We start from the raw sequence: 186,883 nt of genomic DNA, 5'->3' as shown, positions 1-186,883 counted from the left end.
TCGTTTTGTATATAGTTAAAGCCAACTGAAATGATGGTAACTCTGTCTTGGAAAATCACAATAAAGAGGTAATCGGAACGGCTCTTCTTTTTGAGCTTTTTAAAGCTGCATACGTCTGAAACGGTACAAAAACCATTTGCAATTTTGGCTTTTGACCCAAATGCACTAGGGCCTGTTGAAGGGTATACGGTTTTAGCGTTTATGATATTCGAAGACCTCTTTCAATTTAATTCTACAGATTTTCCATAAGATCGCCAAGTGACTATAGTTCCCTTTACTAAAGGAACAAATTAAATATCACGTTAACTTTAAATGGATTTTTAATAGCGATATTCCAGGGTTTGCCATTTGATTGCTTCCTTCAAGTATTCATATCTCTGGGTCTATTTATCATTGTGGCTTGTATTGGTTTTTAATCATCAATGTTTTACAACGATCATCCCATAACTTTATCCAAGTGTACCGAAGCCAATTTTCATTCCTGTTAGCTTTAAAAATATAGTATTGTTTATACTGTGTAAATTCTATGTTTTTATAGCTAACTTTTTCGACGCCATTAATATGGCGCTTCGTTTTCTCAATACCCAGGAATATGAAACTAGACTTAACGATATTGTTAACGGTAAAAATATTTTGTTTATAAATAACTAGTAACAGTCTGCTATTAGTTGTCCTCTATTTTTGAATTCGGTCAGGGATTCAAAATTATTATTTTTCAAGATACTTTCTAATTCGCGTTCTACGTCTAATTGCATTGCAACGGAACCGCATAACATTATAATTCCTCCGTTTACAAGGTGATTTATAAAATAATCCGCGTCTCTCCGTATCAGATCCATTACATACATCTTATTTATTTGCCTTGAAAATGCAAAATGAAATCCTTTCAGGTGATGTTTTTGCATTTCAGCCACGGCTATATTTTTATAATACGCAGTTAAATTTGTTTCTCTCCTGAAACCGTTATATAGCTGATAGTTATATTTTTTATTTCCTTGGGTGAACATCCCTAAAAATGGTGCTATCCCTGTTCCGTTAGAAATCATTATTACCGACTTGTTTTCAGGTAAGTGAAAGCTGGTATTCCTTACAACACTTGCTTTAAAATTGTCTCCAATATTTAAGTTGTTCAAAAAATTAGAGCCAATACCATATTCATGTAACTTAATGACCAACTGTATATTATTATTAACTCGGCCAATAGAGTACAGTCGTTCAGTACTGTCATCTAACGGATATATAGCGAGCAAATCACCCGATGTAAAACGTAAAAAGTTTGACCCTTTAAGCGTTAGTATAAAAGTACTTTCGTTATCTGATTTCTTATCTATAACCGTAAAGTTTTTAAGTGTAGTCGGTTTTTTATCGTAAATAGCAGGGGTAGGAGCTAAGGGAATGTTATTTTCCTCAGACCATTTCTTTACCCAATTAGTAAATTCAATCAGCGATTTATTGTTTACTGTGTGTAGTGGCGACTGCTTAGCCCATTTTTTATTTTTTAGCTTATCGTGTACTTTTTTCGCATAACCACAATAATCAGGGTAGTTAGTGGAGCCAAATCCGACAACCGATGCTTTAATTATGTTTGGCTGTTCAATATTGTTTAGTAGCTGTAGTAGTCTGTTTGCATTGGCAGGAGCATCGCCGAGCCCGTGTGTTGCAGTAAAAATTACAATGTGAGTTGCATTGTCGTATTTTTGGTAATTATTGGCGTATGAAAGATGCGATTTATCACCGGCAGAAAGTAATTGTTTATGTATAGCATCGGCAAATCGCAGGGTACCGCCGTTTTCAGATCCTACAAGTAATATAATAGAACTATCCTGGACAGTATATTTATTTTTTATTTTTACAGCTCGACGCTTTAGCGTAATTGCAAATCCGGAGTATATAAAAAACAGGATGCTGAAGCACGAGCATAATAGGATTACTGCCCAAATTATGCCACTACGTCCGGTATGCAACTCTAAGCTCAAATCTGCAAAGACTGTAGTGGCTCTATAGGGGAAATTACTTAAAACAGTACCATTAAATTGGTTTACAACCAGTTCACGGTCTTTTAGCTTAATTGTGTAATACTCATCAGGGTCGTCTGTAAACGGAAATTCTATTTTTGTAACATCAGCAAGCAATATGTTTTGAAAAGCCGGCATTTTTGCCAAATCAAGCCTTTTGTTTTCTATATGCTGTACTGGTATTTTATGTTGTATTTTTTCTTCGCCGAAAAAATGAAACCTATCCAAAGAAAGGTAAGTGCCTGTAAATGATAATATAAATATAGGTAAGAGTGCAAGCCTGCCGCCAGATACATGGTAGCGCGACAAAAAACTTTCATCACTTATTTTAGCGAAAAACCGTTTAAAACTTTTTTGTCTTTTTAATACTAATGCAGCTCCCGAAATAGTAATTAGCAACAGTAAAAACGCATTAATGCCTACAAATATGCGCCCTGTTTCGTGTAAAAATAATGATCGATGAAATGACGTAACCCATTTAATGACAGCACTCTCTTTATGTGGTGTTCCCAATATTTTTCCTGTAAGCGGATCTACATAGGCATTAACATCATTATCATTGGCGTCCATACCCTGTAATGTAACAAAGCCATTATGGTCTACGCTTATTTCGCTGATTTCAGAATATTTTTGTCGCAAAACGGGAAGGCTTTGCGACAAGGTAATTTCATTGAATTGCGCTACGCGATACGGTTCGGTCTTATGAGCTATGGTATCAGCCGCTAAAATAATACCTGTAACTGATGCCAATATAAGAAACAGGCTAGAGCATAAAGCGAGCAAAAGATGGGCGTAGCGCCATACAGATAAGGTCATTAACCGGGCGTTTTTGCTATTATTCTACTTTACTGAGTTTTACAAACTTTATGTAACCTTTCCCTTCGGTTTTTTGAGAAAGTCCATCTGTAGTTAGAGGAATTTCAGCGTCTGTAGTATAATATTTCTGGTCTTCTACAGCACTCTCAAAACGTATTTTGTATCCTTTATTTACTTTGCTTTCGTCCAGCTCCAGCGTAGTAACACTACGATCGCCACCGTTAGCTGATGCTCCTGTAACAGCACTGATGTTTTCAGGCATTTTAATCTGCGATTTGTGCCATTCTTTTAGGCTTTTGTACCACTTCCTGTCGTCGCCCATTACGTAAAGGGTTTTTTCATATTGACCTTTTGGGTTAATTAATGATACTACTATATAAGCACCTTCGCCGCTATAGCTGTTCATTTGGAGCATGCATTTGTATTTTGCCGACTGTGCCGATGCAGTCATAGAGGCTAGCCCGATTGCCAGTACTGCTATTATGTTTTTAAAAAGTGATTTCATTATTTTAAAAATTCTATTGATATGTTATTCTTTTTTAAATACTCGTTTTCGTTGGCCAAATCATATGCTGTTTCGTCTAAGTCTGTTTTTACGGCTTTATTAGCTCCCGCTTCTAATAAATACTTTAACACAGTATCGTTTTTAGCTGTTAGCGCGGCCCTGTGTAGCGCTGTAAGCCCAGCAGCATTTTTTGCATTGATGTCAATTTTTATGCCATCAAGTTTTTTAAACAGTGCTAACTCATTTTTCGCTGCTGCAAGATGTAATAATGTGCTACCGTCTTTTTGTGGGATACTAACATTAAAACCTTTAGCCTTTAGAAGGTTGAGCTTGCTGTCAAAATCATCCTGCTCGTTGCTTTTGCCTTTCGGAGCTCTTTCGGGCCTGTACGATTCTATCAAATAATAGGCAAGGTTGTTACCGCTTTTATCGGTGATATTTATATTCGCGCCACTGTCTATTAACAACGCCGCAATTTCTGTACTGCCGAATGCTATGGCATTTGTCAACGCCGACTGCCCTTTGCTGTTTACAGCATTTATATCTTTAACTTTAGGCAAAAGCAATTTCAATGTTTGCAAATCTTTAGCACCCGCTGCAATAATAAATGGAGTATTGCCGTCTAGGTTTGGCTGATTTACTTCTGCACCTTTTTCCAGGAAATACGTAATTATTTCAGATTGGTTTGGCTTCCTAACCAGGTAATGTAATACATTGTACCCCTCTTTAGAAGTAAATGCTGGCTTAAGTTTTTGCTCTTCAACCAAAAATCGGTACACCTCTATAGTATTGCTGCTGCGGCGTGCCCCTTGTGCGGCAATGATAAGTGCGTTTCCGGTAGCGTTAGAACCTTTTGCTAAAAAAGATTTTAAGTTATACATGTTTCCTGTGCGGGCGGCGTAATCAAATACCGTGGCTCCGTTGTTATCGGTGTCTTTTACACTTAAGCCTTTGCTCACAAGATAGTTTGTAACTTTAAGTTCCTTATCGTTTGGTGCGCAAAGCATTAGCAGCGTAGCGCCGTTAGCATATTTTTTCTTTGGTGCAATACCTGCTTTAAAAAAGCTTTCAAAGACCTGGATATTTGCGAGCCCATTTGATGCTGCAAAAGCCAAGGGGCTGTTACCGTGGCTATCTTCAAGGTTAATGTCATATCCTTTATGTATTAGAAAGTCAACAAGTTCACTATTTCCTTTATAGGCTGCCCAGTGCAGGTACGTACGCCCGTCATGGGTGATTTTATTAACACCATTACCTTGCTGTTCCAGTAAAAATTTTATTGTGGAAAGCGGTGCATCGTTATTAATTGCAAGCACGGTAGGGTCAAAGGCATTCGGATTTAATTCTGAAGGGTTAGCACCCTTAGCTATCTCAGACTGTACAGCAGTAATATCCGGTGACTTTTTCCAAAAGTCGGCGTTTAAAAGTGTGTTGTTTTGTTGTGCGTTAGCAAAGAATGCCGCTAACAGCAGAGCCGTAAAAAATGTTTTTTTCATGGTAAAGTATTTGGGTCCGGGTTGACGTAAACCATGCTGTAAAAATACGTACACAATAGCAAACACGCTGCAAAGTGTAGGTAATACAGGAATTTATTGCGGTAAACGCAGACAGCGCAAATATACAACCAAATAATTTATTTAGAATTATTATAAATAATATTTTTTCAATTTATTTTATGAAGCATATAGTAAACTGCGTGCGGTTTTCAGTGCCATTGTAGCTAAGATAACCGCCGTGGCCTTCTATAATATTTTTAGAAAGTGTAAGCCCAATGCCGCTGCCTTGTTTCCTTGTAGTAAAGAACGGTAAGAAAATCTTGTCTTCAATTTCTTTATCTATACCGTGGCCTGAATCAGATATGGTAATAAACAGCCGGTCGTTTTTTTCTGCTGAGCTTATTATTATCTCTTTTTCAATAGTTTGTTCAGTGGCATAAAGGCTATTGGTAAGCAGGTTTATAAATAGTTGTTCTATTTGCAGCTCATCGGCCATTACGGTCATATCACCCTTTACGTTATTAATTATTGTAATATCTTTTTCTTTGAAAACAGGCTGCATCAGCTTCAGTGCCTGCGCAATCAGCAGTGTAAGGTTTACAGGCTTCTTTTCAGGAGAGGGTAGCATAGCCAGCTTGCGGTAGCTGTCTATAAAATTCTGCAGGTGGTTACTGCGCTGAATCATAGTGCCTACACTTTGCCTTATGTCTGCAATATCTTCTGTGGAGAGTTGCGGCTGCTGTACCAGTTCATCAAGGTTTTGCGAAAGCGAACGTATAGGCGTAACCGAATTCATAAGTTCATGCGAAATTACTTTCATAAGGTTTATCCATGCATCTTTTTCGCGTTTTGCCACCACATTTTGTATGGAATCAAGCAATATGGTATAGTACACTTTTCCAAAGGTTACAGACCTTGCACTTTGGAACATAAAGGCCTGGCTTTCGCCATCGGGTGTTTTTATTTGTACCGAAGTACGTATGTCCTGAAAACCACGGTTTTCTACCAGGTTAAATAATGCCGGCAGGTGTTTTTCCATGTATTTCCACCGTGTAACCGATGGTACTTCAAAATAGCGCTTAAAGTAATCATTTATAAAAAACACTTCCCATTCGTTGTTATTTTGGTACAATATAATAGCAGCTGATTCCATACTGTTTAGTATGGACCGGTAAATGATATCCTGCGTTTCTTTTTCATGACGCCTATCTTTAAGAACATCGTAAAGTTTTACCAGGTTCGCGTAACCCGAATGTTTTTCAGAAGCGCCAAAGTTGGATGAAAAGTCGTTGTTTAAAATCGCGGTTATGGTTTTGTCGTAAAACGAAAAATAGGATTTAATGTGGCTAAAAAGTTCTAGTAAAAGCACCAAAACTAATAATCCGCAAAAAAAAGCAGTGTAATATAATGCCTTACTAAGACAAAATACACCGGCTGTAGCTACGCCTAGTGTAGCCAAAAGCCGAAACAATAAGTAGGTGTAAAAGGAAGGTGACTTCATGCCGTTTATTCTTTACCAATTTCGTATTTATCCATGCGACGGTACAGTGCCGCACGCGACAGCCCCAATTCATCTGCAGCGCGGCTCACATTATAGTGATGTTTTTGCAGCGCACGCACAATAGTGTTTTTCTCAATATCACTTAGGGGCGCATCGCTGGTAGTGGCGGTTTCAGTTATGGTTTCTAAATCAAGATCGGCCAGCGTTATGGTGTTTCCTTCGCATAATATTACAGCACGTTCAATACGATTTTCCATTTCTCGGATGTTACCGCTCCAGCTGTGCCTTTGCAGCATGGGTTTTACATCATCGGCAAACTGTAATGGTGGGTAACCGTATTTGTCGCCCATTTTTTCCAGTAAAAACTCTGCCAGCGGAATAAGGTCTTCCTTGCGCTCACGCAGTGGCGGAAGCGTTATAGACATGGTGTTAATACGGTAGTAAAGGTCTTCCCTAAAATTTTTAGCGTTAACTTCCTGTTTTAAGTCCAGGTTGGTAGCCGTAATAATCCGCGCGTTTACAGGGCGTGGTTTCCCTTCTCCCAGCCGTGTAACCTGTCGGTTTTGTATTACCTGTAGCAGCTTAGATTGCAGGTGTAGCGGCACATTTCCAATTTCGTCTAAAAAAAGGGTGCCACCTTCGGCAAGCTCAAAGCGGCCCGGGGTATCGGTTTTGGCATCGGTAAAGGCGCCTTTTGCGTACCCAAATAGTTCGCTTTCAAAAATATTTTCGTTTAAAGCGCCCAGGTCTACGTGTACAAACGGTTTTGCCGCGCGGTTACTGTGCGTGTGTATATAGTGCGCCAGTACATACTTACCTGTACCATTTTCGCCCAGTATCAGTACGTTAGCGTCGGTATTAGCTACTTTACCGGCCAGGTTATACGCCTTTGTTATTGCCGCTGATTCTCCGGTAAAAAAGCGTTCGGTGTTATTATCTCTCTCTGATTTTTTCCGTGTTTTCCTGCTTTCGGCTACAGCCGATTTTACTACCTCAAGTAGTTTATCATTATCCCAGGGTTTCAGGAGGTAGTCATAAGCTCCCAGCTTAAGCCCTTCTACGGCAGTTTCTACCTTACCAAACGCTGTCATAAGTATAACAAGTGTGTTAGGAGACAGCGTTTTAATTTCCCTTAGCATATAAATGCCTTCGCGTCCGTCTTCAAAACCTATGCGGTAGTTCATGTCCAGCAAAACCACGTCAATTTCGTTTTCGGCTAATAAAGTAATGGCTTTTTTAGGTTCTGCAAGGGTATAAATATGCTCAAAATGTTTTTTAAGCGCCATTTTAGAAGCAAAAAGTATGTCTTCCTGATCGTCTATTATTAATATGGAAGCCTGTGTCTTTTTCATGAACTGTTCGGTATCGGACAAAAGTGTCCGATATCGGACACTTACGGAAAATTGGTAATTATTTATAGTTGTGAAAAACAGTGTTTTATAAATTTTAAATGCATGGCACAATATTGTTATTATGTATGCCAAACAAAACGATAATGGACACTGTTGTTACCCGTAAAAGTAAAAAAAATAAATACCTGCTGATAGCTGTACCTGCTTTTTTAGCATTGGGCTTTGCAGGATATACTGTAGCTACAAAAGAACGAAGCCTGAATGTAAAGGCATCTGAAATTAGTATAAAAACGGTAGAGACGGCCTACTTTGAAGATTTTATTGTATTTCAGGCTACCGTAGAGCCTATGCGCTCTACATTATTAAACGTTGTTGAAGGAGGTTCTATACAAGAGATATTTGCGTCAAACGGAGATATGGTTACAAAAGGCCAACCTCTCGCAAGGCTGTACAACCCCAATAGCGAACTTAATTACATGACACAGGAAACTTCTATTATAGAACAGATAAACAACCTGAATAAGGCTAGGCTGGACCTAAGCAACCAGGAACTTAGCATGTCTAAAGACCTGATAGCCATAGAGCACGATTATCAGGATGCTAAAAATCTGTACGATCTGAATGAAAAATTGTACAAGCAGGAAATACTGAGCAAAAACGAGTGGGAAAAAACCCAGGAAAATTTCAGGTTTCAAAAAGAGCGCAAAAAAATAATACAGCAAACCATGCAGCGCGAAAAGGCTGCTAACCGCCAGCAGTCGGCCCAAATGGCGCAGTCACTCGCTGTTATGCAAAAGAGCCTTGATATACTTAGGAATAACAAGAAAAACTTTTTGGTTACCGCACCACTTACCGGAAGGTTAACCTCTTTTGAGCCTGTACTGGGTAAAAATTATACCACGGGCGAAAGCATTGGTAAAATAGATGTTATGCAGGGGTACAAACTTGTAGCCGAAATAGATGAGTTTTACCTGCCACGCGTAGCTGCGAACCAAAAGGGTAAAATAGATTATAAAGGCGAGGAGCTAAATGTGGTGGTAACAAAGGTAATCCCTGAGGTTAAAAAAGGGCGCTTTATTGCAGAGCTGAATTTTGTGACAGATAAACCCATTAACATAGAGCAGGGACTGAGTTTTGGCGTAAGGCTTATGCTTAGCGAAAAAGCTAAAACTACGGTAATTCCGCGCGGCAGTTTTGATGATGTTACCGGAGGTAAATGGATTTTTGTAGTAAACGGAAATAAAGCAGTTAGGAAAGAAATTACGCTGGGCCGCGAAAATCCGGTATACAATGAAGTGCTTTCCGGACTTAAGGCGGGCGAGAAGGTAATTACCAGTAATTATAATGATTACAAAGAGGTTAAAGTTTTGAACATTGAATAATAACTAAATACATACAATTATGATACGAACAGTTTTAGCCGGCATATTATTGGTTTTCGGATGCCTTACTTTACAGGCGCAGCAATCATTAGTGTTAAACGTTAAAGGTACTTTTTTTGAGGATTCGGTTTCAGGTTATGAGGGTTGGAGCAACAGTAATGGAGACAATTTTACCAAAGCCAATTACAGGTATTACAACGGAGTTACCTACATTCTAATGAAACCAGAGCAGGACATGAGCGTAACATTTACTTGTGAGGCAGCGGTGAAAAAGGGTACACTGGATGTAATTTTTTTAGCAGGCGAAACACCGGCTGAAGAACTTAGCTTTGATGCCAATGCTACCAAAACAGCAGTAATCACGCTAAAAAAAGGCGAAACCTACAAAGTAATGTTTAAAGGTAACGAAACAAAAGGATCTTATAAATGCAGTTGGGTTACTACTCCAATTTAAAAAAGGAGCTCAATCATCATCAAATCAAATCACAAAACAAAACACAATCAAAACCAATTTATGAAAAAGTTAATCATATTTTTTTGTATCGCTTTAACATTTTCGCTACAGGCGCAAGAATGTAATTGTACCGAAAATTTTAAATGGGTAAAAAAGACATTTGAAGAAAATGATGCCGGTTTTTCTCTTGTAATAAGCAAGAAAGGGAATTCTGAATATGAACGCCTGAATAAAGAAACATTAGCACAAATAGCCGATATTACTGATAAGGACAAATGTGCTGAATCAATAGTTAGCTGGTTAAAGTTTTTTAGAAAAGCACATTTTTCGTTTAATGTTAACGAAAATGAAACTACAGCAAGTCAAGGTGAAGCTCCAAAATTAGCTGTGCGAAATGACTGGGAAAAATTTGCCATAACAGATAAGCAGTTAGAAAAGTATATGGCAAAGATTGATGGTACTACGCCTGAAGGTATCTGGACTATGGCGCCATATACCGTCGCTATAGTTAAGAAAGAAACCGGTTACGTAGGATTTATTGTTGATGGTGGTGGTACACCATGGCAAAAAAAACAAATAAAGTTAAGATTTTCTATTAATGAAAAGACTAACGTTTATAAAGGGGTAATTTATTTGCGAAATTATTTTGATTATAAATTTGATAAGGCAGAATTAATAGGATATAACCACTTGCTACTGGATAAAGGATTTTTATTAACTCGGAAAGATATTAAGAAACAGGATTCAGAGGTGCTAAATAAATATCTGAACCTAATTAGTACTAATGGTGCTGCTTTAAAAAAATATTCGGAAACAACAATGTATATGCGTATACCATCTTTTGAAAGCAACCAAAAAGAAATAATAGACAGTATAATTGATGCTAATAAAGGAGCCCTAACCGCTACTAAAAACCTAATCATTGATTTAAGAGGTAACGGCGGCGGAAGCGATTCCAGCTACAACAATATTATACCCTTACTATATACCAATCCCATACGTATTATTCCTACGGAGTTTTTGTCTACACCCTTAAATAATAGAAGATATGAAGAGTGGCTTAAAGAGGAAGGACTTTTAGAACAGGACAAGAAAGTAATAACAGAGCGGCTTAAAAAACTGAATGATAACCTGGGAAAATTTGTAGGAATGTATGATGATAAGGTTTTTGTGCAACGGGAAGACACCATATACCGCTATCCGGAAAATGTGGCAATTCTTATAAACGGTAGTAACGGAAGTACTGCAGAGCAGTTTTTACTGGCGGCAAAGCAAAGCCGCAAGGTTAAGCTTTATGGTACTACTACTATGGGGGTGCTGGATATATCTAATATGTATTTTGTAAACTCGCCAGACGGTAACTTTGAATTGGGCTACTGCCTTAGTAAAAGCAGGCGCATCCCCGATATGGCCATAGATGATAAAGGCATACAGCCAGACTTTTATATGGACGCTGATATTCCACAATATGATTGGATAGATTTTGCAGAAAAAATAATGAATAATCAATAACTAAAAAATACCATGATTCAGATAAACAACCTTTCAAAAGTATTCCGTACAGAAGATGTAGAAACTAAAGCCTTAAACGATGTGTCAATACACGTACAACAAGGCGAGTTTGTAACCATAATGGGCGCTTCGGGTTGCGGAAAAAGTACGCTCTTAAACATAGTGGGGCTTTTAGACCCGGCAAGTGGCGGCAGTTATAAATTGCTGGGTACCGAAATTAACGGGCTTAATGAGGCGGCCTGCTCCAAAATAAGGAAGGAAAACATAGGGTTTGTTTTTCAAAACTTTAACCTGATTGACGAGCTTTCTGTTTATGATAATATAGAACTCCCTCTGATTTATAATAAAGTACCTGCGGGCGAACGCAAAAAAAAGGTAGAGGCCATAGCTGAAAGGCTTGCCATATCGCACAGGCTTAAGCATTATCCGCAGCAGCTTTCGGGTGGGCAGCAGCAAAGGGTGGCGGTAGCCCGGGCGCTGGTAAACGATCCTAAAATTATACTTGCCGATGAGCCTACCGGTAATCTGGACAGCCGTAACGGTAATGAGGTTATGGAACTGCTTACAGACCTGCATGCAAACGGCGCTACAATACTTATGGTAACCCACTCTGAGCACGATGCGTCGTTTTCGCAGCGCACCATAATTATGAAAGACGGTATGGTACTGAGCGAAAGGCAAAATACACGTAAGGTAGATATACTTGTAAACAGTTAGGCAGTTTCTACTGTATTTATCATCAATCAAATATAAAATCAACAGATAGATTTCATCATGCTAAAGAACTGGATAAAAATATTTACCTACCAGGTACGCCATAATTTGTTTTTTACGGTGCTTAATACCCTGGGTTTAAGCTTGGGCATATCAGGGCTGATTTTTGCCATGCTGTACTGGAACGACGAGCAGTCGTACAACCGCTGGAACCCGGAAAAAGACAAAGTGTACCAGGTGCTAAACGACATGGGGCCAGATATGATTTGGTCTACTAACGTATATCCGCTGGCACGTTTTCTGGACAAAATGCCTGAGATAGACGAGTACGTTTACCTAAACACATGGTACTATGATGAAATAGTATCTTACGGCGTAAAGAAGGAGAAAATTAAGATACTGGACAGCCAGAAGAATTTCTTCTCTTTTTTTCCTTTCGAATTTGTTTCAGGGAATATAGCAAATGCCTTACCCGACAGTGGTAGTATAGCCATAAGTGAGGACGTAGCCCAGCGCCTTTTCGGTACTGTAGATGCTGTAGGTAAAGAGGTACGCTACAGCGGCAGGAAACTGGTGGTGCGTGGTGTATACAAAATACCGGGTAACTCGTCGTTTAAACCGCAGGCGGTTACAAACCTCATCTATGAAACCCGTCTTAAAGAAAATCAGGATTCGTGGGGCAACTTTAATTTCGGTTTATTACTGAAACTAAAGAATCCGGATGATGCAGAGAACGTAAAAAAGAAAATAGAGCAGGTTTTTTTAGACAACCGTACCAAAAAATACGCCAAAGACGAGGGCTTGTCGCTGGAAGATTATATTAAAAAGAATGGTACACAAAAGGTTATTTTAGAGTCTTTAGCCACTACACGTTTACATTCTATAACTGCAGACAGCTATCCTGAAGGGCGTGGCAACTACCGTTTCCTGCTTATAATGATGGGATTATCTGTACTTATACTGGTGCTTTCTATTGTTAACTATGTTAACCTTGCCACGGCCAACGCCATTAAGCGTGCTAAGGAAGTGGGCGTACGTAAAGTACTGGGTGCCGCTAAGGGTAATATTGTGGCGCAATTTATATTTGAAACAGCCGTAATTACATTTAGCGCGTTGCTGCTTTCGCTTGTTATTGTAGAACTGGCATTACCGTACTATAACTCGTTCCTTAATAAAAATCTTAGCATGGCAAACATGGCTTTTTACTGGCAGTTACTACTAATATTTTTAATTGTAATTGCAGTAGCAGGCGTATTCCCGGCGGTATATCTGTCTAATTTTGAAACCCTAAAAGTGCTTAGGGGGAACTTTAGCCGCAGCAAAAGTGGTGTTTGGGTAAGAAATGCCATGCTTGTATTACAATTTGCCATTGCAGCATTTTTTGTAATAGGTTCTTATATAATTTACCAGCAGGTGTACTACATGACTACCAAAGACCTTGGCCTAAATGGCGACCAGGTTATAGCTATTAACTACCGTAAAGCAGATAGCCCGGACGCCAAGGTAATATTTAGCCGATACGAGGCGGTAAAACAACAACTTCAGAAAATAAAAGGTGTAGAAGCGGTATCGGGTGCCGCATTTAAGTTAGGCGACGGTGCTTCGAGCAGCTCCAGTTTTAACTATAACAATAAAAACGTACAGGGGCAGAATATGGCAGTGGATTTTGAATTCCTGGACATGATGGGCATAAAGCTTGCCCGGGGCAGGAAACTCAGCGAAAAATCGGCTATAGATACGGTTGAAACCATGATGGTTAACCAAACGGCCGCCCGGATGATGGGTGAAAAAAATCCGGTAGGTAAGGTTGTAAACTGGAATGATAAAAAACTGAGGATTGTAGGGGTAACATCTGATTTTCATATGTATGGGCCTCAGGCACAGATTCCGCCCATGTCGTTCTTTCATTTTAAAACAGTCGACTGGATGTCTTATAATATGAATACGGTGTATGTAAAAGTTTCATCTGAAAATATGGAGCAAACCATTGCCGATATAGAAAAGTTCTGGAATACGAAGGTAGATACCGAATACCCGTTTGAGTATGATTTTGTAAATAAAGTCTTTGCCCGCACCTATCAGGATATTGTAAGCCAACGTAACCTTTTTGCGCTTCTTAACCTTGTGGTAATTTCAATAGCTATATTCGGACTGTTTGCCCTGGCATCGTTTAGCATACAAAGGCGTATGAAAGAAATCGCCATACGCAAAACCCTGGGTGCCGATACCTCATCGTTACTATCTGCTCTTTCGCGCCAGTATGTGGTGTTTTGTACTATAGGCTTTATAATCGCCGTATTCCCCGCATGGTACCTGCTGGACAAATGGCTGCAGGACTTTGCCTTCCGTATAGATATTTCGGTGTGGCCTTTTATAGTAGGTTTTGTATTGCTTATGTTGCTTACGCTGTGTGTGGTACTGCTTCGCGCTTACGCTGCAACCCGTGTACACATTGTAAAATATCTTAAGTACGAATAAAAAAACACACCATCATGATAAAAAACTGGATAAAAATATACCTGCAGCAGGTTCGGCAAAATGTGTTTTACAGCGTGCTGAATGTCCTTGGGCTGGCTATAGGTGTGGCGGGGCTTATATTCGCCATACTATATTGGAACGATGAACACGCTTACGATGCATGGAATCCTCATAAAGACAACACGTTGTTTGTTGTAACAGACCTTGGCGAGGGCAGGGTATGGGGGTCTACTGCATCGCCGGTAGGTAAAGCCATTGAAACAGAGATTCCCGAAATTACGTCGTACTGCTATGTAAATACGTGGTATAATGACGATATACTTGAGGCCGATGGTACTAAAGTACATTGTACCAAAATAGCCGATGCACAGCCTAATTTTTTCAGCTTTTTTCCGCATCCGTTCGTTAAAGGCAATCCCGCTACAGCGCTTAGGCCAAATACCATAACACTTAGCGAAGCTACAGCAGTAAAGCTTTTTGGCAGTACAGATAGTGCTATGGGCAAGTCGCTTAAATATGGAGGTAACAATTTTACTGTAACAGGGGTATACCACATACAGGGCAAGTCTGCCTTTATGCCCGATGCAGTAACAAGCATTATAGAAGCAAAACTTAAAGAAACCGAGCACCAGTGGGGGTATTTTACCTTCGGGATGTACGTACGTGTTAAGAACCCTGACGATGCTGCTTTAGTGGCTAAGAAAATAGAGAATTTATATTATAAGAATACCACGTTGCTGTTTGCCAAAAATGCAGGTATAACCCCTGAGGATTACGTTAAACGTTTTGGCACAGCAAAGATTTCAGTAGTATCGGTAGCAGATTTAAGGCTAAACACCATTACACAGGATGTGCCGGAGCAGAGTGGCAATTATAAGTTCTTGATTATAATGGTGGGTTTATCTGTGCTTATAATGGTTATGTCAGTGGCTAACTATATTAACCTCGCTACCGCTAATGCCATTAAGCGTGCCAAAGAAGTGGGCGTGCGTAAAGTACTGGGTGCCTCTACCCAAAATATTATTGCGCAGTTTATAGCCGAAACGGTTTTTACACTGTTTATAAGCGTGTTATTAGCACTGGTTATAGTAGAATTGTCTTTGCCGTATTACAATGCTTTTTTAAACAAATCATTAGAGTTAAACAGTGCAGTATTTTATGTGCAGTTGATTATAATATTTGTTATAGTAGTAATTACCGCGGGTATTTTCCCTGCGCTTTATGTATCTAAATTTAATACTATTTCGGTACTGAAAGGTAATTTTATAAGGGGTAAAAAAGGAACCTGGCTGCGTAATGCCATGCTCGTAGGGCAATTTGCCATAGCGTCGTTTTTTACCATAGGTGCTTACGTAGTGTATAGCCAGGTAAATTATATGCTTAGCAAGGATACAGGCTTTAAAGCCGACCAGATTGTGCAGATTTACTACCGTAACCCATACGATTTTAAACAAGAAGGATTCCGTGAAAAGCTGGAGCAAAAGTACAGCCACGTAAAAGAGCAGTTGTTACAAATTAAAGGTGTGCAAACCGTGGGCGTAAGTACTATGAGTATAGGGGGTGGCAACAGTTTTGAAACGGCCTACAACTACAACCAGATAATGATGCCTTTACAAAATATGGCGGTAGACTACGGCGTGCTAAATATGCTGAACGTAAAGATGAAAACAGGCCGCCTTTTCTCTGAAAAACTGGCATCTGACTCAGTAAACACGGTTATCTTAAATGAAACTGCTGCCGCCATGATGAAAGAGAAAAATCCGCTGGGCAAATCCATACGCTGGGATCAGGGGAAGTATCTTAAAGTGATAGGCGTGGTAAAGGATTTTCATGTAGACGGTCCGCAGCGCAAAATAGCACCTATGGCGTTTACCTATTACAAAACGCTCCCGGGAATGTTGCAAAACGCGCACTCAATTTATATAAAAGTTGCTCCGGAAGATATGCAGGAAGCCTTGGCGTCTATAGAAGCCCTTTGGAAAGAAGACGTAGACCCTGATTTTGACTTAAGCTACGATTTTGTAGACAAAAACTACGCGCGTACTTTTAAACAATATGTATTGCAGCGTAATTTATTTACTCTGTTAAATGCGGTGGTAATGATAATTGCATTATTTGGTTTATTTGCACTCGCATCATTTAGCATACAGCGCCGCATGAAGGAAATAGCCATAAGGAAGACGCTGGGTGCCAGTACCGGTAAACTGTTACGCGAAATTTCCTGGCACTATGTACTGTATTGCACCATAGGTTTTGTGCTGTCGGTATTTCCGGCATGGCTACTGCTACAGCAATGGCTGCAGGACTTTGCCTACCGTATCAGCGTCAGCTTTATTCCGTTTATTACAGGGTTTGTAGCTTTGTTAATCCTAACGCTGTTTGTAGTGCTGGGCAGGGCGTATAATGCCACCCGTGTACCTGTTGTAAAGTATCTTAAATACGAATAATTGGCGTTTTTTATTTTTTTATAAGTATCCGCCTGCCGTTTTACATAGTTTAGGCAGGCGGTTCTCTATCAACTTTATTTTTACATGTCATGAAAATTATAAAAGCGTTGCTGGTGCTATTGTTGTTGTTGAGCCTTAAGGTAGTGCACGGACAAAAGGTGCTTACCCTTAAAGAATGCGTGGCTACCGGCCTTAAGAGTTCGGCTAATTACCAGCTAAAGCAACTTGAAGTGTTAAGTGCCGAAGTAGTACACCGCAGCCCGGCTTTAGAGTACCTGCCCACTGTAAATTTTACAGGTAACCACACCTACAATATAGGCTCTGTTATAGACCCTTCTACAAACAACCGTGTTTCCAGTAAAATACTAAGCGACAACTTTAGCATAAATGCCGGCATAACCTTACTCGACCTGAATACGTTTACCACGGCAAGACGAAATAAAATAGCGGTGCTTAAAGCTACTGCAGATAAAGATGCTATTGCTGCGGAGTATACACAGTCTGTAATAGACCAGTATATAACGGCATTGTATAGCCAGGAGTTGCTAAAAATTCAGGTAAACCAGTTTAATAATGCCACTTTTAACCTGGATTGGGTTACTAAGGAAGTAACTACAGGTAAGCGCCCTAAAAGCGATTTGTACGATATGCAAACAAGCTACAGCCAGGAAGAAAATACAATGCTGCAAACCCGCCAGCAGTTGTATAACCAAAAGCTTACGTTGCTACATCTTATGAACCAAAGCGATATGAACCCAGATGATTTTGTACTGGCTGCCGAGGTATATACGGCTCCGGCAGAACCTTTAACAGTAGACCAAATTTATGCCAAAGCACTTACAAATGCTCCTGCTTTAAAGGCAGCCGGGTACTCTGAGAGCGTAGCTAAAAAAGAAATCAGTATGCAGCGTAACCTGGCCCTGCCCACGCTTTCTGCATATTATAGCTATTCATCATTTTACTACCAGCCATTAAACCAGCCGGGTAATCCATCGGTAAACCCGTTTTGGAAACAGCTAAATGATAATAAAAACCACTATGTGGGGCTACAACTTGCTGTGCCGTTGTTTAACGGATTAAAAACGTCTAACAAAGTACAGCAGGCTAAAGTTAACCTTGAAAAGAGCAGAGTAGCTTACGAACAGGAAAAACTAAAACTAAAGCAGGCCATAGAGCAGGAAGATGCACGTCGCTTACAGGGGGTGGAACTTGCCGACAAAATGGAGGTAACACGGGGTTTTGCCGAAAAGTCGTTTACCACAACGCAGTCTAAATTCAGCAGTGGTATTGTAGATGCAATAACCTTTACAGCTTCTAAAAACCAGCTGCTTATGGCAGAGTACAACTTGCTAAAAGCACGTATAACGGCCGCCCATGCCAATATAAAACTCCAGTATTTGCAGCTGTACCAACTATAGATTATTTCACACTTTATTTCTGATACTAATGCGAAAGGCACGCCGTTTTTCGGCGTGCCTTTTATTTTGCCCCTTATGAGCGTGCGCCTGGAAGAATGGCATTAATCTAACCCGCAATTTTTTTCTGCTACGGCTGCCCAAATTATAATAACTTTGCTAAATCTTATACCATAATATACTTTCCTTGCAACATATACTTATAATAGACGACGAAGAAAAACTGCGCACACTTACGGCACGCATTATTCGCCTGGAGGGCTTTGAGGTTACCGAGGCAGGCGATTGCCGTACCGGGATTAAAAAACTGGAACAACAGGAATTTAGTGTGGTGCTGTGTGACGTAAAACTACCGGATGGTAACGGCGTGGATCTTACTAAAATCATTAAGGAAAAAGCTCCCTATGCTGAGGTAATTCTTTTAACGGCTTATGGTAACATACCCGATGGTGTACAGGCAATAAAAAATGGTGCTTTTGATTACATAGTTAAAGGCGACGATAATAATAAAATTATTCCGCTTATACACAGAGCTATAGAAAAGGCTACACTTAGTAAGCAAGTGGCGCACTTAGAGTCGCGCCTGGAAAAAAAGTATTCGTTTGATGGTATTATAGGAAACTCTAAAGCTATAAAGGAAGCCATATTGCTGGCAGAGCGCGTAGCAGCTACCGATGCTACCGTATTGCTTACCGGCGAAACCGGTACGGGCAAGGAGGTGTTTGCAAACGCCATTCACCAAAATAGCACCCGTAAGAGCAAAGGCTTTGTAGCCATTAACTGCGCTGCTTTTAGCCATGATTTGCTGGAGAGTGAAATGTTCGGGCACGTGGCAGGGGCATTTACCGGAGCTATGAAAGATAAAAAAGGCTTGTTTGAGGAGGCTAATGGCGGTACCATTTTTTTAGATGAGTTGGGAGAAATGGCGCTCGACCTTCAGGCCAAGCTACTACGTGTTCTCGAATCAGGTGAATTTATAAAAGTAGGCGAAAGTAAGGTTACTAAGGTAGATGTAAGGATAGTGGCCGCTACAAACCGGGATTTACTCAGCGAAATTGAGGCTGGAAAATTCAGGCAGGATTTATATTACAGGCTTTCTATTTTCCAAATAAAATTACCATCACTGCGTGAGCGTGTAGCCGACATTGATTTGCTTGCCAATTTTTTTATAAAATCGTTTAATGCTAAAACAGGCAGGCAGTTAAAAGGCATGCAGCCTGATTATTTACAGGCGCTAAAACTTCATACGTGGCCGGGTAACATACGCGAGCTTAAAAATGTTATAGAGCGTAGTGTAATACTTGAAACGTCTGATATGCTGACTGTAAACACGCTGCCCTTTGATATAGTAAACGAAGCCACAGCCGCTACAGGTAATAACCAAGACAAAACCTTGTCAGCATTTTCATTAGCCGCTTCAGAAAAAGTGCAGATACAAAAAGTGCTTAATTATACTAATGGTAATAAGGCTGAAGCAGCTCGCTTACTGGGTATTGGCATAGCCACTTTATACCGAAAGATAGAAGAATACAAAATAGCATAATCTAAACATACAGGCGTTTTATTAAAAACCCTATCATTTTGATAAGGATATCCCTTTCAAAATGATAGGGTTTTTGTTTTGGCATAGCTCATAGTTTTAGATTATGTAGCTGTTTTTCAATTAGTTGTTTTTAGTTTTTAAAAACAGGCATTCATTTTGGCATTAAGGTATTCGAAAACAAATACTTTCAAAATGAAAAATCATGTAAAAACAGTCACCACAAAGGCTGTACAATTTGCAGAACTTACCAAGAGCTTTATACGAAGCGGTCAGGTAAGCCGGGCTAAAAAATGCCTGGACATGGCCGAATTGCTGTTTAAAAACGGCAACGCCGAAACCCGAAATGCCATAGGCGGCATTTACGTGTACTCGGTATCTACCTTTATGGAAATAAGAAACTGTACTGTATCTAAGCTTTTTCCTCCTTCGCTTAAAAGAGAATATGTAGCGCAGATAAACGCCTCGGGTGTTTAATGCAAATAATTTTCCAACCCTTTAATCTTTAACTTTTTTAATAAAGAATCATGACTGCACTTTTTATAATAGCCCTTTTGGTATTTGCCTATATGTGCTATGTACTTGTAAAACCAGAAAAATTTTAATCCATGAACAGCGAAATTATAGGAATTGTTGTAATGTACGCGCTGGTCTTGTTACTGGCACTACCGCTGGGCAGGTACATTGGAAAAATATTTAATTATGAACCTACCTGGGCCGATAAAATTTTTAACCCCATAGATAGGTTGTTCTTTAAACTTGGAGGTATAAACGATAAGGTAGAAATGACATGGAAACAGCACCTTAGCGCTATGCTAGTCATTAACCTTGTGTGGTTTATCCTTTCTATGTTTGTGTTGCTAAATATGGATTGGCTGCCGCTAAATCCTGACGGGAACCCGGCAATGAGTATGGACCTGGCGTTTAATACCACCGTAAGCTTTATTACTAACACAAACCTGCAACATTATAGCGGTGAAAGCGGACTAAGTTACTTAGGCCAACTTACCCTTATGCTGTGGCAGTTTATTAGTGCTGCGTGCGGTATGGCGGTTTGTGCCGTGGTGTTTATGGCCATGAAAGAGAAAACATCTGCCACACTGGGTAACTTTTACAGCTTTTTTGTACGGTCGGCTACAAGGGTGTTGTTACCTATATGTGTTGTTATAGCTACCATATTAGTATTTAACGGTACCCCGATGACTTTTGAAGGGAAAGACCACATTACTACAGTAGAGGGCAAAACACAAGATGTAAGCCGTGGCCCGGTAGCAGCCTTTGTAGCTATAAAACAACTGGGTACAAATGGTGGCGGTTTCTACGGCCCTAACAGTGCCAACCCTATGGAAAACCCTAACTATATTACTAACCTTGTAGAAAACCTTAGTATTGTGCTTATTCCTGTTGCGCTAATCTTTGCGCTGGGGCACGTACTTAAACGCAGGAAACTCGCCTGGACCATTTACGGAGTTATGACCATTGGTTTCCTGCTGCTGCTTATACCTACCATAATGGGCGAAACAGGTGGTAACCCAGCCATTGGCAAAATGGGTATTGCGCAGCACACAGGCAGTATGGAAGGTAAAGAAGTACGTTTTGGCGCGGTAGCTTCGGCTAACTGGGCTACATATACCACCTGTTCCAGTAACGGGTCTGTTAATGCCATGCACGACAGCTTTACGCCGCTTGGTGGTGCTACCACATTACTGGGTATGATGGTAAACTGCTTTTACGGTGGTATAGGAGTAGGTTTCCTTAACTTTTACATCTTTATTATACTGGCAGTGTTTATAAGTGGCCTTATGGTGGGGCGTACCCCGGAATTTTTGGGCAAAAAAATTGAGGCTAAGGAAATGAAAATAGCCATGATGGTTGCGTTGCTGCATCCGCTGCTTATACTGGCAGGTACCGCTATGGCAAGTTACCTGTACTCAGGCAATCCTGAGGCGTATGCCGGCTGGCTGGCTAACCCGGGTTACCACGGCTTTAGCGAAATGTTGTATGAGTTTACCTCATCATCGGCTAACAACGGTAGTGGTTTTGAAGGCCTGGGCGATAATACCCCGTTCTGGAACATAGCTACCGGTATTGTTATGCTGCTGGCACGTTACCTGCCCATTATAGGGCCTGTAGCCATAGCCGGTATACTGGCAGCTAAAAAGTATGTGCCGGAAAGTGCCGGTACACTTAAAACAGACACCTCAACTTTTGGATTTATGGTATTTGCCGTGATTTTTATTGTGGCAGCGCTGTCTTTCTTCCCTACGCTAACGCTGGGGCCTATAGCTGAGTATTTTTCATTATACCACTAATTTTCAACAACAATGAAAAGTCAAAATACAAGCCTGTTCCAAAAAGAACTTGTGCAACAGGCATTGAAACAATCGTTTATTAAACTAAATCCCGCGTCGCTCATTAAAAACCCCGTAATGTTTACGGTTGAGGTAGGTACTGCCATAATGCTGTTTGTATGCATTTGGGTACTTATGGGCGAAAACAGCCAGGGTAGCTTTGCGTACAATTTTACGGTATTTATAATACTGCTGTTTACGCTGCTGTTTGCCAACTTTGCGGAAGCCATAGCAGAAGCCCGCGGTAAGGCGCAGGCCGATAGCCTGCGCAAGACCCGCGAGGAAACTCCGGCTAAAAAAGTAGAGCCTGTGGGCGAAATGTATGTGGATGAGATACAGGTAGTGCCGTCGTCTACGCTAAAAAAAGGCGATGTATTTATTTGCGAAGCGGGAGACATAATACCTACCGATGGCGAAATCATAGAAGGGCTTGCCACAATAGACGAAAGTGCCATAACAGGCGAAAGTGCACCGGTAATACGCGAGGCAGGAGGCGATAAAAGTTCGGTTACGGGCGGTACAAAAGTACTTTCAGACAAAATAAAAGTACAGGTAACCACTAATGCAGGCGAAAGCTTCCTGGATAAAATGATAGCCCTTGTAGAAGGAGCCAGCCGCCAAAAAACGCCAAACGAAATAGCACTTACTATTCTGCTTGCAGGATTTACTCTGGTGTTTATCATTGTTTGTGTTACGCTAAAGCCGTTTGCTGACTATGCTAACATTCCTATTACCATTGCAGCGTTTATATCATTATTTGTGTGCCTTATACCTACTACCATAGGCGGTTTGTTATCGGCCATTGGTATAGCCGGTATGGACAGGGCACTGCGTGCCAACGTTATTACCAAATCAGGTAAGGCAGTAGAAACAGCAGGGGATATAGATGTATTGTTGCTGGATAAAACAGGTACCATAACCATAGGTAACCGTAAAGCTACACATTTCCACCCCGTAAGCGGAATAGATGAAAAAACCTTTGTAAAAGCAGCCGTACTCAGTTCTATGAGTGATGATACCCCTGAAGGTAAATCCATAATAGAGCTGGCAGGTGTAGAGGTAAATGCGTTTAAGGTAGAAAGCCCACGTTTTATAAAATTTACAGCCGAAACACGTAGCTCAGGTATTGATTTTGGAGATGTGCGCATTCGCAAAGGAGCGTTTGATGCCATAAGGAACCTTGTTGAAAAAGCGGGTAATCCATTTCCGGATGAGGTAACTGAGGTGGTTAAAAAAGTTTCGGGTAATGGTGGTACGCCACTGGTAGTTTCCCAAAACGAAAAAGTACTCGGGGTAATAGAGCTTCAGGATATTATAAAAACAGGTATAGCCGAACGTTTTGACCGCCTGCGTAAAATGGGTGTAAAAACAGTAATGGTTACCGGCGATAATCCTCTTACGGCCAAATTTATTGCCGAAAAGGCAGGCGTAGATGATTTTATTGCCGAAGCTAAACCCGAAGATAAAATGAACTACATTAAGGCAGAGCAGCAACGCGGTAAGCTGGTAGCCATGATGGGCGATGGTACTAACGACGCGCCCGCACTTGCCCAGGCCGATGTGGGAGTAGCCATGAACAGTGGTACACAGGCAGCAAAAGAGGCCGGTAACATGGTAGACCTTGATAACGACCCTACTAAGTTGATTGAAATTGTGGAGATAGGTAAGCAGCTGCTTATGACCCGTGGTACGCTTACAACATTTAGTATAGCTAATGATGTAGCTAAATACTTTGCCATTATCCCGGCGTTGTTTATTACCGCCATACCGGCACTGCAAGGGCTTAATATTATGAAACTGCACAGCCCAGAAAGCGCCATACTATCTGCTGTAATATTTAACGCTATCATTATCCCGATATTGATTCCGCTGGCGCTGAAAGGCGTAACGTATAAACCTATAGGGGCATCGGCACTGCTAAGGCGTAACCTGTTTATCTATGGCTTAGGTGGTGTTATAGTACCCTTTATAGGCATCAAGATTATAGACGTATTGGTTTCGGTATTCTTTTAATAAATTTCTACAAAAATGAGAACATATATAATTCCCGCTATACGCTTAACCCTGTTTTGTGCCCTCTTTTTCTCGGGTGTTTATACCGTAGGTATTTGGGGCGTGGCACAGTTAGCACCTAATAAGGGTAATGGCTTTATAACCGAAGCTAATGGTAAACGCTACCATACTAATGTGGCACAGGCTTTTACACAGGATAAATACTTTTGGCCGCGCCCAAGTGCGGTAGACTATAATGCAGCAGGTTCGGGTGGTAGCAACAAAGGGCCTTCTAACCCGGAATACCTGGCAACAGTACAAAGCCGAATTGATACCTTTTTATTAAAAAATCCGGGCGTGGACAAAAAAGAAGTCCCTGCCGAACTGGTTACAGCCAGCGGCTCTGGCCTCGACCCGGATATTTCTCCGGAAGCGGCTACGGTACAGGTAACCCGTGTGGCAAAAGCCCGTAAACTTAGCGCGGCCGCTGTGACTAAAGTCATAAACGATGTTACCGAAAAACCGTTACTTGGCTGCATGGGCCCTGCAAAAGTGAACGTATTAAAACTTAATTTAGCAATAGACAACCTACAATAAATGAAAACCTTTTTAACCATTGCTGCACTTATAGCAACAGGCAGTGCAGCAATAGCACAAAACGACAGCATTAAAGTATTACCACAGCCCGAAGTAGCCGGACTTAAACTTAGTGCTTACATAGAAACTTACTACGCATACGATTTTAATGAACCCGTAAACAACACCCGCCCGGCGTTTTTTTATTCGCATAACAGGCATAATGAGGTAGCCTTAAATCTTGGCTTTATAAAAGCCGCTTACGATAACGGACAGGTAAGGGCTAATCTTGCGCTTATGGCAGGTACTTATGCAAATGCAAACCTGTCTGCTGAACCCGGTGTAATGAAAAATGTATACGAGGCCAATGCAGGGGTTAAAGTAAGTAAAACGGCAAATTTGTGGTTAGACGCAGGTATATTCGGCTCGCACATAGGGTTTGAAAGTGCCGTGGGTAAAGACTGCTGGAACCTTACACGCAGTATGCTGGCCGATAACTCGCCTTACTATGAAAGTGGTGCTAAGCTAAGTTATACATCGCCATCGGGCAGATGGTTTTTAAGTGGCCTTGTGCTAAACGGATGGCAGCGTATACAAAGGCCAGACGGAAACAAAAGCCTGTCTGTAGGGCATCAGCTTACGTACAAACCTTCAGATAAGGTAACGCTAAACAGCAGTTCGTTTGTGGGTAATACGTTTCCTAACGAGGACAAGCGTATGCGTTACTTCCATAATTTTTACGGCATATTTCAGCTTACGGATAAATGGGGCCTTATTACCGGATTTGATATAGGTGCAGAACAAAAGGCAAAAGGCAGCGAAAGTTACAGCTGTTGGTATTCGCCGGTGGTTATAGCGCGCTATTCGGTAAACAGTAAAATAAATCTTAGTGCAAGGGGCGAATATTATGCCGATAAATACGGGGTTATAATCCCCACAGGTACACCTAACGGGTTTAAAACTATGGGCTACTCGGTAAATTTTGACTACAACATGTACAGCAATGTAGTATGGAGGGTAGAGGCACGTACGCTTAACAGTAAGGACGATATTTTTGTAAATAATCCCAATCTCAGGGCAACAGATACATTTGTAACTACGGCACTGGCAATTTCATTCTAATGGAAGAAAGAGATACAAATGCGCAACATTTCCTGGATTTAATTCAGAGGTCGCGTAGGGGTAAGTTTAAGGTCTACATCGGCATGAGTGCCGGTGTAGGCAAAACCTACCGTATGCTGCAGGAAGCGCACACCCTGCTCAGGAATGGTATCGATATAAAAATAGGCTATATAGAAACGCACAACCGTAAAGAAACCCACGAATTGCTGGACGGGCTTCCGGTAGTGCCGCGCAGGTCTATTTTCTACAAAGGAAAATATCTGGACGAAATGGATGTACAGGCTATTATTAACCTGCGGCCCGAAGTGGTGGTGGTAGATGAGCTTGCGCATACTAACATAGAGGGCAGCCGTAACGAAAAACGTTGGCAGGACGTTATGGAAATTCTTGATGCAGGGATAAATGTTATAAGCGCGGTAAACATTCAGCATATAGAAAGCCTTAACGATGATGTAAGGGATATTACCGGCATTGAAGTAAAAGAGCGCATACCCGATAGCGTACTAAAAGCGGCCGATGAGGTGGTAAATATAGACCTTACCGCAGACGAGCTTATAACTCGCCTTAAAGAAGGCAAAATTTACACCCAGGATAAAATACCCTATGCGTTGTCTAACTTTTTTAAGTCAGAGCACATACTAAGGCTGCGTGAACTGGCCCTTAAAGAAGTAGCCAGCCAGGTAGAGCGTAAGGTAGAAACCGAGGTTACGGGCTATACAGGCAGGCAGGAGCGCTTTATGGCCTGTATAAGCAGTAATCCTGTAACGGCTAAAAAGGTAATACGCAAAACGGCAAGGCTTGCCAATTACTACCACAGCAAGTGGTTTTTGCTGTATGTAGAAACCCCTGCCGAAGCCCCCGATAAAATAGCGCTTAACAAGCAACGCCTGCTTATAAATAATTATAAACTTGCCATGGAGCTGGGAGCAGAAATTGTTAAGGTAGAAAGCGCCGGTATAGCTTCGGCTATTATGGCCACTGCCGAAGCCCGCAAGGTTACTACCATTTGCATCGGTAAGCCGCACATAAACTTATTTAAAGTAATTTTGTCTACCAATGTGTTTAAGTCGCTGCTTAATAAACTTTCCAGCAGCGATATTGACCTCGTAATACTTTCTTAGAAAATGAAAATAAGAACCAAACTGCAGCTGGCACTGGGCACGTTGTTTTTGCTCATAGCCATACTATCGGCTTTTGCCATAAGGCAGGTAAACCTACTGGCACAGGATACCAAGAACATCCTGGTGGCAAATTACCAGTCGCTTGATTACAGCCGTAACATGCTTAAAGCCATAGATGCAGATACGCTTTCAGCAAACAACCTGAGCCAGTTTAAGCTGTACCTTAACAAGCAGCTTGCTAACATAACCGAGGTAGGAGAGAAGGAGTTTACTACAGAGCTGCAACAACAATATATATCGTTAGAGAAAAATCCGGAAGACAAAACGGTTTTAAGGAGCATCAGGGCATCTTTAAACGGTGTTATGAAACTTAATATGGATGCCATACAGCGCAAGAGCGCCGTAGCCGAGAAAACAGCAGACAGCTCTGTATTGTGGCTTACATTTACGGCTGCACTGTGTATAAGCCTTGGGTTTTTACTGTTTATTAACCTGCCTACAGCCATTGCCGCACCCATAAAAAAGCTGACCGACAGTATCCGCCAGATTGCCGAAAAAAACTATTCGCAGCGCGTGTACATAGAGGGGCATGATGAGTTTGCCACCATGGCCAGTACCTTTAACTCTATGGCACAGAAACTGGAAGAATACTCTGCCAGCGACCTTGCAAAATTAATGACGGAGAAGAAAAGGGTAGAAACACTTATAGATAATATGGCAGACCCTGTGATAGGCCTGGATGAGAAACACCATATACTATTTATAAACGAAGAAGCGCTTAAAATCACTGCGCTTAAAAAGGAAAATATTATTGGTAAAAATATAAGCGAAGTAGCGCTTACTAACGACCTTATAAGGGATTTAAGCAGGGAAGCCGTACTGGGAGATGTAAAGCCAAGGGAAGTCTTAAAAATATTCTCTGAGGGTAAAGAAGGCTATTTTGAAAAAAACATTGTACCCATACAAATTGTACCTACCGGCGAAAGCCAGCAAAAAAAGATAGGTTCGGTAGTAATACTGCGAAACATCACCGCCCACAAAGAGCTTGATGAAGCCAAGACCAACTTTATTGCTACGGTATCGCATGAGTTTAAAACGCCCATTGCCAGCATGAAAATGAGTCTTCAACTTTTAGAAAACGAAAGGATAGGCGTTTTAAACGATGAACAGAAAAACCTTATAACAGGCATTAAAGACGATGCCGAGCGTTTACTGCGTACTACAGGCGAACTGCTGGACATAAGCCAGGTAGAGGCAGGCAAATGGCAAATTAAAAATGAGCCTTGCAGCCTTGCAGGCCTGGTAGAGGAAGCATTACAGGCCAATCGCCAAACGGCTAACAACAAAGGTTTGCTGCTTGAAGCTAATATTCCGCAGGAGTTGCCACTGGTAACGGCTGATAAGGATAAGATGGTTTGGGTGATTTCTAACCTTATTTCTAACGCCATTCGCTATTCTTACGAAAACAGCAGTATTAAGCTGGATGTTAGCGCCGCTAATGACAAGGTAATTTTAAAAGTTGCCGATTCTGGTGTGGGTATTCCTGAAAATTACCTTAACCGTATTTTTGATAGGTATTTTAAAGTACCCGGCAGCATTAAGGGCGGTACAGGCCTGGGTCTTGCCATAAGCAGGGAGTTTATCCAGGCTATGGGTGGCAGTATAACGGTACAGAGCAAAGTAGGTGGCGGCACAGTGTTTAGCATAACCCTGAATGCGGTAAAAGATAACAAGTAACCTAAACAGAGCGAGTTTTTGTTATTTTTGTTGCGGTAAAATCCTTTGTAAGCATGACACAGAAAATCCTGGTAGTGGAAGACGACGCCCGTGTTTCAGAACTTCTTGTAAGGGGATTAACAGAGCATGGATTTGAGGTAACAGCCGTTGCCGATGGCATTGAAGCCATAAGCACCTTTGCCGCGCAACGTTTTAATCTTGTAATAACCGATGTTATTTTACCGGGATTAAGCGGGCTCGATATTTGCCGCCAGTTCAGGCGTATTAACCCCGAAGCTCCTATAATCATGCTCACTGCGCTGGGCAATACAGACGATAAGCTTGACGGCTTTGATGCAGGAGCCGATGATTATATGGTAAAGCCCTTTGAGTTACGGGAGCTAATGGCGCGTATACGGGCTTTACTAAAGCGTTCAGGTGCTACTACTATACCTGCCTCAAATGTGCTTTCCTACGCCGACCTTAAAGTTAATGTTGCTACTAAAGAGGTAATACGTGCAGGCAATGCCATAAACCTAACCCCTAAGGAATTTAAGCTGCTGGAGTACCTGTTAAAGCATCCTGAAAAAGTACTTTCGCGGGCAGAAATTGCCGAGAATGTATGGGATACCCATTTTGATACGGGTACTAACTTTATTGATGTTTACATTAACTATCTCCGCAAGAAGATAGATAAGGATTTTGCCGTTAAACTAATCCACACCAAACCGGGAATGGGTTTTATGCTTCGTGAAGAACTATGAAAATACGTACCCGACTCAGCCTGCTTTATCTTGCCCTTACAGCTGCTGTGCTGTTAGGTTTCGCTTTTATCATTTATATCTCCGCAAAAAATGACCGTGAAAAGGAGTTCTACACACGCCTGGAACGGGAGGCTGTAACCAAGGCGAACCTGTATTTTGATGCGAAGGTAGATGCTAAAACACTTCAGGATATTTATAAAAATAACAGGCTTACTATCAATGAAGTAGAGGTGGCTATTTTTAGCGAAGATTTAAAACTGCTTTACCATGACTCTAAAGAAATAGATGCTGTAAAAGAAACCCGGGCTATGCTTACCAAAATACGCGATAAGGGCCATATTAACTTTACGCAAAACGGCTGGCAGGTAACCGGTATTCTACACAACTACAAGGGCAAAAACTACATTATTACCGCTATTGCTTATGATAAATACGGTTATAAAAAACTCGACAGCCTTTTTAAAACCAGTGTTTTGGTATTCTTTATCACATTGCCGCTGTTGTACTTTTTGGCGTTGTATTTCTCTAAAAAAGCACTGGAACCCATAACCGACATTACAGAGAAAGCCAACCTTATTTCGGGGTCTAACTTACACCTTAGGCTCGATGTTACAGAGGGGAAAGATGAGCTTAACACGCTTTCGCAAACCTTTAATATTATGCTTACGCGCCTTGAGAATTCATTTGATTCGCAAAAGCAATTTATTTCGAATATTTCGCATGAAATCCGTACACCGCTGGCAGCCATAATCACCGAGTTGGAACTTGCCGACCGTAATGACAAAACCGTTGACGAATATAGGGGGGCGGTTAAAAACGCCCTTAAAGATGCATCACGCCTTGTAAAATTGTCTAACAGCCTTTTAGATTTGGCTAAGGCAAGTTATGATCCTTCCGAAATTTCTATGAGGCCCGTGCGTGCAGACGAGTTGCTTTTAGATGCCCTGCATATTGTGCAGGTGGCTAATAAAGGCTATGAGGCAGAAATAAACTTCGATGGATTTTCAGACAGCGACAGCCAGGTTACAGTTAACGGCAACGAATACCTGCTGCGTGTAGCATTTATGAATATCATAGAAAATGCCTGCAAATTTAGTACAGACAAGCGCTGCCGGATTACCATTTCGTTTAATGAAAATGCGCTTATAATTACTTTTTCTGATAACGGCATAGGTATAGAGCAAACAGATATAGACAACCTTTTTACCCCGTTTTACAGGGGTAAAAACAAAAAGTTTGCTGAGGGTAACGGCATAGGCCTGTCGCTTACCCGCAGGATTGTTATCCTTCACAACGGCACTATAAGCGTAACGTCGGTGGTGGGTAAAGGTTCAGAATTTGTAATTACGCTACCGCATCTTTAAAATTCTAATGGTTTTCTAATTTTTTTCTAATCGGTCTCTAACCGCCTTAAACGCTACTACTCCCGAACTTTGCATGGTTAATTTACATTAAACATGTGTAGCGTTTTAAAATCATCTTTCATTTACTTTTTACTACTGGCGGTTACAGGGGTATCTGCGCAGTCTGTAAAAACGTTGTCTTTGCAGGACGCGCTTAAAACCGCGCGCGGTAACAACCTGCAGCTTAAAGCCGCGAAATTTAATATTAACATAGCTGAGGCTGATGTGGTTACGGCATCGCTGCGCCCTAACCTGCAGCTGAATAACCAGTCATTGCAAATGATGGCAAGCGACCATTATAAGGCAAACACGCAGTGGTATAACCCGGCAAATCGCCAGGTGTGGTGGCAGCTTACAAAAACGCTTCAGATAGCGGGGCAGCGCGCCAACAAAATTGATTTTGCACAAAAAAATACCGACGTAAACAAAGCGGGCTATGCCGAAACAGAGCGCGCCATGTTTGCCGATGTAGCTACAAAATGGCTGGAGGTGTGGAATGCGCAGCGCAACCTTAAAATGATTAACTACGCCCGCCAAAACGTAGACAGTGTGGTTATTATAAATAAGGTCCGCCTTAAGAACCAGGTTGTAACCGAAACTGATTTTTACCGCACCCAGCTATTGTCTAAACAATATACGCTGCAATACACTACTGCAAAGCAGGAGCTTAACAATAAATTGAAAGAGCTTATGCTTGCCTTAGGTACTACAGACAGCATCAGTGTAAAAAATGATGAGGTTTTTCCGCCTGCGGTTACACAGAGCTTTAAGGAACTGCTGGATCAGGCCAGTAGGGAGCGTACCGATTTAAAACTGGCGGTTTCTCAAATGGCTGCGTCTGAGAGTAACATAAAACTACAAAAGTCTATGGCTATACCACAGCCACAGGCCGGACTTATATACAACCCGCAGAATACGGTGCCTTACGCGGGTATATATGTAACCATAGACCTGCCGTTTTTTGACCGTAATCAAGGCGAGATTAAAAAATCACAATATTTAAGACAACAGGCAGAACAGCAGTATACCGCGGTTCAGCAACAGGTAAATACTGAATTATCTACAGCATACAACAGTTACCGCACGCAGCAGCAAAATATAGAAGGTTATAAGGCTGTGCTGAAACAGTCGTCGGATATTTTGTCTAACGTAAAGTATGCTTATCTGAAAGGCGGTACTACCGTAATAGATTTTCTTGAAGCCCAGCGCAGCTGGCTCGATGTACAGCAGCAGTATAACGATGCGTTGTATCTATACCACCAAAGCTACATTCAGCTTTTATATTCTACAGGTTTAATTAATAACATGGCCCAATAATACATGAAATCACTAATTGTAAACACAACCCTTTGCCTTGTGCTGCTTACTTCTTGTAAACACGAAGAAAAGAAGCCGCTAGAGGCGTACATAGCTCCCGTTGTTACTAACAACGGCACTGATATTACTTTTAAAGATACTACAGAAATGCGCGGCTTTACAACCGAAAAGCTATTGGCCGGCGGTTTATCGGCAACGGTTACGGCACCGGCAAAGGTAGCTGCTACCGTATTGCCTTCAGATACGGGCGCTGCGCAAAACATTATCCTTTTTGACGATACAGAACTTGCAGCCAATTATACCCAGCTTTTACAGCATCAGGCCAACATAAAGCAGGAAACCGCTGTAAACATAAAACAAAAAGAAATTGAGTACCAAAGAACCCAGGATCTTAAACTACACGGTGCCGCTACCGGACAGGATGTGCTAAATGCTAAATCGTCGCTTTCTATGGAGCAGACCAATCTTGCCAATGAAAAGTCGGCACTTATAGAACACGAAACTAAGCTTAAAGCCGCCGGTTTCGATATGTCGGTACTAAAGAAGGCGCAGTCTGGCGTAGCGTACATCATTTGCGATGTAGCAGAAAACCAGGTGGGCAATGTAAAACCCGGTGCTACCTGCACGCTTACGTTTAACTCTTTTCCGGGGGAAACATTTAACGGGAAAATAGACGGCATTGCCGATGCGGTAGATAACGCTACCCGCATGATTAAAGTAAGGATTAAGATAGCCAACACGGATTTCAGGTTTAAGGCGGGTATGTTTGCCAATGTATCTTTTAGTATAAAGGAAAACAACACCATGAGCGTAAATAAGTTTTCGCTTATTACTGTGCAGGGCAAGAGTTACGTATTTGTAAAAAAATCGCCTGCCGTGTTTGAGCGCAGGGCGGTAGTAACATCGGTACAAATAGGCGACAGGGTAACTGTATTAAGCGGACTTAGCAGTGGCGATGAAGTGGCTACGGGAGGCGTAATGCAGCTTAAGGGACTTAGTTTCGGATATTAATACAAAGTGAAACTATGTTACAGGCACAAATTTTTATAGACAAAGACGAGCTAAAGGGCACAGTGCCGCTTTACAAGTTTATTACCCGATTGCTTTTAGAACAGGGCATAGCAGGTGCTACCACTTTTGAAGGATATAGTGGCTACGGGCGGCATCAGCGGCTAAAAATGCCCACGCAGGAATTTTCGTTTGACGAGGTTCCGCTACTCATTGTGTTTATAGATGAGGAAGAAAAGGTAACAAAAGCATTAACAGAATTAAGAAAACATTACAGGGGTGGTTTTATAGTAACCCATCCTGTAGAACAATGGTAAGGCCATGATAAAGAATCTGCTTATATTTTCATTAAAAAACCGCTGGCTGGTTGTTGCCATAAGTATAGTGCTTATGGGAACCGGGTATTATTGTTTTACCCAGTTAAAAATTGAAGCCTACCCGGATATAGCCGATACTAACGTAATTGTGGTGTCTCAGTACCAGGGGCGTGCCGCCGAAGAGGTGGAACAACAGGTAACAGTACCCATAGAACGAGCATTACAAAATACGCCAAACGTACTGGACAGAAGAAGCCGTACCATATTTGGACTTTCGGTAGTACAACTTACGTTTAAAGACGGTACAGACGATTATTTTGCACGCCAGCAGGTAATGGAACGCCTTGCCACGGTAGAACTGCCCGATGGCGTTTCGCCGGAGCTTGCACCGCTATCTACAGCCGTAGGCGAAATTTTGCGCTATGTGGTAGAGGCTCCACCTACGTTTTCGCCTACACAGCTGCGCGATTTGCAGGACTGGGTAATAAAGCCTTACCTGCTGCAAACACCGGGGATTGCAGATATTACTACCTTCGGAGGGCCGTTAAAGCAATTCCACATTCTTACCGCACCCGAAAAATTAAGGAAATACGGACTTACCATAGCCGATATAGAAAGGGCTGTAGGCAGTAACAACCTAAACTCGGGCGGTAACGTACTTTCGCGCGGGGGGCAGGGTTTTGCCGTGCGTGGGCTGGGTGCCATTAAAAGCGAGGACGACATTGAGAACATTGTACTGAAATCAGATAACGGCGTACCGGTATTTATACACGATGTGGCCAGTGTGGAAATAGCACCACCACCGCCAAGCGGGGTTTTGGGCTATACCGTTACGCAGGAAAAAGTGAATGAAAACAATGGGGTAGAAGGTATTGTACTGCTACGCCGTTATGAAAACCCGAGCGAAGTGCTTAAAGCCCTTAAGCAGCGCATGGAAGAGTTACAGGCTAATGAGCTCCCGGCAGGTGTGCGGTTAAGGCCGTTGTACGACAGGAGTTTTCTTATAGACCACTCGTTAGAAACTGTAGGTAAAACCCTTTTTGAAGGGATAAGCATTGTAATCATCATCCTTATATTTTTCCTGGGCAGCTTCAGGAGCGCGCTGGTGGTAGCACTTACCATTCCGTTTTCGTTGCTGTTTGCGTTTATACTTATGCGCCTTACGGGCATACCGGCTAACCTGCTTTCGCTAGGTGCCATAGACTTTGGTATTATAGTAGATGGCGCCTGCGTTATGGTAGAGCACCTTATACGGAAATACCGAAACGCAACGCCCGAGGAGAAAGAGGAAGGGATCATACGCATAACGCTATCTGCAGCGCAGGAAGTAGGCCGCGAGATCTTCTTCTCGGTTACCATTATCATATTGGCATATATGCCTATCTTGTTAATGACCAGGGTAGAAGGGAAACTGTTTTCACCTATGGCTTTAACACTGTCTTTTGCGGTTATCGGTTCTATGCTGGCAGCGCTAACGCTAATACCGGTGTTGATTTCATTTGTGTACAATAAGGCGGTAAACGGTACGGGCAAGCCACTGAAAGAGCATAAAAACTTTGTCTTAGACCGTGTAGACCGCGGATACGACAGGGTGGTAAATTTCCTTTTAAACAACGCCTCTAAAGCGGTTATCACAGGGTTTATCATTGTATTGGTACTCATAGGTTTTGGGGCAAAACTGGGTAGTGAATTTTTGCCGGAGCTCGATGAAGGGTCTATCTTCCTGAGGGGGAACTTTGCTGCCGGTATTACCATTCAGGAAAATGCCAAATACGCGCCTAAAATCCGAAAGATAATAGCAGGGTATCCGCAGATTGCCTTTGTAATTACACAAACAGGAAGAAATGACGATGGAACAGACCCGTTCCCTACAAACCGTAACGAAATCCTGGTGGGGCTTAAAGACTATAAACTTTGGAGCGATACCATTTCTAAAAAAGACCTTGTTACACAAATAAAAGCCGACTTGTCGCGTGAGTTGCCAAGCGTTCGTTTTACCTCTGGGCAACCTATTATAGACCAGGTTATGGAAATTGTAACCGGTAGTGCGGCAGACCTTGCCGTGTCTGTAGTGGGAGATGACCTTAAACTTATGCGTACAAAAGCCGACTCTATAGCTGCCATTGTAACCAAAATGAAGGGTAGCGAAGGGGTAAACATAGAGCAGGAGGGTACACAGGAGCAGCTTGCCATAAAAATAAACCGCGAAGCAGCCGCCCGTTACGGTATTAATGTTTCGGATATTATGAATATGATTGAAGCCGCCATAGGTGGAAAAAATATTTCGGTACTTTATGATGGTACTAAGCGCTATGATATAGTAGTGCGCTACCTGCCACAGTACCGCGATAATATAGACGAAATAAAGAAGCTACTGGTACCATCGGCTACCGGGGCGCTGATAAGTATGGATGAGCTGGCACAAATTGAATTTGTAGAGGGTCAAACCAATATTTACCGCTATAACAATAAGCGTATGGTTACCGTGCGTACTAACATTCGCGGCGAAGACCAGGTGAGTTTTGTAAAAGAGCTGCAAAGCAAAATTGACAAACAGATTAAACTTCCGCAAGGGTATAAAATAGTATACGGTGGCCAGTACGAAAACCTGGAGCGCGCGGGTAAGCAGCTTACCTTTACCATTCCGCTTACGCTTATTGTGGTATTTGTGTTCCTGTTTATGCTATACAAAGATTATAAGTATACGCTTATTACCACCAGTTGTATATTGTTTGCCCTGGCGGGCGGTATTATAGCATTGCTTATACGCGGGTATTACTTTAACGTATCGGCAGGTGTGGGCTTCGTGTCTATATTTGGTATTTCGGTTATGGCCGGGGTACTGCTGGTATCGGCCTTAAACCGCGCTACAGATAATGGTAACTTTAGCCTGCAAACCATAAAGGCGGTATCTAAGGAACAATTAAGGGCACTCATGTCTATTTTATTCCTAGCCATACTTGGGCTTATACCGGCGGCAACCTCTAAGGGTATTGGGTCTGACGTGCAACGCCCGTTAGCTACGGTAATCATTGGCGGGCTTACCAGTACGTTACTGTTTGCACCGCTTATTATACCACCGCTGTACTGGTGGGCCAATAAAAAGAGTAAGCTGAAGGCTGCCACAGCACCTGACGAGCAGTTGTAACCAAATAACTATATTAAACAAGAAAAAGCCACGCATTGCGTGGCTTTTTTAATTGAACTAACCCAAATGTAATGAAAAACTATGATACTGATTTTAATTACTTTTTAATGAATTTGATGTTTTGCACCGCGTTACCGTTGGCAACTTTAGCCACATAAACACCATTTGTTAGCGCTGAAATATCAATACCCGCGCTTATGTTAGAAATTCCGTTTGCATTTAGCACAACTTTACCGGTAACATCAGTAATCATTATACTGATATTATCGTTATCTACGCCCTTGAAGAACAGTTTGTCTGAAGCCGGGTTAGGGAAGGCCACAATCTGCGCTTTATTAGCTGTCTGTGTGTTGTTTATGGCTGTGGCCACTACGGTAGTAAACTCGGTTCCATCATAAGCAATCTGTAGTTCTTTACCCGCTGCAGGTGCTATTTGCCCTGTGGCAACGTAGCCGTTAATGATAGCTGTAAAGTCTACCCCGGTGCGCCTTACCCTAAGTGTACCATTATCAATAACAATTTTACCGTTAGCATGTATTGCTAAGTTAGGGCTGGCAAGGTCAAGGTGGTTTACGGTTACCGTACCTTCGTTAAGGTTCATTTGCCCTACTACAGTACCTAATGTGCCAGTGTTTGCAGGAGTATCTAGATATAAATCGCCTACAATGAACCCTTGCCCGGTATTAACCGTACCACCGTTTACATTAATAGTTCCGTTTGGCCCTATAACGGTGTTCCAGTATGCTTCAGATGTACCACCTGCATTTACGTTAAGTACACCTGTAGGGTAAAAATCGCGGGTACCCACCTCTACCTGATAGCCACCGCTTATAAGCCCGCCATCGTTAACGTTAACGGTTCCGTTTCCATTTTGCAATACGCCTATAAAAATTCCCTGCCAGTTGGTTTCGTGCAGGCTGCGCATGGTACCGCCGTTAATGTTTACCGTTCCGCTGCCTTCGCGACCCACGCGGATAATATTACGGCAAATGAACGAAGCACCACTGTTAATGGTAACATTGCCGTTTAGCCAGTCGTTAAAATAAAGCTGAAAATCAGCATTTACAGTAAGGTTTCCTCCCAGGTTATCGTAAATGCCCGGCTGCCAGTCTATCCATTGACCTATAACAGGTGATTGACCCTGTGTGTTTGTACGCACAATTTTAAAAGCAGAGTTGTCAAACACTACGGGGCCGTCTGAACTGGTCCAGTTAGAGGTGTTGTAAAACTGGTTGCTGGCAGAACCCGACCAGGTGTACGTTTGACCGTAGGCATTAGCTCCGTACATAAAACTCGCCATTGCTGCAACAATGACCATTTTACCTAAGCGTAGTTTTTGTTTCATAAGAATTTTTTGGATTGTTTAATAAATGTTGTTTTTACACTTATCAAATATAAAACAAAAAATGATTATTTATCAAAAAAGAGTTAAATTTTTTTTTAAACCAAAATAATATATCGTTAGAGTGCCGTAAATGTGTAATTGTGTTTTAATGTGTATAGCTTGTAAAATATGTGGATTGTAGTATTTTCAAGGCCTTTTAAAGCACAATGTTTTCAGTCAAATTGAAGACACATATAATAGTAGCTAATAAGCTAAATTATAAATAGGGGCTACAGGAATTAATAGGCTATAATAATTTACCCCAGTTTTTTAATAGTAAAAAGCTCGTTATGATCTTCCACCTTTGGATACATACGCACGGAAAAATTTTCGTTGAACGCCTGCCTGTAGCGTACATTACGTTCTTTATCTTTTTCGGTTAATGTCATGGTATTAAATAAGATAAATCCATTTACATTAAGCATATCATTTACCCGCTGTATAAAGAAATCCTCAAACAAAAAATTGGGCATTACCGTGTCCTTAAAAATGTCTATAATAATAAGGTCGTACTTTTCAGTGCATTTAAGCACGTATTCAAAAGCGTCGGTTATAATCACGTTGCAGTTTTCTACTTTGTCTAATCCAAAATACGTATTGGCCAAAGCTATAACCTTAGGGTCAATTTCTACCCCGGTAATAGTGCCCTTAAAGCCGATGTCATCGGCAAGGGTTTTAATTACGCTACCGCCCGCTACGCCCAGTACCAGTACATTGTGAAAGCCACGTATGCGTTCAAAACCAATGTACTGAAGCCCTTTGCGTAATATGCGCTGCAGGCTGCCGTAAGAGTAATTGGTATTTTTACTGTCCAGCACCAGCTTACCGTTATTAAGGGTAACTTCAAGCCGCTGGCTTATAGCTGAATGTCTTTTTAAAATATTTACCGGGATAAAATAGCTCAGTATTTTTCTAAGCATGGTTGTTATAGCGTTAGGGCGCAAATATACATTTTTGATTTTTCTTACACCATACCTTTAAAGCAACAGGTTTACTATGCTTTTGATATTGATTTTGTGAGGAAGTAGCCCACTATACCGAAGATAATAGCCATAGTCATTGGGAAAAACCATTCGCTTAGTTGTGGGTTTTGGGTATCAGCAACGGCAATAGTGCTGTATGCTATAACAGCAAACAATACTACAACGCCCAGTTTAAGCCAACGTATCATACGGGTGGCAATGGTGTACTGGCGTAAGGCATTTTCTGGAGTTATTTGTACAGCAAAATTATACAAGTGCGGGAAACGATTGAGCAGGGTTAAACCTACATACAGCACTGTTGAAATGGCTGGTAGCCCAAATATAGAAGTTTTGTCTCCGAAACCATCGGCCTTCCCACTAGCGCCAAAATGTGTGGGGATGACTTTCGGAAGGGTTTTGTACGAAAGTAAAATGCAACACCAAAAAAGTGACAGTGTTACCCAGCCTGCAATTTCTACAGCTTTGTCAGTAGGGGTAAGGGTGGGTTGTAATTTTGGCCTGTAGGGTTTCATACGCTATTTATATACTACTAAAATTAAGATAAAGAGCAACACAAATACTAAAAATACCAGCTTAGTGGTTAGCGGCAGCGGACTATCTGTGTGTGTAACAGCTTTACGCTCAGGTGACAGAGGTTGTTCGGGTTGTTTTTCCAAGGCGGCTAATTTTGCACTGAAACCGCTGTAATGTACGGCCAGTTTTTGCAGCTTTTCGTACACCTTTTCTTTTGTGTCGGCATTTAGGAAAATACAGCATGTAAGGACTTCATCTACAATTAGATTGTTTGTGGTGATATCCCGTTCTGCAAGCAGGTGCGTAATGTTATCGTCAGACAGCAGATTGAAAATTATAGTATATAACTCCCCCTGTTTTACGTGCCCACCATTAGTAAGCACACGGTTTTTAATGGCTTTTATTTGTAACAGGTACTGTATAGGCGATGGCTTTCCCGATGTGTTGCCCCTGCCACGGTACGTGCTTTTTACCCCACGCGAATAGTCGTATTCGTTTCGGGCTGCGGGGTCGTTTAGTATCACATAGGCCTCGGCTATGAGCTTAAAATGCTCCTCACTTTTTTTGTTGCCCTGGTTCTTATCCGGATGATGCTGTAGTGCCAGCTGCCTGTAGGCTTTCTTTATATCGGCCTGCGGGCAATCATGGGCTACGCCTAGTATTTTATAGTAGTCTTTCATCCGTGTTTAAAGTGGATGCAAGTTAGGGATTATTTAATTTATTTTGTAATTGGTAAAATATTATAGTTGCTGAAGTAATATGTATTTTATTTTCGGGTATTTCAGTATTTACATATTGAAGCGGTGAAAATAGTTTTATGAATTTTAATTTTTGGTCTACTTATTTTTGTTCGGAAGGATTAGATAATTTCAAGCGTTTTGTAACATATTCTCCTAATATGTTTTCAACAATATTTTCATCGGGTAGATTTCTCCAGTCTTCATAAATAGAGTCATCAAATTTTTCATCACCATTTTTATTTGAATTGAGAAAAACTTTATCTTCCAAGAATATTTCCTTTGCTAATAATGTTTCATCTCCTGTGATATTTCTTAACAATTCTTGAACAGCTTTGAACAATTCAAACGCAATTTGTCTTTGGACATCTTTTCCCTCGTGTACTAATTTATTTCGAGCTTTTCTGGAATTATAAAGCCGTGAAAGAACTATTTCTGATATAACTTTATTTTGAAACAATATTTCCTGCTTAACTGCCATACTCCATGTACGACTATCATCTTTTAGAGATTTTTTACGACCGTTAATTTCGTCTTTGGGATGATTATTATAGTTACTTAGAAAATCATTATGCCACAAATAGTCAATTAGTTGTTCTGAAATAATCCAAAGATTTGATAATACCAAGTCCCAATTTCTATACCTTATTTCTGTAATCCCGTTGTTTAAAAATTTAGGTGTTAAATTTGGAATCTTTTTTAAAATTGAATTTCCGTTCTCAATCATTTGATTTAGTAAGTTGATTTTTAGTACTCTGGGTCCTGACAAATAAATACTGTCAATATTATTGACCATACCAGCCCGAATTTTTGAGTGTAATTGGGATGGCGCACTGCTTCCAAATTCGGTAACGTAAATTCCCCAGCGATTATGTAATATCCCAGATACAACGTCTCTGCTGTCGATTCCTTCTACATAAAACCCACTAAAAATTAATTTAGAAAATAGGCTATTAAAGAATTTAACAGCTTCCTCTTTTTTATAATACTTGCCATTTCGCGCGATTGCGATTGCTCCATCATAACATACTAACGCATCTAGTTCATTATTATCTGTTTTTATTTTACAGACTATGCGCATCAAATTGCCAACGTTATAGCTTACGCTATTTATTTCTTTTAAGGGTACTTCCCAAGGTTTTTCATCATCAGGAATAACAAAAGTATAAGGGTGTATGTATGATACCCAACATAAATTTTTTGAAAAGTCATTTTCCATTTTATTAGCTAAACAAGATTAAATCGTAAATCATTTTTTAATAAAGGGGAATTGTCGTCTTTTCAAATGTATAAAATATTTCCTCAAAAATTTCTACAGCCTTAACCCGTAACATTTCACTCCGCAAAATTACAACAACAACTGCTGTCAGAGTACTGAACGCATTTGTTCAGTAAAATCTAATGTGAGTGAAGCTGCCAACAACTAACAACCAGCAACTAAAAACCTGAATGTTGTACTGAAGTGCTTCTGTCAGTAAATGCCTGTGGAAAATGTGGAAGAATAATGCCTGCTTTCAAAAGTTGTTGTTTTTTAAAGCATTGAATATTATTGATTTATGATTTTTGGCTTTTAAAGAAAATAGATGTTTTTCTGAAAATTTTTTCCGAAAAGCGGAATATCTCGCTGTTGATAACTTTATTTAAAGAAATGCCTTACAAAATATCGCATCGAACTTTGTAAGGCATTTTTTAATTTATAAAAGCGACTCTGTAACCCTGAATTTTTAAAATAGGGCTACTTTACAGTTTACTCTTTAAATATTCTCCGGTAACCGATTTTGGATTTTTCGCCACTTCCTCAGGCGTGCCAAAAGCAATCAGGTGACCGCCGTTTTCGCCACCCTCAGGGCCTATGTCTACAATGTAATCGGCGCACTTAATCAGGTCCAGGTTGTGCTCTATTACAATGATTGAGTGGCCTTTATCTATTAGGGCATCAAAACTTGCCAATAGCTTTTTAATGTCATGGAAGTGTAGCCCGGTGGTAGGCTCGTCAAACACAAACAGTGCCTTTTCTTTAGTGGCACCTTTAACCAGGAACGATGCCAGCTTAATACGCTGCGCCTCGCCACCCGAAAGAGTAGAGGAGCTCTGCCCCAGCTGTACATACCCAAGTCCCACATCCTGAAGGGGTTGCAGCTTGGTCATTATCTTGGTTTGCTTGTGCTCGCCAAAAAATGCCACCGAATCATCTATGGTCATTTTAAGCACATCGTCTATGTTCTTATCCTGGAAAGTAATTTCAAGGATTTCTTTCTTAAAACGCTTACCGCCACAGGTTTCGCACACCAGGTGCACGTCTGCCATAAACTGCATTTCTATGGTTACCTCGCCGTCACCCTTACAGGTTTCGCAGCGGCCTCCATCTACGTTAAACGAAAAGTGCTTACTCTGGTAACCGCGTGCCTGTGCCAGTTTTTGCTTGGCAAATAAATCCCTAATATCGTCATAGGCTTTAATGTAAGTAACTGGATTAGAGCGCGATGATCTTCCTATAGGGTTTTGGTCTACGTATTCTATGTGCCTTATTTGTTTGTAGCTGCCACGCAGTTCAGTAAACTGTCCGGCTTTTTCGCCCACACCTTCAAGCTCTTTTTGCAAGGCTGGGAACAATATCTTTTTAACCAGTGTGCTCTTGCCACTTCCTGATACTCCGGTGATTACCGTAAGGCAATCCAGCGGGAAGGTAACATCTATGTTTTTCAGGTTGTTTTCGCGGGCACCTATCACATCAATATGGTTCTTAAACTTCCGGCGCTTTTTAGGTACCGAAATTTCAAGTTCGCCATTCAGGTATTTCGCTGTAAGTGATTCACTTTTAAGTATTTCGTCGTACGTGCCCTGGGCTACAAGTTCGCCACCGTAGCTACCTGCTTCAGGGCCTATGTCAATGATCATGTCGGCCATTTTCATAATGTCCTCGTCATGCTCCACTACGATAACCGTATTACCCAGGTCGCGAAGGCCTTCCAGTACTTTTATAAGGCGTTCTGTATCTTTTGGGTGTAGCCCTATTGATGGCTCGTCTAATATGTACATACTACCTACCAGGCTGCTGCCCAACGATGTAGCCAGGTTTATCCTTTGGCTCTCCCCACCCGAAAGCGTGTTCGAACGGCGGTTTAGGGTAAGGTAATCCAGCCCAACTTCCTGCAAAAAGCGCAGGCGGTTATTAATCTCTATAAGCAGCCTGCTGGCTACTTTAGTGTCATATTCATTAAGTTCCAGCTTGTTAAAGAACTCAACCAGATTTTTAATCGGCTGATCTACAAGGTCTGTTATGGTACTGCCGCCTACTTTTACGTAATTAGCTTCCGGGCGCAGGCGTTTGCCTTTACACTCCGGGCATTTGGTTTTACCGCGATAGCGGCTCAGCATCACGCGGTTCTGTATTTTGTAGTTGTTAGCCTCCAGCTCGGCAAAAAAGTCGTTTAGCCCGGTAAAGTAGCTGTTACCTTTCCAAATCAGTTGGCGGTCTTTTTCACTCAGCTGAAAATAAGGCTTATGTACCGGGAAATCAAACTTATGGCTGTTATTAACCAGCTGGTCGCGGTACCAGCCCATGCTTTCGCCCCTCCACGGGAAGATAGCATTTTCATATACCGAAAGCGCTGTATTTGGCACTACAAGCTCCTCATCGATACCGATGATGCTACCATAACCCTCGCAGGCAGGACAGGCACCATAAGGATTGTTAAAACTAAACAGGTGCACGTTTGGCTCTACAAAAACTACTCCATCTAACTCAAAGTTATTGCTGAAAGGCAGGCGGTTACCCGTGCTAACCTCTTGCAGGTAAGCTTCTCCCTTACCTTCGTAAAACGCGGTTTGAATAGCATCGGCAAGTCGGTTGTAAAATTCCTCCTCGTGCTTAACCACAATACGGTCTACTACAAGCAGTACCTCTTTGTTAGTCAGGTTGGTATCGGCAAGTTCATCAAGTCGAATTGTTTCTCCATCGGCTAAAATACGTGCAAAACCCTGCTGCAACAGTACCCCGAGTTTTTCCTCTATCGTCCGGCCCTTTTCGGTATGCACCGGGGCAAGCAGTAGCCAGCGCGTATTTTCCTCAAAGCCCTTTACTTCGTTAATCACATCGGTCACCGTGTGTTTTTTAACCTCACGCCCCGAAACGGGTGAGTACGTGCGGCCCACGCGGGCAAACAGCAGTTTAAGGTAATCGTATATTTCGGTACTGGTACCCACGGTACTGCGGGCATTGGTAGTATTTACTTTTTGCTCTATGGCTATGGCGGGAGCTATACCCTTAATGTACTCTACCTTCGGTTTATCTAAACGACCCAGGAACTGACGTGCGTAAGACGACAGGCTTTCTACATAACGGCGCTGGCCTTCAGCATACAGCGTATCAAAAGCCAGGCTCGACTTACCCGAACCCGAAAGCCCTGTAACCACCACCAGCTTATTACGCGGAATGGCTACATCTATGTTCTTAAGGTTGTGCAGCCCTGCACCTTTTATAAGTATGTTTTTCTTTGGTTCTAACTTCGAAAAATCAGTCTTTATCATAGTAGAAAAGTAATGTGCAAAGATACGGGTTTTAGGGGAGAATTTTGTTAAGATAAATAGAACACTGACGGCACTGATTTTAGCGGAAGGGCGCGAATTTTTGAAACAGACTTTAAGAATAAAAAGCCTCAAATGAGGCTTAATGTTATTTTTTATTTTGAGGATTATTGGGTTTTGGTGGGGGGGTAGAAGTATATTTGAAGTCAGGAATGTGACCTTTATTTAAACCTTCGGGTAAACTTCTACTGTTTTCATTTCCGGATCTTTGGCCATCATTAATTTGCCTAGGTTGATTTTTATTAGACATAATAAAGAAATATTTGATTTACATTAATTCGACTCCATAATGATTTCTAAAGAAAATTATATTCAGACTAGTGGCTTTTTTTTCAATATCAGTTTGTTTACTTACATCAAATACTATATCGTCACTAAACCTTAATATTTCGTTTCCTTCTTTTTTTATTTCATAATATCTATTCTCTGCGTCTTCCTCATCTATATTATCATTTTGCATTTTATCCCAAAGCTTTTCACACTCAATATTTAAATTTTCAATTTTTAAGGACTTTGCTCCCAGTTCCTTTACGTATTTGTTGTAAGGAAAAAAAGGCTTAACAGCGTTAATTAATTGAGAAAGAGCGATTATAGATGCCCATATCCAATCTAATTCATTCCATAATGCCCACGCTGCAATACTTGAAGATGAAGCTATTGCTAAAAATACATTTGTGTTTCTTTCCCATTTTTGATATTTACAATAAAGCAATTCAATTACGTACCCTTTGTACTTGTAATTTATAAATGTGTTCCAAAAACGTTCTCTCATGTTTGACTAATATTAGCTAATGTAATAAATAAATAAATATTTACTTTAGTTCTTTATTTATTAGCAACATTATCATGAACGATACTCCCCTCATAAACACCCATATAACCCTTGAGCGCATGCCCGGCAAAGGCGGGTGGACTTACGCGCGTATACCGGGTATAGAAAATAGTAAAGACGGCGCACCTTTTGGTATGGTACGCGTTAAGGGTACCATAGATGATTACGAGCTGGATAGCTGCAGCATTATGCCTATGGGCAACGGCTCTCACTTTTTGCCGGTTAATGCGGTTGTAAGGAAGCAGATTAAAAAGGAAGAGGGCGATACGGTTCACCTTATATTGTATAAAGATGATGAGCCGTATAGAGTACCTGCCGAGTTACAGCAAAGGCTGGAGGAGGAAGGTGTTTACCAGAAGTTTGTAAAATACAAGCCATGGGAGCAGCGTATGTGCGCCAAGTGGATATATGCAGCCAAACGCCCTGAAACTGTGAACGAGCGTATTATAAAGACTATCTTCAGGTTAAGGAGGAACGAAAAAATTGTGTAAGAAAATTATTGAAAAACCTCTAAATATATAGCGTTTTCGGGCTAAACATTGTTACTTACTCTGCCTGTTAACAAAAATTATTGCGCAGAAATTGTTAAAATTCATCTTCTTTATTGTATTTTAAGATTTAATTATATTATATTTGGCATATCATTAATTCATTATTAACATCGCCTATAGCTTAAAAAACTACTTTTTAGAAAAACCCGAAAAGGTTCCAAAGACCAAGAATTTAAAAGAACGCTAAAAAGTATCGCTATGGCTAATGTTGTAATCCCTGACGCAGTTCTGGTAAAAAATTATATCGGTGGAGACGAGAGTGCTCTTTCGGTTTTAATTAACAGACACCAATCTAAAATTTACGGATTTATTTACTCTAAAGTATCAGACAGGGACGTATCAGATGATATTTTCCAGGACACTTTTATTAAGGTTATAAAAACCTTAAAGAGCAATTCTTATAACGAGGAAGGCAAGTTTTTACCGTGGGTAATGCGTATAGCGCACAACCTTATTGTAGATCATTTCCGCCGTAACAAGAAGATGCCTATGCAGCGCGATACCGATGAGTATTCTGTATTCTCATACATGACCGATAACAGCCCTAATGTAGAGCACCGTATTATTACAGACCAGGTAGAAAACGACCTGCAACGTATAATAGAGGAACTGCCTGCAGACCAGCGCGAAGTACTGGTTATGCGTATGTACCAGGATCTTAGCTTTAAGGAAATAGCCGACCTTACAGGGGTTAGCATAAACACTGCCCTTGGCCGTATGCGCTACGCGCTTATGAACCTGCGTAAGGTGATTGAAAAAAATAATATTATTTTGACTAATTAGGCAATATAGGGTGTAGTTTTGCGTTATTATGTTGTAAAGGATAACCTAAAACACCTTAGCATGGCAAAACTCTACTCTAAAATTAAACCGGCATCTGAAGAAGTTATGCTGCCTAAAAAAGAAACCATAGATTTTTTACTGAACTATTCTAAGGCACTTACGTATGTAAAGACTGAGAATGGTACTTTTGAAAATATTGCTAATTAATTTTCCTGAGCCTCACGCTAATTCTTTTTGCGTGAGGCTTTTTTGTTGTATTCATCCAGCACTGATTTACGGCCTATAGTAGCAGTAATTATATCTTTTTCCATGTTCCAGCCACGTGCCGGGCTGTACTCGCGCCCGTACCATATAATCTGCAGGTGAAGGTCGTTCCAGCGCTCTTTAGGGAAAAGCTTTTTAGCATCTTTCTCGGTTTGTACCACGTTTTTTCCATCGCTTAGTCCCCAGCGGTACATAAGGCGGTGTATGTGCGTATCTACAGGAAACGCCGGTACACCAAACGCCTGGCTCATAACTACACTAGCCGTTTTATGGCCTACGCCGGGTAAAGCTTCCAGTTCCTCAAAAGTTTGCGGTACTTCGCCGTTGTGTTTTTCAAGTAAAATTTCGCTTAGCCCATGTATGGCCTTTGCCTTAGCAGGTGACAGCCCCACCGGTTTTATGATTTCCCTAATCTCATCTATATCCAGCTTTACCATCATTTTGGGGTTATCTGCCCGTTCAAAAAGCAACGGCGTAATCAGGTTAACGCGTACATCGGTGCTTTGTGCGCTCATAAGTACAGCTAAAAGCAGGGTATAGGGGTCTTTATGATCCAGCGGAATAGGGATGCTTGGGTACAGTTCGTCCAGCGTTTTAATTACAAATGCGGCTTTTTGGCTTTTTGTCATTTTTGGTACTCAGATTTTTTAGCAAATATACCCTAAACCATACAATCCTTTGCAAAGTTAACCCGCGATAACGAAAGTAAACAGCTGTTAATTTTGAGTATTTGTACAGGATGTGTGCAGATATTGGGTAAATTTGGGTTACACTAAAATCAAATAAAAACTACATGACAACATTACAAAAAGGAGATAAAGCACCGGAATTTTCGGGTGTAGACCAAAATGGTAAAACACATACTCTTGCAGATTATAAAGGAAAAAAGCTTGTGGTGTTTTTTTACCCGAAAGCCGATACGCCGGGGTGTACCGCCGAGGCATGTGATTTAAGGGATAATCATCAACGATTTGAAGCACAAGGATACTCGCTTCTTGGTGTAAGTGCAGACCCTGTAAGAAAACAGGCGAAATTTGCCGAAAAATACAGCCTGCCGTTTCCGCTATTGGCAGACGAAGACCATTCGGTTTTAAATGCGTTTGGCGTATGGGGTCCAAAGAAATTTATGGGGCGCACTTTTGATGGTATTCACCGTACCACATTTGTTATCAATGAAGAGGGAGTTATTGATGAAGTTATTACCGATGTAAAAACAAAAGCGCACGCCGCTCAGATTTTAAAATAAGCTAAACCAAAAAAAAGTAAGGTTCCTAAAAATGTATAATCATTTTAGGAACCTTTATATTTTTAAAACGTTGTTATTAAATATTATTACAAGGATTTAATTAGCACGTTTTATTTTAACTACATGGTACTTAACCCGAAATTTGAACCCCAATTAACGTACCTACACCATAGGTAACAGCGGCAGCGGCAAGCCCAAATACAACCTGGCGTAAGCCCGATTTTAAAATACTTTTTCCTGTAAATAGCGTTATGGCAGCACCTATGCCAAACAAACCTACCACACTGCTTGCCACACTTAGTAAGATAGCGTTTTCTCCTTTTAAAAATATAAAAGGGTACAGCGGAATTATAGCACCAATAGAAAATAACATAAAAGAGGCTATAGCAGCTTCCCATGCCGAGCCGCCCAATTCTTCTTTGTTAATGCCTAATTCTTCGGTTACTAAAGCGTTTAGCGCATCTTCTTTGTTTTCAAAAGCTTTTGCGGAAAGCGCTTTAGCCTCATCGGGTGCCATGCCTTTCGCCTCGTAAATCAGGGTAAGCTCACGCTGTTCTTCCTCGGGCGAATTTTCCAGCTCTTCGGTTTCCAGTTCTATTTGCCGTTGGTTAAGCTCCCGCGAACTTTGTACAGAAAGCCATTCGCCCAGTGCCATACTTATAGATCCTGCCAGTAACCCGGCAATACCTGTAAGTAGAATGGTGGTGTTGTTTACAGCGGCACCGGCTACACCCATTACAAGGCTCATGTTACTTACCAGCCCATCATTAGCACCAAGTACAGCTGCCCTTAGCGCATTTCCTCCTACCGATTTGTGCCTGCTTTCAAAACTTGCCAGTAATCCGCCCGAAACGTTTAGGTTAGGGTTTTTATTTACCGCTTCTATAATCCGCAGGTGGTTGTGCTCAAAACCGTTTGGTTTTTCGCCCTGCGCCAGCTTATTTTTTACGGCGTTTTCGGCAAACTGGCGTTCAATGTTGCTAAGATTTGCAATGATAGAACTGTAGCCAAATAACTTCCCGGCTTTTAATTGTATCCTTGCCCTAAATGAAGCCGGGGGCAAAGTAGCCCCCGGTATTATGGTCTGTAATTTTTGTAAAATGGCGTGGGCATGCCCATGTTCTATTTTGGCCAGGCTAAGCAGTACGGCTTTTAAAGTGGCATCATCCTGAACATTGGCTATGCTTTCATACAAAAACGCGGTATCAACTTCGTTTTGCAACTGGGCTTTAAGCTTTTTTATATCCATACACTTTACTTAAATTACGTTAGTTCTTCTTTTTCTTCTTATCGTCCATTACAAATTTTACTGCAAACGACACTATGTCAGAGTGTAACCCGTCGCTGCGATCGTAGTGGTTATAGCGCACATCAATGTTTTTTATGCCAAGGCTCCAGATGTGCATAGTCGTAAAAATATCAGTATATGTAAAGCCCGCGCCATACTGGCTGGCGTTAAACTTAGACAAGTCGTAGTCTGATGTATAATACGTTTCTGAACTAAGATGTTTTTCAAAAGGAGCAAAATACTTAGACGCCGTTTGCGTATAATACCTGTACATAGGGTATACGGTAAAACGGTCGTTAAGTTTAACTGGCAGCTCTATGTTTGCCGTGTGGGCCGTAATACCCCAGTCATCTGTATAATAGCGGTAATAGCTGCGTATAACAAGGTTTTGGTTTACGTAGTAATTAAGCCTTGCACCAATAGGCAGCTTAAAACGTGTTCCCGGCAGCCTTTCAATATCATCGGCAAGGCGGAACTGGCTGATGTAGTAGTCGGCTTTGTCAGCAAAGTAAATCCTTTGGTAAGGTGTAGAAAGCAGCCCCTGTTGTTGCAGTACATCTAAAAATAACGAAAACTGCATACGCTTATTTACTACCTGGCTAAAGCTAAGCGATAACGAAAACGAGTTACGGTTTTTGTTAGAGTGAAATTTAAATTTCTCAGGGTTGTAGCCTGTGGCTAGGTTACCTAAAGCATCGGTGATGGTAAAATCTCCATAGAAACCGCCAAATGTGCTGTTCCCGTTATCTTTCCACTGCTGAAGTTCTTTAGGGTAAATAGGCATCCATTGGTCTAGGTAGGCGTTACCCGAAATGGTAAGCTCGGTATTTTTATCGTTAAATAACCTTGTATAGCCTCCGCCAAAACCCAGCGAATGATAATCGTATTCGGTTGAACCGGAAATATGTGCATTCCAAATGGTGTTTCTGTCGTCTGAGCTGTGGCTATAGGTTAATACCAGTGCCGTTAGCTGGTCAGACGCGGAAGCACCCGAACTTGCCTGCCACGGGCTTGGGTTTTTAGAGTCGAAAGGGTTAATGTTACCCGATGAAGCTGATGAATACGCCGAAACGCCTAAATCTGCTGTTAGCACATCATCGTCGTTTAGCGGCATAGATACTATAATGGTAGGGGTAACGTCAGTCAGCTTTTCGGTACCCTGCCCTCCTTCTACGGCAGAGTGTACACCATCCTGCTTATAGTAGCTAAACAGGAAATCTACCTCGGTAGCATCGAGCACGCGTTTTTTATAAGAAACTTCGGTACTGTCCTGTTCCTGCGCGTACGCTCCAAGGGCACCAAAAAATCCGGTGAGTAGTATAAAAACTTTTTTCATTTGTGTTGTTATTGTCCTGTTTTATGGATTAGTTACAGCCGCAACCGCCACCTGTTTTTCCGCCATTGGCACCGGCAGCTGCTTCCCTGTATACCTGGAAATTAGTTTCAAAACGCTCAGAAGAACGCGCCGAAAGCTTCATGTCAGGGTCGTTTATGTTTTGTTTCTGGTATTCCTTTACGCTGTTGCAGGATTGCAGCAACAACATACCTATTGCTATATATATCAGTTTTTTCATAACTTAAATTTCTCTATATCAATGTTTTTAGAGGCGTGTATGCCTCCTTTATCGTCTACTATAATACAGCCTATACCGTGCATTTGGTTTACAAGGTTAAGCCCCACATCTACACCCAGTACAAAAATGCCTGTAGCAAGTGCATCGGCCACTTCTGTAGTTTTGGCAAATACAGAAACACTAACCACACCCGAAGCTGGGTAACCTGTACGCGGATCTATTATATGCGAGTATCTCTTGCCATTAAATGTAACGTATTTTTCATAGCTGCCCGATGTTTCTACCGCGCTGTCTTCTAACGGGAAAAGCGCGAATACCTTACTTTTGTTCACTGGGTTTACAATCCCTACTTTCCATTGTTCGCCGTTAGCCTGGCGGCCCCAGGCAAAGATGTCTCCCGATACGTTTACAAGCCCTGCTTTACAGCCTTTACTGTACAGCAGCTCTTTTATTTTATCGGCTATATACCCTTGGCCTATACCGCCAAGTCCCAGTTTCATGCCTTTTTCGGGCAGGTAAATGGTTTTGTTTGCAGGGTCTACCACAATTTTTTTGTACCCTATACGCGCCACTGATTTTTTTATGGCTTCAGCCGATGGCATCTCTTTCATGCTGCCGTCAAACTTCCATATTTTATCCATGGATGCGTAGCTAATATCAAAAGCACCATCTGTAACGGCACTTATTTTTAAGGCACGCTCTACAAGACCTAAAAGTTCGTCTGAAACCTTAACCGGCTGTATGCCTGCATTTTTATTAATCTCTGAAACCTGAGTGGTAGGAATCCAGTCTGAAATAATATTTTCTATGCGCTTTACTTCGCCTATAGCCATGTCTATGTACGCATTTGCCTCGGTAGTGTCTTTAGCAACAACCGTCATTTCAAATGGGCTCGCCAGTAAAAACAACTTGCGTTTATGCTGTACCTGTGCCGTGACAGACAGGCTGATGATAAGCGCTAAAACCGTTAGTATATGCCTCATTTACTTGGTTTCAAATGAATGCAGGTGTGTTATGTAATCAGCAGGGGCAAGGTTTTTAAATCCTGTTTTACCCAAAACTTTTCCGTTTTGGTCTAATACCACGACCAATGGAAAATTACCCTCACGGTTATATTTTTCCGCTAATGCATCGTTTTGTTTTTGCTGTTCGGCAGGCAGGGCGTGTTCCTTCTTTTTAGGGAAATCGGCGCGAAGCAGCACCCATTTGTTTGCAGCTTCGGCTTTAAACTCTTCGGATTGCCAAATGGTTTTGTCCAGTTTTATACACGGGCCGCACCAGTCGGATCCTGAAAATACAAGGATTATTGTTTTGTTTTCTTTTGCGGCAGTGGCTTTTGCCTCTGCAAGGCTGTTGGTCCAGTTTTGGGCAAAAGTTACTGACGTCATAGCCAGTAGAAGCCCCAGGAATAAGCGTTTCATGTTGTTAATTGCTATTACTTTGTTACTACTAAGGTAACGCTTTTTTGGTAACGAAACTTGTTTTCGTTAGCGTATTTTAAGCGAACCTTAAGGAAGGCTAAAGCACCAGTTCGCGGAACAGTTGCGCAGCTTTTTCTTCCGGGTCAGGGCAAAGCCCTGGGTGCGGCCTTGAGGTTTGTATTACAGAGCTACGTACCGCCGTTAACCACCTGAAGCGTTCGGCAATTTCCATTTGCGCTATGGGGCCCGCAGTACGGCTTCCATGCGCTATATTCTCAAACGAATCGATGTTTTTTTGTAACTGTTCAATATCAGTTTCTTTACATATAGACAGTACTTTAGCTGAGTTAATGTGATGTAGTACTTTAATAAATTTTTTCCGTTTGCAAAACAGTATTATACCCACGTTTACAAACTCTTCGCGTTCTACCCTTGGTACTACGCGAATCACTGCATACTCATATAAGTGCCTGTCTTGCATGCTGTGCCTGTTTTATAAAAATGTCAGAATTTTCTAATCGCGTAACCAGGAAGTCAAAGTACACATCGCGTATTTCGTCTGGAGTTAACTCCATGCCTTCCCACTGCAGCCATTCGTCGGGCAGCAGGTTAACAATACTACGTAGTGAATCAGTAGTAAGTAGCGCTTTAAACTCAGCATCAACCTCAGCAAGTTTAGCCGCCTGCGGCAATAGCACATGGTCTTTTATCAACGAAAAAGGTACTACAGCATGCCCTTTAGGGTCTGTAAACGAGTGGTGAAAGTAGAAAGACGCGCCGTGGTCTATGAGCCATAAGTCCTTATGCCAAATAAGCATATTGGTATTCCTAAACGTACGGTCTACATTGGTTATGTAAGCATCCAGCCACACAATTTGCGATGCCAGCTTTTCATCTACCACCGTTACTACCGGATCGTAGTTAATGGCACCACTAAGGTAGTGCAGGGCCAGGTTTAACCCTTCGCTAAATTGTAACAGGTCTTGTATTTCTTCGTCGGCTTCGGTGCGGCCAAAAGCTTCATCGAGGTTCGCAAATACTAACTCAGGCACCGGCAATCCAAGTGTGCGGGCTATTTCACCACCCAGTAGTTCGGCGATCAATGCCTTGGTTCCGTGCCCGGCGCCTTTAAACTTTAGTACATATTTAAATTCGTCGTCTGCCTCAGCCAGCGCGGGGAGCGATCCGCCTTCCCGAAGCGGCGTTATATAGCGCGTAACGGTAACCGTACGCAGGGTTTTATTTTCTTTCATGGATTAAATTTCCTCAAGTTCACTTTTTGTTATCTGCCTGACTTTTTTGCGTTCGACTTTTCTTCTGTTCGATTTTTCTTTAGCCTCATAGTTGTTACGGTCACTTTTAAAGTGCATGCTATCATAAGCAAGTTTTGAACCTGATTTTACCATAACGCCGTTCCAAATACAATTATCGTAATCACAGGAATGCTTAGAGTACACCCCAAAGTTTCTGTGTTTAATACCCTTTGACAAAAGTATTTTTTGCTGGTTTATTTTTAAATCTTCCCATAATTGTTGTTTATCTGCTACTGTTATATCCTGTCCTAATATAGAAATAGCTACGTAGGTCGCAGGGTCTTTTAGTTGCAGAAATTCGAACGCTCTTTTAAAGTAAGTGTGCGCAAAATTTCGGACTTCTATTTTTTCAGTAAGGCTTAAATTTTCGTTCTCTAAAACCGACCTATAAAGGCCGAGAGTGTTAAAGTCTGTATATTTTTTATTATGCTCTATATAAAAGAAATATTCCTTTACGGTCAGAGTATTAAATTGTCTTCCGATTTCCATGCTGGTTTTGCGATTGGTGATATATCATTACAAATTTACAAAATTTATAAACCGCTTTACGTACGCTTTCCTTTTGGTTTGCTACATAAAACTGCAAATGCTATCTTTGGTAAAAATATTATTTTGACAAAAATACTCCTGCTATCAGACACCCATAGCCATATAGACGATACCATAATGAAATACGTGTGCCAAGCCGATGAAGTGTGGCACGCGGGAGATATTGGCGACTTGGCTGTAACAGATACCATAAAAAAAGAAAAACCGCTTAGGGCGGTGTATGGTAATATAGACGACGCTAAGGCACGGCTGGAGTTTCCGTTAAACAACCGCTTTACGTGCGAAGGGGTTGATGTATGGATAACACATATAGGCGGTTACCCCGGGAAATACAATCAGGCAATCCGTACCGAAATTCAGCAGAATCCACCCAAGATTTTTATATGTGGACACTCGCATATCCTTAAGGTAATGCCCGACCCTAAACTTGGGCTTATCCACATGAATCCGGGTGCTGCCGGTGTACACGGGTTTCACCAGGTGCGTACCATGTTGCGTTTTGAAATTGATGGCGATAAAATTCAAAACCTTGAAGTTATAGAAATAGGAAAACGGGGTTAAAACTTTAACCCCGCTGTAATGTTTATCTGGCCTAATTTGTTGTAAAAATCTTTGTACTGCGCTGCCGTATTGGTATGCACACGGGTTAAGCTATATAACCCGCCTATAAACACTTTAACGTGTTCATCCAACTCATAATCGACATCAAAACCGCCACCAAAAACTACACCGCTTTGCCTGCCTTTGCTGTCGCCAAACACATTAAATGGGCCACCACCTAGGTTCACATCCTGGCTGCCGAATGATAATTGCGGATTTATAGTGAGCTTACTTATTACAGGGATTTTATAGCTCACTTCGGCATATACCGAACTCATTTTAGTGTTATCTGCCGTAGTGCTAAGCGATTTGTCTGTAATGTTAAACTGAAGGTACTTAATCCCGCCGTTTAGCTGAAAATTTCTGTAATCTACAAACGTAAAGGCAAAACCTAAACCATAATCTCCCTTGTTTGCCTTGGCTAATACATTATTACCTATCCCATGAGGGTAAACGTAGTATATTTTAAAATACTGCCTTTGCGGTTTAATGGAATCGTTTTTAGTTTGCTGGGCATATATACCGCTGCTTAGCAATACTATAGTAAGTAAAAGTATGTTTTTCATTTATTGTATGGTGTAGGTTAGGTTTTGGTTTTCTACAGGTATTTGTACTTCGTGTGGCGTTTCGTTGGCATCCAGGTATTTTAGTGTAATGATTTGATTCTTCAATACAGTAAAATCAGCACTCCTGTCGTAATAATAGTACTTGTATGGTAGTGTAGTGAACACCTGGTCGCCGCTATAAATATTAAAATCCAGGTCGATACTGTTGCGCATAACCGTACCTATGGCGTTAAGTTTTGTTACACTTGCAGGGGCATTAATGTGTAGTGTTACCAACTTATTAGCATCGGCAGGGCACAGCTTTACAGTACCCATATTATAGCTGTAATCGGTAAACTTTCCTGTATCTATATTGTGGTACGTAACCCATGAATATCCTATCGGGTTATAATTAAAATCAGGCATGTTTACATACACCTTAGGGATTGCATCTTTACCCTTTGGTACTATAACCGTAAAATGCCCCGCAGCATCGGTGTGGTCAAAACCGGTATTTTCTTCTATAGAACTGTTATAGTAATTAACCGTTACCGGAATATTTGCCATGGGAGTTCCATTTTCATTGGTAACGGTTCCTGTAAGTACATTTTTTGTACTCCCGTCGTAATCCAGCCCGCAAGAAACCATTAAGACAGAAGCAGCGGCGGTAAAAAGTAAGGATTTTAGCATATAAATGTTGTTTGGAATTTACGTTTTAGATGACAACCGTCATTAAAGGTTGCGTGGGTTATTAATAAATTTGCATACACACAATTAATCAATCGTTTATGAAAATTACACTTTTTTCTGCAAAGCCTTATGACAGGCAGTATTTCGACAGATTTAATAACAGCCAGGATATAGAGATAGAGTATTACGAAACCCACCTGGGGCCGCATATAGCAAACGTGGTGGAGGATACCTACGCAGTGTGTGCATTTGTAAACGATAAACTAAGCGCTCCTGTACTGCAAACCCTTGCGGAACGGGGTGTAAAAGTAATTGCACTGCGCTGTGCGGGTTTTAATAACGTAGACCTTGAAGCTGCGAGCAGATTAGGGCTGCGCGTGTGCAGGGTACCGGCATATTCGCCTGAGGCAGTGGCAGAGCATACAGTGGCTATGCTGCTTACCCTTAACCGTAAAACGCACAAGGCTTACAACCGGGTGCGCGAACAGAATTTTTCGCTTAACGGTTTATTGGGATTTAATCTGCACGGTAAAACCATAGGCGTGGTGGGTACGGGTAAAATAGGTAAGGCGTTCTGTAAAATAATGCTTGGATTTGGTTGCAAGGTTATTGCTTACGATATTTATGAAGATGCCGATTTAAAACAAGCGGGGGTAAACTACCTGCCACTGAAGGAGGTTTTGGCTACGGCCGATGTATTGTCGCTGCACTGCCCGCTTACACCCGAAAACCACTATATGATTAACGGGGAATCTATTCGTAAAATGAAGAAAGGCGTGGTAATTATTAATACCAGCAGGGGAGGGCTTATTTGTACCACAGAAATTATAGAGGCACTAAAGGAAAAACACGTGGGCGCGCTGGGTATAGATGTTTACGAACAGGAAGAAAAGCTATTTTTCAGGGATTTGTCTGAAAATATTATAGACGACGATAACATACAGCGTTTAATGAGTTTCCCAAATGTTTTGGTTACAGCGCACCAGGCGTTTTTTACCGATGAGGCAATGCGCCAGATTGCCGAAGTAACGCTAAATAGTATTACCGGGTTTTATACCGCGAATGAACCTGCTAATGAAATGATTTTGATTTAATTATCGATTGTATAAAGCAATTCGGCGACACCTCTTTGCTGCTAGTCTAAAATTAAATGGAATGGCGGCGAATCAACATACATTTGCTTTGTAATCAGCAATATACTACAATTTGCTGCGTAGGATAATAAAGTAAAGTATTTTCATAATTGGTTTTGATTGGTTTTTTGAAGAGTCCCGTAGCCAACTAGCGGGGCTTTTCTTTTTTAGAGCTGTAAGTAAGCTATTTATAAAATATTTTATAAATTTGTATATACAAATATTGTAACTACAAATTTTATTTGATTACTCATGTCACTACATACTTTTTATAATTTTACAAGCGATCTTAAAACAACGTCAGAGAAAATGCCCGTGCTTTTTATTGGCCATGGCTCTCCTATGAACGGCATTCAGGACAATCAGTTCAGCCAAACCTGGTCGCAGCTTGGTAAAGAAATAACAAGGCCAACTGCCGTACTGGTTATATCAGCACATTGGCTTACACATGGCACGCACGTTACCGCCATGGAGCACCCGCGTACCATACATGATTTTGGTGGGTTTCCTCAAGAGCTGTTTAATGTACAGTACCCTGCGCCGGGGAGTCCGCAGCTGGCTGAGGAAGTATCTCAAATTATTACGTCTGCCCCGGTAGGGTTCGATGAACACGAGTGGGGGTTGGATCATGGTACGTGGACGGTGGTACGCCACATGTACCCCGATGCCGACATCCCGGTGCTGCAACTTAGCATTGACTATAACAAGTCGCCTCAGTATCACTACGATTTGGCAAAACAACTGGCATCATTAAGGAAAAAAGGAGTACTGATTATTGGCAGCGGAAACATGATACATAACCTGAGGATGGTAGACTGGCAGAGGCTTAACGAACCCAATTACGGCTTCGACTGGGCGGTAGAGCTTAACCAGGTTTTTAAACAAAAAATAGGCGGCCATAACCACGCAGACCTGATAGCCTACAATAATCTGGGTGCTGCGGCAAAGCTTGCTATACCTACACCAGATCATTATTACCCGCTACTGTACACATTAGGCTTGCAGGAAAGCAAAGATGATATACGGTTTTTTAACGATGAGCTGGTGGGAGGATCCTTAAACATGACCGGGGTTAAAATAGGCTAGCCGTTTATCTATAACATCACGGATAAGAAGTTTGTTATCGGACGTTTGGAGTTGTTTACCGATGCATTGTATGGGTTCGTCTAAAATTGTAAAAGCAGCCGCTAAACCGTGCTACATTTGTATCAATAAAAGGGAACATAAATGGTTTCCGCACAGAAAAGGAATAAAGTTTTTTCATAATTGGTTTTTGATTGGTTTTGTGAAAATTCCCGCACAGTGAGGGCGGGAATTTTCTTTTTATGCCAAAGCCTGTGGCTAAATTGCGTTTTTGGGTTATTGTTTGTACTTTCACGCCGCCAATAACAACCAGTTTATGCTTATAAAAGTTTACGGCAGTGCCGTTTTTGGGGTAGAGGCCACTACCATTACCGTTGAAGTTAATATAGATAAGGGCGTAGGCTACCATTTGGTAGGCCTTCCTGATAATGCCGTTAAGGAAAGCAGCTACAGAATAGCGGCTGCCTTAAAAAATAACGGCTATCAGCTACCGGTAAAAAAAATAACCATAAACATGGCACCTGCCGATTTGCGTAAAGAGGGTTCTTCTTACGACCTTACGCTTGCTGTGGGTATCCTTGCAGCTTCAGGGCAAATTAAATCCGAAGAAGTACACAAATATATTATTATGGGGGAGTTATCGTTAGACGGCTCACTTCAGCCCATAAAGGGTGTATTGCCCATTGCCATTAAGGCAAAGGAGGAAGGTTTTAAGGGCTTTTTCCTGCCGAAGCAAAACGTGAAAGAAGCTGCCATTGTTAGCGGTATAGACGTATACGGCCTTGATAACGTAAGCGAGATTATCGACTTTTTTGAAGGACGCGGCACGCTGGAACCTACGGTTATAAATACCCGCGAGGAGTTTTATAAAACGCTTGATTTCCCGGAATTTGATTTTGCCGACGTAAAAGGGCAGGAGAGTATTAAACGCTGCATGGAAATTGCAGCCGCAGGGGGGCATAACATTATTCTCATAGGGCCTCCGGGGGCAGGTAAAACCATGCTGGCAAAGCGTTTGCCCAGTATATTACCCCCTATGACACTACGTGAAGCTTTAGAAACAACTAAAATACACAGCGTAGCGGGTAAAATAAAGAACGTGGGGCTTATGAACCAGCGTCCGTTCCGTAGCCCGCACCATTCTGCGAGTAGTGTTTCGCTTGTGGGCGGGGGCAGTTTTCCGCAGCCTGGGGAGATAAGCCTGGCGCACAACGGCGTTTTATTTTTGGATGAGTTGCCCGAATTTAAACGGGAAGTCCTGGAAGTGATGCGCCAGCCGCTGGAAGACCGTGAAGTTACCATTAGCAGGGCACGTTTTACCATTACCTATCCGTCGAGCTTTATGCTTGTAGCGAGTATGAATCCGAGCCCGGGTGGTTATTTTAACGACCCTGACGCCCCGGTTAGTTCATCGCAACATGAAATGCAACGCTATTTAAGTAAAATATCAGGTCCGCTCTTAGACAGGATAGACATACATATAGAGGTTACACCCGTACCTTTTGAAAAACTTACCGATACCCGTAAGGCGGAAAGCAGCGCCGAGATACGAAAAAGGGTTACACGCGCCCGTGAAATCCAGACCCAGCGCTTTGAAGAATACGAAAATGTGCACTACAATGCGCAGATGGGTACACGCCTTATAAGGGAATATTGTGTGCTGGATGATGTGTCATTGCAGTTGCTTAAAACAGCTATGGAACGGCTGAACCTTTCGGCACGTGCATACGACAGGATATTAAAAGTAGCGCGCACTATAGCCGACCTGGAAGCTAGCGAAGGCGTAGCATCGCACCACATAGCCGAAGCCATACAATACCGAAGCCTTGACAGGGATGGGTGGTTAGGCTAATGTTTCGTTATCGTTTACGGTAGTTTCGTTTAGCGGAGGTTGTTTTAAAAACGATTGGAACAACATGGCAAACAGTATGGTTAGCACTGCGCCCAGCACGTTTAGGTACAGGTAGCTTATCCATTGGGTAAAATATACAATAACTACAAGTGTCTGGCTTAATATGGCTGCGGCAAACACTGCGTGCCCTTTTATGTATTTTATGTAGAAGGCTATAAGGAAAATGCCCAGCACAGTACCGTAAAATATAGAACCAATAATATTTACAAGCTGTATAAGGTTTTCAAAAAGTGTACCTACACAGGCAAATAGTATAGCCACAACACCCCAGAATATGGTAAACAACCGTGTGGCATTTACATAGTGCTTTTCTGATTTTTCGCCTGTTACATTCCGTTTATAAATATCTATGGTAGTGGTAGATGCCAGCGCATTTAACCCCGATGCCGATGATGACATGGCTGCAGAGAATATCACCGCTAGCAAAAGGCCTATTAAACCTTGCGGCAGGAAGTTCAGGATAAAGTACAGGAAAACATAATCTTTATCGTTAGTCTCTGCCTTTGCGTCTACTTTATTTATAAGTTCTCTGGCCTGTTCGCGAAGGTCTTTTTCCTGGTTGTTAAGGGCAACCATACGGTTGTGGAGTTCCTTATTATCATAATCCTGATAAAGCTGGTTTACGTACAGCATGCTGATTTCTTCCTTTTCGCGGGCCACAACTTTCAACTCTTTTTCAAGACCATGATATTGGTCTTTATAAGGCGAGTTTTGTACCGTTTTCGTGTTATTAGGGTTAAAGTGTAGTGGAGCTTCGTGAAACTGGAAAAACACAAAAACCATAACCCCTATAAGCAGGATGAAAAACTGCATGGGCACTTTAAGTATACCGTTCATTATAAGCCCCATTTGGCTTTCCTTTATAGATTTACCTGAGAGATAACGCTGTACCTGGCTTTGGTCTGTACCAAAATAGGAAAGTGCCAAAAAGAAACCACCGGCAAGCCCGCTCCATATAGTGTAGCGCTTGTCCGGGTCAAAGGAGAAATCCACTGCATCCAGCTTATCATTTGCGCCGGCTATATGCAGTGCATTGCTAAAGCTTAGTTCCTTAGGTAAATAGCTCATGATGATAAAAAACGTAGCCAGCATCCCCGTCATTATTACAAAAGCTTGCTGTTTTTGTGTTATGTTTACGGCACGGGTACCTCCCGAAACGGTATATACAACTACAAGTACGCCTATCATTATATTCATTAAGTTGAGGCTCCACCCCAATAAAGAAGACAGTATTATTGCAGGTGCATATATGGTAATCCCCGTACCCAGGCCGCGCTGTACTAAAAACAGTGCAGCAGCAAGCGAACGTGTTTTTACGTCAAACCGCTGTTCTAAGAACTCGTAAGCGGTATATACTTTTAGCTTATGGTAAATGGGTATAAACGTAACGCATATTACAATCATGGCCAGTGGCAGGCCGAAGTAAAACTGTACAAACCCCAGGCCGTCATGGTAGGCCTGCCCGGGAGTTGAAAGAAACGTAATGGCGCTGGCCTGTGTAGCCATAACCGAAAGCCCCACGGTCCACCAAGGGGTTTGGTTGCTGCCCAGAATATATTCGTCCACGTTTTTGCTGCCACGCGTTTTTATGGCTCCATAAGCCACAATAAACAGCAGCGTAACGGTAAGCACTATCCAGTCTAATAACTGCATACTACGAGTAAATTTGCATCAAAAAATAAAACAACACTATGTACAGGATGTTGAGCAACAGCACAAGTGTGTAGCTCTTTTTCCAGGATGTTGGGTTATCTTTCATGTATATTGTTTTAATACTATCTATATCTCTGTATAAGACTCCTGATGGAGCCTTTTGTTACACTATTTTCCGGCGGCAATAAGGTTTGCCATAATGCGGTATGCCCCGGGAACACCTTCGGGCAACTGCCTGAAAAAACTTAAGCCAGTGTAAATATAATATCCTTTTCCGTACTTAGCTACCAGTAGCCCTCCTTTTTGGTCGGGCTCGCCGGCATCGTGTGCGGAAATCAGTGGTGTAAATTCGGGCGCCCACTCGTCAGGATAATATAAACCCTGCTCCTGAACCCAACCTTTAAAGTCGTTTTCAGTTATTTTATTAGGGTAGTTCAGCAGCCTGTTGGCCGGGTCTAAGAAGGTTACCTTAGCATTTTCATCGGTAACCCTGTCGCGCGAAATCCTTAAATGGTAAGGTGCCGGTTCTTTAACGGTAAGTGTACCTGTAGTATTGTACATTGTAATCATAGTGCCGCCATTGTTTACATATTGCAATAGTGCATCTTGTTTAAATTTAAGCACTTCCAGCGTATTGTACGCGCGTATTCCCATAATTACGGCATCAAAATCCTGAAGCCTTTCCGGAGATATGTCTGTCGCTTTAAGGCGGGTAACTTCATAACCCATTTGTTGCAGGCTTTCAGGGATGTTATCTCCGGCACCGGTTACATAAGCAATGTTAGAGCCCTTTGTGCGTACATCGGCACGGGTAAATTTAGCCTTAGACGGCAATAGCACCTGCTGCGTATTAATGTGCGGATAGTTTATAATGATCTGCTCGCGGTCAAAATCTTTACCATTTATTGTAGCAATAGCTCTTGCCGACGATTCTGTGGCAAAGGCCGGAGGGGCAACTTCAAAATCAACTACCATTTCGCCGCCTTTCTTTTTCAGGCTAAAAGGTATGCTTTCCGGTGAAACCACCCAACCTTCAGGCAGGTCAAGCCTTAGCTTTCCTTCGCAGTTATCACGACCGGCCTTTATATTTACGCTAATGGTATGGCTACGGCTGCTGCTAAACAGGTGTACCTTGCTTACAAACCGGGTAGTAACATCGGGTACAACATCCAGTGGCTGATATACTTCGCCCTGTACAGGGTCGTTATATTTGTATATAATCTCTCTTTCAAAAGGGATCGAAACCCCTTCAATCACTACATTAAATGTAGCTTTAAGCTGCCTTATGATATCTGCTACGCCTATCTTGTGCAGGTCATTAACCGTATACATTCCGCTGGTTCCTGCTTCTTCCAGCCAGTACGGAGAGGTGTAGGCCAGGGTAGAAGGCAGTGCTACTTCAAGCGTACCGTTTTGCCCTTGGTTGTTGTGAAGCGATTCGTTTTCAGGAGTAAGGCTATTGGCAGCATTTACTGCAACAGACTCAAGGTTCATGGCCTCAGCCGAACGGTTAATCGCTTCCCAGCGTACTCTTAATACACTCCCGGGCGTAGCCGACTGGTTTTCGGCAATAGCTTCCAAATATAGTCCGGCACAATTAGCAATTATATCTTTTAACTCGTTCAGCTTTATTTTCTTCCAGTATTCGCTATCGTCCAGTGCGTTAATATGCGTATACAATTTTACTAAAGCAGGTAACGAGGCAGACGGGTTTTTAAAGTCATAGCTTTTTAGAATGAGTGTCAGGCTTTCGCCAATGTGCTTTCCGCCTACAACACGGTTCCATGAAGTATCTATTCCTTCAAACAAGTTTTGCTTATTTTTTAAAACATCGCCGCGGGTTAGTTCCAGGTATTCCATGTCATCACCGCGCTCGCCTGTAGAGCCAAATCCCTGCGACTTGTGCCTGCTGCGGCTCAGTGCTGCAATTTCCTGGTTTGATTTTCCTAGTAAATTGTAATATGTTCCTGTAGAAAGGTTTATATACTTTGACTTATCCGTTTTGTTGAACTCCTCTTTGCTGCCAAAAAACCAGTACGACACGTTAAGCAGCACGCGTTTTGGTTGCCAGCTTTGCGCGAATTGCAGTTGTTTTGGTTCAAAATCTTCATTACAGGCAAGGTCATACGCCTCCTGTGTTAGCATGGCGCTACTGGTGTGGTGGCCGTGGGTACTGCCAGGCGTACGGTGGTCAAAACGGGTAACAATAACATCGGGCCTGAAGTTTCGTATTACCCAAACCATATCGTGCAGCACAGCTTCTTTATCCCATATACGAAGCGTTTCATCGGGTAGTTTAGAGTAGCCAAAATCATTAGCACGGCTAAAAAACTGCTCCCCGCCATCTATTTTGCGTGCTTCTATAAGTTCCTGCGTGCGTATAACGCCCAGCAGCTCCCTCAGTTCTGTACCAATGAGGTTTTGTCCGCCATCGCCACGGGTTAAAGAAAGGTAGCCGGTACGGGCATGGGTAGTATTAGCCAGATAAGAAATCAGGCGTGTATTTTCATCATCGGGGTGTGCAGCAATATATAAGGCAGAGCCCAGAAAGTTCAGCTTTTCCAACTTGTGGTATATTTCTGCCGATGTAGGCTTTGCCGGCTGCGCGTGTACTACTGCTGCAAACAACAGAGCCACCCAAACGGTTTTGGCCAATGGTATTTTAATCATAGAATTCTTTTTCTTCATGTTTTACCGGTACAATACTTACGCCTTTTTGCAGCAGCAAACTATTAGGATAGGTGATTATTTCGCCCTCCTTTGTACGCAGTATGGTGTGAAACGCCTTTATATCTTCAATTTGCCCTTCTACAGGAAAGTCTTTATCGTGTATGCGAATGGTATGCCCTATGCGGAACGGGAATGTAAAGAACATTATTATACCCGATGTAATATTACTCAGGATGCTCCACTGTGCAAAGAATGCCACGCCTATAACGGTTAATGTAGCCCCAAGGAAATTAAATATTTCCTTAGACTCTACACCCCAAATGGCTATGGTACCAACAAAAAATAACAGAATAATTACATAATCTATATATTTGGAAATTAAGTTAGTACGCACCTCTGATAAATGCGCTGCTTTAGCGTAGCGGTGTGTAAGATTCTTAATAACCACATTAAGTAATATAAAAATTACCAGTAGTATACCGGTATTAAAAATTTCGTTTCCGTGGCTAAAAGACTCTATTAATTTCATCTGCTAAAATGTGCAAAGGTGTTGATACACTTTATCTACCGGAAGCCCCACTACATTAGCATAAGAACCCTCTATACGGGCAATAGCTACCAAGCCTATCCACTCCTGTATGCCGTAAGAACCGGCCTTGTCGTAAGGTTGATATTTATTAAGGTAGTAGGTGATTTCGTCGTCAGACAATGGATTAAACGTAACACGTGTTACCTCAAAAAATGTTTCTGATTTGGCACTACTTCTAAGGCATACCGATGTAATTACCTCATGGGTTTTACCCGCAAGTGACTTAAGCATAGCAAAGGCATCATTGTAATCTTTTGGCTTGCCAAGTGCTTTATTTTCGTGCCAAACAATGGTATCGCTGGTTATTATAATTTCGTTATCGGCAGGGGTAAAGGCGTTAGCTTTTAATTCGGCCAGGTAGTTTGTGATTTCCTCTGCCTTTAATGTATCAGGGTAAATTTCCTCTACATCTTTAAGGCGTATCTCAAAATCAACATCCAGTTCGCGCATAAACTGCTGCCTGCGCGGGGATCCCGAAGCCAGTACGAGTTTATATCTTTTCAGTTTATTGTTTAACATGATTGATATTATAAGTTAATACGGCGCTAAAAAACGCAACAAATAGTAATACCAGCTTTACTACCCCGGCAATATGAGTAAAATCTTTAGCTGACTTGGCCTGTAACAGCCTTATAATGCTGTATGCCAGTAAGCCTACTATAAATACTACGCCGTAAGCCAATGCGTAAATAAGCTGTAGCAAATACTTATCTGCGTAGTATACAAAAAGCACTACAGGAATAGCCGTGAGCCCTATGGCTATTTTAGCGCTGCGTTCGCGGCCTATCAATATAGGCAGGGTGTTAACGCCCGAGTTGTAATCAGCGTCTGTAGTAGCAATATCATTAATTATGCCAAGTGCCAATGCTACAAAAAAGGTAAATACGCTATAATCTATAAACAAAGTAAAGAGCATAGATACCATTGGTTTAGCATCTTCCGGCACTATGCCTAAAATAGGAAATAACTGAAATAAGCCCACCGTGATTACCGGTAAAGCTGTAAGCACAGCTGTAATAATATTATTAGCCACGAGCATCTCTTTAAGGCTGGTAGCGTAAAAGTACATGGTAGCCGCTGCAAAAACATACAGGCCTGTAAGCAACATGGGTTTCCCGAGGCTGTTTGCCAAATAATAAACAATGCCAATACCTATAATATTCAGCGCGAAGTAAATGTTATAACCTTTACTTTCGGTTATCTCTGGGTTGGCGTCTTTCCCAAACCCAAATACATTATTCATAAAAAATCCGCCTGCGGCAACAAGTACCGTAGCCAATACCAGAAGAAGGTATTCAGCCAGGTTGAGCGCCTGTAAGGCTCCGGGTTGCTGATCTAAAAAGCCTACCTTTAAAGTAAGCATACCTACAACAAGTAGTAAAAGGTCGCGTATATTAAAGTATTTTATCAGTTTCATACAATATTTATGGGGTATAAACTTTTATAGTTTTCGTCTGAATTTAAGGTTAAAGCATTAATCGTACTTCGCATTAAAATGCTCCATCCACTTGCCCTGTACTTTCATAACCTGTTCTATAACATCGCGCACGCAGCCTGTACCACCATTTTTATGCGAAATATAGCGGCTGATTCCCTTAATCTCTGGTGCTGCATCCTGCGGGCAGGTGGGCAGGCCTACCAGCTTCATTACATGATAGTCGGGTATATCATCGCCCATGTACAATACCTGTTCCGGGTTTATACCGTAAATGTCTGTATATTCTTTAAAGGTTTCCACTTTGTCTGGCACACCAAGGTGAATGTCTGTTATACCAAGGTTACGCAGGCGTATACGCACGCCCTCGTTACTTCCACCCGAAATAATACATACATTGTAGCCTTGCTCTACGGCTGCCTTCATGGCATAGCCATCGCGTATGTTCATGTTTCTAAGCATTTCGCCGTTTGGTGCCACGTGTATAGTTCCGTCTGTAAGTACGCCGTCCACATCAAAAACAAATGTGGTAATATCATTCATCAGCTCTTTATAGCTTTTGCTCATGGGTATGTTGTATAGATTGGGTTAATAAGGTGTAAATCTGTTTCATGCGCGCGTCGTGTATAAAATCAAGATGGCGCTGTATGGTTTTTTCGTCATTTCGCACCGCAGGGCCTGTTTGCGCAGCAGATGGGCTAAGCGTTTTTATTTTATCAGCCGTTTCCTGTATCAGCGGTTTTAGTATATCAAACGGAATCGCATTTTCATTACACACCGTTTCGCCTATGCCGTAAAGGTGGTTTACAAAATTACAGGCGAAAACAGCCGCTACGTGCAGTGCCTGCCGTTGGGCAGTACTAATATCATATACTTTTTCGGATAGTGCGTAGGCAAGGGTTTGCAGCAGTTGCATATCCTTTTGCTGTTCGGTTTCCAGGCAGATTGGTATTTCTTTAAAGTTTACCGGTTTTGCAGCTGAGAAGGTTTGTAGCGGATAAAAAACGCCTTTACGGTTAGCATCACCCAATGCTTCCATTCCCGTACTGCCTGAGGTATGCACTACCAGTTTTCCCGTAAAAGGCAGCCTTGCTGCAAGTGAACCAATGGCATCATCTGTAACGCTGATAATGTATACATCTGCTTGAGCAATAAGGGTAATGTCACCGGTTATTTGCTCTAAAGGCAACAGGTGCTGTAGTTTTTCGGGATGGCGTGCATAAGCCTGCGCTAAGTGCACATCTTTGGCACCCAAAAATGCTTTTATGAGATGCTGGGCCACATTACCCGAACCTAAAATAACTACTGAAACCATGGCGGCTAAATTAAAAAAATAAAACGGCCTGTGAAACCCCCGGAGGCTACTGCTTTGCCGTTTACGCAGATATGGTTACCTTTGCAGCCTAATACCAATATTACAGGATGAAAAAATCTACCAAGGCATTGCTGTTCAATTTTTTATGCTTTGCACCAATATACATACTTGCTTATTTTGCTATAAAAAGTTTTACTAACCTTACCGGCTACTGGATTCCGGTAACCAGTTTTGTAGTTACCACGATACTTGCACCTCGTTTTCAGGCGGGCAGGATACATGGCGAAGACAAGTTGTTTATGCGTTGGCTTTTTATAAAAGGGGTAAAGGAGATAAAATAATTAACGGGGTCCCAGCTTTACATAGCCCACCTGCCAGGCATCTTCTTCTGCAGGTTGCGCTAACGGCGTTATTTGTATGGCGTAGCGTTGCTTTATGTGGTCTGCAAACAGGTCATCTACCTTGTGCATATCGTCTACATCGAGTTGGTGTTTATCATCTATATGAGATTCCGCGCCCTTAAAGCCGTATTGTTTATAGAAAGCCGTCTGTTTTGCTTTTTTTACCGCTTCGCCCATAGTTTCGGCTACTACAAGTATCTTAAAATGGTATTCTTCGGGGTCTTTAGGCAGGTATCCGCCCAGGTTAATAAAGAACAATTTTAGTTTTTGGGCTGCCAAAGAATTTTTTTCTACAATTTTTATTTCGAAATTTTCTACTACCGTTACCGCACGGTAAGAGTCTATATGCAACTGGCCTCCATTGGGCCAAAACGCATACATATCTTCTTTTAAGTCTTTGATTTTATAGCTTGTGCCGAAAAAAACATCGTGTTGCTCTATAGTGCGACCGGGTGGGGTAGCACCCAATATTGCCATGTATAGCGTGGGATTTTGTGTGCTCATTAAACAAAGTTACTACAAAGTTTTTTTGTAAATTTTCTATAAATAAAATTTTTGGCTTGCTTTTTGGAATATCTTAGTCAGGACGATAAATAAATCAATAAAAAACATTAAATACTTTACATTATGAAAAAGATACTTTTACTATTTGCTTCTGTAGGATTACTTACCCTGAGCAGCTGTACCGTAGAAGATAACAGCAACCAACCGGATAACGATACGATAGCCGAAGTGTTTGCCGTAACAGGTGTTAACTTTATTCCTGATTCTCAAGGTAATACAAGCATTACTGTGCCACTAAACCCGGTTATTTATAACAGCGACATGGTACTGGTGTACCGTAATGCAGGATACAACGGTTCTAACCCAATATGGGAACCCATACCTACAAGCTACAACCTTGCCGAAGGTTCGTTACAATATTACTTTGATTTCTCTGTAAGCGAAGTGGTAATTTACCTGTATACTGACTTTAACCCTTCTTTACGCCCTGACTTTACAAGAAACCAAACCTTTAGGGTAGTGGTAGTACCGGGGTATTTAAGTAATAAAAGTTCAAAGGCTTTAGACACATCAGACTATAATGCGGTAATAGCTAAATACGGCATTAAAGAATCTGACATAAAACAGGTTAAACTGTAATTTTATAAACGATCATCTATTTCTGTAAAAAAGGGCCTTCTGTAAAGAAAGCCCTTTTTGCATTTGTAGTTGTGTGTTTGTTAAGTAATTTTATCCTCTTGTAAGCCAACCGCTTTTACCGGCAGTAGCTATGGCATAGGGTGTTATCCAGAACAGGCTAAAGGTGTAAAAGAGGCTGTAGGTATAGGCGTATAAAGATTCTCTAAGGCTATAGCGTTTTGCATAGAAAAATACAGGGAAACTGGAGTATACAAATATGCCTAAAAGCGTAGAGGCCAAAAACAACAGCGGCTGTGTAACCACTACAAACAGCATAAGCAATAAGAACGGAAATGCCAGCAACATAGTAAGCAACTGGTTTATAAACAACAGCCGGGTACCTGACTTTGAATGTTTCCTGAAATCTGTAAAAATAAACCCGGCTGTTTTTATACTCTCCCGTACGTTACTGCGACCCCAACGGATAAACATTTTGTACAAGCCTTTATATTGTTCGGGTACATTAGTAAGTACGTAAGCATTTCTCTGAAAGTTTATGCTATACCCTTGTTTCATTATCATGTTTGTCATGGCGCGGTCTTCGCCAATGTCAGACCGCTTGCCCATAAAGGTTTGGTTAATCTATTCGGGCAGGCAGGCAAAAACAGCTTCGCGACGGTATGCAGCCAGTGCGCCGGGTGTGCAAAATACAGAGCCCAGCGCTCCTTCAGCCGAACGTATAAACTCAAAACTCAGTACAAAACTTACGTTAAGCATTTTTGGTATTATGCCGCCGTTAGCATTTAGCACACGCACATTCCCTGCTACGGCACCGCAGTTTTTATCTACTGCCATAGGGCTTACCAGATTACGCAGTGTATCAGGCTCCACTACCGAATCGCTGTCTACGGTTACAAACACTTCACCGTTACCATTATTAAAGCCATAATAAAGCGCATGGCGTTTACCCATATTTTTAGGTTGCTGGTGTATGGTTACCCTGTTGCCCAGTTCATGCTTGGCTTTTAAAATCCATTGCCAGGTATCGTCTTTGCTGCCATCGTCTATGGCTATAAGTTGTAGCTTATGTTCGGGATAGTCACTTTTTACAAGGCTCAGTAGTGTGTGGTACACCAGCGGACCTTCATTGTATGCCGGAACTATTACGGTACAGGTAGGAAGTGCATCGTCTGTTACCCTTTTTACAGGGCGATATTTAAAGTACAAGATAAGGTTGTACACAAAGAATAACCCTTTCACCGCCAAAAATGCAATGCTTATAGCTATAATGGCAAAGCCCCAGGCGGTACTCATCCTTTGTTGATGTAGAATATCAAACTCAGGTTGCAGCAGGTACACCAAATACGTTCCGCCCAGCATTAAAGCAAAGGTGGCTACCAGTACTAAGGTGCCCACAATTTCAATTTTCCTTTTTTGTACAGCGGCTTGTTTGGGAGGTTGCGGGCTCCCGTCTTTAACTACTGTGAGGGGTGCAGGAACTTCCGGCTCACGGGCTATGGTAAGGTTATTATTATAAGCGGTTTGGTTTTGGGTAGTTATTGTTTTCATACGGTTTTGATTTTCCGCAGATTATAAAACAATAGCTATGCCTTAAATAAAAACTATTGAAAAACAGCTGTTTAAGTTGTTTAACGTTTTGCATTGGTGGGGAATACTGTAGAAAAATGCCACGGTTTCCACAAAAAAAAATGATTATTGTACCGTAAGCCTTAACCCTAAAAATACCCTGCGGCCCTGTAGTGAGGCATAGTTATATGCCGTGTCAAAGGTGTATCCATTAGGGTTATTTACAGGATCGTTTATATGCTGGTTAAATGGGTCTTGCGGACGCATAAGTGCATATTTTGGCACAAAGCCAAATATGTTTTTTATGCCGCCGTAAAGCTCTAAACCGTAGGGTAGTTTTTTTGTAGCCTGCATATTAGCGATGCAGTACCAAGGCGAATATTCCGGACGGTAGTCGTTTGGTAAAATGGGTAAACGCATAGGGCCGTACCAGTTACCGGTAACATCTATGGTATAATTATTTGGGAACGAATAACTGGCTACAAAATTTCCACTCCATTTTGGGGCGTGTAGCTGTTGTATGCGGCTGTTGTTTTCCATCCGGTACACATCTGTATAGGAAATCCCCGAGGTGAGTTTTAGGGGGAAATTAAACATAAGCTCCACGTTAGAAGAAACCCCTCTGGATACCGCATAACCATTAAGATTACTGTAAATGATTTTAGTAGGGTCGGTATCAAAATCGCCAACAATTTTGTTGGTAAAATAAGAATAGAATCCCGTAACGTCAAGGTTTAGTACAAACGGTTTTGCAGGCCATTTCCACACATAGTTAAGGTTGCTATTCAGGGAGCGTTCGGGTTTAAGGTTGCCCTCAATAACCACCTGGCGGGCACCGCTTAGTGCTGCATGGTCTTCGGTAAATAAATTTACTACCCTAAATCCGCTGCCAAAACTTGCCCTCAGCGTATTACGCACATCAGGTGAAAATTTATACGCCACTCTGGGCGAGTGTATGCCTCCATGATGTTTATCATAATCAAAACGATAACCGCCTAAAAGCGTGTGTTTACCGTTAACCTCCCATTCGTCTTGTACAAACAGTCCGGGTAGTGGCGACTTTTGTGGGGCATTTGTTCCATCGGTTTTTGCAGTGCCGGGCGTGTTATCGTCATAATATGTGTAGCGCATTGCTGCGCCTGCCAATAGCGTGTGATTAGCGGTCAGCTTCTTATCCCAATAGGTTTGCACAAAACCGACCTGCTGGGTAGCCATATAAGGCGTTGTACCGTAATATGAATCCTGGTTGTGCCAGTTATAGGAGAATTGTGTAAATATCTTTTCGGTAACCGGAAGCTGGTACATGCCTATTAGTTCGGCACGCTTGGTATATATGCTTTCTCCGTACACAATATCGCTGCCGCGGTAACGCTTGTTCCATTGTAGTTCGCCGCCCCATCGGTTTTCATACACGTAGCGTGCGCCAATGCTTGCCAGGCGGTTTTCCTTACGTTCCAAACTCCATTTGTTGAATATTGAAACCCTGTTTTGTTGGGTAACATCGGTAAAGTTATCGTGGTTTTTATCGGCTTTGTGGCTGTAGTTAAAATAATTAACGCCTAATAGCGAAGTAGCTTTCCCTGCCTTAAAACGGCTTGCGGCATCCATACTGATTTCGCCCCAGCTGGTCATAAAATAGTCTGCGCTAAACAGGGGTGCCTTGCCGGGAGTTTTTGTTATTACGTTAATAAGCCCACCCATAGCTTCAGATCCGTATAAGGAAGATGCAGGGCCTTTAACTACTTCTATGCGCTCTACTATACTATTAGGTATGCCACTTAAGCCGTACACTGTGCTTAGGGCGCTTACAATGGGCATGCCATCTATAAGTATCATGGTGTAAGGACCTTCCATACCGTTTATATGAATGTCTCCGGTATTACACACGTTACAGTTTAGCTGTGGCATTACTCCGTTTATCATGCCTACGGCTTCAAATAGGCTGGGGGTGGGGTTTTTCCTGAAAAGCTTAGGTGTTATAATTTCTACCGGAATAGGACTTGCCGACCTTGTAGTTTCTTTCATGGTGCCGGTAACCACAACTTCGTCCAGCGCGGTTTCGTCTGGTGTAAGCGTTATGTTTAAAACGGTACCACCCTTTACAGCAATTTTTTTTGAATAGGGCTTGTAACCTGTATAGTATACACTTACAGTGTAAGTGCCGTCTGATAGTTGAATATCATAATATCCGCTGTTATCTGAAGCTATGGTTGCGTTGCCGGGATTAATGACTATAGTGGCAGCGGGTAATAGTGTAGTCGCATCTTTTATCGTTCCATGCAGTTTACTTTGTGCGAAGCAAGAGTTTACAAATAATATAAGATATATATACGTCTTCATCTAAATTTAATTTAATCAAAATTATAAAATAAATTTAGACAAAACTAAAAATATATTTTAAAATATTAAAAAGCCCTGTATTTTTGGTACAGGGCTTTGCTTGTCAAAAAGAAAAAATACACACTTTGTTTGTCAAAGCATTAAACCAGAAATGAATGCTAAGTGTTGATAAAAATATACATTTAACATTGTTCTGCCAATGCCTGAGTAATAAATTTACTAGTGCATTTTTATTTTTATAAAAAATTTTGTTAAAATTTACTAATCCACTATTTACAGTAAAATATGGGGTAGTATTTATATGTTTTTTGAAAATAAATCAAAAAATAACTACTCCTATTGTAAACGAAAACGTTTTAAATTACCTTTTTTTATTCATCTGGATTGGTTTGCAGCATTTTTTTAAGCGAAGAAACGGTAGCTACAGGGTCTTCGGCCTTAAATACATAGTTGCCCGCTACCAGTACATCTGCCCCTGCTGACACCAGTTGTATGGCATTTTTATCGCTTACACCACCATCTATTTCTATAAGAGTTGAGGCACCGTTTCTAACAATAATTTCTTTTAGCTTGCGTATTTTATCATACGTACGCTCTATAAACTGCTGTCCGCCAAAGCCTGGGTTAACACTCATAAGGCAAACCAGGTCAGTATCGTTAATAATATCTTCCAGCAATTCTACATTAGTATGCGGGTTTAGCGCTATGCCTGCCTTCATGCCTTCTGCTTTTATTGCCTGTAGTGTGCGGTGAAGGTGCGTGCAGGTTTCGTAGTGAACGGTAAGGTTGTTAGCACCCAATTGCGCAAAAGTTTTAATGTACGGATCTGGGTTTACAATCATAAGGTGTACATCAATAGTTTTTTTGGCGTGGCGGGTTATGGCCTCTACTACCGGTATGCCAAACGAAAGATTAGGTACAAAAACGCCATCCATAATATCTACGTGAAACCAGTCGGCCTCACTGTTGTTTATCATTTCAATGTCGCGTTGCAGGTTAGCAAAGTCGGCAGAAAGTACCGATGGTGCTATAAGTGTGTTTTTCATGAGTTGAAGAAGTGTTGTTTTTCAGCTGCAAAGATAAAATTTTAGTTCGGAATTAAACTTTTAGTTGTTACTACGGTCTAAAAATGCAGTTTGATGAATTTAATTCATCCGTTTTAGAATTTCCTTAACAGCAGTATAGCTACACTTTAAAGTAGCTTTGCGAAGATTATACCTACCTTATTATATGAAAATAAAATATTTAGTATACGCATTACTAATTGCCGGGCTTGGCGCGCTTATTTATTACAGGATTTCAGAAAATAAAAAAGCCGGTGAAGAAGGCAAAGGCGGCGGACCCGGCGACAAAAAGCCTGTGGCGGTAAATGCCATTGTGGTAAACCCCGAAGATTTTTCGAATACCATATCGCTTTCGGGCTCTATAGATGCTAACGAGCAGGTACAGCTTACCAGCGAAGTATCTGGTATTGCCGAGAAAATATTTTTTACCGAAGGCGCTACGGTAAAGCAAGGCCAGGTATTGGTTAAGATAAACGACATAGAGCTACGCGCTCAGGCAAACGAAGCTGCTACCAAGCAAAAGCTGGCCGCAGAAAATGAACGCCGTGCCCGCCTGTTGTTACAAAAAGAAGCCATAAGCCAGGAAGAGTACGACATAGCCAGCGCCGACTTTAAAACCGCTCAGGCGCAAACGCAGCTTATTACGGCTCAAATTGCCAAAACAAGTATCCGGGCGCCTTTTAGTGGCATAATAGGTTTACGAAACATATCGCCCGGTACGTATGTAACCCCACAAACTATTATAACCACCCTTGTAAACAGCAGCAATGTAAAAATTACGTTTTCGGTTCCCGAAAAGTATGCGTCGCAAATAAAACTTGGCACCACTGTTACGTTTACACTTGCCGGAGGTTCCGGAAAATATTCGGCTAAAGTATATGCTACCGAGCCGGCCGTAGATGTTTCAACGCGTACGCTAAGGGTTCGAGCAGTAGCTGATAATGCTAATGGCAAACTTATTCCGGGCACATTTGCCGATGTATTATTGCCATTAGACAAAACTGCCAATGCCTACATGATACCTACAGAGGCCGTAGTGCCGGTGCAGGGTGGTAAAAAAGTATATGTGTACCGAAACGGAAAAGCCGACGAGATAAAGATAACCGCAGGTACACGCACCGCTACAGACGTAGTTGTGCTCGATGGTTTAAAGGCGGGCGATACCGTTATTACATCCGGTGTATTAGCGCTTAAAAAAGATGCGCCTGTAAAAGTTACCATAACACCTAAAAAGCAGTAAGTATGAGCCTGAGCACACTAAGTATAAAGCGCCCCGTACTTACCATTGTAATGAATGTAGCCATTATTATCTTTGGGTTTATAGGCTATATGTTTTTGGGCGTGCGCGAATTCCCCAGTATAGACCCAGCGCAGATTAACGTACGTACCAGCTACACGGGAGCCAATGCCGATATTATAGAATCACAGATTACAGAGCCGCTGGAAAAGGCAATTAACCAGATTGATGGTATACGTAATATTTCGTCCAGCAGCAACCAGGGTTCCAGCAACATTACGGTAGAGTTTGAGTTGGAAAAAAACCTGGAAGAAGCCGCTAACGACGTGCGCGATAAAGTATCTCAGGCTACAAGCAGCCTCCCTCAGGATATAGATGCACCCCCGGTGGTGAGTAAGGCTGACTCTGATAGTGAGCCTATTATAACCATGACGGTGCAGAGCGCAACGCGCAGCCCGCTGGATTTAAGTGACTATGCCGAGAACGTTATTGCCGAAAGGCTCCAAACCATACCGGGTGTAAGTACTGTGCAGATATGGGGGCAAAAGAGGTACTCTATGCGCCTGTGGATAGATCCTGTAAAACTGAATTCTTATGGTGTAACGGTGAGCGATGTGCGCACTGCCCTTACCAGCCAAAATGTGGAGCTGCCTACGGGCAAGCTTACCGGTGCCAATACAGAACTTACGGTAAAAACACAGGGAAACCTGGCTACTGCTGAGCAGTTTAACAACATTATTGTAAAGTCTGATGGCGATAAGATTGTAAAACTTAGCGATGTAGGCCGTGCAGAACTTGGCCCCGAAAACGTGGAGACCAAAATGACAGGTAACGGTCAGCAGCTGGTAGGTTTGGCTATAATTCCGCAGCCGGGGACTAATTATATAGATATAGCAAACGACTTTTATAAGCAATACGACCAGCTTAAAAAAGAACTCCCTGCAGATCTTACCTTAAACATAGCATTGGATAATACGGTGTTTATAAAACGCTCTGTACTGGAGGTTGCCGAAACACTGGGTATTTCCATAATCCTGGTTACACTTATTATTTACCTGTTTTTTAGGGACTGGGCCATAGCATTGAGGCCATTGCTGGACATTCCGGTGTCGCTTATTGCTACGTTTTTTATAATGTACATCTTTGGTTTTTCCATCAATGTACTTACGCTGCTGGCCATAGTACTGGCAACGGGGCTGGTGGTAGACGATGGTATTGTGGTAACCGAAAACATCTTTAAAAAGGTAGAGGAGGGCATGACCCCTATAGAGGCCGCACTTAAGGGGGCTAACGAGATTTTCTTTGCAGTTATTTCTATTTCTATAACGCTTGCAGCGGTATTCCTGCCGGTAATCTTCCTGCAAGGGTTTGTAGGCAGGCTGTTCCGGGAGTTTGGGGTGGTTATTGCAGCGGCGGTTTTGGTGTCGGCATTTGTGTCGCTTACGCTTACACCCATGCTTAACGCCTATCTTATTAAAGGGGTGCATAAAAAGTCGAAGTTTTATGACTTTACCGAACCCTATTTTGAAAAAATGAACAAGGGTTACGCGGGTATGCTTACCGGGTTTATGCGTTACAAGTGGCTAAGTTTCCCCATCCTGGGGCTTTGTATCGGGCTTATTATTTTGTTTTATACTAATCTGCAAAAAGAAACTGCCCCGTATGACGACCGCAGCTATGTGGGTATGAATATCACGGGCCCCGAAGGTGCATCATACGAATATATGGATCGTTTTATGCAGGAAATGAACCGCCTTATAAACGACTCCATACCCGAAAAACAAGTAGCGTTGCTTATAACGTCGCCGGGTTTTGGTAGCGGCGCGGTAAACAGCGGCCGTGTGCGTATTGCACTTAAAGATGCCGAAGACCGGAAGCGTAGCCAAAAGGAAATTGCCCAAGACCTTACCAAGTGGACAAAACGTTATAACGATGCTAAGGTAGCAGTGCAGCAACAGCCTACCATTGCGGTTAACAGGCGTGGAGGTTTCCCTATACAATACATTATACAGGCGCCAAACTTTGAAAAGCTACGCGAGAAGATTCCGCAGTTTATGGATGAAGTTAATAACGACCCCACATTTGCCGCCAGCGATGTAAACCTTAAATTTAACAAGCCCGAAATCAATGTAACCATAGACCGCGAAAAGGCGCTGAGCCTTGGCGTGTCATTGCTGGATGTGGCTCAAACGCTACAGCTTTCGCTCAGCGGGCAGCGTTTTGGTTATTTTATGATGAATGGTAAGCAGTACCAGGTCATAGGCCAGTTTGACCAGGCCGATCGTGAAAAACCGCTAGATCTTACTTCGATATTTGTGAAAAATACCGCAGGCCAACTTATTCAGCTGGATAACCTTGTAAAAGTAGACGAAGAAAGTAGCCCACCACAGCTGTACCATAACAACCGTTACATGAGTGCCACGGTTTCGGCAGGATTAGCACCCGGAAAAAGTATAAGTGATGGTATAGAGGCCATGGACCGCATAAAAGCAAAGGTGCTGGACGAAACCTTTACCACAGACCTGGGCGGCGAATCGCGCGATTTTATAGAGAGTAGTTCTAACACGCTTTTTGCGTTTGGGTTAGCATTGCTGCTTATTTATCTGATACTTGCCGGGCAGTTTGAAAGTTTCCTGGATCCGTTTATCATTATCTTAACCGTGCCTATGGCAGTTGCCGGAGCCTTGTTTTCGCTATGGCTGTTTGGGCAAACCTGGAATATCTTTAGCCAGATTGGTACCATTATGCTTATAGGCCTTGTAACCAAAAACGGTATCCTTATAGTAGAGTTTGCTAATCAACTCAGGGAAGAAGGGAAAGACAAGTACGAAGCCATAATGGAATCGGCAGAGAGCCGCCTTCGCCCTATACTTATGACCAGTTTAGCCATTGCGCTGGGTGCGTTACCTATTGCGCTTTCGCTGGGTGCGGCAGCTACCAGCCGTATAGGTATGGGGGTTGTTATTGTGGGAGGAACCGTGTTTTCATTGTTGCTTACCCTCTTTGTAATACCTGCTATTTACTTTATGTGGTCTAAACCGCGCAAGCACAGGCCCGAATTTGATAACATTAAAGACTTGTAATTTATGCGCTTGTATATATATGCCCTGTTAATGTTGTTTTCGCTAAATGCTGCAGCGCAGCCACTGCTTACAGTGGAAGATGCCGTAGCCGAAGCGCTAAAAAATAACTATGATATTAAGCTTGCAGACAATAACCTGAAAATAGATCAGCAAAATGTAAGCCTTGCCAATGCGGGTTTGCTTCCTAATTTATACGGGTCGCTGAGCCAGAACAATAGCATACAAAACAGTACTCAGGTGCGTACCGATGGCACCCAGCAGCAGCTGAATAACGCAAAGAACAACAGCCTGAGTTACGGTGTAAACCTTGGGTGGACCATATTTGACGGGTTTACCATGTTTGCAAAATACGATCAGCTAAAGACACTGCAACGCCAAGGCGAAACAGAACTGAAATTTGCCATTACCACCACTGTGGCTGATGTTATGGAAACGTATTACACCTTAGTACAGCAACAACAAATGCTGAAAGCACTTGATACCGCTGTGGTAATCAGTAAGCAGCGCGTAACTACGGCAAAAAACAGATTTAGTATAGGCAAAGCATCTAAACTGGAGGTACTTAACGTAGAAGTAGACCTTAATACAGACCAGACCAATTATCTTAAACAATTACAGGAGTTTAAAAATACTAAAACGCTGCTTAACCAGCTGCTGGCACGCGACCTTACAGCCGATTTTAAAGTATCTGACGAGGTGCCCACCGATGATAAGCTTGACCTGCCCACGCTTATGGATATGGCTTCAAAACAAAACCCCCAAATTCAATTGGCGCTTATAAATAAAAGAGTGGCAGAACTTAACCTTAAACAGGTAAAAGGCGCCCGGTATCCGCAGGTGGGGGTAACCACCGGTTATATTTTCTCAGAAAGTGAGTCGAGCCTGGGGTTTGCGCGGAGTAATAAAGGAAATGGTTTTAGTTATGGCCTTACGGCGCGTATAAATTTATTTAACGGCTTTTTGCAAAACCGTAACGAGAAAATAGCGCGCTTACAAATCCAAAACACCCAGGTACTTATAGAGCAGCAAACGCAGGAAATAAATACCCAGTTGCTTACTGCTTTCCAAACGTATTTAACCAATCTTGATTTAGTAAAGCTAGAGGCCAGCAATGTGCGCATAGCCGAGCAAAACCTGGATATTACCATGGAAAAATATCGGATAGGTACCATTACCACGCTGGAGGTGCGTACGGCCCAACTGAATTATGTTAATGCCCTTACGCGCAGTAGCACGGCAAAGCTTAATGCCAAGCTGTCTGAGGTTGGGCTCAATGAACTTGCCGGTAACCTAAAGCTTTAGTGCTTTATAAACACGTATTATTATAAACACAAAACAGCCTGGTATTTATAAATGCCGGGCTGTTTTGTTTTATGCAAATGTTGCTAAATTGTGGATGTAAGTAATGGGCATAAAAAAACTCCGGTAATCAGCCGGAGTTCAATCATCAATCAAAAAACGAACAGTTATTGAACTGTTGGTACTTTTATATTTAAAAAATATATGTTTTAAGCCTTTTCGGGCTGCAAAATACAAATTATATTCCTAAAATAAAAACGCTAATGCGGTTTTTCTGTTTGAAGCAATATTAGCCCAAATAGGTTTTTAGTATTTTGCTGCGCGAGGTATGTTTTAACCTCCTGATAGCCTTTTCCTTAATTTGGCGTACACGCTCACGGGTAAGGTCAAAAGTTTCTCCTATTTCCTCAAGAGTCATAGGATGTTGGTCGCCAAGGCCAAAGTATAGCCTTACAACGTCTGCCTCACGAGGAGTAAGGGTTTCCAGTGCTCGCTCAATTTCGGTACGAAGCGATTCGTGGATAAGTTCCCTGTCCGGGTTTGGCGATTCGCCTGAGCGAAGTACGTCGTATAGGTTAGAATCTTCACCCTCTACAAGCGGAGCATCCATTGACAGGTGGCGGCCGCTGTTCTTCATGCTCTCTTTAACGTCGTTAACGGTCATGTCAAGCTCTTTGGCAATTTCCTCAGCACTTGGGGCACGCTCGTTACTCTGCTCCAGCAGGGCATACATTTTATTAATCTTATTAATAGAACCAATCTTGTTAAGCGGAAGCCTTACAATACGTGATTGTTCGGCAAGTGCTTGTAGTATAGACTGGCGAATCCACCATACGGCATAAGAAATGAATTTAAAACCACGGGTTTCATCAAAACGCTGTGCCGCTTTTATAAGGCCAAGGTTACCTTCATTAATAAGGTCGGGTAGGGTAAGACCCTGGTTTTGGTATTGTTTTGCAACCGATACCACAAAACGTAGGTTAGCTTTAGTCAGTTTTTCAAGTGCGCGCTGGTCACCTGCTTTAATGCGCTGTGCCAGTTCTACCTCCTCATCCGCTGTAATCAGGTCTACTTTACCAATCTCCTGGAGGTATTTGTCTAATGAAGCAGTTTCCCTGTTGGTAACCTGCTTTGTAATTTTTAACTGTCTCATGTATAAAACTCCTGAGTTAATTAATCTGTTCCATAGTTATACGTAAAGAGCAGCAAAAATGTTACAAGGTTGGGATTTTTTTTTATAAAAAAAATCCGGCTAAGTGTATTAGCCGGATTTTCAGGTAAGTTGGTCACTATATCTTACATAAGTTTGTTCATTAGTCTAGGGAGTGGTTTTCCTTTTGCCTCATACACTGCTTTTAACCAAACGGGAAACAACAGCGGTATAACTACAAAAGTAAACTTGTTAAACGCCCATGCTTTACCAAAGTCGAAATGCAAAAAATGCATAACGCCACGTGTAAGGCCACAAGCGGGGCACTCCAGCCCTGCAAGTGTTTTAGACAGGCACACGCTCTCGCCGTGGTCAAAAAAATCAACCGGTAGCAGCACTAGTGCCAGCGGAGCAAGTATGGTTACCCAAATGCGCGTGTAATAAACAACCTTCTTTATCACCTTAATTTAATTAAAGTGTAGATGAATAGCTTCCGTTTTTAGGTTCTAGGTCACCAATAATGATCCTTACGAAATCAATAAGTGCCCATACGCCACAACCACCAAGAGTAAGCAGCTGTACGATACCTTGCCAAGTGTACCCAAGGTAAAAACGGTGGATACCAAGTGCACCTACAAAGAAACAAAGTAATAGTGCAACCAGCTGGCTTTTGCCGCTGGCGGCAACAGCAGGAGAAGAAAGCTCTTCGTGAGATTCTTCAACAACAGTTACATTGTTAGTAGTTGTCCTTTGTACAGGAAATGATGCGTACGTAGCCGATACTGAAATAAACAGTAGGGCGATCAATGAAAATAACAATTTTAATTTCATATAAATTGATTTATGTTTGTACCAAAAATATAAATTTTACATTATGAAAACCAAACTTGCCGCTCTTTTTTTTATGATTTCGTTAACTTTTTACGCGCAGGAGAAGTATGAATACATGGGTGCGGTAAAGTTAAATGGTGATATTAAGACTGTTATATCGTACAGATTGGTTTTTTCAGAAAATAATGGAATTGTAAAAGGTTATTCTGTTACGGATCTTTCCGGGCCTCATGAAACCAAAAATGCCATATCAGGAACCTATAGCAGCAAAACAAAGGAGTTTAGCTTTAAGGAAGAAGATATCATTTACACAAAGTCTACCATTAGCGATGATATGTTTTGTTTTGTAAACTTTACCGGTAAAGTAAAACTGGTAAACGAAAACAGTATTATGGAGGGTAATTTTAAAGGCCTTTTTAAAAACCATCAAAAGTGTATAGATGGTACCCTTACACTGGTAGGTTCGGCAAGGATTTATAAATTGGTTAATAAGGTAAATAAGAAAATTCAAAAGTCTAAAAAAGTTAATGAAGCTGACAAGAAAAAGTTTAATCCCGTTAATATACTTGATAGCCTTAAAGTTAACAACCTTACCCGATCTCAAAACCTAAATGTGTTTAGTAAGAGCGGTAATGTAAAGCTGGAGCTTTGGGACAATGGTAAAGAAGATGGAGACCTTGTAACGCTTTACCTGGATGGGGTAGTACTTATAAAGAACTACAAGGTTACTAATGAGAAGAAAATATTTAACCTTACCGTAAAAAACACGAGTACTTTAAAAATTACTGCCATAACAGAGGGTACAGTAAGCCCTAATACCGCAGTGATGAAGATAGATGCAGATGACAGGGTTATAGAAGTGTACACTAACCTAAAAAAAGATGAAGACGCGTATATTACATTAATAAAGAGTAAACAGTAGTGTTACTTTATAACTGGCATGAAATTTAAGTCCAGCATTTGCTTATGTTAAATATCTTAGTAAACCAAATGCTTGATAATTAAAACCAAATGCTTGATAATTAAAACCAAATGAAAAAAATACCGTACTTGCTTATACTGTTCAGGCTATTGCTGGGGCCGTTAATGATTTATTTAACCTATAAATACGGTAGCCACTTGCGTATATTACTTGCTGTATTATTGCTGTTGGGTATATTATCTGATATATTTGATGGTATAATTGCCCGAAAACAGGGAGTTTCTACAACCTTTATGCGAAGGCTGGACAGCCAGATAGACGTGGTCTTTTGGCTTTGTGCCGGCTGGTGTTGCTGGCTACTTAACCCCGAAATAATTTTACAAAACCGCTATGCTACCATTACACTTTTTGTAATGGAAGGGCTAACGTACGCGTTCAGTTTTACTAAATTCGGGAAGGAAACCTGCACACATGCATTGCTCAGTAAATTATGGGGCATAACGCTGTTTGCCGCTTTTATCTCTGTACTGGGTTTTGGTTATGCCGGTATACCCTTTGCGCTTGCAGTAATATTTGGTATTATATCTCACATAGACGTTTATCTTATAATTGCATTTTTGCCGCAATGGACACATGATGTACCCAGTGCTTGGCACGCATGGCAAATAAGGCAGGGTAAGCCCATTAAAAGAAATAAGCTGTTTAATGGTTGATGAAAAAGGGTTGTTTACATGTAAACAACCCTTTTTGTTACTTAAGTATATGCTGGCTAAGCACCTGGTACACCTCATTAATGTTATTGTCTTTGCCAAACTGTTTTTTTACCGGCATGGCTTCACCGCGCACCCATATTTTTAGTTCGGCATCAAAATCAAGCAGGCCGGCACTCTCTTTACTAAACTTGGTAATGCTGCCGTAGGGTATGGTTAAAAAGTCTACCTTGCTACCCGTAAGGCCTTGTTTATCTACGAGTATAAGGCGCTTGTTTGTAAATACAAACATATCCCGTACTATTTTGTAGCCCTTTTCTATGTATTCCCCATCTACCAGTATTGGCTTGTATTCTTCGTTAAGTTTTTCAAGGTTTACCTCGCTGGCATTGCCCATAAGGGCGTTAAATATTCCCATACTTTATTGGTTTTATGTTGTTTTTATTTTGGCAAATTACTAATATAAATAACACTACGCGATATTGTTTATAATAATTTTAAGAATGTTAGTTGCTGTACGGATCCATAATTCCTTTCGGATAATATTGTTGCTGGTAAAAAAACTGCGCGGGATTTATCCTTGCTTTTATACTGTTAGAGTAAAATTCTTTCTTCTTGAATTCAGGTGTAAGCTTTATTCTTATTTCAGTTTCCATACTGCCATCAAAAACCGGCATTGAAAATTCCCAATGCTCATTTACAGGCAATGTTAGGGAATGATAGCTATTACCGCACCAGCTACGCGGTAAAAAAGTAATATCTTTCCATTTGCCGTCTGTATCCTTTGCCTGGATTATCATTGTAAGCTTACTATCCATGGCGTCAAAAGCGATATTTTTAGAGGTAGTATTCGCTACATATACAGTAATCCCTTCGTAGGAATTTAGAAAAGTTGTTTTAGCGGTAGTACTTATAACCACATTAAGTTTATTTTTAGCAAATTGGCCTTTCTTATTCTTTTTAGGAATATTGTCAGAAGTAGCCCAGCCGTTTGATTTTTTGGTAGTAACATCATACGCGCTAAAAATTCCGCGTAGCATAAAATCAATGTTTAGTGGGCGGATAGATGTTCCGCCCGATTCTTGCCAAACAATTTTACCTGATTCATTTATATAAGCTAATCTATCATTTACCTTTACGGCAAATATTTCATCTTTAAAGCCTTCTGTATCAATTTGTTCAAATATAGGATTGGTTTTCTCCTTAGTCTTCAGGTTTATAAATCCAAAAAGTTCTTTATCTTCTTTATCCTGAGAATAGAACAGCAGATGCCCCATTATAGGCTCTTCTAATGATTCTACATCTTCTTCTGTCCTTAAAATTTCATTTCCTGATTTGTCTAATACACGCCATCCTTTATCTGCCTGTACTAAATTGTAATCATCTTTTAATGCCAGTTTTGCTTCGTCATTATCAGAAACTATTTCTTTAAAATTACGGTCAAAAATTTTGTATTCACCCCCATGTAATTCTACTGTCGCCCGGCCATTTGTAAATGGATAAGCCTTTGTAAAGGTAGTATCACTATAAACCAGTTTTCCGGCTTTGTCTATATAACCATAATATGTGGTGTTAAAATCGTTCTCGTTACCTTTAGCCTTTTGTAATTCTACAACGGCATATCCCTCACTAAATCCTGTATTTTCATAGAAAAAAAGGTTGTATTTTGTTGTAAATAAAAGTTTTCCCGAAAGGTCTATGGCTCCGTACGTATCGTTGTTTATTTGTACGCACGCCACGTCATCCTTATAGTTATCTATTAATTTATACGTGTTTTCGGGTACCAGAATGTTCCCTCTTAAATCGGTTACATACGTTTCTTTATTTCCATCTCTGTCAAAGTTTGTAGCTATACAATTATCTTTATAGGGGATACTTAAAAAGTATTTGCTGTACAATACCTGTTTCCCTGTCTTTTTATCAAATACGTATGTTTCGTTTTTATCCGTATACGCAAATAAATAGTCTGGTTGTATGGCGCAGCGCAGTACATTCCCTTTAAAATTAATTTTGCCTGAGAGATCAATCAAAGCACTATTATTAGCAGTTTTCCCAATTACATAAGTTTCTAAACCGGTTTGAATAACAGGATAGGTAGGTTTTAGCACATACTTACCTTTAGTATTTATTATACCATATAAACCATTTTCCCGAACTGCAGCATATTCGCCAAAGAAATCTGTTCCATTGTTATATTTCGGCTGTATTATTATCTTACCGCTATTATCTATATAGCCAGTTTTGTTATTAGCAACGATACGATATAGATGGTTTTGTGCAAACGACACGCAAACACCGATAAGTAACAACAGGAGGGTGGTAAGTTTTTTCATAATAAAAAGGATTTATGAAGTACCAACGTGAATTATGAAAAATTTATTTTAACAAACACTGCAAAATTACATCAACCTATAATCCACAGTACTGAAGGCAGTTCTTCAGTAGATTGTAAACCAGTATACATGGCCTGTGGAATATTAAACGCACATTGTCAATTAAAGCATTTCTGATTTTCAAACATTTAATAATTTCTACGTGATTTAAAAACAAAAAAAATCCGCAATTTTTTTTACCAATTGCGGAATATCTTTTTAGTGCTAAGTAGTATATACGAAATATCTTACTGGGTTTGTAGAATGTACTCGTTGTATTTTTTCCCTACTGAGAATGTTTTTTCTGTGAGCATAAAAAGTACCAATGGTATAAAACTGTATTCAAAATACCCGAAGATATACAACAGGTAAGAAACCAGCAGGAACAGCCTTCCGTACTCCAAATAGTAAATCCATTTACGCTGCTCCAGCAATGCGCCGCAATTAATAAGAGTTACAAATATAAACGATGTTGTAAACACCTTATCTTCAATGCGAAGGCTATTAAAACATAACGTAAACCAGGTTAGCATACCTACCGCAACTGCAATCTGGAATGCCAGATAACCCTTAAATTTCAATGGTTTACGTTCGTGGCGTTCATCTTGCAGGAAGCGTTTTTCAAGCTCAGGGCGTATGTCCTGATCCATGTAAGCAGGGCTGCCAAACACAGCTTTTAGTTTGTTTTTTAAGTTGTTAGCCCTCCGGTAGCTTTCAGCAATTTCAAAATAATAATGAAAGTGCTGCCATAAAAAACTGTAACTTTTTAGAGGGTGGGTAAGCCCGTATTTGGGCTGCTCTTCTTCCGCCTGAAATGTGCCAAACATTTTATCCCAAAAAACAAAAATATCGCCGTAGTTTTTATCGAGGTATTTCTCGTCGCTGGCATGGTGCACGCCATGTAACGAAGGTGTAATAAACATGTATTCAAGCCATTTGATGCGGCCAATGATTTGGGTATGGGTAAAAAACGAATATCCCCCGTGGATGAGCAGCATGGTTATTACCATAGCGGGATGAAACCCTGCCAGCGGCAACAGGCACCAAAAAGCGGTACGTACAATGGCTTGCAACGTGGTTATGCGGGCTGCTGCGGTAAAGTTAAACTCCTCACTTTGATGGTGTACTATGTGTGCTGCCCAAAATATATTTACCTCATGCCCAAGCCTATGGTACCAGTACCATACAAAATCAGTAGCGAGTATAAGCGCAACCCAAACGTACCATTCGTTAGGAATGTTAAATAGTGCATAGTGCTCATAAACAAAGTAATACAAACCATAAAACGTACCCGATATAAACAGGTTTAGCAGCCGTTCGGCTATGCCTATGGTTACATTGCTTACAGAGCTTTCGTACTTAAAAAGTTCGGGGCGCTTTTGCTTTTGTGCTGCCTTGTATTCTAAAAATACAAACAGGAAAAATGCAGGCATAGCAAATGCCAAGTAATTATAATGTTCCATAAGTGTGTGCGTGTGGTTCTGAACGCAAAAATATAAAACTCTACAAAAACGGTAGACTATTTAGCTAAAAAAATCAGCCCGAAGGCTGATTAAGATGTTTCATTATTCTGCAGTATCCTCTTTATCAGGCTTTATAGGATAATTTCCAAACTGCGTAGACAATTTCCAAATTTTGTAGGGCTTGTAAGAAAAACGGTTGCTCAGTGCAATCATGGTTACCGTGTCATTCTTTAATGTTACGTAACTGGTAGTGTTTCCGTGCCACCATCCGTTATGGTAAAACAGCTTTTCGCCGGTTTCCCATTCGTGCATGCGTATGCCCAGACCATAATTGCGTTCGCCCTTATGCTCGTAGCTGTAACCCTGAAAAACCTGCTTTAAAAGCTTGGGGCTCAGGAACTTTTTAGAGTATGTAGCGAGGTCAAATTTCAGCATGTCGCGTGGCGTAGAGTAGATGTTCTTGTCGCCATAAACATTGTCCAGAAAATCCCATCCGTATAACACCCCATTACCTTTATATGAAAGTGCTGCGGTAGATTTATCTTTTTCGTAATCAAATACATAGGTGTGTGTCATGCCCAGCGGATCAAATACCACTTCTTTCATTACCTGGCGGTAATTTTTGTGCGTTATCTTCTCTATAATAAGTGCCAGCATTACATAGTTAGTATTGCAGTAGCCAAATTTTTTATCAGGCTTAAAATACAACGGAAACTTGTGCTGTGCCATAAGGTTAAGCACATCCTGATTGTTCATCATATGGCGGTCCCATATTGCCCTGTCATCGGCAAAATAGGCATAGTTAGGCAGGCCACTTCGGTGGTTTAGCAGCATCTTTACTGATATATCAGCATACGGAAATTCTGGTAGTATGCTGCTCACTTTGGCATTAATATCAAGCTTTCCTAAATCTATTAACTTAAGCGCTACCGCAGCGGTAAGCACCTTGCTTACAGAGGCTAAGTGCAGTGGGGTATCAGCTGTAATGGCTGTTTTTTTACTTATGTTAGCATAGCCACCATACTTTTCAAACAGTATTTCGCCGTTTTTGGCTATCAGCAGTCCTCCACTTAGTTCATCTTTGGGCCAAATCTTATTATAATACTGTTGTATTACATAATGCTTGTCGTCTTTGTAGGCCTGAGACAGTTTACCAAATTTTATTTTCGGCGGCGTTATATGCAGCACCGTATCCGGCTTATCATCATCAAGGTTTTCTGCAAGCGTTTTGCCTTCCTGCTTACAAGATGTAAGCAAAACAGCTAATATATAGGGAGTATATCTTAAAAATTTCATGTTTTTCGAAAAAGGGTCGAACCGCAAATATAGCTAAACGGGATAATTTGTTGTATCACCCCTCTAGGTGTTTTAACAACAAATTTTTTAAAAATATTGTGTAATTAATATAACTTTTTGATAAGCAGCGGCTTTCCTTAATGATATTATTTTATTGCGCGTAAAAAATAAAAATTGACTAATTTTACGGGTAAATTTTAAACCAAATGGACAAAATTAACTGGCAAACAGTAAAAGAATACGAAGATATAACGTATAAAAAATACAATGGCGTGGCGCGTATAGCCTTTAACAGGCCCGATGTACGCAACGCATTCCGCCCAAAGACCACCTCTGAACTTTATGATGCATTTTATGACGCCCAGGAAGATACATCTATAGGTGTAGTGCTGCTTTCTGCCGAGGGACCATCAAGCAAAGACGGTGTATACGCGTTTTGTAGCGGAGGCGACCAAAAGGCACGCGGACGCCAGGGCTATGTAGGCGAAGATGGTTACCACAGGCTTAATATACTTGAGGTACAGCGTCTTATCCGTTTTATGCCAAAGGTGGTTATTGCCGTAGTTCCGGGCTGGGCAGTAGGCGGGGGGCACAGCCTTCACGTAGTGTGCGACCTTACTCTGGCCAGTAAAGAACATGCTATATTTAAACAAACCGATGCAGACGTAACCAGCTTTGATGGCGGGTACGGTTCGGCCTATCTTGCTAAAATGGTGGGGCAGAAGCGCGCACGCGAAATATTTTTCCTTGGAAGAAACTACAGTGCTCAGGAGGCGTATGAAATGGGTATGGTTAATGCTGTTATACCGCACGATGAGCTTGAAGATACCGCCTACCAGTGGGCACAGGAAATACTTGATAAATCGCCTACGGCTATTAAGATGCTTAAGTTTGCTTTTAACCTTACCGATGACGGTATGGTAGGCCAGCAGGTGTTTGCCGGCGAGGCTACGCGCCTTACTTACATGACAGACGAGGCGAAAGAAGGACGTGATGCTTTTCTTGAAAAGAGGAAGCCTAACTTCCGTGATATTAAGTGGATACCATAAAGCCTTAGTACGTTTGTAGTTTGTGTTTTGCTGTATAAGGGAAAGCACAAACTACAGGCTTTAAACTACAAATATAGATGACTGAATTCTCTAATAACACCATAGACACCCTTCAACTACCGCAATACCAAGATGCTGAACTTAACCCCATACACCCGCTTTATATGAAGGTGGTTTGGGCAAATCTTGGCTTAACCTTCGGGGCTATTGCAGTGGCTGCAGGTGCCCTTTTTTATTTTGTAGAAGAGCTTACACAATACTGGGGCTATGCTACAATAACCTATGCGGTATTGCTTGTGGTATCTATGCTGGTAAAACTGATTAATTACCGTAACAAAGGCTACGCTTTTAGGGAGCACGATGTTATTTACCGCAGCGGAGCTGTAAGTGTTACCACTACCATAATTCCTTACAACCGTATACAACACGTTGCCGAACACGAAGGCGTGGTTTCGCGCTGGCTGGGGCTTTCCAGCATAGGGGTGTTTACCGCAGGCGGCACAGGCAGCGATATTGTAATCCCGGGACTGGAGAAGGTACATGCGGCGGCTGTAAAGCAACTTATTGCCGACAAGATTGACAAAAGCACCGGAGATAAACAAGAGGTTGACGACTTGTACACACGTGCCGTTACTGCAGCCGGAGATGATAACACAGACAACCATGCCGATGAAGCATGATTTTAATACACCACAGCGTCAGTCGCTTATAGGTATTGTTGTGCTCGCGGCCGACTCACTCCAGTCTAATGTGCGGGCGCTATTTCCATTATTTATTGTAGCGGTTTTTAATGGAGAAAAGAAAGGGTTTTTACTTGTTCTTGCCGGGCTGCTTCTTGTGGGGGGCATTATTATAGGCTATTTACAATATCTTAATTTTACGTTTTATATTGATGAGGCCACAGGCGAGTTTGTGGTTAAAAAAGGTATTTTGAGTAAAACCCGTATTGCCATACCATTAAACCGCATACAGCAGGTTAATATTAATCAAAACCTGTTGCAACGTATTTTAAAAGTACATGGGCTGGAAGTAGACACCGCCGGAAGTGGAAAAACGGAGGTTAAAATTAAGGCGATGAGCCACACCCAGGCTATAGCCCTTGAAGAACGTCTGCTTAATTATAAGGCGCAACAATATCATGATGCTACAGACGAAACATATATGGCAAAAAAACAAGCCCGTCCGTTTATACGCATTAGTTTTTTAAGCCTTCTAAAAACAGGGATTACCAGTAATTATATAAGGAGTATTGGCCTTATACTGGCGTTCTTTATATCTACATGGCAGCATTTAGATGACTTCCTTACCTTTAGCCATACTGATTCTTCATTTTTAGACGAATACGTTAGTATGGATTTCCTGCTGCGGTCTATAGCCACCATAACGGTTTTTATACTGTTCCTTATGCTGGCGGTAAATCTTGGGCGCACCATTTTAAAGTTTTTCGACTTTAAGGTAACCAAAGAAGATGGCACGCTATTACTATCGCATGGATTAATCAATACACGTAACACTATTATAAAACCGCAACGTGTACAGATACTTACGGTTGGGCGTAATTACTTCCAGAAAAAATTTGACATAACAGATCTCAGGATCAGGCAGGCATCAGATCTTGAGGCAACCAAAGATCGTCTTAAAATGATGATGGAAATACCGGGACTAAGCACATCGGAAAAAGACGCATTACTCCGGTTTATATATTCTGAAATGCCGGAACGTGGGTTTGAAGTGCTGCCTAATATAAGGAAAGCCATTTTTGAGGTATTTAAGTTTATACTGCTTCCTTTTGCCATATTTTACACCTATACTTTTTTTGTTCCTGAGGCTAAAGAAGCGTTAATTTTCACACCTGTTTATGTGCTGTTTGCAGGTATACTTATTTACTTTGCATACAGAAACAGCAGGCTCTACATTTCGCCGGAATTTATCATCCGTCAGCGTGGTGCCTGGGATGTAGATAACGATATTTTAGAGCCGCACAAAATCCAGTCCGTTAAACTACAGCAGTTTTTTTGGCAAAAGTGGAGCGATGTAGGTACGGTTCGTCTTTACACCGCGGGTGGTCAGGTAAACTTTGGTGTCGCGCGTTTTAGCCAGTTACAAAAACTTGTCAATTACTGGTTGTACCAGGTAGAGTCGGGCAATAAAAACTGGATGTGATTTAATAAGATTTATTGATTCGGTTTTTTTTCGACCAATCACATTCAAAATTTATAATTTATAATTTAAAATAAACACAGAAGATGTCTAATGCAAAAGCGTGGCTTGAGGCCGCACGATTAAGGACACTGCCGTTATCGGTTTCAGGTATATTAGTAGGTAGTTTTTATGCCATGTCTCAGGGGCATAAAAACTGGGGAATCTTGGCATTAGCTTTGGTTACAACGCTAGGGCTGCAAGTACTTTCTAACTTTGCTAACGACTATGGTGATGGCGTTAAAGGTACAGATAATGAGCATCGTGTGGGGCCACAGCGCGCCATTCAAAAAGGTGCCATTACGGTATCTGCCATGAAAAAAGGTATTATACTCACTTCCGTACTTACCATGGTGGCAGCCATTTTGCTTATTTATGTATCATTTGGCAAAGAAAATTTTGGGTATTCTGTATTTTTCTTTGTGCTGGGGCTCGCCGCCGTAGGTGCAGCCATAAAGTACACCGTGGGCGGAAATGCCTATGGCTATAAAGGCCTGGGCGACTTATTTGTGTTCATTTTCTTTGGGCTTGTAAGCGTTATAGGCTGTTACTTTTTATTTGCCAAATCACTGGACGAGTTGGTAATACTTCCAGCTATATCGGTTGGCTTACTGAGTGTGGCGGTACTAAACCTTAATAATATGCGTGACCAAAGGAGTGACGCCATGAGTGGTAAAAACACGCTGGTTGTAAAAATGGGCCCTGTTGTGGCTAAAAAATACCATTATCTTGTTATTGGGATGGCACTTGTACTTACGCTTATTTTTGCTGTTGCAAATGATTTCAGGCCAGTGCAGTATATCTTCCTTATAGCATACATACCATTGTTACTTCATATAAAAACGGTCGTTAAAAATACCCAGCCCCGCGATTTAGACCCGGAGCTGAAAAAGGTAGCGCTTAGTACGTTTTTACTTTCGGCACTGCTTTGTATTGCCATGCAACTTTAAGTAGTGCTTATTTTTAAACGGTGAATTTTACATTCGTTTAGTAAAAATCATAATCTAGTCGAATTACAACATAACACTAAATACACACATTATGAAAATTACATTTTACGGACACGCCAGCCTGGGCATAGAGACCAATGGCAAGCATATTATTGTAGATCCATTTATAACCGCTAATGAGCTTGCGTCGCACATAGATATTAATACGCTTAAAGCCGACTATATTTTGCTTACCCACGCGCACGGCGACCACGTACTGGATGTAGAGGCTATTGCCCAAAACACTGGCGCCACAATAGTTTCTAACGCTGAAATTGCTACGTATTACGGTAAAAAAGGCTTTACTACACACCCTATGAATCACGGTGGCAGCTGGAAATTTGATTTTGGTACAGTAAAGTATGTAAACGCGATTCACTCGAGCCAGTTCCCTGATGGAACTGATGGGGGTAACCCAGGCGGATTTGTTATTGAGGCCGATAAAAACATTTATATTGCCGGCGATACAGCCCTTACGTATGACATGAAACTGATACCGCTGCGTACAAAGTTAGATTTGGCAATTTTCCCTATTGGTTCTAACTTTACCATGGATGCTGAGGATGCTGTAATTGCTGCAGATTTTGTAGCATGTAATAACGTACTGGGCTATCACTTCGATACGTTTGGTTATATAAAAATAGACCATGAAGCAGCCAAAAAGCTGTTTACCGATAAAGGTAAAAACCTAACGTTGCTGGAGATAGGCGCATCGTTAGATATTTAATCTATAAAAAGCCACAGATTTGCCATTCGTATTAAAGCAACTATCGTGCTGACGCGTGTAAATCTGTGGCTTTATTATTTCTGTAAATTTTTATCGCTTACACTTATGACCGCATCGTATCACAAATATATACTGGATTTTAAACGCCCAAGCGGCACATCGCGCGGGGTAATGACTACAAAAGAAACGTGGTTTATTATCCTTGAGGAAAACGGACGTAAAGGTATAGGAGAGTGCGGTATACTGCGTGGCCTTAGCATAGATGATACGCCAGATTATGAAGACAAACTACAGTGGGCATGCGCAAACATACACTTGGGCGAAGCCACGCTTTGGGAAGCGTTAAAGAGCTATCCTTCCATACAGTTCGGGCTTCAAACGGCTTTCCGTTCGCTTGCTGCCGAAAATCCTTTTGAGATATTTCCTTCTGATTTTACAGCAGGAAATGCAAACATCAACATCAACGGCCTGGTGTGGATGGGAGAGGAGGCTTTTATGAAGGAGCAGATTGAAGAAAAACTGGCAACCGGGTTTAATTGCATCAAGCTGAAAATAGGCGCCATAGACTTTGAAAAGGAGCTAAGCCTGTTGCAGTTTATCCGCAGTAATTTTACCGCTGAACAAATAGAAATCCGTGTAGATGCTAACGGTGCCTTTGCTCCACATGAAGCCACGCAAAAACTGCAACAACTCTCGCAATATCAGTTACACAGTATAGAGCAACCCATACGCCAGCATCAGCAGGATGAAATGGCGCAATTATGCGCTAATACGCCACTACCCATAGCGCTGGATGAAGAACTTATTGGCGTATTTGAGTATAAGGACAAAAAGGCACTACTTGAAAAAATAAAGCCACAATACATTATCCTAAAACCTAGCCTTGTGGGTGGAATGCGTGGTTGCGACGAGTGGATATACCTTGCAGAGCAGCTACAGATAGGTTGGTGGATAACCTCTGCCCTGGAAAGTAACATTGGATTGAACGCCATAGCCCAATATACATTTACAAAAAACAATCCTATGCCACAGGGGCTTGGAACAGGTGCTTTGTATACCAATAATTTTGATTCCCCTTTAGTGGTTAGCAACGGACAGCTGTCCTATAATACCTCAATGGCGTGGAGTGTAAATCTTTTATGAAATGAAACGCTCCCTTATATACCTGCTACTATTTCTAACGTTATTTTGTAGTTGTTTCGCTGATAGAAACAAACAACAAATAGTTGTAGGGATATTGCCGTACAATAATTTTTCACCTACACAGATAGATTCAGTAAAGGCTAACATAGAACGGTATTATGGGGCAAAAGTATATATTTTATCAAGCCGGATTTTGCCAGAATCAGCTTTTGTAAATATTAAAACTCCCCGCTACAGGGCAGATAGCCTTATTGGTATACAAAAACGAAACCTTCCGGATAGTATAGATTATGTTGTAGGGCTTACCAATAAAGACATATCTGTTCCAAGATATGAGAATGGAAAAATTAAAAAACCGGAATGGAAATATAACGACTTTGGAGTTATGGGACTGGGGTACCGCCCGGGAAACAGTTGCGTAGTTTCTACATTCCGTTTAAAGGCAAATAACAAACCACTTTTTTATAAACGTCTTGAAAAAGTAGTATTACACGAGTTAGGCCACAATTTAGGGTTACCGCATTGTGAAAACCCTAAATGTGTTATGACCAGTGCCGCCGAAAAGATTTCTACTATAGATAATGCAAACGCTTCGCTTTGTGACGCGTGTGCTAAGAGAATAAAATAGTTACAAACATTAACGACAAGCATTAACGCGTACAGCTGTTTATAATTTTCTACGTGTCTGTATATATAATAAAATTAAAATATATATACTTGTATCGGCAAAAATATAGAAACCCATTTACTAAATTTTACCAATTATTTGATATTACTGAAGTATTATCAAATAAAAATTGATTAGTAAATAAAAAAATACGTTTTATTTTTTATTATCTGTTTTTATATATTTGCTAAATTATTATATTTATGCAAAAATAATATATATGGAGATTTTATCCTGCCCTAAGTGCCATAGCGACCACATTGTAAAAAGCGGTATTATAAGTAATAAGCAGCGTTACCTGTGTAAAAAATGCAACTACTATTTTACCGTTAATAAGCTGGGTAAAAAGATAGATAACTACTATGTTACCAAAGCTTTACAGCTGTATTTAGAGGGTCTTAGCTTTCGTGAGATTGAGCGTATTATAGGCGTTTCACACGTTACGGTAAGCAACTGGGTTAAGGAGTTTAAAATTAAAAAACCGTCGCATGGCGACTACCACCCCACATACAAGATTTTTAACCATTTAGAACTGGTGGAATACCTTAAAAATAAGCAGCAACTATCGGGCGCAGGCATGATTATTACTGAGCTTGGAGACAAGTTTATGCTCATAAAATGGGAGCGTTTTAAAGACTAAAGTATAGGTCTTTACAGATTTGTATATCATAATTTTTTCCCTCGTTTGTTTTTTGGAATTTCGGGTTACGAAAACGATGTAACCCATTAACCCAAATCCTCAAGTAAACAAGCATGAAAAAGTTAACCCTTTTTGTAGGCCTGCTGCTCTCCTCAATGGCAGGCTTTGCCCAGGGATCCAGCGAGTATGGCTCCGGGCTCAAATTTAACCTGAACGAAGACGGATCTAAGTACATGCGTATGATAGCGTGGAACCAGGTGTGGTTCAGGTCTACCCAAATGAACCCCGGTACCATGATAAACTCAGAGCCGGCAAGCAGCAGCTCAGATATCGGGTTGCGCAGGCTAAGGATGCTGGTGTACGCGCAGGTATCTAAACGCTACATGATTGTAACCCATTTTGGGATTAATAACCAAACCTTTACAAACGGCGGCGCGGTGAGCAGCACAGGAACCGGCGGTTATGGAGCAGGAAAAAAACCGGGAATGTTTTTCCACGATGCGTGGAACGAGTATGCATTGGTTTTGCCCGAGGCCGATAAAAAATTCAGCCTTTCGGTAGGCGCCGGGCTTCATTACTATATGGGGCTTTCTCGTATGACCATGGCCTCTACACTTAACTTTCTCGCTGCCGATGCACCGATTTTTAACTGGCCTTTAATTGAAAACTCAGATCAGTTTGCCCGCCAGATAGGCATTTTTGCAAAAGGTAAATACGGCCACTTGGAGTACCGCTTTAGCCACAATAAGCCTTTTGCCACCAACCTTACACCGGCAAACGCAACATCTAATGCCACAGCTGTTTCGGTAGACAATAACGGAAATACAAAATGGAGTACCGCCGGATATGTAGAGTACCAGTTTTTAGACACTGAAGCTAACCTTCTTCCTTACAAAGTGGGCAGTTACCTTGGTACCAAAAAGGTATTTAACGTAGGGGCAGGCTTTTATACCGCACCAAACGGCACACGTTCTATGGTAAATTCTGAAGTTAAAAAGCACAACATTAACCTGTTTGCTGCCGACGTGTTTGTAGATATGCCCATCGGTACTAAAAAAGGCGCGCTTACAGCATATAGCGTATTCTATAAATACGATTTTGGCCCTAATTATCTTCGTAACCTTGGTATAATGAACGTAGGTGTGGCAGATCCGGCATTTACAGGCCAGGCAGCGATTTCAGGGGCTGGTAATTCACAGCCTACCATTGGTACCGGTAATATATGGTACACGCAGGCGGGTTATCTTATCCCTGATTCGCATGAAAAGCCAAAAGTGCGCATACAGCCGTTTGCAGCTTACACCCACAAAAACTTTGAAGCACTGGACAAGGCCAGCTCACAGTTTGATTTTGGTGCCAACTGGTACATAGACGGGCACCATGCAAAAATTACCACACAATATTCAACAAGGCCGGTATATACCGCAGTAAATAAAACAAGCAGTAAGGGGGAACTCCTGGTGCAGCTTGCTATATATCTATAAACCAAAATAAACGCAAAAATTATCTAGTATGAGCGACAAATCTACTAAAGGGATCTGGAAGGTTATCACGGCTTCATCCCTGGGCACTCTGATTGAGTGGTATGACTTTTACATCTTCGGCAGCCTTGCGGTTGTTATTTCTACCAAGTTTTTCCCGGCAGATAATCCTACGGCGGCATTTTTAAGTACGCTGGCTACATTTGCCGCAGGATTTGTAGTAAGGCCTTTCGGCGCGCTGTTCTTTGGCCGTCTGGGCGACATAATTGGGCGTAAGTACACCTTTATGGTTACGCTACTGCTTATGGGTGGAGCTACGTTTTTAATAGGCTGCATACCAAGTTATGAGTCTATAGGCTTTGTAGCGCCGCTGTTGGTGTTGTTATTAAGACTGTTACAGGGTCTTGCACTTGGTGGAGAGTACGGCGGGGCGGCTACATACGTGGCAGAGCACGCGCCACGTGGCGAGCGTGGTTACTGGACTTCGTGGATACAAACAACTGCCACAGTGGGTTTGTTTATTTCACTAATGGTTATCCTTGCTACAAGGGCTTCAATCAGCGCAGAAGCGTTTGATGAGTGGGGCTGGAGGGTGCCGTTCTGGGTATCAATACTAATGGTGCTGGTATCTTACGTTATCCGTAAAAACATGCACGAATCTCCTGTATTTGCAAAAGCAAAAGCAGAAGGTAAAACCACAACAAACCCGCTAAAAGAGTCTTTTGGTAATAAATACAATCTTAAGTTTGTACTTCTTGCCCTGTTCGGAGCCGCTATGGGTCAGGGTGTTGTATGGTACACCGGCCAGTTCTATGCCATGAGTTTCCTTAAAACCGTAATGGCTGTAGATACCAATCAGGTAGACGGATTATTGGGTCTCGCATTACTTTTCGGTACACCGTTCTTTGTGGTATTTGGGGCACTCAGCGACAAGGTGGGGCGTAAGTTTATAATGATGACAGGTATGCTGCTGGGTATACTGTGCTACAGGCCTATCTACCAAAAAATGTATGATACTGCCGATGTAAGCAAGAAAACCGAAATTGTTGAGAAAACTACCCTTAAAGCCGAAATCAAAGAAGCTAAAGAAGGTAAAATGGACTCTATTTACACTACCAACAAAGAATATACAGATGGTACCAAGTGGGTGGAAGTTAAAACCGTACATTTAGAAAATGGCAAAGCTGCCATAGGAGATGATGGTAAAGTAAAGGCTGATATTAAGGTTACAAAAACCATTAACGACAGCGATAAGTGGCTGCTTATAGCACTGGTATTTGTACAGGTTATTTTTGTAACTATGGTATATGGCCCTATTGCAGCGTTCCTTGTAGAAATGTTCCCTGTAAAAATACGTTATACGTCTATGTCGCTACCATACCACGTGGGTAACGGTATCTTTGGTGGACTGCTTCCGGCAATATCTACTTACCTTGTAACCAATGCAAAAGACAATGGCGATCCTCAGTTTTACCTTGAAGGCTTGTGGTATCCTATAATCATTGCAGCCATTAGCTTTGTAATAGGCATGGTATACATAAAGGCTAAAAACAACGTATCTCACGACTAAAACACTGACACCATGAAAGCATTAAAACGTATATTAGGGCTGGTTTGGCTGGCACTTGCCGCCGCCGCCGCATATTTTTGTATCTTTATATTCGGCTTGCCAAAATTTGGCACCGATAAGCAAGACGATCTTGTGTTTGGCATCATCATATTGTTTATACTTACCCCACTTATCGTTGCAGGTTTAGCCACTTTCGGGCTATACTCGCTAAAAGGGGAGTATGATGATGTTTAGTTTATTGGTTTTTTAGATTAAGCTATGGCTCCCGTAAGGGAGCTATGGCTGTTATATAGGAGAAAATGAAGAAAAGGCACGAACAGAAACTTATTATTGTAGCTATACTTATGCTCATGGCATTTAATATGCCACTTGTACTGTTGTTTGACAGTGCAAGGCCAGTATGGGGTATACCTGTAATTTACATTTATATTTTCTCGGCCTGGCTTTTCTCCATCCTGATATCAGCATACATCATAAAAAAGTACTATGAGTAGTCCTGTTCTGTTAGTAATACTTACGCTGTACCTTGCATTACTGTTTTTTGTGGCGCACTGGGCCGAAAAAAAAGCCAACAGCAGCCGCTGGACAAACAACCCGTATGTATACGCACTGTCGCTTGCGGTCTATTGTTCGGCGTGGACGTATTACGGCAGTATAGGTGTAGCAGCTAAAAGTGGGCTTACATACCTGCCCATTTACCTTGGCCCTGTAATCATAGTACCGGCGTGGATGATACTGCTCAGGAAAATCATACGCATATCCAGGGTAAACAAAATATCCAGCATAGCCGATTTTATATCGCTACGTTACGGTAACAGCAGGTTTTTAGGTGCCGTAGTTACTTTAATATGCCTCTTTGCCATATTGCCTTATATTGCCTTACAGCTAAAAGCCATTTCAGAAACGTTTCACGTAGTAACACGTACTACTACCAGCTCTAATTTTTTGTACGATACTACTACTTACGTGGCCTTTGCCCTTGCTTTGTTTGCCTCATATTACGGTACCCGTTATGTAGATGCATCAGAAAAGCGTAGGGGTATAGTTACGGCCGTAGCCATGGAGTCGTTGTTTAAACTCTTTTTCTTTTTGCTGATAGGCGTATATGTAACGTTCTTTGTTTTTGATGGATTTGAAGACATTGGTAACAAGGCTGCTAAACTACCTGATTTTGTTCAGAAGAACACCATAGGCGGGCCTGCCGAAGGTATGAACTGGGCGTTTTTATGTTTACTGTCTATATTCTCAATATTTTTGCTGCCACGCCAGTTTCAAATGGGTGTTATAGAAAACCACAGGGAAAATCACATTAAGAAGGCTACATGGCTGTTTCCACTGTATTTATTGCTAATGAACATTTTTGTGTTCCCTATAGCATGGGGTGGAAACATATTGTTTAGCAACACCGGTACAAATGCCGATACCTATTCGCTACTAATACCACAGCTTATGAACAACCATGTAATTACAGTACTGGTGTTTTTAGGCGGGTTTTCGGCAGCTATTTCTATGATAGTGGTATCCTCTATAGGGTTGTCTACCATGCTTAGTAACAACATACTAATACCGTATGGCTTTTTAGATAGTTTTAAATCGGCAAACCCTGAAGATAACCAAAAGCGTATTGTAAACATTCGTAAAGTAGGCATCTTTAGCCTTATCATAAGTTCTTACTTTATTTATCGCGTTATAGTGTTAGACTATAACCTGGTATCTATAGGTATGGTATCATTTGTGGTAATATCACAACTTGGACCTGCTTTTTTCGGTTCGTTTTTATGGCGAAGGGGAAGTAGAAGGGGTGCAACAGCAGGTATTATAGCGGGTTTTGCGGTATGCATGTATACGTTGCTGATTCCGTATGCAAGTGGCGCAGCCCATTACAGCGACAGTTTTCTTAAAAATGGTCCGTGGGGCATCGCATTGTTAAAACCTTTTCAGCTCTTTGGTTTAAACTACCTGGACCCTGTGCCGCATGCCATGTTCTGGAGTTTGTTTGTAAACATTTTTGTGTACCTGTGGGTATCTGTTATGTACCGCGGCAATTACCGCGAACGCAACTATGCCGAGATGTTTGTAGATATAGACAAGTACATTAACATGCACGAAAACGCCTTTATATGGAAAGGCACAGCCTATACAAGTGACATACAAAAGGTATTAAAGCGTTTTTTAGGCGAAGACCGTACACGCAGGGCACTGTCTATTTTTCATACAAAGTACGGATTAGATAAAAACCAGGACCTTGCCGATGCACGCCTTATCAAATTTGCGGAGAACCTGCTTACCGGGCATATTGGCGCGGCATCTGCACGTATATTGATTAGCAGTGTGGTTAAGGAAGAAAAAATCACCCTACCCGAAGTACTTAAGATACTGGAGGAGTCTCAGGAAAATATTATTCTCAATAAAAAACTCACCGAGACAAGTAACGAGCTAAAAGCGATAACAGGTGAGTTAAAGCAGGCTAACGAAAAACTTATATGGAAAGACAAGCAGAAAGATGAGTTCCTTGATACCGTAACTCACGAGCTACGTACACCCATAACCGCAATAAAGGCTGCTACCGAGGTACTACATGAAGATGATGAAATGCCCGAAGAACTGCGCAAGCAGTTTTTACAGAATATTATATCAGAATCAGACCGGCTTAACCGGTTGATTGACAAAATACTGGATTTGGAAAAGTTTGAAACCGGCAAACAGAAGATAAATGCCGTAGTAAATAACTTGGACCAAACCATAGAAAAAGCTCTTTTGCCATTGCTGCAGCTTATAAAAAGTAAAGGCATACAGCTTAAATATGAAAAGACAAATGGTATACACGCCCGATATGATGAAGACCGTATTATTCAGGTAGTTACTAACCTGATAGGCAATGCAGTGAAGTTTTGCCCGGAAACGGGTGGCGAAATAGCCATAACCATTGATTGTGGCGAGCAGGAGATAGTAACCCGCGTAAGCGATAATGGTAAAGGCATTGCTGAAGGCGACTTCGAAAATATTTTTGATAAGTTCTACCAGTCGAATAACCAGAACATAAAAAAACCGCTGGGTAGCGGGCTGGGACTGGCTATTTGCCGTCAAATTATTGAATATCATGGCGGTAGAATTTGGGCCGAAAATATTGAAAATAGTGGCGCTTGTCTTATATTTACGCTACCAAAATCGTAAAAAATAAAGTATTAGGAGGAAGTACTTTATCGATTAGGCAAAAACGCAAAAAGAGTTTAGAAATGAAGAAGATTTTGATTGTTGATGACGAGCCGAACATTGTTATGTCGCTTGAATATACCTTCAAAAAGAGCAATTTTGAAGTGTACATAGCACGTGACGGGCAGGAAGCACTGGAAATTTTAAAAACCGAGTGCCCGGATGTTATTATACTAGATGTTATGATGCCCCTGGTAGATGGCTACGCCACACTGGAGCAAATTAAAAAAGATGAAAGGCTTGCAGCGTGCAAGGTAATTTTCCTTTCGGCAAAGAATAAAGAAAGTGATATAGAAAAAGGCCTTTCATTAGGCGCCGATTTGTATATGACAAAACCGTTCTCCATCAAAAAATTGGTAGAACAGGTAAACTCGCTTATTGCGTAGCGAAAAAATTCTTCCTCCCGATATTGAAGATACTGTACAGTTGCAGGTTTTTTTAAAAGATTGGTTATAAAAACGATGGCTATTAATATTTATAGTTATTGTTTAAGATAAATCTAAACCCAAACCCAAACTTTTATGAACACGTACAATGATTTTTACACGTACAGTATTAACAACCCCGAAGCCTTTTGGAAAGCAGAGGCGGAAAAAATTAAATGGTTTAAAACTCCCCAAAACATTTTAAGTAACACAGCATCCGGTTACCCGCAGTGGTTTGCAGACGGCGAACTTAACATATGCTACCTTGCCGTAGATAAACACATTGAAGACGGTTATGGAGACGACCTTGCCTTCATTTACGATTCTCCTGTTACGCAAACGATTGCGAACTTTACGTTTAACGAAGTTAAGGATAACGTAGCCCGCTTAGCAGGTGGGCTGCGCTCGCTGGGGCTGGAAACCGGAGATACTGTGGTAATCTATATGCCTATGATTCCTCAGGCGGTATTTGCTATGCTTGCCTGTGCACGTATTGGGGTAATTCATTCGGTTGTTTTTGGCGGATTTGCTCCTCATGAGCTTAGCATCCGTATAGACGATTGCAGACCAAAGGTTATTATAACCGCAAGCTCAGGCATTGAGATAGATCGCCTTATTGCCTATAAACCACTTGTAGATGAAGCCATTGCACAAAGCAGCCATAAGCCTCAAAATGTGGTGGTACTCAACCGAAAACTCGGTGCAAAAATTCCGTTTAAAAAATATGATATTGATTATGACGCGCTTTTATACGGCAGCGAACCTGTAGCACCGATAGCCGTAGCATCTTCGCATCCGTTGTATGTGCTGTATACTTCGGGTACTACCGGGCGCCCAAAAGGTATAGTTAGAGATACAGGAGGATACGCCACGGCATTACAGTTTTCGATGACCTATATATACAATGCCAAACCCGGTGAGGTATTTTGGGCTGCGAGCGATGTGGGTTGGGTTGTAGGACATTCGTATATTGTATATGGACCTTTGCTAAACCGCAATACCAGTGTGATTTACGAAGGCAAACCCATACGCACACCAGATGCAGGTAGTTTTTGGCGCGTAATCGCAGAGCACAGGGTTAGCACTATGTTTACAGCGCCTACCGCTATACGAGCCATACGGAAAGAAGACCCGAATGGCGAACTTATAAAAGCGTATGACATAACTTGCCTTAAAGCGCAGTTTCTGGCAGGCGAGCGTTGCGATGCCGCCACCCTGGAGTGGTATACCAGGCACATCCCGGTGCCGGCGATTGACCATTGGTGGCAAACAGAATCAGGCTGGCCTATAGCTGCCAATATGATGGGAGTAGAGGAGCTCCCTATAAAACCGGGATCGGCAACTAAGCCTGTATGTGGGTATAACCTGCAAATTTTTAACGAAAACGGCGAACCACTTGGCCCCAATGAAGAAGGTTATGTGGTTATTAAACAGCCGCTTCCGCCCGGAACCATGACAGGATTGTGGGAAGATGAGCCAAGGTTTAAAGCCGGCTATTTCAGCAAGTTCAATGGTTATTACCTTGCGGGCGATGGCGGTTATATAGACGATGATGGTTATCTTTTTATAACCGGCCGTATAGATGATGTTATAAACGTGGCAGGGCACAGGCTTAGCACCGCCGAAATGGAAGAGGTAGTGGCAGCCCACCCCGCAGTGGCAGAATGTGCTGTGATAGGCATACAAGATGAGTTGAAAGGTCAGGTGCCTATGGCACTGGTAGTTACAAAATCAGGAGTGGAGATGGAACACTTTCTTTTAGAGTACGAAGTTGTGCAGTTAGTTCGCAAGCAGATAGGCGCTGTAGCTTCCATGAAAAATGTAGTTGATGTTAAACGCCTGCCGAAAACACGTTCCGGAAAAATATTGCGTAAACTACTACGCAGTATAATCGATGGCACTGATTTTCAGGTGCCTTCTACTATAGACGATGTGGCAATAATTGATGAAATAGCCGAAGTGGTAGCAGCTTATAAACATTCAAAACAAAATTATTAATGTATATATTATTTTTGCATAAATATATGAGATATTAAAAAAAACCTCAATATATTTACAATGTATTTAATATATAAAACAAAACAAACGCAATGAGTTACTATAAGGTAGAAAATCTTGAACAGTATTTCAAGCACTATAATAAATCTATACGCGAGCCCCGTAAATTTTGGGATCGCATTGCAGATGAAAACTTTACCTGGTACCAAAAATGGGACAAGGTAGTAGAGTTTGATATGCAGGAGGCAGAAGTAAAATGGTTTACCAATGCTAAAGTAAACATTACTAAAAACTGCATAGACAGGCATCTTGCAAAACGCGGTAATAAAACCGCTATTCTTTTCGAACCTAACGACCCGAAGGAAGAGGCTCAGCACATAACATACAATGAGCTGTATGACCGTGTAGCAAAGATGGCTAATGCGCTAAGAACATTAGGCATTAAAAAAGGTGATAGGGTATGTATTTACCTGCCTATGATCCCTGAGCTTGCAGTAAGCCTTTTAGCCTGTGCCAGGATTGGGGCTATACACTCGGTTGTATTTGCAGGCTTCTCTGCATCGGCAGTTGCAGCACGTGTAAACGATAGCGAATGCAAGCTTGTTATAACTGCAGATGGTGGCTACCGTGGTAACAAAACCATTGACCTTAAGGGTATTGTAGATGAAGCGCTGAAAACCTGCCCAACTGTTAAAGATGTATTGGTGGTAAAACGTACAGGTACAGCGGTAAATATGGTAGAGGGCAGGGATCAATGGCTACAACCACTTGTAGATGCCGAGGTACCAAACAATGTAGCAGAGATAATGGATGCTGAAGATCCGTTGTTTATATTGTATACTTCTGGCTCTACCGGAAAACCGAAGGGAATGCTGCATACTACTGCAGGTTACATGGTGTACAGTGCTTATACGTTTAAAAACATATTTGCCTACGAAGAAAATGATGTGTACTGGTGTACGGCCGATATAGGCTGGATTACAGGCCACTCTTACATAGTATACGGCCCGCTGCTTAACGGTGCTACTACCGTAATATTTGAGGGCGTACCGTCTTACCCTGATTTCGGGCGTTTTTGGGAAGTAATAGATAAGCATAAAGTAACGCAGTTTTACACTGCGCCAACAGCTATCCGTTCGCTTGCTAAAGAAGACTGGCAGTGGGTAGACAAACATGATCTTTCGAGCCTTAAAGTTATAGGTTCAGTGGGTGAGCCAATAAACGAAGAAGCATGGCACTGGTATAACGACCACGTGGGCAAAAAGAAATGCCCTGTAGTAGATACATGGTGGCAAACTGAAACCGGTGGTATTATGATTTCCCCGCTTCCTTTTGTTACGCCTACCAAGCCTACCTACGCTACACTTCCATTACCGGGTATACAGCCTGTACTTATGGATGAAAGGCGAAACGAAATCGAAGACAACCAGGTTGCAGGAGCGCTGTGCATTAAATTCCCGTGGCCGGGTATGGCACGTACCATTTGGGGCGACCATCAAAGATTTAAAGAAACGTACTTCTCTACCTTCCCGGGTAAATATTTTACCGGAGACGGAGCCTTGCGTGATGAAGTAGGGTACTATCGTATCACAGGCCGTGTAGACGATGTTATTATAGTATCTGGCCATAACCTTGGTACCGCACCTATTGAAGATGCTATTAACGAGCACCCTTCAGTTGCAGAATCTGCTATAGTAGGTTTCCCTCATGACGTGAAAGGAAATGCACTGTACGGCTTCATTACGCTTAAGGAGGCCGGTGCATGGCGGGATCATAACAACCTTCGCAGGGAGATTAACGAACATATTTCGAGCCACATTGGCCCAATTGCCAAGCTGGATAAAATACAGTTTGTAAGCGGCTTGCCTAAAACGCGTTCGGGTAAAATTATGAGGCGTATACTGCGCAAAATTGCCGAGGGAGATTTTTCTAATTTTGGCGATACCACTACTTTACTAAACCCTGAGATAGTAGAGGAAATTAAAGACGGACGTATAGAGTAATAATATATTCCTATTTTTTCAGCGGCATCCTTTAGGGTGCCGTTTTTATTTATATATTTAAACAGTGGTAGCACCTCTATATCCTGAGCTGTAACCACCACTAAAATTGCTAAAAAATATTACTCTGAATGGATGGTGTAACACTATTTTCTAAAGACTTAAATGTATTTCTTTCCGCTTCGGGCATTGGCCTGTGGTACTATAGTGCATCCCATAAAACAGTAATTTTAGATAATGTGGCACAGGGTATTGTAAGTGCCGTTTCAGAATCAGTACCTGTGCTTGAATTTTTACAACACGTTACTACCCAACCGGCATCCATCCTTTTACAAGAGATAGAGGAGAAGAAAGCCTTAACTGCTCTTCTGTATATAAATAGCAGTAATGTAATTCTTAAAGGGCAATTTATGGAAAGCGAAGGATGGTACGGAGGTACCATTCAGCGCGAAACCTGTTTTGCTGCATATTCTGCGAAGCACGATATTTTCAGGTCGATAATAGAGCAGGCTCCGGTAGCTACAGCACTTTTTACAGGCCCTGAAATGCGTATTGAAATAGCCAATAGTATTATGCTGGATTACTGGGGTAAAGGCGCCAGTGTTTTTGGTAAACCACTTGCCGAAGCACTACCTGAACTTGAGGGTCAGCCGTTCCTGGATATACTCGATCATGTGTTTACAACCGGAGAGACGCATGAAGAAACCGAGGCCATGGCACAATTAGTTGTAAATGGTGTACTTGGCACGTATTACTTCGACTACACCTATAAAGCTCTTAAAGATGCTAACGGTACTATTTACGGCGTTATGGACATGGCTATAGATGTTACAGAGCGTGTATTGTCTAAACACAGGGAGCAGAATAGTGAAATCCGTTTTGCCAACGTTATAGAACAGAGCCCGTTAGCTATAGCTTTTTTCTCCGGAAGGGAAATGAAAATAGAAGTGGCTAATGAAACAATTTTGCGGCTATGGAGCAGGGATGACAGCGTTATAGGTAAAAACCTTAAGGATGTGCTGCCTGAAATAGAGGCTCAGGGGTTTTTAAAGCTGCTGGACGATGTATACACTACAGGAGTTACATTTAACGGAAATGATACACATGTACAGATTTTAGATAACGGTAGTGTAACTGATATTTATGTAGATTTCAGTTATTCTGCGCTGCGCGATAGTAATGGAGAAATATATGGTATACTGGTGCTTGCAAATGATGTAAGTGAGAAAATGCAGGCCATACGCGAAATTGCTGCCAGTGAAGCCAAATTTAAATCGGTTATTTATTCTGCACAGGCTGCCGTAGCAGTATTTGTAGGAGAAGAGCTTGTTGCAGATATTGTAAACGATGAGTTCCTGCGATTTGTGGGGCGTACAAGGGAGCAAATGGTAGGTAAGCCATTGCTGCAAAGCATGCCAGAAATTAAGGGGCAGGCATCTGAACATTTAATGCTTGAGGTTATTAAGAGCGGCGTAAAAACGCACCATTTTGGGCGTCAGGTAAACATTGTAAAAAATGGCGTGCTTACACAAAACTTCTATAATGTAAGCTACAGCCCGTTATATGATGCTGAAGGCCAAATTTATGGTGTGCTCGATATTGCCATAGACGTTACCGAAACCATTAAAGCCCAGGAAGCTTTAAAAGAAACAGAAGCTGCCTTAAGGGGTGCAATAGAACTGGCAGAATTAGGCACCTGGAGTTTAAATCCCGTAACTGAGGTGTTTGAATATTCAGAGCGTGTAAAAGAATGGTTAGGGCTGGATGACGAGGAAGAATTATTTGATGAATCGCTGGATGTATTGCATAAAGTGGACAGGGAACGTATACGCACTGCTGTATATAAATCGATTAATCCCGAGAGCGATGGTATTTTTAACGAAGAGTTTAGGGTTATCAGCCGCAAAACAGGAACCGAACGTATACTGCATGCTGTAGGTAAAACTTTTTTTGATGAAAACGGCCTGCCGTACCTACTTACCGGAACAGCCCAGGATATTACCGCTATAAAGAAAATACAAATTGCATTGGAAAACCAGGTTAGGGAACGTACTAATGCGTTACAGCGCGCTAACCAGGAACTTGAAAATATCAACCAAAAGCTTGTTAACACAAACCGGGAGCTGGAACAGTATGCCTATGTGGCGAGCCACGACTTACAGGAACCGCTGCGCAAAATAAGTATGTTTAGTAACTTGCTTAAAGAACGCGATACCGACAATCAGCATACCGTAATTATAGATAAAATCGTTACAGCGTCTCAAAGAATGTCGCTGTTAATTAAAGATTTACTGGAGTTTTCCAGACTTGTTAGCCCGGATACACGCTTCCTTAAAACCGACTTAAATGAAATTGTTAAGTTAGTGCAAAGTGACTTTGAGCTATTGATACAAGAAAAAAGTGCTGCTATTATAAGCGCTGACCTACCGGTTATAGATGCGGTACCGCTACAAATGAACCAGCTGTTTTATAACCTTATTGGTAATGCCTTAAAGTTTACAAATTCCGGGCAAAACCCTGTTATATCATTGTCTGTATCAAAGTTATCACGACAGGAGATAGCTATTTATATAAAAAATCCATCGCCTTCATCTTACTATAAAATATCCATTAAGGATAACGGTATAGGCATAGAAGAACAATACCAGAAACAGATTTTTGAAGTATTTAAGAGGCTTCATTCACGCTCAGAGTACGCGGGCAGTGGTATAGGCCTTGCAATCTGCCGACGTATTGTAAATAATCACGGTGGCGTTATCTTGGTAGAATCGTCGAAAGGTATGGGTACAACATTTAATATCTTACTTCCTGAACATCAATTATAGGAACTAAATTTTAAGTTTGGTTTTAAGCTTTAAAAAAGTTAGCGCCATTGTATAAGCACTGGCCCAAGACGTATTTCTGTCCGGTTGTTCTGTTTTTAAGGCATCGCATAGCTCAGTTAATGAGTATTGAGAGTCGTCATTTATTCCTTTCCAGCGTTTATAAAGCACCCCTATATCCATAAAGTCATTTTTCAGCCTACCTAAGTCGAGCCGTTTTAATGCTGCGTTAATTACTTCAATATCAGTATTAATATTGTTACTTACCAGGGTAGCGTCTTTTATAAAATTAAGGAACTGTATCATTGCTTCAGCTTCCACAACAGCCTCTCCTTCATTTTTAGTTATTTGTGCTGCAGGTTCGGCATCATTACCGCTCACTAAAGCGTGCATAAAATCTCCTACAGCTATGCCGTCATCTACCACGCCAATCCCGCTTATGCTTATCATAACAGTGCCTTTTTTCTCTATTGTGGAGGCTTCAATTTCGAAAACCACAAAGCGTTTTTTAGCGTCCTGCTTTTCATCGTCAAACAGCGCAATGTAGTTTTTCCAAAACTGCGGGGTACTGCCGGTAATCCATTCAAATGCCATAATGTTAGCTTAAATATGTTAGTGAAAAGCGGTTCTTAATCATATCCTGAAGGTTTGCAATACTCTGGAAACAGTTTTTTAGTCTGGCCTTATCTGATTTGCTCATCTCCTCAAGGTTAATATACTGCCCGTTAGAGTTATTTATTAAGCCGTTTTCTGTCCTTATCCTTTGCAGCGTATTAAATGCCTCGGCGCATTCCTCGTACAATTCTGCGTACTGAGGTTCGGCTTCCGCTATTTTAAGGAAACGGTTATACGTGTTTGTAATTTCTATGATACCTGTGTTAAGTGCAAGGAGGCGGGCTGCGTCTACAAGCGGCTTTATACCACGTGTCTTAATATCAAAAAGGTCTTTATACTCGCCATCTCCCTCTACAATAAACTGCCTGAAAAAACCAAGTGCAGGCTGGTTTTTTAGCATATTTGAGGCAAGGTGGGCAAAAAACTTCTTATTCCGTGTAATGTTTTGGTTTATAGTTTCGGTTAAAACATTTTCTATGGCAGGATAACCGTAAATAAAGTCGAAATCAAAGAACAGGTTATTGGCTTCTATTTCTTTCTCTTTAGGGTTATTAGTCCATTCATTATACTGTTTTATCCAGTCTGTTAACGATTTGTTCCATTTAGGGTTCTTAGCCACAATATTGTACGGAGAAAACTCGTAAGCTACTTTACTCAACGATTCGGTAACCAGCTCTGCCAGTTCCATAAAATAACGTTTTACGTTATCATGCTGCTCCTGTGGCACGTCTTCAAAAATCAGGGCATTATCCTGATCGGTACGCAGCAGTTGCTCTTTTCTTCCCTGGCTGCCTACAGTCATCCATACGAAACGAACCGGCGGATAGCTACCTATTTTTTCTACTGCCAGCTCTATAGCACGCCTTGTAAGTGCAATATTAATTTCGGCAACAATATTAGAAATATGAGATACCGGTATATTTTTATCTATAGATGTTTGTATAAGGTCGGTCAGCTTTTCACGTACATACTTAAGCTCTTTGTTGTTTGTAGCCCTTCGTGTTTGTTTAAGTAACACTCCCGGAGTGTTTGCCTGAGCCTCCACCACGTCGTGTTCAGATATCATACCCGTAACCGCACTGTTTACGGTGCCGTCTTTTGTAACGCATAAGTGTGTAACGCCGTGTTTGAGCATCATCATCTGCGCTTCAGCTACAGAAATATTTTCTTGTACTGTAATCACAGGATGGGTCATTATGGCGTGTGCAGGGGCGGTAACCGGTACTGTACCTGTAGCCACTTTACCACGAATGTCCCTGTCGGTAATAATACCCACCGGTAACTGGTTGTGCTGTATAATTACACTGCCCGAATTATTATTTGCCATAGACTTTGCAATGTACATTATTACATCGTCCGGGTTAGCGGTAATGGGGTTAAGTGAGTATTTAATGGGTTGAAAATATTGTATTTCTACTTCCTGCTCGCTTTGTATAGTGTTTTCTGCCAGTAGCCTTCCGGTACGCTCTTTATCGCGTGGATTCCGGGTTTGGGAAGCAAAGCTTTCCAGCATAAATTGCAATACCTGCTCGTTTGATGAAATGTAAGGTTCAAAAACGCTTATCGGTAAGGCATACACCAAGGCATCTTCCCTGGCCTTTGCAGTCATTAGGTAATTGTTTTTGGCAAAGAACGGCCTTAGCCCTAAAATATCCCCTTCATCGCAGCGGTCTATGAGCATTTCTTCTGCATCTGAAGTAAGTGATAGCCCTACAATGCCTTTTTTTACTATGTAGAAGTCACTATGCACCGGTGTACCACCTTTAAATAAATTGCTGTTTTTTTCTATGTATAATAGCCGGCAGTGTTGTGCAATGGTGTACAACTCCGAACCATCCAAATAATTAAATGGAGGGAAATGACGCAGAAAATCAGCAACATTTTGTGCTACAGGGTTTCTCATTAGTTCAGTTGAATTTGATTATAAAAATACACTTTTTTAGTTTGTTTTAAAAATCTATGTAGACTGCGGTACATAAAGTAATGTTAATAATTATCCGCACTAAAAAAATTAAAACGCCCCGTTTTTGGGGCGTTTTAAGTATGTAAGATGAAAAAGCAGATTATCCGTTTAAAACTTCTGCCTTAGTACCACGCGATTTTCTCCTGAAGTAGGTGTGGTCTGCATTGCCAAAATACTTGGTAATGGTTAATCGCGCCATAAGGTAACTCACCGTACTTTCGGCACCTTGGTTCAGGTTAACGCTATGCTCCTCAAGCCCATCAAAACAACCGCCGGTACATGGATTGTATATAACGTGTTGTAGGTGGTTATTTCCTAAAAACCAGTTAAAAGCAATTTCTAATTTATCCAGGTATTTAGGGCTCTTGTAAATATCGTGGAACTTCCTTAGTGCCAGTATGGTGTATGCCACATCTATTGGCTGTTCACCGTAGCGTGCCTTGCCCTGACCTTTGTATAGCCACGTCCTGTTTGAAATAACCTTAATGGTATCTCCATCAAAAGTTTGTGACAGCAGGAAGTCAAACGATTCTTTGGCTACTTCACCGTATTCGCTATTTCCGGTAACGGCATAACAAAGTAAAAGTGCCTCAGGTAATACGCTGTTAGCGTAGGTAAGATACCCCTCAAACCACTTCCAGTCCTCCTCGCGTTCATGTTTGTACATATTAACCATTCGGTCTGCAAATAACTTCATGTAGAGCATATTATCTTCGTTACGCTGATGCCTGTTAAAGTAATAAAGTCCTTTTATAACAAACGCCATGGCGCGGGTGCTGTATATCTCTTTAGTATATGGCAGTGCTTTTTTAAAGGCAGCTACGGCACGCTGAGTGTAGCTTTCAGGTAATATATCCGACAATGAAATTAGGTACCCAAGTGCCCAAAGCGCCCTTCCGTTAGCATCTTCCAAATTCTCATCATTGTTTTGAGCGGTAAAGTTTTTGTTTACATCAACATAATTAAAGAATTTTCCATCAGGCTGTTGGCAATATAAAATATAGTCTAAATAGATGTTAATATAGCGCAACGTTTCAGGCTCTCTGTATTTTTTATAATACATACCAAGTGCAATCATGGCCCTTGCGTTATCATCTATGGTGTAACCTGATTGCCTGTCCGGAACGTTAAGTTTAGAAAACTGAAGCATACCAAAATCGGTAGTCATGTTCTTAATGTGGTCAAGCTTTACTTTTGGGTTACTGTATTCCAGCACAATTTCGTTTGCACCTGCTATTTTCTGTAATAGCTTAGCGTGGCTAACCGCTGAATTTTCCCAAGCGGTATGAACAATCTTGTGTAATCCGTTCAGCATCATTCGCTCCCTTAATTCAGGGTCAAATAATAGCCTGTTAATTGCTTCCGCCAGTTCTGATGAGTTTCCAAAATCAAATGTGATTCCCGTATCTCCTGCCAATACCTCACGGGCATGGGGGATAGGAGTAGAGATAATAGGGCAACCGCAGCTCAGAGCATAAGAAAACGTTCCGCTCACTGCCTGGTTAGGATCTTTGCTGGTAAACAAGTAGATGTCTGTTAACTGAAGATAATCAAGCAGTTCATTTAAGTCTACATATTTATTAATGAAAACAACATTGTTTTCAAGATTGTTGTCTTTTATTTTTTGGGTTAAAAACTCCCTGTACACCTCACCCTCGTTTAATACAACGGTAGGATGCGTTTTCCCTATGATAAGAAATAATACATCAGGGCGTTTATCTACCACTTTAAGCAGGGCGTCCAGCGTTGTTTCAATGCTTTTACCTGAGCTTAAAAGACCAAAGGTAGAAAGCACTGTGCGGCCTTCAAAACCGTATTTGCTTTTTAGCGACTCTTTTTTACCGTGTTTTATAAGGTGGGTACCGTGGGCTATTACTGTTATTTTATCATCTGTTGCGCCATATTCATGTGTAAGGATACCGGCGGCATTATGCGTCATTACGATAACCGAATCTACTGAAGCGATTATTTTCTTTACGTTTTGTCTCAAATCCTCGTTAGGGCCAGGCAAAACGGTATGAAATACTATAGATACCGGCTTTTTAAGTTGGTTAAGGAAAGAATTAAATCCATCTACAGTTTCGTGGAATAACCCAAATTCATGCTGTATTAGGACAACCTTTATATTAGTATCAGCATTTATTTTTTCAGCAAGGGCATTATACGACTCGTTCTCACTGGTGTTTAGTGTGTACTTTACAATAGGATCATCGTACTGGTGTTGCTCTTTATTGCTTTCTATAGCACATACTTTAATTGAAAAAGAAGCTACATAGTGCGCGTTCATTGCATTTATAAGGTCTTGCGAATATGTAGCAATACCGCACTGGCGCGGGGGGTAGGTTGTAATTACCAGTATTTCGGGCAGGTTGCCTTTGTCTTTAGGTGTTTCTGTAAAATGTTGCTCTATTAGTTTGCTGTAAGGTCTAAATTTCTGGGTTAACTCTTTTCTGGCTTTCATGGTATTGATGTGTGTAATTTTTTTTTCTATCGTTATATCTGGTTCAAATTTGGGTTCGCAACTAAGCACCCGGTTGTTATAGAACGGGTGAATAATGTAATCTCAAAAAATAAAAAAGTTTAAAAGATGGGCTTTAATAAATATGTCCCTTATGGTACTCTTTCGTTTACACCATTTTAAGGAATAGCAGGTGTTAACAATCAAAGTACAGGTCGGCTGTAATAGCTCTAAAAGTAATATTGAGCCAAATTATCAATTGTTTACGTCAGCAACAATTTGCTTAATAAATATTTAACTGACTTAACAAAGGTTTGTGATTCTTTAACCATACCTTTAAATATTTGTAAGAATCGTGTAATAAGTCGGCCTTTAGCGTAAAAGGCTCTATAAAGATAAGTAATAATTTGTTTGGGTAAAATTAAGAGGGGGTTAATATTTAGGAAGCCCTTAAAACAAAAGCATTTTTACACATTGTTTAAAAAACAATCTTTAACACCCCTATAAAAAACAGGGGTGTGTAACAAAATGAATATTTTTTTATACATTTGCACAGGTTTTAATATAACACTAACATTAAAAATATAAGTTTCATGTCAACATTCCGTTTTGAGGCTATAAAACAAACCGCCGGCAGAACACCCGTTAAGGTAGAAGAGCTGGAAAGAAAATCGGTAATTTTTGGAAGCAACGTATTTAACGACAAGGTAATGCGTCAATTTTTAACTCCGGAAGCTTACAAGGCCGTTCAGAGCGCCGTGCAGCATGGAACTAAAATAGACCGCAAACTTGCAGACTACATAGCACTGGGCATGAAAGAGTGGGCACTTAGCAAAGGCGTTACCCACTATACGCACTGGTTTCAGCCGCTTACAGGTACCACTGCAGAAAAGCACGATGCTTTTTTTGAAACTTCTTTTGATGGCAGCGACCCTATAGAGAAATTTGGTGGCAGCCAACTGGTACAGCAGGAGCCGGATGCTTCGAGCTTCCCGAACGGAGGTATACGTAACACATTTGAAGCACGCGGATATACTGCATGGGATCCTACATCTCCGGCATTTATTTATGGTACTACTTTATGTATACCTACTGTATTTGTATCGTATACCGGCGAAGCTCTTGATTACAAAGCTCCATTGCTACGCGCACTTTCGGCAGTAGATGAAGCTGCTACCGCGGTATGCCAGTACTTTGATAAAAACGTGAAAAAAGTTACTGCAACCCTGGGCTGGGAGCAGGAGTACTTTCTTATAGATACTGCACTTGCCGCATCAAGGCCAGATATTACCCTTACAGGGCGTACGCTTCTGGGTCACGCGTCTGCAAAAGGACAGCAGCTGGAAGACCATTACTTTGGTTCTATACCTACAAGGGTGCTTAATTATATGCGCGATCTTGAAAACGAATGTATGCTACTGGGAGTTCCGGTAAAAACCCGCCACAACGAGGTTGCACCAAACCAGTTTGAACTTGCACCTATCTTTGAAGAGGCTAACCTTGCAGTAGACCACAACTCACTGCTTATGGATGTAATGCAAAAAGTAGGGGAGCGCCACAACTTTAAAGTGCTGCTTCACGAAAAACCTTTTGCCGGTGTAAACGGTAGCGGTAAGCACAACAACTGGAGCCTTGCTACAGATACTGGAGTTAACCTTCTTGGGCCTGGTAAAACCCCTATGAGCAACCTACAGTTCCTTACATTCTTTATTAACACCATTAAAGCGGTTTACACTTATGAAGAACTAATGAGGGCTTCTATAGCTACTGCAAGTAACGACCACAGACTTGGTGCTAACGAAGCGCCACCGGCTATTATATCGGTATTCATCGGTGACCAGCTTACTAAAGTACTTGCTGAGCTTGAGGGGGTATCTGCAGGGAAACTTTCTCCTGAAGAAAAAACCGACCTTAAACTTAATGTGGTAGGTAAAATTCCGGATGTATTATTAGACAATACCGACAGGAACCGTACTTCACCATTTGCCTTTACAGGTAACAAGTTTGAGTTCCGCGCGGTAGGTTCATCGGCTAACTGTGCTAATGCAATGACTATTCTTAATGCTATTATGGCAAAACAGCTTAGAGACTTTAAAGTTGCTGTAGATGCTCTTATAGAAAGTAAGGATATGAAGAAAGACGACGCTATCTTTAACGTTCTTAGAGAATACATTAAGGAGACAAAAGCAATTCTTTTTGAAGGTGACGGTTACAGCGATGCATGGCAGGAAGAAGCTGCAAAACGCGGCCTGAGTAACCACAAAACAACTCCTGGTGCTCTTAAAGCTAAGGTTTCGGAAGCAGCTCTTAACCTATTTGAAGAACTGGGAGTAATGAACCACAAAGAGGCTGAAGCTCGTTACGAAATTGAACTTGAAGAGTATACTAAGAAGATACAAATTGAAGGCCGTGTATTAGGAGATATTGCACGTAACCACATTATACCTACAGCCATACGCTACCAAAATGTTATTATAGAGAACGTAAAAGGCCTAAAAGAAATATTTGGTGCTGAGTTTGAAACCGTAGGTAAAGAGCAAATTTCTATTATCCGTGAAATTTCAGGACATATTGCTGCCATTAACTCTAAAGTAGAAGAAATGACAGAAGCCCGTAAAGCGGCTAATGCGCTTGAAACATCTGAAGAAAAAGCACACGCCTACTGCGATAACGTAAAACCATTCTTTGATGTTATAAGAAGACACTGCGATAAGCTGGAGTTACTTGTAGACGACGAAATTTGGCCACTAACCAAATACCGTGAACTACTGTTTACACGTTAATTTATTTCTTCCTTTCCATATTACTAAAAACCTGTCCTGTTTTAGGGCAGGTTTTTTTTGCGGCATAAAATAAATGTAGTATTTTTAGTGTTATACAATCCTAACCAATTATCACCACATTATGAACAGGTACATGCTATCTGCACTGTGTTTCGGTACATGCTTAATGCTACAGGCACAGGAAAAATTTACCTTGTATTTTGATTTCAATAAAGATGTGCCCAACCAAAAATCGGTAGCACGCTTTACAGAATGGATAAAGTCTAAAGAAGATATTGCCATTGACGCTCTTGAAGGCGATACAGACAAAACCGGAAATAATTACTATAATATAGACTTATCTGAAAGGCGCATTAAAGCTGCAAAGAATCTTTTACAGAGCAGCAGCGTACAACTGGATATGTCGGCAACAGAATTTCATCCTTTTGGAGAATCGCGCTCCACATCCCGTTACAATGCGAAAGACAGGAGGGTAGTTATTATTTTTCGAAAAGCCGAAGATGTACCTCCGGCTATAGAAAGTACACCTGCCAAAAAGGATGATCCTGAAGATTTTAAAAAACAGGTAAACAGCGCAAAAGTAGGTGACAAAATACGTCTTAAAAACCTGTATTTTTTTAATAATTCCGATGCTTTTGTGCCGGAGTCTACTAAAGTAATAAGAGAGTTACTGGAGGTAATGCAAAATAACCCCACTATAAGAATTGATATACAGGGACATATTTGCTGTGAGGTAAAAGAGCGGGATGGTGTATCTAAAAAAAGAGCACTGGCTGTATATAACTTTCTGGTGAGAAATGGTATAGATAAAACCAGGCTGGCCTATCACAGTTTTGGGAGTTCAAGGCCTGTTTATCCATTGCCGGAGAAAAGCGAAGCTGAGGCAGATGCTAACCGCAGGGTAGAGATTGAAATTATAGAGCGATAAGAAGTTTATTCTAAAAGGGTAATAGTGCGTCGTTCAATAACCTGATTGCTATCTTGCAAACTAACTACGCGATAGTAGGTCATTTTTAAGGGCCAACCCGAATCGTGCATAGTGGCTTCGTAGAAATCTTCAAATCCCAGTACTTCAACATCTTTTTTTTCTGAATCCTGAGTATGTTGGAAAGAGTCGGTGCCTGCAAATAGCAGTGCTATTGTTGCAGTGAGTTTGGTTATTGATTCAGCATCAAACCCCTGATAATAGGTAATATTATAAAAATTTTCTTTAAAGTCAATATTTGTTAAAAGTAATGAAGTGTCTGACTTTATAGCGCCGGTTAAGCTGCTCCCGGTATCAACCTGTTGTTCTACCGGAACACCAATATGCAGCTTAATACCATAGAAAAGATAGAACTGTTGTATGTCTTTTAAAACAGTATTCTCTATACTTTGTTTGTCCAAGGGTTGTTGTAAAAGAAAGGAAATCTCGGGGCTGACTTGATTAGTATTTTTTAATGCGTCAAGGGCGTTGCGTATCTTATCACGCAATTCCTCCCAGTTAAGCAACTTTTTAAAGCTACCGTTCTCATCGGTTTCAAACTTTATTGTTTGATTTTCAAATAATTTTATAAGCCCGGAGATACCGTTGTCTGCTATCTGCCGCCCGGTTAAATTGCCAAAACTGTATTGTTTGTATTTCCAATTGAACGTGTAGGACGTCTCGGTAGAGTCCGCAACTTCTAAATCACCATTGTATCTTATATCATGGATCATTGTTGTGTCTTTTTCCTTTACCTTAAATTTCTCAAAGTGAAAGGAGTACGAATATTTTTCGTTTTTATTCCAATACCCAACAACTTGTACCGTTGAATCGGCAGGGTTTATCTGTGCGATGCAACTATTGGCAAAAAAAACAAATAGTAGTAAAAACAAAATTCGCATACCGAAATTATCAATATGCGAATATATTAAATATATAATTGTAAGCTATTATATGGCAATCCGGAAACCAATGTATCCATCTACCTGTCGCGTATTACTATTGTTAAGCAAGCCCGTAATTACCGAACCTGAACCTATAAAGAAAGCCCGGTAACGCATACCTACACCGGCTGCAGTGCCGGAAATTTGATAATGGCTTACCGGTAAAAATACCTCAAAGTTATCTGTACGGTAGCGCGGTATAAAAGTAACTACATCCTGTGCATTTAGTTGATTTTCTTTAGTTTCAGAATTTGTTTTTTGTTGAAGTACTGCTCCTAAGTAAAAACGGTCGTAAACCTTAACATTAGCGTTCAGTATGAAAAGGGTAGGGGTCTTTACTTTAAAATTCTGTTTGTCATTTGTAACCGTTAAAAAACCACTTTGCTGTAAACGCTGTTCTATTACCTTAATGTCTCCTTCGTCTTTGAATTGCGACAGGTTAAAGTACTGGCCATCCGGTATATTTAGCAGGTAAGTATTGCTGCTACTGTTTTGATCTTTAAAACTTACGCTACCAATATTTTTTATGGAAATGCCGGCCGTAATGCGCGGAGCACTTTCGTTTTCCATCTTCCAGGTGTAGCTTAAACCTAAATCTGTAGATACGCCTCCCGGTTTACCCAGATAGTCCATGTAGTTCGGAATACGGGTAAAATCATCGCCCAGACTACCGGAATATGAAAAATTAAGACGGGCCGAGGCATCTGTAAGTAATACATTGTCTCCTTGTATAGCAAGCTTACCTGTAAATGATGATGCCGCCATATCTACATAGGCACCAGCCAACATCCATTTAAACTGAGCTCCGGCATATAGCGAGTGCCCGTTAATGGAAAATATTTCCCTTGCAAGCCCTATACCCAGCTCACCCCATGCCATACCATTGGCACGTTGATTTCTGGATAAAATACCGGCTGCACCGGTAACATCTATCATATCATTTACAATAGCATTACCCAAGCTATTGTCCAGATTAATGATATTAGCTTGTGTATTTGCCGACGAAGTAAAGAAAAAAGCCCATTTATCTATTTTCCAGGAAATGGAGGGACCTAATATTTGCCCGTCTAAACGCAGGTTAGCAGGCTCATTTCCTGAAAATATAGCGCGCTCAAAGTTTTTTCCTGAAATAAGGTCGGAGTAACCAATCTTGTTATTTAGCAGATTTCCGCTCATGGAAATCATGTTGACGTAAATACCGTTTTGCGCATTTCCTGCAGCAGCAGGGTTAAGCATTACGTTCATAAGTCCGGCACTATCTGAAGTTGAGATGCCGGTAAAATGTTCCTGCGACAATGCCACAGCAGAACAAAGCATTAATGTGAGTAGTGAAATCCTTTTCATGATGGTAGATTTACACCAAATTATGATTTTTTCAGTAACAAACCAACTTATTAGTAATGTAAATAAAAATAAGTAGTTGAAATTAACAAATATTTAAATACTTCTCCACAACGCATCGTCTGGAACAGGAGCAATGATTTCCAAAATATTTTTGGTAACAGGGTGTGTTAGTGATAGTTTACGGGCATGGAGGCAAATCCCACCATCAGGATTACTGCGGTCTGCACCGTACTTCAGATCGCCTTTAATGGGCGATCCTATAGCCGATAACTGACAACGGATTTGATGATGCCTGCCTGTGTGTAAATCTACTTCAAGCGCGGTGTAATTGGTTAAGTTTTTTATAACTTTATAGGTAAGCGAGGCCTTTTTACTTCCCGAAATTTCCTTAGCATGTGCTTTGCTGGTATTGCTCTTTTCGTTTCGCGTAAGATAATGCGTCAGGGTAGCTTCCGGTAATGAAGGTTTGTTTTTTACAAGAGCCCAATATGTCTTTAGAGTTTCCCTGTTTTTAAAAATTTCGTTTAGTCGTGTTAGTGCTTTGCTTGTCTTGGCAAACATTACTATACCAGTAGTAGGCCTGTCTAAACGATGTACTACACCTAAAAATACTTCACCAGGCTTATTGTATTTGTCTTTAATGTATTCCTTTACAATCTCGCTCAGTGGTTTATCGCCGGTTTTATCGCCCTGCACAATATCGCCCACACGCTTATTAACCACAATAATATGATTATCTTCGTATAGAACCTGAAGGTTTTCTTTTGTAGATAGTATTTTCAAACCCTAATAAAAAAATCCAACTGAAAATTAGTACTGTTCGCTTTCATTAGGAAAATCCTTAGACTTTACGTCTGCAGCGTACTGGCCTATAGCCTTGGTCATGTCATCATACAGGTTAAGGTACCTACGCAGAAAACGTGGACTAAATTCATTATTCATACCCAGCATATCGTGTACTACAAGTACTTGGCCATCTACACCGCCGCCGGCACCTATACCTATAACGGGTATGGTTAGGCTTTCTGCAACACGCTTTGCCAGTGCAGCAGGTATTTTTTCTAAAACAATAGCAAAACAACCAAGGCGTTCCAGCAGTTGTGCGTCTTCAATTAGTTTTTCTGCTTCAGCATCTTCTTTGGCACGTACGGTGTACGACCCGAATTTATAGATAGATTGCGGCGTTAGCCCCAGGTGCCCCATAACCGGTATACCGGCATGCAGTAATTTTTTTACAGAGTCTTTAATTTCAGAACCTCCCTCAAGCTTTACAGCATGAGCGCCACTTTCTTTCATAATACGGATTGCAGAACGGAGTGCTTCTTTAGGGTCACTTTGGTACGTACCAAATGGCAAATCTACCACTACCAGTGCACGGTATACACCGCGTACTACCGATGACGCGTGGTAAATCATTTGATCCAGTGTTATAGGAAGGGTAGTTTCATGGCCCGCCATTACATTACTGGCAGAATCGCCTACAAGGATTACATCTACACCTGCGGTGTCCACAATTTTAGCCATGGTGAAATCATAGGCAGTAAGCATGGAAATTTTTTCTCCATTAGCCTTCATTTCAATCAGTGATTTGGTCGTGATTCTTTTGTAATCTTTTTTAGCGACTGACATTTTTCTTTAAATTTGGTGTGTAAAAGTAGTAAATTGCAGCAATAATAAGCTATCTGTTGTGTTTTTATTAATCACAATTTGCCCAATTTACCTTTTCACAATCATTTACAAACAAGATATTACTCATGAAAAAAGTATTTATTGCTTTAGCATTTTTTACAGTACAGCTTATGTCTGCGCAGGAAGCAGATATAAAAAAAACTATAGAAACCTTTTTTACAGGCTTTAACAGCACAGATGTAGCCAAGGTAAAATCAGTATGCAGCGACAAACTTATACTACAATCTGTAGAAGTGCATACCGTAGGTAATAAGTTTACCGAAGAAACTGCCGAACGTTTCTTTGCCTGGTTAACAGAAGCGGGGAAGAAAGGGAAATTTGAAGAGAAAGTAAAAGAATATAAAATTCAGACCGACGGACATATTGCTAACGTATGGGCTCCGTATGAATTTTATTATAACGGAGAGTTTAGCCACAGCGGGGTAGATTCGTTTAGCCTGATAAAAACTAAAGAGGGCTGGAAAATATTGTACCTTATTGACACCCGTATGCCATAAAAAAATAATTTTCCCTTTAGTAGAAAGTTGTAAAGTAATCTTCTAAAGGGAAAATTCATCATTAGCAATCAGCGTTGTTAACCGTTACTGCAAGGCCTCCTTCGCTGGTTTCTTTATATTTATTGTTCATGTCCTGAGCTGTTTGCCACATAGTATCTACAACTTTATCCAGCGGAACCTTGGCATTTTTAGGATCGGTTTCCAAAGCCAGTTCTGCCGCGTTAATCGCCTTAATAGCTCCCATAGTGTTGCGCTCTATACAAGGTACCTGTACCAAACCGCCTATAGGGTCGCAGGTTAAACCAAGGTGATGCTCCATAGCTATTTCTGCCGCCATTAAACACTGTTCCGGAGTTCCTCCCATAACTTCGCATAAAGCCGCCGCCGCCATGGCGCTTGATACGCCTATTTCTGCCTGGCATCCACCCATCGCAGCACTTATGGTGGCACCTTTTTTAAAGATTGAACCTATTTCGCCCGCCACCATTAAAAATTGTTTTATGTGTTCTTCGGTTGCATTGTGGTTTTCAATAACCATATAGTACATTAGTACCGCCGGTATAACGCCAGCACTACCATTAGTAGGAGCGGTTACTACACGCCCTAGAGCAGCATTAACCTCGTTTACCGAAAGCGCAAAGCAACTTACCCATTTTAATATTTGCCTGAACTTAACCTCAGTTTTACGGATTACCTGAAGCCATTCCTGCGGAGAACCATAAGGTAATGTACCGATAAGGTTTTTATGCATATCATAAGCGCGTCTACGTACATTTAAGCCACCCGGGAGTATCCCTTCGGTGTGGCAACCCGTATACATACATTCGAGCATTGTGTTCCATACGCGCAAGAGTTCGTTATGGATTTCGTCCTCATTACGGATGGATTTTTCGTTTTCATAAACAACTTCCGAAATATTTTTACCAAGAAGATTGCAATAGGCAAGGAGTTGGTCTGCTTTATCTATAGGGTACGGAAAAGACTGTCTTATTTCCTCTTTCTGTTTTGCAACAACACGTTCTTCTTTTACAACAAAACCGCCGCCAATAGAATAAAAAGTTGAGGCATAAGTTCCTCCCGGGTGCGTAGCCGTAAAGGTAAACCCATTAGCATGAAAAGGAAGGAAGTTTCTGTTGAATACAATATCATTACCTATAGTAAAATCTATAGTACGTTCGTTGCCGAGGTACAATTTGTTGTGATTCCTTATATTATCTATAGTGCCTTGTATGCTGTCAATAGGCACATATTCAGGATCGGCTCCGCTAAGTCCCAGCATTACAGCAAGGTCTGTAGCATGTCCCTTTCCCGTAAGCGAAAGTGATCCGTACAGGTCTACACGAACAGCAGTAACTGAACCAAAAATACCTTCGGCACGCAGCTCATTTAAAAAACGTTCTGCGCCCCGCCATGGGCCAAGGGTGTGAGAGCTTGATGGGCCAACGCCTATCTTTAGCATGTCAAAAACAGAAATACATTCAGTCATACAAAACCGGGCAATTGTTAATAATATTTAGTTTTTGCCGCGTTCAAAAATAATTATTTTAATGATACTATAACGTTATACATTTAAAATTATTGATTTTGTAAAGTTACGCGTCGAAATGATTAGATGTTAATTGTCAATTCTGGTAAAATAGTGTAAGGTTCTACTTTAAAAAATTGTGGAAACATTAGTACTATTTTAGCCTGTAAAGCTGTAATTTTACTGTGAATATGAGTAAACGTGATTTAAAAAAATATTTAGCAGAGCTTCCTAAAGAAGAACTTGAGCAGCAACTGATGGCGCTCTATGAGAAGTTTTCTGAAGTTAAAACCTATTATAACTTTATCTTCAATCCTAAGGAAGATAAACTTCAGCACGAAGCTAAGGTTAAGATCGGAGCTGAGTACTTTCCCCCGAAGGGGAAAAGGCCAAAATTAAGAAGGGGAGTGGCGCAAAAGTTTATAAAACATTTTTTACAGCTGGGGGTAGATCCGTTTATTGTTGCCGATGTAATGTTGTACAATATAGAAATTGCTCAAACATATTCTGCAAGTAAATACATTAAACATGAAACATTTTACAAAAGCATGTTTAATTCTTACAAGCAAGTGGTAGACTATGTTATCCTTAACGGAATGATGGGGAATTACAAAACACGTTTACAAAATGTATATGAACAAGCTTTTAGTCAGAAATGGCCCAATAAGAAAGAATTTGAGCGTATTTATGATAATTTTGATTAGCCAAACATCCGTTTAATTTTACATAATATATATGTAGCTTAGATTTACATAAAAAAACATAAATAACTATGGCACAATTTATTAAAATATACCCACAAAATCCTAATGAAAAAGAAATCGCAAAAGTGATAAAAATTTTAAAGGATGGTGGCATTATAATTTACCCAACCGATACAGTATACGGAATGGGCTGCGATATTACTAACAGCCGTGCCTTAGAGCGACTTGCAAAAATAAAGGGAATAAAGCTGGACAAAGCAAACTTTTCATTTGTATGCAGTGATTTAAGTAATTTATCGGACTACGTAAAGCAGATAGATACCAGCACCTTTAAAATTTTAAAGCGTGCATTACCTGGGCCGTATACATTTATTTTGCCTGGAAATAATAATTTGCCCAAAGAATTCAAAAAGAAAACAACTGTTGGTATCCGTGTGCCTGATAATAATATTGTTTTAGAAATTGTACGACAATTAGGCAATCCCATAGTAAGTACATCAATCCATGATGAAGACGAAATCATTGAATATAGCACGGACCCAGAACTAATTTTTGAAAAATGGCAAAATCTTGTTGATGCTGTTATTGATGGCGGCTATGGCGATAACATACCATCTACCATTATTGATTTGTCTGAAGGAGAACCGGTTGTAGTACGTGAAGGAAAGGGAGACATAGATATCATTTAGAAGCACCATTGCTTCTAAAATAAATTATTTTACATAATGTAAATTATATTTCATTTTTCATGCTAGAAAAGAGGTTAGTGGTATCAGTATATTTGACAATATATTTTATTATAAACAATTTACCTGCTGATTATGAGTCATTCTTTAGGAAAGGAAAACTGAGAGTTATATAAAAACTCCCTGTCTGTAAGGGTTTTTAAAAAAGCTATCAAATCTATCTTATCTTTATCCGACAAAATTTGCATAGATTTTAATTTCTCCGATAAAATAGCTGAATTTTTATCTAACGTAGAATAATGACTCATTACTGCCATCAACTTTTTATAGCGCCCATCGTGCATATACGGATATGTAAATTCTATATTCCGTAACGTAGGAACTTTAAATTTTAAAGAATCTCTTAAGTTACGCGTTACCTTCATACGGCCATAATCTTTATAGTAGGCATCTGCGGTAGTTCCATTATTTTCAAACGCATCATTTGTAAATAATGGCTCTGTATGGCATACTGCGCAGTTGTGCTTAAAAATTTTATAACCGTTAGCTTCCTGCTCATTAAAGTGATCTTTACCTTGTATTACCTTATCGTACTTAGAATTTGAACTTACTAACATTATGTTAAATACACTTAAAGCCTTTAAAATCCTTTCACCGGTAACTAGTTTGCTACCATATGCATCTTTAAACATTGTAATATATTTAGATGACTTTCCTAGCTTTTTTACAACATTCTTTAGATTTTCGCCCATTTCATCGGGGCTTGTCAGCGGTGCTAAAGCCTGTACATCCAGGTGATTAACACCTCCATCCCACATAAAAGATGATGACCATGCGAGGTTAATTAATGCCGGTGCATTGCGTGTGCCTATCCTACCCTTTATACCGTGGCTTACTGTATGGTCTGTATGAGCAAAACCTGTAGCCTGCAAATGACAGCTGGCGCAAGATATAGTACTGTCTGCTGATAAAGCAGGATCATAAAACAACTGCCTACCCAGCTTAAATTTAGCTTCTGTTATAGCATTGGTTTTAAAAGTATATTTTGGTTGGGGCCATCCGTTAGGCACTTTAAAACCAAAATTATCTTTAGGCTTAAAGGCTACTAAAGAAATTAGCACAACAAGCGCCAAATATTTCATCCTATTACTCACTTAGCGAAAATATTTTTGAAATTAAATCAGCCATTTGCACAGCTTCAACTCCAGGTATATTTACGGTGCTTTTGTTTGATAAGTCTATATTTTCCAAAAGTTTAGATACGTCTATATTTAGTACTGCTTTCCCGGAAGTATTAGGATACAAGTAATGTAAATCTATTTGCCTTGCTGTTTGTTCATTAGGTTTATAGCCGCCTAAATGAAAAGAAAATTCGTTATCGTGCGTTTTACAAACCGGGCTTGTACCTTCTATTTTAAAATTAATATAACCGCTTTGCCAAGACCAGTACATACCGCTGGATGGATCGAGATCTCCACTTAAAGCACCGGCTGTATTTGCTTCAACAGGAACACCAACTTTAAAATATACAGACCTTATTGCCGGGTTCCCTGAAATTGACATTATACGCTGTAAACTCGCCTTTTCATCTAAATCTATTAGCCAGCAATCATTACTTTTTATCTCCGTTTCATTTACAAGTACCACTCTAAAATCTGAAACAAAGAACTTTAGTGCAGTGACCGAGAAATTTCTATTTCGCTCACTGCTGTACATTTTGCCTGGTTCTAAAATGTTTTTGCCAACTACAGGCTGAAAAACTATATTAGAAAGTTGTTGTGAAAAATGCTTGTTAACAGCAAATAGCAATAATAAAGTTAAAAACCACTTCATGGCCTGCCGTGAGGTGGTCTTGGTCCAAACATTTTAGAAAACTCAGGAGCCATATTTTCAAAATCGGCTTTTTGCTGGCTGTTGCAAAGCTTTTTTATAGCTTCAAAATGCGTAAAATGGGTTTCCTCAATTTGCCTTTGCAATTTGTTTATTCCAGTAATAAGATTTTCTTTTTCCTGATCGGTATAGCTTTGCTGTAACAAAGCATAAAGTTTTTGTTTGTTTTCCCGTATAGCTTTGTCAAGCGCGTCAACTTCAGACCGATGTTGTTTTATCAGTGTATCATACTGTTTTATTTGCTCCGGTGAAAATTGTAGCGCTTCGATAATTATTTCCCTCGGGCGTCCCCTACCCGGCCCGTCTGGACCGCCCATACCTTCATGAGGGTGATGGCCAAAAAACATACTGCCAATAAGAGTAAGGTTTAAAATTACAAGTACAATAAGAGCCCCTGTTAAGAGTGTTGTCTTTTTCATGTCCGTTTACAAATTAATACAATTGATTGTTGTCGGAAAATGGATTGTCTGTCTGAGTACCTCGCAGCTTAACATCAACTTGTTGTTCATCTTTATTAACAATAAGCCGAAGGTTAAGCGCGATTAACAGTACTATAGTAGCTGCAACCGCCCAAACAGTTTTAATATCAACAGTATTATAACCCACGGCTTTCTTGCGTATATCCTGAAGCAAAGACTCCCTGGGCGATAACTTGTTTAAGTTATCTACACTGTTTAATACATCATCAATCCATTGTTCCCTTTCCATATTTGTATAGACGATTTAATTTATTTTTTCCTGCGGTATTCTTCAAATTTTTCTCCAAGCTTTTCCCTTAGTGTTTTTTTTGCTCTTACCTGCAATGACTCTACAGCCGATATACTAGTTTCCATAACCAATGCAATTTCCGTATTGCTAAGCCCTTCCAGCTTGGAAAGCAAAAAAGCCGTGCGTTGATTTTCGGGAAGCTGGTTTATCACCGAAAATAATAACGCTGATTTTTCTTTATGCTCTAATATTACCCCGGGGTGTTCTGTGTTTTTTACAGCCAGATATTCTTTCTCAGAGGTACTTTTTTTTCCAAAGATAAAGAACCTCTTTTTACTGTTTTTTCGTTTTATAAAATCGAGAGACGTGTTTACAGTAATACGATATATCCAGGTTTTAATGCTGGAATCATATTTAAAATCGTCCATGGTATTGTATACCTTTACAAAAACGTCTTGTGTAATTTCCTCAGCATCTTCGGTATTTAGTACATAATGCAAAGCAAGATTGAATACCATTAGGCGGTATTCAAAATATATTTGGTTAAAAGTGTAGCTTTGCTGCATGAAATTATTTTCAGGAAATGCGAAAGTAATAATAAAACGTTTAACAAAAAATTAAGATTTTTATTTTGTTATTAAACCATATTATCGAAAAAAAAGTTTGAAGTTATCTATTTTAAAGATAATTCATTAGCATATAAGGATTTTGAACGGTGTACATTTGCAGGTTGTGATTTTACTGATGCCAGTTTTCTGGGTACAGCTTTTATAGATTGTACTTTTAATGACTGTAATTTTAAAGACGCAAAAATTAATTACGTAGGGTTTAGGGACGTACATTTTACAAACTGTGATTTTACCAATGTAAACTTCGCCATGTGCGACAGCCTGCTGTTTGCTTTTGGCTTTACAAACTGCATATTGGATTACACCAAATTTTACAGTTTAAAAATGCCACGTACCATATTCAGCTCATGTAGCATTATAGCTGCAGATTTTATGGCAGCAGACCTAACAGGTGCCACTTTTAATAACTGTAACCTGCACAAAAGCACCTTTATAGATACCATAGCTAATAAAGCTGACTTTTCAACCAGTATTAACTTTACTATAGACCCTGAAAAGAATAAATTAAAAAAGGCCATCTTTAGTAAAGAAGGCCTTAAAGGATTGCTCACAAAATATGATATTACGGTGAAGTAACATCAACTTTTATAGGCTTTTAGTATCGTAATTTCAAAACTGGTATTACTGGCAAACAAATGGAGTGTACTGCCTTCGGGCAGGTTCCACGCTTCATTAATTTTAGATCTTCCGCGTATAATGGTTTTATATAAACCATCAAGGTTGTCCCGGCTGCCATCATTTATTTTTGTAAGATAGACATCCGGTTCGCTAGGATCTTCTTCATTTTGAATCAAAATCTGGCTGCTAAATGCCAATAGGTCAGACAATCCTTTCTCAGTCATTTCAAATTTCATTACAACATCAGTTTTATTACTAAGCTGTAACCATTTGTTATACACCGGCGTGTTACTGTTAAACGGGCCGGAAACTTCAATTCCGTATGAACCGAATGTTTGTCCGTAAGACACTGAACTGAACAACAGTAGTAAAAATAAGATACGTTTCATGGTTATTGAGATTTAATTTTAAAACAACAAACTACAACAACCTTGCTAAAACAGTACCACTAAACTTAAGGTTGGCTTAATTACCTAGTACGGTAATCCATCTATACCTTTACATTATGGTTCTTTCTTATTCTGCTAAGGCTTTCAGGTTGTATTCCCAGATAAGACGATATATGCTTTACAGAAATCTTGCTGGACATTTCGGGTTTAAATGACATCAGCTTTAAATAACGTTCTTCAGCCGATAAAGACATAAGATCCATTTCTTTTCTCAAGCGTTTAACGTATTGCAACTCCGCGATTATACGCCCGAAATTAGCAGCACGAACCGATGTACTGTAACCTTCTTTTAATAAATTAAATGGAAGTATTGCCACTTTGGCCTCGCTAAGCAGCTCTATAGTAATAAGGCTCGGTTCTCCTGTAATCAGCGAATAATAACCGGTAACAAAATCACCTTCAAAATGAAAGTCGATGGTAAACTCTTTATCGTTTGCTACAAAGTAATTACGGCTGATACCAGATAGCAAAAAGTAGACCTTATCTTCACGGTCACCTTCTTTTACAAGTATATCGCCTTTTTTACAGTCTTTTATGGTAATAAGGCTCTCACCCTTATTCCAGGTTTCGTTGTCTATAGGATAATAGGCATCTATAGCATTTCTCAGCTTTTCAAGTTCTCTCATGGTATTTTTTGGGTTGGGGGCATGGGGCGCCAAAAATAAATCCTGCTTTGCGAGGGGCATTTCGCAAAGCAGGACAATACTATTAAAAAACAAAAATAGGACGTTCGCTCATCATATCATTTACAGCATCTGCCACTTCTTCAAGCACAGCTTCGTCTGTATGGTTTGTAATCACTTTATCTATAAGTTCCACAATGGTTTCCATGTCTGCCTCTACAAGGCCACGTGTTGTAATTGCAGCAGTACCCACACGGATACCTGAAGTTACAAATGGCGACTTATCGTCAAACGGAACCATATTTTTGTTTACGGTAATTTCGGCTTTTACAAGGGCGTTTTCAGCTTCTTTACCGGTAATGTTTTTATTACGCAGGTCTATAAGCATCATGTGGTTATCTGTACCGCCACTTATAATATCATAGCCACGTTTTAAAAACGCCTCAGCCATAACTTTAGCATTTTTTTGAAGCTGCATAGCATAACGGAAAAACTCATCTGAAAGTGCTTCACCAAACGCTACAGCCTTTGCAGCAATAATATGCTCCAGCGGCCCGCCCTGATTACCAGGGAAAACAGCAAGATCCAGCAATGCAGACATCATACGCACCTCCCCTTTCGGAGTTTTATGACCCCATGGGTTCTCAAAATCTTTACCCATAAGTATCATACCACCACGAGGCCCGCGAAGGGTTTTGTGTGTAGTTGTAGTTACTATGTGGCAATGAGGGATAGGGTCGTTCATAAGCCCTTTGGCAATAAGCCCGGCAGGGTGGCTAATATCAGCAAGCAGAATAGCACCTACGCTATCGGCAATTTCCCTGAAACGGGCAAAGTCCATGTCGCGGCTATAAGCAGAAGCTCCGGCTATTATTAGTTGCGGTTGCTCTGCAGTTGCTATTTCCTGAATTTTATCATAGTTAAGGCGTCCGGTTTCTTTTTCTACGCCATAAAAAGCAGTTTTATAAAGCCTTCCAGAAAAGTTTACCGGAGAACCGTGCGTAAGGTGACCACCATGAGCCAAATCAAAACCAAGTATTTTATCACCTGGTTTAAGGCATGCATGAAATACAGAAGCATTAGCCTGAGAGCCGCTGTGTGGCTGCACATTAGCATACTCAGCACCAAACAAAGCTTTAGCCCTGTCTATGGCTATCTGTTCTATAACGTCTACCACTTCACAACCGCCGTAATAACGCTTGCCTGGGTATCCTTCAGCATATTTATTTGTAAGTACAGATCCGGCAGCTTCCATTACCTGTTCGCTTACAAAGTTCTCAGAGGCAATCAGTTCAAGCCCGTGTATTTGCCTGTCCTGCTCTTCAAGAATTAAATCGAAAATTTGTTCGTCGCGTTGCATTTTATAATTTTTCGTTAATTTGTTGTCAAAAGTACAAAAAACGTTTGGTAAAAAACCAGAGGAAAGTATATTTGATAAAAAGAAAATACATTAACAAATACAACAAACACAAACTAATAATATGCCTTTATCAGCAAACGATATTACAAGAAAATCATGGCTTAACGTACCTAAAGACAGTGATTTCCCTATACAGAACATTCCTTTTGGTGTTTTTATTACCAAAGATGATGTGGTAACCATAGGTACCCGAATTGGCGACTATGCCATAGACCTGGGCGCACTGCAGCAGCTTAATTATTTTGAGGGCATAGAACTTACCGATGATATGTTTATGCAGGACACGCTTAACGATTTTATAAGCGACGGTAAAAAAACATGGCGCGCGGTAAGAAACCGTATTGCAGAAATTTTTGACGAAAACAATACAACACTTAGAGATAATGAAAAACACAGGGAAACGGTGATCTTTCACATTACAGATGTAGAGATGCAACTTCCCGTTCTTATAGGTGATTACACTGATTTTTACAGCAGTAAAGAACATGCTACTAATGTAGGCAAAATGTTTCGCGACCCGGAAAACGCCTTGCTGCCTAACTGGCTACATCTGCCTGTAGGCTACCATGGGCGTTCTTCTACCATAGTGCCAAGCGGTATACCCGTACACAGGCCTATGGGGCAAACGCTGCCAAACGGCGAAACCCAACCTGTATTTGGCCCGAGCCGCCTGGTAGACTTTGAGCTTGAAATGGCTTTTATTACTACCGATGCTAATATTATGGGCGAATGTGTGCCTGTAGAGGAAGCAGAAGAACACATATTTGGGTTAGTACTGTTTAACGACTGGAGTGCCCGCGATATTCAGAAATGGGAATATGTGCCACTAGGGCCATTCCTTGCCAAGAACTTTGCATCCTCTATGTCGCCATGGATTGTAACGCTTGATGCATTAGAGCCATTCCGTGTAGAAGGGCCTGCTCAAGATCCTAAGCCGCTGGAGTACTTACAGCAGCAAGGCGCTCATTCTTTTGACATTAACCTTCAGGTGGCCATTCAGCCAGAGGACGCTGAAGAAACCGTAATAAGCAACAGTAACTTTAAGTATATGTACTGGAGCATGGCGCAGCAACTGGCGCACCATACCATTAACGGTTGCCGTGTAAACAGTGGCGACCTTATGGGTAGTGGTACCATATCTGGGCCTACCCCGGACAGTTTTGGTTCAATGCTGGAACTTACGTGGGGCGGTAAAAACCCGATCACCCTTAAAGACGGTACCGAGCGTAAGTTTATAAACGATGGCGATTCTGTAATTATGCGCGGCTACTGCCAAAATGACGAGATTCGCATAGGATTTGGTGAAGTGTGCAGCAAGCTACTACCACCGGTTTATAAGAAGTAATGTTAAATAATAAGTGCGCCCTGTAATAAGGGCGTATTTTTTTTATAAAAAATTTTATTTTTAATTTTTATACCCCCTTTTTTATAGGGTATTCTCAAAAGTTACGTGTTTTAAATAAAATAACTCCCCTCCTATTATCAAATAAATTAACTTTGCAACCGTAAATAAAGCTGAAACGCCCTTACACAACTAGTGTTCACTTTTATTTGATTAAGGAATTGAAAACTTCAACTGTTTTTATATCGCTTGTAATTGGGGAACTTGCTTATATAAGCAACCTTAATTCTTTCCTGAGCCCGAGGCGCTTCAGGCCGTAACGGTCTGCTTTATATTTGGGTGGGTCCGTCCTGCCCGTATCCTTCGAAACTATCCTATTTATTTTACTGATTTTTATATACTTTATTTCTTAAGCTGAAATGAATATATCTATTATAATAGCCGGCGAAGAGCACTATAAGTTCGCACAGCAAATTGTTGATACCATGTACGAATCGGCCATACAACGTGGTACAGGTATAGCTAAGCGTACGCCGGAGTACATCATAGAAAAGATGAAACACAAAGACGCTGTAATTGCAGTTGCAGATGGCAGGTTTGCGGGTTTCTGCTATATAGAAAGCTGGAGCCACGGTAAATTTGTGGCAAACTCCGGCCTTATAGTACACCCTGATTTCCGTCAGCACGGGCTTGCCAAGAAAATCAAGGAACGTGTGTTTAACTATTCCCAGGAAAAATACCCGGGTGCCAAGATATTTGGTATCACCACAGGACTTGCAGTTATGAAAATTAACTCAGACCTGGGATATAAGCCTGTACCGTTTAGCGAACTGACCGATGATCCTTCGTTTTGGAAAGGATGCAGCGGGTGCAATAACTACGACATACTACAGCGCAAGGAATACAAAATGTGCCTTTGTACCGGGATGCTTTACGATCCTGCCGAGAAAAAGAACAAACAAGAAGATTCCAAATACGATTTTAATCAAAAAGTGCTTACCCGGCTTAAAAGCATAAAGCAAGCACTTTTCCTTAAAAAAGAAAAAGACAATGAGTAAAAAAGTGGTTTTGGCATACAGCGGAGGTTTAGATACTTCGTACTGCCTTAAGTACCTGAAGAACGAACTGGGGTATGAAGTTCATACCATACTTATTAATACCGGTGGCTTTGGCGAAGAAGAGTTGCAGGCCATAGAAAAGCGCGCTTACGAACTGGGCAGCGCTGACCACCTTAACCTAGATATTGTAGACAAGTACTACGAAAAAGCCATTAAATACCTTGTATATGGCAATGTGCTAAAAAACAATACCTATCCACTTTCGGTAAGCGCAGAGCGCGTATTCCAGGCTTTGGAAACGGTTCGGTACGCTAAAAAAGTGGACGCACAAGCTATTGCCCACGGTAGTACCGGTGCCGGAAATGACCAAATACGTTTTGACCTGGTGTTCCAAACCATAGCACCGGAAATGGATATAATTACTCCTATTCGCGACCTTAAGCTTACCCGTCAGGAAGAGGTAGAATACCTTCAAAAAAATGGTGTGGAGTACAGTTGGGAAAAAGCCCAATACTCTATTAACAAAGGTATTTGGGGAACCAGCGTGGGCGGTAAAGAAACCCTTACCAGTGGCCAACCCCTACCCGATTCGGCTTACCCATCGCAACTGCAAAAAACAGAAGCGGAGAAAGTTGTCCTTCATTTCGAAAAAGGAGAACTTGTTGGCTTAAATGGCGTACTTGATAAGCCTGCTGCGAACATTCAGAAACTTGAAGCGTTTGCTTCGGCTTTTGCTATCGGTAGAGATATTCACGTAGGCGATACCATCATTGGCATTAAAGGCCGTGTAGGTTTTGAAGCGGCTGCTCCGCTTATCATCATCAAAGCACACCACCTGCTGGAAAAACACACGTTGGGTAAATGGCAACAGTACTGGAAAGAACAACTGGGCAACTGGTACGGTATGCTGTTCCATGAAGGCCAATACCTTGACCCGGTAATGCGTAACATAGAAACGTTTCTTGAGGACACCCAGAAAACCGTAACAGGAACTGTAACCGTAAGCCTGAAACCGTACCACTTCTCTCTAGATGGAATTGAGTCAGAACACGATTTAATGAATTCAGGTTTTGGACAATATGGTGAAGTTAATAACGCCTGGACAGCAGACGATGCTAAAGGCTTCATTAAGATTGTGGGTAATGCGCAAAACATTTACGCACACGTAAACAAAGAGCAATATGATTAATATAGGAATCATAGGAGGATCAGGATATACAGCAGGCGAACTTTTACGTTTACTTGCTAATCATCCCGAGGCTTCTATAAACTTTGTGTACAGCACTACTAATGCCGGCAGCCCGGTGGCATCGGTACATGAAGATCTTTATGGTACGCTGGATATTAACTTTACTGATACGGTAAACTCTAGTGTAGATGTGGTGTTCCTGTGCCTTGGGCATGGAAAATCACTGGCTTTTTTACAAGCCAATGCATTTTCCGCCGATACTAAGATTATCGATTTAGGTAATGATTTCCGTTTGGTTAAAGATGCTGCCTTCAACGGCAAAACTTTTGTTTACGGCCTTCCTGAACTAAACCGTGATGCTATAAAATCAGCGCAATACATAGCTAACCCGGGGTGTTTTGCTACCGCGATACAGTTGGCACTGCTACCATTGGCAAAAAATGGCTTGCTAAACGATACTGTTCACGTTAACGCTACAACAGGCAGCACAGGCGCAGGCGTTATGCCGTCGGCTACGTCGCACCACCCGTGGAGGATGGGTAATATGAGCCACTATAAGGCATTTAACCATCAGCACTTGGGCGAAATAGTACAAAGTTTACAACAACTGCAAAACGACTTTGATGATGAAGTACTTTTCATTCCTAATCGTGGTGATTTTACACGTGGTATTTTCGCCACGCTGTACACAAAGCTCACTACTGATTTTGAATTGGTTGTAAAACTATATAATGAGTATTACGCAAACGAACCATTTGTAAAGGTTACCACAAGTAGTATTAATATGAAGTTGGTTTTGCAAACCAACAACTGTTTTATCAGCCTGGAGCAGCACGGTAAAAACATACTGATAACATCGGTAATAGATAACCTTGTAAAAGGTGCCAGCGGACAGGCCATTGAAAACATGAACCTGATGTTCGGGCTGGAAGAAACCACCGGATTAAAGCTGAAAGCGGCAGGGTTTTAACAACAAACTATAAACAATAAACCACAAACATAAAAAGATGAGTTTATTTAACGTATACCCAATATATAACATTACCCCGGTAAAAGCACTGGGCGCTAAAGTTTGGGACGACAAAGGCCAGGAATACCTGGATTTTTACGGCGGGCACGGCGTTATTTCTGCCGGGCACTCACACCCTGAGTATGTAAAAGCAGTAAGCGAACAGGTAGCTAAAATAGGGTTTTATTCAAACTCTATACAAAACCCTATACAGGAAGAACTTGGCAAAAAGCTGCCTGAGTTTTCCGGGTATGCTGATTACACCCTTTTTCTGTGTAATTCGGGTGCTGAAGCAAACGAAAATGCACTTAAACTTGCCTCGTTCTACAATGGGAAAAAGAAAGTTATAGCATTTAATAAGGCGTTCCATGGGCGTACTTCGGCTGCCGTGGCTGCAACCGACAATCCTTCCATTGTAGCTCCTTTAAACGCAGGACACGAAGTAGTATTTCTGCCATTGAATGACGAAGCGGCCTTTAACACAGAAATAGCCAAAGGCGATGTGAGCTGCGTAATCATAGAAGGCATACAAGGTGTAGGTGGCCTTGACCAGGCGACTACCGAATTCTTTAAAACCATAGAAAAAGCCTGCAACGACAACAACGTAGTATTTATCCTTGATGAGATACAAAGCGGTTACGGACGCTCCGGTAAATTCTTTGCACACCAATGGCATGGTATTACTCCGGATGTAATAAGCCTTGCGAAAGGTATGGGTAACGGCTTCCCTATTGGTGGCATACTGATTTCACCAAAATTTGAAGCTAAATATGGTTTACTGGGTACTACGTTCGGTGGTAATCACTTAGCTTGTGCAGCTGCATTATCAGTACTTAACGTTATCGAAAATGAAAACCTGATAGATAACGTAAATAAAATCAGCGCGTATTTTAAAGAAAAAACCGCTGAAATTGCTGAAGTTAAAAATACTAAAGGCCGCGGGCTTATGCTGGGGCTTGAGTTTGACTATGATGTTACAGAGCTTCGTAAAAAGCTGATATACAACGAGCATATCTTTACCGGAAATGCCTCGCAAAAGAACCTCCTGCGCATACTCCCACCGCTTTCTATAACTAAAGCGGATGTTGATGTGTTTTTTGCAGGGCTAAAAAATGCGTTAAAAAATTAAACTATGAAATTAGGTCAGTACCATAACTCGCTCATCACTATTGAGTTTACAGATAAGAAAGAACCAGTTTCAGGTTTTCTTCTTGATTATTCTGAAGATTGGATTTTACTGCAAAACAATCCTTCGGACTTTATTGTTGACGGTTATGTTATTGTTGCAAACAAAAATATTGAAGGCGTTTACCGGGACGAAAACGAAATATTTATTGAACAGGTAATAAGACTTAAAGGTGTTTTACCGTCTATCAATAAAAAAATACCTTTAGAAAATACTAAAGCAATGTTTGAGTTTTTAAATAATGAATATGGCTTGTTCTCGTTTTCAAAAAAATCTAACAGTGCAATATACCCGGGCAAACTTATCGCTATCGACGAGTCGCAGATAACTTTGCAATGGATTGACTTAAAAGGAAAATGGGGAGAAAACAGAGTATTCAAACTTGATAAAATCAGACAGGTTGAGTTTGATAATGACTATTTAATATCATTGAAACTGGCTTCAGAAAATCTTTATAATTAAAAAATGAAAAACTTCACTTCGGTAGATGATATACAAGACCTTGCAGGGCTTGTAGCTTTGGCAAAAGCCGTAAAGGCGGCTCCCTTTGCCAACCAGGAACTGGGTAAAAACAAAACCTTGGGGTTACTGTTCTTCAATCCAAGTTTAAGGACAAGGCTCAGTACGCAAAAAGCCGCGCTGAATCTGGGCATGCACCCTATCGTTATGAACCTTAATACCGAAGGCTGGACGCTGGAGTTTGAAGACGGCGTAGTAATGGATGGCACAGCCAGCGAGCATATTAAAGAAGCTGCACAGGTGGTTTCTCAATATTGCGACATCATAGCTATCAGGAGCTTCCCTACCCTTACGGATAAGGAAAAAGATGAAGAAGAGTATGTAATAAGTGCGTTTAAAAAATACGCTTCAGTACCTGTTATCAGCCTTGAGGGGTCTACAGAGCACCCACTTCAGGCAGTTGCCGATGCGCTTACCATTGAAGAATTCAAAGCAAAGCCCCGCCCTAAGGTGGTACTTACCTGGGCACCACACCCTAAGGCACTTCCGCATGCGGTACCGAATTCATTCGTCAAAATAATGAAGAAAGCCGATGTGGATTTTATAATTACCCATCCTGAAGGTTATGAACTAAACCCTGAGTTTACTGAGGGAGTAACCATTACCCACAACCAGGATGAAGCATTTAAGGATGCCGACTTTATCTATGCCAAAAACTGGAGCAGTTATATAGACTATGGTAAAATAACCAGCAAAGACTCTTCGTGGACCATCACTCCCGAAAAAATGGCACTTACCGATAACGGTAAGTTTATGCACTGCCTGCCGGTACGCCGTAACATGATTGTAAATGATGCTGTGCTGGATAGCGATAGTTCAATTGTAATTCAACAGGCAAACAATCGTACATGGGCAGCACAGGCTATTATAACCAAAATCCTTGAAGATGACGGAAAGTAAACCAAAACTTACCATTGTAAAAATTGGCGGTAACGTAATAGACAATCCTATTGCGCTTAAGGCGTTCCTTGCCGATTTTGCAGCGCTTAAAGGCTATAAAATATTGGTGCATGGTGGCGGTAAAATTGCAACCAAAACCGCTGAAGGACTTGGTATAACTGCGGTATTCCACGAAGGCAGGCGTATTACCGACAAACCCATGTTAGACGTTGCCGTAATGACCTATGCCGGACTCATAAATAAAGATATTACCGCACAACTACAAGCGTTAAACAACAACGCTATGGGCTTTACCGGAGCAGATGGTAATCTTATACTATCTGAAAAGCGTAAAAATGCGGCAGTGTATTTTGGCTTTGTGGGCGATGTACTTGCCGTTAATGCTGATTTGCTAAAAGTATTAGTAGAACAAAATGTTGTTCCTGCATTTTGTGCCATTACGCACGACGGCAAAGGTCAATTGCTAAACACCAATGCCGATACCATTGCAAGTACTGTTGCAGTGGCTTGCTCTAAATATTTTGACGTCAGGTTAATGTATTGTTTTGAGAAAAAAGGTGTGCTTATGGATAGTGAAAATGAGGAATCCGTTATAAAAAGCCTTACTTTTGACGCCTACAAAACACTACGCGAACAAGGCATTATACATTCTGGTATGCTACCAAAACTAGAAAATTGTTTTAACGCTATTAACCAAGGCGTTACACAAATAGGTATAGGCAGCCCTGAAATGCTGAAAGGAGAAAGCGTTTATACGCTGGTTACTGTGTAACGAAAACACGATTTCATGAGTGAAACAACCATACTAACACTAACACAAGAAGCTATTGCTTTACTAAAGCAACTTATAAGTACCCAATCTTTTTCATCTGAAGAAGAAGGCACTGCGTTGCTTATAGAGGCTTGGTTTAAAAAACACAACATACCCTTCCTTCGGGAAAACAACAATATTTGGGCGTTTAATAAGAATTTTACTGACGGAAAGCCACTATTACTTCTTAACTCACACCACGATACAGTAAAACCTAATCAAGGTTATACCCGAAATCCGTTTGAACCCAGTGTTGAAGACGGAAAGTTATTCGGTCTGGGTAGTAACGATGCCGGTGGGTGTTTGGTATCATTAATTGCAGCCTTCACCTTTTTTTACGAAGCAGAAAACCTACCCTATAACCTGGTTGTTGTAGCTTCTGCTGAAGAAGAAAGCAGTGGACCTAAAGGCTTAAACAGCGTTATAAAGCATTTACCGAATCTTGAGTTGGCCATTGTAGGCGAGCCTACCGAGATGCAACTTGCCATTGCAGAAAAAGGGCTATTAGTGTTAGATGTAGTTGTTTCCGGTACCCCTGGGCACGCCGCACACCCTAACGACGATGTTTCTATTTATAACGCTATTCCTGTGATAGAATGGTTCCGTGACTATCGTTTTGAAAAGGTAAGCGAAGTGCTGGGGCCTATGAAAATGACGGTTACCGGTATAGCTGCAGGCAAACAGCATAATGTAATACCTGCAGAATGTAGCCTAGTGGTAGACGTTCGCGTAAACGATTGTTATACCAATGTTGAAGTCCTGGAAATAATCCGTACAGAATTGTCAGCTAAATTTGGCGATAAGGTAAAAGTCAACCCACGTTCGCTACATCTTAACTCATCAAGCATTGCTAAAGACCATGCATTAGTACAAGCCGGTGTAGCGCTAGGCAGAATTACATATGGATCGCCAACGCTTAGTGACCAGTCGGTATTAAGTTGTCAGTCGCTTAAACTTGGACCCGGATATTCACCGCGTTCGCACAGCGCCGACGAGTTTATTTTTGTACATGAAATAGAAGAAGGTATTGATTTGTATATCAAAATATTGACATCTTTCCTTAAACATTAATATTATCCGTTTCTGTGAAAATTTGAAACTTGAAACCTGAAATAAACTTATAGAAATGAAACTTTGGGATAAAGGTATACCTACCGATAAAAAAACCGATATATTCACCGTAGGCAACGATCGTGAACTTGATTTGGTATTGGCGCCCTATGATGTTATTGGCAATATAGCACAGGCAAAAATGCTGGCGAAGGTAGGCCTGATTACAGAAGGTGAAGCAAACGAACTTTTACAAGCCCTTGATGAAATCATGATTGAGATACAGAAAGGCAATTTTACAATTGAAGATTCATTTGAAGACATACACAGCAAAGTAGAGTACCTTCTTATCGAAAAGTCAGGAGATACAGGAAAGAAAATACACACAGCACGCTCCCGTAATGATCAGGTTATTACAGACATACATCTTTATCTTAAAGCAGAACTTCAAAATATAAAAGGACAGGTAAAAGAGCTTTTCGACTTGCTTATTGCACAGAGCAAAGCCTACCAAAACATATTATTACCAGGTTACACCCACTTTCAAGTGGCTATGCCATCATCGTTCGGAATGTGGTTTTCTGCCTACGCCGAAACCCTGATTGACGACGTTACCCTGCTTAATGCAGCCCTAACTGTAGTCGACCAAAATCCACTGGGTTCTGCCGCAGGTTATGGCAGTTCCTTCCCTATAGACCGTACATTTACTACACAAGAAATGGGATTTGCCACATTGAAGTATAATTCGGTAGCTGCACAAATGAGCCGTGGCAAGGCAGAGAAAACCACTGCTTTTGCATTAGCATCGGTTGCAGGTACGCTTTCTAAACTGGCTATGGATATTACATTATACCTGAGCCAGAATTTCAACTTTATCAGCCTGCCGACACATCTTACCACGGGCAGCAGTATTATGCCTCACAAAAAGAACCCTGATATTTTCGAGTTGATTCGTGGTAAATGCAATAAAATACAAGCACTACCGTACGAAATTACCCTGATTACTAATAATTTACCAAGCGGCTATCATAGAGATTTTCAGTTACTCAAAGAAGGTTTATTCCCGGCAATTCAAACCCTTAAGTCATGCTTGGAGATGGCAATCCACGCCGTTAAAGAAATCACGGTAAATACCAATATTCTCGACGATAAGAAGTACGATTACTTATTTACTGTTGATGCCCTAAATGAATTGGTTGCACAGGGCGTGCCGTTTCGTGATGCCTATAAAATTGTGGGTACTCAGGTAGAAGATGGTACCTTTGTATCGCCTAAGGCTACTAACCATACCCACGAGGGTAGCATTAACAACCTTTGCCTGGACGAAATTATAGACAAAATGAATAAGGCTTTTTAAGCTGCTAAAATTTTAAAAATGGTGTTGCAATAAAGGATAAAATGTTATTTTTGCAATTCCGAAAATAATTTAATTAAACTACATTATCGTGGAACATCCGAGTGCACAGAAACTGATTAACAAAATTCAGGTTGACCTTTTTAAACATGGCTTTGATGCCGAAAAAATTGTAGCCGACCTTAAAAAGCTACGTGAATACTCGTTAGAAGAAAACAACCCGGTACTTACCAAGGCGCTGCGTTTAACTTACGAGCATATTGAAGCTAATGGTGCATTCCTTATCCCTATACCGGATGATGAGCCGTTTGATGAAGAGGAAGCAATTTCAGAAAATGCTGCCGGTACTGAAAATAATATGGAGAGTTTAGAGTACCTGGTTTCTCTTTTTAGCGACCTGTCTCACAAGAATAATCTTTCAGACCTTCGCGAATATAATAAAGCGCTTCTTGCATTTTAGTAAGAGGTATCTAAATAACAAAAATGCTCTGCAATTGCAGAGCATTTTTGTTTTATCCTATACGAAGGCCGTTCTCTACTTTTACGTCAGTAGAAAGTAGAACCACGTCTCCTGCCTCTCCCACCGCACCCAGTACCAGACACTCGCTCATAAAATTAGCAATTTGCTTTTTAGGAAAGTTTACTACAGCTATAACCTGCCTGTTTATAAGCGCTTCTTTACTGTATCGTTTGGTTATCTGCGCAGACGTTTTCCGGATTCCTATTTCTGTACCAAAATCTATGGTCAGTTGATAAGCAGGCTTCCTTGCTTCAGGAAAGTCGTTTGCTGATACTATGGTTCCCACGCGCATTTCAGTTTTTTCAAATTCTTCCCAAGTCAGCATTTCATGTATATTTTTTAGATTAAAAAAAAGCGCCTTGGTAAGGCGCCTATCATGTATTTTGTACAAATTTATTTCTTACTCCACTCGTTAATAGAGTCTTTGTTCATTTTAACGTAATCGTTATTACCGGCTTTTTCTGCCCCGGCTAAAGATAATTTGGCAGTTTCAATAGCACCTGCTTTGTCTCCCATCTTCGCCTGTATAAGCGACTTTTGCCTTAACATATAAAACGGAGCATCCTGACCTTTAGGTGTTTTATCTACAGCAGCGTTAATCCAGTTGAGTGCTTTCCCTAAATCAGCATTGCTCTGATAATAATACTGTGCTGCTGCAAAATAAGAACCTGCTGTAGGCCCGCTCATTGCTTCTTCAATACTTTTTAATGCAGTAGATCGTGTAGGAACCTCAAATTTTAGTGCTACAAGTGTTTTTTCCCAAGAAATTTCCAAAAACGCATAGTCGCTGTCAAGACTGTTAACAGCGATATTTAATGTTTCTACTGGACGATTTAAAAATTCAGGTTTTACCGTGGCGCGTACAGCCTCTTTTGTTTCATCCCATTTTTCAGGTAAACCCCAGTTGTTTGTATCTGTATAAAATATTATATCCCAACTGTCTGCCTTTGGTTGTGTGTACAATGCGTATTTACCAGCTTTCAGCGTTTTGCCTGCGATAATTACATCATCCCCAAAAGTAACAATGGTATTAGCATTGGCACCTGTCCTCCAAAGACGTCCAAATGGAACTAATTCTCCGTAAACCGCTCTTCCACGTGCACTTGGCCTTGAATATTCAATTTTAACATTTGTAAGACCCACCACTTGGTCTATCGTAGCCTTCGGACTGGCTTGCGGAGTTTGAATTTGAGCACTGGCAGACAAACTAAGCACTAATGCAAGGCCTGCAGCCATAAATATCTTTTTCATGTTGTGAATTTATTTGTTTGAATTGACTTTGCTAAATTAATTAATCTATAGTTTACACTTGTTAAAAAATATGAAAAAAGTACTTTTTATCAATTGTCAAGGGCTATTAATGATTAATTTCACAGAAATAATTCTTACAAAATGATCTATACTTTACATAAATTTCAAAAACTTCCAATTCCGCTGGATCAGGCATGGGAATTTATGAGCAACCCCAAGAACCTTGCCGTAATAACTCCTGAGTCAATGGGTTTTGTAACCACTGGAGGAGATGACAGGAAAATGTTTGCAGGACAAGTAATCACGTATACAGTAACGCCGCTTTTAGGTATAAAATTGCGCTGGGTTACAGAGATTACTCATGTACGTGATAAGGAGTTTTTTGTAGATGAACAAAGGTTTGGTCCCTACTCATTTTGGCACCATAAACATTTTCTAAAAGAGATACCCGGCGGCACTGAAATGGAAGACCTTATACACTATAAGATACCCGGTGGAATATTTGGACGTCTTTTACATCCAATTTTGGTAAAACCAAAACTGGAAGAAATATTCAATTACAGATACAAAAAGCTAATAGAACTATTCGGCGAATTTAAATAATAGGTTTTATGAATATATTTTGGTACAGACGGGATTTGCGAACCTATGATAACCATGCGCTTCACGAAGCATTAAAAGCACCAGGTACGGTATTGCCGATTTTTATATTTGACAAGAACATTTTAGAACAGCTTGATAAAGATGATAGCCGTGTTACTTTTATAGCTAAACTATTAAACGATATTAATAAAACACTTCATAAGCATCAACGATCGCTAGCTGTGTTCTTTGATACACCCGAAAAGGTATTTGCAAAATTAGTATCTAATCATAATATTGAAGCCGTATACACTAACCATGACTATGAGCCTTACGCTATAAGACGTGATAAGGAAATTAAGGATTTTTTATACAGTAAGGGAGTTGGTTTTAAAACATTTAAAGACCAGGTTATATTTGAAACAAATGAGGTAGTTAAAGATAACAGCGACCCCTATGTGGTATATACACCATACAGCCGAAAATGGATAGAGAAACTCCAAAAGACAGGGTTGCCGGAATATAAAATTGAGCTTAAAGCAGACAAAATTGAAAAACATGATTATCCTTTTTTAGATTTAAAGGACATAGGATTTACAGCATCTTCTATTACACCCGAACCTTATGACATTGCGCGATCTAAAATAGATAAATATGAAGACACCCGTAATTATCCTGCTATAAAAGGGACTTCAATGCTCAGCCCTTACTTACGCTTCGGAGCCGTAAGTATAAGGAAAATGGTACATACCGCCCAAAAGAGCGAAAACATTACCTTTTTAAAAGAACTTATTTGGCGTGAATTTTTCATGCAGATACTGTGGCATTTTCCGCATACGGTTAATAAAGCTTTTAAACCGGAATACGATAAAATTAAGTGGCGCTACAACGAAGCAGAATTTGAAAAATGGTGTAAGGGAAAAACCGGTTATCCTATTGTAGATGCTGGTATGCGCGAACTTAATACAACCGGGCACATGCACAACCGTGTACGTATGGTAGTAGCAAGTTTTTTGTGTAAACATTTATTAATTGACTGGCGCTGGGGCGAAGCATATTTTGCAAAGAAACTGATGGATTATGAAATGTCCAGTAATGTAGGAAACTGGCAATGGGCAGCTGGATCTGGTGTAGATGCCGCTCCTTATTTCAGGGTTTTTAACCCTACTGAGCAGGTAAAAAAATTTGATAAAGACCTGAAATACATACGAAAATGGGTTCCTGAGCTGGAAACTTTGGCATATAAGCCTATGGTGGAACATAAGGAAGCGCGTGAAAGGGCACTTGCTGTTTATAAAGAAGGCCTAAGTAGCTAAAATAAAAAGGGGTGGGTTATAAAAAATATACCCACCCTTGTCATTTATAAATATAGATAGACACTAATTTTTCTTAGCTTTTGCTTTAAGCGCTTTGTAGTCATCCATACGGTTTAGTGCCTGATAAATACCACCAAGTACCGAAACTACGTTTTCATCACTTGGTTTTATCTTATAAGCCTTTTCAAGGTAAGGGAGTGCTTTGTTAAACACTGCCTCACGTTGTTTCTTAAGTACTTCGTAACGGGCATTATCTTTTGCCGAGGTACCAAGTTTGTTCATTTCGTCTACAATTTTTTTATCAGAAGCCAGTTGTAGTGTACCTAAGTTTACCAAAGCCTCATAGTAATCAGGCTTCAATTCTAAAGTTTTTAAGAAATACTTCTCAGCTTCAGCGGGTTGAGATTCCATATTTACAACGCCAAGGTTGTAAAACAACACATGATCATTAGGGCTTTTGGCTACAGCTTCGCTAATAAGCTTCTTATACGTTGCCATGTCTCCCTGCTTGTAGTACATATTTGCCTCTTCCACAATAAGACTCACGTCAGAAGGGTTTTCTTTACGCGCGTTTGCAAAAAATGATTTTGCTTTTTCAGTTTCACCTTTCATGTTATATATAAGCGCTATATTCTTAACAATTTCAGGACGTACCGACGGCTGTTTCTCCTCTTTCGGGTCTTCATAAACACCAGTCTTCACCATAGCATCCATAGATGCACGGTCTTTAAAAGACTCTTCTTGTCCGTTAGCTTTGTTCTTGGCAATGTAGTAGGTTTGCTCTCCTGTAAAACCAAGCTTGTCCAGTTCAAGATAATACTCCAAAGCCTTATCATAGTCTTTGGCGTTAATAGCCATTGCGGCAGCATTGTATAAGTTAAACGGATCTTTTGGATCTATCTTGTAAATAAGGGCATATACTGTAGCGGCCTCTTTAAACTTTTGTTGCTGCTGCAAAGGCTGCACCAATTGTAAAAGTCCCATTTTCATCTGTGGCAACAACTGCGTCTGAATTTCTTCAGTATATTTCTTCTTACCGTTTTTTTCTATTTCAAGAAGCTTATTGATATCTTCCATGCCTTTATTAACAGCATTGACAACATTAGCCGGATTTTTTTCAATATCTACAACAAGATAATAGGTACCTCTGTAGTAATAAAAATCTCTCTTTTGCTCCTCAGTGGCAGCTCCCATTTTCGATTCAAAAGCAGAAAACAGCGTATTATATTCCTGTATTTGGGCGTCAGTAATAGGCGTTTTTTGATCATCAAGTTTTTTTAATGCCTTAAGCTCCTCTTTCTGGGCAAAAGCACTTAACGAAAGTAGTAGCGAAGCCGCTACCGCGTATTGCATTTTCATATATAACTGTGTTATTGTTGTTTATTCTTCTGTTGTGAAATCTTCAGGATCAATGGTTAAGTCGTCTGGGTCAACACCTTCAGGCGCTATAATACCGGCAACACCATTTTCATCCATGCCCTCAAGTGCTTCAAGTGCCGCTTCGTCTACCGCGTCTTCTTCACGCAATACTTTTGCCACAGCAGCAATAGAATCATTACCCTTAATATTTATAAGGCGTACACCCTGTGTAGCACGGCCCATAACCCTAAGGTCACTTACCATCATACGTATAGTAAGCCCTGATTTATTGATGATCATTAGATCATCGGCATCGGTAACGTTATTTATAGAAACAAGCTGACCTGTTTTATCTGTAATATTAAGTGTTTTAACTCCTTTACCACCTCGGTTGGTAATACGGTAATCCTCAAGGCTGCTTCGTTTACCATAACCTTTTTCAGATACTACCAGAATTTCGCTATTCATATCGTTTACAGAAACCATGCCTATTACCTCGTCGTTATCATCAGCAAGGGTAATACCGCGCACACCGCTGGCACTACGGCCCATCGGTCTTGTTTTACCCTCTTCAAAACGTACCAGTTTACCGCTCTTAACGGCTATAAGTACCTGGCTTTCACCGGTGGTTAATTTAGCCTCTAACAGCTCATCATCTTCACGGATGGTAATAGCAGCAATACCGTTAAGCCTTGGGCGAGAGTACTGCTCAAGCAGGGTTTTCTTTACAATACCCTTTTTGGTAGCCATAATTACATAATGGCTGTTTACATACTCCTCATTTTTAAGATCCTGGGTACAAATAAATGCTTTTACCTTATCATCATTCTCTATGTTTATAAGGTTTTGTATAGCGCGTCCTTTACTTGTTTTACTTCCTTCCGGAATTTCGTAAACACGCATCCAGAAACATTTACCTTTTTGCGTAAAGAATAACATATACTGGTGATTTGTAGCTACAAACAAGTGCTCCAGGAAGTCCTGGTCACGTGTAGCCACACCTTTTTGACCTACACCGCCCCTGTTCTGCGTTTTATATTCGCTTAATGGAGTACGCTTGATATAACCGGCGTGAGAAATGGTAATAACCACATTTTCATCGGCAATAAGGTCTTCAATACTTACGTCGCCACCGCTATACTCTATCTGGCTACGGCGGTCGTCTCCATATTTATCTTTAACTTCAAGAAGTTCTTCTTTAATGAGTTCCATCCTTAGCTCTTTGCTGGCAAGGAGCGCTTTTAACTCGGCAATGAGTTTCATAATATCGGCGTACTCTGCACGGAGTTTATCCTGCTCAAGACCCGTAAGCTGGCGCAGCCTCATTTCTACAATGGCGCGTGCCTGTATTTCGCTCAGGCTAAAACGCTCCATAAGGCGGCCGCGTGCTTCCTCACCATCTTTAGAGCTACGTATAATAGCAATAACCTCGTCAATATTGTCTGAAGCTATTATAAGTCCTTCTAATATGTGCGCGCGTTCTTCGGCCTTCCTTAATTCATACTGTGTACGGCGTACCACAACATCATGCCTGTGCTCCACAAAATGGTGAATCATGTCTTTAAGATTCAGCAACTGCGGACGCCCGTTAACAAGCGCAATATTATTTACACTGAATGATGACTGTAGCGGTGTAAATTTATACAGCGTATTAAGCACCACGTTTGGCACAGCATCCTTTTTAAGGATGTAAACAATACGCATACCGTTACGGTCACTTTCATCCCTTATGTTGGCAATACCCTCAATCTTTTTCTCATTAACAAGGTCAGCGGTTTTCTTAACCATTTCTGCTTTGTTAACCTGATATGGTATCTCGGTAACAATAATAGCCTCACGTCCTTCAAGCTCTTCAAAAGAAGCTTTACCACGCAGTACTACCCTGCCCCTACCTGTTTTAAATGCCTCACGAACTCCCTCATAACCATAAATCACACCACCCGTAGGAAAATCAGGGGCTTTTATATGGTGCATCAGTTCGTCTATCTCAATATCTGTGTTATCTATATAAGCAAGTATACCATCTATAACCTCACTAAGGTTATGTGGCGCCATATTAGTAGCCATACCTACAGCGATTCCACTGGCACCATTTACTAATAAGTTTGGTATACGTGTAGGCATTACTGTAGGCTCTTGCAGCGTATCATCAAAGTTTAGCTGAAAATCTACCGTTTCCTTATCAAGGTCACTCATAATATCTTCAGAAAGCTTTTTAAGCCTTGCCTCTGTATAACGCATTGCTGCAGGGCTGTCGCCATCTATAGACCCAAAGTTACCCTGGCCGTCTACCATAAGGTAACGAAGGCTCCAGTCCTGGGCCATACGCACCATAGTGTCGTATACAGATGAATCGCCGTGCGGGTGATATTTACCCAGTACCTCTCCTACAATCCTGGCTGATTTTTTATGTGCCCTGTTACTAAGTACCCCAAGTTCATACATTCCGTACAATACCCTTCTGTGCACGGGTTTCAAGCCATCCCTTACATCCGGAAGCGCCCTGGAAACGATTACCGACATCGAATAATCGATGTAGGCCGACTTCATTTGGTCTTCTATATTAATGGGAATTAACTTTTCTCCTTCAGCCATAAGTAATTATAATTAAAATTTATAGTTATTACAAAACGCGCCAATATACAGAATAAAAAAAAGAATTCAGCATTTTAAAGCAACATTTTTACCCGTTTTTTCAACATTCCTGAATCTTAAAGCTTTACCAAATACTGACAAAAAACTTTTATTTCTCGATTTTTTTTCGTCTATTAGCTGACACCTGATTTAAAGGTACAGTTTTTGCAAATTCCTCACTAATTACTTAAATTTACTTCAGTATAGAAAGGGCAATTTTATGGATGATAATTTTTCGCCAAGAGTCAAAGATGTAATAACCTACAGCAAGGAGGAAGCACTTCGGCTGGGGCACGACTTCATTGGCACAGAGCACCTGATGTTAGGCATTCTCAGAGATGGCCAGGGCAAAGCCATAACCATTCTCAACAGCATATCGGTAGATCTAGAACATCTTCGAAAAAAAGTAGAAATACTTAGTCCGGCTAATCCCACTGCCGAGCGAAATAACGAAAAGAAGAACCTGCATCTTACCCGCCAGGCAGAAAGGGCGCTACGTACTACATTTCTGGAAGCCAAGGTATTTCAAAGCAGTAGTATAAGTACAGCGCACCTGCTTTTATGCATACTGCGCAATGAGAATGACCCTACAACAAAGCTCTTGAACAAGCTTAAAATTGATTACGAAACCGTTAAAGAAAAGTTCATTAGCATGACAACAAACGAAGAAGACTTTATGGAAAACCTGCCAAAGGCAGAATCCTACAACGACGATTCCGGACAAGATGACAGCCTTCGTGGCGACGGTGGCTTCAGTAACCCATCTGCCGGAACAAATAAGGCAAACAAAAAGTCGAAAACACCTGTACTGGATAACTTCGGGCGCGATCTTACAGAACTTGCCGAAGAAGGCAAACTAGACCCTGTAGTAGGCCGCGAAAAGGAAATTGAGCGCGTAAGCCAAATCCTTAGCCGTCGTAAAAAGAATAATCCACTTCTTATAGGAGAACCGGGTGTGGGTAAATCTGCTATTGCCGAAGGCCTTGCATTGCGCATTATTCAGAAAAAAGTATCGCGTATTCTATTCAACAAACGTGTGGTTACCCTTGACCTTGCCAGCTTAGTTGCAGGCACTAAATACCGCGGCCAGTTTGAAGAGCGCATGAAAGCTGTAATGAACGAGCTGGAAAAGAACGACGATATTATTCTTTTCATTGACGAAATCCACACTATAGTGGGCGCAGGTGGTGCTACAGGCTCGCTTGATGCCAGCAATATGTTTAAGCCGGCTCTTGCCCGTGGCGAAATTCAATGTATTGGTGCTACAACGCTGGACGAGTACAGGCAATACATAGAAAAAGATGGTGCTCTTGAAAGACGTTTCCAAAAAGTTATGGTAGAGCCTACCAGTGTCCCTGAAACTATTACCATACTGAACAACATTAAAAATAAATACGAAGATCACCACAACGTTATCTATACACCTGAAGCTATTGAGGCTTGTGTTAAGTTAACAGACAGGTATATGAGCGAGCGCTTTTTACCGGACAAGGCTATTGACGCTTTGGACGAAGCAGGAAGCCGCGTTCACATTACAAATATTGATGTTCCTAAACAAATACTTGATTTAGAACGTCAGCTTGAAGAAGTGCGTGAACTTAAAAACAGCGTTGTTAAAAAACAGAAATACGAGGAGGCTGCCAAGCTTCGTGACGACGAAAAACGAATTGAAAAAGAACTTGCCATAGCCCAGGAGCAGTGGGAAGAAGATTCTAAAAACAATCGTGTAACTGTTACTGAAGATAATGTGGCTGACGTTGTTAGTATGATGACAGGCATACCTGTAAATCGTATTGCGCAAACTGAAAGCAACAAGTTAGCTAAACTACCGGAACTGATTAAAGGTAAGGTAATTGGGCAAGATGAAGCGGTTCAAAAAATTGCTAAATCTATCCAGCGTAACCGTGCAGGCCTTAAAGATCCGAACAAGCCTATAGGCTCGTTTATTTTCCTGGGTCAAACCGGTGTTGGTAAAACGCAGCTGGCTAAAGTTATTGCTAAGGAGCTTTTTGATAGCGAAGACGCCCTTATACGAATCGATATGAGCGAGTATATGGAAAAATTCGCTATATCTCGCCTTGTAGGAGCACCTCCGGGGTACGTAGGTTACGAAGAAGGCGGACAGCTTACCGAAAAGGTACGACGTAAGCCGTATGCGGTTGTGTTATTAGATGAGATTGAGAAAGCCCACCCGGATGTATTTAACATGATGCTTCAGGTGCTGGACGATGGTTTCCTTACAGATAGCTTGGGACGCAAGATTGATTTTAAAAACACCATTATCATCATGACATCTAACGTAGGTGCGCGTCAGCTTAAAGATTTCGGTCAGGGTGTTGGTTTTGGTACCTCGGCAAAAGTTATGCAAGCAGACGAACACAGCAAAGGCGTAATTGAAGCTGCGCTTAAAAAGACATTTGCTCCTGAGTTCATTAACAGGATAGATGATATTATTGTATTTAACCCTCTTGAAAAAGAGCATATCGATAAAATCATTACTATAGAACTTGAGAAACTTTATTCGAGAGTAAAAGACCTTGGTTATAATATTCAACTTAGCGAAAAAGCTAAAGATTTTATTGCAGACAAAGGTTTTGACAAGCAATATGGTGCGAGGCCACTGAAACGTGCCATACAGAAATATGTTGAAGACGTTTTAGCAGAAGAAATTATTACTTCTAAGATTTCTGCCGGAGATGAGATTTTTATGGATCTTGAAGATGGTGCTTCAGAGTTAGTAGTTACGATACGCAAAGCAGAAAATCCTGCCAGCTAAACTACATCTGTCATAATAATATATCCCTGTCATTGTTAATGGCAGGGATTTTTATTTATACCTAAGTACGAACAGCCATCATTATCAAATTTAATAACGAAAAAAATTCTGATTTAAATTGTTGATACTACAAAAACTACATCGATTTTTTACGAAAATATACCCCTGATTTTTCGGTACATTTCGCTATATTTGCGAGCCTTTATCTGTTGTTTAAACACAATTAAACAAAGGCAACTTTTTAAGCACAAACAAACATTAAATAACGTATTAACAATCAGCTTCATTGGTTCATTTTCCCAATGAAGTTTTAAACATTCAGAAGATGTCCGATAAATCAAAAATTTACTACACGATAACGGATGAAGCCCCAATGCTGGCTACACACTCATTTTTGCCTATCGTGCAGGCATTTGCCTCAACTGCAGGAATAAATGTAGAAACCAGGGATATTTCGCTGGCAGGAAGAATCCTGGCCAACTTTCCTGAAAATTTAACCGACGCTCAAAAAATAGGCGACGCGCTTACAGAACTGGGCGATCTTGCTAATACACCGGAAGCTAATATTATAAAGCTTCCAAACATATCTGCATCTGTACCACAACTTAAAGCAGCAATAAAAGAACTTCAGGAACAGGGCTTTAATGTGCCAAACTATCCTGAAGATGCACAAACCGATGAAGAAAAGGCTGTTAAAGCGAAATATGCAAAAGTATTAGGATCTGCAGTTAACCCGGTTTTACGCGAAGGAAATTCAGACCGCCGTGCTCCAAAAGCGGTGAAAAATTACGCTAAAGCGCATCCGCACTCTATGGGTCCATGGACTTCAGATAGCAAAACGCATGTTGCAAGTATGCAGGACGGAGACTTTTACGGCAGTGAAAAATCTGTTACTGTAAGTGCAGCAACTGATGTTAAAATAGAGTTTACAAGTGCCGATGGTAGCGTTAATGTATTAAAAGCTTCTACCCCACTTAAAGCTGGCGAGATTATAGACAGTTCTGTAATGAACCTGGCCAAACTTAAAGCGTTTGTTTCTAAAGAAATTGAAGATGCAAAAGCAAAAGACGTACTGTTTTCTGTACACCTGAAAGCTACCATGATGAAGGTTTCAGACCCTATCATTTTTGGCGCTATTGTAGAAGTTTTCTATAAAGACGTTTTTGAAAAATATGCTGATTTGTTTAAGCAACTTGGTGTAGATACACGTAATGGTCTTGGAGATGTATATGCTAAAATTGCAGGTACTCCGCAAGAAGCGGAAGTTAAAGCCGCTATTGAAGCTGTTTATACTACTGCTCCTGCCCTTGCCTACGTAAACTCAGACCAGGGTATTACTAACCTGCATGTACCAAGCGATGTTATTGTAGATGCTTCTATGCCTGCCATGATACGTACAAGCGGACAGATGTGGAATGTAGAAGGTAAACAACAAGATACTAAAGCTATTATACCAGACAGGTCTTACAGCGGCATTTACACAGCTACAATAGACTTTTGTAAGCAACACGGTGCGTTTAACCCTGCCACTATGGGTAGCGTTCCAAACGTGGGGCTTATGGCGCAAAAAGCGGAAGAATACGGATCTCATGACAAAACATTCCAGGCTACTGCAAATGGTGTTATTAAAGTAATAGATAATAACAACGGTACCGTATATATGGAACAGCCTGTAGAGGCCGGCGATATTTTCAGGATGTGCCAAACCAAAGATGCTCCTATTCAGGACTGGGTAAAACTTGCCGTAAACCGCGCAAGGTTGAGCAATACCCCAGCTGTATTTTGGTTAGATGAAAACCGTGCACACGATCGTGAACTTATAGCTAAAGTTAAAACTTACCTTAACGACCACGACCTTACAGGGCTTGACATACAAATTCTTGATCCTATAGCAGCTACTAAATTCTCACTGGAGCGTATTAAAGATGGTAAAGACACTATTTCTGTAACCGGTAACGTGCTACGTGATTATCTTACAGACCTGTTCCCTATCCTTGAACTTGGTACATCAGCTAAAATGCTTTCTATTGTTCCGCTAATGAACGGTGGTGGTTTATTTGAAACGGGCGCAGGCGGATCTGCTCCTAAGCACGTGCAGCAATTTGTAGAAGAAGGCTACCTGCGTTGGGATTCACTAGGTGAGTTCCTTGCTCTTGGTGTTTCGCTTGAGCACCTAGGCCAGACTCAGGACAATGCTAAATCACTTGTACTTAGTGAGGCGCTTGATGCTGCAAATGAAAAATTCCTTGAAAACGATAAGTCTCCTGCACGCCGTGTAGGCCAGATAGACAACCGTGGCTCTCACTTCTATCTCGCACTTTACTGGGCGCAGGCACTTGCAGCACAAGACAAAGATGCGGAGCTTAAAGCTATATTTACACCTATTGCCGCAGAGCTTACGGAAAATGAAGCAAAAATTGACGCTGAATTAATTGCCGCACAAGGTAAAGCACAGGAAATAGGCGGTTATTACCACCCGGACTATGCTAAAACCGACGCAGCAATGAGACCAAGCGCTACGCTTAATGCTATACTTGCTAAACTTGCTTAATCACTTAATGCAATATATTGATAGGCCATCCTTTACGGGATGGCTTTTTTATTAAATTTGTTTAGTAATTAAATAAGTTGCTATTCAATGTAAAATAAAAATTACTGCATAAAAAAAGAACTGCCTTTTGAGCAGTTCTTCCTAGTATATTAAATATCTGAAGTGTAAACTACTTTACTTCTTCAAAATCTACGTCCTGTACATTATCTCCAGCTTCTGCTGCCTGAGGTTCTGCCTGTTGGCCTCCACCTTGTGCAGTTTCTGCCTGAGCTTTGTAAAGTTCTTCTGATGCATTTTTCCAAGCCTCATTGATTTGATCAAGTGCAGGTTGAATAGTTGCAGCGTCTTTACTTTCGTACGCTTTTTTCAGGCTTTCAAGAGCTGCTTCAATAGTAGACTTGTTTCCGGCAGAAAGCTTATCACCAAACTCAGTAAGTTGTTTTTCCGTTTGGAAAATCATAGCATCGGCTTCGTTTAGTTTTTCAGCCTTTTCTTTTGCAGCTCTATCAGCATCGGCGTTTGCTTCTGCTTCACGACGCATCCTTTCTATTTCTTCCGGAGTAAGACCTGAAGATGCTTCGATACGGATATCGTGAGATTTTCCTGTACCTTTATCTGTAGCAGATACCTTTATAATACCGTTTGCATCAATATCAAAGGTAACTTCTATCTGAGGCACACCCCTTTGTGCTGGTGGAATACCATCTAAGTGGAAACGGCCTATAGTTTTATTGTCGTTAGCCATTGGCCTTTCTCCCTGTAGCACGTGGATTTCTACGCTTGGCTGATTATCGGCAGCAGTAGAGAACACTTGCGATTTTTTGGTAGGAATAGTAGTGTTAGCTTCGATAAGCTTGGTCATTACACCACCCATAGTTTCTATACCAAGAGAAAGTGGCGTTACGTCAAGAAGCAGTACATCTTTAACATCACCTGTAAGTACACCACCCTGAATAGCAGCACCTATAGCCACAACTTCGTCTGGGTTAACACCTTTTGAAGGTTTTTTGCCAAAGAATTTCTCCACCTCTTCCTGTATACGTGGTATACGTGTAGAACCACCTACAAGGATAACCTCGTCTATATCAGATGTTTTAAGTCCTGCATCTTGTAGCGCTTTAGCAACCGGTTTCATAGAACGTTGCACAAGCTCATCTGCAAGTTGCTCAAACTTAGCACGTGTAAGTGTTTTTACTAGGTGTTTAGGGCCCGATGCTGTAGCTGTAACATATGGCAGGTTAATTTCAGTTTGTGCAGATGCAGAAAGTTCAATCTTAGCTTTTTCAGCAGCTTCTTTTAAACGCTGAAGCGCCATAGGATCTTTACGTAAGTCTACACCTTCTTCGCTATTAAACTCATTAGCTAACCAGTCTATGATTACCTGGTCAAAGTCATCACCACCAAGGTGGGTATCACCGTTTGTAGAAAGTACTTCAAATACACCATCACCAAGTTCAAGGATAGAGATGTCAAAAGTACCACCACCTAAATCGTATACTGCAATTTTCTGGTCTTTACCAGCCTTATCAAGACCGTAAGCCAAAGCAGCCGCAGTGGGTTCATTAATAATCCTTCTTACTTTAAGGCCTGCAATTTCACCGGCTTCTTTAGTAGCCTGGCGTTGTGCATCGTTAAAATATGCAGGAACTGTAATAACAGCCTCTGTTACTGTTTGTCCAAGGTAGTCTTCAGCAGTTTTTTTCATCTTCTGAAGCGTCATAGCGCTAAGCTCTTGCGGAGTATAAAGGCGGCCATCTATATCTACACGAGGGGTATCGTTATCACCTTTTACAACTTTATAAGCTACGGTGCTCGCCTCTTTGTTGCTTTCTGAGTATTTATTACCCATAAAACGCTTAATTGAAGCAATGGTTTTTGTAGGGTTAGTTACTGCCTGCCTTTTAGCCGGATCACCAACCTTAATTTCACCACCTTCTACAAAAGCGATAACAGATGGTGTAGTTCTTTTTCCTTCAGCATTTGCAATAACTACCGGTTCGCCACCTTCCATTACGGCTACACAGGAGTTAGTTGTTCCTAAGTCGATTCCGATTATTTTACTCATTTTTGTTATAGTTATATTTTTACTTGTTATTAGTTACTCTGTTTATGTTCACGCTATCAGTTAGTCAATGATTATGCCACAACAAGAAAGTACGGCAATTTTCCACCTTGCATGACAACATGACACTTTTAATGATGAAAATCATATGGCAGATTATATAAATAAAAACGTATGGATAGAATTTATTTAATAAATTTGGTAATAACCTTTATAAAAGTCAGCAAATTAACCTATAAAAATTATGTCATTAACAAAAAAAATTAAATATAAATATATAGCGTTTGGTGCTGGCAACTTTGCAGTTATTGTAGGGCTTCTTGTTATTTTTGGTTGGTATACCGGCAACTGGCAGTTAAAATCTGTTGTCAGCGGATATACTTCAATGAAGTTTAATACAGCACTATGTATAATTTTTCTCGGAAAGTCACTAATATTAAATAGCGTCCACTTTTTTAGAAAGCTCTACGTCATATCGTTGGCATGTACAGTGCTTACAATGATAATTTCTTTTTACACGCTGCTGGAAATGTTTAATGTAGTTGGATTTTCTATAGATAATCTCTTTGTACCCGACCGTGACATTATTAATCCAGGAGCTTCTCCCGGTAGAATGTCTGCCATTACAGCTACCAGTATATTGGTAACGGGTGTAGCCTTCTTATTTATTCCTGTCTATAACATAAGGTTACAAAAAATTGGGCAGTATATGCTACATACAGTATCAGTAATAACATTTGTTGTAATTCTGGGTTACCTGTTTAATGTAGAGCCTTTATATAGTTTTAATATTAGTACACCAATGGCATTACATACTGCAATATGTTTACATTTGGTGTCCTCCGGAGCCAGTCTGATTAACTATAAGCTTGGAATAACGGGACTTTTTACAGGCGATCAGATTGGAAATATTTTAGCTCGTAATTTGTTTTTCAAAATTACAATAGCAATGATTGTTATTAGCTATCTGGACATTTATGTAGAAAAATACCGTATTTTAAACACAGGCGTTGGTTCGGCAATATTTTCTGTAGCAGTTATGGTACTGAGCTTTATTTTTATTTGGGAAACGTCTAAAAATGTAAATAACCTGCAGCAAAAAAAAGATCTGATAAATGATCGGCTAAATTTAATTTTTGAAGCGTTGCCTAACGCTCTTGTAATGGGGAACAGCGAAGGTAAGATTATACTAGTAAATAGGGAAACTGAAAAAATGTTTGGCTATAAACGAGAGGAATTACTAGGCAAAGAACTCGAAATCTTGCTCCCACAGAGGCTGCATGCCGCGCACCCAGGAAAAATGAGGCGTTTTTTCGTTAATCCTTTTTCCAGATATTTTGGCTCCAACGCTAATTTATATGCCAGACGAAAGAATGGTGAGGAATTTCCTATTGAAATTGGCCTTACACCTCTAAAAACAGAAGATGGATTAGTAGGTTTGGCATCGGTGGTGGATATTACCGACCGCAAGACAAGCGAAAAAATTATACAGCAACAACTAAGGGAACTCAAGATAAAAAATCAGGAAATGGAGCAGTTTAACTATATTGCTTCACACGATTTACAAGAACCGCTGCGTACCGTAGCTAACTACATAACTCTTTTAGAGGAAGACTATCCTAATGAAATAGAAGGCGAAATTTCAGAACATCTAAGCGCTATGAAGCATGCTACCACGCGCATGAGCCGACTTATAAAAAACCTACTGGATTATGGATTACTTGGCCGTAACAAATCATTAAATCTTACAGATGTTAATCACACATTAGACGATGTTAAGGCAGACCTGAATAGCCTGGTTAAGAAAACAAATAGTGTGATTATTACAGCTACTTCATTACCTACAATATTTGTTTACGAAACAGAACTGCGGCAACTACTGCAAAACCTGATAAACAACGCTATTAAATTTAGAAAAAAAGATACTGCCCCTGTTATTTATATAGGCCATGATTTAAAGGACAACGTATACGAGTTTTATGTTAAAGACAACGGTATTGGCATTGAAGAAAAGCACGCTCTTACCATTTTTAACATCTTTCAACGACTAAACCGCGAGGAGGAATATGACGGGTACGGTGTGGGATTAGCAAATTGTAAAAAGATTGTAGAAATGCATGGAGGAAAAATATGGGTAGAGTCTAATGGTGATGGAAGTACTTTTAAATTCACAATTCCTATCTTAAAACCATAATCCTATTCGCATGATTTTCTTTTCAAATTCTCAAGTTAAATTTGCGTTTTTGCCAGTACATTTTTAATTTTACTACTATCTTGAAGGTAATCCAAACTAAAAAAACTAAACCGCGAAGGCCATGATACAATGTATAATGCTTATTGACGACAATAAAACAGATAATTTTTTTCACGAGAGAGCCATTAAAAAATTTAACCCTGGCATAGAAATTATAACGTATCTATCTGCAAATGATGCGTTAGAACACCTTAATAGCGATACAAAAGTACCTGACGTGATTTTTCTAGATATTAATATGCCCGGAATGACCGGATGGGAATTTTTAGAGGAATATAATAAAATATCTCACGGAAAACCTAAAAGCCTTATTATAACCATGCTAAGCACATCTGAAAATCCGGATGACATGGGGAAAGCTAAAAATTATGGGGTGTTTTTTAAAAGCAAACCACTAACACTGGAAATGCTTTCTGAAACTGCAGATCATTACAGGGCTTTTAGGGAAGCCCTGTAATGGGTTATATTAGATTTACTTATACGCGGTTGTAATACATTGCTTTTACAATACCATCACTTAATCCTATTTTAGGTACAAATATATTACGGGCACCACTCCATTTCATTGCATTAAGATAGATGCGTGTAGCGTGGATAATTACGTCTGCACGATCGGGATTAAGCTCCAGGTCAGTAATTCGCTGTTCATAGGTAAGACTGTTGAGCATCTGATACTGGCTATGCAAATAAAAATAAGAAAGTGGCTTATCCTGCTTTTTCCCAGAAAGTTTAAACAACTTATTAATATTACCTCCGGAACCTATAAGGCTAAGATTTTCATACGGCTCTGTTACTGCTTTAATCCATTTTTCTATTTCTTGCCAAACCACCTCATTAACCATGTTGTTAAGCAGGCGTACGGTGCCGTTTTTAAATGACTTTGATGCCACTATTTTACCATCGGCAAATAATGAAAACTCTGTGCTTCCGCCACCAACATCAACAAACAGATAGTTTTGACCCGGTTTAAAAAACTCATGTAAATCAGTACTGGCAATTATTGCCGCTTCCTTTTTACCGTCTATAATATCTATTTTAATATCGGCTTCACGGGCTATTATATCTGCCACTTCCTGGCCGTTATAAGCCTCACGCATGGCAGAAGTGGCACAAGCCATGTAGCGCTCCACTTTATGAACCTTCATAAGCAGCTTGTAAGCTTTCATGGCATCTACCATGCGCTCTATATTTTCCTCAGTGATTTCACCCACGGTAAAGGCATCTTGTCCTAAACGTATGGGTACACGCACTAAAGACGCTTTATTAAATTGTGTTTCCTTATCTGGTGCTACAACAATATTAGTAACAAGTAATCTCATGGCATTAGAGCCAATATCTATTGCTGCATATTTCTTTAATTCAATCATTCGTTATATAAAACTCGTGTTTTAGTTGTTTTCGGTAGTGGCATCATCTGATTTAACCACTTCCGCATGTTCGCCGTCCGGACTTACAGTTTCGTATATTACTTCAAGCTTATTACGATAGTAGTTATAGGTTTCAAGCTGTGCCCTGAATGGTTTGGCATTAGACTTTTTACGGTACTTGTTCTCCATCTTTTCGCTATGGATGCGTGCTTTTACGTTGCCTTTCCAACCAATTTCAAACGTATCAAGCAACTCCTTTTTTATCTCTTCGTCATAAATCGGGCAAGTTACTTCCACGCGCGAATCCAGGTTTCGTGTCATAAAGTCAGCCGATGAAATATAAATATCAGGATTACCGTCGTTGGCAAAAATATAAATCCTGGGGTGTTCCAGGTAATTATCTACTATGCTAATCGCTTCAATGTTTTCACTCATGCCCGGTATGCCCGGGATAAGACAACACATACCTCTTATAATCATCTGGATTTTAACCCCTTCCCTACTGGCTTCATATAGCTTATCTATCATACGGAAATCAGTAAGACTGTTCATTTTAAGCTTTATGTATGCAGGTTTACCCGCTATGGCGTTCAGGATTTCACGATCTATAAGTTTGTAGAACTTATTACGGGTGTAATGTGGCGAAACTATAAGATGCTTATAGCGGTATAGACGATAGTTAACATCAAAAAAGTCAAATATCTTACCTACTTCTTTTAATATTTGTGTATGGGCCGTAAACAGGGTAACATCAGTATACACCTTTGCGGTACTTTCGTTAAAGTTACCGGTAGATATAAAACCATAACGTTTTACTTTACCACTTTCCATACGTTCTATCATACATATTTTACTATGTATTTTCAGCCCTTTAACGCCAAATATAAGGTTGATGCCTTCAGTTTGCATCATTTCGGCGTAGGTTATATTACTGGCCTCATCAAAACGTGCCTGTAATTCTATTTGCACGGTAACTTTCTTGCCATTTTTTACAGCATTTATAAGCGAGCTGATAATCTGCGAATTTTTAGCAAGCCTGTACAGCGTAATTTTTATACTGATAACTTTAGGGTCCAGCGCTGCTTCCCTAAGAAATTTAATTACATAAGAGTATGACTGGTACGGAGCATACAGCAGATAATCTTTCTTTTTAATGCGTTGCAGTATGCTGCCCTCCATGGTAAGCCCGTTTACAGGCAATGGAGGATTTTGCTGGTATACTAGGTCGGCACGCCCCAGAGTAGGGAAATCCATATAGTCACGGCGGTTGTGGTAGCGCCCACCAGGGATAATACTGTCTGTAGCATCAATCTTTAAACGATCCAGGAAAAATGCCAATGTATCTTCCTCAATGGCCACATCATAAACAAAACGTACGGGTTCGCCTATACGCCTGTCTTTAACGCCGGTCCATATTTTTTCCATCAAACTTTTGGTTTGATCAGTATCGAGTTCCAGCTGGGCATCACGCGTAATTTTAATCATGTGTGCGGAGATGCTCTCATACTTAAATATGTTGAAAATATTACTCAGGTTAAACCTTATAACATCGTCAAGCATTATTATGTACTGCTTTTCTTTAATAGCTGGTAATATTACAAACCTCCCTATACTTCTGGGCATTTCTATAAGTGCGTACCTTACGCGCTTTTCATCGCCCTCTTTCTTAGCCTTCATTACCATTTTTACAGCAAGGTAACCTGCCGTATCTCTTAACAACGGAAATTCTTCAAGGTCATTAAGTATAATGGTAACGAGTTCGTTACTTACCTTTTGTATGAAATAGTCTTTTACAAAAAGTTCCTGCTCCCGGTTTAGCTGTGTTTCATTCACCATAAAGATGTTTTCTTTCTCCAGCTCTTTTTCTATCCGGCTCAGTATACGTAGGCTTTCGCTTTGCTGCTCAATTACAATTTCGGTAATTTCACCAAGCAGTTTATGGGCAGAATCAGTAAGAGGTAACTCTTCACTGGTAATGCCCTCGAGGCTTAAACGGCGTATAGCCGCATAGCGCACACGAAAAAACTCGTCGAAATTATTTGAAAATATTCCTAAAAACCGAAGCCTGTCTAATAGCGGCACGGTTTCGTCTGCTGCTTCCTGTAATACACGGGCATTAAATGCCAGCCAACTTTTTTCCCTGTCTATATACCGGTTAACCGGTGAATGATGGATCATATTTTTTTAATTCTCTTGGAAAAATTAGCACATCTGTCGAACCTTTTTTAAGGTTTTCCCATTCGCTAATATCAAACGAAAGGGAAACAAATCCCGCAGTAGGCACATTTTCTACCACGCGATTCCCAAAGGTATTAACAAAATTAGTAATAGCGTCATTATGTCCAAAAAGAATTAGGTTATCAAATTGGTTATCGCAGGATTTAACAATTTTTGCAAGGGTGTGTGCATCGAAAGTATATAAATCATCCCTGAAATTAATTGATTCTATAGGGATAGCAAGTGTTTCGGCAAATATATAGGCGGTATTCCTTGCCCTTACGGCGGTGCTGCTCCATACCACAAACGATTCCGGCAGGTGCGATATCACCTCTGTAGCTACCCTATGGGCGTCTTGTATACCTCTTTTACTGAGTGGCCTGTCTTTATCTACTAAAGGTGCATCCCAACTTGATTTGGCGTGGCGAATTAATATTAGGGTTTTCATAAGCGGAGTTTTAAAATCTGTTCTTTTAAATGTACAAAATTTTATAAACCGTTAAAAGAACCACCGTTAATTTGCTCTTAAAAAATCACATATACATTTAGCACCCTAAGAAAGATAATATTTACGGTGCCAGCCTTACAAGTTTCCAGCTGAAATCATCCTGAAGAATATATCGAACCCTGTCATGCATACGATTAGGCCTACCCTGCCAAAACTCTACCGATACCGGTCGTACAAGATAGCCTCCCCAGTGTTCAGGGCGTTGTATTTCTTTACCTTCAAATGACTTCTCTACCTCTTTAAGCCTGTCATCCAGGTATTGGCGAGATGGTACTACACTACTCTGTTCGCTTGCTATTGCCCCCAGCCTGCTGCCTTCAGGACGGCTTTCAAAATAACCATCACTTATATTTACCGATGTTTTTTCCGCCTTACCCTTTATAATAACCTGACGTTCCATTTCCTGCCAAAAAAACGATAGGCACACATTTGGGTTTGCTGCAATAGCCTTTCCCTTATCTGAACGATAATTGGTAAAAAATATAAACCCTTCAAAATTAAACTGTTTAAGGAGTACTACTCTTGAATTAGGAAATCCATCCAGCCCAAGTGTGCTAATTGTCATTGCGTTAACCTCTCCATGACCACCAAACTCTTCTACCTCTATAAACCATTTTTTAAACAGGTTAATAGGGTCTTCGGGAAGATTACTTTCCAGTAACTCACTTTTTTCGTAAGAACGGCGGTAGTTGCTTAAATCACTCATGGTTTATTTTTTTGTGTAACAAAATTACCACTTTATTAGCAGATGCAAACACATAGAACAAATTTTGAATTTTATATTTAACTTCGCCTTGCAAATATTTTTTGATGAACAATCTGCTCGAAACCCAAATAGAATTTCTTAAAGGCGTAGGCCCCGCACGCGGGGAATTACTGCGTAAAGAGCTGGGCATCTTTAAATATGCCGACCTTATAAACCTATACCCAAACCGGTATATAGACCGTACACGATATTATCGTATAAACGAGCTTACAAACAGTGGTAGCGAGGTACAGATTGTAGGTAAAATTATACATTTAAAAACTGTAGGCGAAAAACGCACCCGCTTGGTAGCTACCTTTACCGATGGTACAGGTGAAATGGAATTGGTTTGGTTCCAAGGGCAGAAATGGATCAGGGAAAACGTAAAGCTTAACATACCCTACGTTATATTCGGCAAGGCCAGTGCGTTTAATGGGGTTTTTAATATGCCCCACCCGGAAATGGAATTGCTTACCGAGCACGAAGCAAGCCTTAGGAGTGCCATGCAGGCCATATACCCGAGTACAGAACGCCTTGCACAGCGCGGTATCACAAATAAGGTAGTTTCAAAAATGATGCAGCAACTGTTTACCGAAACGCAGGCCTTATTTACCGAAGTATTGCCGCCATCTATACTTACGGATCTGAAATTATTGAGTAAACGCGAGGCGCTGTTTAATATACACTTCCCGAAGAGTCAGGATTTACTGGCTAAGGCACAATTCCGCTTAAAGTTTGAAGAGCTGTTTTTTATACAGTTACAGCTTATTACAAAAAACATTGTTCGAAAGCACAAGATTAAGGGGCACGCCTTTGGCAACGTGGGTAACTATTTCAATGATTTTTACAGCAACCATTTACCATTTGACCTTACCAATGCGCAAAAACGGGTAATCAGGGAAATCAGGAACGATATGGGGCAGCCCGCGCAAATGAACCGTTTATTACAGGGAGACGTAGGTTCGGGTAAAACAATCGTGGCGCTAATGAGTATGTTACTGGCATTAGATAACGGTTTTCAGGCATGCCTTATGGCTCCTACAGAAATTCTTGCAAATCAACATTATTTGGGTTTAAGTGAACTCGCTAAACCTTTGGGAATAAACATAAAAATACTCACTGGTTCAACAAAAACTTCAGAAAGAAGAATAATACATGAGGAGCTAGAAATTGGCGAACTGCATATTATTATAGGAACCCATGCGTTGCTCGAAGATAAAGTGAAATTTAAAAACCTTGGGTTAGCCGTAATAGATGAGCAGCATAGATTTGGCGTGGAGCAACGCAGTAAACTTTGGCGAAAAAATGAAATACCGCCACATGTGCTGGTAATGACCGCAACGCCAATACCGCGTACGCTTGCCATGAGCCTGTACGGAGATCTTGATGTTTCTGTTATAGACGAGTTGCCACCAGGTAGAAAGCCGATACAAACAGTACATAGGTTTGATGCGAACCGACTGAAGGTTTGGAAGTTTTTAAAAGATGAAATTGCAAAAGGCAGGCAGGTTTACATAGTGTATCCTCTAATACAGGAAAGTGAGAAAATGGACTATAAAGACCTAATGGATGGTTATGAAAGTATTTCTCGCGATTTTCCTTTACCACATTATAGCGTAAGCATAGTACACGGACAAATGAAACCAGCCGATAAAGACAGCGAAATGGCACGTTTTGCCTCCGGAAAAACTAATATTATGGTAGCTACCACGGTTATAGAAGTTGGGGTAAATGTACCCAATGCCAGCGTAATGGTAATAGAAAGTGCCGAACGCTTTGGGTTAAGCCAGCTGCACCAATTACGGGGACGCGTAGGCCGTGGCGCCGAGCAAAGCTACTGCATATTAATGACCGGACAGAAATTAAGCAACGACAGCCAGATAAGGATGGAAACCATGTGCCGTACCAACGATGGATTTGAAATTGCCGAAGTAGACCTGAAACTAAGAGGGCCTGGCGATATCATGGGAACGCAGCAGAGTGGTGTGTTAAATCTTCAGATAGCAGATTTAGTTAAAGACAGAGATATACTTTCGCTGGCCAGGCAATATGCAATAGCGCTATTAAAAGCAGACCCCGGACTGAATCTTCCTGAAAATACCCCGCTGAAGCACGCTTACAATGAGCTTGCCAAGAAAAAAAATATTTGGAATTACATTTCTTAGTTCTCGCTTATTTCTTAACTATTATAGCAGATTTGTAGGTTTAAATTGGTTATTTTTATACATACCAATTTTATTCTTTTGCCATGAACAAACAATCATTAGGAGTAATTGTACTATTATTTTTTTCTGTTTTGCTGGGATTATTTATAGAGAATAGTGAAAGTCAGCTTATTCATAATACCACACCTGAAAAAAAATACCAACCAGGTATTGTCCTTACCTTCGACGATAACTATATAGATGATTGGTACAATGCAGACAAAACACTTCACCCCTATGGATGGAAAGCTACATTTTTTATCTGCAAATATGCATGGCTTACTAAAAATGAGAAAAAAGAGCTACACGCTCTGCAAGCTCAGGGACATGACATAGCCGGTCATGGATACAACCATGAAAACGCTTTGAAATACGCAGCCAGGTACGGATTAAACAAATACATCCATGATGAAATCATTACGTTAAAAGCGGCCATGAATAAAGACGGATTTAATATTAATTCGTTTGCGTACCCTGATGGCGCGGGCGCTCATGATGCTAATTTAGACAATAGCCTGCTTAAATACTTCAACATTATAAGGGGTACAACTTATGGAGAACTTCCCCCAGATGCTCAGTACTGCTATTATAAGGGCGAAAGGGTTATTTACGGGCTGGGAATAGATACAGATTACAGACAATTTGATCTGGAATATTACAAAGCCCTAATGGATTATGCCAAGGAACACAACAAGATTGTAATTTTTTATGGGCACAAAACTGTAAATAATGCCACAGGTAAGTTGGAAACCCCTTTGGAAGCACTACAGCAGATTTGTGAATATGCTGTAAATAATAATTTAAAATTTTATACTGTAGACGACTTACGATACCTATAAACCTATATCAAAACCAAATGACACACTTCAAAAACAATACGCTTTTGTTATGTTTTATAGCATTCATTTTAGCATCCGTTGATTAATATATACAGAAATAATTTTTGAGCCACTTATTGTAATTACTTACGCTCATACTTAGTGAATGAATTATTAAGTACTTCTCTAATTAAACTGGAAAAAATATGTCAGTTTGCAAATGAAAATGGATTAAAATTCTACAAACCAGATGAACTAATTGGTTCATAAACCATAGCTTCAAAAAGAAACAATTAACACTGCATTAACTGCTACTCTTCGTTTTGCTCAGTAATTTTATAACACAAAAAATAAAATATCATGAGTTCATTTAAAGGAAAAACCATAATTATTACAGGAGCCGGTATGGGGCTTGGTTTAGCAACTGCTAAAGTATTGGCACAAAAAGGAGCTAATTTAAGTTTAGTAGACTATAATGAAGAAGCTTTATCTAAAGCAAAACAGGAAATAATTTCAAAAAATCCCGAGGTAAATATTATTACCGTAGTTGCAAACGTAGCAGATGAGGCTGCAATAAAAAACTATGTAGACAAAACTGTAGAGAAATTTGGTAAGATAGATGGATTTTACAATAATGCCGGTATAGAAGGTAAACAAGCTCCTTTAACCAATTACGATATAGAAGTGTTTAAAAAAGTGGTAGATATCAACCTTATGGGAGTGTACTACGGAATGAGATATGTAATCCCCGTAATGCAACAAAATGGCGGCGGGCGTATTGTAAATGTTGCCTCTGTGGGCGGAATACGTGGTGTTGTTAACCAAACCGCTTATGTAGCCACTAAACATGCCGTATCTGGCATGACAAAAAATGCGGCAATAGAATACGCAAAAGACGGTATTTTTACAAATGCCATAGCACCTGGAGCCATATTAACACCTATGGTGGCAGAAGCATTTAAACAAGTTAACCCTTCTGACCCTAAAGCAGCGGAAACGGAATATGCGCAACGTAACCCTACCAGAAGGCTAGGACAGCCGGAAGAAGTGGGGAAATTAGTTACATTTTTGCTTAGTGAGGATTGTTCTTACGTAAACGGACAAACCATTGCTATAGACGGCGGTGAAAGTAATCTTTACGGAAATTCATAGACAAGAAACTTGGGTGTTTCCAGTAAAGTACACACTCTTAAAAAGTTAAGGCCTTGAAGCAAATCTATTATTCGAGGTTAGATATCGCAATTAAAACCTCGAATTATCTAAGTGTTGCGCTAGTTTTTATTTTTTGAATAAAAATCTTTGCTAAGACAAAATTCTTACTATATTTGCACTCGCAATCAGGTAATGAATGCGCTTTACTGGAGAAATGGCAGAGTGGTCGAATGCGGCGGTCTTGAAAACCGTTGACTGTAACAGGTCCGGGGGTTCGAATCCCTCTTTCTCCGCCACTTGGAGTTTGAAAGAGAACTTCTAAAAATTAAAAACCTTTGAATACATCAGTATTTGAAGGTTTTTTTGTTTTAACAAACCTGTTTTTACTTTTTATAATAGATGTATCGTATTTTGCAACCATGACTAAACTATAAATGTATGTAATGAAAACAGGATGATTCTGGGGCAAAGATTACCTGAAATTCCGACCTTTATGAAATACTTCTTCAGGATTTTTATCATCGGGGCATGGTACAATTAAACATGTATCTTTTTTATCCTGATGCGTTATTTTATGAAGCAGATACGAAAGGTTATAGCAGGAGTTTGCAATTACATGAATAACCTCACCCTCAATTTGCACCTTACCCTGTACCATAAGCAGTCGAGCATTAACAATATCCCTGCGATAGGTTTCAAATACTTTACCCCACACTACAAGATTAGCAAATCCGGTTTCATCCTCTATAGTTATAAATATTACGCCTTTAGCGGTTCCGGGCCTTTGACGCACAGTAACCAGCCCTGCAACAGCAATAATTTCTCCATTAACCATTTTAGACAAATTTGCCGTAGGTACTATACGCATACTGTTTAATGCAGCACGCACAAAACTTACCGGATGTGCTTTTAATGATAAACCTGTAGTAGCATAATCCTCTATAACATGCTCAGCCACATTTAGCAACGGTAATTGCAGTTGGGCTTCATGTATACTTTCTGAAGCATGCCCTTTAAACATTCCTACCGGGCTATCTGATAAGGCAGAAACCTCCCAAAGTGCCTGCCGGCGATCCAGGCCAATGGACCGAAAAGCATCTGCATCAGCTAATTTTTCTAATGCAAGCAAAGATACTCCGGCATCTAAAAGAGAATGAACGTATCTAAAATTGCTTTGCCTGGCTGCTAAAAGTAATGCTATATCTTCGGATGATAAACCTTTCACTTGTCTGAATCCCAGCCTGAGTGCAAAATATCTACCTGATTTTTCTTCCAGTGTATTATCCCAATATGAATGATTAATATCTACAGGTCGTACCTCTACACCATGCTTACGGGCATCAATAACAATTTGTGCAGGCTGATAAAACCCCATAGGCATACTGTTTAGTAATGCAGCGGCAAAAACATCAGGATAATAGCATTTAATGTACGACGAAACATACACCAATAGTGCAAAACTTGCCGCATGGCTTTCCGGAAAACCGTAAGACCCAAAGCCCTCCAGCTGCCTGAATACGCGCTTTGCAAAACTTTCCTCATATCCCTTAGCCATCATACCTGCCACTAATTTCTTTTCCCAGTCACTTACCTTGCCCTTAGCTTTAAAAGTAGCCATACTTCTACGAAGCCCGTCGGCTTCAGCAGGAGTAAAACCAGCCGCCACAATAGCAATTTCCATAGCCTGCTCCTGAAATAGCGGAACACCAAGTGTACGTTCTAATATTTCTTTTAACTCCTGCGAAGGGTATGCTACAGTATCTGTACCATTACGCCTACGCAGATAAGGATGCACCATATCGCCCTGAATGGGGCCTGGGCGTACAATTGCAACTTCTATTACAAGATCATAAAAACATTTAGGCTTAAGTCGGGGCAACATAGACATCTGCGCACGGCTCTCAATCTGGAAAACACCTAATGTATCTGCGTGGCTTATCATTTCATATACGGCAGGGTCTTCTGTTTTATTTATTTCTGCCAAAGTATATACTTTGTCGTAATGGTGTTTACACAGGTTGAATGCCTTACGGATACAGGTAAGCATACCTAATGCAAGTACATCTACTTTTAAAAATCCAAGTGCCTCAATATCATCCTTGTTCCATTCTATATTAACCCTATTTTCCATCCTTGCATTTAATATCGGGCACAGGTCTGAAAGTCTTCCCTGGGTAATAATAAAACCTCCGGTATGCTGCCCCAGCTGTCTTGGAAAACCTACAAACTCCCTTGTGAGTTCTAATGTTTTCATAAGATGTGGATCGGATAGATTAAAACCTTCAGATGTAACACGCCCATCTTCCAGTTCATCACGAAATTCTGCTATAGAACCCGCAAGGCGATCTACTGCATCGGCAGATAACCCCATAGCTTTGGCTACATCCCTAATTGCTCCTTTCCAGTGTACCTGGGTAACAGTGGCCACAATAGCCGCACGGTCGCGTCCGTATTTTTCATAAATATACTGGATTACTTCCTCACGGCGCTCATGCTCAAAATCCACATCAATATCGGGTGGCTCGTTACGCGCATCAGACATAAATCGGGCAAACAGCACCTTAAATTTTGAAGGATCTACCGAGGTAATACCTAAGCAATAGCACACTACAGAGTTAGCGGCAGATCCGCGCCCCTGACATAATATGTCTCTGCTGCGGGCAAAACGTACAAAATCATACACAGTAAGGAAATAAGAAGCATAATTTTTACGCTCCATAAAATCAAGCTCATAGCGTATTTGTTTCTTTATTTTTTCAGGGATTTTACTGTTAAATTTTTCATTAGCACCCATCCATGTCAGTTTTACAAGTTCCTGCTGCGGAGTTCTTCCCTCAGGTGTAATTTCCTCTGGATAAACATATTTAAGGCTGTCCAGCGAAAACTCACAAGCCTGGGCTATTTCCTGCGTTGTTGCTAATGCTTCAGTATATTGCCGAAACAATCGCTGCATTTCATCTTCGGGTTTTAAGTATCGCTCTGCGTTTTGATACAAAAGAAAGCCGGCACTATGTATAGTACATTTTTCACGAATGCAGGTAAGTACATCCTGTAACTGCCTTCGTTGTGGTACATGATAATGTACATCATTAGTCGCCACAAGTTTTATATGTAAATCTTGTGATAATTGAGCCACCCTGCACAAACGTTTATTATCATTAGCATGATATGACCTGCTCATACCCAGGTATAGTGCACCTCCCAGTTTATCTGCATATTCGGTAAGTGCTGTTTTATAACTTTCATGAAAATCAAACGCTTCATTAAGCGAAAGTGGTGGCACAGAAATAAACAGTATGCCTTGCGCATATTTGTATACATCAGCCTTGTAAAGGTAGCACTGCCCCTTTTCGGCACGGAGGTTTCCTAAAGACAATAAACCCGAAAGCCGTGCATAAGCTTCTTTATCTGTAGGATAAGCCAGCAGCGGAGGACCATCTAAAAGCTCCAGACGGCAACCTACAATAAGCCTTATTCCCGCTTTTTTAGCAGCAACGTGTGCACGTACTACACCTGCCAGAGTATTGTAGTCTGTTAAGGCCACAGCTTTATAACCTAATACTGCTGCCTGCTGTATAAGCTCCTCTGGGTGCGAACCTCCACGTAAAAAACTGAAATTAGAGGTTATTTGTAATTCGGTATAACTCATGCAAAATATCCATGTAAAAACCATTGAGGCCGGTTACCATCATAAGGTCCGGAACGAAACAGCCAGTACCGTGCGCCATTTTCATCTTCCACCACATAATAATCCCTGTAAAAACCATCAGTACACCACCACTCCTGCTCTATGCGTTCAGGCCCATCGGCTTTTACTACCGTATATCGCGTACCCTTATGTCGAAATAACAGAGGTGGATTATCTGGTAATACAGCAGTTACTGCAATAGCTTCCGGAAAAGGAAGCAGATGTACAGGGCGGGGTATATCTTTACGCCACTTAATAACAGATTTTTCCCATAAAGGAAGTGCCTTTTTTACAGAACGCTCCGGCCAATGGTGTTCAGCCTGCAAGTAACGATTTACAGATTCAGCACCTATTTTAACAGCTACGCGATCCAGCAATTCTGAAATTTTTTTATCGTTTTTTGAACCTGAAAGCCAAATTGAGGCTTGCTCATGCACTACAGGTTCTACTTTTGGTGCTTCTAAAACAAATACTTCAAAACCTAAAGCAGGTTCCAGTGTGGCAATCTTGTGTTCAAAAAGTTTAAACAAATGGATTGTGTTCCTTGAAGGGTGCCCGGTGCCAATCTCTATCTGTTGTACCACACCATCAATCCGGTAGCATTTAAGCTTAGCACTACGCAGACCAAGCCCCTCTAACTCCAGTCGCAAGCACATTGATTGCAAAAGCTGCTGCAGTGCTATGGTAATACCTGTTGCAGAAGCTATAGGTTCCATACTAGAAAGCCGCTCCTGGTAGGGCTCTACAGGTTGTACGGGCATTATAAATTCTGGTTCAGTGCCTAAAGCCTGGGCAATCCTTTTAGGAAGCTCAGTACCAAAGCGTCTTCTTAATGCCGTGGCAGGCATATTTATAAAGCTACCTATATTACGCATTCCTAACTTTTTTAACCGTGCTACTATAGCCTCATCTAAGCGCAAAGCCATGGGAGGCATACCTAGTATAGCCTCACGTTGCTTCTTTGTTTCAATTATAGTTTTACTGCCAAAACGTGCTGTAGCCCATGCAGCAGTAATAGTATCTGCAACACCTATTAAACACGTGTAGCCATAGCCGCTTAAGGTGCTTTTTATGTTCTCGATATAAGCATCTTCACCTCCCCATAGGTGTGCGCAACCCGTAATGTCCAGGATTATACCATCTGGCATATCAATACCTGATATAGGAGTATACCTCAAACTCCACTCTGCCAGTGCTTTTAATAGTTTCTCTTTTCTTCCAGGTTCTGTTTCTACCATTTTTATTGTAGGGAAAATCGCTTTGCAATCTGCTAGCACCATACCTGCAGCAATGCCTTTTTTAGCCGCTGATGCACTAACGGCATCAATTACCATTCTGCCTCGCTGGCGCGATGCTATAACAAAAGGCTCATGCTGTAAAGCAGGTTGTTTACGCACTGTATATTCTGCTAACAGAAACGGAAATGATATAGAAGCATATCGGTGCATCAGCCTGTACGTAATTGATTAATTGGTAAAGCAAAGTGTTTCTCCTGTAGTTGTATAAATTGGTTATCTTGCCAACTAACCTGCCATGCATGTGGCATGCTATTCCGTACTTTAAGTAATTGTACATCCCAGGAAGTGTAACCTACTCCTGGCAAACCATTTATATTAAAACTTGGTAATGTAGTTATTTTCCAGCGTGTGGTGCAGGCTACAGCATTTTCAGACCGTGGACAAAAACGATGTATAAACCCGGTTACCCCGCTGTTTTCTACCGCCAGCTGCAATCTCCTCGAGTCTGAAAAACTGAGTTCTCTAACTTCTCCAATAACAGCCGTAAGCGCTTCGCATTTTAAAGCTTCTTCTATAACCCAAAGAGCTTCTTTTGGGCGTGTTGTGTTTATAAATACAATACTGTCGGGTTCCAGTCCAAATTGTTTTAAGCCGGCAGGAAATATTTTCCTACCGCCTGCTACCCATAATGAAAGCCCCCCTTTCTTTGCCAGTCGTCCTGTAATTGCAGTAATAAATCCTGTGGTAGCAGCTGCATTTGTTGCTTCATAGCTTATAAATTCATGAATAGTACCCGTAGGAAAAATGTTTCCCTGAAAGGCAGCAGAAAACGGAGATAAATCAGTGTTTACAGTAGTGTGAGATAGTTTACCCATACCCTGAATTACATTGATTTCAGCCTGCAACTGCTTTGCTATTAATATTTTATCTGCCAGAGATTTCAATTTTCTTTTTTTTTAGAAATATGAAAAGCAAATTTAGGACATATATTCCCTAAAAATATTAAATTTGTTGGGATAAATAATCCCTATTAATTTATGTCTCTATTTTCTGATAATATACGACACCTGAGAATAAAAAAAGATGTATCTCAGGAAACTGTAGCAAAAGACCTCTCTATAACACGCGACAGCCTGGCTAAATATGAGCAGGGAAAATCGCAACCCCCTTACGAAACGCTTATAAAATTATCTCACTATTATCATATAAGTATAGACTTATTGCTTACCGCAGATATAAGGAAAGTAGACGTGGAGAGGCTAATGCAACTGGAAGACAATCGTATACTACTACCTATTACTATAGATAACAATGGGGAAAATGTTATTGAAATTATCCCCCATAAGGCAAGAGCAGGTTATTTAAGCGGCTATAGTGATCCTGAATTTATTGAAGGACTACAGCACATATCATTACCGTTTCTAAAAAATGGCAAGTTCAGGGCTTTTCCGGTTTCGGGAGATTCTATGCCACCGCACAAAGAAGGATCTTTTATAATAGGAAGATACATAGAAAGCATTGCAGAAATTAGTGAAGGTAAAACGTATATTTTACTCACTAAAAATGAAGGTATTGTATACAAGCGCCTTAAAAAAAATGAGGGTAGCAACTTGGTACTGAGTTCTGATAATTCTTTTTACGAACCATACTCTGTTAAAGCTTCAAATATTTTGGAAATTTGGGAATATGCCTGTAGTATAGCAACAAAAGAATCAGAACCGGATGATATTAATCCGCAAAGTATACGAGATATGTTTATTACACTGAAAACAGAAATCAAAGCTTTAAAGCATTTAAATAAATAAGCAGCTTACAAAATATGTAAACTGCTTATTATAGTGTATTTTATGGATATCTATTTTTTAGGATCAAGTAGTGTTTTCTTTTTTTCGGTAACATTTACCTTACCTTTCTCCTGTACATCTCCTTTAAGTTTTAAGGCTACTACCCCATCGGGTACGTTTACAGCATTACTATAAACTGTTATTGTTTTACGGAATGGGCCGGGATGCATGTTATACTTAACCTCTATTTTACCGGTTTTCCCAGGCTTTATAGGTGCCTGAGGTTTGCTCGGTACAGTACATCCGCATGTAGACTTAACATCGCTAACAATTAAATCTGCATCGCCGGTATTTGTAAATTCAAATACGCGAACCCCATTATCTTCTTCTTTATAAACGGTACCATAATCTACCGTGTCGCTTTTAAATTCAATCTTAGGCCCAGATTGCGAAAAGCCCGTAAAATATGTTAGCAAACCAAGTATTAAAAGTAAATATTTTTTCATTGTGTGTTCAGTATTTAGACGTTTGTAAATATAAGCAAGTGTACTGTGGCAGCAAATAATACCTGCTCTTTTTTTGAAATTATAGTTATATAGTTACTTTTGTAATTATTTACAAAAACCGCACCATTTTTTAAGTGGTTATTTAAGCAAATTATATATGAGTATTCCAACGCATTTTGACCCGAAGGCAGTAGAGAGTAAGTGGTACGACTACTGGATGAAAAACAACTATTTCCATTCAGAACCAGACAGCCGTACACCATACACCATAGTAATCCCGCCACCAAACGTCACCGGGGTGCTGCACATGGGCCACATGCTAAACAATACCATACAGGATGTACTTATACGCCGCGCACGACTTAAGGGCTTTAATGCATGCTGGGTTCCGGGAACAGACCACGCCAGTATAGCTACAGAGGCTAAAGTTGTAGCCAAACTAAAGGCTGAAGGCATTAATAAAGCCGACCTTAGCCGCGAAGAATTTTTAAAGCACGCCTGGGAATGGACTGACAAGTACGGAGGTGTTATCCTTGAACAGCTTAAAAAACTAGGCGCTTCATGCGACTGGGAGCGTACTAAGTTTACTATGGACCCAGACATGAGCGCTTCGGTTATAAAATCTTTTGTGGATTTATATAACAAAGGGCTTATTTATCGCGGATACCGTATGGTAAACTGGGATCCTGAGGCTAAAACAACCCTAAGCGATGAAGAGGTTATTTATGAGGAGCGCCAGGGTAAACTGTATCATATTAAATACCAAATAGAAGGTACCGAAGAATATATTACCATAGCCACTACCCGCCCTGAAACTATTTTAGGCGATACGGCTATATGCATTAATCCTAATGACGAGCGCTATACACATCTTAAAGATAAAAAGGCTATTGTACCTATTGCTAACCGTGTTATACCTATCATTTTTGATGAGTATGTAGATATGGAGTTTGGAACAGGAGCACTAAAAGTAACACCTGCCCACGATGTAAACGATAAAGATCTTGGCGAAAGGCATAACCTGGAAATTATAGACATATTTAACGAAGATGCTACACTAAACAGTTTTGGCCTTCACTATGCCGGTAAAGATCGTTTTGTAGTTCGCGATGAAATAGCACACGAGCTTGAAAGCATCGGAAACCTTGAGAAAGTAGAAACACACATTAACAAAGTAGGTACTTCTGAACGTACTAAAGCTGTTATAGAGCCAAGGCTAAGCGATCAGTGGTTCCTTAAAATGGAAGACCTTGTTAAGCCAGCTATTAAAGCAGTACTTGAAACAGAAGAAGTAAAACTATATCCTAGCCGTTTTAATAACACCTACCGCCACTGGATGGAAAACATCCGCGACTGGAATATTTCGCGACAACTGTGGTGGGGACAGCAGATACCTGCGTACTATTATGGTGATGGTAAAGAAGACTTTGTGGTTGCCGAAACACCGGAAAAAGCACTTGAACTTGCCAAAGAAAAAACCGGCAACGGCGCACTTACTGCTGCTAATCTTACTCAGGATGTAGATGCTCTTGATACATGGTTTAGCTCATGGCTGTGGCCAATGAGTGTTTTTGGCGGTATAATGAATCCTGAAAACGAGGAGTTTAAATACTACTACCCTACTAACGACTTGGTAACAGGTCCGGACATTTTGTTCTTTTGGGTAGCACGTATGATCATTGCCGGATATGAATATGCTGGGGATAAGCCGTTTACCAATGTATATTTAACAGGGATTGTACGCGATAAGCAACGCCGTAAAATGAGTAAATCATTAGGCAACTCTCCTGATCCGCTAGACCTTATTGAAAAATTTGGTGCCGATGGTGTGCGTGTAGGACTACTTCTTAGTGCCTCTGCAGGTAACGATATTCTTTTTGACGAAGAACTTTGCGCACAGGGTAAAGGCTTCACTACTAAGGTATGGAACGCCTTCCGACTTATTAAAGGTTGGGAAGTTGCCGATATAGAGCAGCCTGAGCATTCTAAAAAAGCCATTGAATGGTACGAAAACAAGCTGCAGAAAACGCTTGCAGAAATTGAAGACCACTTTGAAAAATACCGTATCAGCGATGCACTTATGGCAATTTACAAGCTTGTATGGGATGATTTCTGTTCGTGGTTCCTGGAAATGATTAAGCCAGGCTACCAGCAGCCTATAGACAACGCTACTTTAAGCAAAGCAATTGAACTGCTTGAAAGCAATTTGAAGTTACTGCATCCGTTTATGCCATTCCTTACAGAAGAAATATGGCAACACATTGCAGTACGCACCGAAAAAGAAGCGCTAATCATCTCTGAATGGCCGGAAATTAAATCTTATGATGAAAAGCTTTTGGCTGAATTTGATTTTGCAGCTGAAGTTATCGCAGGTATCCGTACCATTAGGAAAGATAAAAACATTGCCTTTAAAGATGCTGTAGAACTTAAAGCTATTAATTCAGAAAATGCTTCAACAGCTTTTGACAGTGTAATATCTAAACTGGGTAACGTTAGCACTGTTTCTTATACCACCGAAAAAGTAAGCGGCGCCCTAACTTTCCGTGTTAAGAGCAATGAGTACTTTATACCGGTAACGGGCAATGTAAACATTGAAGATGAAATTGCTAAACTACAACAGGAACTGGATTATAACCGTGGTTTCCTTAAGTCAGTACAGGGCAAACTAAGCAACGAAAAGTTTGTAAACAGTGCTCCGGAAAAAGTTGTGGCCATAGAACGCCAAAAAGAAGCAGACGCATTATCTAAAATCGCAATGCTGGAAGAAAGCCTTGCAGCACTTAAATAGATACTAAATTACATAAAACTAAAAATGCCCCATTAAGGGGCATTTTTATATCATGAATATTTATATTATTTAAGTTTAAGCGATACGTTAGCCTGTGCCCTTACTTTTTCAAGCAACTCAGGATTATTGTTTAAAGACTGCCCGTAAGAAGGTATCATTTCCTGAATCTTTTGTTTCCAGTCATCTGTTTTAGCCTGCGGGAAACAACGTTCAAGCACATCAAGCATTACCGAAACTGCGGTACTGGCACCAGGCGAAGCACCAAGCAGAACCGCCAGCGATCCGTCTGCACTGTTTATTACCTCTGTACCAAACTCAAGTTTACCTCCGGTTTTTTCGTCTTTCTTTATAACCTGTACGCGTTGGCCTGCTGTTTCCAGTTTCCAGTCTTCCATTCTTGCATCAGGTAAGTACTCTTTAAGAGCCTGAAGCCTGTCCTGGGTACTTTGGGTAACCTGCTGTATAAGATACTTGGTTAGTGCCAGGTTATGGTAACCCGCAGCCAGCATCGGTTTTATATTACTAAGATTTATAGACGTAAATAAATCGGCATAAGAACCCTCTTTAAGGAATTTAGTACTAAAACCTGCATAGGGACCAAAGAGTAGTTCTTTTTTACCGTTTATCATACGGGTATCAATATGCGGCACAGACATAGGGGGCGCACCCACCGAAGCCTTACCGTATACTTTTGCGTTATGCTTTTGTATTAATTCTTCGTTTACACATTTAAGCCACTGCCCACTTACAGGGAAACCACCATAACCTTTAGCTTCAGGAATACCTGATTTTTCTAATAAGTGTAACGAGCCTCCACCGGCTCCAATAAATACAAACTTTGCGGCAGACGTTGATTTCTCGCCTCCGGCAAGGTCTTTAACTTTAACCTCCCAGCGCTGGTCTGATTTACGCTTAATATCTCTTACTTCGTGGTTAAAATAAAGATTTACACCGTTCTGCGAAGACAACCATGCAAACATATCACGTGTAAGTTGTCCGAAGTTTACATCTGTACCAATGTTCATACACGTAGCAGCTACAACTTCATCTTCCTTACGGCCGTGCATAACAAGCGGTATCCATTGCTTTAGTACTTCCTTATTTTCAGAGAACTCCATGGCACTGAACAGCGGGAACTGCTTCAGAGCTTCATAACGCTTTTTAAGATACGTTACGTTCTCCTGCCCCCATACAAAACTAAGATGAGGTATCGGGCGTATAAAGTTTTCGGGAGCACTTAAAAGCTGTTTTTGTACCAGGTAAGACCAGAATTGTTTTGACTGCTCAAACCATTCGGCAATGCGTACGGCTTTAAATGTTTCTATACTTCCGTCCGGAAGTTCAGGAGTGTAGTTTAGTTCGCAAAAAGCAGAATGGCCCGTACCTGCATTGTTCCATGCATCGCTGCTTTCAGCAGCTGCCACATCTAACCTTTCGTAAATATTGATCTTCACTTCAGGCATTAATTCTTTCAGAAATATACCCAAGGTAGCGCTCATTATCCCGGCGCCTATAAGAACCACATCCGGCTCATGTTTTGTATCAGTGGACATCAGCTATTTTTTGAAAAAACAAATTTAACCCTAAATCATCAAAAAATTATTATAAAAGATAATGGTTTATTAAGAAAAACTCATTTTTAAGAAAATTTAAAAAATTACCACTATTTTTTTTGAGAAAGATAATCCTGAAGTAAAATTGTTGCAGAAATCTCATCAATCAGGCCTTTATCCTGCCTTTGTTTCTTTTTTGCACCACCTTGTATAAGGCTCTGAAATGCTAATTTGCTTGTAAAGCGCTCATCAACCCTAACTATTTCGATTTCGTTGACTTCATTTCGAAGTTTTTCCACGAATGTATTTATCATTTCAGCACTCTCAGAAGGCATTCCGTTCATTTGCTTGGGGTCGCCCACCAGAATGGCTTCGACTTTTTCTTTTTTTAAATATTCTGTAAGAAAAGAAAACAGTTTAGGAGTATCTACGGTAGTCAACCCCGATGCTATTATCTGCATATCATCGGTAACTGCGATTCCTGTTCTTTTGATCCCGTAGTCTATCGCCATTATTTTAGCCATATATAATATTATAATGATTTGAATTTAAAACGTTTAAAAATATTTCAGCAAATAAAGGCAAAAAAGCTTCACAATTAAAATAAAGGTTCTATATTTGCAGCCGTTAAACCATCTGTTAATGGTTTAATTCAAACGCTCGCAAGCTTCCAATTTGCGGGCGTTTATCTTTTTACTACATCCCAGACATCACACACCAGCTATACTTTAGAAATAAATCGCCCAATTATGGGTTGTGCATTTTTTTTGCGCATACCAAAAGATATAAAAACGAAAAAGCCCTGCAAATGCAGGGCTTCGGGGTGAATGATGGGTCTCGAACCCACGACCTTCGGAACCACAATCCGACGCTCTAACCAACTGAGCTACAATCACCATTTTAATTTGCAGCGCGGTATCAACCGTTTTGCGAGTGCAAATATAGAACAGGATTCCTGTTTATACAAGAAAAAAATGCACTTTTTATAATAAATTTTCTAAACTATTGACTGCCAAATATCTTTCTGCGGTAAAACCTTCGCCATATTCTGTATTTATAAGCCTTCCCAAGTCTGCAGCCCGGTAATAAATGCTTTCTTTAAAGTTTTTGGTAGCTATAGGCGTTACAGGTTCGGTGCTGTCAGGGTCATAAAATTGCGAGGCATATGCCATAACTGATGCTACTTTTACATCCATAAACCCTGTAACGTCTACAACAAAATCAGGTTTAAGGTCTTTCCACTGTATGTAATGATACACCACTTCAGGGCGCCATGCTTGTTGGTTATCGTTATCCAAGGTGGTTTCAATACGCCTTAAACCGGACAAGAAACACGCATCGCTTACCAGCTTACTGGCACGCGCATGGTCTATATGTCTATCCTCAACCGCATTTGCGAGCACTATTTTAGGACGGTATTTCCGGATCATTTTTATAACTTCAAGCTGATGTGCTTCGTCATTGTTAAAAAAACCATCGCGAAAGCGTAGGTTTTCCCTAACCTGTATCCCAAGGATATTGGCAGCTTCAGCAGCTTCTTTGTCTCTTAGTTCGGCAGAACCGCGCGTACCCAGTTCGCCGCGGGTTAGGTCTACAATGCCTACCTTTTTACCAAGGAAAATTTCTTTAGCAATGGTAGCACCACAAGAAAGTTCTATATCGTCTGGGTGTGCGCCAAATGCAAGTATATCTAGTTTCATTATCTTTTTGTATTGTGTAGTACACATTAAAACTACTGCAAAGGTACAGTGATTTTGAAAAGCGTACTAGATAAATCGAAATTATTCGATAAATTATAACACCCTGCGCATGGTTATGCTTTTATTTACTGTTTCGTAAAACTCTTTTTCAGGAATACTGTCTTTAGTTATACCACACCCTATAAACAATTGCGCCCTTTGCTCACTAACTTTCATACAGCGCAGGTTAACAAACAAGTCAGATGACTCTTCCCTGTTAAGCAAACCGAGGTATCCACTGTAATATTCACGATTATAACCCTCATTACCCAGCAAGAAATCGCGCGCCTGCTCTTTGGGTAAGCCACAAACAGCCGGGGTTGGGTGCAGCAGTGTAATTATATCACCTAAATCAGTATTATTTTGTACCTGTGCTTGGATATCTGTCTTTATATGCACAATGTTACCCGCCCTAAATGTATAAGGTAATGATACATTAACATCTTTTGTAATGTTGTGCAGGCGTTGCACTATGTAATCGGTAACAAACTGTTGTTCTTCCTTTTCCTTAGTTTCCCAGACCGCCTCAACAGATGGATTATAAATCTGTGTACCGGCCAATGCTACCGTTGCTACTTCATTACCACTAGCTTTAAGTAGTTGCTCGGGTGTTGCCCCCATCCAGAGTCCTGAGGCAGGATGAAAAAAACAATACCTAAAAGCGTTAGGATATGTATGCAACAATGTAATGTATATATCGGTAACGTTTTTTTGTGTATCTACAAACTCCGTACGTGAAGCAACAAGTTTATCAAAAGCGCCTGTTTTTATTTCGGCAACGCATTTTTGAACAAGTTGTTCAAAATCAGATTTTGCTTTTTCCTGTGGTTCTATATTATTTCTAAAAGAGTCTGCAGCTTCTGATGGTATAAATTCGACTTCGAAAATTTCAGCTTTCTCAAAAGGAATGAATGCTTTCGGTCCATCTGCAAAAGGCGCAAATACAAATCCTTGCTGTTGAAAATCTTTTAAAGCATACGAAGTCGAATTATGCTGAAATACACCTGTTATACGGCTTGCACCTGGCTTTGCATATACAGCAAAGGGTAATTGATTGTTTAAGCTATCCTGTAAGCGGCGAAGTAACGTTTCCATCTTACTCAGTCTTTCTCTTACGCGGAAGAACCATATTGGTTATTTTACACAACGATATAAGTCGTTCCTGTTCATCGGTAATCTTAATTTCCCATAGATGGATGCTCCTGCCCTGATGCACAATACGGGCGCGGGCCGTTACAACACCATCGCGCTTGCTTCGCAAATGATTAGCAGCTATTTCAATACCCCTTACCTCCTGAATATCAGGATTAACAAATAGAAGAGACGCTGCGCTACCCACACTTTCTGCAAGTGCTACCGTAGCTCCTCCATGCAATAGCCCCATGGGCTGATGTACTCTTGAGTTTACAGGCATGGTAGCTTCTAAAAATCCTTCGGCAGCGTCTGTGTAAACAATTTCAAGTGTATCCATAAGGGTATTTCGGCAGTAGTCGTTGCACATTTTAAGTGCTTTTTCCTTATCAAAAGACATATTTATTATTTTTCGTAAAAATACGAAAAACGGTGTTTGTGCATGCATTTAAAAATAAAAGCTTTTAAAAAGCGTTTGTGATTACGGGGGTTTTATCTTCTGAAATTTTATAAGTACTTTTACCAAAAATTGTTATCATCTATGCGCCAACTCATATACCTTTTGTTTATTGGTTTTTGTATTACGTTTTGCTCGTGCAGGAACGATTTTGAATTTGAAACCAGCGCAGGAGGACTTGAGTTTAGTAAAGATACCGTGTATCTTGATACTGTTTTTACTAATATAGGGTCTAGCACTTACACTTTAAAAGTATATAACCGTAGCAACAAAGACATAAAAATACCAAGCATAAAACTGGGACAAGGGCAAAACTCTAAATATCGCCTTATGGTAGACGGCATCCCCGGAAAAGAATTTAATAATGTAGAGCTTTTAGCAAAAGATAGTATGTTTGTTTTTGTTGAAACTACTATAGACTATACCGAATACGCCAATAATACTACCTCGTTCTTGTATACAGACCAAATACAATTTGCAAGCACAAACGGAATACAAAATGTAGAGTTGGTTACATTAGTGCAAGACGCCTACTTTTTATACCCTCAAAGAAACAGCCAGGGCGAATATGAAAATGTACCGTTTGATGACCAAACTAATATTTACGGATTTTATTTAGACGAAAATGATCCTAATAATGGAAATGAATACAGGTGGAAAAACGATAAACCGTATGTGATTTATGGGTATGCAACTGTACCATCGGGTAAAACACTAAATGTAGATGCTGGTGCCAGGGTTCACTTCCATGCTGATTCAGGGCTTATGGTTCGTCCGGGCGGAAGGCTACTTGTTAATGGTGAGCAATCCTCTACAGAAACACTTGAAAAAGAGGTAGTTTTTGAGGGAGACCGGCTTGAACCTGAATTTGCCAGCGTAGCAGGACAATGGGGTGCTATATTATTAATGAGCAATAGCGACAATGTTATTAACCATCTTACACTAAAGAATGCTAATATAGGCATATACGCCATGGTTACAGGAAGCAATGACCCTCAACCAAAATTAACTATTAAAAACTCTCAGATTTATAATTGTACAAACTTCGGGCTATACGGTGTAAACTCTGTTATTACAGGTGAAAATTTGGTGGCAAATAATGCCGGCAAAGTAAGCGCTGCTTTCGCGTTGGGAGGAACATATAACTTTAAATATTGCACATTTGCGAACTACTTTAATAGCTATGACCAAATCCCATTATTGTTAAACAATTACCAGGACAAAACAGAGGATGGCGAAACTAAAAGATATATTGGCGCGCTTACCGCTACCTTTGATAATTGCCTAATTTATGGATCAGGGAATGTGTCTTTATCTTTAGAACGCGCAGAAATAGAGAATGATACAAACCCTTACTTTAATGTAAAGTTTAATAGCTCATTAATAAAGCTTGTTGATTTTAACCGACTTGAAAATGCAGTACTTTATCCGTTCTCAGCAAATAATGCGGAGTTAGTTACTTATAATAACTGCAAAATAGCCAGGACCGGAAACGAAAACAAACCTGTTTTTAAAGACGCTAAAAACAACAATTTAAAGTTAATAGAAGGTATAAACGGAGATGGCCCGTATGGTACTGCAGATGCATCTGTAACGCTATCACCTAATACTGATATTTTAGGAGTGTTACGCAGTACTTTGCCAGACATGGGTGCTTATGAAAGTACAGCAGAATAGGTAACAGCAATTTAAAACAATAAAAAAAGCAAGCCTGTAAGCCGGATTCTGTATTGTGCTTAGGCACAATCCTTATCATTTATCTTGCAATAACATTACTGTTACTGTCTATCTGCCTACCCCCCGGCATCGGGCGGGCAGCCCTATAGTAGCCGGTATACATGGCATTTCACCGCATAGAGTTTACCTGATTTCACTACAGCATTACCTGTACATCCTTTCTGTTGCACTTGTCCTCTTACGCCAAAGCGTAATGACGGGCGTTACCCGCTATGCTGCCCTACGGTGTCCGGACTTTCCTCCCACTGATAAAGTGAGCGATAAGGCGGCTTGCTTTAAGGCTGCAAAAGTAGTGAATTATATAGTATAAACAGGTATTTGGCCTATGGCTATATAAATTGTTTTTAAGCAGTACAGTATCAGTATCTTTTAACACTACCTTAAAAACCGTTCCGTAAGATAATGCCTAATTTTAGTACTCATAAAATACAAAAATTATTATGGATATCTCTTTTAGTAACGATCCCAAATTATACATATTACTTCCCGTTATATATTACGCATGGCAAGATGCCGCTATAAGTAATGAGGAGTACACAAAAATAAACCAGTTTATTGATAGCCAAAATTGGCTTACAAAAGCCGAAAAAGAATTTTTGAGCTCAAAAATAAATGCCTCCTCTCCACCTTCCCGCTCTGAATTATTTCACTGGAAAGAGAATATAGACGGCGCTCTCAGTGGCAACAATAAACCAAAAAATTTTACTGATTTAGGAATATTATTAGCCAACGCGGAGCGTACTTCATTATCTGAAGAAGACATAATAGCCATAGCGCCTAAAATTGCAGAGTTAGAGCAGCAGTTGGGTATAGGGAGTGTAGAGATATTGTCTGAATATCAAAAAAGGACAAGTATAACGCAATCGCACAACACAAAAAGTAGTTTCAATGTTAGCTTAATGACTGAATTGCTTAACGGGGAGCAGTCAGAAATCATCAATAAAGTAAAAAGCATTATTAGCTGCGAAGATTTTACCCCGGTTGTAGACAGCGATACTCAGGTATTTCGGGAAAAAGTATTTGCATGGTGTAAAATACTTGCCGATGCCGGCCTTGGAAGTTATGCTTACCCTACTGCTTATGGCGGAAGAGGAGACATGGAGGGCT

Annotated in this window: 158 protein-coding genes, 2 tRNA genes, 1 other RNA gene and 2 pseudogenes (1 of these 163 only partly in view); 86 read left to right on the top strand and 77 right to left on the bottom strand. The window is 40.7% G+C overall.

Annotated elements, in window-relative coordinates; genetic code table 11:
* Positions 1-647: 647 nt before the first annotated feature.
* The 5 genes from ACLI08_RS10295 to ACLI08_RS10275 all read right to left on the bottom strand — a co-directional run bounded on the left by ACLI08_RS10295 (position 648) and on the right by ACLI08_RS10275 (position 7,685).
* Positions 648-2,831, bottom strand: a complete 2,184-nt coding sequence (locus tag ACLI08_RS10295) for a PepSY domain-containing protein (protein WP_411428401.1) — start codon at positions 2,829-2,831, stop codon at positions 648-650.
* Positions 2,832-2,850: 19 nt separating this feature from the next.
* Positions 2,851-3,336 carry a DUF2271 domain-containing protein gene (locus ACLI08_RS10290; RefSeq protein WP_411428400.1) on the bottom strand — a complete coding sequence of 162 codons (486 nt, stop codon included), beginning with the start codon at positions 3,334-3,336 and terminating at the stop codon, positions 2,851-2,853.
* Entirely contained in the window at positions 3,336-4,832 is a 1,497-nt protein-coding gene (locus ACLI08_RS10285) for an ankyrin repeat domain-containing protein (RefSeq protein WP_411428399.1), read from the bottom strand. Before ACLI08_RS10285 ends, ACLI08_RS10290 begins: the two co-directional genes overlap by 1 nt.
* A 172-nt stretch (positions 4,833-5,004) precedes the next feature.
* Positions 5,005-6,333: a sensor histidine kinase gene (locus tag ACLI08_RS10280; protein WP_411428398.1), complete on the bottom strand. Its 1,329-nt coding sequence runs from the start codon at positions 6,331-6,333 to the stop codon at positions 5,005-5,007.
* Positions 6,334-6,338: 5 nt separating this feature from the next.
* Entirely contained in the window at positions 6,339-7,685 is a 1,347-nt protein-coding gene (locus tag ACLI08_RS10275) for a sigma-54-dependent transcriptional regulator (protein WP_411428397.1), read from the bottom strand.
* A 143-nt stretch (positions 7,686-7,828) separates the two neighbouring features.
* Between ACLI08_RS10275 and ACLI08_RS10270 the strand changes: the two genes are divergently transcribed.
* The 22 genes from ACLI08_RS10270 to ACLI08_RS10165 all read left to right on the top strand — a co-directional run bounded on the left by ACLI08_RS10270 (position 7,829) and on the right by ACLI08_RS10165 (position 36,462).
* A complete protein-coding gene (locus ACLI08_RS10270; protein ID WP_411428396.1) occupies positions 7,829-9,067 on the top strand; it encodes an efflux RND transporter periplasmic adaptor subunit in 1,239 nt (412 codons plus the stop codon).
* 19 nt (positions 9,068-9,086) lie between these two features.
* On the top strand, positions 9,087-9,521 hold the full coding sequence (locus ACLI08_RS10265) for a hypothetical protein (protein WP_411428395.1): 435 nt from the start codon (positions 9,087-9,089) through the stop codon (positions 9,519-9,521).
* 60 nt (positions 9,522-9,581) lie between these two features.
* Entirely contained in the window at positions 9,582-11,033 is a 1,452-nt protein-coding gene (locus ACLI08_RS10260; RefSeq protein WP_411428394.1) for a S41 family peptidase, read from the top strand.
* A gap of 12 nt (positions 11,034-11,045) precedes the next feature.
* Positions 11,046-11,750, top strand: coding sequence for an ABC transporter ATP-binding protein (locus ACLI08_RS10255; RefSeq protein ID WP_411428393.1), 705 nt, complete (start codon positions 11,046-11,048; stop codon positions 11,748-11,750).
* Between the two features lie 57 nt (positions 11,751-11,807).
* Positions 11,808-14,225 (top strand): ABC transporter permease, encoded by a 2,418-nt coding sequence (locus tag ACLI08_RS10250; protein WP_411428392.1) that lies wholly within the window; start codon positions 11,808-11,810, stop codon positions 14,223-14,225.
* Positions 14,226-14,239: 14 nt separating this feature from the next.
* A complete protein-coding gene (locus tag ACLI08_RS10245) occupies positions 14,240-16,672 on the top strand; it encodes an ABC transporter permease (protein ID WP_411428391.1) in 2,433 nt (810 codons plus the stop codon).
* Between the two features lie 89 nt (positions 16,673-16,761).
* The gene (locus ACLI08_RS10240) at positions 16,762-18,090 is read left to right on the top strand and encodes a TolC family protein (protein WP_411428390.1); all 1,329 of its coding nucleotides are present in this window, start codon (positions 16,762-16,764) and stop codon (positions 18,088-18,090) included.
* Between the two features lie 184 nt (positions 18,091-18,274).
* Positions 18,275-19,630 (top strand): sigma-54-dependent transcriptional regulator, encoded by a 1,356-nt coding sequence (locus ACLI08_RS10235; RefSeq protein ID WP_411428389.1) that lies wholly within the window; start codon positions 18,275-18,277, stop codon positions 19,628-19,630.
* A gap of 192 nt (positions 19,631-19,822) precedes the next feature.
* On the top strand, positions 19,823-20,104 hold the full coding sequence (locus tag ACLI08_RS10230; protein ID WP_411428388.1) for a hypothetical protein: 282 nt from the start codon (positions 19,823-19,825) through the stop codon (positions 20,102-20,104).
* A 50-nt stretch (positions 20,105-20,154) separates the two neighbouring features.
* A complete protein-coding gene (locus ACLI08_RS10225; RefSeq protein WP_411428405.1) occupies positions 20,155-20,232 on the top strand; it encodes a potassium-transporting ATPase subunit F in 78 nt (25 codons plus the stop codon).
* Positions 20,233-20,235: 3 nt separating this feature from the next.
* On the top strand, positions 20,236-21,939 hold the full coding sequence (kdpA, locus tag ACLI08_RS10220; RefSeq protein ID WP_411428387.1) for a potassium-transporting ATPase subunit KdpA: 1,704 nt from the start codon (positions 20,236-20,238) through the stop codon (positions 21,937-21,939).
* A gap of 12 nt (positions 21,940-21,951) precedes the next feature.
* Positions 21,952-23,991, top strand: coding sequence for a potassium-transporting ATPase subunit KdpB (gene kdpB, locus ACLI08_RS10215; protein ID WP_411428386.1), 2,040 nt, complete (start codon positions 21,952-21,954; stop codon positions 23,989-23,991).
* A 15-nt stretch (positions 23,992-24,006) separates the two neighbouring features.
* The gene (locus tag ACLI08_RS10210) at positions 24,007-24,567 is read left to right on the top strand and encodes a K(+)-transporting ATPase subunit C (protein WP_411428385.1); all 561 of its coding nucleotides are present in this window, start codon (positions 24,007-24,009) and stop codon (positions 24,565-24,567) included.
* On the top strand, positions 24,568-25,668 hold the full coding sequence (locus ACLI08_RS10205) for a porin (protein WP_411428384.1): 1,101 nt from the start codon (positions 24,568-24,570) through the stop codon (positions 25,666-25,668).
* Positions 25,668-26,789 carry a sensor protein KdpD gene (locus tag ACLI08_RS10200; RefSeq protein ID WP_411428383.1) on the top strand — a complete coding sequence of 374 codons (1,122 nt, stop codon included), beginning with the start codon at positions 25,668-25,670 and terminating at the stop codon, positions 26,787-26,789. Before ACLI08_RS10205 ends, ACLI08_RS10200 begins: the two co-directional genes overlap by 1 nt.
* A 3-nt stretch (positions 26,790-26,792) precedes the next feature.
* Complete coding sequence (locus tag ACLI08_RS10195) at positions 26,793-28,526, top strand: ATP-binding protein (RefSeq protein ID WP_411428382.1); 1,734 nt, start codon at positions 26,793-26,795, stop codon at positions 28,524-28,526.
* A 53-nt stretch (positions 28,527-28,579) separates the two neighbouring features.
* Positions 28,580-29,269 (top strand): response regulator transcription factor, encoded by a 690-nt coding sequence (locus ACLI08_RS10190; RefSeq protein ID WP_411428381.1) that lies wholly within the window; start codon positions 28,580-28,582, stop codon positions 29,267-29,269.
* Positions 29,266-30,633, top strand: a complete 1,368-nt coding sequence (locus ACLI08_RS10185) for an ATP-binding protein (RefSeq protein ID WP_411428380.1) — start codon at positions 29,266-29,268, stop codon at positions 30,631-30,633. Before ACLI08_RS10190 ends, ACLI08_RS10185 begins: the two co-directional genes overlap by 4 nt.
* A 93-nt stretch (positions 30,634-30,726) precedes the next feature.
* Complete coding sequence (locus tag ACLI08_RS10180; protein ID WP_411428379.1) at positions 30,727-31,989, top strand: TolC family protein; 1,263 nt, start codon at positions 30,727-30,729, stop codon at positions 31,987-31,989.
* A gap of 3 nt (positions 31,990-31,992) precedes the next feature.
* Positions 31,993-33,000 carry an efflux RND transporter periplasmic adaptor subunit gene (locus tag ACLI08_RS10175; protein WP_411428378.1) on the top strand — a complete coding sequence of 336 codons (1,008 nt, stop codon included), beginning with the start codon at positions 31,993-31,995 and terminating at the stop codon, positions 32,998-33,000.
* 14 nt (positions 33,001-33,014) lie between these two features.
* Complete coding sequence (locus ACLI08_RS10170) at positions 33,015-33,314, top strand: DUF190 domain-containing protein (RefSeq protein ID WP_411428377.1); 300 nt, start codon at positions 33,015-33,017, stop codon at positions 33,312-33,314.
* Between the two features lie 4 nt (positions 33,315-33,318).
* On the top strand, positions 33,319-36,462 hold the full coding sequence (locus ACLI08_RS10165; protein ID WP_411428376.1) for an efflux RND transporter permease subunit: 3,144 nt from the start codon (positions 33,319-33,321) through the stop codon (positions 36,460-36,462).
* Between the two features lie 97 nt (positions 36,463-36,559).
* Here ACLI08_RS10165 and ACLI08_RS10160 read toward each other — a convergent pair whose 3' ends face one another.
* The 7 genes from ACLI08_RS10160 to ACLI08_RS10130 form a co-directional block, all read right to left on the bottom strand.
* Positions 36,560-37,807: a T9SS type A sorting domain-containing protein gene (locus tag ACLI08_RS10160; RefSeq protein ID WP_411428375.1), complete on the bottom strand. Its 1,248-nt coding sequence runs from the start codon at positions 37,805-37,807 to the stop codon at positions 36,560-36,562.
* Positions 37,808-38,103: 296 nt separating this feature from the next.
* Entirely contained in the window at positions 38,104-38,766 is a 663-nt protein-coding gene (locus tag ACLI08_RS10155) for a spermidine synthase (protein WP_411428374.1), read from the bottom strand.
* Between the two features lie 74 nt (positions 38,767-38,840).
* Positions 38,841-39,341, bottom strand: a complete 501-nt coding sequence (locus tag ACLI08_RS10150; protein WP_411428373.1) for a DUF1648 domain-containing protein — start codon at positions 39,339-39,341, stop codon at positions 38,841-38,843.
* Between the two features lie 3 nt (positions 39,342-39,344).
* On the bottom strand, positions 39,345-40,022 hold the full coding sequence (locus tag ACLI08_RS10145) for a J domain-containing protein (protein WP_411428372.1): 678 nt from the start codon (positions 40,020-40,022) through the stop codon (positions 39,345-39,347).
* A gap of 160 nt (positions 40,023-40,182) precedes the next feature.
* The gene (locus tag ACLI08_RS10140; RefSeq protein ID WP_411428371.1) at positions 40,183-41,298 is read right to left on the bottom strand and encodes a hypothetical protein; all 1,116 of its coding nucleotides are present in this window, start codon (positions 41,296-41,298) and stop codon (positions 40,183-40,185) included.
* Between the two features lie 521 nt (positions 41,299-41,819).
* Entirely contained in the window at positions 41,820-44,609 is a 2,790-nt protein-coding gene (gene uvrA, locus ACLI08_RS10135; protein ID WP_411428370.1) for an excinuclease ABC subunit UvrA, read from the bottom strand.
* Positions 44,610-44,934: 325 nt separating this feature from the next.
* On the bottom strand, positions 44,935-45,438 hold the full coding sequence (locus ACLI08_RS10130; RefSeq protein WP_411428369.1) for a hypothetical protein: 504 nt from the start codon (positions 45,436-45,438) through the stop codon (positions 44,935-44,937).
* A 74-nt stretch (positions 45,439-45,512) separates the two neighbouring features.
* On the opposite strand from ACLI08_RS10130, the gene ACLI08_RS10125 reads away from it, so the two are divergent.
* From ACLI08_RS10125 to ACLI08_RS10115, 3 genes are all read left to right on the top strand, one after another.
* A complete protein-coding gene (locus ACLI08_RS10125) occupies positions 45,513-45,989 on the top strand; it encodes a DUF1905 domain-containing protein (RefSeq protein ID WP_411428368.1) in 477 nt (158 codons plus the stop codon).
* Positions 45,990-46,247: 258 nt separating this feature from the next.
* Complete coding sequence (locus tag ACLI08_RS10120; protein ID WP_411428367.1) at positions 46,248-46,832, top strand: RNA polymerase sigma factor; 585 nt, start codon at positions 46,248-46,250, stop codon at positions 46,830-46,832.
* Positions 46,833-46,892: 60 nt separating this feature from the next.
* Positions 46,893-47,039: a hypothetical protein gene (locus tag ACLI08_RS10115; protein ID WP_411428366.1), complete on the top strand. Its 147-nt coding sequence runs from the start codon at positions 46,893-46,895 to the stop codon at positions 47,037-47,039.
* A gap of 17 nt (positions 47,040-47,056) precedes the next feature.
* Here the strand turns inward: ACLI08_RS10115 and ACLI08_RS10110 are convergent, their stop codons facing one another.
* The gene (locus ACLI08_RS10110; RefSeq protein WP_411428365.1) at positions 47,057-47,725 is read right to left on the bottom strand and encodes an endonuclease III domain-containing protein; all 669 of its coding nucleotides are present in this window, start codon (positions 47,723-47,725) and stop codon (positions 47,057-47,059) included.
* Positions 47,726-47,889: 164 nt separating this feature from the next.
* On the opposite strand from ACLI08_RS10110, the gene bcp reads away from it, so the two are divergent.
* Positions 47,890-48,342 carry a thioredoxin-dependent thiol peroxidase gene (gene bcp / locus ACLI08_RS10105; RefSeq protein WP_411428364.1) on the top strand — a complete coding sequence of 151 codons (453 nt, stop codon included), beginning with the start codon at positions 47,890-47,892 and terminating at the stop codon, positions 48,340-48,342.
* 130 nt (positions 48,343-48,472) lie between these two features.
* Here the strand turns inward: bcp and ACLI08_RS10100 are convergent, their stop codons facing one another.
* From ACLI08_RS10100 to ACLI08_RS10065, 8 genes are all read right to left on the bottom strand, one after another.
* Positions 48,473-49,591, bottom strand: coding sequence for a VIT1/CCC1 transporter family protein (locus ACLI08_RS10100; RefSeq protein ID WP_411428363.1), 1,119 nt, complete (start codon positions 49,589-49,591; stop codon positions 48,473-48,475).
* 19 nt (positions 49,592-49,610) lie between these two features.
* On the bottom strand, positions 49,611-50,966 hold the full coding sequence (locus ACLI08_RS10095; protein ID WP_411428362.1) for a DUF3570 domain-containing protein: 1,356 nt from the start codon (positions 50,964-50,966) through the stop codon (positions 49,611-49,613).
* A gap of 28 nt (positions 50,967-50,994) precedes the next feature.
* Complete coding sequence (locus ACLI08_RS10090; protein WP_411428361.1) at positions 50,995-51,204, bottom strand: DUF4266 domain-containing protein; 210 nt, start codon at positions 51,202-51,204, stop codon at positions 50,995-50,997.
* The gene (locus tag ACLI08_RS10085) at positions 51,201-52,187 is read right to left on the bottom strand and encodes an FAD:protein FMN transferase (RefSeq protein ID WP_411428360.1); all 987 of its coding nucleotides are present in this window, start codon (positions 52,185-52,187) and stop codon (positions 51,201-51,203) included. The genes ACLI08_RS10090 and ACLI08_RS10085 overlap by 4 nt, the downstream gene beginning before the upstream one ends.
* Entirely contained in the window at positions 52,188-52,625 is a 438-nt protein-coding gene (locus tag ACLI08_RS10080) for a thioredoxin family protein (RefSeq protein ID WP_411428359.1), read from the bottom strand.
* A 97-nt stretch (positions 52,626-52,722) separates the two neighbouring features.
* A complete protein-coding gene (locus ACLI08_RS10075; RefSeq protein ID WP_411428358.1) occupies positions 52,723-53,106 on the bottom strand; it encodes a DUF3037 domain-containing protein in 384 nt (127 codons plus the stop codon).
* The gene (locus ACLI08_RS10070; protein WP_411428357.1) at positions 53,084-53,878 is read right to left on the bottom strand and encodes a HipA family kinase; all 795 of its coding nucleotides are present in this window, start codon (positions 53,876-53,878) and stop codon (positions 53,084-53,086) included. Before ACLI08_RS10070 ends, ACLI08_RS10075 begins: the two co-directional genes overlap by 23 nt.
* Positions 53,879-53,881: 3 nt before the next feature.
* On the bottom strand, positions 53,882-54,427 hold the full coding sequence (locus ACLI08_RS10065; protein WP_411428356.1) for a hypothetical protein: 546 nt from the start codon (positions 54,425-54,427) through the stop codon (positions 53,882-53,884).
* Between the two features lie 123 nt (positions 54,428-54,550).
* Between ACLI08_RS10065 and ACLI08_RS10060 the strand changes: the two genes are divergently transcribed.
* Positions 54,551-55,048, top strand: coding sequence for a metallophosphoesterase family protein (locus ACLI08_RS10060; protein WP_411428355.1), 498 nt, complete (start codon positions 54,551-54,553; stop codon positions 55,046-55,048).
* On the opposite strand, the gene ACLI08_RS10055 is transcribed toward ACLI08_RS10060, so the two are convergent.
* Together ACLI08_RS10055 and ACLI08_RS10050 are read right to left on the bottom strand one after the other, a co-directional pair.
* On the bottom strand, positions 55,045-55,653 hold the full coding sequence (locus ACLI08_RS10055; RefSeq protein ID WP_411428354.1) for a hypothetical protein: 609 nt from the start codon (positions 55,651-55,653) through the stop codon (positions 55,045-55,047). The genes ACLI08_RS10060 and ACLI08_RS10055 overlap by 4 nt on opposite strands.
* A complete protein-coding gene (locus ACLI08_RS10050) occupies positions 55,654-56,322 on the bottom strand; it encodes an Ig-like domain-containing protein (protein ID WP_411428353.1) in 669 nt (222 codons plus the stop codon).
* A gap of 98 nt (positions 56,323-56,420) precedes the next feature.
* Between ACLI08_RS10050 and ACLI08_RS10045 the strand changes: the two genes are divergently transcribed.
* The 3 genes from ACLI08_RS10045 (at position 56,421) to ACLI08_RS10035 (ending at position 60,390) form a co-directional block, all read left to right on the top strand.
* Positions 56,421-57,416 carry a 2-hydroxyacid dehydrogenase gene (locus ACLI08_RS10045; RefSeq protein ID WP_411428352.1) on the top strand — a complete coding sequence of 332 codons (996 nt, stop codon included), beginning with the start codon at positions 56,421-56,423 and terminating at the stop codon, positions 57,414-57,416.
* Positions 57,417-57,707: 291 nt separating this feature from the next.
* Positions 57,708-58,541: a 4,5-DOPA dioxygenase extradiol gene (gene ygiD, locus ACLI08_RS10040; RefSeq protein WP_411428351.1), complete on the top strand. Its 834-nt coding sequence runs from the start codon at positions 57,708-57,710 to the stop codon at positions 58,539-58,541.
* A gap of 280 nt (positions 58,542-58,821) precedes the next feature.
* The gene (locus ACLI08_RS10035; protein WP_411428404.1) at positions 58,822-60,390 is read left to right on the top strand and encodes a YifB family Mg chelatase-like AAA ATPase; all 1,569 of its coding nucleotides are present in this window, start codon (positions 58,822-58,824) and stop codon (positions 60,388-60,390) included.
* Here ACLI08_RS10035 and ACLI08_RS10030 read toward each other — a convergent pair.
* The 7 genes from ACLI08_RS10030 to ACLI08_RS10000 form a co-directional block, all read right to left on the bottom strand.
* Positions 60,382-62,103: a sodium:solute symporter family transporter gene (locus ACLI08_RS10030; protein ID WP_411428350.1), complete on the bottom strand. Its 1,722-nt coding sequence runs from the start codon at positions 62,101-62,103 to the stop codon at positions 60,382-60,384. The two genes, ACLI08_RS10035 and ACLI08_RS10030, sit on opposite strands and share 9 nt — an antisense overlap.
* 168 nt (positions 62,104-62,271) lie before the next feature.
* Complete coding sequence (locus ACLI08_RS10025; protein ID WP_411428349.1) at positions 62,272-64,791, bottom strand: PIG-L family deacetylase; 2,520 nt, start codon at positions 64,789-64,791, stop codon at positions 62,272-62,274.
* Positions 64,766-65,302 (bottom strand): mechanosensitive ion channel domain-containing protein, encoded by a 537-nt coding sequence (locus ACLI08_RS10020; RefSeq protein ID WP_411428348.1) that lies wholly within the window; start codon positions 65,300-65,302, stop codon positions 64,766-64,768. Before ACLI08_RS10020 ends, ACLI08_RS10025 begins: the two co-directional genes overlap by 26 nt.
* Positions 65,303-65,305: 3 nt before the next feature.
* On the bottom strand, positions 65,306-65,881 hold the full coding sequence (locus ACLI08_RS10015) for a Maf-like protein (protein ID WP_411428347.1): 576 nt from the start codon (positions 65,879-65,881) through the stop codon (positions 65,306-65,308).
* The gene (locus ACLI08_RS10010; RefSeq protein WP_411428346.1) at positions 65,868-66,779 is read right to left on the bottom strand and encodes a UbiA family prenyltransferase; all 912 of its coding nucleotides are present in this window, start codon (positions 66,777-66,779) and stop codon (positions 65,868-65,870) included. The genes ACLI08_RS10015 and ACLI08_RS10010 overlap by 14 nt, the downstream gene beginning before the upstream one ends.
* Before the next feature lie 57 nt (positions 66,780-66,836).
* Positions 66,837-67,364, bottom strand: a complete 528-nt coding sequence (locus ACLI08_RS10005) for a KdsC family phosphatase (RefSeq protein ID WP_411428345.1) — start codon at positions 67,362-67,364, stop codon at positions 66,837-66,839.
* A complete protein-coding gene (locus ACLI08_RS10000; protein ID WP_411428344.1) occupies positions 67,348-68,112 on the bottom strand; it encodes a Rossmann-like and DUF2520 domain-containing protein in 765 nt (254 codons plus the stop codon). Before ACLI08_RS10000 ends, ACLI08_RS10005 begins: the two co-directional genes overlap by 17 nt.
* Before the next feature lie 107 nt (positions 68,113-68,219).
* Between ACLI08_RS10000 and ACLI08_RS09995 the strand changes: the two genes are divergently transcribed.
* Positions 68,220-68,453 carry a hypothetical protein gene (locus ACLI08_RS09995; RefSeq protein ID WP_411428343.1) on the top strand — a complete coding sequence of 78 codons (234 nt, stop codon included), beginning with the start codon at positions 68,220-68,222 and terminating at the stop codon, positions 68,451-68,453.
* Here the strand turns inward: ACLI08_RS09995 and ACLI08_RS09990 are convergent, their stop codons facing one another.
* The gene (locus ACLI08_RS09990; RefSeq protein ID WP_411428342.1) at positions 68,454-69,017 is read right to left on the bottom strand and encodes a DUF1543 domain-containing protein; all 564 of its coding nucleotides are present in this window, start codon (positions 69,015-69,017) and stop codon (positions 68,454-68,456) included.
* Positions 69,018-69,140: 123 nt separating this feature from the next.
* On the opposite strand from ACLI08_RS09990, the gene ACLI08_RS09985 reads away from it, so the two are divergent.
* A complete protein-coding gene (locus ACLI08_RS09985) occupies positions 69,141-69,656 on the top strand; it encodes a hypothetical protein (protein ID WP_411428341.1) in 516 nt (171 codons plus the stop codon).
* Between the two features lie 90 nt (positions 69,657-69,746).
* On the opposite strand, the pseudogene ACLI08_RS09980 reads toward ACLI08_RS09985, so the two are convergent.
* The 3 genes and pseudogenes from ACLI08_RS09980 to rpe form a co-directional block, all read right to left on the bottom strand.
* Positions 69,747-71,204, bottom strand: a pseudogene (locus ACLI08_RS09980) (glycosyltransferase).
* A gap of 144 nt (positions 71,205-71,348) precedes the next feature.
* On the bottom strand, positions 71,349-73,562 hold the full coding sequence (locus ACLI08_RS09975) for a TonB-dependent receptor (protein ID WP_411428340.1): 2,214 nt from the start codon (positions 73,560-73,562) through the stop codon (positions 71,349-71,351).
* 371 nt (positions 73,563-73,933) lie between these two features.
* Positions 73,934-74,608, bottom strand: coding sequence for a ribulose-phosphate 3-epimerase (rpe, locus tag ACLI08_RS09970; protein WP_411428339.1), 675 nt, complete (start codon positions 74,606-74,608; stop codon positions 73,934-73,936).
* A gap of 184 nt (positions 74,609-74,792) precedes the next feature.
* Between rpe and ACLI08_RS09965 the strand changes: the two genes are divergently transcribed.
* The 3 genes from ACLI08_RS09965 to ACLI08_RS09955 are packed head-to-tail and all read left to right on the top strand — an operon-like array spanning position 74,793 to position 80,248.
* A complete protein-coding gene (locus ACLI08_RS09965; RefSeq protein ID WP_411428338.1) occupies positions 74,793-75,866 on the top strand; it encodes an efflux RND transporter periplasmic adaptor subunit in 1,074 nt (357 codons plus the stop codon).
* 2 nt (positions 75,867-75,868) lie between these two features.
* Positions 75,869-78,946, top strand: coding sequence for an efflux RND transporter permease subunit (locus ACLI08_RS09960; protein ID WP_411428337.1), 3,078 nt, complete (start codon positions 75,869-75,871; stop codon positions 78,944-78,946).
* A 3-nt stretch (positions 78,947-78,949) separates the two neighbouring features.
* Complete coding sequence (locus tag ACLI08_RS09955; protein WP_411428336.1) at positions 78,950-80,248, top strand: TolC family protein; 1,299 nt, start codon at positions 78,950-78,952, stop codon at positions 80,246-80,248.
* A 286-nt stretch (positions 80,249-80,534) separates the two neighbouring features.
* Here ACLI08_RS09955 and ACLI08_RS09950 read toward each other — a convergent pair whose 3' ends face one another.
* The 3 genes from ACLI08_RS09950 to ACLI08_RS09940 form a co-directional block, all read right to left on the bottom strand.
* Complete coding sequence (locus tag ACLI08_RS09950) at positions 80,535-81,398, bottom strand: RNA polymerase sigma factor RpoD/SigA (RefSeq protein WP_020212501.1); 864 nt, start codon at positions 81,396-81,398, stop codon at positions 80,535-80,537.
* A 143-nt stretch (positions 81,399-81,541) separates the two neighbouring features.
* Positions 81,542-81,856, bottom strand: coding sequence for a DUF2752 domain-containing protein (locus ACLI08_RS09945; protein WP_411428335.1), 315 nt, complete (start codon positions 81,854-81,856; stop codon positions 81,542-81,544).
* Positions 81,857-81,866: 10 nt separating this feature from the next.
* Positions 81,867-82,226, bottom strand: coding sequence for a TM2 domain-containing protein (locus ACLI08_RS09940; protein WP_411428334.1), 360 nt, complete (start codon positions 82,224-82,226; stop codon positions 81,867-81,869).
* Between the two features lie 43 nt (positions 82,227-82,269).
* Between ACLI08_RS09940 and ACLI08_RS09935 the strand changes: the two genes are divergently transcribed.
* Positions 82,270-83,148 carry a hypothetical protein gene (locus tag ACLI08_RS09935; RefSeq protein WP_411428333.1) on the top strand — a complete coding sequence of 293 codons (879 nt, stop codon included), beginning with the start codon at positions 82,270-82,272 and terminating at the stop codon, positions 83,146-83,148.
* Positions 83,149-83,258: 110 nt separating this feature from the next.
* Complete coding sequence (locus ACLI08_RS09930) at positions 83,259-83,861, top strand: CDP-alcohol phosphatidyltransferase family protein (RefSeq protein WP_411428332.1); 603 nt, start codon at positions 83,259-83,261, stop codon at positions 83,859-83,861.
* A 37-nt stretch (positions 83,862-83,898) separates the two neighbouring features.
* On the opposite strand, the gene ACLI08_RS09925 is transcribed toward ACLI08_RS09930, so the two are convergent.
* From ACLI08_RS09925 to ACLI08_RS09910, 4 genes are all read right to left on the bottom strand, one after another.
* Complete coding sequence (locus ACLI08_RS09925; protein WP_411428331.1) at positions 83,899-84,276, bottom strand: PH domain-containing protein; 378 nt, start codon at positions 84,274-84,276, stop codon at positions 83,899-83,901.
* 88 nt (positions 84,277-84,364) lie between these two features.
* On the bottom strand, positions 84,365-86,191 hold the full coding sequence (locus tag ACLI08_RS09920; protein WP_411428330.1) for a WG repeat-containing protein: 1,827 nt from the start codon (positions 86,189-86,191) through the stop codon (positions 84,365-84,367).
* 287 nt (positions 86,192-86,478) lie between these two features.
* On the bottom strand, positions 86,479-87,693 hold the full coding sequence (locus tag ACLI08_RS09915; RefSeq protein ID WP_411428329.1) for a sterol desaturase family protein: 1,215 nt from the start codon (positions 87,691-87,693) through the stop codon (positions 86,479-86,481).
* Between the two features lie 102 nt (positions 87,694-87,795).
* Complete coding sequence (locus ACLI08_RS09910; RefSeq protein WP_411428328.1) at positions 87,796-88,989, bottom strand: serine hydrolase domain-containing protein; 1,194 nt, start codon at positions 88,987-88,989, stop codon at positions 87,796-87,798.
* A gap of 206 nt (positions 88,990-89,195) precedes the next feature.
* On the opposite strand from ACLI08_RS09910, the gene ACLI08_RS09905 reads away from it, so the two are divergent.
* The 17 genes from ACLI08_RS09905 (at position 89,196) to ACLI08_RS09825 (ending at position 109,915) form a co-directional block, all read left to right on the top strand.
* Positions 89,196-90,038: a 1,4-dihydroxy-2-naphthoyl-CoA synthase gene (locus ACLI08_RS09905; RefSeq protein WP_411428327.1), complete on the top strand. Its 843-nt coding sequence runs from the start codon at positions 89,196-89,198 to the stop codon at positions 90,036-90,038.
* A gap of 77 nt (positions 90,039-90,115) precedes the next feature.
* On the top strand, positions 90,116-90,718 hold the full coding sequence (locus tag ACLI08_RS09900) for a PH domain-containing protein (protein WP_411428326.1): 603 nt from the start codon (positions 90,116-90,118) through the stop codon (positions 90,716-90,718).
* Positions 90,708-92,201 (top strand): PH domain-containing protein, encoded by a 1,494-nt coding sequence (locus ACLI08_RS09895; protein ID WP_411428325.1) that lies wholly within the window; start codon positions 90,708-90,710, stop codon positions 92,199-92,201. The genes ACLI08_RS09900 and ACLI08_RS09895 overlap by 11 nt, the downstream gene beginning before the upstream one ends.
* 83 nt (positions 92,202-92,284) lie before the next feature.
* Positions 92,285-93,187: a 1,4-dihydroxy-2-naphthoate polyprenyltransferase gene (locus ACLI08_RS09890; RefSeq protein ID WP_411428324.1), complete on the top strand. Its 903-nt coding sequence runs from the start codon at positions 92,285-92,287 to the stop codon at positions 93,185-93,187.
* A gap of 91 nt (positions 93,188-93,278) precedes the next feature.
* Positions 93,279-93,953 carry a metal-dependent hydrolase gene (locus tag ACLI08_RS09885; protein ID WP_411428323.1) on the top strand — a complete coding sequence of 225 codons (675 nt, stop codon included), beginning with the start codon at positions 93,279-93,281 and terminating at the stop codon, positions 93,951-93,953.
* 105 nt (positions 93,954-94,058) lie between these two features.
* Positions 94,059-95,096 carry an o-succinylbenzoate synthase gene (locus ACLI08_RS09880; RefSeq protein ID WP_411428322.1) on the top strand — a complete coding sequence of 346 codons (1,038 nt, stop codon included), beginning with the start codon at positions 94,059-94,061 and terminating at the stop codon, positions 95,094-95,096.
* A 193-nt stretch (positions 95,097-95,289) separates the two neighbouring features.
* Positions 95,290-95,724: a matrixin family metalloprotease gene (locus ACLI08_RS09875; RefSeq protein ID WP_411428321.1), complete on the top strand. Its 435-nt coding sequence runs from the start codon at positions 95,290-95,292 to the stop codon at positions 95,722-95,724.
* Positions 95,725-95,983: 259 nt separating this feature from the next.
* Positions 95,984-96,403 carry a terminase gpP N-terminus-related DNA-binding protein gene (locus ACLI08_RS09870; RefSeq protein ID WP_411428320.1) on the top strand — a complete coding sequence of 140 codons (420 nt, stop codon included), beginning with the start codon at positions 95,984-95,986 and terminating at the stop codon, positions 96,401-96,403.
* Positions 96,404-96,516: 113 nt separating this feature from the next.
* Positions 96,517-97,887 carry a porin gene (locus ACLI08_RS09865; protein ID WP_411428319.1) on the top strand — a complete coding sequence of 457 codons (1,371 nt, stop codon included), beginning with the start codon at positions 96,517-96,519 and terminating at the stop codon, positions 97,885-97,887.
* Positions 97,888-97,915: 28 nt separating this feature from the next.
* The gene (locus tag ACLI08_RS09860) at positions 97,916-99,454 is read left to right on the top strand and encodes an MFS transporter (RefSeq protein WP_411428318.1); all 1,539 of its coding nucleotides are present in this window, start codon (positions 97,916-97,918) and stop codon (positions 99,452-99,454) included.
* Positions 99,455-99,466: 12 nt separating this feature from the next.
* The gene (locus ACLI08_RS09855) at positions 99,467-99,688 is read left to right on the top strand and encodes a DUF6814 family protein (protein ID WP_411428317.1); all 222 of its coding nucleotides are present in this window, start codon (positions 99,467-99,469) and stop codon (positions 99,686-99,688) included.
* 65 nt (positions 99,689-99,753) lie between these two features.
* On the top strand, positions 99,754-99,948 hold the full coding sequence (locus tag ACLI08_RS09850) for a hypothetical protein (RefSeq protein ID WP_411428316.1): 195 nt from the start codon (positions 99,754-99,756) through the stop codon (positions 99,946-99,948).
* Complete coding sequence (locus ACLI08_RS09845; RefSeq protein WP_411428315.1) at positions 99,941-102,628, top strand: ATP-binding protein; 2,688 nt, start codon at positions 99,941-99,943, stop codon at positions 102,626-102,628. The genes ACLI08_RS09850 and ACLI08_RS09845 overlap by 8 nt, the downstream gene beginning before the upstream one ends.
* A gap of 62 nt (positions 102,629-102,690) precedes the next feature.
* A complete protein-coding gene (locus tag ACLI08_RS09840) occupies positions 102,691-103,053 on the top strand; it encodes a response regulator transcription factor (protein WP_411428314.1) in 363 nt (120 codons plus the stop codon).
* Between the two features lie 135 nt (positions 103,054-103,188).
* Entirely contained in the window at positions 103,189-105,090 is a 1,902-nt protein-coding gene (locus tag ACLI08_RS09835) for an acetate--CoA ligase (RefSeq protein WP_411428313.1), read from the top strand.
* A 92-nt stretch (positions 105,091-105,182) separates the two neighbouring features.
* Positions 105,183-107,093, top strand: a complete 1,911-nt coding sequence (acs, locus tag ACLI08_RS09830) for an acetate--CoA ligase (RefSeq protein ID WP_411428312.1) — start codon at positions 105,183-105,185, stop codon at positions 107,091-107,093.
* A gap of 128 nt (positions 107,094-107,221) precedes the next feature.
* A complete protein-coding gene (locus ACLI08_RS09825) occupies positions 107,222-109,915 on the top strand; it encodes a PAS domain-containing protein (RefSeq protein ID WP_411428311.1) in 2,694 nt (897 codons plus the stop codon).
* 3 nt (positions 109,916-109,918) lie between these two features.
* On the opposite strand, the gene ACLI08_RS09820 is transcribed toward ACLI08_RS09825, so the two are convergent.
* From ACLI08_RS09820 to ACLI08_RS09810, 3 genes are all read right to left on the bottom strand, one after another.
* Complete coding sequence (locus tag ACLI08_RS09820) at positions 109,919-110,506, bottom strand: 3'-5' exonuclease (protein ID WP_411428310.1); 588 nt, start codon at positions 110,504-110,506, stop codon at positions 109,919-109,921.
* Between the two features lie 4 nt (positions 110,507-110,510).
* On the bottom strand, positions 110,511-112,430 hold the full coding sequence (locus tag ACLI08_RS09815; RefSeq protein ID WP_411428309.1) for a DUF294 nucleotidyltransferase-like domain-containing protein: 1,920 nt from the start codon (positions 112,428-112,430) through the stop codon (positions 110,511-110,513).
* 160 nt (positions 112,431-112,590) lie between these two features.
* Positions 112,591-114,951 carry a glycosyltransferase gene (locus ACLI08_RS09810; protein WP_411428308.1) on the bottom strand — a complete coding sequence of 787 codons (2,361 nt, stop codon included), beginning with the start codon at positions 114,949-114,951 and terminating at the stop codon, positions 112,591-112,593.
* Positions 114,952-115,541: 590 nt separating this feature from the next.
* Between ACLI08_RS09810 and ACLI08_RS09805 the strand changes: the two genes are divergently transcribed.
* Positions 115,542-117,731, top strand: coding sequence for a glutamine synthetase III (locus tag ACLI08_RS09805; RefSeq protein WP_411428307.1), 2,190 nt, complete (start codon positions 115,542-115,544; stop codon positions 117,729-117,731).
* Positions 117,732-117,852: 121 nt separating this feature from the next.
* Entirely contained in the window at positions 117,853-118,659 is an 807-nt protein-coding gene (locus ACLI08_RS09800) for an OmpA family protein (protein WP_411428306.1), read from the top strand.
* 5 nt (positions 118,660-118,664) lie between these two features.
* On the opposite strand, the gene ACLI08_RS09795 is transcribed toward ACLI08_RS09800, so the two are convergent.
* The 4 genes from ACLI08_RS09795 to panB form a co-directional block, all read right to left on the bottom strand.
* Positions 118,665-119,429, bottom strand: coding sequence for a hypothetical protein (locus tag ACLI08_RS09795; protein ID WP_411428305.1), 765 nt, complete (start codon positions 119,427-119,429; stop codon positions 118,665-118,667).
* Between the two features lie 216 nt (positions 119,430-119,645).
* Positions 119,646-120,983, bottom strand: coding sequence for a hypothetical protein (locus ACLI08_RS09790; RefSeq protein WP_411428304.1), 1,338 nt, complete (start codon positions 120,981-120,983; stop codon positions 119,646-119,648).
* A gap of 93 nt (positions 120,984-121,076) precedes the next feature.
* Positions 121,077-121,766 (bottom strand): RluA family pseudouridine synthase, encoded by a 690-nt coding sequence (locus ACLI08_RS09785; RefSeq protein ID WP_411428303.1) that lies wholly within the window; start codon positions 121,764-121,766, stop codon positions 121,077-121,079.
* Between the two features lie 27 nt (positions 121,767-121,793).
* Positions 121,794-122,612, bottom strand: coding sequence for a 3-methyl-2-oxobutanoate hydroxymethyltransferase (panB, locus tag ACLI08_RS09780; RefSeq protein WP_411428302.1), 819 nt, complete (start codon positions 122,610-122,612; stop codon positions 121,794-121,796).
* Positions 122,613-122,737: 125 nt separating this feature from the next.
* Between panB and ACLI08_RS09775 the strand changes: the two genes are divergently transcribed.
* Positions 122,738-123,169 (top strand): nuclear transport factor 2 family protein, encoded by a 432-nt coding sequence (locus ACLI08_RS09775; RefSeq protein WP_411428301.1) that lies wholly within the window; start codon positions 122,738-122,740, stop codon positions 123,167-123,169.
* Between the two features lie 61 nt (positions 123,170-123,230).
* Here ACLI08_RS09775 and ACLI08_RS09770 read toward each other — a convergent pair whose 3' ends face one another.
* Positions 123,231-124,655, bottom strand: coding sequence for an L-serine ammonia-lyase (locus tag ACLI08_RS09770; RefSeq protein WP_411428300.1), 1,425 nt, complete (start codon positions 124,653-124,655; stop codon positions 123,231-123,233).
* A gap of 230 nt (positions 124,656-124,885) precedes the next feature.
* On the opposite strand from ACLI08_RS09770, the gene ACLI08_RS09765 reads away from it, so the two are divergent.
* On the top strand, positions 124,886-125,398 hold the full coding sequence (locus tag ACLI08_RS09765) for a DUF6155 family protein (RefSeq protein WP_411428299.1): 513 nt from the start codon (positions 124,886-124,888) through the stop codon (positions 125,396-125,398).
* A gap of 68 nt (positions 125,399-125,466) precedes the next feature.
* Positions 125,467-126,087, top strand: a complete 621-nt coding sequence (locus ACLI08_RS09760) for an L-threonylcarbamoyladenylate synthase (RefSeq protein ID WP_411428298.1) — start codon at positions 125,467-125,469, stop codon at positions 126,085-126,087.
* A 137-nt stretch (positions 126,088-126,224) separates the two neighbouring features.
* On the opposite strand, the gene ACLI08_RS09755 is transcribed toward ACLI08_RS09760, so the two are convergent.
* From ACLI08_RS09755 to ACLI08_RS09735, 5 genes are read right to left on the bottom strand one after another with little or no spacing between them, the layout of a single operon-like run.
* Positions 126,225-127,226 carry a cytochrome-c peroxidase gene (locus ACLI08_RS09755; RefSeq protein ID WP_411428297.1) on the bottom strand — a complete coding sequence of 334 codons (1,002 nt, stop codon included), beginning with the start codon at positions 127,224-127,226 and terminating at the stop codon, positions 126,225-126,227.
* Between the two features lie 4 nt (positions 127,227-127,230).
* The gene (locus tag ACLI08_RS09750; protein ID WP_411428296.1) at positions 127,231-127,917 is read right to left on the bottom strand and encodes an MbnP family protein; all 687 of its coding nucleotides are present in this window, start codon (positions 127,915-127,917) and stop codon (positions 127,231-127,233) included.
* A complete protein-coding gene (locus ACLI08_RS09745; protein ID WP_411428295.1) occupies positions 127,914-128,393 on the bottom strand; it encodes a Spy/CpxP family protein refolding chaperone in 480 nt (159 codons plus the stop codon). The genes ACLI08_RS09750 and ACLI08_RS09745 overlap by 4 nt, the downstream gene beginning before the upstream one ends.
* Positions 128,394-128,406: 13 nt before the next feature.
* On the bottom strand, positions 128,407-128,682 hold the full coding sequence (locus ACLI08_RS09740) for a hypothetical protein (RefSeq protein WP_411428294.1): 276 nt from the start codon (positions 128,680-128,682) through the stop codon (positions 128,407-128,409).
* 20 nt (positions 128,683-128,702) lie between these two features.
* The gene (locus ACLI08_RS09735) at positions 128,703-129,248 is read right to left on the bottom strand and encodes an RNA polymerase sigma factor (RefSeq protein WP_411428293.1); all 546 of its coding nucleotides are present in this window, start codon (positions 129,246-129,248) and stop codon (positions 128,703-128,705) included.
* Positions 129,249-129,326: 78 nt separating this feature from the next.
* Here ACLI08_RS09735 and ACLI08_RS09730 point away from each other — a divergent pair.
* Positions 129,327-129,557, top strand: a pseudogene (locus ACLI08_RS09730) (pentapeptide repeat-containing protein); the annotation flags it as partial.
* A gap of 78 nt (positions 129,558-129,635) precedes the next feature.
* Positions 129,636-129,887 (top strand): pentapeptide repeat-containing protein, encoded by a 252-nt coding sequence (locus ACLI08_RS09725; protein ID WP_411428292.1) that lies wholly within the window; start codon positions 129,636-129,638, stop codon positions 129,885-129,887.
* Between the two features lie 2 nt (positions 129,888-129,889).
* On the opposite strand, the gene ACLI08_RS09720 is transcribed toward ACLI08_RS09725, so the two are convergent.
* From ACLI08_RS09720 to glyA, 3 genes are all read right to left on the bottom strand, one after another.
* Positions 129,890-130,318, bottom strand: coding sequence for a hypothetical protein (locus ACLI08_RS09720; RefSeq protein ID WP_411428291.1), 429 nt, complete (start codon positions 130,316-130,318; stop codon positions 129,890-129,892).
* Between the two features lie 101 nt (positions 130,319-130,419).
* Positions 130,420-131,004: a Crp/Fnr family transcriptional regulator gene (locus tag ACLI08_RS09715; RefSeq protein ID WP_411428290.1), complete on the bottom strand. Its 585-nt coding sequence runs from the start codon at positions 131,002-131,004 to the stop codon at positions 130,420-130,422.
* Between the two features lie 82 nt (positions 131,005-131,086).
* Entirely contained in the window at positions 131,087-132,361 is a 1,275-nt protein-coding gene (glyA, locus tag ACLI08_RS09710) for a serine hydroxymethyltransferase (RefSeq protein ID WP_411428289.1), read from the bottom strand.
* Between the two features lie 121 nt (positions 132,362-132,482).
* Between glyA and fahA the strand changes: the two genes are divergently transcribed.
* The 11 genes from fahA (at position 132,483) to ACLI08_RS09655 (ending at position 143,299) form a co-directional block, all read left to right on the top strand.
* Entirely contained in the window at positions 132,483-133,766 is a 1,284-nt protein-coding gene (gene fahA, locus ACLI08_RS09705; protein WP_411428288.1) for a fumarylacetoacetase, read from the top strand.
* Between the two features lie 416 nt (positions 133,767-134,182).
* Positions 134,183-134,821 carry an N-acetyltransferase family protein gene (locus ACLI08_RS09700; RefSeq protein ID WP_411428287.1) on the top strand — a complete coding sequence of 213 codons (639 nt, stop codon included), beginning with the start codon at positions 134,183-134,185 and terminating at the stop codon, positions 134,819-134,821.
* Positions 134,814-136,010, top strand: a complete 1,197-nt coding sequence (locus tag ACLI08_RS09695) for an argininosuccinate synthase (protein ID WP_411428286.1) — start codon at positions 134,814-134,816, stop codon at positions 136,008-136,010. The genes ACLI08_RS09700 and ACLI08_RS09695 overlap by 8 nt, the downstream gene beginning before the upstream one ends.
* Positions 136,003-136,980, top strand: coding sequence for an N-acetyl-gamma-glutamyl-phosphate reductase (argC, locus tag ACLI08_RS09690; protein ID WP_411428285.1), 978 nt, complete (start codon positions 136,003-136,005; stop codon positions 136,978-136,980). The genes ACLI08_RS09695 and argC overlap by 8 nt, the downstream gene beginning before the upstream one ends.
* A gap of 37 nt (positions 136,981-137,017) precedes the next feature.
* Positions 137,018-138,148, top strand: coding sequence for an aspartate aminotransferase family protein (locus ACLI08_RS09685; protein ID WP_411428284.1), 1,131 nt, complete (start codon positions 137,018-137,020; stop codon positions 138,146-138,148).
* A gap of 3 nt (positions 138,149-138,151) precedes the next feature.
* On the top strand, positions 138,152-138,667 hold the full coding sequence (locus ACLI08_RS09680) for a hypothetical protein (protein ID WP_411428283.1): 516 nt from the start codon (positions 138,152-138,154) through the stop codon (positions 138,665-138,667).
* 3 nt (positions 138,668-138,670) lie between these two features.
* Complete coding sequence (locus tag ACLI08_RS09675) at positions 138,671-139,624, top strand: N-acetylornithine carbamoyltransferase (RefSeq protein WP_411428282.1); 954 nt, start codon at positions 138,671-138,673, stop codon at positions 139,622-139,624.
* Positions 139,611-140,396 carry an acetylglutamate kinase gene (gene argB / locus ACLI08_RS09670; RefSeq protein WP_411428281.1) on the top strand — a complete coding sequence of 262 codons (786 nt, stop codon included), beginning with the start codon at positions 139,611-139,613 and terminating at the stop codon, positions 140,394-140,396. Before ACLI08_RS09675 ends, argB begins: the two co-directional genes overlap by 14 nt.
* Positions 140,397-140,411: 15 nt before the next feature.
* The gene (locus tag ACLI08_RS09665) at positions 140,412-141,506 is read left to right on the top strand and encodes a M20 family metallo-hydrolase (RefSeq protein ID WP_411428280.1); all 1,095 of its coding nucleotides are present in this window, start codon (positions 140,412-140,414) and stop codon (positions 141,504-141,506) included.
* Positions 141,507-141,561: 55 nt separating this feature from the next.
* A complete protein-coding gene (gene argH / locus ACLI08_RS09660; RefSeq protein WP_411428279.1) occupies positions 141,562-142,842 on the top strand; it encodes an argininosuccinate lyase in 1,281 nt (426 codons plus the stop codon).
* A gap of 88 nt (positions 142,843-142,930) precedes the next feature.
* Positions 142,931-143,299, top strand: coding sequence for a hypothetical protein (locus ACLI08_RS09655; RefSeq protein WP_411428278.1), 369 nt, complete (start codon positions 142,931-142,933; stop codon positions 143,297-143,299).
* A 52-nt stretch (positions 143,300-143,351) separates the two neighbouring features.
* On the opposite strand, the gene ACLI08_RS09650 is transcribed toward ACLI08_RS09655, so the two are convergent.
* Together ACLI08_RS09650 and ACLI08_RS09645 are read right to left on the bottom strand one after the other, a co-directional pair.
* Positions 143,352-143,684 carry a tRNA-binding protein gene (locus ACLI08_RS09650; protein WP_411428277.1) on the bottom strand — a complete coding sequence of 111 codons (333 nt, stop codon included), beginning with the start codon at positions 143,682-143,684 and terminating at the stop codon, positions 143,352-143,354.
* A gap of 68 nt (positions 143,685-143,752) precedes the next feature.
* Positions 143,753-144,610, bottom strand: a complete 858-nt coding sequence (locus tag ACLI08_RS09645; protein ID WP_411428276.1) for a DUF2911 domain-containing protein — start codon at positions 144,608-144,610, stop codon at positions 143,753-143,755.
* Between the two features lie 141 nt (positions 144,611-144,751).
* On the opposite strand from ACLI08_RS09645, the gene ACLI08_RS09640 reads away from it, so the two are divergent.
* The gene (locus tag ACLI08_RS09640) at positions 144,752-145,213 is read left to right on the top strand and encodes an SRPBCC family protein (RefSeq protein ID WP_411428275.1); all 462 of its coding nucleotides are present in this window, start codon (positions 144,752-144,754) and stop codon (positions 145,211-145,213) included.
* Between the two features lie 8 nt (positions 145,214-145,221).
* Positions 145,222-146,508 carry a cryptochrome/photolyase family protein gene (locus tag ACLI08_RS09635; protein WP_411428274.1) on the top strand — a complete coding sequence of 429 codons (1,287 nt, stop codon included), beginning with the start codon at positions 145,222-145,224 and terminating at the stop codon, positions 146,506-146,508.
* Between the two features lie 63 nt (positions 146,509-146,571).
* Here the strand turns inward: ACLI08_RS09635 and ACLI08_RS09630 are convergent, their stop codons facing one another.
* Positions 146,572-147,867: a hypothetical protein gene (locus ACLI08_RS09630; protein ID WP_411428273.1), complete on the bottom strand. Its 1,296-nt coding sequence runs from the start codon at positions 147,865-147,867 to the stop codon at positions 146,572-146,574.
* Between the two features lie 21 nt (positions 147,868-147,888).
* A complete protein-coding gene (gene gyrA / locus ACLI08_RS09625) occupies positions 147,889-150,462 on the bottom strand; it encodes a DNA gyrase subunit A (RefSeq protein WP_411428272.1) in 2,574 nt (857 codons plus the stop codon).
* 259 nt (positions 150,463-150,721) lie between these two features.
* Here gyrA and ACLI08_RS09620 point away from each other — a divergent pair, with 259 nt between their 5' ends.
* Both ACLI08_RS09620 and ACLI08_RS09615 read left to right on the top strand, forming a co-directional pair.
* On the top strand, positions 150,722-153,277 hold the full coding sequence (locus tag ACLI08_RS09620) for an ATP-dependent Clp protease ATP-binding subunit (RefSeq protein WP_411428271.1): 2,556 nt from the start codon (positions 150,722-150,724) through the stop codon (positions 153,275-153,277).
* Between the two features lie 325 nt (positions 153,278-153,602).
* A complete protein-coding gene (locus ACLI08_RS09615; RefSeq protein WP_411428270.1) occupies positions 153,603-155,828 on the top strand; it encodes an NADP-dependent isocitrate dehydrogenase in 2,226 nt (741 codons plus the stop codon).
* A gap of 169 nt (positions 155,829-155,997) precedes the next feature.
* Here the strand turns inward: ACLI08_RS09615 and dnaK are convergent, their stop codons facing one another.
* Complete coding sequence (gene dnaK, locus ACLI08_RS09610; protein ID WP_411428269.1) at positions 155,998-157,893, bottom strand: molecular chaperone DnaK; 1,896 nt, start codon at positions 157,891-157,893, stop codon at positions 155,998-156,000.
* A gap of 241 nt (positions 157,894-158,134) precedes the next feature.
* On the opposite strand from dnaK, the gene ACLI08_RS09605 reads away from it, so the two are divergent.
* Together ACLI08_RS09605 and ACLI08_RS09600 are read left to right on the top strand one after the other, a co-directional pair.
* Positions 158,135-160,084 (top strand): sensor histidine kinase, encoded by a 1,950-nt coding sequence (locus tag ACLI08_RS09605; protein ID WP_411428268.1) that lies wholly within the window; start codon positions 158,135-158,137, stop codon positions 160,082-160,084.
* 121 nt (positions 160,085-160,205) lie between these two features.
* Positions 160,206-160,601 carry a response regulator gene (locus ACLI08_RS09600; protein ID WP_411428267.1) on the top strand — a complete coding sequence of 132 codons (396 nt, stop codon included), beginning with the start codon at positions 160,206-160,208 and terminating at the stop codon, positions 160,599-160,601.
* Positions 160,602-160,620: 19 nt separating this feature from the next.
* Here the strand turns inward: ACLI08_RS09600 and ACLI08_RS09595 are convergent, their stop codons facing one another.
* From ACLI08_RS09595 to pdxH, 4 genes are all read right to left on the bottom strand, one after another.
* On the bottom strand, positions 160,621-161,511 hold the full coding sequence (locus ACLI08_RS09595; RefSeq protein ID WP_411428266.1) for a Ppx/GppA phosphatase family protein: 891 nt from the start codon (positions 161,509-161,511) through the stop codon (positions 160,621-160,623).
* Positions 161,512-161,532: 21 nt separating this feature from the next.
* A complete protein-coding gene (gene ppk1, locus ACLI08_RS09590) occupies positions 161,533-163,689 on the bottom strand; it encodes a polyphosphate kinase 1 (RefSeq protein ID WP_411428265.1) in 2,157 nt (718 codons plus the stop codon).
* Complete coding sequence (locus ACLI08_RS09585) at positions 163,667-164,176, bottom strand: SixA phosphatase family protein (protein WP_411428264.1); 510 nt, start codon at positions 164,174-164,176, stop codon at positions 163,667-163,669. The genes ppk1 and ACLI08_RS09585 overlap by 23 nt, the downstream gene beginning before the upstream one ends.
* A 121-nt stretch (positions 164,177-164,297) precedes the next feature.
* The gene (pdxH, locus tag ACLI08_RS09580; protein WP_411428263.1) at positions 164,298-164,942 is read right to left on the bottom strand and encodes a pyridoxamine 5'-phosphate oxidase; all 645 of its coding nucleotides are present in this window, start codon (positions 164,940-164,942) and stop codon (positions 164,298-164,300) included.
* A 104-nt stretch (positions 164,943-165,046) separates the two neighbouring features.
* Here pdxH and recG point away from each other — a divergent pair, with 104 nt between their 5' ends.
* From recG to ACLI08_RS09560, 4 genes are all read left to right on the top strand, one after another.
* Positions 165,047-167,146: an ATP-dependent DNA helicase RecG gene (recG, locus tag ACLI08_RS09575; protein ID WP_411428262.1), complete on the top strand. Its 2,100-nt coding sequence runs from the start codon at positions 165,047-165,049 to the stop codon at positions 167,144-167,146.
* Between the two features lie 83 nt (positions 167,147-167,229).
* Positions 167,230-168,024 carry a polysaccharide deacetylase family protein gene (locus ACLI08_RS09570; RefSeq protein WP_411428261.1) on the top strand — a complete coding sequence of 265 codons (795 nt, stop codon included), beginning with the start codon at positions 167,230-167,232 and terminating at the stop codon, positions 168,022-168,024.
* A 339-nt stretch (positions 168,025-168,363) separates the two neighbouring features.
* Complete coding sequence (locus tag ACLI08_RS09565; protein WP_411428260.1) at positions 168,364-169,155, top strand: glucose 1-dehydrogenase; 792 nt, start codon at positions 168,364-168,366, stop codon at positions 169,153-169,155.
* Positions 169,156-169,363: 208 nt separating this feature from the next.
* A tRNA-Ser gene (locus tag ACLI08_RS09560) sits at positions 169,364-169,451 on the top strand.
* 176 nt (positions 169,452-169,627) lie between these two features.
* Here the strand turns inward: ACLI08_RS09560 and ACLI08_RS09555 are convergent.
* The 3 genes from ACLI08_RS09555 to ACLI08_RS09545 are packed head-to-tail and all read right to left on the bottom strand — an operon-like array spanning position 169,628 to position 175,025.
* A complete protein-coding gene (locus tag ACLI08_RS09555; RefSeq protein WP_411428259.1) occupies positions 169,628-172,804 on the bottom strand; it encodes an error-prone DNA polymerase in 3,177 nt (1,058 codons plus the stop codon).
* The gene (locus ACLI08_RS09550) at positions 172,801-174,291 is read right to left on the bottom strand and encodes a Y-family DNA polymerase (protein WP_411428258.1); all 1,491 of its coding nucleotides are present in this window, start codon (positions 174,289-174,291) and stop codon (positions 172,801-172,803) included. The genes ACLI08_RS09555 and ACLI08_RS09550 overlap by 4 nt, the downstream gene beginning before the upstream one ends.
* Positions 174,291-175,025, bottom strand: a complete 735-nt coding sequence (locus tag ACLI08_RS09545) for an ImuA family protein (RefSeq protein WP_411428257.1) — start codon at positions 175,023-175,025, stop codon at positions 174,291-174,293. Before ACLI08_RS09545 ends, ACLI08_RS09550 begins: the two co-directional genes overlap by 1 nt.
* Before the next feature lie 93 nt (positions 175,026-175,118).
* On the opposite strand from ACLI08_RS09545, the gene ACLI08_RS09540 reads away from it, so the two are divergent.
* Positions 175,119-175,886, top strand: coding sequence for an XRE family transcriptional regulator (locus tag ACLI08_RS09540; RefSeq protein WP_411428256.1), 768 nt, complete (start codon positions 175,119-175,121; stop codon positions 175,884-175,886).
* A 50-nt stretch (positions 175,887-175,936) separates the two neighbouring features.
* On the opposite strand, the gene ACLI08_RS09535 is transcribed toward ACLI08_RS09540, so the two are convergent.
* Positions 175,937-176,371 carry a DUF1573 domain-containing protein gene (locus ACLI08_RS09535; RefSeq protein ID WP_411428255.1) on the bottom strand — a complete coding sequence of 145 codons (435 nt, stop codon included), beginning with the start codon at positions 176,369-176,371 and terminating at the stop codon, positions 175,937-175,939.
* A 157-nt stretch (positions 176,372-176,528) separates the two neighbouring features.
* Between ACLI08_RS09535 and ACLI08_RS09530 the strand changes: the two genes are divergently transcribed.
* Positions 176,529-179,159, top strand: a complete 2,631-nt coding sequence (locus tag ACLI08_RS09530; RefSeq protein WP_411428254.1) for a valine--tRNA ligase — start codon at positions 176,529-176,531, stop codon at positions 179,157-179,159.
* Between the two features lie 65 nt (positions 179,160-179,224).
* Here the strand turns inward: ACLI08_RS09530 and ACLI08_RS09525 are convergent, their stop codons facing one another.
* The 6 genes from ACLI08_RS09525 to ACLI08_RS09500 all read right to left on the bottom strand — a co-directional run bounded on the left by ACLI08_RS09525 (position 179,225) and on the right by ACLI08_RS09500 (position 183,982).
* Positions 179,225-180,712 carry a malate:quinone oxidoreductase gene (locus tag ACLI08_RS09525; RefSeq protein WP_411428253.1) on the bottom strand — a complete coding sequence of 496 codons (1,488 nt, stop codon included), beginning with the start codon at positions 180,710-180,712 and terminating at the stop codon, positions 179,225-179,227.
* Between the two features lie 110 nt (positions 180,713-180,822).
* On the bottom strand, positions 180,823-181,236 hold the full coding sequence (ruvX, locus tag ACLI08_RS09520; protein WP_411428252.1) for a Holliday junction resolvase RuvX: 414 nt from the start codon (positions 181,234-181,236) through the stop codon (positions 180,823-180,825).
* Between the two features lie 297 nt (positions 181,237-181,533).
* Positions 181,534-181,609 (bottom strand) — tRNA-His (locus tag ACLI08_RS09515).
* An 86-nt stretch (positions 181,610-181,695) separates the two neighbouring features.
* Positions 181,696-182,412, bottom strand: coding sequence for a bacillithiol biosynthesis deacetylase BshB1 (bshB1, locus tag ACLI08_RS09510; RefSeq protein WP_411428251.1), 717 nt, complete (start codon positions 182,410-182,412; stop codon positions 181,696-181,698).
* 93 nt (positions 182,413-182,505) lie between these two features.
* Positions 182,506-183,546: an isochorismate synthase gene (locus ACLI08_RS09505; protein ID WP_411428250.1), complete on the bottom strand. Its 1,041-nt coding sequence runs from the start codon at positions 183,544-183,546 to the stop codon at positions 182,506-182,508.
* Between the two features lies 1 nt (position 183,547).
* Complete coding sequence (locus tag ACLI08_RS09500) at positions 183,548-183,982, bottom strand: PaaI family thioesterase (protein ID WP_411428249.1); 435 nt, start codon at positions 183,980-183,982, stop codon at positions 183,548-183,550.
* Positions 183,983-184,123: 141 nt separating this feature from the next.
* Between ACLI08_RS09500 and ACLI08_RS09495 the strand changes: the two genes are divergently transcribed.
* The gene (locus tag ACLI08_RS09495; protein ID WP_411428248.1) at positions 184,124-185,716 is read left to right on the top strand and encodes a hypothetical protein; all 1,593 of its coding nucleotides are present in this window, start codon (positions 184,124-184,126) and stop codon (positions 185,714-185,716) included.
* A gap of 21 nt (positions 185,717-185,737) precedes the next feature.
* Here the strand turns inward: ACLI08_RS09495 and rnpB are convergent.
* An RNA gene (gene rnpB / locus ACLI08_RS09490) (RNase P RNA component class A) lies at positions 185,738-186,053 on the bottom strand.
* Positions 186,054-186,216: 163 nt separating this feature from the next.
* On the opposite strand from rnpB, the gene ACLI08_RS09485 reads away from it, so the two are divergent.
* Positions 186,217-186,883, top strand: partial view of an acyl-CoA dehydrogenase gene (locus tag ACLI08_RS09485; protein ID WP_411428247.1) — the 5' end (the start) only. Its footprint extends 1,637 nt past the window's final position; only the first 667 of its 2,304 coding nucleotides appear in the window; it begins with the start codon at positions 186,217-186,219; its stop codon lies beyond the right edge, outside the window.

Origin of the sequence: Flavobacterium sp. RNTU_13, assembly GCF_046614455.1 — a bacterium.
GTDB lineage: Bacteria > Bacteroidota > Bacteroidia > Flavobacteriales > Flavobacteriaceae > Flavobacterium.
The sequence above is the reverse complement of the archived record's forward strand: the minus strand, read 5'-3'. Positions and strand labels throughout refer to the sequence as shown.

Coding starts and splice junctions, on each gene's coding strand:
- ACLI08_RS10295 (WP_411428401.1), bottom strand. CDS start 2,831: ATGACCTTATCTGTATGGCGCTACGCCCATCTTTTGCTCGCTTTATGC.
- ACLI08_RS10290 (WP_411428400.1), bottom strand. CDS start 3,336: ATGAAATCACTTTTTAAAAACATAATAGCAGTACTGGCAATCGGGCTA.
- ACLI08_RS10285 (WP_411428399.1), bottom strand. CDS start 4,832: ATGAAAAAAACATTTTTTACGGCTCTGCTGTTAGCGGCATTCTTTGCT.
- ACLI08_RS10280 (WP_411428398.1), bottom strand. CDS start 6,333: ATGAAGTCACCTTCCTTTTACACCTACTTATTGTTTCGGCTTTTGGCT.
- ACLI08_RS10275 (WP_411428397.1), bottom strand. CDS start 7,685: ATGAAAAAGACACAGGCTTCCATATTAATAATAGACGATCAGGAAGAC.
- ACLI08_RS10270 (WP_411428396.1), top strand. CDS start 7,829: ATGGACACTGTTGTTACCCGTAAAAGTAAAAAAAATAAATACCTGCTG.
- ACLI08_RS10265 (WP_411428395.1), top strand. CDS start 9,087: ATGATACGAACAGTTTTAGCCGGCATATTATTGGTTTTCGGATGCCTT.
- ACLI08_RS10260 (WP_411428394.1), top strand. CDS start 9,582: ATGAAAAAGTTAATCATATTTTTTTGTATCGCTTTAACATTTTCGCTA.
- ACLI08_RS10255 (WP_411428393.1), top strand. CDS start 11,046: ATGATTCAGATAAACAACCTTTCAAAAGTATTCCGTACAGAAGATGTA.
- ACLI08_RS10250 (WP_411428392.1), top strand. CDS start 11,808: ATGCTAAAGAACTGGATAAAAATATTTACCTACCAGGTACGCCATAAT.
- ACLI08_RS10245 (WP_411428391.1), top strand. CDS start 14,240: ATGATAAAAAACTGGATAAAAATATACCTGCAGCAGGTTCGGCAAAAT.
- ACLI08_RS10240 (WP_411428390.1), top strand. CDS start 16,762: ATGAAAATTATAAAAGCGTTGCTGGTGCTATTGTTGTTGTTGAGCCTT.
- ACLI08_RS10230 (WP_411428388.1), top strand. CDS start 19,823: ATGAAAAATCATGTAAAAACAGTCACCACAAAGGCTGTACAATTTGCA.
- ACLI08_RS10225 (WP_411428405.1), top strand. CDS start 20,155: ATGACTGCACTTTTTATAATAGCCCTTTTGGTATTTGCCTATATGTGC.
- kdpA (WP_411428387.1), top strand. CDS start 20,236: ATGAACAGCGAAATTATAGGAATTGTTGTAATGTACGCGCTGGTCTTG.
- kdpB (WP_411428386.1), top strand. CDS start 21,952: ATGAAAAGTCAAAATACAAGCCTGTTCCAAAAAGAACTTGTGCAACAG.
- ACLI08_RS10210 (WP_411428385.1), top strand. CDS start 24,007: ATGAGAACATATATAATTCCCGCTATACGCTTAACCCTGTTTTGTGCC.
- ACLI08_RS10205 (WP_411428384.1), top strand. CDS start 24,568: ATGAAAACCTTTTTAACCATTGCTGCACTTATAGCAACAGGCAGTGCA.
- ACLI08_RS10200 (WP_411428383.1), top strand. CDS start 25,668: ATGGAAGAAAGAGATACAAATGCGCAACATTTCCTGGATTTAATTCAG.
- ACLI08_RS10195 (WP_411428382.1), top strand. CDS start 26,793: ATGAAAATAAGAACCAAACTGCAGCTGGCACTGGGCACGTTGTTTTTG.
- ACLI08_RS10190 (WP_411428381.1), top strand. CDS start 28,580: ATGACACAGAAAATCCTGGTAGTGGAAGACGACGCCCGTGTTTCAGAA.
- ACLI08_RS10185 (WP_411428380.1), top strand. CDS start 29,266: ATGAAAATACGTACCCGACTCAGCCTGCTTTATCTTGCCCTTACAGCT.
- ACLI08_RS10180 (WP_411428379.1), top strand. CDS start 30,727: ATGTGTAGCGTTTTAAAATCATCTTTCATTTACTTTTTACTACTGGCG.
- ACLI08_RS10175 (WP_411428378.1), top strand. CDS start 31,993: ATGAAATCACTAATTGTAAACACAACCCTTTGCCTTGTGCTGCTTACT.
- ACLI08_RS10170 (WP_411428377.1), top strand. CDS start 33,015: ATGTTACAGGCACAAATTTTTATAGACAAAGACGAGCTAAAGGGCACA.
- ACLI08_RS10165 (WP_411428376.1), top strand. CDS start 33,319: ATGATAAAGAATCTGCTTATATTTTCATTAAAAAACCGCTGGCTGGTT.
- ACLI08_RS10160 (WP_411428375.1), bottom strand. CDS start 37,807: ATGAAACAAAAACTACGCTTAGGTAAAATGGTCATTGTTGCAGCAATG.
- ACLI08_RS10155 (WP_411428374.1), bottom strand. CDS start 38,766: ATGCTTAGAAAAATACTGAGCTATTTTATCCCGGTAAATATTTTAAAA.
- ACLI08_RS10150 (WP_411428373.1), bottom strand. CDS start 39,341: ATGAAACCCTACAGGCCAAAATTACAACCCACCCTTACCCCTACTGAC.
- ACLI08_RS10145 (WP_411428372.1), bottom strand. CDS start 40,022: ATGAAAGACTACTATAAAATACTAGGCGTAGCCCATGATTGCCCGCAG.
- ACLI08_RS10140 (WP_411428371.1), bottom strand. CDS start 41,298: ATGGAAAATGACTTTTCAAAAAATTTATGTTGGGTATCATACATACAC.
- uvrA (WP_411428370.1), bottom strand. CDS start 44,609: ATGATAAAGACTGATTTTTCGAAGTTAGAACCAAAGAAAAACATACTT.
- ACLI08_RS10130 (WP_411428369.1), bottom strand. CDS start 45,438: ATGAGAGAACGTTTTTGGAACACATTTATAAATTACAAGTACAAAGGG.
- ACLI08_RS10125 (WP_411428368.1), top strand. CDS start 45,513: ATGAACGATACTCCCCTCATAAACACCCATATAACCCTTGAGCGCATG.
- ACLI08_RS10120 (WP_411428367.1), top strand. CDS start 46,248: ATGGCTAATGTTGTAATCCCTGACGCAGTTCTGGTAAAAAATTATATC.
- ACLI08_RS10115 (WP_411428366.1), top strand. CDS start 46,893: ATGGCAAAACTCTACTCTAAAATTAAACCGGCATCTGAAGAAGTTATG.
- ACLI08_RS10110 (WP_411428365.1), bottom strand. CDS start 47,725: ATGACAAAAAGCCAAAAAGCCGCATTTGTAATTAAAACGCTGGACGAA.
- bcp (WP_411428364.1), top strand. CDS start 47,890: ATGACAACATTACAAAAAGGAGATAAAGCACCGGAATTTTCGGGTGTA.
- ACLI08_RS10100 (WP_411428363.1), bottom strand. CDS start 49,591: ATGGATATAAAAAAGCTTAAAGCCCAGTTGCAAAACGAAGTTGATACC.
- ACLI08_RS10095 (WP_411428362.1), bottom strand. CDS start 50,966: ATGAAAAAAGTTTTTATACTACTCACCGGATTTTTTGGTGCCCTTGGA.
- ACLI08_RS10090 (WP_411428361.1), bottom strand. CDS start 51,204: ATGAAAAAACTGATATATATAGCAATAGGTATGTTGTTGCTGCAATCC.
- ACLI08_RS10085 (WP_411428360.1), bottom strand. CDS start 52,187: ATGAGGCATATACTAACGGTTTTAGCGCTTATCATCAGCCTGTCTGTC.
- ACLI08_RS10080 (WP_411428359.1), bottom strand. CDS start 52,625: ATGAAACGCTTATTCCTGGGGCTTCTACTGGCTATGACGTCAGTAACT.
- ACLI08_RS10075 (WP_411428358.1), bottom strand. CDS start 53,106: ATGCAAGACAGGCACTTATATGAGTATGCAGTGATTCGCGTAGTACCA.
- ACLI08_RS10070 (WP_411428357.1), bottom strand. CDS start 53,878: ATGAAAGAAAATAAAACCCTGCGTACGGTTACCGTTACGCGCTATATA.
- ACLI08_RS10065 (WP_411428356.1), bottom strand. CDS start 54,427: ATGGAAATCGGAAGACAATTTAATACTCTGACCGTAAAGGAATATTTC.
- ACLI08_RS10055 (WP_411428354.1), bottom strand. CDS start 55,653: ATGAAAAACATACTTTTACTTACTATAGTATTGCTAAGCAGCGGTATA.
- ACLI08_RS10050 (WP_411428353.1), bottom strand. CDS start 56,322: ATGCTAAAATCCTTACTTTTTACCGCCGCTGCTTCTGTCTTAATGGTT.
- ACLI08_RS10045 (WP_411428352.1), top strand. CDS start 56,421: ATGAAAATTACACTTTTTTCTGCAAAGCCTTATGACAGGCAGTATTTC.
- ygiD (WP_411428351.1), top strand. CDS start 57,708: ATGTCACTACATACTTTTTATAATTTTACAAGCGATCTTAAAACAACG.
- ACLI08_RS10030 (WP_411428350.1), bottom strand. CDS start 62,103: ATGCAGTTATTAGACTGGATAGTGCTTACCGTTACGCTGCTGTTTATT.
- ACLI08_RS10025 (WP_411428349.1), bottom strand. CDS start 64,791: ATGAAGAAAAAGAATTCTATGATTAAAATACCATTGGCCAAAACCGTT.
- ACLI08_RS10020 (WP_411428348.1), bottom strand. CDS start 65,302: ATGAAATTAATAGAGTCTTTTAGCCACGGAAACGAAATTTTTAATACC.
- ACLI08_RS10015 (WP_411428347.1), bottom strand. CDS start 65,881: ATGTTAAACAATAAACTGAAAAGATATAAACTCGTACTGGCTTCGGGA.
- ACLI08_RS10010 (WP_411428346.1), bottom strand. CDS start 66,779: ATGAAACTGATAAAATACTTTAATATACGCGACCTTTTACTACTTGTT.
- ACLI08_RS10005 (WP_411428345.1), bottom strand. CDS start 67,364: ATGAGCAAAAGCTATAAAGAGCTGATGAATGATATTACCACATTTGTT.
- ACLI08_RS10000 (WP_411428344.1), bottom strand. CDS start 68,112: ATGGTTTCAGTAGTTATTTTAGGTTCGGGTAATGTGGCCCAGCATCTC.
- ACLI08_RS09995 (WP_411428343.1), top strand. CDS start 68,220: ATGAAAAAATCTACCAAGGCATTGCTGTTCAATTTTTTATGCTTTGCA.
- ACLI08_RS09990 (WP_411428342.1), bottom strand. CDS start 69,017: ATGAGCACACAAAATCCCACGCTATACATGGCAATATTGGGTGCTACC.
- ACLI08_RS09985 (WP_411428341.1), top strand. CDS start 69,141: ATGAAAAAGATACTTTTACTATTTGCTTCTGTAGGATTACTTACCCTG.
- ACLI08_RS09975 (WP_411428340.1), bottom strand. CDS start 73,562: ATGAAGACGTATATATATCTTATATTATTTGTAAACTCTTGCTTCGCA.
- rpe (WP_411428339.1), bottom strand. CDS start 74,608: ATGAAAAACACACTTATAGCACCATCGGTACTTTCTGCCGACTTTGCT.
- ACLI08_RS09965 (WP_411428338.1), top strand. CDS start 74,793: ATGAAAATAAAATATTTAGTATACGCATTACTAATTGCCGGGCTTGGC.
- ACLI08_RS09960 (WP_411428337.1), top strand. CDS start 75,869: ATGAGCCTGAGCACACTAAGTATAAAGCGCCCCGTACTTACCATTGTA.
- ACLI08_RS09955 (WP_411428336.1), top strand. CDS start 78,950: ATGCGCTTGTATATATATGCCCTGTTAATGTTGTTTTCGCTAAATGCT.
- ACLI08_RS09950 (WP_020212501.1), bottom strand. CDS start 81,398: ATGAGACAGTTAAAAATTACAAAGCAGGTTACCAACAGGGAAACTGCT.
- ACLI08_RS09940 (WP_411428334.1), bottom strand. CDS start 82,226: ATGAAATTAAAATTGTTATTTTCATTGATCGCCCTACTGTTTATTTCA.
- ACLI08_RS09935 (WP_411428333.1), top strand. CDS start 82,270: ATGAAAACCAAACTTGCCGCTCTTTTTTTTATGATTTCGTTAACTTTT.
- ACLI08_RS09930 (WP_411428332.1), top strand. CDS start 83,259: ATGAAAAAAATACCGTACTTGCTTATACTGTTCAGGCTATTGCTGGGG.
- ACLI08_RS09925 (WP_411428331.1), bottom strand. CDS start 84,276: ATGGGAATATTTAACGCCCTTATGGGCAATGCCAGCGAGGTAAACCTT.
- ACLI08_RS09920 (WP_411428330.1), bottom strand. CDS start 86,191: ATGAAAAAACTTACCACCCTCCTGTTGTTACTTATCGGTGTTTGCGTG.
- ACLI08_RS09915 (WP_411428329.1), bottom strand. CDS start 87,693: ATGGAACATTATAATTACTTGGCATTTGCTATGCCTGCATTTTTCCTG.
- ACLI08_RS09910 (WP_411428328.1), bottom strand. CDS start 88,989: ATGAAATTTTTAAGATATACTCCCTATATATTAGCTGTTTTGCTTACA.
- ACLI08_RS09905 (WP_411428327.1), top strand. CDS start 89,196: ATGGACAAAATTAACTGGCAAACAGTAAAAGAATACGAAGATATAACG.
- ACLI08_RS09900 (WP_411428326.1), top strand. CDS start 90,116: ATGACTGAATTCTCTAATAACACCATAGACACCCTTCAACTACCGCAA.
- ACLI08_RS09895 (WP_411428325.1), top strand. CDS start 90,708: ATGAAGCATGATTTTAATACACCACAGCGTCAGTCGCTTATAGGTATT.
- ACLI08_RS09890 (WP_411428324.1), top strand. CDS start 92,285: ATGTCTAATGCAAAAGCGTGGCTTGAGGCCGCACGATTAAGGACACTG.
- ACLI08_RS09885 (WP_411428323.1), top strand. CDS start 93,279: ATGAAAATTACATTTTACGGACACGCCAGCCTGGGCATAGAGACCAAT.
- ACLI08_RS09880 (WP_411428322.1), top strand. CDS start 94,059: ATGACCGCATCGTATCACAAATATATACTGGATTTTAAACGCCCAAGC.
- ACLI08_RS09870 (WP_411428320.1), top strand. CDS start 95,984: ATGGAGATTTTATCCTGCCCTAAGTGCCATAGCGACCACATTGTAAAA.
- ACLI08_RS09865 (WP_411428319.1), top strand. CDS start 96,517: ATGAAAAAGTTAACCCTTTTTGTAGGCCTGCTGCTCTCCTCAATGGCA.
- ACLI08_RS09860 (WP_411428318.1), top strand. CDS start 97,916: ATGAGCGACAAATCTACTAAAGGGATCTGGAAGGTTATCACGGCTTCA.
- ACLI08_RS09855 (WP_411428317.1), top strand. CDS start 99,467: ATGAAAGCATTAAAACGTATATTAGGGCTGGTTTGGCTGGCACTTGCC.
- ACLI08_RS09850 (WP_411428316.1), top strand. CDS start 99,754: ATGAAGAAAAGGCACGAACAGAAACTTATTATTGTAGCTATACTTATG.
- ACLI08_RS09845 (WP_411428315.1), top strand. CDS start 99,941: ATGAGTAGTCCTGTTCTGTTAGTAATACTTACGCTGTACCTTGCATTA.
- ACLI08_RS09840 (WP_411428314.1), top strand. CDS start 102,691: ATGAAGAAGATTTTGATTGTTGATGACGAGCCGAACATTGTTATGTCG.
- ACLI08_RS09835 (WP_411428313.1), top strand. CDS start 103,189: ATGAACACGTACAATGATTTTTACACGTACAGTATTAACAACCCCGAA.
- acs (WP_411428312.1), top strand. CDS start 105,183: ATGAGTTACTATAAGGTAGAAAATCTTGAACAGTATTTCAAGCACTAT.
- ACLI08_RS09825 (WP_411428311.1), top strand. CDS start 107,222: ATGGATGGTGTAACACTATTTTCTAAAGACTTAAATGTATTTCTTTCC.
- ACLI08_RS09820 (WP_411428310.1), bottom strand. CDS start 110,506: ATGGCATTTGAATGGATTACCGGCAGTACCCCGCAGTTTTGGAAAAAC.
- ACLI08_RS09815 (WP_411428309.1), bottom strand. CDS start 112,430: ATGAGAAACCCTGTAGCACAAAATGTTGCTGATTTTCTGCGTCATTTC.
- ACLI08_RS09810 (WP_411428308.1), bottom strand. CDS start 114,951: ATGAAAGCCAGAAAAGAGTTAACCCAGAAATTTAGACCTTACAGCAAA.
- ACLI08_RS09805 (WP_411428307.1), top strand. CDS start 115,542: ATGTCAACATTCCGTTTTGAGGCTATAAAACAAACCGCCGGCAGAACA.
- ACLI08_RS09800 (WP_411428306.1), top strand. CDS start 117,853: ATGAACAGGTACATGCTATCTGCACTGTGTTTCGGTACATGCTTAATG.
- ACLI08_RS09795 (WP_411428305.1), bottom strand. CDS start 119,429: ATGATCCATGATATAAGATACAATGGTGATTTAGAAGTTGCGGACTCT.
- ACLI08_RS09790 (WP_411428304.1), bottom strand. CDS start 120,983: ATGAAAAGGATTTCACTACTCACATTAATGCTTTGTTCTGCTGTGGCA.
- panB (WP_411428302.1), bottom strand. CDS start 122,612: ATGTCAGTCGCTAAAAAAGATTACAAAAGAATCACGACCAAATCACTG.
- ACLI08_RS09775 (WP_411428301.1), top strand. CDS start 122,738: ATGAAAAAAGTATTTATTGCTTTAGCATTTTTTACAGTACAGCTTATG.
- ACLI08_RS09770 (WP_411428300.1), bottom strand. CDS start 124,655: ATGACTGAATGTATTTCTGTTTTTGACATGCTAAAGATAGGCGTTGGC.
- ACLI08_RS09765 (WP_411428299.1), top strand. CDS start 124,886: ATGAGTAAACGTGATTTAAAAAAATATTTAGCAGAGCTTCCTAAAGAA.
- ACLI08_RS09760 (WP_411428298.1), top strand. CDS start 125,467: ATGGCACAATTTATTAAAATATACCCACAAAATCCTAATGAAAAAGAA.
- ACLI08_RS09755 (WP_411428297.1), bottom strand. CDS start 127,226: ATGAAATATTTGGCGCTTGTTGTGCTAATTTCTTTAGTAGCCTTTAAG.
- ACLI08_RS09750 (WP_411428296.1), bottom strand. CDS start 127,917: ATGAAGTGGTTTTTAACTTTATTATTGCTATTTGCTGTTAACAAGCAT.
- ACLI08_RS09745 (WP_411428295.1), bottom strand. CDS start 128,393: ATGAAAAAGACAACACTCTTAACAGGGGCTCTTATTGTACTTGTAATT.
- ACLI08_RS09740 (WP_411428294.1), bottom strand. CDS start 128,682: ATGGAAAGGGAACAATGGATTGATGATGTATTAAACAGTGTAGATAAC.
- ACLI08_RS09735 (WP_411428293.1), bottom strand. CDS start 129,248: ATGCAGCAAAGCTACACTTTTAACCAAATATATTTTGAATACCGCCTA.
- ACLI08_RS09725 (WP_411428292.1), top strand. CDS start 129,636: ATGCCACGTACCATATTCAGCTCATGTAGCATTATAGCTGCAGATTTT.
- ACLI08_RS09720 (WP_411428291.1), bottom strand. CDS start 130,318: ATGAAACGTATCTTATTTTTACTACTGTTGTTCAGTTCAGTGTCTTAC.
- ACLI08_RS09715 (WP_411428290.1), bottom strand. CDS start 131,004: ATGAGAGAACTTGAAAAGCTGAGAAATGCTATAGATGCCTATTATCCT.
- glyA (WP_411428289.1), bottom strand. CDS start 132,361: ATGCAACGCGACGAACAAATTTTCGATTTAATTCTTGAAGAGCAGGAC.
- fahA (WP_411428288.1), top strand. CDS start 132,483: ATGCCTTTATCAGCAAACGATATTACAAGAAAATCATGGCTTAACGTA.
- ACLI08_RS09700 (WP_411428287.1), top strand. CDS start 134,183: ATGAATATATCTATTATAATAGCCGGCGAAGAGCACTATAAGTTCGCA.
- ACLI08_RS09695 (WP_411428286.1), top strand. CDS start 134,814: ATGAGTAAAAAAGTGGTTTTGGCATACAGCGGAGGTTTAGATACTTCG.
- argC (WP_411428285.1), top strand. CDS start 136,003: ATGATTAATATAGGAATCATAGGAGGATCAGGATATACAGCAGGCGAA.
- ACLI08_RS09685 (WP_411428284.1), top strand. CDS start 137,018: ATGAGTTTATTTAACGTATACCCAATATATAACATTACCCCGGTAAAA.
- ACLI08_RS09680 (WP_411428283.1), top strand. CDS start 138,152: ATGAAATTAGGTCAGTACCATAACTCGCTCATCACTATTGAGTTTACA.
- ACLI08_RS09675 (WP_411428282.1), top strand. CDS start 138,671: ATGAAAAACTTCACTTCGGTAGATGATATACAAGACCTTGCAGGGCTT.
- argB (WP_411428281.1), top strand. CDS start 139,611: ATGACGGAAAGTAAACCAAAACTTACCATTGTAAAAATTGGCGGTAAC.
- ACLI08_RS09665 (WP_411428280.1), top strand. CDS start 140,412: ATGAGTGAAACAACCATACTAACACTAACACAAGAAGCTATTGCTTTA.
- argH (WP_411428279.1), top strand. CDS start 141,562: ATGAAACTTTGGGATAAAGGTATACCTACCGATAAAAAAACCGATATA.
- ACLI08_RS09650 (WP_411428277.1), bottom strand. CDS start 143,684: ATGCTGACTTGGGAAGAATTTGAAAAAACTGAAATGCGCGTGGGAACC.
- ACLI08_RS09645 (WP_411428276.1), bottom strand. CDS start 144,610: ATGAAAAAGATATTTATGGCTGCAGGCCTTGCATTAGTGCTTAGTTTG.
- ACLI08_RS09640 (WP_411428275.1), top strand. CDS start 144,752: ATGATCTATACTTTACATAAATTTCAAAAACTTCCAATTCCGCTGGAT.
- ACLI08_RS09635 (WP_411428274.1), top strand. CDS start 145,222: ATGAATATATTTTGGTACAGACGGGATTTGCGAACCTATGATAACCAT.
- ACLI08_RS09630 (WP_411428273.1), bottom strand. CDS start 147,867: ATGAAAATGCAATACGCGGTAGCGGCTTCGCTACTACTTTCGTTAAGT.
- gyrA (WP_411428272.1), bottom strand. CDS start 150,462: ATGGCTGAAGGAGAAAAGTTAATTCCCATTAATATAGAAGACCAAATG.
- ACLI08_RS09620 (WP_411428271.1), top strand. CDS start 150,722: ATGGATGATAATTTTTCGCCAAGAGTCAAAGATGTAATAACCTACAGC.
- ACLI08_RS09615 (WP_411428270.1), top strand. CDS start 153,603: ATGTCCGATAAATCAAAAATTTACTACACGATAACGGATGAAGCCCCA.
- dnaK (WP_411428269.1), bottom strand. CDS start 157,893: ATGAGTAAAATAATCGGAATCGACTTAGGAACAACTAACTCCTGTGTA.
- ACLI08_RS09605 (WP_411428268.1), top strand. CDS start 158,135: ATGTCATTAACAAAAAAAATTAAATATAAATATATAGCGTTTGGTGCT.
- ACLI08_RS09600 (WP_411428267.1), top strand. CDS start 160,206: ATGATACAATGTATAATGCTTATTGACGACAATAAAACAGATAATTTT.
- ACLI08_RS09595 (WP_411428266.1), bottom strand. CDS start 161,511: ATGATTGAATTAAAGAAATATGCAGCAATAGATATTGGCTCTAATGCC.
- ppk1 (WP_411428265.1), bottom strand. CDS start 163,689: ATGATCCATCATTCACCGGTTAACCGGTATATAGACAGGGAAAAAAGT.
- ACLI08_RS09585 (WP_411428264.1), bottom strand. CDS start 164,176: ATGAAAACCCTAATATTAATTCGCCACGCCAAATCAAGTTGGGATGCA.
- pdxH (WP_411428263.1), bottom strand. CDS start 164,942: ATGAGTGATTTAAGCAACTACCGCCGTTCTTACGAAAAAAGTGAGTTA.
- recG (WP_411428262.1), top strand. CDS start 165,047: ATGAACAATCTGCTCGAAACCCAAATAGAATTTCTTAAAGGCGTAGGC.
- ACLI08_RS09570 (WP_411428261.1), top strand. CDS start 167,230: ATGAACAAACAATCATTAGGAGTAATTGTACTATTATTTTTTTCTGTT.
- ACLI08_RS09565 (WP_411428260.1), top strand. CDS start 168,364: ATGAGTTCATTTAAAGGAAAAACCATAATTATTACAGGAGCCGGTATG.
- ACLI08_RS09555 (WP_411428259.1), bottom strand. CDS start 172,804: ATGAGTTATACCGAATTACAAATAACCTCTAATTTCAGTTTTTTACGT.
- ACLI08_RS09550 (WP_411428258.1), bottom strand. CDS start 174,291: ATGCACCGATATGCTTCTATATCATTTCCGTTTCTGTTAGCAGAATAT.
- ACLI08_RS09540 (WP_411428256.1), top strand. CDS start 175,119: ATGTCTCTATTTTCTGATAATATACGACACCTGAGAATAAAAAAAGAT.
- ACLI08_RS09535 (WP_411428255.1), bottom strand. CDS start 176,371: ATGAAAAAATATTTACTTTTAATACTTGGTTTGCTAACATATTTTACG.
- ACLI08_RS09530 (WP_411428254.1), top strand. CDS start 176,529: ATGAGTATTCCAACGCATTTTGACCCGAAGGCAGTAGAGAGTAAGTGG.
- ACLI08_RS09525 (WP_411428253.1), bottom strand. CDS start 180,712: ATGTCCACTGATACAAAACATGAGCCGGATGTGGTTCTTATAGGCGCC.
- ruvX (WP_411428252.1), bottom strand. CDS start 181,236: ATGGCTAAAATAATGGCGATAGACTACGGGATCAAAAGAACAGGAATC.
- bshB1 (WP_411428251.1), bottom strand. CDS start 182,412: ATGAAACTAGATATACTTGCATTTGGCGCACACCCAGACGATATAGAA.
- ACLI08_RS09505 (WP_411428250.1), bottom strand. CDS start 183,546: ATGGAAACGTTACTTCGCCGCTTACAGGATAGCTTAAACAATCAATTA.
- ACLI08_RS09500 (WP_411428249.1), bottom strand. CDS start 183,982: ATGTCTTTTGATAAGGAAAAAGCACTTAAAATGTGCAACGACTACTGC.
- ACLI08_RS09495 (WP_411428248.1), top strand. CDS start 184,124: ATGCGCCAACTCATATACCTTTTGTTTATTGGTTTTTGTATTACGTTT.